Source organism: Amycolatopsis sp. WAC 01376, assembly GCF_003947415.1.
Classification (GTDB): Bacteria; Actinomycetota; Actinomycetes; order Mycobacteriales; family Pseudonocardiaceae; genus Amycolatopsis.
Map to the genome: position 1 here is coordinate 678289 of NZ_QHKL01000001.1, position 230686 is coordinate 908974.

Consider the following 230686-nt stretch of genomic DNA (forward strand, 5'->3'; position numbering starts at 1 on the left):
AGTACTCGACGACGTTGCGCCTGCTGATCTGTTCGCGGTACTTCGGGTACTCGGGATCCAGCGTCGCGGGCTTCGGATGCCACCAGCCGTTGCCCGCGTACTGGCCGAACGAGGCGGGCAGCCCCAGCGCGGCTAGGTCGGCTTGGGTGTCGTGCCGACCGTCCACAATGGTCAGGAAGATCGTGTTGAACATGTTGATCTCACGCGAATCGTCGCCCGGCCTCGCGGCGAGAGAGCCGTCGGGCAGCTTCGCCGGTTCGACGGTCTGCTGCGCGTAGGCCGTGCCTCCGGCGAGCGCGCCGATGACGAACACCACGGGAAGCCAGCGCTTCAGGCCGCGGACACCCGCCGGGCGGACGAGCAGTGCGGCGAGCGCGAGCAACGGCAGGATCATCAGCGTCTGGACCTTGGCGTTGACCGCGATCACGCCGCCGAACAGCAGCACGGCGAGGCCCGCGTAACGCCACCAGCCGGGCCTCGCGGCCACCAGCAAGCCGCCGACGGCGAGCAGAAGACCGAGGAACGCCGCACCTTCGCCGAGCACAGAGGCGAAGTAACCGAAGAACGCGGAGTCCGCGACGACCAGCAGCAGCCCCACGGCCGCGAAACCGCGGACGCGGCGCGAGTACGGCAGCCCGACGACGATCAGCGCGACCGCCGCGGCGGCGAGGACGCTGGTGAGCACGCCGAGAACGACCAGGCTCAGCGTCGATTCGAGGCCGAGCACGCCGCCGATCGACCGCGCGATTCGCGCGAACCAGCTCTGGGTCAGGAGATAGGTGGCGTCACATTCGCCGGCCGGGACCGTGTAGGCGAGGTGGACGAACCCCTCCGGCTTGCCCTTCCACGGGATGCCCGCGCCGCACAGCACGCGGAAGCCGTCGCCGTTGTCGGCCATCCCGACCGGCCGCGGCACGAGGAAACGAACCAGCAGCACGGTGAGCGCGGCGGCGAACACGAAGAGGCCGAACAGACGCGACGATGCTTCGAGCGCTGCTGGTCGGCTAGGGGAAACGCGTTCGTCGACACTCACGAAGGGCACGGTACGTGGCGGAAATCGGGTGACCGGTCGAGGGCCGATCTGACCGACCGCTCGACGTCGGCCCGCAGGAACACGGTCAGCCACGACGAGGTTCCTTCACGCGCGAAGGTCGCGACGCGGTACCTCGCCGCGTACGCCGGGTCGATCACGCACGACTGCTTCGCCGAGTAGCCGCTGTCGGTGATGACGGCGATCGTCGGATGCCGCCGCGAGACGACGGCCTCGCCAGCTTCCTCGGCTTGACCACGGACGCCGACGATCTGCAGTTGCGTCCCGGCGTGGTACGACAGGACACCGGGCGCGGACGTGCTCACCACCGAACCGGGCGGCAGATAGCCGTCGAGCCAGCGGCCGATCTCCTCCATCTGCGCGCCGTGGTCGTGCCAGGCACGCACGCGGGCGAGCATTTCCGGGCTGAACACCGAGACCAGCACCGCGAGCCCGGACAACGCCACCGCGGCGGCGGGCATCAGCCGCTGGACCGGCAGCCGCGGGCGGGGTGTCGGTTTCGCGGCCGCGGTGAGCACGCCGTAGACCGACACCGCCGCCACCGACAGCAGCGGCGGGATCGGCGCCAGCAGCCGCCAGGCCGGCGCGGCGTCGCCGCCGAAGAACACCACGAAAGCGGTGAGCGCGACGGCTGTGACGAGCATGAGCCAGGCCAGCGACCTGGCCTCGGCCTCGTGTGGCGTCTTCCCGGTGCGGCGCAGGAGCAGTGCCACCGCCGCGATCAGGCCGAGCAGCAGGAACCCCTGGTGGGCCACCGAGAAGCCCGACAGGTACTGCCAGCCGTAGTCGATTCGGCCGCCGACATCGATGTCGAAGGGGATGAGGACCGAGGTCGGCAGGACGTGGTCGTAGTAGGTGACCCGCCACGCCGTCCACGGCACGACGAAGACCAGCCCGCCGAGCAGCCAGCCCGCCGGCGACCACCAGGTGTAGCGGCCGCGGAAAGCGGCGATGACCAGCCAGATCCCGACCACGACCGCGAGCAGGAGCCCGGCCGGGCGCGTCATCATCGCGAACGCGACGAGCACCCCCGCGACCACCGGACGCCGGGCCGCGAGCGAGGCGAAAACGCCGAACACGAGCAGTACGAACAACGGCGTCTCGGTGCCGGATCCGCCGTACGCGGCAAGGCCTCCCGCGCCCGCGACGAGCACGGCGGCGGCCACTCCATAGGCGGGCCGCGGCTCGCCGACGGCCCTCGCGACCACCCGGTTCACCGTCACGTACGCGAGCAGGACGGCGCCGAGGGCGGAGAGGCTGCTGAGCACTCTCGCGGAGGTCTCGATATCGGCCCCGAAAGCCGCCTTCGGCAACGCGATGAGGATCATCCAGAGGAAATTCGCGTAACCCTCGATCCGCTCGCCGGTGTTGAACACCGGGCCATTGCCGTCGGCGATGTGCTCGGCGTACCGGAAGGTGATGTAGGCGTCTTCCGCGATGGTCGAGAACACCAGCTGATGCAGCAGCGAGAAAACGAGGGTGAGCGTCAGCGCGGCGGCACGCCAGCCGCGGTCGATGCCGATCTTGGGCCAAGCCACCATGACGACGAGCGCGACCACGAACCAGGCGACGACGAGCGCGATCACCACCTGATCCCCACCCTCCCGGGCCGAGCCACTCCCCTGACAAAAGACTACGGTCAAGTATCGATCACCGCGCCCCTGTGTTTCTTTCGGCGCAGTCAATTGACACGAACGGTCCAGCAAGTGTGCACAAAGTAGGCAACGTTCCGCCGTTTTCCCCGTCGGGATGTGACTCCTTCGGGTAACGGCCCTCGGTCGTTAATCTGACTTCCCATTCCGTTCCGCACCCCGGGGGTTCTGTGCGGATTCCCCACCCCCGAGGAAGCCCGTGCCCACCCACACCGCCCTGTCGGCCGACGTCCTCACAGTGATCGTCGCGCTGCTCGTCATCGGCCTCCCCGGCCTGCTCACCGGCCTCGCCGCCGGCCTGCGCGGCTGGGTGCTCGCGGGAATGACGCCGTTGCTGAGCTACGCGATCGGTGGTCTCGCCGGACCGTGGGCGGCCGCGCTGGGACTCCCGTTCACCCCGGTGACGTACGCGGTGGCGACGGCCTTGTTCGCCGGAGTCGCGTACGGCCTGCGACGACTCACCCTGCGCAAATGGCCGCCCGCGCCGGAGGAACCGCTGTGGGGACGGGCAGGGCACTTCGCCGTCGCGGCGTGCGTGCTGCTCGCGGCCGCCGTCGGGATGTACGCGGTGGTGCGCGGGATGGGCAGACTGGACGCCATCCCGCAGGGGTTCGACGCCGTGTACCACGCGAACGGCGTCCGGCAGATCGCCGAGACCGGGGACGGGAGCCTGTTCGGCACCGGCGAGGTCAACTGGTACGGCGACGCGGCGCCGGTGTTCTACCCCAACGCGTACCACCTGCTCGCGTCCGTCGTGTACCTGCTCAGCCCGGCGACCATCCCGCTGACCCTCGACGCGAACACCGCGCTGCTGCCGGCGTTGCTGGCGTTGTCGCTGGTCACGATGGTGCGCGTGTTCCGGGGGCGCGCGGTGTTCGCGGGCGCCGTCGCCCTCGTCTCCATCGCGCCGGTGATGGGCCTGTACGAATCGATGAGCAGGGGACCTTTGCTCCCGTTCCTGCTCGGCCTCGCGTTGACCCCGCTGGCCGCCGTCGCGGTGAAGCGGTATCTCGACCGGCCTGCACCCGACACCGGCTTCGTGCTGCTGGTGAGCGCCGTCGGACTGCTGTGCGTGCACTCGTCCGCGTTGTTCGGCGCGATCCTGTTCGCCGGTCCGCTGCTGCTGCAACGCTGGCTCGCGCCCGGTGAACGGTGGCGGCGGATCGGCCGGGACCTGCGCGCGCTGGCGATCGTCGGTGCCGTCGCGGTCGTCGTGGCGTGGCTGCAACTGTTCGGCGCGATCGGGCTCGCGAGCGGCGACGTGCCCTACCGCAGCTGGCCGGTCGAATGGCGGGCGACGACGGCGCTCGGCGCTCTGCTGGGGTTCCAGCACTACGAACCCCACCCGCAGATCTGGCTTTCGGTCGCGTTGTTCCTGGGCTTCATCTTCTTCTCGCGCGCGGGCGCGCTGCGCTGGATCGGCGTGACGGCGTTGCTCACCGGGCTCGCCTACATCGCGGTGACGTCTTCGGAACACCCTCTCGTGCTGGCACTGTCGCGGCCGTGGTGGAACGACCCGTACCGGTTCATGTCGATGGCGGCGATCCCGCTGTCGATCATCGCGGCGCACGGCCTCGCCGAGTCGCAGGCATGGCTGCGGGACAACGTGGCACACCGGAAGGTGCCCGCGTTCGTCGTCGCGGTGGTGGTCTTCGGCGGATTCGCCTTCCTGAGCAACGGTTTCTACGCGCCGTCCAACGCGGAAAAGGTCGCGCCCGGCTACGCGAACACGCCCGGAGTCGACCCGCACAAACTGCCGGTGAGCCCGGACGAGGTCGTCGCGATGGAGAAGCTCGCCGAGTTCGCGAAACCCGGCGAGCGCGCGGTGAACGACCGGCTGGACGGGACGGTGTGGACCTACGCGCTCTCCGGCGTCCGCACGACTTCCGGGCATTTCGACGAGACGCTGGCACCGTCGGACGCGCGGCTGCTGGAATGGCACTTCCGCGAGTACCCGTCGAACGCCCAGGTGCGGGCGGCGGTGGCGCGGCTGAACGTGCGCTGGGTGATCCTCGGGCAGTACGGCTACCCGACCGGCGCCCCGCGTCAGGCCGGGCTACGCGATCTGGACGGGCTGAACTTCCTGACCGAGGTGTACCGCAACTCCGACGCCGTCGTCTACCGGCTGAACCCCCGCAAGTAGGTGACTAATCGCGGAGGTCTTGGCGTCTCAGTGCATGCTGTGTCCGTGACGCAGTGGATCCGCTATTTCTGGGCCGACGACGACACTGTGACCTTCCTGGAGATCGACGAAGACGGCTGGGCTCGACGGCAGGTGATCCTTCAAGGCGAGCTTCGCCTCCCGGTGTCGGCCGCGACTCTTGATGAGGTCATGCACCTCCGTGACCACGGCACGCTCGCGGACATGACCGCCTACGAAAATCGCTACGGCGTACTGGCCGAGGGCGACGTCCGAGACTGGGAGGACACCGACCAGGTCGTCGAGATCACGCGAGCGGAATTCGACCGGGCTTGGGTACCGGCGCGGGAAACCCTCGCGCGTTTCGTCCTCTGAATGCGCAGCCCCGCAATCAGTCGACTAATTGCGGGGGGTTACGAGGCGGGCGGAGAGGGCGGCGGCGCCGGCGGTGATCAGGTCGGCGACGGTGAACATGACCCGCGAAGCGATGGCGAAAGCCGTCGCCTGGACGACGGTGAGACCCGACGCGGTGAGCACGGCGACCTGCGCGACCTCGCGGACGCCGACCCCGCTGGGCAGGATGAACGCGAACGTCCCGACGGTCATCGCGACGGCCATCGCGCCGACGCACAGCACGAAACCGCTGAAGCCGGGTGTGCCGACGGAGTTCGCCAGCAGCCACAGGTGCACGCCCTGGAGCGCCCACGCCGCCGTCGACGAGCCGAAGACCTTCCCGACGACCGACCAGCTCAGCCGGTGGTCCAGCGGCGGACGGCGCAGGATCCGCAGCACCAGCGACGTGCCCCAGGTCAACACGCGAGGATGCAGCATCGCCAGGCCGACCGGGATCAGCACGAACAGCCACAGCGCCCGCGGGCTGTTGCTGAACACCGCGGGGGCCGCGAGCAGCGAGACGACCAGCGCCGACACCACGCCGACGCCGAGCTGGATCAGCGAGCCGGTGAAGATCCGCGCCCTGGCGAGCCCGGCCTTGCGGCCCAGTTCCATCTGCAGCAGGTACGCCCACACCGAACCAGGCACGTATTTGCCGAGCGAGCCGACGAGGCAGATCTGCGCGCCGCGGGCGTAGCCGATCGGCTTGCCGAGATCGTCGACCATGACCTGCCAGCCGTAGGTCGACACCATGATCGCGGCGATGAGCGCGAGCAGGCTCAACGTGGAGGATTCCCAGGCGACCTCGGACAGCGTGCGCCAGAATTCACCCCAATTGGTGACCAGGGTCTTCGCCGCGAATCCGACGACCAGCAGGATCGCGACCCAGCGGACGACGTCGAGGATCTTCGCCTTGGTGGATTTCGGCTGCTTTACCGCAACCGAAGACTCCTCTTCGGGCGTTTCGACTGTCGTCACTGAACCTCCTCTGCTGAAACCTCTGTCGCCGCAGGTCAGGCCTGTACGGTCACCAGGCGGCTGAACTCGGTCAGCAGATCGTAGCCGTCCCAAATCGCGGAGAACGTCAGGGCCGATCCGAAAGGAACGACACGGTCGACGCCGCGACCCGCCAATTCCGTCACGAATTCCGTCAATTCTTCTTTGGTGAAGCCGAATTGACCGACGGTTTGATCTTTGCGGAGCACGATCGGGACGAGGTCGGAAAGCGTGTCGACCCGCGCGTTGGCGAAAGTTCCCGCGCCGAGCCATTCGCGCGGGAGGATCGCGGGGTCGGTCAGTTCGAGCGTCGCAAGGCCGTTGCCCTGGAACTCGATGCCGTTGACGAGCCCGTCGACCGCCGCGCCATACGCGGAAACCCGCTTCTGTACGGCCATCGCGGGCTCGGTGACGTGCTGTTTCGTCGCCAGCACCTCGGCGAGCAGCTTCCGGAATTCCTGTCCGGCTTCGCGGGCGCCCGCTTCGTCGCCGACCCAGAACACCGCGCGCGGCGACGAACAGGCGGCCTGGTCGAACCAGTACGAGTCGTTGTAGAAGCCCTCGGCCGCGCCGCGGCGCTCGGCTTCGGAGGCGTTCTGCCAGCCGCGCACCGACGCGACCGCGAACGAAGACCGGTCCGGGAAGGTCAGGTCGCGCGCGTGCGGCGCCAGCGGGTACTTGCGCAGGGCCGCGACCGAGGCGTCGCCTCCCCAGATGACCCGCAGATCCGCGGCGACCGACAGGGCGCCGCTGATCGCGTCACTGCGGTCGTAGGTGACCATCCGCTGCGTCGCGGTGATCGCGGCGGCGGTGTCGGCGTCCACTTCGGACAGTGCGGCGTTCAGCGCTTCCAGCACCGTTTCGGCGGCGCCGGCCGAACGCGACGACACGCGGACGACGTTGTGGTTACCCGCCAGCGCGGAAAGCGCCCACGAGTACACGAAGATCGTGTCGACGTTGGCGGGCGGCACGTGGAAGACGAGCCCGCGCGGGAAGCGCAGCGCGTCACCAGAAGTCTCCAAAGTGGACAGAGCCTTGGCGATCTCTCCCTTGCGCAGGAAGAAACCGAGCGACGCCAGTTCCGGGAACCGGCGCGCGGTCGCGGGCGCGAGCAGCTTGCGCGCGAACTTCGTCAGGAACTCGACGACGCGCGGGTCACCGACGCGAAGCCGCCCGCCGACGGGTTCGGCACGCAGCTCTTCGACCAGCGAGGAGACCTCGATCGGGTCCGAGAGCGGGAAACGCTGATTGAGAGTCATGCCGCCGCTCCCTGGAAGGTGTCCGAGCAGCCGCGGGCCTCGGCCTTGGGCAGCCTGCCCATGACCGAGAAGTGCTTGCCAGGCCAGTCGCCGTCGTCGATTCCGTTGTAGACACCGAGGTCTTCGGTGAGCAGGACGTGGCCAGGGTACGAGTGCGGCAGCGTGCTGACGACCTCGATCACGCCGGGCTCGCCGACCGGCTGCTCTTCCCAGGTCTCCGGGTTCCGGATCACGACGTCCGCGAAATCGGGGCAGTACAACGAGTTCCCGGACGGTCCTTCGAGGAACACGGTGCCGATCTGCTCGATCATCCCGTAGTAGTTGTGGATCCGGGTGAGCCCGGTGTCCTCTTTGAACCGACGGCGGAACTCGGTGTTGTCGACCGCGCGGTCGATCAGCTTCTTCCAGCCGCCGGAGTGGATCAGGATCCCGTTGGACAGATCCAGCTTGTGCTCGCGCGCGACCTCGTACAGGTACTGCCACACCATGAAGGTGAAGCCGAAGATGAGGAACGGCTTGTCGCCGTAGGTCGCGAGGAAGGTCTTGACCGCCTCGACGTCCGGCTGGTCGTTCTCGTCGAGCACGTAGGTGTGCTTGCGGCCGAAGTTGGCCATGCCCAGCACGCCCGCGCCGCGCGCGGAGAACGAGCGGCGGTTCTTGATGATGCCGATGGTGTCGACCATCAGCATCGGCAGCCGCTCGCCACCGAGGACCTCCTGCAGGGTGGCGCCGAGCTGCTTGGTCTGCGCGCCGGCCGCAGCCTTGTCCAGGTAGATCCGGGACGCGCCCGCGCCGGTGGTGCCCGAAGACGTCAGCGTCTTGAAGATCTCGGACTCGGGGATGCTGCGCAGGTCGTGCGTCTTGAACATCCGCACCGGCAGCCACGGCAGGTCCGCGATGGAGGCGAACTCCGCGTCCCGCGCGATGCCGAGTGACGAGAGGATGCGTTCGTACCCTTCGGAGTTCTCGCGGTGGTGCGCGGTCAGCTCGGCGAGCTGCGGAAGCAGATGCTTCTCACGCTCGGCCTGAGACAACGTAAAGACGCTCATACCTGGGCCTCCAGCGACCGGTAGTCGATCTTGCCGCTGGCCAGCAGCGGCACGGTGTCGATGGGGCGGACGTCGAACCCGCTGGTGTGCAGGTGCAGCCGCTCGGACAACGCCTTCGACGCGTCCTTGCAGATGTCCTTGTCGGCGCCCTCGGCGAACAGGACGACCTTGTCCCCGGCCGGGACGGCGGCCACGACGTCGATCCCCACCGAAGCGGAACGCACGGCGTGCTCGAGATCATCCAGGCTGACCCGGTTGCCGAAGACCTTGCCGATCCGCTTGAGGCGTCCGGTGATGTAGAGGAACCCGTCCTCGTCGAGGTAGCCGAGGTCGCCAGTGGCCAGCACTCCGCCGTACTCGTCGCCCGCGGCCAGCCCGGCCTCGTCCTCGGCGTAGCCCATCATCACGTTGGGCCCGCGGTAGACGACCTCGCCGACGATCTTCGGATGCGTGGTCTCGGAACCGTCCTCGCGCCGGATCGCGAACTCACCGCCGGGCAGCGCGGGCCCGGCCGAGCCGAGCTTCTCCGCGAGCCGTTCCGCCGGGACGGTGGTCATCCGCGGCGCGGCCTCGGTCTGCCCGTACATCACGAACATCCGCCCGCCGACCTCGCGGATCTTGTCGTTGAACTGGGCGACGAGCTCGTCGCGGAGCTTGCCGCCCGCCTGGGTCAGGGTGCGCAGCGTCGGGTACTTCGCCGGGTCGAATTTGAGGCGCCGCAACATCTCGTAGTGGTACGGGACCCCGGCGAGCGAGGTGACCTTGTGCTCGTTGACCGCGTCCCAGAACCCGCGTCCGAGCACGCCCGAGGGCTCGATGACCACGGTCGCGCCGCGGACGAGATGCGAGTTCAGCACGGACAGGCCGTAGCTGTAGTGCAGGGGGAGACTGGTCGGCGCGACCTCGTCGCGGTCGATGCCGAGCACCTCGGCGATCGCGTCGGCGTTCGCGAGCATCGCGCCGCGAGAAAGCCGGACCAGCTTCGGGTTGCCGGTGGAACCGCTGGTCGGGAGCAGAACCGCCAAGTGGGGATGCGGCTCGACGCCCTCGGTGGACTTCCGGACCCAGTGCCCGTCGGAAACGTCGTAACCCTCGGGTGCGGGCGCGTCCGGCGCGGACAGCACGGCGGCCGGACGGAACCGCTCGATGAGCTCCGCCAGCACGTCGGCGTCCAGCGCCGGGTCGATCAGCGCGATCGCGCGGCCGGCCTCGAACGCGCCAAGGTAGTTCAGCACGCTTTCGAGGTCCACCGACATCCGCGCGAACAGCGCGCCCGGCGGCAGCTCCGACAACGCGGCCCCCACGCGGGTGACCTCGGCGTCGAGTTCCTCGCCCGCGAGCGTCTTGCCGCTCGTGACGTCGATCAGTCGTGCGCCCACACCCAAAAGGGTCACAGTTCATTCCTCCGACCGATTTCCGACCGCGATCGGTCCGGCAGGGCGGTCACGCGTTCACCCGCCGGATCAACCGACCGGCTGCCCTGCCACCCCGATAGCGGGGCCTTCGGCCAGCCGCAGGCAGCCGCACGTCGCGCCCTCATTACAGAACTAATCCTCCATCGATACCCAGCACCTGCCCGGTGATGAACGAGGCGTCATCACTGACGAGGAACCGGATCGCGTTCGCCACGTCTTCGGGCGTGCCGAGCCGCCCGAGCGGGGTCTTGCCGATGTTCTCGGCCTTGGCGTCTTCGGTGAGACCCGAGGTCAGGTCGGTGTCGATGACGCCGGGCGCCACCGCGTTGACCCGGATCCCGGACCTGCCGAGCTCCTTCGCGGCCGAACGCGCGATGTTCGCCACCGCCGCCTTCGAGGCCGCGTACACCGTCTGACCGGCGCTTCCGTGCTCGCCGACGATCGAAGCCAGCACCACGATCGAGCCGGTCTTCTTGCGCATCATCGCCCTGGCCGCGGCCTGGACGGTGTGCAGCGTGCCGGCGACGTTCGTGCTCAGCGTGGTGTCGACCAGTTCCTCGCGGATCATGCCGAGGAGCGCGTCCTCCATGATCCCGGCGTTGGCGACCACGATGTCGAGCTTGCCGTGCTCCTTGGCCACGCCGCGGACCAGCGTCGACACGGCCTTGGCGTCGGTGACGTCCAGGGCGAGCCCGCTCGCGGCCCCCGCCGCGGCCGCCGCTTCCTTGGCCTTCGACTCGTCGCGGCCGGTCAGGACGACGGTGGCGCCCGCCTCGGCGAGCGCCCGCGCGGTGTGCAGCCCGATGCCCCGGGTTCCGCCGGTGACCAGGGCGACCTTTCCGTCCAGCATCACTTGGACTCTTTTCGAGGTACTTCTTCCCGGCGAGGAATCATTTGCTCAGCTCGGTCACCATGTCCAAGGCGACCTTGAAGCTGGACATGTCGATCACCTGGTCGGTGTCGAACTCCACATCGAACTCGTCCTCGATGGCCGCGACGAGCGCCATGTGACCGACCGAGTCCCAGGCCTCGATGTCGCGGTACTTCAGGTTTTCGACGTCGACGTCGCCATCGAGGTCCAGCGCCTCGACGAAGACCTCACGCAGCTTGCCGGCGGCTTCCGCCATCTTCAGACTCCTAGTGTCACTCGCGCGGACGGGCGTCCCACGCCTTCACCAAGGTAGAGAGGTCGCCGGGCAGCCGGTCGGCCAGCCCGTCCTCAGGGAGACCGGCCTTACCCTTCAGCCACGGTCCCAGCGCCTCGATGGCCGCCTCGTCCAGGCCTCGGCGAGACAGGCCCACGGTGTTGACGCCGGTCACCCGAGCGGGGTTGCCCACGGCGATGGTGAACGCGCCCACCTCCTTGCGGACCGCGGAGCTCATCCCGACCATCGCGCCGGGGCCGACGACGACCCGCTGGTGCAGGATCGCGCCCATGCCCAGGTTCGCCCCGGACCAGATGTGGCAGTGGCCGCCGGTGATGACGTTCGAAGCGACCGTGACGGCGTCTTCGACGATGCAGTCGTGGGCGATGTGGGAGCCGCGGAGGAAGTAGCCGCCGTCGCCGATGGTGGTGGTGCGCCAGGTGCCCTGGTGGACGCTCACGTATTCGCGGATCCGGTTGCGGCTGCCGATGACGACGCCGTGACCGTCGTGATCGGGATCACCGTTCGGCGCGGATTCCCAGGCGGCGGGGTGCTCGCGGCCGCGATCCTCGCCAGGGGTCCCGATGGTCACGTGCGGGCCGATCCAGTTGCCGTCCCCGATGCGTGTGGGGCCCACGATGACCGTGAACGGTCCGATGACGTTGTCTTCACCGAGCTCGACACCCTCGCCGATGACTGCTGTCGGGTGGATGCGGTTCACCACGTGAGTTCCGTTCGTTGTGGCTGGAGGCAGCCTGGGGTATTGGGCGCTTCGGCGGTCCCGGTAACGTGTGGCCCGCGCCAGAGAGGGCGGCCGGGCGCAGAACCGGCGGCTCACTGTACCGGACGCACCAGAACGCCCAGTCGAGAGAGACTTGCAGATGATCCCCATTACCGTGGTCGACGTCCGTGACGCGGAGGACCTCGTCGTCGAGGTGCTGCGATCCGGCGCCATCGCACAGGGACCGATGGTCAAGCGCTTCGAGGACGCGTTCGCGAGCGTTTCCGGCACGAAGCACGCGATCGCCGTCAACAACGGCACCACCGCGCTGGTCGCCGCCATCCAGGCGCTCGACCTTCAGCCGGGCGACGAGGTCGTCACCTCGCCGTTCACCTTCGTGGCGACGCTGAACGCGATCCTGGAAGCCGGCGCGACCGTCCGCTTCGCCGACATCCGGCGCGACGACTTCGCGATCGACCCGGACGCCGTCGCCGCCGCGATCACCGACCGCACCAAGGTCCTGATGCCCGTGCACCTCTACGGGCAGACCGCGGACATGGGCAAGCTCGCGCCGCTGGCCGCCGAGCACGGTCTCAAGGTCATCGAGGACTCCGCGCAGGCCGTCGGCGCGTCGTTCCAGGGCAAGCCGTCCGGCTCCTTCGGGATCGGCTGCTTCTCCTTGTACGCCACCAAGAACGTCACCACCGCCGAGGGCGGCGTGATCACCACGGACGACGACAAGCTGGCCGACGCGTTGCGTGTGCTGCGCAACCAGGGCATGCGCGCCCGCTACCAGTACGAGGTCGCCGGGCACAACTACCGGATGACCGATCTGCACGCCGCCGTCGGCATCCCGCAGCTGGAGAAGCTCGACCAGCTCACCGCCGCGCGCCAGGCCAACGCGAAGCGCCTCACCGACGGCCTCGCCGGCACCCCGGGCCTCGACCTCCCGCAGGTCCTGCCGGGCCGCGAGCACGTGTGGCACCAGTACACCGTGCTGGTCGGCCCGCACGCCTTCCTCTCGCGTGACGAACTCGCCGCCGCCCTCACCGAGCGCGGTATCGGCAACGGGATCTACTACCCGAAGATCGTCTTCGACTACGACTGCTACCGGGGCAACCCGCTGATCCCCGACGCGAAGGTCGAGGACTTCCCGGTGGCCGCTTCCGTCGCCGCGCAGGCGCTTTCCCTGCCGGTGCACCCGCACCTTTCCGAGTCCGACCTGGACACCATCATCGAAACGGTTCGCGAGGTACTCGGCGCATGACCACGCACAAGATCGCCCTCATCGGCACCGGGAACATGGGTTCGCTGCACGCCCGTGTCCTCGCCGCGAACGAGCGCGTGGACCTCGTCCGCGTGATCGACCCGCGCGAAGAGGCGGGCCGCAAGGTCGCCGAACGCTACGAAACCCAGTGGACGCCCGAAATCGGCTCTCTGTCCGATGTGGACGCCGTCGTGCTCGCTTCGGCGACCGAGGCGCATTACGAGCTGGCGCAGGAGATCCTGGGCCAGGGCAAGCCGATGCTGGTCGAGAAGCCGGTGTGCAACAGCTTCGAGTTCTCCCAGGAGATCGTCGGGCTTTCGGCGAAGAAGGACGTCCCGCTGATGTGCGGGCTCCTGGAGCGCTACAACCCGGCCGTGATGACCGCGCGGGCGCTGGTCAACGAGCCGATCCACCTGATGGCCCGCCGCCACGGCCCGTACGCGCCGCGTATCAAGACCGGTGTCGCGTGGGACCTGCTGGTGCACGACGTCGACCTGGCGATCCAATTCTTCGGCGGCGCGACCCCGCAGCGGGTCGCCTCCGGTGCCGGCTACTTCCACCCGAACTCGGTCGAAGGCGCCGAAGACACCATCGAGACGGTGCTGTCGTTCGAGTCCGGGCTCGCCACGGTCTCCGCGTCGCGCCTCGGCCAGCGCAAGGTCCGCTCGCTTTGGGTGTCCGAACTGGACCGCATGATCGAGATCGATCTGCTCCGCCGCGACGTCACCATCTACCGGCACGTCTCGCACGACTCGGTCACCGAGGACGGCCTCGGTTACCGGCAGCAGACGGTCATCGAGATCCCGGAACTGGTCACCGCGCGCGAGCCCCTCGCGACCCAGCTGGACCGGTTCGTCGACCTGCTCGAAGGCAAGATCGACGCCGACACCGAGCGGGACCTGATCCTGCCTTCGCACGCCGTCGTCGACCAGGTGCTGACGCAGGCCGCGGCCTGACCTCTCGCATTTAGTCCTCTGGATGCGGTAGTTGCCCACGCAACGACCGCATCCAGAGGACTAAATGCGTTATTTGGTGAGGCGCTGGCCCTTCGCGTCGTAGGCGACGAGGGGGGTCAGCACTCCCGCCGACTCCACCTGGGCGCCGTCGAACCAGAAGAGGACGATCGACGGGTCCTCGCTCCAGGGGATCGCCTTGGCCTCGACCGGTTTCCCTCGGACGGTGCTGGTGATCCGCGCCGCCGGACCGGCGAAGTAGCCGAACACGGGCACGAACGTCCCCTGGATCACGTCGCCGCCGTCCACCGCGTGGAAGCCGAACGAGCGATCGGATCCCTTGAACTCGTTGCTGGCCAGGAGCGCGTCGTACTCGCCCGTCTGGTTCCGGTACGCGACCTGGAGGCCGAACGCGACGTCCGGCATCTGCGGCTCGTCGATTGCGAAGGCGTAGAGCACCAGCTCACGGCCGCCTTCTCCCTTGACCCCGAGCGGGACTGCCTCGCCGAAAGGCTGAGCCGACGGGGCCTCGGTGATCGTCGGGGCGGGTACCGATGCCGACGGCGACGGCGCGGGCGCGCTCGCAGCGGGCGGAAGCGGCTGCTGGTCGGACGAGGAGCCCTTGAGCGCGACCGCGCCGACGATGACCAGCACCGTCACCAGCGTGGCGGCGACCCCGCCCGCGCCGGTCGCGAGACGGCGGCGACGGCGGATCCGCCTGCCCTTGGTCATGATCGCGCCGAGGTCGGGTTCGGCGAACTCCTCGGCGGGCGGTTCCCGCAGAGCCGAGCGCAGCGTCTCGAGGTCGGTCATCGTCCCAGCCCCCCGATCAGTTCCGTTCCGTCCTCCGCGGTGATCCGCAGCTTGGTCAGGGCGCGGGAATTGGTGCTCTTCACGGTGCCGATCGAGACACCCAGTTCGCCGGCCACATCGGATTCCTTCAAGTCGAAGAAGTGCCTGAGCACCACGACGGCTCTCTCCCGGTCTGTGAGCGTACGCAACGCGTCAAGCAGCCATTTCCGCTGGACAACGGCGCCGGCGACGTCCAGGCCGCTCGGCTGCTCGGGGATGTCCTCCGTGGCGTTCTCGCGGATCGGGCGCCGCCAGCCGTCGATGATGTGATTGACGAGGACCTGCCGCGCGTAGGCGTACGCGTCTTTGCGGCGTACCCGCGACCAGGCGGCGTACGTCTTCGCGAGCGCCGTCTGGGCGGCGTCCTCGGCCTGATGGCGGTCGCTGGTGAGCAGAAAGGCCGCATGCTGAAGACGGGTCGCCGAGTTCCGCACGAACTCGACGAACTCGTCATCGCCGCGAGCCACCCTGGTCCTCATCTCCGTTCGACGGTTGACCACTCGAAAGGTTGCCTCGACCGCTCCCGTTCCGTGAAGGCTCAGTCCTTCCGACGAGTGAACCGGAGCGCCACGACGAGACCGGCGAGCACCACGGCGACCGCGAGGACGATCCACACCCAGGTCGGCACCAGGCCTTCCGGAGTGGTCTCGTCGGCCTGCGGCGCGGGAGTGGCACTGCTCGCGGGGGCTTGGGCTTGGCTGCTCGACGGGGCCTGGCTGCTGCTCGGGGCGGCGGCCGGGGCGCTGAGGTTGAACTTCACCGAGCCGCTCGCGGCGTGCGAGTCGTCGAAGGTCACCTTGTAGCGGAGGGTGTACTCACCCGCGGGCCCGACGGCCTGGACCGGCGCGGTGACGACGGTGTCCGCGACCTCCGCCCGGCCGACCGTCCAGGACGCGTTCTCCGGTCCGGTGATCTGGATCGGGTTGTCGGCGAGGGTGACCGGACCCGAGAAGGTCAGCTTGACCTGCGTCGGCGGCGTCGCCAGCGAAGCGCCCCTCGCCGGATCACTGCTCTTCAGCTCCGAATGGGCCATCGCCGGGGCCGCGGCGCCCAGCAGGGCCAACCCGGTGACCAGCAACGACGCGCCGAACCGCTTGAACCTCATCTGACACCCTTCTCACCGGGGGAACTCCCCGTCGAGCCTAGTAGTCGGACTCGAGGATGCGGTGGTTCCCGTCTCGTGAGTGGGTACCACCGGAACGGTGATGAAGGCGAGAGGGGAGGGTTTGGGACGTTCAACGTCCCAAATCCTCCCCTCTTACCGGCCTGAGCTTGATCAACGGAAGATCGGGGACGTTGACGTTGATCGAGGCCGGAACCGGAGCAGCTTGGCGACGATGTAGGAATTAGGACACTGAACGCCCCAATTCCTACATCGTCAGGCTCCAGACTGGTCCGACGTAGGTTGGCAAATGCCAGCGACGCTGACCGTCCTTACCACTCACGAGGGCGGTCAGGGGCGCTGCGCGTGGCGGGTGGTCAGTGCGTCGAGGTCGAGGGTGAGCGGGGTGCCGTCGAAGTCGAGGCTCACCTTGCCGGTGTGCTCGCCGAAGTTCTCGTACTCGCCGTCGATCAGGCGGTAGGTGGTCATGCTCGCCGGGTCTTCGAGGTCGACGATCCAGTAGTGCTCGATGCCCACTTCGGCGTATTCGGAGAACTTGGTGACCCGGTCGGTGCGGACGGTGCCCTCGGACAGCACCTCGATGACGAGCCGCACATCCGACGGCGAGACCCTGCGGACATTCAGCTGGGTCGAACTGGAGACGAGAACGTCGGGAACACGGATGGTCAACGGTTCCTCGGCGAGCAACAATTCGACCGCGGGAACAGCGGTCAACCCAGTGAGTCGCTCGTCCAGCCAGTACGCGAGCCGCGTGACCGCCAGTTGGTGCCGGGTGTCCAGGAACGGCGCAGCGACCAGGACACCACCGGCCACTTCGGCCCGGTTCAGGGGCATGGCGGCCCAGTCGTCGAGTGTCACCTGAGTCATCGGCACCGAACGTACTGCGGACCGAGCTGGAATTCATCACTCGTCACAGTGGTGGAGGATCGTGTTCTTGCGGATTCGCAGGCGAACGTGACCTACTCCGTGAAGTCGCCTGCCGGGGCGCCCCAGGACCCCGTCGCGTCGCCGCGTTCCTCGGCCAGCGCGCGCCGCCGCGCGTTCTCGCCGCGCACACGCTCCACTTCGGACTGGATGTACTCGTCGTCGTACTTCTGGAACACCCGCGCCGGGTTTCCGGCGACCAGGGTGCGCGGCGGGACGTCCTTGGCGACCACGGAATTCGGCTGCACGGTGGCGAAATCGCCGATCGTGACACCTGCCATGATCACCACGAGGCCACCGATGAAGCAGCCTTTGCCGATCTTCACCGGTTTGCGTTCGATGAGGTCGCTGCCGGAGTGGTTCTGCAGCGTCATGTTCGCGAGCCAGCTGGAATGCGTGAAGATCAGCGTGTTCAGGCCGATGCTGGTGTGTTCGCCGATCTCCAGCCCGCCGCTCGCGTCGAGAGCGGCGCCTTCGCCGATCCAGCAGTGTTCGCCGATCTTCAGGTTCTCCGGGCTGATGATCTTGACGCGTTCGCGGACCCGCGTCGACTCCGGCAGACCGTAGAACCGAGCGCGCTCGGCGTCGTTCATGTACTGCGAGACGAGTTCGGTCAGGATCTGCGGGCGCAGCCGGTTGCTGCGCTCGTCATCGAAGAACATCGGCCTCGGTCACCAGTTTCTCGAAGGTACGCAGGTGTTCTTCGGCGACGACGTCGAGGCCGAAGTTGGCCCGCACCATCGCGCTTTCCCGCTGTGCCACCAAAGCCCGCTTCTCCGGGTCGTCGAGCAGTTCGATGACGGTTTCCGCCACCGCCTCGCTGTCGTCCGGCCGCACCAGCAGGATGTTCTCGCCGTTGCGCAGTTCGATGCCGGGGTAGTTGTCCTCGGTGACCGACGCGATGGTCGCGGTGCCCGAGAGCATCGCCTCCAGCGACGCGGTGCCGCAGCCGCCGTTGAGGTCGTGCGTGACGATGTCGGCGGCGGCGAAGTACGCGGGGACGTCGGCCTTCGGCACGGCGCCGGTGACGATGATGGCGTCCGCGACGCCGAGTTCTTCCGCCCGCTTCAGGAAAACGTCGTGATAGACGCGCCCGACGACGACCACCTTCACGCCGGGGTGCTTGTCCAAAATGGACGGAAGCGCCTCGACGAGCGGGAGCCGGTTGCGCAGCGGGATCACGTGCCCGAGCGAGACGATCAGCGGGCCGTCGCCCAAGTCGTGCTCGGCGCGCACGTCCTTCGTCAAGGGCTTCTCGAAGTTCCCGGTGTCGACGGCGATCGGGAAGTAGTCCGAGTTCGCGTCGCTGGTGCCGTAGCGCTCGACGCAGTAGTCGACCCCGAGCTTGTCGAGGATGACGTAGCGCGGCTTGAGGTAGCGCAGGATCGGGTTCACCAGCACGGTGTCCAGGAACCGGAACACGCCGCCGTACAGCTTGTTGTCGCTGATCAGCAGGGTGTGGATGGTCAGCAGCATCGGCAGCTTGTGCCGCCGCGCGTACCGGCCTGCCAGCCACGACAGGTCGAAGAACTGCCCGTGCAGGTGGATCGCGTCCGGTTCGAACTCGTCCAGAAGCTTCCGCAGCCGCCGCCAGTTCCCCGGCCGCAGCGAGGCGAAGCTCATGTCGAAGTCGATCGACAGGCCCAGCTGCGGCATCTTCACCGCGGGCAGGCGGACGACGCGGTAGCCGTCCTTCGTCTCGTCGGCCGGGGCGTCGGCGTAGGCCGCGGTGATCGCGAGCACCTCGTGCCCGCGCGCCGCGTACTGCTCGGCCAGGGACGCCGCCATGTGCGCGCTTCCGCCCACCCTCGGCGGGAAGAAGTTGTTCACCACTGCGATACGCATGGGGCGGCTTTCCCCTGGCCCGGCACTCACTCCGAAGCCTTCACCAGTTCGTACATGCCCTCTTCCACAGAGATCTTCGGCTCCCAGCCGAGTACCTCGCGGGCACGCGTGATGTCGGCGGCACGCCGCGAAACCAGCACGTCGCGCTCGTTGAACAGCGGCTCGACGTTGACGCCGACGGCGTCGATGAGGATCTTCGCCAGTGTCGCGATGGAGGTGTCGATGCCGGTGCCGATGTTGATCGGCACGTTCGCCTGCTCCGACTCGAGCGCCGCGACGACGGCGCGGGCCAGGTCGGTGACGTGCACGAAGTCCATCGACTGGTCGCCGCGGCCGTCGATGATCGGCGGCTGGCCGGCGCGCAGGCGCTGGATGAAGTGGTTGATCACCGACGTGTAGTAGGCCTCGATCTTCTGGCCCGGGCCGTACACGTTGAAGAACCGCAGCGCGTTCCAGGACAGACCCTTGGTGCGCTCGTAGAAGCCGAGCATGTCCTCGCCCGCGCGCTTCGAGATGCAGTACGGCGTGAGCGGCTTGAGCTCGTCGTCCTCGTGCATCGGCAGCCGCTTCGGGTCGCCGTAGACGGACGCGGTCGAGGCGAACACGACCCGCTCGACACCCTCGTCCGCCGCGGCGGCGAAGACGTTGTGGTTGCCGACCATGTTGATGTCGATGGACTCGTGCGGGTCCGCGACCGACTTGTTGATCGACACGGTGGCGAAGTGGATCACGTGCGTGCAACCGCGCATGGCCTCGCGCACGGCGCCGCCGTAGCGCACGTCCTTCTCGACCAGCTCGACCTTGCCGGTGGCGACGAACTCGTTGATCCGGGCGCGGTCGCCGCGGGTCATGTTGTCGAAGACGCGGACGGTGTAGCCGCCGTCGATCAGCATCGGGATGACGTGTGCGGCGATGAAACCGCCGCCCCCGGTGAAGAGGACCTTCTTGTCGGGCATTTCTCTCCTAGCTCGGCAGTGCGGCGCTGACGGTCCCGATGACCCGGTCGACCTGGGCATCGGTGAGGTTGGCGTGCATCGGGATGGCGAGATGACGGCCGAAGAGGTCCGCCGATACCGGCAAGGTCTGCTGCTTGCCGTAGATGGGCTGGAGGTGCGAGGCGTAGGTGCCGAAGTTGCACTGCACGCCCTGCTCGCGGATCCGGAGCGCTAGCGCGTCGCGGTCGATCTCCGGGGCCACGGTGAGGATGTAGGCCTGCCACGGGTGCTCGCGGTCCGGGAGTTCCACCGGGACGTCGAGACCGGGCAGGTTCTCGAACGCCTCGTGGTAGCGCTTGGCCACCGAACGGCGGGCCGAGAGCAGGTCCGGGAGGCGGTCCAGCTGGACGTTCATGATCGCGGCCTGCACGTCCGAGAGCCGGAAGTTGTAGCCAAGCTCGTGGAACTCCGGGATCGGCAAGGCGCCGGAACCCTCGCGGGTGATGGCGGGCTCGATGCCGTAGGTGTGCAGCTTGCGCGCGTGTGCGATGAGGTCTTCGCGGTCCGAGACCAGCGCGCCGCCCTCGCCGGCGGTGATGCCCTTGCGGCCGTGGAAGGAGAACGCGGCCAGATCGGCGAGGCTGCCCGCCGGACGGGTCTTGTAGGTCGCGCCCGCGGCGCAGGCGGCGTCCTCGAAGAGCCACAGGCCGTGCTTGTCGGCGATCGCGCGGTATTCGTCGAAGTCACCGGGCTGACCGGCGACGTCGACGGCGAGGATGCCGACCGTGCGCGGCGTGATCAGCGCTTCGATCGACGCCGGGTCGGCGCTCCACACGTCGGGGCGGATGTCGGCGAACACCGGAGTCGCGCCCGCCTGGAGCACGGCGTGGCCGGTGGCGGGGAAGGTGTAGTCGCCGACGATGACCTCGTCGCCCGGCTTCACGCCGAGCACACGCAGCCCGAGGAAAAGTGCCGAGCCACAGTTGCTGGTGGTCAGGGCGTGCGCGGTGCCGACGGTCTTCGCGAAGCGTTCTTCGAAGCGGCGGCAAGCGGGGCCGGCACCGGCCAGCCAGCCGGACCGGAAGACCTCCGCCACGGCGGCGAGTTCTTCGTCGCCGACGGTCGGCTGACCGAGGACCACGGGTTCGTGCTCAGACATACCTCTCCCATTGCGTGGGGACCCGGCGAAGTGTATAGACGCCGATCGGCGTAGTTCGGGCGGGCTGGATCCGCCCAGGTCAACGACGCCCTAGTCTTTAGCCCATGCGATTCCGCGTTCTGGGGGCGACGGAGGTGCGCCGCGAGGACGGCACCGCCGTACCGGTCGGCGGGCCCAGGGTCCGGACGTTGTTCGCGTTGCTCGCGCTGGAGGCGGGCCGGGTGGTCCCGGCGGAGCGGCTCATCGACGGTCTGTACGGCGAGAAGCCACCCGAAGGCGTGGCGAACGCGCTGCAATCGCAGGTCTCGCGGCTACGCGGCGCGCTGAAGGAGCTCGCGCCCGTCGAGTTCAGTCCGGCGGGTTACCGGCTGGCCGTGGACCCCGACGACGTCGACGTGCATCGGTTCGAGCGGCTCGCCGCCGAGGGGCGACGCTCTCTCGCGGCTGGAGACGCCACGAAGGCGGCCGAACTGCTTCACGAGGCTCTCCGTCTCTGGCGCGGCCCGGCGTTCGCGGACATCACCGACGCGCCGTTCCGCGATCCGCAGGTCACCAGGCTGAACGAGCTGAAGACGTCGGCGATCGAGGACCGCGTCGAAGCCGAGCTCAAGCTGGGAAGGCACGAAGACGTCCTCGCCGATCTTCGCGAAGTCATCGACGCTCAACCGCTGCGGGAACGGCCACGCGCGCTGCTGATCCGCGCGCTGCACGCCGCGGGACGGCAGGCCGACGCGCTCACCGCGTTCGAGGACGCCCGCCGTGTCCTCGCCGACGAACTCGGCGCCGACCCCGGGCCGGATCTCGCCGCCGCGCATCTGGCCGTGCTGCGCGGGGAGACGCCGCCCGTCAAGACAGCGCCCATCGAGTCCACACCCCTCCCCGCCCAGCTGACCAGCTTCATCGGCCGCGAAGGCGACCTCCGGCACGTGCTCGGCCAGCTGGACCGCTCGCGGCTGGTGACGCTGACCGGTCCCGGCGGGGCGGGCAAGACCCGGCTGGCCATCGAGACCGCGGCCGCGATGGACCTCCCGGCGGTCTTCGTCGAACTCGCGCCGTACACCGAAGACGCCGACGTCGCGCACGCCGTGCTGACCGCGCTCGGCTTGCGAACGGTCCCGCTCGGGACGGTCACCGCCCCGGTGGAGCACGCGCCGCTGGAGCGGCTGATCGACGCGCTGACCGACCGGGCGGTCCTGCTGGTGCTCGACAACTGCGAGCATCTGATCGAGGCCGCCGCGAAACTGGCCGCCCGGCTGCTCGGCGCGGCCCCCGCGCTGCGGGTGCTCGCCACCAGCCGCGAACCGCTGGGCATCACCGGCGAGGTCGTCTCCCCCGTGCCGCGGCTCGCCGTGCCGCCGCCGGGCACTCCTCCCGGCCGGTCGCTGGAGTTCGCCGCCGTCCGGCTGTTCGCCGACCGCGCGCAGGCGGGCGATCCGGGCTTCGCCGTCGACGACGCCACCGCGGGCGACGTCCAGCGGGTCTGCGCCGCGCTCGACGGGCTGCCGCTGGCCATCGAACTCGCCGCCGCGCGCGTGCGGACCCTGACCGTCGGCGAGATCGCCTCCCGGCTGGACGACCGGTTCGGGTTGCTCTCGCGCGGCAGCCGGGTCGCCGAGAGCCGTCATCGCACCCTGCGCGCCGTCGTCGAATGGAGCTGGGATCTCCTGGAAGAGGACGAACGGCTGCTGGGCAGGCGGCTGACCGTCTTCGCGGGCGGCACGACCCTCGCCGACGCCGAAGCGGTCTGTGCCGTGCCGGACATCGCGGAGCTGCTTCCGTCCCTTGTGGACAGATCGCTGGTGGAGCGCACCGGGGACCGGTATCGGATGCTCGAAACGATCCGGGCCTTCTTCGCCGGGAAACTCGCCGAAGCGGGCGAAACCGAGCAGCTGCGGCGCGCGCACGCCGAGTATTTCCTCGCCCTCGCGGAGAAGGCGGATCCGCTCGTGCGCACCGGCGACCAGCTGGTCTGGCTGGATCGGCTCGACGCCGCCTACGAGGATCTCCTCGCCGCGTTGCGCTGGGCCGTCGAGTCCGACTTGAAGATCGCGCTCCGGCTCTCGGCTTCGCTGGTGATGTACTGGTGGATGCGCGGCCGCCGGTTCGAAGGCTCGACGCTGAGTTTGGAAGTGGTCAAACGGCTCGGACAGCGGGTGCCGGACGGTCTCGAAGAGGAGTACCAGCTCTGCGTGCTCACCGCCGCCGCGGGACTGCGGGGCCACGAGGCGCTCGACCGGCACCTGCCGTTGGTGGACGACCTCATGCTGTCCCTCGCCAAGGCTCCCCGGAACCCGGCGCTGCTGCTGTTGCTCGGCGTCGTGACCGGCCCGCCCGGTGATGACGACGCGCTGATCAAACGCAGCCGGATGCTGCTGGCGAACAGCGATGCGTGGAGTCTCGCCCTCGCGCCGACCGGTTACGGCCTCCGCGCGCTGATGCAGGGCGAACTCGAGACGGCGGAAGAATTCCTGCGCCAGGGGGCGCAGGCGTTCCGCTCGATCGGGGAACGCTGGGGCCTCTCGATGGCCCTCGACCATCTGTCACAGATCCTGATCTGGACGAACCGGCAGGCCGAAGCCCTCGAAACGATGAACGAGGCCCTGCGGCTGATGCGCGAACTCGGCGCGTCCGACGACAACGCGGACCTGCTGTGCCGTCGCGGCGGCAGCAAGCTGCTCCACGGCGACGCGGCGGGCGCGCGGGCGGATTTCGAACTCGCCATCGAGATCGCGCGCCGCGCCGGGATGCCCGAAAGCCGGGCGTCCGGGTACATCGGGCTGGCGTTCCTCGCTCGGCACGAGGGCGATCTGGCAGCGGCCCGGGCGCTGACCGAACGCGCGCTCGCGGAGTGTTCCGGTGGCGCGTTCGCCGCCGAAGGGGTCCGTGCCGGCGCGAGGATCTCGCTCGGCTGGGTCCTGGCCGCGGAGGGCGACGCCGACGGGGCCGAGGAACTGCACCGGCTGGCCCTCGTGTCGGCGGACGGCTGGCACGACAGCACCACGGTCGCCCTCGCCGTCGAAGGCCTCGCCGGGGTCGCGCTGCTGCGGGGCGACGCCGAGCGGGCGGCGGTCCTGATCGGCGCCGCGGTGACCATCCGGGGCACCCCGTTCGCGGTCGATCTGGACGCCGCCCTGCTCCGGACGACGGTGCGGGAGCGGCTCGGCGACGACTTCGACGGGGCCTACCGCCGAGGGCTGGGTCTGCGCGGCGCCGCTCAATTGACCGGGAAGCTCTAAGCACGGGTCAGCTGGGTGCCCTGCGGTGCGAAGCGGCCGACGCCTTCGGCGAGGAGACGCTGGTCGAGTTCGGTGTCCTGGACGGCGACGTACAGCGGCGCCGCGTTGACCGGGACCGCGCCGAGCCGGGTCATCCCGGGGCCGACCGGGTCGATGGTGAGCCGGGTGACGTCACGCCATGGCACGACGGTCCGCTCGATCCGGACACCGACCGCGTCCAGTTCGAAGAGCACCCACTGCTGGTCGTGCAGCGACTTCACGTAGCCGATGGCCGCGCAACCGGCGGCGATCGCGATGATCCGCAGCACGCCGGGCCCGTCCAGCGAGCCGACCAGTGCGACGAACCCGAGGACGGCCACGACCATTCCGGACAGCTTCGCGGCGCCGACCAGCCCCGCGTTCGGCTTGTGCACGCGGAACCGCACGGCGCGCATCAGGTGTTTGGTGAGCATCCCGCCACCGATCGCGGCGGCGAGCCCGAACATCGTCACCACCAGTGAAACCGGGGAGAAGTCCACGAGGACGTTGTAACCGGCGACCAGCGCGACGAAGGCGCCCACGACGGTCAGCATCAGCGCCAGTTTGCCCTTGCGCACGTCACGTTCACGGCGTTCGAGCGAGGCCTGGTCGGGCGCGGCGAGGAAGCCGCCGTCGATGTTCCTCATCGGGCATCACGCTGCGCTTCGGCGGCCACGCGGCGCTCACGCTGACGGCGGTCGAGGACGTACAGCAGCGTGCCGGCGCCGGCGCTCACCGCGGCGTAGAGGAGGTCCTGCAGGCCGTCGTCCGGGTAACCGGTGGAGAACTCGACCATCGCGAGCGCGACGAACAGGACGCTGATGACGCCCCCGGCGATGATGTACACCTTGTTGCTGAGCATGGCTTCCCTCGCTTGTCGTTGCCTGGTGAGACCACTTTCGCTCGGGGCACATGACATTCCGATGACAAGCGGTCAGCGCGTGGTGCGCGGACGGTCAGCGGTCGCGGAGACCCTCCGTCCATGACTTACTCAGCGGGATCTCCCGAAGACTTCCTCGCCGTGCGGCATCTGACGTTGCGCGGCACCCAGGCCGAGATCGGCCAGGCGCTCGGCGCCGAAGCGAAGGCGCGCTCGGACTGGTCGCCACCGTCGATCGATCCGATCGTGGCCAGGGCGCGGCGCACCTGGTTCGCGCGGAACTGGCCGCAGTACGCCGAACGGACGGCCGGGTTCGCCGAGGCCTACGGGCTCCCGGCCGACGCGGCGGTCTCCTTCGACAACGCGAGCGCCCTGCCCGCCGGGTCGGGCTGTTCGGCGCTGTGGACGGGGAGCACGCTCGGCCGGAACTACGACTTCTTCACCATGAGCTGGACCCAGCTGGGCGCGGTGATGGCGGGTGAGGAACCCGTCGACGACGGGACGGTGCCGATGGCGTCACGGCCCTACGTGCTGACGACGATCCCCGACGACGGCATCGCGTCGACGGCCCTTTCGATGTCCACAATGGACGGCGCGACGGAAGGGGTCAACGAGGCGGGGCTGGTCGTCGCGCTGCTGATGGCCGAAGTCGAAACGGCCGCGCCGCTGGTGGACGATCCCGGCCCACAGGCCGGCCTGTCGGTCCTGCAGGTGTGCCGGTATCTGCTGGACACCTGCGAAACCGTCGACGAGGCCAAGGAAGCGCTGATGCTCGCCAAGCAGTACACGCACGGCGCGCCCTGCCATTACATCGTCGCCGACGCTTCCGGCCGCGGCTTCGTCCACGAGCGCGGGCAGCACGACATCGAGTACTTCGTCGAGGTCGCCGACGGACCGCTGTGCGTCACGAACCACCTGCTGCACCGTCATCCGGACCTCGACGCGCTGCCCGAGGACACACCGGACACCATGCGCACCTACGAGCGGCTTCGCACCATCACCAAGGAAGCGGACGCCGGGCCGCGCGACGCGCTCGACGCGGTGTCGTTCGCGATCGAGCCCGGCGCGCCGTGGCGGACGTTGTGGCGCAGCGTCCTCGACCCGGCGGCCCGCACCCTGAGCACCCGGTTCTATCTCGGTGACGGCGACAACGGCACCGCGCGGCACTCGCCGGAACTCACCTTCGGCGTGTCGAGGTGAACGACGCGGCGACAATCGGGAAGGGCCGCAAGATCGGCACCGTCGTGGTCTGCGTGCTGGCGCAGCTGCTGATCGCGATCGACCTGACCGTGCTGCACCTGGTGCTGCCGTCGCTTTCGGCGCAGATGCACCCGTCGACCACGGAACTGCTGTGGATCGCGGACGCGTACGGTTTCGCGCTCGCCGGGCTGCTGATCACGATGGGGAACATCGGCGACCGCGTCGGCCGGAAGAAGCTGCTGCTCATCGGGGCGTCGCTGTTCGGTGTCGCTTCGGTGGTCACGGCGTACGCGCCGACGACGGAACTGCTGATCGCCGCCCGCGCGCTGCTCGGGATCGCCGCCGCGACACTGATGCCGTCGACGCTGTCGATCGTGCGGAACGTGTTCACCGGCAAGGAACGCGCGGCCGTGATCGGCATTTCGAGCGGGCTGACGATCCTCGGTTTCGGCATGGGACCGCTCGTCGGCGGGGTGCTGCTCGAACACTTCTGGTGGGGTTCCGTGTTCCTGGTCAACGTGCCGGTGGTGGTGGTCATGGTGATCGCCGGCGCGCTGATCCTGCCCGAATCGAAGAATCCGGTGTCCCATCGGATCGACGTGCCCAGCGTGCTGCTCTCCCTCGTCGGCATGGTCGGGATCGTCTACACGATCAAGGAAGTCGCGTACAAGGGCTGGGGACACTGGGACGTCGCGGTCGCCGCCGTGCTCGGCCTCGGCTGTCTGCTGGCGTTCGTCCTGCGGCAGCCGCGGCTGGCCGAACCGCTGATGGACCTGCGGCTGTTCGCGCAGCGGGCGTTCTCGGCGACCGTCGGCACCACGATCCTGGCGATGTTCGCGCAGCTCGCGGTCTCGCTGATGTTCGCGCAGTACCTGCAGCTGGTGGCGGGCTGGTCACCGCTGCGGGCCGGGCTCGCCGGGTTGCCGGGGATGGGCGGCGCGATCGTCGGCGGGGTGCTCGCGCCACTGGCGATCAAGGCCTTCGGCCGCGCCGCCACGATCGCGGGCGGCTGTGCCCTGTCCGCGGTCGGCTTCGCGTTGTACTCGGGTATCGGCGTGACGATCGTCTACACGGATCTGCTCGCCGCGATGATCGTCTTCGGCGTGGGGCTGGCGCTGATCCTCACCGTCGCGACGGACACGGTGCTCGGCGTCGTGCCGAAGGCCAGGGCGGGCGCGGCGTCGGCGATTTCCGAGACGTCGACCGAACTCGGCGGCGCGCTGGGGATCGCCGTCCTCGGCAGTGTGCTCGGCGCGCTGTACCGGAGCGAACTCGTCGTCCCGGCGGGCGTGCCACCGGAGGCTTCGGCGGCGATCTCGGACACCCTCGGCGGTGCCGTCCAGGTCGCGGCGCAACTGCCGCCCGAGCAGGGAGCCTTGGTCCTGACCACCGCCAAACTGGCGTTCGTCGACGGGTTGCAGGTGACGATGCTGTGCTCGGCGGGGCTGATGGCGTTGCTGGCGGTGAGCGCGTTGTTCAGCCTGCGCGGGGTGCCGAAGATCCTCGAAGACCCAGAAGAGGCTTCGGCTGCTACGCCGGTTCCGGTGGGCTGAAATGTCATGAACGACCCTTTCCTGACGTTTTTCGTCAGGAAAGGGTCGTTCATGACATTCGTCAGCGAGGTCCGGCCAGCGGGACCGCCCGCTTGTCGCCGGACCGCACCATGGCCAGCAAGGGTTTCGCGGCCACCGCCAGTAGCCGGGCCGCGAAGGTGCGGCCGTTGCGGCGCGCGATGTCCGGGCCGAAGGCGTCCATCAGCGCGACGAGCCCGGGCAGCGGCCGCACGAACAGTGTCACTTCGGCGATGAGCCCGTCTTCGCCGAGTTTCAGGACCGCCGCCTCTTCGACGTCCTCGCCGCCGATGCTCGCGGTGTAGACGACGACCCGCGTCTTGCCGTCGCCGGTGTCGGTGTGGAACCGGACGTCACGCAGATGCGAGTAGGCGACTTCGAGCAGCGGCCTGAGTTCCGCGTGCCCGGTGAACCGGACCCGGTCGGTCAGCGGCGAACGCACCACGGCGTCCGGCGCGAAGGCGCTCAGCCCGAGTTCGACGTCCCGGGTCTCGAGTGCCCGGCGGTACCGCTCGGTGGTTTCGGTGCTCATATGTCCTCCTGGATCAGGTTCCCCAGTCCGCGCCACAACAGATCCGTCGTGAGCGCGACGACTTGCTCCCGCGGGATGTCACGGTTGCTCCACCACCAGGTGGCGATGGCGTTCAGCGCGCTTTTCGCCGCTTCGGCGAGCGCTTCGTTCGCGCGGTCGCGCGGCAGGTCCGCGGTCAGCGCCAGGCCGGGCACGCGAGCGAACACCTCGGTCAGCCGCCCGGTGGCTCTGGCCTGCCCGCGCCGGTGCACCTCGGCGACGCCCTCGTCGGACGGCGTCTCGGCGAAGATCATCCGCCAGCCGCGTTCGTTGGTCTCCATCCAGGCGAAGATCGCCGCCACCCGGCCGCGCAGCAGCTCCTCGGCGGTGGCCGCGGGCGGCAACTCCGCCCAGCCCGCCAGCAGACTGTCCACTTCGGACTCCAGGAGTCCGGCGTACAGCGCCGCCTTGGACGGGAAATGGTCGTAGAGCACGGGCGTGCTGATCCCGGCGGCCGTCGCGACCTCGCGCATCCCGGCCAGGTCGTACCCGGACGCGGCGAACACCCGCGCCGCCGCGGCCAGGATGCGTTCCCGGCGTTCGTCCCTGCTCAACCGCTTACCTGACATTGGTCAGGTACGCTACCAGGTAACCTAACGGTTGTCAGGTAGCGGCCCGGGTAACCTGGTCGATCGTGCGTACTGTCGTGGTAATCGGGGGCGGGATCGTCGGGCTCGCCACCGCCTGGGAGCTGACCAAACGCGGTCTGGACGTCACGGTTCTCGAAAAGGAGGACCACTGGGCGGCCCACCAGACCGGGCACAACTCGAACGTCGTGCACGCGGGGCTCTACTACAAGCCGGGTTCCTTCAAGGCCAGGATGTCCACCGCGGGCAACCGGTCCATTGTGGACTTCGCGCGGCAGTACGGGGTGCCGGTCGAGGTGTGCGGCAAACTCGTCGTCGCCACCTCCGAAGCGGAACTTCCGGCGCTGAAGGTGCTCGCCGAACGGGCCGAGGCCAACGGTGTCCCGGCCAAGCTGATCACGCCGAGCGAGGTCCGCGAGTACGAACCTGAGGTCTCCTGCGTCGCCGCGCTGCGCGTCGAATCCACCGGCATCATCGACTTCCCCGCCGTCTGCACGGCACTCGTGCGGCTGCTCGACGAATCCGACGCCGACCTGCGTCTCGGCACCCCCGCGCTGGGAATCCGCCCTGGCCGCACCGGCGGCGTCGAGGTGGCGACCGGCGACGACGTGATCCACGCCGACGGCCTCGTCAACTGCGCGGGCCTGCACGCGGACCGCGTCGCGCGGCTCGCCGGCCTCACCCCGAGCGCGCGGATCGTGCCGTTCCGCGGCGAGTACTACGAACTGAAACCCGAACGCCGCCACCTGGTGCGCGGCCTGATCTACCCGGTCCCGGACGCGTCGCTGCCGTTCCTCGGCGTGCATCTGACCCGCATGCTCGACGGCAGTGTGCACGCCGGCCCCAACGCCGTGCTCGCGCTGCGCCGCGAGGGCTACACCTGGCGCGACTTCTCCGCGAAGGACCTCGCCGAAGTCGCCCGCTTCCCCGGCGTCTGGCGGCTCGCGCGCAAGTACGCGTACCCGACCGGGCTCGACGAGGTCCGCCGCTCGTTCTCCCGCCGCCGCTTCGCCGAAAGCCTCGCGCGGCTCGTGCCCGCCGTCACCGAGGACGACATCGTGCGGCACGGCTCCGGTGTCCGCGCGCAGGCGCTGCGCCCGGACGGCGCGCTCGTCGACGACTTCCTGATCGAGACCGCGCGGAACCAGGTGCACGTCCTCAACGCGCCCTCACCGGCGGCGACCAGCGCGCTGGAGATCGCGAAGCACATCGCCGACGAGGTGACCGACTAGCTTTCGCGTGAGCGGAACCGGGGGTCGTGAGTGGCGAGGATGAGCGGGCGGCTGCTTCAGTGCTTCCGATGGGGCCGCCGTCGAGCTCTTATGTCGTGAAGGGCCCCTTGGTGGACCTGTATTTGCCTGCCCACTGGATGCTGATGCGGGTGAGCGGGGAAGATTCCGGACGTTCAACGTCCGGAATCTTCCCCGCTCGGCGAACTCCCTTCGACGATGTAGGAATTGGGACACTCAACGTCCCGATTCCTGCATCGTCAACACCCGGCACACGCTCAGCCGCCACCCTCGCACAGGCCAGGTGGTCGTGTGATCCGAGCGTGGAGGATTCAGGACGTCCAACGTCCCGAATCCTCCACACCCGAAACGCGCCGCCGCTGACGCTTCACCTTCGCCCTGGTCAAGTGTGGGCAAGCAAATACCAGTCCGCGTTCGAGACCTTCACCGTCTCAAAGGGGCCCTTCACGACATTCCCACGACCGCGACCACTCACGTGAGCGCCTGACTGGAGGCCTTCAGGTACTCGGGGAGGGCCTTCACGCGCAACTGTTGGCCGGTCACCGAGTCTGTGAAGGCCTCCTTGAGGGACTCTGGGTCCCTCAAGGAGGCCTTCACGGACAGGGCTGGGGGTTCAACCGCAGCCGGAAGCCACGTAGATACCTAAGACACCCTTGGCTCTAACCCGAATCGCCACTCACGACCCCCTCGCGCTAGGACGAGGGCGGCAGGTTCGCGTTCAGCATCGGAACGGCGGCCTTGATTACGTCGCACGCCTTCGCGGGATCGTCGAGGTTGCCCGCGATGATCGCCACCGTCGACGTCGGGGTGATCGCGAGACCCGCCGCGCACAGCTTGCTGCCCGACTCGGTGTAGAGCTTCCACTTGCGGTCGCCCGAGTCGAAGTCCTGCGGTTCACCCTGCGTGATCAGCGTCGGAGTCTCATCCATCGCCTTCGTCGTGTAGAACCACAGGTCGAACGCCTTCTCGCCCTTTTCGCCGTCCGTGTCGGCCCACTCGCAGCCGAACTGGTTCGGGTCGGCGCTGGACTTCATCGGCTCACCCGTGGGTCCGAGCCGCAGCTGGGCGGTCTGTTCGGGTTTGAGCATGGCGCACGGGTCGGTGGTCAGGAGCGGTCCGCCCGGCTCGGCGGGCTTCTGCCCCGGCGGGGCGGTGATCTGCGGGTCCTGCTGCCCGCCCGGCAGCTTCGACGCCACGGCCGGGGCCGCCGCCTTGGCGAGGTCGCAGGAGTTGCCCTCGGTGTGGTCGGGGCTCTCGCTGGCGATCTCCACGAAGGAGTCCGGGGTGATTTCCGTGCTCAACGAGCAGTACTTCGGGCCGAGGATGGTGGCGTACCGCGTCCAGGTGAAACCGCCGATCCCGAACTTCTCCCCGGCCTGCGCGCCGCTCATGTAGTCGTTCAAGGACAGGTCCTTGCTCAACGACACCTCGAGGTTCGACGCCTTGCGCACGTCCTCCAGTTTCCGGAACCGGCACACCGCGGGCATCTTCTGCTCGGGCTTCGCGGCGCGTTCCTCACCGGGGTACCTGACACCCAGCGCGTTCGCGTGCTCCTCCGTCAGCAGCTCGCACGGCTCGGCCTTCGTGTTCACCGGTCCCTGTCCGGGCACCGGCGAGGCCGTACCGCCGATCGTCGACGTGCAGCCGCCGACCGCCAGCACCGCCAGCCCGATCGCGAGCGAATTCCGAAACCGCATGCGTCCCCTCCTCATCGGCTCGCACACTACTTGTGCGCGGCCGCCGTTCACGAACCGGCGGGCAGCGCCGCGATCACCGTCGGCAGCGCGGCCCGCAGCAGGTCACAGGCTTTCGTCTCGTCGTCCCAGTGGCCACTGGAGACCTTCACGGTGGACGTCCCGCTGGTCGGCAGCGCGGCCGTGCAGTACCTCGCGGTGGCTTCGAACCGGACCGTCCACTTGCGACCGCCGAGGTCGATCTCCTCGGGGGTGCCTTCGAGACCGGCGACGTCGGCGACGGCCGTCGCGAGGAAGAGCGTCACGGTGAGCGGACGCTGCCCCTTGTCGCCGTCGGAGTCCTTCCACGAACAGCCTTTGTCCTCGGGATTCGCGAGCTCGGCCGGGGCGATGGGGGTTCCCGGGGCGATGGCCAGCTTCGCGGCCTCGTCGGGTTTCAGCAGCGCACACGGATCGACCTGCAGCAACGGCCCGGAAGGTTCGGGCTTCTTCTGTCCGGGCGGCGCGACGATCTTCGGATCCGGCTCGCCACCGGGCAGCCTCGACGCGATCGCGGGGGCCGCGGCGAGCGCGAGATCGCAGGCCGTCGCTTCGGGCGCGCCCGTCTGGGTCTCGCTGCCGAGCTCGACGAACGACGACGGCCCGAGTTCGGTGCTGAGGGAGCACGCGGTCGGGCCGAGCGGGGACGCGTAGCGCGTCCAGGTGAAACCGCCGATGCCGAACTTCTCCCCCGGCCGGGCGCCGGCGTAGAAGTCGTTCAGCGGGATGTCGACGCTGTGTGTGATCGACAGGGACACCCCGCGCGGCGAATCGTCGCGTTCGGACAGCAGACACATCGGCGGGACCAGCTGGGCCTTGTTGCCCTTGGTCTCGACGCCGGGCAGCTTGAGGGCCAGCGCGTCGGCGTGTTCCGTGCTGAGCAACGAGCACGGCGCCGCCTTGGCGGGCACCGGCCGGTGGCCGGGCACCGGCGACGCCGTACCCGAGATCGTCTCGGCACATCCACCGAGCAGGAGGACCGCCGCGAAGAGCGCGGTGAGCGGCTTGCTGCGGCGGCGGTTCATGCCTACTTCGATGCCGGCGTGAGCACCTCGGTTCCGCCGAGGAAGGGACGAAGCGCTTCCGGCACCCGGACCGAGCCGTCTTCGAGCTGGTGGTTCTCCAGGATCGCGACGATCCACCTGGTGGTGGCGAGCGTCCCGTTCAGCGTGGCGACGGTCTGCGGGCGGCCGTCGGCGTCGCGGTAGCGGATGCCGAGACGGCGGGCCTGGAACGTCGTGCAGTTCGACGTCGAGGTCAGCTCGCGGTAGGTCTCCTGCGAAGGCACCCACGCCTCGCAGTCGAACTTCCGGTACGCGGACGTGCCGAGGTCGCCGGTGGCGGTGTCGATCACCCGGTACGGGACCTCGATCTTGGCGAGCATCTGCTCTTCCCAGTCCAGCAGGCGCGCGTGCTCGGCTTCGGCGTCCTCGGGACGCGTGTAGACGAACATCTCGACCTTGTCGAACTGGTGGACGCGGATGATGCCGCGGGTGTCCTTGCCGTACGAGCCTGCCTCGCGGCGGTAGCAGGACGACCAGCCCGCGTAGCGCTTCGGCCCCTTCGCCAGGTCGAGGATCTCGTCGGCGTGGTAGCCGGCGAGCGGGACCTCGGAGGTGCCGACGAGGTACAGGTCGTCGTCGCGCAGCCGGTAGACCTCCGACGAGTGCGCGCCGAGGAAACCGGTGCCCGCCATGATCTCCGGCCGCACCAGGGTCGGCGTGATCATCGGGGTGAAACCGTTCGCGGTCGCCTGCGCGATCGCCATGTTCAGCAGGCCGAGCTGGAGCTGGGCGCCGATGCCGGTGAGGAAGTAGAACCGCGAACCCGAGACCTTCGCGCCGCGCTCCATGTCGAGCGCGCCGAGGCCCTCGCAGAGTTCGAGATGGTCCTTCGGCTTGAAGTCGAACTTCTTCGGCTCGCCGACGTGCTTGAGCACGACGTAGTCGTCCTCGCCGCCTTCGGGCGCGTCGGGGTGGACCAGGTTCGGCACCAGCCGGTGCAGCTGCTCGAACTCCTCCGAAGCCTCGGTCTGCTCGACCTCGGCCGTCTTGACCTGGGCGGCGAGGTCCTTCGCCTTGGCGAGCAGCTCGGCCCGTTCGTCGCCCTGTGCCTTGGGGATGAGCTTGCCCAGCGACTTCTGCTCGGCGCGCAGCTTGTCGGCGGCGGCGATGGACGAGCGGCGGCGGGAGTCGAGGGAGAGCAGCTTGTCGACCACTCCTTCGTCCTCGCCACGGGCGCGCTGCGAAGCGCGCACGACGTCCGGGTCATCGCGCAGAGTCCTGGGGTCAATCACGAGTGCTGAGAGTAGTCCGTGCGAGCCGCACAAAATGTGCGGGTCCGCGCGGATAACCCGACAGTCTGATCGTTGCCGCCCGTTTCGGCCCGTCCCCATACTGAGATCTCCCTGCTGCGGACGGAGAAACCCGATGACCGATGCGGACCTGCTGGCGCGGCACAAGGCGGTACTGCCGTCCTGGCTGGCGCTCTACTACGACGAGCCGATCGAGATCGTGCACGCGCAGGACCGCCGGGTCATCGACTCGTCCGGGCGCACCTACCTCGACTTCTTCGCGGGCATCCTGACGAACTCGATGGGCTACGACGTCTCGGCGATCAGCGACGCCGTGCGCAAGCAACTCGACACCGGCATCCTGCACACGTCGACGCTGTACCTGATCCGCTCGCAGGTCGAGCTGGCCGAACGCATCGCGAAGCTCTCCGGCATCCCCGACGCGAAGGTGTTCTTCACCAACTCCGGGACCGAAGCCAACGACACCGCGCTGATGCTCGCCACCCAGTACCGGCGCAGCAACCAGGTGCTGGCGATGCGGAACTCGTACCACGGCCGGTCGTTCGCGACGGTCGGCATCACCGGCAACCGCGGCTGGTCGGCGTCGTCGCTCAGCCCGGTGAAGGTGAGCTACGTGCACGGCGGCTACCAGTACCGCAGCCCGTTCCGGGCGCTGTCGGACACGGAGTACATCGACGCGTGCGTCGCGGACCTGGTCGACGTCCTGGAGACGGGCACTTCGGGCGACGTCGCCTGCATGATCGCCGAGCCGATCCAGGGCGTCGGCGGATTCAGCTCGCCGCCGGACGGCCTGTTCAAGGCGATGAAGGAGGTCCTCGACCAGTACGGGATCCTGTTCATCTCCGACGAGGTCCAGACCGGCTGGGGACGGACCGGGGAACACTACTGGGGGATCCAGGCGCACGACGTCGTCCCCGACGCGATGACCTTCGCCAAAGGCCTCGGCAACGGGCTCGCGATCGGCGGTCTCGTGGCACGCGGCGACCTCGTCGACTGCCTCACCGCGAACTCGATCTCGACCTTCGGCGGCAACCCGGTCGCGATGGCCGGCGCGGCGGCGGTCCTCGACCACATCGCCGACCACGACCTCCAGGCCAACGCGCTCGCCCGCGGCAACGAACTGCTCGGCGGCCTGCGCGCGGCGGGGAACCCGCTGATCGGGGACGTGCGCGGCAAGGGGCTGATGATCGGCGTCGAACTGGTCGAGCCGGGCGGCATGAAGCCGAACCCGGGGGCCGCGGCGCGGATGATGGAGGAGACCAAGGCGCGCGGACTGCTGATCGGCAAGGGCGGGCTACACGGCAACGTGCTGCGGATCGCGCCGCCGATGACGCTCACGGCGGAAGAGGCGGCGGAGGGCCTCGGGATCATCACCGACGCGTTGGCCGCCATCTCCTGACCGGCGTCAACGGTCAAGTGTCATGAACGACCCTTTCCTGACGTTTTTCGTCAGGAAAGGGTCGTTCATGACATCCGCCCGATGCTAGGAAAGGACCGTTCCTTGCGAAATTTGCAAGGAACGGTCCTTTCCTAGCGTTCGTCAGGAGTTCACGAAGCGGGCGATGACCTCGCCCAGCCGCCCGCCGGCGTCTTCCTGGAGGAAGTGACCGGCGCCGGTGATCGTCGGATGCTCGAGCTCCCGGGCGCCGCGCATCGAGCCCCGCAGTTCGAGGCCCCACGGCGCGGTGATCGGGTCGCCGTCGGAGAACGACACCAGGAACGGCTTGTTCAGTTCGCAGAGCACCTTCGTCGCGGCGCGGTTGGCCGCCGAGGCCGGGTCGTCCGGGGCGATCGGCACCAGCGACGGCATCGCCCGCGGCGCGGCCTTGTACATCTCGTTCGGGAAGGGCGCGTCGTAGGCGGCACGGACGTCGTCCGGGAGCTTGGTCTGGCAACCCGACTGGACGAACCGCCCGACGTCGAGGACTTGGGCGTTCTCGACGGTGTCGCGGAACCTGTGCCAGAGCTCCGGCATGTCCGTGTCGCCGGTGGGGAGGCCGGTGTTGGCCGCGACGACCCTGGCGAACCGGTCGGGGTTCTCGGCGACAAGGCGCAGGCCGATCAGGCCGCCCCAGTCCTGGCCGACCAGGGTGACGTCGGTCAGGTCGAGTACGTCGAAGGCGAACGCGCGCATCCATTCGACGTGCCGCTGGTAGGTGTGGTCGACCATGTCGCCGGGTTTGTCGGAGCGGCCGAAGCCGACCAGGTCGGGCGCGATGGCGCGCAGCCCGGCGTCGGCGAGCACCGGGATGACCTTGCGGTACAGATAGGACCAGGTCGGCTCGCCGTGCAGCAGGAGGACGGGGGGCCCGTCCTCGGGTCCGGCCTCCACGTAACCCACTCTGATCACGCCGCCGTGAAGGTCGACGAGTTCCGCGTAGCGCGGCTCGAAGTCGAAATCGGGCAGGTCCGAGAACCGGTCGTCCGGTGTCCTTAAAAGGCGCACGACTCCCACGTTAGTGGGAATCGTGCGCCGATGCCGTTTTCAGGTGGTCAAAAAGTCACGAAATGCCGACGGCCACGACGAGGCCGAGGGCCAGGTGCGCGGCCGCGACCACGACGCTGACCGGGGCGAACTTGTCGCTCTCGATGGTCGAGCGGACGTCGATGCGGGTCGCCCACTCCAGCAGCCGGACGGCCAGCACCTGCACCACGATGCCGAGCAGGCCGTAGACCAGCGAGGTGATGAGGCCCTCGGTCAGGTCGCTGGCGGAGTTCGCGATCGCCACGACGACGATGAACGCCATCGACAGCAGGCCCGACGCGGTGACGATGACCGCGTTCGGCAGGCCGCGGCTGACCAGCTGGGCCAGCTTGCCGGGCGTGGTCCAGTCGATCGCCCAGAACCCGGCGAACATCAGCAGCAGGCCGACGACGCCGTACAGCAGGATCGCGCCGATCCCTCGCACGAGGTCGGAGCCGAACGTGTCGGACAGCGCAAGGGTGGTGGTCACAGGGGTTCTCCAGAAGTCAGGAATGTCAGGTTTGTGCGGTTGCTTCTATCACGACTCGACGATGCGATGCGGGACGAACGCCGCACCATCGTCTGTGACGAGTCCTGCCGTCTCACGGATGCCGAGGCCGGCGGCCTGGTCCCCGACGATCCACGCACCGAGCGCGGGCCGGTAACCCTGGAACTCCGGGAGCGGGTCGAACGCCTGGTAGACGAACCCTTCCGCCCCGTAGACGCCGTCGGTCTGCGTCTCGTACCCGGTGGCGACGATCTGCACGTTCGCGCCCTCGCGGCCGAGTTTCGGCTTGCGGACGTACTCGGTCAGCAGACCGGGGTCGTCGGCGAAGGCGGGCAGCAGGTTCGGGTGCCCCGGGTAGTTCTCCCACAGGAGCGCGAGCAGCGTCTTGTTGGAGAGGATCATCTTCCACAGCGGCTCGACCCACAGCGTGCGCGGCATGGTCTCGACGGCGAAGCGGCCGAACTCCTCGTCGACCACCCATTCCCACGGGTAGAGCTTCACCACGGTCGCCATCTGCGCTTCTTCGAGGTCGACGAACCGCTTGAGCACCGGGTCCCAGCCGATCTCCTCGATCGACAGGCCGACGGTGTCGAGCCCGGCTTCGGCCGCGGTCTCCTGCAGGTACGCCGTCGTCACGTGGTCCTCACCGGACGGATCGGCGGACGACCAGGTGAAGTGCAGTTCGTTCGAGGGCAGCTTGTCGGCGAGTTCGGCCCAGCGCTCGACCAGCTTTTCGTGGATCGAGTTCCACTGGTCGTCCTCGGGGAAGACCGAGGTCTTCCAGTGCCACTGCAGCACCGCGGCCTCGAGCAGCGAGGTCGGGGTGTCGGCGTTGTACTCGAGCAGCTTCGCCGGGCTCTTGCCGTCGTAGCGCAGGTCGAAGCGGCCGTAGACGTGCGGATCCTGCCGCTTCCACGACTCCGCGATATGCGGCCAGACCCACTCGGGGATGCCGAAGCGGTGGTACTGCTCGGTGGTCACCACGTTGTCGACGGCTTCGAGGCACATCGAGTGCAGCAGCTCCACGTCCGCCTCGACGGACAGGATCTCGTCCATGTCGAAGACGTAGTGGACCGACTCGTCCCAGTACGGCCGGGACTTGCCGGCGCCGTCGCGGGCGGGAGTGCCGAAGACCAGGCCCTGTTCCTCGACGATGTTCTGCCAGTCCCGCCGGGGCGGCTTGGAATCCCGGTACACCTACGAGCCCCCGCTCTTGCCGCTGCTGCCGCTCTTGCCGCTGATGCCGAATCCGCCGCGCTGGACGGACTTGCCCGATTTGGTGCTGACGTTGGCCCCCGGCGGCGCGGTGTACGAACCGCCGGACACCCGCTGCCCGATCTGGCCGGAGCCGCCGTAGTTGTAGCGGTAGCTCTGCATCGGGCCACCGAAACCGCCGATGGGGAGGAAGAAGAACCCACCGCTGACGTAACCGCCCTGCGACCGGACGTAGTTCTCGTCGCAATTCCGGTCGTCCTGGACGATCTCCGTGTCCTTGGCGGCACAGACCGCCGTGACCTCGTCCGGCTTCGCGACCGTGTAGAACGTCGCGACCAGACCCACCAGACCGACCGTCACACCGGTGCCGATCAGGATCTTCTTCTTGGTCGAAGACTTCTTCTCGGCGGCGCGAGCGGCTTCGGCTGCAAGCACCTCTTGGCGTTCCTGCTCCGCCAGCGCCTGCTGCCGTGCCCGCTGCTCGGCCAGCGAAGGCTGGCGCGCCTGCGTGCTGTCGTCCTGGAAGCGCATCGAGCCGCGCCTCGGCGGCTCCTGGGGCGGCTGTGCCCCCTGGTTGTCATCCTGCGTCATCGAAGCTCCGTAAATCGCCCTCGCCACGAACCCGTGTCCAACACTAACCACCCGGTACGCGCACCTTACGTGCGGCGCGGGCATCATGGAGTGGATGTCTCAACAGGCCGAGCGGTTCCGTGACCCGCGAAACGCGCTGAGCACCCTGCGCACCCGGCTCGTCATGGCCGGTGTGTTCGCGGGCGCGATCATCGCGCTTTCGCTGAGTGTGGCGTTCTCGTGGAATGTAGGCCCGGAGGGCGGTGCGGGCGGCGGGCCCCCCAAACTGTCCCCCGCCGCGGTCGAAGCGTTCCAATCTCCCCCGGGCACCTGCCTGACCTGGAACAACCCGGACGCCACCGACGCGCGGCGCGTGCCGTGCGGGGAGGCGCACCTGTTCGAGGTCACCAGCATCGTCGACATCGGCACGCAGTACCCGCCGGGGGTACCGAGCCCGAATCTGGAGCAGTGGCAGGAGATCTCCCGCTCCCGTTGCACCATCGACGTCAAGCCGTATCTCGGCCGCAACCTGGATCCGTACGGCAAGCTGACCATGAACCTGCTCCGGCCGACGCCCGCGCAGTGGGCGGACGGTGACCGGCAGTTGCGCTGCGGTCTGCAATGGGCGGGTCAGGGCGGCAAGCTCCAGCCGACCAAGGGACCGGCGAAGGAGCAGAACCAGTCGGCGGTGTGGGAGCCGGGCACGTGCCTCGCGCTGCTCAACAACAGCTTCGGCGACCCCGTCGACTGCGCCCAGCCGCATTCGTACGAGATGATCGCGACGATCGACCTCAAGACGAAGTTCAAGGACGGCTACCCGTCGCAGGAGCAGCAGAACACCTGGCTGGACACCGAATGCTCGACGGCCGCGCAGGACTACACCGGCAACGCGGATCTGGCGGCGAAGAAGCTCATCCTCAGCTGGGACGTCCGCGAGCAGGAGAGCTGGGACGCCGGGTCGACGCTGGTGAACTGCAAGGTCGCGGCGGTCCTGCCGGACGACAAGGGGCTCGCACCCGTCACCGGGAGCGTGAAGGTCGGCAAGGGCGACGCCCCGCCGTCGGAGAGCGGTCAGACGAGCCCGCCGGCGTCCTCTTCGGCCCCGAAGACCGGAGGGTGAGCCCGTGCCCGTCGAGATGACCCAGCAACGCTTCGAAGAGCTGGTTTCGGAGGCACTGGACGAGCTCCCGCCCGAATTCGCGGACGCCATGGACAACGTCGTGGTACTCGTGGAGGAGTTCAACGAGGAGTCGCCCACGATCCTCGGGCTCTACCACGGCGTCGCCCTGACGGAGCGGACCCACGAATACGGCGGGGTGCTGCCGGACCGGATCTCGATCTACCGGCGCCCGCTGCTGCAGATGTGCGACACCGAGGAGGACGTCGTCGAGGAGGTGCTGATCACGGTGGTCCACGAGGTCGGCCACCATTTCGGCATCGACGATGCGCGGCTGCACGAACTCGGCTGGGGCTGAGCCGGTGGACGGGCGATAGCAAAGGTCCCTTGCTCCCCCGCGGCGGATTCCGCGCCGAAGGTGGCATGGTCGGTGATTTTTGTGCGTCGGGCACCAAAGGTTCTTCGGATTCTTAACTCGGTGTAACAACGCCGCCACTTTGGGCGACAGCCCCGCTAAACTTTTCGACACGTTGTCGTCGGCCGGCGCCGGCGAATGCCTGGGGAGGCGGTGCATGGCCGAGTCGACGGTGCGCAGGAGGGGTGACCGTCGGTTGCGCTGGCTGCTCGCCTCCAGTGCGGCGTCGAACCTCGGCGACGGGATCGGCAAGGTCGCGTTCCCGCTGCTCGCGGTCACCCTGACCCGTGATCCGCTGCTCATCGCCGGTCTCTCGGCGACCCAATTCCTGCCGTGGCTGCTGTTCGCGCTCCCGGCGGGCGCGCTCCTCGACCGGATCGACCGGCGGCGCGCGATGATCCTCGCGAACAGTGCCCGCGCGGTGGTCGTCGGCGGGATGGCCGTCCTGGTCGCGATGGGCGGGGTGACGATCTGGGCGGTCTATGCCGCCGCCCTGCTCATCGGCGTCGCGGAAGTGGTCGCCGACAGCGCCGCGAACGTGCTCATCCCGGCGGTCGTCGGCAAGGAATCCCTCGACAGCGCGAACAGCAAGCTCCAGGCCTGCGAGATCGTCGGCCAGACCTTCCTCGGCGGGCCGGTCGGCAGCGCCACCTTCGCGCTCTTCGCGACCTTCCCGTTCTTGCTCAACTCGGTGGGTTTCGCGATCGCGGCGGCCGTGCTGATCGGCCTCGCCGGAAGCTACCGCCCGAAGGCCGCGGAAGACCGCGCCACCGACCTCCGCACCGAACTGGCGGAAGGTTTCCGCTGGCTGAAGGGCAACCGGCTGGTCCTGCGCCTGGTCGTCATCGCAGGGCTGATCAGCCTGGTCAGCGAACTCGCGCAGGCACAGCTGGTGCTGTACGCGATCGAGTACCTGCGCCTCAGCGAAGCGGCCTTCGGGCTCTTCGCGTTCGGCGGCGGCATCGGCGGTCTGCTCGGCGCGGCCGTCGCCCCGCGGCTGGTGAAGGCGACCGGTCGCCGCACGGTGCTCCTCGGGGGCACGGCCTGCTGCGGCGCGGCGTTCACCGGCATGGGCCTGACGACCTCGCCGGTGGCGGGCGCGGCGCTGTTCGGCCTGTTCGCGGCGGCCGTCGTCGCGGTGAACATCGTGCTCGGGACGGCGCGGCACACGCTCGTCCCCGGCGAACTGCTCGGCCGGGTCCTCGGCGTGTGGCGCACCGTCGTCTGGGGTGCGATCCCGATCGGCGGCCAGCTCGGCGGCGTCCTCACGCACGCCCTCGGTTCCCCTGCCCGGACCTTCCTCACGTCCGGGCTTCTGCTGTTCGGTGTAGCCGGTTTCGCAGTCGTCTCGTTACGCCGAGGAGCCTTCGATGACGAATCGGCCACGGAGGTGCGGGTTCTCCACCAAGACCGGTGAAAACAAAGGACTTTGGTGCTGAAATAGCCCATCACCGCCACTGGTGACGGGAGGTCCGCGATGCAGCAGACACTGGTGCCGGAGGCCGGCGTGGGGACGACAGAACCTTCCAGACGCCCGCAAGTGCTCACCGCGGTCGCCGGTTTCGTGATCGGTGGCGGCGTGATCGGCATGCTGTGGGCGCTCTCGGGCGTCAACGCGGGAGCCCTCGAAGACGCGCAGGACGCGTGCCGGGCACTGGCCAGGGTCGGCACGATCCCGGACACCACCGACTCCGCGCCCGGCGAACGGACCGTCGCCGTACTGGCCCCCGAAGTCCTGCACCGGATGACGGCCGCCCGCGAACTCTCCGCCGCGGCGGCCGCCGCACACGACACCTACCGGCCGCTGGCCGACCACATCGACGGCGTCAGCCGGATGGTGTTCAGCCTGCACTTCAACCAGATCGCCGGTCATCGGCATCTGGCGCAGGCCGAGCAGCTCTGCACGCAGCTCTAGCCCTTGTGGACGGTCCTGACGGTCAGCTGGTTGCCGGGGATCTTCCCCGCGCAGCCGAGGCCCTGCACCGGCACGAAGTTCGACGCCGTCTCCTGCGGCAGGTACACCCGCAGCCCTCGGGTCTCGGTGGGCTTGCAGACCGCCTCGTCGTAGTTGCGGACGTTCACGAAGCCGACGTCCGCGACCGCGCTCTCGCCGTTGCCGAGCTGGACCGGCGCGCCCTTCTCGCCGTCGCGGAACGCGGCCTCACCGACCTGGTGGCCGTCCGCGCCGGTGACGTACGAGACGCCGGGGAAGCCCTGGATGGTGCACGCGTGCCCACTCGCGTTGGTGATGACGAGCTTCCGGTACACCGTGCCCGCGGCGGCGTCACTGTCCTTGACGGACAGTTTGACGTCGCCCGCCTTGCAGAGCCCGTCGTTCTTCGGTGCCTGCGCGGGCGGCTGGACCGGTTGCGGGGACGGCGCCGGGCTCGAAGAATTCGCGCTGGGCGCGGCCGAGGTGTCCGGTGCCGAAGTGGACGGTGACGCGGACGTGTTCTGCGCGACGGGCGCGCTCTCCGAGCCGCAGGCGCTGAACAGCAGGAGTCCAGCGGTACCCGCGACGAGACCGCCGATGGAGATCATCTTCGAACGAACCATGGTCATTCGCCTCCCTGTCGTCGAACACTGCCGGACGCTGCCGAACGTTGCCGGGTGACCCACGTTCAGTAGACGTGTTGTCCGCCGTGCGGGTTGCGCCGCTCCGGTTAATTCCCCACAAGGTGTTAATCGATCTTGTGGGGTGTATTCCCCGGCGGGAGTGGAGGCAAACGTTCCTGGTCAGGCCTCGACGGGGACGTCCGCCCAGGTGAGGCAGGTCCAGCCGGTGGGGGTCGCGACGAGTTCGACGACACCGGTGTTCGGGATGAGGCCCTGGTTGGCGATCTCGGCGGTCACGTTCCCGGCGAGCCATTCGCCGCCGTGCCGGATCGCGCCACCGTGGCTCACCAGCACCACCGTGCCGTCGGGGTCGGCCTGCTCGTGTTTGGCGCGCAACCGGGCGACCGCGTCGAGCATCCGGGCGCGGACCTGCGCGCCGGTCTCGCCGCCGGGGATCGGCGGGTCGAGTTCGCCGAGGGTCCAGCGGCGCACGACGCTCATGTACGTCGTGACCGAGTCCTTGTCCGTCTTGCCTTCGAGGTCACCCGCGGCGACCTCGTGCACCCCGTCGAGCACCTGGACCTCGAAGCCGAGTTCCGCGGCCAGCGGCGCGGCGGTCTGCTGGGCGCGGACCGCCTGCGAGGCGTACACCGCGACGATCGGCTCGCCGTCCAGTCGCGTCACGAGGTCCCGGGCCTGCTCGCGGCCCAGCTCGGTGAGCGGCGGACCGGGCAACGCGGTGTCGAGCGCTCCTCGCACGTTGCCCTCGGTCTGGCCGTGGCGGACAAGGAGAAGTTTCACGCCTGCACTCCCTTCCGTACCGACTCGACCCAGTCGATCGCGCCGGTGAAATCGTCGTTGGCGGCACCCTGCTCGATCTCGGTCGTGCCGTTGTCCGCGCGCGGGTGGGAGCCGAGGAAGCGCACGTTGCTGCACCGGCGGCGCAACGCGGCCAGCGCGTCGCCGATCCGTGGCTCGGCCACATGCCCCTCGAAGTCGATGAAGAAGCGGTACTCGCCGAAGTTGTGCCTGGTCGGGCGGGCGTCCAGCTTGGTCAGGTTGATGCCGCGGACCGCCAGTTCGGTGAGCAGTTCCGCCAGCGCGCCCGTCCGGTTCGTCGCGGCGGCGACGATGGACGTGCGGTCGGCCCCGGTCGGCTCCGGCAGCACGCCGGGCGCGCGGACCAGCAGGAACCGCGTCTTGGCGTCGCGGACGTCGGCGACCTCCGTGGCCAGCACCTCCAGCGGATAGTGCTCGACGGCGACCGGCGCGGTGACGGCGGCGTCGAACTCGCCGGCGTCGACCGCGACCGCGGCCGCGGCGGTGGACGACGTCGCGACCGGATGCGCGCCGGGGAAGTTCGCTTCGACCCAGTGCCGGACCTGCGCGAGCGCGTGCGGATGGCTCGCCACGGTGCGGATCTCGGTCGTCCCCGGCCGGGTCAGCACGCTGAAGTGGACCGGCAACAGCACCTCCGCCACCGCGACGAGCGGCTCGGCCTCGCTCAGGCTGTCGAGGGTGGCCGTGACCACGCCCTCCACGGAGTTCTCGATCGGGACGCAGGCCGCGTCGGCCGCACCCGAGCGCACCGCGGCCAGTGCCGCCGGGATGGTCTCCGCGGGGATCAACTCCTCGCCGGGGGCGAGCCGGCGCGCGGCCTGTTCGGTGAAGGTTCCCTGGGGGCCGAAGTACGCGATCCGTGACACCCCGCCAGATTACGCACGACACGAGTGGCGACTTTCACTCGGACAGCCGGTACGCGCACCGGTTACGCCGGGTGCCTTTTTTTGCCATGCTTAGGGCGTGACCGCCGAACCGGGCACCCACACCGGCCACGACGACGTCGGCTCTTCGTTTTCTCCCCTGCCCGACCGTCCCACTCCGGAACTGGTGCTGTGCGCCGTCGATGACCTGCTCGCGCAAGCCTGGACCACCGTCGCCGACACCGTCGACGGCCGGGTCTTCGTACACCGCGGGTCGGTGCTCGACGTCGTCGCGCAGGCCGTCGTCAGCCCCGCGAACTCCTACGGCTGGATGCGGGGCGGCATCGACGCGGTTTACGCCCGCGCCTATCCCGAGGTCGAGCAGAACGTGCGCAGCGCCGTCCTCGCCTACCACGGCGGCGAGCTCCCGATCGGCCAAGCGGTGATCGTGCCCACCGGCGAGGCGGAGCCCGCCTGGCTGATCAGCGCGCCGACGATGCGGGAACCCGGCGAACGCCTCCCCCGCGACACCGTGCACCCGTACCTCGCCGCCAGGGCGGTGTTCCAGCAGTGGCGCGACGGCAGGCTCGACCAGGGCCGGGTCCGTGATCTCGTGCACACGATCGCGATGCCGGGACTCGGCACCGGCGTCGGCGGGGTCGCGCCCGCCTCCTGCGCCCGGCAGGTCGCCGCGGCCTGGGACGAGGTCTTCGCCCCCGGCCGTCCTCGTCACGGACGGTAACGCCCCGACGCGGGCTACATCACATCGCAGCGCGTTCACGAGCCGTAAGCCCTACCGTTAAAGCGGCTTCATCCGGTTCGAGGCACGTTCACCCGCCGAGAACTCGTCAACACGGTTTTGTACGGCGCCAGCGCTGGCGACGGGCGAGGAGTGTGCGATGCCGCGGGTCCGTGAGCTCAGTCCCTACGTCGAGCTGCACCGTGAGCAGTGGCGCGAGTTGCGCAGGTCGACTCCCCTGCCGCTGACCGCCGCGGAACTGCTGCGGCTGCGCGGTCTCGGCGAACAGGTCGACCTCGCCGAGGTCGCCGAGGTCTACCTGCCGCTCTCCCGGCTGATCAATCTCCAGGTCGCCGCCCGGCAACGGCTGTACGAAGCCACCACCACCTTTCTCGGCGAAGACAGCCGGGGCACCAAGGTGCCGTACGTCATCGGCATCGCCGGCAGCGTCGCCGTCGGCAAATCGACCACCGCGCGCATCCTGCGCACCCTCCTCGCCCGCTGGCCGGATCACCCCAGGGTCGACCTGGTCACCACCGACGGATTCCTCCACCCGCGTGCGGAACTGGTGCGGCGCGGGATCATGCACCGCAAGGGTTTCCCGGAGAGCTACGACCGGCGGGCGCTGCTGCGGTTCGTCACCGACGTGAAGTCCGGCGCGGAACGGGTCAGCGCGCCGGTGTACTCGCACCTCGCCTACGACATCCTTCCCGACGAGGAGCAGGTCGTTCAGCGACCGGACATCCTGATCCTCGAAGGACTGAACGTCCTCCAGCCCGGCCCCCGGCTCACCGTCTCCGATCTGTTCGACTTCTCGATCTACGTGGACGCGCCGACGACCGACATCGAACGCTGGTACATCGAACGCTTCCTCAAGCTGCGGCACACCGCCTTCGCGGACCCGGCGTCACACTTCCACCACTTCGCCGGCCTCCCGGACGACGAGGCCCGTGCCGAGGCACGCCACCTGTGGCGCACGATCAACGAGCCCAACCTGATGGAGAACATCAAGCCGACACGGCCAAGGGCGACCCTCGTCCTCCGCAAGGACGCCGACCACGCGATCAACCGGGTCCGCCTGCGCAAGCTCTGACGGGTCACGGCGGTTCGTGGTGGCGTCCAGGTCATCGTGGGCGGGGTCGGCGGCGGGGTGAAGGCCCCCTTCCTCGCGCCTAGGTCAGGGTCCCGGCAAAGTCGCATAACTGCTGGTCGGCTCCGCCGCTAGAGCGGGACCCGACAGGAGCGGGCTCCCGCAAGGAGCCTCATCCGGCCTCTTGACTGTCCACAAGGGACCCTTACGAGACAAAGGTGCCCGATTTGGGTGACTTGCACGGTTTCGCGATGGGGTCGTGAGTGATTTTTGTTGTTCTAACCCTCATTGCCACTCACGACCCTCCGCAGAACCGCACATAGCGGCATCAATCGGACACGCAATCGCCCGGCGGTGTCCCTTGTGGACACTGAAGCCCCGCCGGCGCCCAGAATCCGGCCTGCCGACAGTGCAGGAAGGGGTCCTTCATGTACTGCTGCGCGAGCAAAGGACGCGGGCCTCGATGGTCGTGATTGTTCTGGGTCGTTAGAGCTCAGGTGCCGGTTTCGCGTGTCTGGATGGACGGCACACGTGTTTCGGCGGACGGCACACGTGTTTGGACGGACGACTCGCGGCGGGACGCGACCGTTCGTGTGTCGTCCATCCAGTCACGCGTGCCGTCCGCCGGATCACGCGTGCCGTCCCCTCAGTCACGCGGGAACAGTCACGACCCTGCGTGACCGGGCACCCTCGGATTCTCTACTCACGGCAAGCGTTCACGACGGCTTCCAAGATCACGTAGCGAGAATCCGATCACCCGGGCGAATTCCGGCTGTTCCCTCACAAGGACCAGCCTTCGCACCACCGGCGAGCCGGTCGCACGCGCCGGTCGCGCACCGCCACCGGGGAGCGGCGTTCCTCGGCCGATCGGCCGATCCACGCTCCGTACGTGTAACCGGTTGGCCGATACCGGCTACAGCCCCCCGAGGCGACCCTTGTGTCAGGGGTTCACGAGGTCTCGAAAAGGACCTTGAGCAGGGAGGAGGGTCACGATGTTCTCGATCATCCTGACCTGGATCGGCTCGATTCTCGGCCTCGCGCTCTTGGTGGCCATGGCCATCGGCGCCTTCTTCGTCGACTTCGACGACGCCCGCGGGGACCGCCGCTGGAAGAAGCCCGAAGTCACGGAGAGCAAGGGCACTTCGGCCGCACCTCTGGGCTGAACACGGGCCGAAGACGGCTCAGTCGAACGGATTGTGCACCTGCGCACCGAGCCCGGCCATGTCGGCGACGTTGCGGGTGACCAAGGTCAGCTCGTGGACCCGGGCGGTCGCGGCGATCAGCCCGTCGATGGACGGCACTTTCCGCGGCGCGTACTGCCTGCCCCATTCGGCCGCGATTTCGGCGGTCACCGGAAGGATCCGTTCCGAGAACTGCGTGGTGAGCCCGGCCAGCCAGTCGGCCAGCGCGTCCGCCCGTTCCCTGTCCTGATCCCCTCGATGCCTGAGTTTGCTGATTCCCCTCTCGATCTCCCCCACCGTCAAAACGCTCAAATAGAGCCTGCTCGACGAAACCCCGCCCCACCACCGGGCGAAACCGGGGTTCTGGCTGCGGCGCCGAGCTTCGGACACGATGTTCGTGTCCAGCAGAAAACTCACCCGCTGACCTCCACGACATCTCTCGGCAGGTCCTCGGCGCGTTCGGCGCCGATCTCCTCCAGCACGTCGGCCAGCGCCTCCCCGTACTCGGGATGGTGCTGCTCACCGGAGAGCACGAGCTTGAAATCGACGGCTTCACCGCCTCCGGCCAGCCTGCGGTAATCCATGATGTCCAGCACCACGGCCACCTCTTCCCCATGTTTGGTGACGAACTGCGGCCCCTCCGCCGCGGCCCGGCGCAGCAGCTCACTCAGCCGCTGCTTGGCGTCCTGCACTTGCCAGGTTGCTGCTTCCATCTAGACAGACTAGACGGAACCGGGAGGGTTGGCAAGGACGTGGCCGGGGAAACGGCTGGTCAGGCGAGTTCGCCGAGCGCCTTCCGGTAGTCGTCGACGTCGTAGTCCATCTCGTGCTCGCCGGCTTCGGTCAGCTGGGCGGACAGCGCGTCGATGAGGCGGTCGAAGATCTCGTCGCGTTCCTGCCCGGTCTCGCTCAGCCGCCGCACGGCCTGCCAGACCTCGGCGGGCTCGTCGGCCCAGAGCTGGTCGACGATCGTGGTCTTCAGCGCCAGCCGCATCCTCGGCTCGCCGTCGAAGGTCTCCTCGGCCAGCGCCTCGTGGTACTCGGGGTGTTCGCCGATCACCAGCAGGCGGCGCTGTTCGGGATCGGCGGGCTCGAGTTCCAGTTCCTCGTCGCCGATCTCCGTGTAGACGGTCGGGACGGCGAACATCCGGCGGGCGAGGGCTTCCGCGAGGTCGGCCGGGTCCTCGATGCCCTCGGAGCCGTCGAAGTAGACGTCGAGCGTGGAGTCCTCGTCCTGCGCGAACTCCTCCAGGAACTCGGTCGCGCCCTCGAGCAGCGCCACGCGTGCGGCCTCGGGGAGGCCCGCGCGGTCGGCGGCCCAGGTGACCCACCCGAGCACGGCGGGCTCCAACGCGTCTTCGTACGCCTCGTCGATCTCCACCTCGCCGTCCAGCAGCGACTCGAGGAACCGGGCGAGCTTCTCGGGCCCGACGCGCAGCGGGCTGCCCGGCTCGGTCGCGCAGCCGTAATCGACGAGCAGGCGCGCGTAGAACCGCGTCGCTTCGGTGTCGTCCACGAGCCCGGATCCGATGAAGTCGGCGACGACCTCTTCGCGGACCTGCTCGGGCCATTCGGTGACCTCGGGCGACGGTTCGGGAGCGGGAAGCGCCCGGATCCAGGCCAGCGCGAGCGCGTGGAACCGCGCGTAGTCCTCGCTGACGTCGGGCTCTTCGACGACATCCGTCGCGGCCAGCCCGTCCGCGAGCAGCTGGTGGGCGCGCTCGGGCAGCACCCGCTCCAACGTGACCAGCTCCGGGTCGTCGGCGGCCTGCTGCCGCATCTCGGCCAGCACCTCCTGCGGCTTGTCGACCACGACGACGTCGCGGATCCGGCCGCTCTCGGTGAAGTCGACCAGCGCGAGCAACCCGTGCTCGACACCGCCGCGGGAGAAAACGCAGAGAAGGGAGGACTCGTCACCGAAGACGTCACCGGTCCGCCAGCAGTCCCCGACGGTCACCGCGGCCAGGTCGCCCGCCCATTCCGGCTCCGGGATCCCGCGCGCCAGCACCGTGTTCAGCGCCGCGCCTGCCGCCTCACGTTCCTCTTCGGTCTCGGCGAAGACCCGCAGCCCGGCCAGCAACGCGGCCGCGGCGGGCGTGATCTTCCGCTCGGCGAACGCGATGAGCTCCATGCCGAGCGGCTGTTCGCCCTCCTCGACCTCGATCTCCCACCACTGGCCGAGCACCTCGGAGGTCAGCAGTTCGACGTCGAGCACCTCGGGTTCGGCACCCAGGGTCGAGAAATCGCGGAGGACGTCCTTGAAAAGGCCCGTCACACTCGGGGTGGAGGGCTGGGCTGCCTTCTTGCGGGCACGGCTGACCGGACTCATGGCGACATGTTTTCACGCGGGTCCGGCCGGGCTCGTCGCGGTGGTCCTGGGCGCGAAACACGGTGTCCCGGACGCGGGCGGACATCGGTTCCGGACCACCGCGACGACAACGGCCCGCCAGAGTGGCTCGACCTGCTTCGCCGGGTTTCCTCGGTTCACTTCGAATAACGAAGGGCGGCGGGCGCGGTTACGCCTTGACCGGTTTCGGAATCGCGATCCTCGCCGCCTTGACCTCGGCGATCAGCCTCGTCTTGCGTTTGTGTATTTCCACCAATGTGCTCAGGTAGGAGCCGAATTCTTCAGCCGTACCCGCCTTTTTGTGCGCCGTGCGCAGTTTGCGCAGTTGCCGGGCCGCCTCACGGTAGGAGTTCGGATCTTTCCTCGTGATCAATTCTTCGACATGGTCCCGATACACGGGAATGGTTTCGGCGGGATGGGCGACGGAACGCGAATCCGCGAGTTCGACGCGCACCGGCAATGAGGCCTCGAAACGCACCGCCGCCCGCCATGCCTCGTCGGCGCGATCCTCGCCGACAAGCGCGCGGACGAGTTCGTCGGCGGCCTCCGTGTTTTCGGCGGCGAGCTCGCGCAACCGGGCCAGCGCGGTCTTCCGTTGCGCGACCCAGCGCCCCGTTTCCAGCGACTCCTCGCGCAGGGCGAGATAGGTCGTAGCCACGGGATTCTCGTCGAATTCCTTGCGCGACAAGGGAACCGGCTCCTCTTCGAGCGGCGGAGCCTCCTCCTTCTTGTCGTGCGTGAGCGCCCGCGCCGCGTGCGCGATGGCCTCGCTGTGCCGCCCCGCCGCACGCAGCACGCGCACGATCTTGAGGCTGACGTCGACCCGCGGCGGCTTGGCGGCGAGGATCGCGACGAGCGCGTCGACGTCGCCGGACACCTCCGCCAGCTCCTCGCGCAACCGTTCGGCCGTCTCGCGTTTCGCACCGGACGGCTGCTCGGCCAGCACACTGTCCACAGTGGACCGGATTCGCGCGAGCCCCTTGTCTCCCAAGGCGGACGCGAAGTCGGCCAGCTCGATGGCAGGCCAGCCCGGACCGTCGAACTCGACTTCGAGGATCCAGGCGGCCAGGCCCTCCGGATCCGGCGGGCGCGCGACGCAGGCCCGCGCGTACAGCTCGACGGCCCTGTCCAGCCTGTCCGCGACCTCGCCTGAAGTGTCGTCGATCTGCTCCAGCATCTCGCTGATGTCGTCCACGGTCCGGCGGGCGAGCGGGGCGAGATCGGCACGGCTGCCGGCGTCGAGAAGTCGCTGCAACGTGTCGAGGACGGAGCCGACCTTCGCGGCGTACTCGACGTTGCCCGCCATCACCGCGGTGTCGAGGAGACGGTGCGCCTCGGCGAGATCACTCCCCTGGGTGGCGAAGCGGTTCTCCAGGGCCTGTCGTAACACAGGGTCACGCTCAGCATGGGCGTGAAGGAGCTCCGCCAGCGTTTCCGCGTCCAAAGTACGCAGGTAGGGGCGCAGATCCGTCGGGGAACTCACCCGGACAAGTCTGCCCGACCGGTTCGCCGACTCGTGTGGGCCAACAGCGTGCTCTTTTCGGCGTAATCGCTCACCAGGTGTGACCAGGCCGGCGGCGTCGCTTCGAGCCGCGAAGGGCAGCGGATGATCGGGACCGGGAGCCGGCAGGCGAGCTGCATGGCGATCGCCATCACCACCCCCGCGAGCAGCGAAATCGCCGAGGCGGCGGCGAGGGCGCCACCCAGCACGCGGCGTCCGCCGTCGATCGCGAGCTGCGCCGAATGCTCGATCTGCCGCGCGGTGAGGTCGCCGAGGGTCCGGCCGACGACGTCGGCGGAGGCACGCCAGGCTTCCTGGCCGACGGGCGGCGGTGTGGCCGCGCTCAACGCGGTTTCGACCGCGCCGAACCGGCCCCAGTCCTCGCTCGCGACGAGATCGCGGTAAGTCCGGCGGCTACTTTCCGTCAGCTTTCCGGCGATCGCGTCGAGCCTGGACCGGTAGGCACCGACGGCCGCGGCGTAGTCGCGCCTCCCCTCGTCGTCGATCCCGGCGACCGCGAGGGAATCGCTGCGGTCCAGTCCTTCGACTGCGGTGAGCAATTCGACGGCGATCGTCTGCTGATAGCCGACCTCGGCGTCGGGGGCGGCCCGCACGATCTCGCGCAGGGAGGAAAGCGAGGTGTCGATGCGATCGGCGTACGCGGTGTAGGTGGCGGAACGGGTGCCCGGCGCCTGCAACGCGACCGCCCGCTCCCGCTGCAGCGAGGCGATCCCCCGGCTCGCCTCGGCCATGATGACCGCTCCGCTTTCGGCGTTGTCGCGGTCCTGAATGGCCTGCTGGACAAGGAATCCGCCGATGAACAACGCGACGAGCACCAAGGCGGCGCTCGGCACGAAGGCGATGGAGAGCATGCGAGACCGAAGGCTTCGCTGATACGTCAAGACTTTCCTTCCGGATCGGTCTCCCGACGCCGAGCGACGTTATGCAAGTTGCACTTTGCACGTCAACGCTCGTCCGCCATACGGCCGTTAGCGCACCGTGACGATCTGGTAGGCACGGCACGTGACTCTCGACGACCTCCACCAGCGCCTCCGCGACTTCGCCGCGGCACGAGCCTGGGAACCTTTCCACACGCCGAAGAACCTGGTCATGGCCCTGTCCGGCGAAGTCGGCGAGCTGACGTCGCTGTTCCAGTGGCTCACCCCGGAGGAATCCGCGGAGTGGCGCGCCGACCCTGAACTGGCACACAACGTCGTCGACGAGATCGCCGACGTCACGCTGTATCTCCTCCAGCTGGCGAACAGCCTCGGGGTGGACCTGATCGAGGCGGCCAACGCCAAGATCGACCGGAACGAAATCCGCTTCCCGGCGCCCGATTAGACGCCTTTCGGAGCTTGTGGGGCGTTCGATCCACGGAAAGACTGGGCCGACGTCCCTGGAGGTGGCCCTTGTCGCGTTCGGCTCGCACCGTGGTCCTTGCCCTGATGCTGTCCCTGAGCGCGGTCGCCGCGCCGTCCTACGCGGCGCCGCCGCCGACGTCGCCGCACCGGGATCCCGGCAACGGGCCGGAACGCAACGACGTCGCGGCGACCGACCCGCCGATGAGTGCCGCGCGGGCCGCGGCGGGCGAGAACGTCGCGGGCGACCGTTCCGGTTATCCGCGCAAGACCAAGCTGCGCGTGTTCCCGGAGAACACGGCCGACAAGTCGATCAAGCTCGGGCTCGCGCCGTATCACGCGATCGCGCCGAAGCTGAACGCGTTGCAGGCGCGCAGCGATCGCATCTCGGTCGAGATCGCCGGGCAGTCCGGCCTCGGCCGCGACCTCTACCTGGTGACGCTCACCGCGCCGGAGCGTCCGGGCGAGACGCGGCGGCAGGACGCGTGGCGCTCGCTGATCGAGAACGCCCCGGCCCGCGCCGCGCGCGACCCGTTCCTGCGCCACGGTTACAAGGCGCCGGTGTGGATCAACAACAACATCCACGGCAACGAATGGGAAGGCACCGACGGCGCGCTCCGCGTCATCGAGAAGCTGGCGACGTCGAACGATCCCAAGACCGTCGAACTGCTGAAGCGGAACCGCTTCTACTTCAACGTCACGGCCAATCCGGACGGCCGTGTCGCCGGCACGCGGCAGACGTCGCAGGGCTTCGACCCCAACCGCGACTTCGTCACCGCGTCGCAGCCCGAGGTGCGGGCCATGCGCGGGATCGCCATCGGCAAGCAGCCGCTGATGATGCTGGACGAACACGGCTACGTCGAGAACACGCTCATCGAGCCGACCACCCCGCCGCACGGCCAGAACTACGACTTCGACCTCTACATCAAGCACGGCTACGCCAACGGCCTCGGTATGGAGAAGGCGGTCAAGGCACTCGGACGGCCGGAGACGGCGAAGCCCGAGATCCCGTTCCGCGACTACGAACCCGGCAGCTGGGACGGCTGGGCACCGATCTACACCGCCCAGTACGCGATGTACCACGGCGCGGTGTCCTTCACGATCGAGGTCCCGATGCGGGTCAACAACGCGGACTACGAGGCGCAGCCGGTGCCGGAACTCCAGCGGCGCGCGGTGATCAACACCGAGGTCGTCGAGGCCACGATCGGCAGCACACTGGACTACGTCGACCGCAATCGCGGTGAGCTGATCGCGAACCAGATCGAGATGTTCCGCCGCGGCGAGGCCGGCGAAGCGCAGCGCGAGATCCCCGACGGGTTCGTGCCCGGTTTCGGGCAGGAAGACCGCTACCGCACGGAGTTCCCGCGCGCGTACGTCATCCCCAACGGTGCGGACCAGCGGTCGGGCGTCGCCGCTTCCCGTCTCGTCGACCACCTGGTGGCCAACGACATCCGCGTGCGGCAGGCGGCTCGCCCGTTCTCGCTGGCCGGACGCCGGTATCCGGCCGGTTCGTACCTGGTCGACATGCACCAGCCGAAACGCGGCCTGGCGAACGTGATGCTGGAGCAGGGCAGCGACATCTCGGCGAAGGTGCCGGTCATGTACGACATCTCCGGCTGGAGCCATCGCCTGCTGTGGGGCGCGTCGGTCGACATCGTGAAGCAGGGCAGGCTCGACGTCCGGGCGCACGACGTCGTCGCGGCGTCGCCGACCGGCGGCATCGACGCCGCGCCCGGCCGTGACCTCTCGCTGAAGCTCGTCGACGGCAAGGACGTCAGCGCCGTCAACGACCTGCTGAACCGGGGCCTCGCCCTCGGCCGCGCCGACGACGGCACGATCGTCGTCCCCGCGTCGGCGCGCCCGGCGGCGGCCGAGGTGGCGGACCGCTACGGCGTCCGGTTCACCGAGGCACGCGGGACGGCGACGCCGTTGACCCGCAAGACGATCGCGGCCGCCGTCGGAGCGGACGAGCTGAAAGCACTGCGCGACATGGGCTTCGACGTGCGGCCGGTGTCGGCGTCGGTGCTCAACACCGGCTTCGATTGGTCCAAGGTGGACCTCCTGTTCGTCTCTTCGGGACTGCGGTACACCGACCTCGACCCGGCCGCGAAGGATGCCTTACGCGCCTTCCTCTCCCGCGGCGGCGTGGTCACCCGCGGCGCGACGGGCGCCCGGTTCAACACCGACGTGGGACTTCTCGAAGCGCGTCCGGTGGCGGGCTGGGAAGACGGGAACGGCGTCGTCTCGGTCGTCAACGGGACCGGCCCGGTCGGCGGCGGCGCACTGCCGGACTCGTTCGTCTACGGGCCGTTCTGGTTCACCGACCTCGGCTCCTCGGTCAGTGTCGAGCAGCGCTACGCGAGCGGGAATCCGCTGGTCGCGGGGCATTGGCGGACCAAGGACGACGGGACGGGCGGGCCGCTGCAGGCGGCGGGACAGGCCGCGGTCGTGTCCGGGACCTCGGGACTCGGCGGGCGCGCGGTGCTGTTCGGCACCGAGCCGCTGTTCCGCGATCACCCGAAGGGCTTGTACTCGCAGGTGGCGCGAGCGATCTACTGGGCGGCCCCGCAGTAACGTGCGGGTATGCCCGTATCCCGTGGCCGGAAGCCGAAGAAGAACAAGACGACCAAGAGGACGGAGAAGCCGCAGGTCGTGGAGCCGGCGGCGCTGCCGGATTGGATGGAGGGGTCGATCGAGAACGTCCTCCATGAGGCGAGCGTTCTCATGAAGGCGCAAAACCCACGCGAACTCGAGGAGGCGACGGCCTCGCTGCTCGGCGCCGAGCTGCACCGGGTGCTCCAGGGCGACAACGTCGGCCTGGACTTCGATCTGTTCTTCGAAGCCGTCGTGCTCGCGGCGGTGAACGCGGAACCGCGCCAGGAGCTTTGGCTGCTGCTGCAGGGGATGTGTGCGATCGCCCCGCCGGGATTCGAGTCGTTCGTGCGCGCGAGCGTGAGCAGGCTGCGGAAGGCGTTGCGGTCGGAAGTCCTGCCCGAATGGCCTCGGCTGGCCGCGAAGATCAAGGCGACCGGCGACGTCTGGGAACTCCAAGATGTCTACGGGACGCGCCTCGGCGTGTTCGCGAGCTTCTCCTACCCGGGTGACGCGGCCACCACGGTCTACGTGTTCGAAATCGACACGTCGTGGATCCCCCGCCTTGTCGGTGGCGGCGTCTGCGACTCTCTCGACCAGGCGGCCGAAGCATGGCGGAACCGTTTCGGCGGAACGGCGGCGCCCGAGCCGATCACGGATCCGAGCCGTCTGGAAGGTCTCGTCAACCGCTCGCTGGACATAATCGGCGACGAATCGCGCGCCATCCTCGACAATTGGTACCGCGCCGAGCGGCGATACCTGGCCCTCGAGACCGCGTTGAAGAACCGCGGCCTGCGGTTGCCGCCGAGCAGCTCCTACGACGCCGGCATCGACCCGACGGTGATGGCCGTCCCCTTCAATGCCTGGCACCTCGAGACCTTCGGCAACGAGCCCGACGATCTGGTGGTCGAAGAGCTGGCCGCCGAATGGATGGAGGGGGTCGTCCCCGCCACCTGGTTCGCCGTGTCGCCGGACCGGCTCGGCCATATCCGCGCCCTGATCGGTGACTGGGCGGACGACCCCGTCCGCCGCGCCGCGCAAGCGTTGCTGCCGACGTGGGCGCGCTGGCTGGGCGAGCGGGCCGGTCTGCCGTCCACGCTGGTGGAAGCGATGGTCGCCGACGCGACGAAGTAACGTGGGGGTATGCCGATCCAGGTGCTGCTCATCGACGACCACGAGGTGGTGAGGCGCGGTCTGCGTGACCTCCTCACCGACGAGCCCGACATCGAGGTCGTCGCCGAAGCGAGCGGCGTCGACGAGGCCCTCGCCGTGGCGATGCACGTCGAACCGGACGTCGCGGTGGTCGACGTGCGGCTCGGCGACGGTGACGGCATCGCGCTCTGCCGTGAGCTGCGCTCGAAGCCGAATCCGCCGCAGTGCCTGATGCTGACCGCGTTCGACGACGACGAGGCCATGGTCGGCGCGATCATGGCGGGCGCAGCCGGGTACCTGCTGAAACAAGTCCGCGGTCAGGACGTCGTCAACGCGGTCCGCGAGGTCGCGGCGGGCCGGTCGCTGCTCGACCCGCTGTCGACGGCGCGGGTGCTCGACAAGCTGCGTCATCCGCCCGAGGACGAACTCGGTTCCCTCACCGAACGCGAGCGCGAGGTGCTGGACCTGATCGGGCAGGGCATGTCGAACCGCGAGATCGCGGAACGCCTGTTCCTCGCCGAGAAGACGGTGAAGAACTACGTGACGTCGGTGCTCGCGAAGCTGGGCATGCAGCGCCGCACGCAAGCCGCGGCGTGGATCGCGCGCCGGGACAGGTAGTGCGCGAAAAAGGTACCCCCCCCCCGTCGTTTTGGGCGAAGGTCCCGGTCGACCCCGAGTTCCGCTCCTGGTTGACCACCACGCCGGAACGACAGCTTCTCGTGGTCGTCCGGACGTTGACGACGCTGAACCGGCTCCAGGACATCTTGACGCTGACGCGTCCCGACCTCCGTATCCAGACGACCTTCACCTTCGACGAGGCCCGGCCGGCGATCCTCTCGGCAGGCGTGGGCGACGCGCTGCGTGATCTGCGTGTCGCCGTCATCCCCTGGGAACAGGCCGCGAAGAACACCTTCGACCTCATCCTCGCGGCGAGCGAGAACGACGCCCTGCACGAATTGAACGGGCCTGTTCTGCTGGTACCACACGGCATCGGCTACCAGAAGTACTACCCGGGAGGACGGGTCACGTCGGGGATGGACCCGAGCAGGCTCGTGATCCACGACCGGGTGGTTCCGGCGGCGATCGCGCTCTCGCACTCGGTGCAACGGGAGCAACTGAGGTCGGCTTGCCCCGAGGCGGTGGACAGGGCGGTCGTCGTCGGCGACCCCTGTCACGACCGGATGATGGCGAGCAGGCACCGGGTGGCCGCCTACCGCGCCGCGCTCGGCACCGGGGACCGGAAGCTCGTCGCGATCGCGTCGACCTGGGGCACGAATTCGCTGTACGCGCGGCATCCGCGGCTACTTCGCGAACTGCTCAACGAGTTGCCGCTGGACGACTACCAGATCGTCCTCACCCTGCATCCCGGCGTGTGGGCGGCGCACAGTCCTTGGCAGCTGGAGTCCTGGCTGCACCCCGAACTCAGCGGCGGGGTCACGCTCATTCCCCCGGATCACGGCTGGCAGGCGGCCCTGCTGGCCGCGGACTGCGTGCTCTCCGACCAGGGTTCCGCCGCGCTGTACGCCGCCGCGGCCGACAAACCGGTGCTGCTCACCTCGTCCGGCGCCACCACCACGGTGGACGACTCACCACTGGCCGTCCTGACCCGGACCGTGGCCGAACTGGCGGACAGCGGACTACGCGGCCAGATCGACGCGGCCATCGAGGGCCACTTGCCAGGCCGCTACCAGTCGATCATCGACCAGGCCGTCGAGGACACCGCGAGCGGTCCGCGGCTGGGCGACGTGCTCTACGACCTCTTGGACCTGAAGCGGCCCGAGCCTCCTCCCGACTTCCCGCCGGTGCCGGATCCGTCTCCGGTGAGCCATCCCGTGGCCGCGCTCGCCGCCGGAATCGACGAAACCGGGAAACTCGTCCGCTTCCCCGCGTCGACACGACCGGAAGGCCTGAGCCACCGGCATGTTCTCGCGCACGCGGATCAAGCGACCCTTCGCGAACTGGACGGCGCGGACATCGTGTTCGCGGAGCATCCGGCCCGCTTCGACGAGCTTCTCGCACACTGGCCGCTCGCTCGCCTTGTCGCCGCTCCCGCGCCCGGCGGCTGTCTCGCCCGCGTCCGGGGTGACGGGGATTTCCTGCTGTCCGCGGAAATCGACCCGACACTGCTGGCGAGCCATCTCTACACGAAACTCGCCGTGCTCACGGATCGCGCGGGGACTCACGAAATCAACGGGCAGCCGGTCACCGTCACCCGGCGTTAGCCAGCACCGCGCGGAACTCCGCCTCCCGTGGGTGTCCGGCGTCGAAGTACGTCTGCCAGGCGCGCTGGAAATGCGTATGCGCCCGGGCGTGGTCACCGCGGGCCGCGCAGAGCCTGCCGAACTCCTCCTCGAACTCGGCCGTGTACTGCGTCGCACCGGACACCAACCGCCACGCCTCGAGCAATTCGCGTTCGGCGTCGTCGTGACGGCCGACCGTCCGGAGGTACTTGGCGCGCACCATGGACACCCGGCCGAGGTTCCGCGAATCCGTGCGGGGGAAGGCTTGCGCGGATTCGGCGAGCAACGCCCAGACCTGGTCGTACGCACCGGCTTTCAGCAGTACGTTCGCCAGCATGCGGCTGTGGATACCGAGCGACCGGCGTCCCGCGTCGGCCATCGCCCGGTCCAGCGTCACGGCTCGCCAGAGGAAATCCGCGGCGGCCGGGAGAAGCCCTTTCTCCTCGTGGAACCGGCCGCAGAACTCCTGCACGGACGATTCCAGTGCCGGGTTGTCCAGCGTCCGCACCGTTTCGAGAGCTTCTTCCAGCAGTGGCTGGGCGCGGTCGAATTCGTGCAGCAGGAAGAAAGTCCGGCCTTGCTGACTGAGGATTCTCGTGGTGAGGGCCGGATCGCCGAGCCGTTTCGCCGCGAGCAGGCCCCAGTGGTTGATGTGGGCGAAGAGCCGATGGTGCCCGCGATTGAGCATGAGCACTTCGAGCGCGCCGCAGATCTGCCCGAGTTCGACATCTCGTTTCCGTTCGAACGCCTGCTGCGCCAGCGCACCGTAGGTCTCCCGGGCGTCGTCGACCCAGTCGAGCGGATGCTTGCCTTCGAAATCCGGGGCAGGCACGGAAATCGGTGCGTAGCAGCGCAAACGGTCCGGACTGGTGCGGTGATCGGCGGCGACGGCCTGGTCCCGGTAGAACTCCAGAGCCCTGATGACCGCGACGTCCTTGGTGCCGCGGCGTAGCGCCCCTTCGCGGATCAGGTTGAACAGTTGCTGCCGGGGTGTCCCCGTGGGAGCGAGGAATCCCGCGTCCGCGAGTTCGTCCAGCGCGTCGCCCGCCGGTTTCCCGAAAACGGCCGTCGCCGAAGCCGTCGTGAAGTCAGGGCCGGGATGGGACGCCAGCAGCCTGCAGAGTTCGGCCGCGTCGGGCGACAGTTCGGCGAACGACTGCTCGAACGCCATCGCGATGACGTCGATCCCGCCCAATGCCCCGGTTTCCCGGAAACCGGCCAGCACCGACGCGACCGCGCCCGGCCCGCGCCGCAACCGCTTGCCGACGCGGATTCCCGCCAGCACCAGGGCGAACGGCATGTGATCGCACAGCCCCGCCAGTTCGACGGCGGCGACACGTTCGGCTTCGATCGCGGCCGGATCGGAGAACCTGCCGAGAAGTTCCAGGGAGAAGTCGCGTTCGAGGCCGCCGATCTCGATCGGCGGGGCCGGATACTCGGCCAGCAGATCGTCGCCAGGGCGGATCGCCGTCACCAGCACCAGGCTCGACGGCGAAGGGGGCACCAGGTCACGGAGGTCCGCGGCCACCTCGGCGTTGTCGAGTGCCAAGAGAAACCGCCGCCTCGCGGTCACCGAGCGATACTGCGCCCACAGGTCGGCCGTGCCGGTGGACACCAGATTCGCCTCGACCCCGAGCCCGCGCAGGACCCGGGCCGCGACATCGGACCGGCGTACCACGGCGCCGTCACGGTAATCCCCCAGATCGACATACAGCTGACCGTCCGGATAGCGGTCACGGAGATCGTCCGCGAGTTTGCAGACCAGCGCGCTTTTCCCCGCTCCCCGCGGCCCGGTGATCAGTCGGACGCCCGACGCCGCGGCGCTCCGCCGTTCGACGTCCCTGTCGACGAAATGCGCCGGTGCCCCTGGCACGTCACGCTCGCCGGCCGCGCCTTGGGCGAGAATCTCCTGAAGCCGCTCCGCGAAGGCGGGGTCGGATTCGAGCAGTTCCCGGACCGCGATCTCCGCGCGGTCGGTATCCGCGAGCAGCGACTCGACGTCATGGGCCGCACGGCGCCGGGCGAGCCGCTTCGTGACCAGATCCTTCAGGCCCCCGGCCGCGCCGGCCGCCAAGGTCTTCGCCACCTCACCCGCAATGACTTCCCACACGACGTGTTCCCCTCGTCACGGCTGGTGCCGAGGCTACCAACCGGAGGGCAGGTCCGTCCCGGCGAGCGTCACGACCTGCCGGTTGTGGAAGTAGTCGTCCTCACGCAGCACCGTGACGCTGCCGGGTGAACCGCGGAAGTCGACGTACCCGGCCGATTCGAGCGGCATCCGGATCCAAGCGGCGATCACGAAGGTGAGCGCGCCGCCGTGGGTGACGACGATCTGGTGCTCGCAGTGGCTCTCGAGGATCGACTCCATGGCCGCGTACACCCTCGCGGCCATCGCGCCTTTCGTTTCGGCGCCGGGGATTCCTTCGTCGTGTCCGAGCCGGTCGCCGACGGCGGGAGGCGGGACGAACCGGCTGTCCAGCCACTCCTGCGGACGGCCACCGGCTTCTCCGTACGACTTCTCGCGCAGCCGCCGATCCAGGATCGGTGTCACGCCGAGCCGTTCCCCGATCATTTCCGCCGTCCGGGCGGTGCGGCGCAGGTCCGAGGAGTAGAGCTCCACCTCGTCCGGCACCCTCGCGCGCAGCGACTCGGCGACCGCGGCGGCCGCACGTTCACCCGCGGGAGTGAGTTCGGAGTCGAACCATCCGCCTACGAGGCGATCGACGTGATGGGTGGCCTCCGGATGCGTGACGACGTAGACGGTGCGCATGCCTCGAATCTAAGCGCGGGTGAGTTTCGCGTAGGCGATGACGTTGTCGAGGTAGTTGCCGGTCGAGGAGTCGAAATCGCCGCCGCAGGTGATCAGGCGCAGTTCGGGCCCGGTCGTGTCGCCGTAGACCTTCTCCGTGGGGAAGGACGCCTTCGAGTGCCGTTCGACCGCGTACACGGTGAACACCGCGGTGCTCCCGTCCACGCGGTGGACGAGGGCCTCGTCGCCAGTCTTCAGTTCCTTGAGCCGGACGAAGACACCGGGGACCTTCTTGTAGTCGACGTGTCCGGCGAGGATGGCGGGCCCGGTCTCGCCGGGTGCCGGGCCGCCGGTGAACCAGCCGGTGGTGATCGCGTCCTGCGGCACCTGCAGGGTGCCGTTACCGGCCAGGCCGAGGTCGACGATCTCGCCGGTGCGGACCCCGATCGCCGGGATCTCGAGCCTCGCCGGTTTCGCGGGCGCGAGCGGCGGCACTTCCGCGACCGAAGACACCGAAGACACCGTCGAGGGCGACGCCGGCGACGCGACCTTGCCCGGCGGCGGGACGGCGCACGCGGTCAGCGCTGCCGCGAGCACCACCCCGAGGAGCATGCCGATGACCAGCGGAAACGGCCAACGGCGCCAGGAAGCCAGTGTCATCGTTCGGCACGCCGCCTGAGCACCAGGGACGCGCCCGCGGCCGTCGCGGTCAACAGCGCCGCGCCTGCCAGTGCGACCACGCCGATCTCCAGGGGACCACCGTTGCCTTCTCCGCCGCCGGTCGCGACCCCGCCGACGGGTTTGACCTTCACCTGGCCGGATTTCGCGGGCTCGCCGAACCGGGATTCGCAGGCGTACCCGTCGCGGTCACCGTCGAGCTTGTGCGGGTCTCGCGGGTTCTTCTTGAGCTCGGCCTGCGCGGCGGCCTGCGAGGGGAAATCGGCGCAATCCTTGTCGGCGGATTGCGCCGGTTTGGTTTCCGTGACGATCGGCGGAACGGTGGGAGTGATCGTTTTGGTCGGCGCCGTTCCGCGTTTGGGCAGCGATTCGCAAGCGATTCCGTCGTTGTCTTCGTCCAGACGGTGCGGATCTGACCGATCTTTTTCGAGTTCGGCCTGTGCCTCTTCCTGGTACCGGAAGTCACCACAGTCGAGATCGGCGATCACGGGCGCTTCCACCAGCGCGAACGCGACGGAAGCGGGGCCGAACAAGGAGAATCCGGCAAGGATGGCGGCCGTGCCGATGGCGCGACGAACCGAGGACATGGGGAGTCCTTTCGCTGGGAATCCGCGCTGCGAGCGCGTTCGATGCACTTAGAATCGCGCACTGGGCCCAGCCGTTACGGATTAATCCGAAAACGCTGACAGTCACTCTAACGAGCGACAAAGGCCGTTAATTTCACACGGTTTGGTCGAGCGGAACGTCGAAAGCGACCAAAGTCCCCAGACTCGGCGACGAATTGATCGAAAAGCGCCCGCCGGATGTCGTCGCGCGTTCGGCGAGATGACGGAGACCGCGTTTGGCGACCCCCTGCGGGACACCGGATCCGTTGTCCCGCACGCGAAGTTTGACGCCTTCCGCGTCGCGGCTCAGTGTCACGCGGGTTTCGCTCGCCCCGGAGTGTCTGACCACATTGGACAGTGCTTCGCGCAGGGCGGCGCGGATGTGGTCCGCCTGTTCGGCCGGGATGTCGGCGAGTTCTCCCGAAAGTTCGAGGGTCGGCGGGTAGCCGAGCAGCTCGCCCGCGATGCGCACCTCGCCCCGCGCGGATTCGGCGAGGTCGGTGGCGATGACCGTCTCGTTCGCGGGTTCCGGGCTGCGCAGGGCACGCACGGTGCCGCGGATCTCTTCGATGGTCTGGTCGAGCTGGTCGATCGCCTCGGACAGCCGCGCGCCGTCGGCCTGCGCGAACCGCTTCCGCATGTTCTTGCGGACGCGGTCGAGCTGCATCCCGGCGCCGTACAGGCGCTGCACGATGACGTCGTGCAGCTCGCGCGCGATACGTTCGCGCTCTTGGTACAGGGTCACGCGGTGCCGCGCGTTGGCGCCTTCGGCCAGCGCGAGCACCACGCCCGCCTGCGCCGCGAAGGCCGTCAGGACCTCGACCGTGCTGGCGGAGAACGGCTCCCCGCCGTGGCGGCGGTACACGGTGAGCGCGCCGAGGACGCGCCCGCCCGCGCCGAACGCCGACGCCGCGAAAGGCCCGAAGCCCTGGAGCTCCGGCGGCACGAACGGCGCCGTGCGGGGATCGACGGTGAAGTCCTCGCTGACCACCGGCTTCCCGCCCCTGGCCACCTGGCCCGCGGCGGAATCGGCGGAAAAGGCCAGCCCCCGAAGGCCTTGGGTGGTGTCCCCGTGCGCGGCCTCGGCGACCACCTGGCCGTCGTCCGCGCGCACCATGACGAGACCGAGGTCGGCCTCGGCCAGTTCGACGGCGCGGGCGACCACGGTCTCCAGGACGTCGCCCGGGTCTTCGCCGGACAGGGCGCTGCCGGTGATCTCGGTGGCGGCGGACAGTGCGCGCGCGGCAAGCGTGGGATCCATGAGCGCTATCGACATTAGACCGCTCCGGCCCTTGTTCGCGCTGTGACCCGGCCCTCCCGCACCTCCAGGATCACGTCCGCGTCGCCGGCTTCGGCGGCGTTGTGCGTGACGTGGACGACGGTCTTCCCGGCGAGCGCCTCGCCGAGCCGTTCGCGGACGGTGCGCGCGGTCGGCTCGTCGAGATGGGCGGTGGGCTCGTCGAGCAGGACGAGATCGGCCCGCGCGGCACCGAGGACGGCACGCGCCAGCGCGACCCGCTGCGCCTGCCCGCCCGACAGTCCGGCGCCCGCGCTGTCGAGCATCGTGGTGAGCTCGACGTCCTCGAGAACGGCCTGGTACAAGGCTTTCCGCAGGTCGGCTTCGGACGCCGCCGGTTTGGCGAGCCGCAGGTTCTCGGCGACCGTGGTCGAGACGAGCATCGGTTCCTGCGGCGCCCAGGCGACGTTCTCGGGCGTGGACACCTCGCCCTTGCTCGGCTTGAGGAAACCGAGCAGGGCCGCGACGAGCGTCGACTTCCCGGCGCCGCTCGGGCCGATGACGGCGACGTGCGTCCCGGGCGCGATGTCGAGGTCGACTCCGGTGAGGACCGGACGTTCGGTGCCGGGCCAGCCGAGGTCGGCGTTCCGGATCCGCACCCCGCCGGTGCTAGGAACGGTCCGTTCCTTGCGAATTTTGCTAGGAACGGTCCGTTCATTGCACGCGGCGAGGCGCAGACGGGCCTGGCGAAGGGTGTCCCAGTGCTGCGCGGCGGGCGGAAGAAGGGAGAGGACCTCCGCCAGCGCGAGCGGCACCAGGGCGACCACGGGCGCGAGAACCGGGTTCAACGCGCCGGCGGCGACGGCGCTCACGGCGAATCCGGTGCTCACGACGGTGGCGGCCCCCGTCGCCAGGATGATCAGGGCGTCGGCCGCGCCGGCACCGAAAGCCTGTCGCCGCGCTTCGGCGGTCAGTTCCGCGTCGGTGGTGGCGATTCGGCGACGTCGCTCTTTGTCGGCCCCGTACGCGATCAGCTCGGCGGCGGCTTCGAACAGGCTCAGCACCTGCGCCGACACCGAACGCCGTCCGGCGGCCAGCGCACTGGTCGCGCGGCGTTCCGCCCAAAGCGCGAGCAGCGGCGCGAGCGCGCTGACCAGCACGGCCGCGGCCAGCGCGAGTCCGGCTTCGGGGAGCACGGCGACCTGGACCGCGACGGCGCCCACAGCCACCAGCGCGACCACGACCAGCGGCGTGATCACGCGCGGGAGCAGGTCGCGCACGGTGTCGGTGTCGCCGACCAGCCGCCGCTGTTCTTCACCGGCCCGAAGCGCGCGTGCCGGCCCGAGCCGCACCAGCGACTCCCACAGCCGGACGCGAAGGCTGCCGGCGATCCGGAACGCGGCGTCGTGCGTGACCAGCCGTTCGAGATAGCGCAGCCCCGCGCGGCCGAGGCCGAACGTGCGCACGCCGACGATCATCACCGTCAGGGTCAGGATCGGCGGCTGCTGCGACGCCTTGGCGATCAGCCAGCCCGAAAGCGCGGTCAGCGCGACCCCGGCGAGCAAGGCGGCGGCGCCGAGCAGCGCCCCGCCGAAGAACCTGGGGTGCAGCAGGTCGCGCCAGGGCAGCGGCTTGGTCGCCCGCGCCTCTTCCACGACTCCGGCTTCCGCCCGCACGTCGGTCGACATGTCGACACCGGACGGGCGTTCGTGTGCGGCGATGATCGCGGCGGCACCGTCGTCGACGGCTTCGCGGACCGCGGTCATGACCAGCCCGGCGTTGACCTCGTCGAGGTGGGCGGTGGGTTCGTCGAGCAGGAGCAGCCACGCGCCCGACCGGATCCGCACCAAGGCCCGCGCCACCGCGACGCGCTGCCGTTGTCCCTGCGACAGCTTCGAAACCGGTCTTCCGGCCAGTCCGGCCAGTCCGAGTTCGCCGAGGATGTCGTCGGCGCCGACCTCCTCGCGAACCGTGCCCCCGCCGAACACCGGCGACTGAGGCACCCAGGCGACGTTCTCGCGCCACTTCTCCAGATCTGCGTCAGCGAGGTCGGTACCGCCGACGGTGATCGTCCCGTCGTGGGCCTGCACGAAGCCGAGCAGCGTGGCGAGCGTCGTCGATTTGCCACCGCCGCTCGGCGCGCGCAGCCAGGTGATCTCACCGGGCCGGACGCTGAACGTTTCGCCGTCGGGCGCGAATCCGCCGCGCCTCGCGACGCGTAGCCCGCCGACATGGACCTCGCCCTTCGTCGGTGTCGCGGAACCGTTGGGCGGCAAGGGCTCCGCGAGCACGTCCGCGACCCGGCGCACGGCCTCGACGCCGTCTTCGCTGGCGTGGAACGCGGCACCGACCGCGCGCAGCGGCTGGTAGCACTCCGGCACGAGGATCAGCACGCCGAGCCCGACGGCCAGCGGCAGTTCGCCGGAGACCAGCCGGACGCCGATGACGACCGCGACCAGCGCGACCGAAAGCGTCGCGATCAGTTCCAGCGCGAACGCCGACGCGAACGCGACCTTCAACGTTTTGAGCGTCGTGCGGCGATGCCGTTCGGAGATCTTCCGCACCGTCTCGGCCTGCGCTTCGGCGCGGCGGAACGCGCTGAGGATCGGCAGCGCGCGGACGAGTTCCAGCAGATGTCCTGACAGCCGTTGTTCGGCGTCCGCGGCTTCGGCGACCCGCTCGGCGGTGTGCTTGCCGATGAGGATCGCGAACAGCGGAACCAGTGGCACGGTGATCACGACGAGCAAGGCCGACGGCCAGTCGGCGAACAGGATCGCGGCGCCGGCGGCGAGCGGCACGATCGCGGCGGTGACCAGCGCCGGGAGATACTGGGTGAAGTAGGCGTCGAGCGCGTCGAGTCCCTTGGTGGTCAACGACGTCAGCTCGCCGTGACCGCGGCGCGCGATCCACTCCGGGCCGAGTTTCAAGGCGTGGTCGAGGGCCTTCGCGCGCAATTCCTCCTTCGCGCGGGCGGCCGCGCGAACGGAAACGATCCGCACCGCCCAGCCGGTCAACGCGCGCCCGGCGACGAGCGCGAGCAGCGCGGCCAGCTGGGCGGTGCGGTCCCCCGGTGTTCCGCGGACGACCGCGGAGAGGACGTCGGCCAGCAGGAACGCCTGCCCCACCAGCAAGATCGCGTTGACGAAGGAGAGAATCCCACTGAGGATCAACGCCCGGCGCGCCGCACTCGAAAGTGGAGCCAGCGCGCCGAGCGGACCCTTCCCCGGTCGCGCTGGGTCCATTGTGGACTCCGTGGCGGAAAGGGTGTCGCGGCCGGGAAGTTCGGTCATGGTGCGTGCACCGGTGGGATGTGCCGGGTGCCGATGCGCTTGCGGAACACCCAGTACGTCCAGCTCTGATAGATCAGGACGGCGGGCGCGCCGAACAGCGCGACCCAGGTCATCACGGTCAACGTGTACGGGCTCGACGCCTCTCCCGCGATCGTCAACGTGTTCGCCGGGTCCACAGTGGACGGAAGGACGTTCGGGTACAGCGCCACGAAGATCGCGACGGCGGAAGCCGCGATGACCCCGCCGAGCGCGGCGAACGCCTGCCCTTCGCGGCCCGCGCGGACCCGGAACCACGCGACGACGGCCGCGAGGACGGCGACGCCGACGAGGAGCAGCGTCCACAGGTCGCCCGAGCGCAGTTGCACGAGGACGAGGAACGCGAGCAACGGCAGCAACGCGACCGGGAGGAGGCGGGTGGCCAGGTTCCGCGCCCTGTGACGGAGGTCGCCTTCGGTCTTGAGCGCGAGGAACGCGGCGCCGTGGACCAGCGAGAACCCGACGACCGCGAGCGCGCCGAGCAGGGTATCGAGGCGGACGGCGGCGAACGCGCCGCCGACCCGATCGCCGTCGGCGTCGAGCGGGAGGCCGAGGACGGTGGTCGCGAGGAGCAGGCCGACGCCGAACGGCGGGATCCACGAGCCGATCCCGATGACGCGGTCCCAGTTGCGGCGCCAGCGATCCGAGTCGACCTTGCCGCGGTATTCGAACGCGACGCCGCGGCCGATGAGGGCGAGCAGGACCACCAGAAGCGGGAGATACGCGGCCGAGAACAGCGACGCGTACCAGCCGGGGAACGCGGCGAACATCGCGCCGCCGGCGACGATCAGCCAGACCTCGTTGCCGTCCCAGACCGGGCCGATCGTGTTCACCATGACGCGGCGCTCGGTGTTGTCCTTCGCGAGGACCGGCATGAGCATGCCGACGCCGAAGTCGAAGCCTTCGAGGAAGAGGTAGCCGAGCCAGAACAGGGCGATGACGCAGAACCAGATCGTTTCGAGGGTCATCGGGTGCTCCCTGCTGCTGGGGGTTGAAGGACGCTTTCGCCGCGTGCGACGCGGCGAAGGTGGCCTTCGGTGCGTGCGACGCGGCGAAGGGCCCCTTCGGCCCGCTGCCCGGCCGCGTGTCCCGCCGGCGGCGTGCAGCGCGTCGCGAAAGCCACTTTCGGGACGCTCAGCGTCGCGAACGTGGCTTTCGCGACCCTCCCCGTTCCGCGCGAGACCCCCCACGCACCCCGGTCGCCCTGAGTTATCCACAACCGGTCGAGTTGTCCACAGATCGGCTGTGGGTAACCCACCCGAGCGATACCCCCGATACGCTGGGTGCGGGGCCGTCCCCCGGGAAGGGCGGGGGGCTGGGTAGGTGAGCTCAAGAGGAGATCAGTAGGCGAAGGCCAGCGCGTCGTCATCGCTGTCACCGCCTTCGGGGTCGCCGTTCTTGCTGGTCGAGGCCGGTTTCTCGGGTGGCATGACGGCGTCGACGCCGCCGCGGACGTACTTGCGCATCAGGAACACTTCGACGACGCCGAGCACCGCGTAGACGGTCGTCAGAGCGATCAGCGACGTCCACACCTCGCCTGTGGACAACTTCGAGACCGCTTGCGCGGTGAACATCCACACGCCGTCGACACCGGTCGGATTCGGCACCACCACGAACGGCTGACGGCCCATCTCGGTGAAGATCCAGCCGGCGCTGTTGCCGATGAACGGGGTCGCGATGCCGCCGAGCACGAGCCACGGGAACCACCGCTGCCCGGGGATCCGCCCGCGCCGGGTCAGCCACAGCGCGAGCAGGCCGATCCCGGCCGACATCGCGCCGAAGCCGATCATCGCGCGGAAGCCCCAGTAGGTCACCGGCAGGTTGGGCACGTAGTCGATCGGCTTGCCCGCGAGCGAACCGAGCTGCGGGTCGTCCGGATAGTTCGTGCCGTACTTCGCCTGGTATTCGGTGATCAGGTTCTCCACGCCCTTGACCTCGGTCGAGAAGTCGTTGTGCGCCAAGAACGAGAGCAGGGCGGGCACGTTGAACGTCTTGACGTCCTCGCAGTTCGCGTTCCGGACGTCCCCGATCGCGATGATCGAGAAGCTCGCCGGTTTCTCCGTGTGGCACAACGCTTCCGCCGAAGCCATCTTCATCGGCTGCTGCTCGAACATCAGCTTGCCCTGCATGTCACCGGTGATCGCGAGTACCGCGAACGCCACCACGCCGGTCCAGCCGCCGAGACGCAACGACGAACGCCACACCGAGCGGTGCTCGTCGTCCTCCGAACGCTTGCGCCACAGCTGCCAGCCCGCCACGCCGACCAGGAACGCCGCCGCCACCGAGAAGGCGCCCGCCAGCGTGTGCGGGATCGCGGCCAGCGCGGTGTTGTTCGTCAGCACCGCCCAGATCGAGTTCATCGTCGGCTTCCCGTCGACGAACTCGACCCCGACCGGATGCTGCATCCACGAGTTCGCCGCGAGGATGAAGTACGCGGAAGCCACGGTCGCCAGCGAGTACGCCCACGCGCACGCCAGGTGGACCTTCTTCGGCAGCTTGTCCCAGCCGAAGATCCACAGCCCCAGGAAGGTCGACTCGACGAAGAACGCGACGAGCCCTTCCATCGCCAGCGGCGCACCGAACACGTCACCGACGAACCGCGAGTACGCGCTCCAGTTCATCCCGAACTGGAACTCCTGCACGATGCCGGTGACCACGCCCATCGCGAAGTTGACCAGCAGGAGTTTCCCCCAGAACTTGGTCATCTTCAGGTAGCGCCGATCACCTGTCCGTACCCAGGCCGTCTGCATCCCGGCGACCAGGACGGAAAGCCCGATGGTCAGCGGGACCATCAGGAAGTGATAGACGGTGGTTATGCCGAACTGCCACCTAGCGAGATCGAGAACCTCCACGCCTCAAGCCTGCTCACCCGGGGGTGCGCCCGCCAGTTCAAGTGGTCCCGTTCTCGCCGGGACGTAGGTCCCGCGCCCTGGTCAGCCGAGTCCGGCGAGTGTGAGTCGTGCCTCGTCGGCGATCTGCCGCCGCACGCCCGAATCCCCCAGTGCCAGCACGTGGGCCAGCGCCAACGCGTACGCGGTGTCGAAAGCGGCCTCGACGCCGACGGCGATGTCGGGCCGGACGCCGACGCCTTCCCAGTTGGTTCCCGTGACCGGGTTCACGGCCCGTCCACCCGGGACGGTGACATCCAGATGGGTGTCCACTTTGTACTGTCGCCGCGGGTTCGCCCCGCCACCGGTGACCGCGCCGACCGTTTTCGCGCGCCCCAGTTGCTGCAACGAGTAGCTCAGATCCTCTGCACCGGAGAACGTGGTCGGCCCGGTCAGCACCCACACCGGCTTGTCCGCGCCGAACTTGCGGCCCGGTACGTACGGCAGCGTCCAGAACTGGTTGGTCACGTCACCGTCGCGCAAATAGATACTGTTGAAATGCGTCGGCTCGTCGACCAGGTAGCTGATCAGCAGCGCGACCGCCATCGGATCCCCGCCCCGGTTCTCCCGGACGTCGAGGATCAGCGCGTCGGTGGTCGCGAGCAGCGTCATCGCGGCGGCCAGCGCCTCACCGGCGATGTCCGGCCCGTAGAACAGCTTGGTCTCCAGGTAGCCGACGTTCCCGGCCAGCCGTCGCGCCGACGCGATGCCGTGGCCGTTCAGTTCCGCCTCGCGCCGGAACTGCTCCGGATCGAACGACTCCCCGTCAATCTCGGGCAGCGGGTCGACGTGATGCCGTAGCCGCAGGTGTTTGTCCCCGTTGACCGATTGCAGGTCCTGGGTGACCGCGACGGCGAACGCCTGATCGTCGAGCCCCGCGTACGCGCCGTCACCCAGCCTCGCCCGCAGGAGCACCGTCAGCTTTTCGGCGACGTCGGGGAACACGTAGTGGTCCTTCAGCCGCTTGCACACGTCTTCGATCCGCGCTCTTCCGTCCATGCTCCCGGACGCTACCAGCGAAGCCTGAAAAAAGAATTCGGTTCACCGAAAACTCAATTCCGCCCCGCCATGAAAAACAATTCGCCCGCACATGCCGTCCGATTCGGAAAAGCCATCAGCTTGCCTTTCTCTGAATCGCCCCTTTATCGTTGCAGTGAAAGGGGTGAAGAACCATCATGTCTAGCTCGATGCTGGCGCTGATCAGCGCGTTCGGCCTGGTACTCGCGGTGGAACTGCCGGACAAGACCCTCGTCGCCACCCTGGTTCTCACCACCCGTTTCCGCGCGTGGCCGGTATTCGCCGGGGTCACCGCCGCATTCGCCGTGCAATGCGCGATCGCCGCCACCTTCGGCAGTGTGCTCACTTTGCTGCCGGAGACGCTGGTGGCCGTGATCGTCGCCGCGATGTTCGGTATCGGCGCTTTCATGCTCCTTCGTGAAGGGTTCAAGCCAGGCAAGGACGGCGGCGAGGACGCGTCGCGTTCCGGGCCGAGCCCCGCGACCTTCTTCCGCTCCGCGCTGACGTCGTTCGGCGTGCTGTTCGCCGCCGAGTGGGGCGACGCTTCCCAGCTCGCGACGGCCAGCCTGACCGCCCGCTTCGGCAACCCGTTCGCGGTCGCGCTCGGCTCCTTCGTCGCGTTGGTCGCCGTCGCCGGGCTCGCCGTCTTCATCGGCGCGAAGGTGCGGAGCCGCATCCGCCCGAAGCTCATCCAGCGCGTCGCGGGCTTCGTCTTCGCCGGGTTCTCCCTGTTCGCGCTGGCCCAGCTCGCGTTCTGAGGCGCACGGGGTTTTCACAGGTTCGCCGGGTAACCTTTCGGAAACGAAAAGGTGAACACCCGCCCCGACGTGCCTGGAGAAACCGGTCGTGACCTCCCCGAAGATCCTCGCGGCCCGTGCCGTCTCCCCCGTGCACGGCAGGCTCGCGATCTTCGGCATGGCCGTCGCCGTCGCCATCTCGATCGACCTGCATCTGCGGCTGTCCGGCCAGGTCAGCCCGATCTGGCAGACGCTGTCCGAGTACGTCTACGGCTATCTCTCGCCCGGTTCGACGGCGGCGCCGCTGTTCGGCGCGATGTGCCTGGCGCTGGGGTTCGGGTCGCTCGCGCTGCTCGGCGGCATCGCGAAGGCGCATCGCAGCGGCTACGCGTCCGTTCTCGTCCTGCTCGGCGTGTGGTGTGCCGGGCTGTTCGTCCTCGCGCTCGTGCCCGTCGACCCCGAGGGACAGGCCCGTTCGCTGGCCGGGCAGATCCACAACTACGCCGCGCTGGCGGCCTTCCTCGCGCTTCCCGCCGCCGCCTGGCTGCTGACCCGTCCCGGCCGGGCGCGCTGCCCCTGGGAGCCGCGCCGCACGACGATCCGGCGGCTTTCGGTGGCCAGCTTCGCCGCGGTGATGATCGTGCTCGGCGGCTTCGTCTGGACGATGCTCACCGGGCCGTCACAGCAGGAGGTGACGCTCGGCCTGTTCGAGCGGCTGCTGTTCGCGGTGGACCTCGCCCTGCTGGCGACCATGGTGCGCCCGCTGCTCAGCCACCGCTGACGCGCTACTCGGGCTGCTTCAGCACCTCGGCCAGCCGGACGGCGGCCGCGACGACCGCCGGGCCCACGACGGAGGCGTCGAGCGGCTCCAGCGACACGACGCCGAGGCTGGCCTTCAAGCCCGGCACCCCGCGCACGGGCGCGGCGACCCCGGACGCGCCGGCCTCCAGTTCACCGGACGAGGTGACCCAGCCTTCGCCGCCGGGGCGCAGGGTGATCGCCTTGCCCGCGGCACCGGCGGACAGTGGATGGCGGGTGCCGACGCGGTAGGCCACGTGGAAGCTCGTCCACGACGGCTCGACGACCGCGACGGCCTGCGCCTGGTCCCCCTGCGCGACCGACAGATGCGCGGTCGCGCCGACCTTCTCCGCCAGTTCGCGCAGGACCGGCCTTGCCGCCTCGCGCAGCTGCGGGAGGACCTGTCCGGCGAGCCGGAGCAGGCCGACACCCAGCCGCACCTTGTTGCCGTCGCGCCACACCAGACCCCGCTCGGACAGCGGGACGAGCAGCCGGTAGACGGCGGCCCGGCTCGCGCCGATGGCGACGGCGAGTTCGGAGATCGTCGCCGCCTCGCCACCCGCGTCCGCCACCGCCTGCAGCAACGCGAGCCCTCTGTCCAGGGTCAGCGACCCCTCCCGAGTCACAGCCGACTCGCCCCAACCCCACGCGCCCCAGCCTCACGCAACCGAGGCTCACGCGACCAAAGGTCCCTTGATCCCTTGAAGTCGCGCCTTTTGGCCGAAGGCCCCGCTATCGCGATGACAGGGCGCCCTCCAAGCACAGGCGACCTTCTACGGCCACCAGCGCCCTGGCAGCGCGAGAGCGGCAGCGCGATAGACAACACCGCGATATTCACAAGAGTCCGAGTTCTCCGAGGTCGGCGACGGGCTCGTCGAACGACGCTGCCGCGTACGAAGCGAAGAGCCCGCGAACGGCCTTCGCGGCAGGCTCCGACATGCCCTTGGCCTCGGCGGCCAGTGCGGCGCCGTCGGTCGATTCGAGCGCGGCACGCACGTCACCGCCCGAGAGGCACCGCGCGGACGCGACGATCAGGTTCAGGAACCCGTGGTGGGTGAAGCCGCTCTTCTCCTCGGTGTGCCGGACGGCGCGATGGAGGCTGTTCGTCGCCTTGAACGACGCCCCGGTCGCGCCGCTGACCACCGCGAGGAAGTCGGCGACCTCGTCGACGCTGGGGAAGTTCTCGCCCGCCTTGCCGCCGCAGCGGATCTTCGGCCAGCTGCCGTGCTCGATCACCTTCCGCACGCCGTCCAGCCAGCCGACGCCGCGGCGCGGCTCGACCACGCGGATGACGTCCTCGGGCACGAATTCGGAGACGCGCTCCAGCCAGACCTCGTCGACGTCCGACGGCGCCGGCATCTCCACCATCCGCAGCGCGAGGATCTCGCTGCGCGATTCGACGATGGAGATCGCCTTCGGGACCCCGCCGAGGCCGGTGTCGATGATCAGCGACAGCGGCAGCGGTTCCTTGGGTTTGATCTTGATGAGTTCGGTGATGAGCTCGGGCAGCCTCGACGCCTGGCACAGGAACACACCGAGGATGCCGGAGTGTTCACCGGCCCTCGACGCGAAGTACGCACGCAGCGCTTCGGGCATGGACGCCTCGCCGGGCGGGAACAACGCCGAGTCGTCGACGAGCCGCGCGAACAGGGGAGGGATTCCTCGGGGGCCGGGTGGCGTGAGTTCCACAGCGCTTGACACGACTGACACGCTAGTAGCGTACGACATCAGGACAAAATCGTTCGCACAACGGACACGTTCCGGGGAGATTCCGATGCCTTACTACCGGCAGGTAGGCGAGATCCCGCACAAGCGCCACACCGCGTTCCGCAAGCCCGACGGGGGCCTGTACGCCGAGGAGCTGATGGGTGTCGAGGGTTTCTCGGCGGACTCGGCGCTGCTCTATCACCGCGGCCTGCCCACCGCGATCGTCGACGCCGTCGCGATCGAGGACGAACGCGGCCCGATCGCCCCGAACCACCCGCTCAAGCCCCGCGCCTTCAAGACCCACGACCTCAAGTTCGGCGACGCGGACGCGGTCACCGACCGGCGGCGGCTGTTCGGCAACGCCGACGTCACCATCGGCTTCGTGCACGCGACGCGCCCTTCGCCGCTGTACCGCAACGCGGCAGGCGACGAACTCTTCTACGTCCAGGGCGGCAGCGCGACCGTCGAGACGATCTACGGCTCGCTGGAGGTCGGTGACGGCGACTACCTCGTCATCCCGACGTCGTGCACCTATCGCGTGCTTCCGCACGAAGAGGTCAAGCTGCTGACCATCGAGGCGCGCGGCCACATCGGCCCGCCGAAGCGGTACCTGTCGGCGAAGGGCCAGTTCCTGGAGCACTCGCCGTACTGCGAACGCGACATCCGCGGCCCGTCCGAGCCGCTGGTCGTCGACGGCACCGACGTCGAGGTCCTCGTGCGGCACCGCGCGGGGCTGACCCGCTACACCTACGCGACCCACCCGTTCGACGTCGTCGGCTGGGACGGCTGCCTGTACCCGTGGGTGTTCAACATCGACGACTTCGAGCCGATCACCGGCCGCGTGCACCAGCCGCCGCCCGTGCACCAGACGTTCGAGGGGCCGAACTTCGTGGTCTGCTCGTTCTGCCCGCGCAAGGTCGACTACCACCCCGAGTCGATCCCGGTGCCGTACAACCACGCGAACGTCGACTCCGACGAGCTGATGTTCTACGTCCGCGGGAACTACGAGGCGCGCAAGGGCTCCGGGATCGAGGTCGGCTCGCTTTCGCTGCACCCGTCGGGTTTCACGCACGGGCCGCAGCCCGGCGCGGCGGAGGCGTCGATCGGCGCCCAGTTCTTCGACGAGACCGCGGTCATGGTGGACACCTTCGCGCCGCTGGAACTCGGCGAAGCGGCCGACGCGTCGGAGGACCCGGGCTACGCGTGGACCTGGTCCGGACGCGGCCCCGGGGCTTAGTAACACCGCATTTAGTCCTCTGAATGCGGTATTCGAAGACAGGCGCGAGCTGGTGCCCACGCATTTAGAGGACTAAATGCGGCAGGTTGGCGGGATAAGTACCGCCACGGCCGCAACGGTTCGGCAACGCGACCCCAGGCGGGGTGAAACCTCCGGATAATCGGTGTCCCCACCGCTGGAGGTCTTCATGGTCGTGAAACCCGGGCAATCCCGAGGCGGCCGGAAGGTCCTGGCGTTCGTGGCCGCGGCGGTGGTCGCCATCGGCCTGATCATCGGCTTGCGCGCGCTCACGAGCGATTCCGGCGAGGAGGCCGCGGAAGCGAAGTGCACGACGGGTGACGCGGTCAAGCTGCAGGTGTCGTCGTCGCCGGAGAAGGCAGGCGTCGTCACCGAGATCGCCAAGGGCTACAGCGGCCGCACGGTGGCCGGACGCTGCGTCGACGTGCTCGTGCAGTCGAAGTCGTCCGGAACCGCGATGCAGGCGCTGTCCCGCGGCTGGAACGAAGCGGTGGACGGCCCGCGGCCGGACGTCTGGACGCCCGCGGCGTCCGGCTGGGTGAACCTGCTTCGCCAGAACCTCACCGGCACCGATCACCCCGCTTTGGTGCCCGAGGGCGATCCGGAATCGGTCGCGAACGCGCCGCTGGTCGTCGCCATGCCGAAACCGATGGCCGAAGCGCTCGGCTGGCCAGGCAAGGGCATCGGCTGGAAGGATCTCGCCGCGCTCGCCACGGATCCGCAGGGCTGGGCGAAGTACGGCCACCCGGAATGGGGGAAGTTCCGGCTGGGGAAGACGAATCCGAACATCTCGACCTCCGGCCTCAACGCCACCATCGGCGCCTACTACGCGGCGACGGGCACGTCTTCGGACCTCACCGCGAACGCGCTCGCGAAGCCGGAGGCGCGGACGTTCGTGCAGAACGTCGAGCAGGCCATCGTCCACTACGGCGACAACACGCTGACGTTCCTGACGAACCTGCAGAAGGCCGACGACCGCGGCGCCGCGATGTCGTACATCTCGGCGGTGACGGTCGAGGAGAACTCGCTCGTCGGCTACAACCAGGGCAATCCCACCAACGACCCGGGGAAACGCGGGCAGCACGCGCCGCCGAAGGTGCCCCTCGTCGGCATCTACCCGAGCGACGGCACGCTCAACTCCGATCACCCGTTCACCGTGCTGAACTGGGCCGACGATCTCCACAAGCAGGTCGCGGCGGACTTCCTCGCACATCTGCGCGGCGCCGAGGCGCAGCAGAAGTTCAGCGACATCGGCTTCCGCACGTTCGACGGGAAGCCCGGCTCGCAGACCACCACGGAGAACGGCGCCCAGCCGGACACGAAGCTCAACCTGATCCGCCCGCCGAGCCCGCCGGTGCTGACCGAGGTGCTGAAATCGTGGAAGGACCTGCGGAAGAAGGCGAACGTACTGCTGGTCGTCGACGTCTCCGGCTCGATGGGCGACAGCGTCGGCGGCACGGGGAAGAACAAGATGGATCTCGCGAAACAGGCGGCCGTGGCGTCGTTGCCGCAGTTCAGCGACGCGGACAAGGTCGGGCTGTGGATGTTCTCGACGAAACTGAGCGGCGACAAGGACTACGTCGAACTCCGGCCGGTGTCGCCGATCGGCGGTGAACCGGGCAGGCGGGAGCTCGCGTCGCGGCTGAACGGGCTGACCCCGCAGAACGGGACCGGGCTCTACGACTCGTCGCTCGCGGCCTACGAATTCATGAAGCAGCGGCTGGATCCGAACGCGATCAACGCCGTCGTCGTGCTCACCGACGGCCGGAACGAGGATCCAGGCGGCATCGATCTGCCGAACCTCGTCGGGCAGCTGCGGGCCGAGGGTGGTGGCGAAGCGGTGCGGATGTTCACCATCGCCTACGGCGCCGACGCCGACTTGGACGTGCTCAAGGAGATCGCCGAGACCACCCAGGGCGTCGGGTACGACTCGTCCAAACCGGACTCGATCGACCAGGTCTTCACCGCCGTCATCTCGAATTTCTGAGATCCTCGGATATGCGCTTCGTCCGTGAGTTGGGTGAGCCGTGGGGACTGCTCCTCGCGGCGACGTCGGCCGGTGCGGCCTGGGCGGTGCAGCTGCCGGTGCTCGCCGCGCTCGGCGTCGGCGTGACCGTGCTCGCCGCCCGCGCCGGGGTCGCCGCCGTCACGCGGCCGAAACCGGAGCCCGAACCCGAAGAGCGGGCTCTGCCCGACGTCGAGCCGGGCTCACCGGAGGCGGGCTGGTTGCGGCGCGCGGAAGCCGCGGCCGAAGGATTCCGGTCGATCTCCGGCTCGCTCGACACCGGCCCGCTCGCCGACCGGGTGGCCGACATGGAACCGGTGGTGCGGGAAACCGTCGACACCCTTCGACGGCTGGCCGGCCGCACGTCCGCCACCGGGAAAGCGTTGGCACGCGTGGATCTCGGTGCGGTGTCGGCCGAGAAAGCCCGGCTGCGCAAGGAATTGAAGACCGCAGACGACGACATCCGCGGCGACCTGACCCAGTCGCTCGAGGCCGTGCAGGCACAGGAAGACGTGCACGCGCGGCTTTCGAGCGCGCAGCGGAAACTGCTGGCACAACTGCGATCAGGTGCGCTCGGACTCGACGGCCTGGTCGCCAGGGCGGCCGAACTTTCGGCCGCCACCGGCGATTCGCTGCTCGACACCACCACCATCGGCGAGTTGAGCGAGCAGCTGGAAGGGATCCGGCGGGGTGTCGTGGAGACCGAAGAGGCGACGCGACGCTCGCTCAGTTGAGACGTCCTGTCAGGTGGTCGGTCCGTGAGGGCCTCCTTCACTACCTTCAGGGTAGGCAAGGAGGCCCTCACGGACCGGTTAGCGTTTCTTCGTCCGACACGACAACTTTTCGTTACACCTCAACGAGAACCCGAAACGCCACTCACGACCCGAACTTGACCTGACCGAAAACCGCGTGACCGGGCACTCCGGCCTTCGCCATCTTCCCGGCCACCGGCACGCCGAGCACCCACAGCCGTCCGGTCGCGGCGATGTTCGCGGCCAGGGACGGATCGGACCCGGCGGCCTGGACGGTGACCTCGCGACCGCCGGGCAGGACCGTCCGGCCCTTCAGCGTCACCATGCCGAAGAGGTTGACCGACGCCGGTCCGGAAATGACGGCGAGTTCGGTCCACCGCGGTTCGGGTGACGGCCTGGCGACCACGAGTGCCGTGATGCCGAGCCCGATCGTCGCGAGACCACAGAGGACGGCGAGAACCCGCGTGTTCGGCACGATGAGGCTGTCACGGTCCGGGAAGTCGAACGAGACCCAGAGCGCGAAAGCACCCGCCACCACCGTGATCCCGGCGCCGAGCAGGTAGTACGAAGCCAGCAGCCGTCGTTGCAGGGTGAGCATCCGTCCCGGCGTGACCGGCTCGGCCACCAGCGGCGCCGAACCCTTCACCGGGGCGTCCCGGAACACGCCGCGCCGGGGGCCGATGACACCCGGCAGCAGGACGAACGGGCCGAGCACCCACAGCCGCCGCTGCGCCGCGAGTTGCGCGCGGAGCGGGGCGGGCAGCCGGACGGCCAGCCACCGGCCGTCGAGCGGGACGCTCACGCGAGAACCGGCGACGACGGCGCCGTCCAGCCCGCTCACCAGGCGGAACGGCTTGGCGCTGAGCTTCCGCATCGGCGAGGATCCGGCGAAGACGTGGTAGCCGAAGTAGAGCGAAACCGGTGTCATGAAGCAGAGCAGGAAGGTGGGCGCGGCGATTCCGTACCGTCCCGACACCGCCATGAGGACGCCCAGCACCACGAGCACCCCGGCCGCGACCGACGTCGTGCCGAGGGTCGTGGTGAGGCGGTCGAGAAGGGGTCGCAGGACCGGCATGTTCGACGCCGGAATCCCTTCGGGTGGTTCGAGCACCCGGATTCTGTGGTCTTCCACCTGGTCAACGTATACGGATGCGGTGAGACGTGATCCAGACTACTTCCACTCCGCCGCCAGATCAGGTTAGGCTCACCTAACTAGGAGGTGAGCCGTGACCACACCGACGTCCATTCGCCGCCCGCCGGCGCCGAACCCCGCGGAACGCGCGAAGACGATCGCCACCCGCAACGGCCCGGCGACATTGATGCCGACCGCCGAACAGCGTGACCGGCCAGGACCGTACGGCCGCGTGATCCCCGAGCTGCATCACGTGCACACGAGCGGCAGCGTCAGCATCCTGCTGCCGGACGAGCATCCCCTGGTCAAACGCGCGCACGAGGCCCAGCGCGGCGAGCTCGCGGTGATGGTCGAACTGACCGATCAGGCACCGGTCGACCTGCGCGAACCCATCCGCGGGCTGTTGTGGATCACGGGCTGGCTCCGCCCGCTCTCCGAGGTCTCGGCCCGCGCCCGCGCCGTCTCCATCGCGGAAACCCGGCCGGATGAGCGGCTGCTCGACGTCGGACACGGTCTGACGCTGCTGCGCCTGACCCCGGCGTCGCTGGTGCTCGCCGACGCCGAGGGCACGCATTCGCTCCGGCCGCATATGTTCAGCGCCGCGCCGCCGGACCCGTTCCACGACTACGAGGCCGCGTGGCTGCGGCATCTCGAGACCGACCACGCCGACGTCGTCCAGCAGCTCGCCAAGCACGTGCCCGCCGAACTGCGCGGCGGCTGGATCCGGCCGCTCGGGCTGGACCGCCACGGGCTGCGGCTGCGTGTCGAGGCCGACTCCGGCGACCACGACGTCCGGCTCGCGTTCTCGCGGCCGGTCGAAGGACCGCAGCAGTTGAGCGGCGAGATCCGCCGTCTCGTCGGCTGCCCGTTCTTTCCGGAAGGCTAGGCCAGTTCCGGCGGGAAACCGCCCTTGGCGATCGGACCCCACGATTCGATGGTGACGCGGATGATGCTCTTGCCCTGCTTCACCATCGCTTCGCGGTATTCGTCCCAGTCCGGGTGTTCGCCGGAGATCGCGCGGAAGTAGTCGACCAGCGGCTCGACCGAGTCGGGGAGGTCGAGCACCTCGGCGGTGCCGTTCAGCTGGACCCACTGGTCGTTCCACTCGTCGGAAAGGACGCAGGCGGACACCTTCGGCTCGCGTCGCACGTTCACGACTTTCGCGCGCTTCGGGTACGTGGAGATGACCAGACGGCCTTCGGCGTCGACACCGCAGGTCACCGGGGAAAGCTGGGGGCCGCCGTCGGCCTTCGTGGTCATCAGGATGGCGCGGTGGCGGGTGGACAGGAAGTCGACGAGCGCGGCGCGGTCGACGGTTTCGTTGGTCGCGATGCTCCTTGGCATGACCCGACGGTAGCTCGCGGACGTGTCTCCGACAGCGCGGCAGCGCGCGGCGATCAACACGGTAACGTGCGGTCGATGAGCTGGCTGCGTCCCGAACGCCCGGCGCTGCCGGAATTCGTGGAAGATCCGGCGCGCCGCCGCGCGATCGTCATCGAACTGGCCGTCGTCTTCGGCATCACCCTCGGCCTGTCCGGGCTGCGCAGCCTGCTGTCCCTTGTGGACTCGCTGCTGCAGCCGGTGCCGCTGGCACAGCAGCAGGCCCAGCTGAACGTCCCCCAGGCGACACTGAGCCTGGTCGACCTGCTCAAGCAGCTCCTGAGCGCCGGTCAGCTGGTCGGCTGGGGTGCGCTCGGGCTGTACCTGCTGTGGCGTGGCGGGATGAAGCTCGCGGAGATCGGACTCGACAGAAAACGTCCCGGGCGCGACATCGTGCACGGGCTGCTGCTCGCCGCGGTGATCGGGATTCCGGGACTGGGGCTGTACTTCCTCTCCTACGGCCTCGGGTTCAGCCTGTCGGTGCAACCGTCCACTTTGGGCGAAACGTGGTGGCGTCCGATCACGCTCACGTTGTCGGCCTTCGGCAACGCGTTCGCCGAAGAGGTGCTCGTCGTCGCCTACTTGCTGACCAGGCTGCGCCAGCTCGGATGGCGTGAGAACACCTCGCTGGTCGCGTCTTCGGTGCTTCGCGGGTCGTATCACCTGTATCAGGGTTTCGGCGGTTTCGTCGGCAACGTCGTGATGGGCCTGGTGTTCGGCAGGCTGTGGCAGAAGACGAACCGGCTGTGGCCGCTGATCGCCGCGCACACCGCGCTGGATTTCGTTTCCTTCGTCGGATACGCGCTGCTCAAAGGGCGAGTTTCCTGGCTTCCCTAGTTAGGGTGAACCAGTGATTGACGAGACGACTCCACCCCGAGTTGACAGCGAAGTCGGCCCCCTGCGTGCGGTGCTCCTGCACAGGCCCGGCAACGAGCTCAAAAGGCTCACGCCTCGCAACAACGACCAGCTCCTGTTCGATTCCATCCCCTGGGTGGACCGCGCGCAGGAGGAGCACGACGCGTTCGCCGAGGTGCTGCGCGGCCGCGGTGTCGAGGTGCTGCTGCTGGCCGACGCGCTGCGCACGGCGCTGGCCGACACCCGCGCCCACGCGGCCGGGGTGCACGCGGCGGTCGACGAGCGGCGGCTCGGGCCCGATCTGGCCGATTCGCTCCGTTCCCATCTGTCGAGCGTCTCGCCGGCGGTGCTGGCCGAGGCCCTGATGGCGGGGATGACCTTCGAGGAACTGCCCGCCGCCGAGGGCGCCTCACTGGTCCGGCTGATGAACCATCCGAACGACTTCGCCGTCGATCCGCTGCCGAACCTGCTGTTCACCCGTGACTCGTCGGCGTGGATCGGCGACCGGGTCGCGGTCTCCTCGCTCACCATGCCCGCCCGTGTCCGCGAGACCGCGGTGCTGGACCTGATCTACGCCTACCACCCGTGGTTCCGTCACGCGTCCCGTGCGTACGGCGCGCATTCGGCGCCGATCGAAGGCGGCGACGTCATGCTGCTCTCGCCCGGTGTCCTGGCCATCGGCGTCGGTGAGCGGACGACGGCCGCGGGCGCGGAGTCGCTGGCGCGGTCGGTGTTCGCCGACGGGATCGCGCACACTGTGCTCGCCGTCCCGATCCAGCAGACCCGCGCGACGATGCATCTGGACACCGTCTGCACGATGGTCGCGGCCGACGCCGTGGTCATGTATCCGCTTTCCCGTGATTCGCTGACCGCGTTCACCATGCGGCCGACCGACGACGGTTCCGTGAAGGTCGAAGGACCTGCCCCATTCCTCACGGCGGCCGCCGAAGCAATGGAAATCGAACGGCTTCGCGTCATCGACACCGGGCTCGATCCGGTCACCGCGGAACGCGAGCAATGGGACGACGGGAACAACACCCTCGCCCTCGCACCCGGTGTCGTCGTCGGGTACGAACGTAATGTGGAAACCAACGCACGCCTGGAGGAAGCCGGGATCGAGGTACTCGCGATCACCGGCTCCGAGCTGGGCTCCGGCCGCGGCGGGCCACGCTGCATGTCGTGCCCGATCCGGCGCGAAAGCATCTGAAACAGAAATAAAGTAAGCCTTCCCTAATTGATTTCGATTAATTAGGGAAGGCTTACTTAATTGAGGTGAACCTAGTGTCGGTAATGGTAACCTAATAGGGGGTACATCACCAGGCATAAGTGGAAATCGAATAGGCGATGACGTATCTTTGTACGCATGGCCCTCATCAAGAAGCAACCGCGCTCGAAGTTCTATGAACTGCTGCAGGCGCAGATCCACAACGAGTTCAACGCCTCCCAGCAGTACATCGCGCTGGCGGTCTGGTTCGACGCCGAGGACCTGCCGCAGCTCGCGAAGCACTTCTACAAGCAGTCCGTCGAGGAGCGGAACCACGCGATGGCGCTGATCCAGTACATGCTGGACACCGACCACCACGTGGAGATCCCCGGCACCGGCGACGTGCGCAACACCTTCTCCGACGTCACCGAGCTCATCGAGCTCGCGCTGCAGCAGGAGAAGGACGTCGCGACCGACATCCAGCAGCTGGCCAAGGCCGCCCGCGCCGAAGAGGACTACATCGGCGAGCAGTTCACGCAGTGGTTCCTCAAGGAGCAGGTCGAAGAGATCTCCCAGATGTCCACGCTGCTCAACATCGTCAAACGCGCGAACGGCAACCTGTTCGAGGTGGAGAACCACCTGCACCGCGAATCCATCGGAGACGGCGGCGCCGACTCGGGGATGCCCCCGGTCGCCGGCGGCGCGCTCTGACGCACTGACGCTCTCCCACCACAAGGAAAACCCGGGCTCTCCCCCTTGGAGCAGCCCGGGTTTTCCCGTTTCGCGGATGCCTCAGCTGAACTGGCACTCCTGGTTGATGCTGGTCAGCAGGATACTGACGGCCGCCCCGTCGTTGGACACGAAGATCCGGTACGCGCTGACCGCGCTGGCCGGGGCCACGTAGGCGCTGCCGTCCTTGGTGGTGCCGGGATACGCGGCGAGGATGTCCGCCTCGGTCGAACCGACGCCGATCCCCTCCGGGGTGTGCACCGTGCCCGCCGGGTTGATGACGGTGATCCCGTCGCCCTCGGTCAGCGACACCGACGTCGGCCCCGGAACGGCCGCTCCCTCCGCGTAGCCGTAGGTGCAGGCGCCCCGGACTTCCCTCGCCCGCAGCGGACCGGCGGTGGCCTCCGCCTCGGACTCGCTCATCCCGAGCCGGAGCTTGCCGAAGCCGACAGCGGTCAGGAGCGCGCCGGAAGTCACCTTGCCCTGCGTCGGCGGCTTCGTGGCGGCAGTGCTCTTCGGCGGCTTGACAGGCCCGTCGGAGGCCGTCGACGTCACAGGCGCGGACGCCTGGCTCGTCGGTGCCGCCGGCGAGGACACCGGCGGCTGTGGACTCGCCGGTCCGGGCTGCGCCGAACTCGACGAGGCCGCCGCCCCCATGGTGAGCTGGTCACCGCCGGGGAAGGCCGCGCCGTTGTCCTTGTCGTGGATCGTGAAGATCGCGAGCCCGCCGCCCAGCATGACCACCGCGGCGGCCATCCCGCTCGTCGTCTGCATCAACTGGCGGCGGCGACGGCGACGACGGGCGCCCGCGACGATCGTCTCGGGATTCAGCGTGGAGCCCACGCCCAACCGGTCATCCGAGAACAGGTCACGCAGCTTCTGCTGCACGTCCTCTTCGGACATGTTCATCCCGCTTCCCTCCCTTCGTCCTTGGGCTCGAACAAGGCGAGCTTCGTACGCAACGAAGCGATCGCCTTGCTCGCCTGGCTTTTGACGGTGCCCTGGCTGACCCCGAGCGAATCCGCGATCTCCGCTTCGGACAGCCCCTCGTAGTAACGCAGGACCATCACCGCGCGTTGCCTCGGCGGCAGCGCCCGTAACGCCTGCCACAGCGGCTCGTGTTCGAACGGGTCGGCCGGGCTGTACGGCTGGGTCTCCGGCAGGTCGGCGACCAGGCTCTCGCGTTTGGTCCGGCGCCAGCGGCTGATGTGCGCGTTGGCCATCGAACGGCGGATGTAGGCCATCGGGTCGCCGGTCTTGTGCTGGACGTACGACCAGCGGGAGCCGATCTTCTCCAGCACCGTCTGGACGAGGTCGGCGGCGTCGTGCGGATTCCCGGTGAGGGCGTGCCCGTACCTCAGCAGACCCGGCAGGCCGGCCCGCACGAAGTCGCCGAAGTCGGTGAGCTCACCCGGCACAGCACTCTCCCGGCTCTCGCCGGTCCACTGGACGTCCGTCTCCGGCATGACCGTCGCGGCTACGGTCACCGTATCGCCTCCTCCCGGGGTCACCTGGCCAGATTCGCCTGGCCCACCTCTCCCGAAACGCATGACCGCCCCCACAGGTTGTCTTCCGCCGCGAACCACTTCGAGAGACGCCCGCTCTCCTGAGGAGTTGCCTGCTTCAACGTCTCGACAGGGACTCGGGAATTCTGAACGAACCATCCTTCTGAACAGGGAATTCGTGTACGGCCACCACAGCGTTACGCGGTATCGGGCCGTAGACGTGCGGAAAGTGGATTCCGGCCGGATGCGGCGGGTCGCCGTCCTCCCAGACGACGGGCGCGCCGACGAGCGCCGGGTCGATCTCCAGCAGCACCAGGTCGGTGCGGCCGGGGAACACGGCGTTGGCCGGGATATGCGCCGTTCCGGGGTCCGAGCAGTGGATGAAGCCGTCGGAATCGAGCGACGCGGCGGTGTAGACGCCGCCCTCGGGCACCGCCGCCCACTCGGCTCGTCCGCAAATATGGAGGATCACGCGCCCATCCTCGCGCATTTCGTCCTCTGGATGCGGTCGTTCGCATCCAGAGGACGAAACGCGGAGAGGGTCAGCGGATGGTGAGCTGGCGGCCGATCAGGCCGTCGCGCGAGCGGCGCTCGGCGGCGTTGAGCGGCTCGGTGTCGAGGGACTTCAGCGCGGCCTCGAGCCGGACGCCGAGCTGGTCCTTCGCGTCGGCCCACTCGCGGGCGTGTGCCTCGGTGTCGAGATCCCACACCGGGACGAGCAGGCCGTGCGCCCGGAAGGAACCGGCGTAACGCGAGCCCTCGCCGAGGCCCACCGCTCCGGCCGCGGACAGCCGCGCAAGCGCTTGCAGCAGCAGGTTCTCCGGTTCGGGGCGGACCCAGCGCAGGTGCGCCCTCTCGCCGGCGAGCACCCAGTACGCACCCGCGCCGAGACGTTCGGTCGGCATGATCGCCGCGTTCGCGCGCTCGAGCGACAACGCGACGTCACCGCTCGCGTCGGCGTCCTCGGGGAGCCACCAGGCGAAGTCGTTGTAGAGCGTGACGTCGAGTTCGGCGTTCACGTCGAGCAGATCCTGGAGCCGGGCCTTCTCGTCGGCGGTGGGCGGCGTCGTGGTGTCCGGCACGGACAGCACGTCACCCTCCTTGGCCTCCAGCACCCACCGCAGCGCGCGGCCGAGGTCGCGGCTGATGTCCGAGGACCGGGTCTGCACCTGCATGCCGATGTAGCGCTCGCCGTCGGACCGGACGAACGCGGCCGCCGCCATCGGCAGCACAGTGCCGAGGGTGACCTTCTCGCCGGAACCCGCCAGCGTGAGCGTCGCCGTCGCCGACGGGACGAACTCGCGCAGCGCGATCAGCTCGGTTTCCGCCGCGAGCCCCTCGAAGGGCTGGCCGACGAAGACGTCGCGCACCTTCGGCTTGCGATCCGAGGTCGTCTTGGGACCCTTCTTGCGCGAACCCTTGCCCACGTCAGCCTCCTCAAAGCTCGGTTCGGAACGCTATCGCGGGAAGGCACCCGCCCGGTAAGGCCCCCGGCGTTGGTGACCAAGACGGCGCGGACGACACCCGGCAGCCCGCCGGATCGACCGGATCGGCTGGCTTCAGCGGCCGTTCGGGTATCACGCAGACGTGACTGAAAACGATTGTCATCATTCGGACGATCTAACCGCGGGTGATCAGCCTGCCGTTTTCCCCTCACCGCAACGAATACTCGATCACGGCGCCATCTCGGCGCCGTAGTGCGGAGAAGGGATCACAGATGAGCACCTCGAAGCGCCGGGCCGCCTTGGCCGCGTTGCCCGTGGCACTCGGGCTGATGCTGGCCGGGCCCGCGGTGGGCACGGCTTCGGCCGCGCCGCAGCCGGACAGAGCCGACCACGCCCGCCATTGCCTGCTGCTGTGCGTGGGCCACCACCACCACGGTCATCACCACCACGGCCTGCACCTGCACCTGGGGCTTTGGCTGCATCTGTAGCTCCCGGCCGCGCCGGGGCGGACTCCCCGGCGCGGCGCCGGCCCGGGTTACAGTCGGCGGGTGTTCGACGTCGCCGACCCGGCCTTCCTCGGGAATCCGTACCCGTATTTCGCCGATCTCCGCGAGCACGGCGAAGTCCACCGGCACCACGGTCTCGGCATCGCCGTGGCGGTGTCGCACGCGGCGTCGGCCGCCGTCCTGCGGCATCGGGCGCTCGGCCGGATCTGGCAGGACGCGCTGCCGGTGGAGCGGTTCGCGTCGTTCAACCTGCTGCACCGCAACTCGCTGCTGGAGAACGAGCCACCCGCCCACACGCGGCTGCGCCGGGTGATCGCGGGCGCGTTCGGACGCGGGCACGTCCAGCGCCTGCGGCCGATGGTCACCGAACTCGCCGACGGCATGGTCGACGGGCTCGCCGCCGAAATCGCCGAGACCGGTTCCGCCGACCTGCTGGCGCATCTCGCGCAGCCGCTGCCGGTCGCGGTCATCGCGGAACTCCTGGGCGTCCCGGTCGAGGACGGGCCGCGCATGGTCACCTGGTCGAACCACATCGTGAAGATGTACGAGTACGGCCTCGCCGAAGAGAAGCGCGACGCCGCAGAAGCCGCTGCCGCGGAGTTCGTCGACTACCTGCGTGACGTCGCGAAGCAGCGTGCGGCCTCCCCTGGCGACGACATCGTCAGCGATCTCCTGCGCGGCGAACTCACCGAGGACGAACTGGTCGCGACCGCGGTCCTGCTGCTGATGGCCGGGCACGAGGCGACCGTGAACGTCATCGGGAACGGCGTCAACGCGCTGCTGACCCACCGCGACCAGTGGGAGCGGCTGGTGGCCTCGCCGGATCTGCTGGACCCGTGCGTCGAGGAGCTGATCCGCTTCGACGCGCCGCTCCAGCTCTTCGAGCGCACGGCGACCGCCGACGTCGAGATCGCCGGCTTCCGGGTTGCCGAGGGCGAGAAGATCGGCGCGCTCCTCGGCGCCGCCGCACGCGACCCGAAGGTGTTCGACCGGCCCGACACCCTCGACATCGGCCGCACCCCGAACGCGCACCTCGGCTTCGGCATGGGCATCCACTACTGCGTCGGCGCCCCGCTCGCGCGAGTGGAGATCGCGGCCGCGCTGTCCGCCCTCGCCTCGAAACTGCCGGGCTTGAAACTCGCCGAGACCCCGGAACGGCGGCCCGAGTTCGTGATCCGGGGGTTGCGCTCGCTGCCGGTCACCACGGGCTAGGGGTACTCGACGACCACCTCGTAGAGCGCGGCGTTGGGGGTCGCGACCTCCGCGGCGCGTTCGGTCGACGCCTTGAACACCTGATTCTTGCCTGCCGCTTCCCAGGCTTCCTTGCTGTCGTAGTGCGTGACGTTGACGAGCTGGAAACGCGAATCCGGCAGCAGCGCCCGGTGGAGCTTGGCGTCACGGAAGCCGGGCGCGTCCCGCATCAGCTTCGCGCGCTCTCGCCACGTTTCGACGAACTCGTCCACCTGGTCGGCGGGGATCTCGAAGACATTGATGAAGGTGACGCCGTCGTCGGTCATGATCGACAGTGTGGAACCTCCAGCGAACTGGAGGTCAACAGTGACCTGGCTCACCTCGCGACGTGTCCGTGAGGATCGTGAGTGGCAATGAGGGTTGGGGCCAAGGGCGGCTTAGATACCTACGTGGTTCCGGCTGCGGTTGGTACCGGCCCGAGTCCGTGAAGGCCTCCTTGAGGGACCCAGAGTCCCTCAAGGAGGCCTTCACGGACTCGGCATCGCACGTTGGCCCCACGTGCACCAGCGGTCACAGCGGCTGCGCGTGAAGGCCCCCTTCCCTCGGCTCAGCCGAGGAAACTCGACCTTCACACCTTGCCCAGTACATGAAGGACCCCTTCACTGCGCCTAGCGCAAGGAAGGAGGCCTTCACGGACACGGGCGGGCAAAAGAACACTGGTACTGAGCTGAGGTTGCGTCAGCGCAGTGAAGAGGCCGGGCGTTCGCGCCGGTCCGGGTCCGGAGCCCCGTCCACCTTCAGCACGCGAAGCAGCCGAAGCCGCTTCTCCGCCACAGGCGCGAGCAGGCCGGACATGCGCTTCACGAGCAGCGCCGTCACCAGCCCCAGCCCGGCGGCGGCCAGATCGGTCAGCGCGACCAGCACGACGCCGTCGGCCAGCGCCTGGACGCCGTCACGGAACCGCCAGACGATGACGAGCCCGAGCAGCAGCCAGTTGAGCATCCAGACGCCCCACCAGATCAGCACGAGCCGCGACGGCTTCGGCCGCGTTTCCCGGGTCCGGCGCAGGACGGCGTGTTCGAGTTCGGCGACGATCGGCAGCACCATGATCAGGTTCACCACCGGCACCAGCGTGAACACCAGCACCTGCCACTGCCGCCTCGGCGGCACCTCGCCGGAGGCGTCCGCGGCGGCGCGCCTCGCCACGAGCAGCCACCACACGGTGAGCCCCGAAGGCAGCAGCGAAAGGATCGTCGTGAGCAGGCCGGTGGTGATCACGAAGCTGTCGGAGACCGAGACGACGGACGTCGACAACGCGGAGTCGCGGCTCTGCACGAGCAGGACGTAGCGCCAGATCTCCGACGCCGAGGCGGCGACGGCGAGGGCGGCGAAGGTCCACAGCACCGGCAGGAGGCTGCGCGTGATCACCCGCAGCCGCTCCCCCGCGGTGACCTCGCCGGACGCCGTCCCGGGGACGGCGGTCGGGCGGCGCCAGACCAGGTTCGGGAAGCCCCACCTCGGCGGGACCGGGTACGACGGCGGGCCGGAGTAGCGCTCGGCCACGGGTTTGCGCCGCTGCGGCCAGGCACCGTGGGGCGGCGAAGCGACCCAGCGGACGCGATGGTGCGCCGGCTGCCGCATCGGCGCCGGGCGAACCGGCGGCACCGGGGTTCTCGGCGGGTAGTGGCCTGGCTGCACGGTTACAGCACTTCGGGTTCGACGCCGGGATGCTCGCCGACCATCGGGCGCCCCTCCTGCCTCCAGGAGCCCATCCCGCCGGCGACGTTCACCGCGTCCCAGCCGCTCGCGTTGAGCCACGCGGCGGCGCGAGCGGACCGGCCGCCGCTGCGGCAGATCACGTAGACCGGCTGGTCGTCGGGCAGCTCGTCGAGTTCGCCGACGCGCGCGGGCAGTTCACCCATCGGGATGTGCTTGGCTCCCGGCGCGTGTCCGGCGGCCCACTCGTCGTCCTCGCGGACGTCGAGCAGCGCGACGCCGTCCTTCGGCAGGTCACGGACGGCGACGGTCGGGATGTCAGCAGGGCTCACCACGCTGCCATCCTCGCATCCCGTCCCGTTGCGCGCGCGTGAAGAGGCACTCAGTGCCGCACGGCCTTTTCGGCGCCGACGCCGGTGAGCGAGCGGACCTCCATCTCGGCGTACTTCTTCTGGTTGTGCTCCTTGGACAGCACGGTGCCGAGCCAGCCGAGGAAGAACGCGACCGGAATGGACACGATGCCGGGGTTGTCGAGCGGGAACCAGTGGAAGTCGACGCCCTGGATCATCGAGGCGCTCTTCCCGGTTTTCGCGTCGACGGGTTTACCCGAGACCGCGGGTGAGAAGACGATCAGGATGACGCACACGCTCAGCCCGCCGTAGATGCTCCACAGCGCGCCCTGGGTGTTGAACCGCTTCCAGAACAGCGAGTACAGGATCGTCGGCAGATTCGCCGACGCCGCCACCGCGAACGCGAGCGCCACCAGGAACGCCACGTTCTGGTTCTTCGCGAGGATCCCGCCGACGATCGCGACCGCCCCGATCACCAGCGCGGTGATGCGCGCGACGCGGACTTCGCTGTCCGGGGCGGTCTTGCCCTTCTTGATCACGTTGGCGTAGACGTCGTGCGCGAACGACGCCGACGCCGTGATCGTCAGGCCCGCGACCACCGCCAGGATCGTCGCGAACGCCACCGCGGCGATGAACCCGAGCAGCACCGGGCCGCCCAGTTCGAGTGCCAGCAGCGGGGCCGCCGAGTTGGTCGTGCCCGGCGCCTTCGCGATCACGTCCGGGCCGACGAGCGCGCCCGCGCCGTAGCCGAGCACCAGTGTGAACAGGTAGAAGATGCCGATCAGCGCGATCGCCCAGACCACCGAACGGCGCGCGTCCTTCGCCGTCGGCACCGTGTAGAAGCGCATGAGCACGTGCGGCAGGCCCGCGGTGCCGAGGACGAGCGCGATGCCCAGCGACAGGAAGTCGAGCTTCGTCGTGCCGGTCTTCCCGTACTGCTTGCCCGGCCCGAGCAGCGCCTCACCGGTCTGGCCACCCTTGTCGACGGCGGCCTGGAACAGGCTGGAGAGGTTGAAGCCGTACTTTCCGAGCACCCACAACGTCATCGCGAACGTGCCCGCGATGAGCAGGACGGCCTTGATGATCTGGACCCAGGTGGTGCCCTTCATCCCGCCGATCAGCACGTACAGGATCATGATCACGCCGACGACGGCGATCACCAGGTCCTGGCCGAGGTTCCCCTCGATGCCGAGCAGCAGGTTCACCAGGCCGCCCGCCCCCGCCATCTGCGCGAGCAGGTAGAAGAACGAGACGGCGAGCGTGGAGATCGCGGCCGCGGCGCGGACCGGGCGCTGTTTCATCCGGAACGCCAGCACGTCGCCCATGGTGAACTTGCCGGTGTTGCGCAGCAGTTCCGCGACCAGCAGCAACGCCACCAGCCAGGCGACGAGGAAACCGATCGAGTAGAGGAATCCGTCGTAGCCGTTGATCGCGATCGCACCGGCGATACCCAGGAACGACGCCGCGGAAAGATAGTCGCCCGAGATCGCGATCCCGTTCTGCGGTCCGGTGAACGCGCGCCCCGCGGCGTAGTAGTCGGAGGCGGTCTTCGTATTCCGGCTCGCCCGGAAAACGATCACGAGTGTGATCGCGACGAAGATCGCGAAAATGGTGATGTTGAGCGCCGGATTGCTCCCCTGTACGCCCGCTGCCAGCGTATTCACCGTTCGGCCCCTTCGACCTCATGCCGGATCTTGTCGGCGAGCGGATCGAGTTTGCGGTTCGCGTAGCGGACGTACAACCCGGTGATCACGAAGGTGGACACGAACTGCAACAGGCCGAAGACCAGGCCGACGTTGATGTTGCCGAAGAGCTTGGTGCTCATGAACCCGGTCGCGTAGTCGGCGAGGAGCACGTAGAGCAGATACCAGAGAAGGAACAGGGCCGAGACCGGGAAAACGAATACCCGGAGCCGTCGTCGCAGCTCGGTGAATTCCGGGCTCGCCTGCACCTTTTCCCAGTCGGAATCCGGATCGGACCCGAAGTCTTGATCGGTATCGCTCACGTCGGACCTCCCACCTGCCGCAACCATTCGGTGATTTCGTTGTCACGAAAGATCATGCCCCTCATGGGGCCCGAGAGGGGCAATCCATTTGAGTGAACGGTACGACTCTGTGTAGAGGTTCGCGACTCGAAAGAGTGACGCTACTTCCGGTGGCGGCCTTTACCGGTCTTCTGTGTCTTCGCTGTGTCCTCCCCGGCCTGGCCGAACCGGGCGACCGCGCGATCGCGCATGAAGCCGAGCGGATCGGGCGCGTGCAGCCGCAGCATCACGCCGTGGACGTCGTCCGGCCGCCCGTATCCGGTCGCGCGGCTCACCACATAGGTCGTCAGGAACGCCGCGGGCACGGTGATCAGCGCGGGCTGGTTCGAGAACCACGGCGCCCAGCCGCCGGTGTACTTGCTGACGATGTTGACCACCAGCGCGGTCAGCACCAGCCCGCCGCCGACGAGCATCCCGGCCAGCGCGCCGGGCCAGCTGAGCTTCCGCCACCAGACCCCGAGCAGCAGCAACGGACTGAACGTCGACGCGGCCAGCGCGAACGACATCCCGACCGAAAGCGACAGGTCCTCCGAGGGCAGCAGCACCGCCAGCGCGAACGGGATCAGCGCCACGATCGCCGTCGCCACCCGGAAATCGCGGACGCGGCCGGGCAGGACGTCGGTGGACACGACCCCCGCCACGCTCACCAGCAGCCCGGACGAACTCGACAGGAACGCCGCGAACGCGCCGGCCGCGGTCACCGCGCCCAGGATCTGTCCCCAGAGTCCGGGTAGGACGGCGGACGGCAGCAGCAGGACGGCGGCGTCGGTCTTCCCGGTCACCAGCAGTTCCGGGACGTACATCCGGGACAGCGCGCCCAGCAGCGTCGGGAACAGGTAGAACAGCCCGAGCAGCAGCAGAACGTGCACCGTCGTGCGGCGCGCGGCCTTCCCGTCGGGGTTGGTGTAGAAGCGGACCAGGACGTGCGGCAGGCCCATGGTGCCGAGGAAGGTCGCGAGGATCAGCGAATAGACCTGCAGCAGATCGGTGAGACTGCCCGAACCCGGCCGCAGCCAGTCGCCGTTCGACGCGGGCGCGTCGCTGACCACCGGGACCGGCGTGCCCGCGGTGAACTTCAGCGTCGTGCCCTTGGCGACCTTGTGTCCGGCCTCCGGCGTCCACACCGCGAAACCGTTGGCACGCGCGCCTTCCACCTCCCCGTACGCCTCGAGCACGGTCACCGAGGTGACCTTCAGCGTGACGTCGGCCTGCACCGAGACCGTGGTGTTCTCGAGGAACGTCGGCGGGGCGGGCTGTCCGAGCGGACGCGCGCTGCCCGGCGCGCCGGCGCCGAGGAACACGATGCACAGGATGAACGTCGGCACCGCGATGGCGAACAGTTTCAGCCAGTACTGGAAGGCCTGGACGACGGTGATGGCGCGCATCCCGCCCGCGATCACATTGAAGCCGACCACGAAGGTGACCAGGAGCGCTCCGGCCCACACCGGCACCGGCAGGATGGTCGTCAACGTCAGCCCGGCGCCCTGCAGCTGCGGGACCATGTAAAGGATCCCGATGAACACCACGAACGCCGTCGAGACCCGGCGCAGCATCGTCGAACCCAGCCGCATCTCGACGAAGTCCGGCAGCGTGTAGGCGCCGGACCGCCGCAGCGGCGCGGCGACGAACAGCATCAGCGCGAGATAGCCCGCGGTGAACCCGATCGGGAACCACAGCGCGTCGGCGCCGTCCTTGAGCACGATGCCGGCGACACCCATGAACGACGCGGCGGACAGGTACTCGCCGGAGATCGCGGCGGCGTTGCGCCGGGACCGCACGGTGCGCCGCGCGACGAGGAAGTCGTGCGTGCTGACGGCCGACCTCGAGGAGCGATGCCCCAGGTAGAAGGTCAGGACCGCGACCAGCACGATGCCGGCCATGGCCCACGGATTCAGCTGCACGGTGTGGATCCTCGCATGTGCAGCTCCGCGGTCAGTTCTCGATCATGTCGACGAAGTCGCGTTCGTGTCGTTCGGCGAGCCGGTTGTACCAGAGGCCGATGCCGAACAGGAACGGGAACGGCGCCACCCCGAGGATCAGCCAGGGCAACGGAATGCCCACGACGACCACTCGCCCGAAGGACGGGATCAGATAGAACAGCACCGGAAGTGAACACAGCGTGACCATCACCAGCAGCGCCAGCAGGGAGGCCGTCCGCAGCTGGATCTTCACCAGATCCTTGATCAGGAGCTTGCCCCAGCTGGTCTGCTCTTCGAGTTCGACCCTGGCCCGCAGGGTGCTGGTGGCCTGTCGCGGATCGGCGAGGATCACCCGCTGCCGCTTGGGTTTCGCGTGATGTTCGGGTTTGGCCTGCTCGTGCTTCGGGCCGGAGGGCGCACCCGGCACGGGCTCGACGGCGGCGCCCTCGGGCGCCACCGGTTTCCTGCTCTTCCCCAGCGTCGGGTCCGGCTCGCGGACGCCGTTGACGCGGCGGTAGAAGTCGTCGGTCACGTCGACCGGTTGGCGCCGACCAGCCTGTCCTTGAGCGCGCGCGTGTGACGGCGGCTCACCGGCAGCACCTTCTCCTCGTTACCGATCACGACCTGGTAGCCGCCCTGGCCCATGCGCAGTTCGGTGATCAGCGGCAGCGAGACCAGGAACGACCGGTGGATCCGGACGAAACCCGCCTTCTCCCAGCGTTCCTCGAGCTGCGCGAGCGGGATGCGGACCAGGTGGCTGCCGTCGTTGGTGAACAATCGGGCGTAGTCACCCTGCGCCTCGACCCAGCGGACCGAAGACCGCGGGATCAGCTTCGTGGTGCCCGCGAGCTCGACGGGGATGACCTCGTCGTCGTTCTTGACCTGCCCCGGCCCGCCTTCGGCGCCGAACTTCGGCGCGGCGTTGGCGGCGAGTTTGTCGATCACGCGGGTGATCGCGCGGTCGAGACGATCCTGCTGGTACGGCTTGAGCACGTAGTCGAGCGCGCCGAGATCGAAGGCGTTGACCGCCTCTTCGGCATGCCCTGTCACGAACACCAGCGCGGGCGACGGGCGCAGCGCGGCGAACACGCGGGACATCTCCATCCCGGACAAGCCGGGCATGTCGATGTCGGCGAACACCGCGTCCACGATCGGCAGGCCCCGCGACTTGCGGTCGGCCAGCCTCGGATCGTCCGCGGACAACAGGCGCAGCGCCTCCGAAGCGTCGATCGCCGGATAGACCAGGGCGACGTGCGGGCTGTTCCGGAGACAGTGGACGAGTTCGTCTAGCCCTTTGGGCTCATCGTCCACCGCCAGGACAATGAGCTTCCGGGTGTCATCGTGAGCACTCACAGTGAGACGCATCCTGCCCATTGCCGCGTTCCTTGTCCAGCCCGCCGGCCGAAAGTCGAACGAAAAGGACGGCACCGGCACCCCCGCGCCCGGGGTGGCCGGTGCCGTCATCTTCTCCGGTGACACGAACCGCCTCGCCGTGCCACACCTATCCCTTCACGGGGTGAAGGTGAACCAGTTGACGCTCACGAAATCGGCTGGCTGGCCGCTGGTGAAGGTCAAATAGACGTCGTGCTTCCCGGTGATGCCGCTGATGTTCGCGGGAACGGTCCGCCAGCTCTGCCAGCCGCCGGTGTTCGCGACGGCGAAGCTCCCGACAGGCGGGTTGGACCTGCTGTCGAGCCGGACTTCGACGAGGCCGCTCACGCCGCCCGCCGCACCGGACGCGACGCGCGCCTGGAACTGCCTGCCGGTCTGCGTCCCGAAGTCGATGCCCGGGTACAGCGCCCAGTCCCCGTTGCCCGCGGGGCCGATGTTCTGGCCACCGCCGGGATCGGACGTGGCCTGTTTGGCGATCCCGGCCGCCTGGCTGTAGGACTCCGCCTGGATCTGGCTGTACGCGCTGCCGCCGCCGGGACTTCCCGTGGTCGTCGTCGGCGTGGTGGTCGTGGGCGTCGTGCCGCCGCCGCGGGTCAGGACGGTGACGTAGTCGACGAGCATCGGATGCCCCGGCACGATCCCCGGCCCCGGCGTGGTGGTGCCGGAGTTGTTGTTCGGGAACGCGCCGCCGATGGCGACGTTCAGCAGCACGAAGTAGCCCGCGTGGTTCGTCATGTTGGCCCACGTCGTGGCGTCGACCTGGTTCTGGCTGACGGAGTGGAACTGCTGGCCGTCCACCAGCCACCGGAACACGTTGGGGCTGACGCTGGTGTCCCATTCGAAGGTGTAGGTGTGGAACGCGCTCTGGCAGCTCGCGCCGGGGCAAGTGCGGCTGCCGACGAGGCCGGTCGTCTCGTTGCACGGGCCACCGGGGTTGACGCCGCAGTGCAGCACGCCCCAGACGGTGTTGATGCCGTTGACGTTCTCCATGATGTCGAACTCGCCGACGGCGGGCCAGTTCCAGTAGTTGCCGCGATACGGCGAACCCAGCGCCCAGAACGCGGGCCAGTAACCGAGCGCGGCGGCGCCGGTGACGTTCGGCATCTGGATACGGCCTTCGATCCGCAGCGCGCCGCCCGCGGGCGGTTTGAAGTTCGTGCGCTGCGTTTCGATCCGCGCCGAGGTCCAGTTGCCCGCGCCGTCACGCTGCGGCGTGATCCGCAGGTTCCCGGAGCCGTCCTGGGCGAGGTTCGCGGGGTTCGCGGTGTAGTTCTGGATCTCGCCGGTGCCCCAGTTGCCGGGGCCACCGGGGTAGCCGTGGCCGGTGTCGATGAGCCAGTTCGCGCTCGACGGGAGCGAACCCGCGGCGCCGGTGAAGTCGTCGGTGAACACCGTGGTCCAGCCGGACGGCGGGGGCGGGACGGCGGCGGAAGCGGGCAGGGTCAGGGGGACCGTGATCAAAGCCGCGCCGGCGGTCGCGGCGAGCGCGATCTTCCAGCGGCTCGTTTGGGGAGAAGTAACGGACATCGGACCTCCTCGTCAACGCTGTCGAGGTTTGTTGCCGTTCACAACAAAGCGGTATGTCCGATATGAGACCTGGTCTGAACCACTTACGCCTACCACCGTTCGGGTGAATCGCTCCCTACCGCAAACGCAATGAAGGGGCCTTTCATTGCAAAATTTGCGATGAAAGGCCCCTTCATTGCACGTGGTCAGAGGCCGAAGCGGCTCCAGGCGGCCTTGGACTGCACTGCGTCCAGCAGCGCGCTCGCCGCGGCGGGAGCGCCGATGCCGAGCCGCGCCAACAGTGGCTTCTTCGGTTCGGCGATCGCGATCTCGGCGTCCGGGTACCGCTCGGTGATCACCTGGCGAAGGCTGCCGACGCCGTCGATCAGACCGAGTTCGACCGCGCGGGCGCCCAGCCAGACGTCACCGGTGAACAGGTCCTCGGAGCCGGACAGCCGGTCGCCACGGCGTTCGGTGACCCAATCGACGAACAGTTCGTGGAGCTGTCCGTGCATCTTCTTCAGCCACTCGACGTCTTCCGGCTTCTCGGGGCTGAACGGGTCGAGCCGGGACTTGTTCGCGCCCGCGGTGTGCAGCCGCCGCTCGATGCCGAACCGTTCCAGCAGGCCGGTGAACCCGAACCCACCGCTGATCACGCCGATGGAGCCCACCATCGACGTCCGGTGCGCGTAGATCTCGTCGGCCGCGCAGGCCAGCCAGTACCCACCCGACGCGGCGACGTCCTCGGCGAAGGCCAGCACCGGCACGTTCTTCTCGTCGGCGAGCTGACGGATCCGCTCGGCGACCAGGCCGGACTGCGTTGGCGCGCCACCCGGCGAGTTGATCTGCAGCGCGACGGCCTTCAACCGCTCGTGCCCGAACGCGCGCGTCAGCGCCGATTCGATGGCGGCGAGGTTGATCGCGCCCCTGGCCAGCGGCGACGGGGTCGGCGTGATCACCCCGTGCAGCTTCACCACGGCGACGATGTCCTTGCGTTCACCCCGATCGCCGATCATGGGGAGACGGGAGGTCAGCTTGTCCGCAACGCTCATACGGCCAGGTTACCGACGTTCACGACGGCAGCACGCCGCTGCGCGAACCGCTCACCCCGCTGGACTCGTTCGGGCCGCCCTGGGGCGGAACGGTGGCGCTGTCGGCGGAGAAGTCCGGCAGATTCGGCCGCACACCGGGCATGAACTTCGGCACCCGCAGGGTCACCTTCATGCCGGCGCCGGGCGCCGTCTCGACCATGAGCGCGTAGTCGCGGCCGAACACCTGCTGCATCCGCTGGTTGATGTTGCCGAGGCCGACGTGCGCGCCCGTGCGGTGCTGGCTGCGGAGATCCGCGAGCTTCGCGGGCTCCATGCCGATGCCGTCGTCCTCGACACTGATCAGTGCCTCGGCGCCGTAGTCTTCGGCGATCACCGTGACGCAGCCGCCGGACGGCTTCGACGCGAGACCGTGTTTGACGGCGTTCTCCACCAGCGGCTGGATGATCAGGAACGGGACGACCACCGAAAGCACCTCGGGCGCGATCTTCATCCGCACTTCGAGCCGTCCGCCGAAACGGGCGTTCTCGATGGTCAGGTACCGGTCGATGTTCCGCAGTTCCTCGGCGAGCGAGGTGAACATGCCCGACGTCCGGAACGAGTAGCGCGTGAAGTCCGCGAAGTCCTGAAGCAGCTCTCGCGCTTCCTCCGGGTCCGTCCGGATCAGCGACGAGATGGTGTTGAGCGCGTTGTAGACGAAGTGCGGCGAGATCTGCGCGCGCAGCGCCTTGATCTCCGCCTGCTGGAGCTGGTTCTTCGATTCGTCGAGGCGGGCCAGCTCGAACTGGGTGCAGACGAACTGCGCGACCGCGTCGGCCATCTGCACCAGCCGCCCGCGGGTGCGCCCGACGACCAGCAACGCGGCCTCGGTCTCGCCCTCGACGATCAGCGGCACGATCACCGCGGTCCGCATCCGGCAGGTGCCGCGGTGGTTGCACGGCATCTTGTCGTGCGCGACGACCTCGCGGCGGTGCTTGCGGATGGCGTTGCCGATGGCGTCGACGAGGTCGACGTAGTGGTCGTTGGCCTCGCCGTCCCAGGACAGCAGCGTGCCTTCGCTGTCGGTGATGCCGACGGCGACGCAGTCGAGCATCTCCAGCAGCTGGCTGGTGATCTTGTCGGCGACCTGCTCGTCGAGCCCCTCGCGGAGGTCCGGTGTCGCCTTCGACATCCGGTGGACGGCCTGCAGGACGGCGTTCTCCACGATGCTCGCGGGACGCCGCAGCTTGATCAACAGGACGACGACGAGGATCCCGAGCAGCAGTGCCACCCCCCAGGGGATGATCTGCGCGATTTCGAGCCCGGACACGGCGTCCATGCTCTGCGCTCGACCAACCGGGTGCAAGGCCTGCTCCCCACTTTCCGTTGAGTTGTGACAACCGAGGGTGGGGCCGACCCTACCCAAGACCCGGGCGCGGTCCCCATGGTCACTCCCCGTCGCGCGGGAAAGACTGTCCGCAGGCAATCGCTTCCGGGGGAGGAACACAATGCGCGGATCGGGGAAGGTCGCGGCGGGGGTGCTGGCGGGGGTCCTGCTGGCGAGCGGGACGGCGACCGCGCCGGGGGATCCGGTGCGCGCGGCCGTCGGCGATCTGGTCGGCGAAGGGGGTTTCCCGGGCGCGATCGTCCAGGTCCGGAACGGTGAGGCGGTCTCGCGCTTCGGCGCCGGGTACGCGAACCCGGCCACGCGCGAAGCCGCGGGGCCGCACCACCGGTTCCGGATCGCCAGCAACACCAAGTCCTTCGTCGCCGCGGTGGTGCTGCGGCTGGCGGGTGAAGGCGCGCTTTCGCTCGACGATCCGGTGGAGCGACGACTGCCCGGTGTCGTACGCGGGCCGGGCTACGAGCCCGAAAAGATCACGCTGCGCATGCTGCTGAACCACACGAGCGGCGTGCACGATCCGCTCGACCCGCACTTCTTCGACCCGTACCTCGTCCAGGGGAACCGGGCCCACATCATCACGCCGTCGGAGGTCATCCGGCGCTCGCTCGCCGACCGGCCCTCGTTCGCGCCGGGCACGGACGTGAAGTACTCGAACACCGGATATCTGTTGCTGGGCAAGGTGATCGAGAAGGTCACCCGCAACGACGTCCGCGAGGAGATCCAGCGGCGGATCCTCGATCCGCTCGGCCTCGGCCACACGTACTTCCCGCTGTGGTCGCCGTTCCTGCGCGGTCCGCATCTGCACGGGTACGACATGAGCGGTGAGGACATGACCGTGTTCAGCCCTTCGTACGACTGGACCGCGGGCGCGATGGTCTCGACCGTCGACGACCTCGCGACGTTCCACCGCGCATTGCTGGCAGGACGGCTTTTGGAACCCGCGCAACAGGCCGAACTCAAGCGGCTCGTGCCGAACGACGAAGGCGGCGCGTACGGCGCGGGCGTCGAGACACTCGACGTAAAATGTCCCGACGGCGAGAAGAAGACGTTCTGGGGGAACACCGGCGCCGGGCCGGGGTTCTTCAGCGTCTCGATGAGCAACGCCGACGGCTCGAAACAGCTCGTGCTCGCGTTGAACGTGTACGACCTCGCCGCCGAACTGAACGGCGGGCAGCGGGTGCCGAAGCCCCCGGCGGACGCGGTCAAGGCCGCCCTCTGCTGAGGTGCAGTACGGGCGATGTCACGTGACTGCACGGACGACACGCGTGACGGTCAGTCACGCGTGTCGTCCGTTCAATCACGCGAAACCGCCGCCCGCGCACCGGCAGTACGTACCTGAGCAACCCTTCGGCCCTAACCGTCCTCACCACTCAAGAGTCACTTGAGCAGGCGCGACATCCGCCGGTCCGCGAGGGGCTTCCCGCCGGTCTGGCAGGTGGGGCAGTACTGGAACGACTTGTCCGCGAACGAGATCTCGCGGATCGTGTCGCCGCAGACCGGACACGGCAACCCGGTCCGCGCGTGCACCCGCAGCCCGGACCGCTTCTCTCCCTTGAGCCGGGCCGCGGACTGGCCGACCGAACGCGTCACCGCGCTGGTCAGCACTTCGCGGATCGCTTCCGAAAGCCCGTCGAGCGCTCCTTCGGACAGCTTTCCGGTTGTCGCGTAAGGCGAAAGCTTCGCCATGTGCATGATCTCGTCGGAGTAGGCGTTGCCGATCCCGGCGATCAGCGACTGATCGGTCAGCGCCGTCTTCAGCCGTTCGGTGCGCCCGGCGAACAACTTCTCCAGTCCCGTGCGGTCCAGTGAAAGCGCGTCCGGCCCGAGCCGCGCGATGCTGGCGACCTCTTTCTCCGGGTCGCGCACGATCCAGACCGCCAATCCCTTCTTCGTCCCGGCCTCGGTGAGGTCGAACCCAGGCCCGGCGGCCGCGTCGAGGTGGACGCGCAGCGAGATCGGCCCCTTGCCGGGTTTGAGCGGCGTCGGCGACAACGCGTCGGACCAGCGCAGCCAGCCCGCCCTCGCCAGATGGACGACCAGATGGAGATCCCCGGCGACGAGATCCAGATGCTTGCCGAAGCGGCCGGCCCCGGTGACCTCCCGGCCGTGCAGCTCCGTCCACGGCGGTGTCGCCGTCTTCAGCACACTGAGGGACGACACGTCGACGCGGAAGACCGTCTTGCCCACCGCGTGTTCACGCAGGTGGTGAGCGAGCGCTTCGACCTCGGGTAACTCGGGCATGGCCCCAGTCTCGCGCGTTCAGGCCGCCGCGACTACTCCACCGGGTGCAGCGGGCCGTCGAAATCCGGCAGCGAATGCTTCTGGATCGTCTTGCTGATCTTCGAAACCTCGCCGCGCACGGTGAACATGCCGCGGATGGTGCCCACCCAGCGCTCGGACGGCCTGTCGCCCGCGAGATCACCCTCGGTCTCGGCGACCACGGTCCACGGGCGGCGCAGGATCCACCGCAACGGGAAGAACAACGCGACCAGCAGGAGCGCCAGCGGAACCCAGGACGGGATTCTCACGTCGGCGGGTGTCCACATGATGAGCACGATCGCGAGCAGCGCCGTCACGACGACCATCGCGATACCCGGGCCGTAGCTGCCGGCCACATCGTGCTCGAAGTCGTCCGCTGTCGCGGGAGCACGCCATTCCATCTGGGCTCGGACCACCCAGTCACGGCCGTCCTCGCCGTGCACCAGCCGGTTCATTCAGTCGCCTCCCGCGCGGCCGCTCGCTCGTCGTGAGCGAGCTCCACCGTACCGTGACGGCGGCCGGATTCGCGAGAGTTCGAAGGCGATATCCCCGCTCGGGCGTTATGGGCAGGTCGGGTAGTCGACGCCCGGTTCCGGATAGTGGGAAGTGGGTTTCACCGGGCTCTGCTCGTCTTCCGAGGGCGTCTCGGTCGTGCTCTCGGGGGTGCCGGTCGTCGGCGAAGAGGACCCTTCCGGGTCGGTCGTCGACTCCGGCGTGTTCGACTCCGAAGGCTGTGAGGGCTCGGTCGTCGAGTCCCGCGACGTCGTCGTGGTCGGGCTCAGCGACTCCTCGGTCGGATTCGATTCACCCGGCGGGATGTCGTCCCGCTTCGAAGTGGTCTGGTTCGAGCCGGTTCCCGGGCCCTCGTTCAGCGGCGTGGTCTCCTCCTGCGACGGAGTCTGCCCGGCCGGAGGCCGTACGACGTCACCGCCGCCGAGTTCCTTCCGCGACGTGCCCACGCCGGGCAGGCTCGGCATGTCGGCCACGCCGAGTTCGGCGTTCCGGTCGTTCGGGCCCAACCCGGTCTTGACCGGCTGGGCGCCCTTGCCGTGCATCTGGTCCTGGGCGACCCGCTGCGGCGGGAGCTCCACCGGTTGACCCTGCGCGGGCGGCGCGATCTGTGCCGGCAGCAGCGCCAGCTCGGGCAAGCCGCCTCCGGACAGGCCGACGGTGTGCGTCACGTCCGTGCCGAACACGGCCGGACCTGCGACGATCCCGACCGCGCCCGCGGCGGCCGTCGACGCCACCGCCAGGCCGACCTTCACCTTCGACCCGAGCAGAAGCCCCTTGATCGACGCGGCGAGCCCGGACAACGCCCCGCTCGCGTGGGCTCCCGCGGCCGCCGGCACCAGCAGGGCCACCACACCGGCGTGCGCCCGCAGCGACGAACAGACGTCACGCAGCTCGTCGTGTGTCGCCCGGCAGGACTGGCACCCGATCAGGTGGGTCTTGATCCGGCGGGCCTCGGCCCCGGTGACGCTGCCCGCGGTGAACCCGCCCAGCTTCTCCACCACCGACCGGCACGAATCCGGCCCGCGGCTCACCGACAGATGCGCCTGCAGGTACGCGGCCCGCAACCCCTGCCGCGCCCGCCTGGCCAACGCCGCCGTCGCGTTCGCGCTCAAGCCGAAATGCGGCGCGACCATGGCAGGCTGCTCACCCTCGACCTCGGTCTGCCACAGCACCGAACGCCACCGCTCGGGCAAACTCGTGAAAGCCGTCGTGATCAGCGAATGCTCGGCCGTACGGGCGTTCGTGTCCGCCCCCGCCCCGGCCCGGAAACTCAGCTCGTCGTCGCTCACCGGCACGTCACGACGCGCGCCATGCCATTCCCACGACACCCGGCGAGCCACCGTCAGCAGATAGGCCCGCACGTAATCCCGCGGCCCGGCACCCCGGCGCAACGCCTGAAGCACCCGGAAGAAGGTCTCGGCCGTGATGTCCTCCGCCTCCGACCGATCGGAGGCAAGACTGCGCGCCAGCCGCCGCACCGCGGCGGCATGACGTTCGAAAAGCTCCCCGAAGGCGGCGTCCTCCCCATCACGGAGACGCTGGAGCAATGCCTGCTCGTCGGATTCCGAGGCCGCCTGAAGCGGCACCGTGCCCTGCTCGGTCATCCGGCCAGGCACCTCCTCCCCGAAGGACTCACCATTCGGTCGAATGGGGACACCATACGGAGGTATGCAGCCGTCGTCACCCCTTGTACGCCAGGTGTGACACCGAAGCACCTCCAGGGGTGGGTCGAAACGGCTACTGACGGTCGGTGTATGGTGTGTCCACACTGCTTCAAACGAGTGTTGAAGCGATGCAGTGACATGCGGATGTAGCGCAGCTGGTAGCGCATCACCTTGCCAAGGTGAGGGTCGCGGGTTCGAATCCCGTCATCCGCTCGCACGCGGGCACCGCGTGCGCAGGGAAAACCTGCGCCGCAGCGTACTCGCCACCATTCCCGGGGCTGAAGCCCCCGGAACCCCATGGTTCGTCCACCTCGCCTTTTCGGGTGAGTATGGGGGTACGTCGATACTTTCTTTAGCCCTTGTCGGGCGATCTTGACGGTTACTAAATGCTACAGGTCCGGTGAGCAGAGTCACACGACCGTAGTAATTCGGATTTGCGCATATACGGGCGAGGGCGCACCGGTGAAAACCGGTGCGCCCTCGTGCTCAGGAGGGCGCGCAGGCCGGCTGCGGCCGATGCCAAAGGGTCACCAGCCGACCGTTCGGCAAGGCGTGCGTCGCGACCGGGCTGAACCCCGTGGCGGCGGCAGCGGCCGCCATCGCGGGTGGATCCACCTTCGGCAGGAACTCGTTGTTCAAGCCGGTCGCGGTGAACAGCAAGCAGGCGGTGCTCGCGTCGCCGGAAATACTGTCTTGATACCTGGTCAGCCAGCGCTCGTAATCCGGCTGCGTGTTCCCCGCCTCGACCGGCCTGATCTGCGGCACGGCCACGCCGTAACCGAGCTTCCGGAGCACGGCCAGCTGAACCGTGTTGGTGTTGAAGATCAGGTCACGGAACCCGAAGGCCGTCACGCCGCGGATCGCGTTCCGGTCGACGATCTGCTGCGCCGCCCAGTCCGCGGCGACGATCCACTGCTTCGCGTCCTCCGCACTCACCGGCTCCGGAACATCGGTCTCGAGCCCGACCCCCGCGAACTTCTGCGAGGCACCTCGGCCGTCGGTGACGATCACCCGCCCGAACAACGGCAGCTCGGCCTCCCACAGCCGCGCGGTCGGCGCTCGCAGATCCAGCTGCGGGACCAGCGCCACCACGCTGATCACCGCGACCACGACCGGCAGCACCTTACGAAGCCGGTCATGCACGCGATAGAGCCCCCACAGCGCGACCAGCGTCATCGACGGGACCAGCGGGAGCGTGAACCCGTTGCCGGTGGTCTTGGACGTCACGAAGGCCATCGCACCCTCCGCCACGAGCACCGCGGGCGGGAACAGTGGCGACGCGACCATCGCTTTGATGGTCTCTTTCGCCTGCCCACCCTTCAGCTTGCGGATCGCGACGAAGATCGCCACGACGAGCCCGGCGCAGATGAAGAGGACGTGCGGCAAATACTGCTCAAGGGTCAGGAGCCGCAGCCGGTATGCCCAGGCCGCCGGGTTGAAGATCCCCGCCTCGGTCCCGTACTCGGCGGACTGCGGCCCATAGCCGAAGCCGGTCAGATAGCGGTAGACCTGCGCACCGTTGGGGATCAGCCAGATCGCGGCGACCGCGGCGGCGACAACCGCGGCGATTCCGAAACGCGTCAGGCTCTTCTTACGATCCGGTCCGAACACGGCCTGGAGGAAGGCAGCGAGTACGAGAGCGGGCACGAAGGCGATGATCATCGTCCTCGTCAGCGGCATCAGCCCGACGAAGGCACCGAAGGCGATCGTCGACTTAGTCTTCGTCAGCCCCTCGGACCTGATGAGGAAGTAAACGGCCGCCAGCGTCACCGCGGCCGCCGGCGCGCCGAAGTGGTACGCCCTCGCGTCGACGATCACGCCGGGCAGCGTGGCGACCAGCGCGGTGGCGAGCCACGCGAACGGCCGGCCCGCCACCCGGTTCGCCACCGCGTGCGTCAGCAAGACGATCGCCAGACCCGCCAGCATCGGCACGATGAAGGCGGCCACCACACTCGTCCCCGTCACGAAGAACTGCAACGACGTCAGCGCGGGAGTGACCGGAGCCTGGATTCCAGGTGCCTCGACGGCCTGGATCCAACCGAGGACTCCGTCGCGTACGGCCGCGTAGTGATCGTTGAGGGCCATGCCGATGTAGCCGGCCTCGTCGATTTCGAGGATCTGCCCCCGGCGATAGACGACGATCCACCGCAAGTTGACGGCGACCCACACGATCGCCACGCCGAGCAGTACCCATGTGTTCACCTGAACGCGGCGAATCCCCCTGGTCAAGACCATGCCCGAGAATCTAGTCGCGCCTCTGGGCAGGCTAGAGCGCGGGCGTTTTGAAGGGGTCGTGCTCGGCGAGGAGTTTGTCGACGCGGGCCTGGTCGACTCTGCTGACGACGGTGTTCTCGTCCTGCCGGTCACGGATGCACTTGGCGAGAGTGAACGCCGAAGTGGTCAGGAAGAGCATGCCGAGGGCGAGGAAGCCGCGGACCCAGCCGTCGACCGGCAGGTACCAGATGCCGATGACGACCGCGAGCAGCGCCAGGCCGAACGAGAGGGCGGCCTGGACGAAGAACGCGACGGTGGTGGGCGGCGCTGCGGAGGGTTTCGTCATGCGTACCACGGTCGCGCCGACGGCCCTCGGTGTCTTGAGTACGGCTACTCAAGAAGTATTGCGATTCAGTAAAACAGCCACCTCTTGTCGATCGGAAAATTCCGCCACACAGTTAGAGATTCTATTTTACGAACGACGCAATGTCGTCAAAAGCATCTTCAACTTGCCCGCCGAGCACGGGATCCTTCAACAGTTCACGCAATTTCGAAACTAGTTCATTCGACACTTCTCCGTGCAGGCGTGCAACATGCCCGACACAGGTGACCGCGAGTGCACGTATCTGAATATCCTTGCTCGAATTCAGGCATTCCAAAAGGAAGGCCTGTAGCCAGACCACGTCCGACTCGTTGAGAGTCAGTTCAAGCAAGGCTCTCGCACTTTCCAAGCCCCTTCCTGCGCGGACATCGGCAACTTTCAATTCCCGCCACTGCGACAAATCAGACCACCAATCACCTACGGGGGTCGATCAAGCCTCGCTTGACCGCCTTACCCAAAGCCACAGCCGCTTTCGCCATCGCCGGAGCTCTGCCGACATCCGTGCGAACGTGACCATGGAAGTACTCATTCGTCCCTCCACCACCACAGTCGCACGGAACTTGACTGCCGTGCCTGTCGAGAATAACGGTCTGCCCGTCGCTCATACCAATACGCCGCGGGGAAGTCCCCTTGATCTGAACTGAATTATCGAGCGCCGCCTGGCCGTTTGACGGCTCAGTACTGACCACACCTTTTGAGCTTCCCCTGGAGGTCGAACCGTGCTTCGGGTTCTGCTCGTAGATACGGAGACCGCAGTTGTGAACCAGCAGCGAAGTGCCGCTACCGCCGACGTAGAAGGCGTGGATACCGTCGATCGTGAGGTCGTGGACGGGAGACACCTGCGTGAACTGCCGAACCGCGGTGACGACCGATGACCGACCATCCGGCGAGTGTAGGTGCTGACCAGGGACAAGGTCACCGATCGCTACCCAGTCATCGGCTTCCTCCACCCAGAAGAGATGCCAGTCCGTCGCCACGATGGTGTCCGAAACACCACCGGACTCGACGGTGATCTCGGTCCGTTCGTCCTCGTCGTCGTGCACGATGGTGCCGACGACGCGGCGCCGTTCCAGGCCGCCGGTCTCCGGGTCTGTCGTCTGTACTTCATCGCCGATCCGCACCTCCTCGATCGGCTTCGTCGTCCCGTCCGCCATCAAAACCTGCGTACCGGGGACAAAGCTGTTGCAGCCCGAATCACTGGCCGCGGCGGCACCACCCATGGCCGCGGCCGCGGCACCGACGACGCCATCACCTTCGCTGACGGCGACCACAACTTGGACCGCGTTCGCCGCCATCGCGGCGTCGGAGAGGATGCGCTCGGTATCGGCGATGACCTTCTGAGCCTTCTCGACCTCACGCCCGAAAGTCGCTAGGGCACGCGCGCCCTTCCAGAAGCTCGCGACGATCTCGCCGACCTTCAGGATCTTGCCCCAGGGGATGAAGTTGAGAAGGGTGCTGATGCACGAGCCGACCGAGCCCTCGATACAGCCCATGATGTCGTCCCAGCCGATGAGACTTTTGATCAACTCACCGGCCGCGTCTATGAAGACGTCCCATTTGGACTTCTTCACGACGGCTTGCGCCTCTTTGTAGGACTTCTCGTTGTAGCCCCGTTTGGCCTTCTCCCGCTGCTCGGCCGCGTACTTCTTGCCCTGCGGTGACGACGGGGAGCTCGCCATGACCGTGCAACTCTTGCTGCTCTTGGCATTGCAGTAGTCGGCTTGTTCGGTGCCTTCGCGGCAGAACAGGCCGTCCTCACCCATGTGGAAGCAGGCCGACATGCCCGACGGATCCGTCATGGTCACCGGCGAGTTGTTCGCGTAGGCGTAGGGGTTCCACAGCTGCGGAACCGCCGGATCCAGGACCGGGTCGGTCTTGGTGAACCGGCCGAGCGCCGGGTCGTACTCGCGTGCGCCCAGGTGGGTCAGGCCGGTCGCGTCCTGGTAGCCGCCGACGAAACCGTGCTTGTCCGGCCAAGTGGACGGCGCCGGACCGCGTGGGTTGCCGAACGGGTCCATGTAGCGCTGAGTGGGTGTGAGCGTCCCCGCGGTGATGGCCAGGCCGTTCGTTCCGTGGAGATCACCGAGCATCCATTTGAGGGCGGAGCCACCGACTCGCACCGCGACCTGGACCCCGCCGTGCTGGTAGAACCGGGTCGCCGAAACACCGGTCGTGCCGGTGGTGACGACCAGCTCGAGATCGCCGATCGACAACGTGGTGCCGGTCGGAGCGCGGGTGACGAGCCGGTTGCCGTCGGCGTCGTAGAGGTACTTGCTCTCCCCTGTCGGCGCCGTGACACCGGCGGTTCTTCCCTCGTGGTCGTAGCTGAACGTCTGGGTGTCGCCGCCGACGTTCCGCGTCAGCATCGAGCCGGCTTCGTCGTAGGTGTAGCCGCTCGTCGACGTGCCGTTCGGACCGCTCGTGTCCACTTTCTGCAGGGCATGTGGCTTGACGGCGGTCGGCCCTGCCGCCGGATAGGTGGAAGTACTCGTGACGTCGCCGGTCGGCTTGTGGTCGACCTCCTTCGTCCGGTTGCCGGTCTTGTCGAAGGAGTACGACTTCCAGTACGGGGCGGCGCCACCGAGCGCCGACGCCGACTTGGCCGTCGCGCAGTCAGCCGAGGCCGGAGTCCATGCCTCGGTCAACCGCCGCTGATAGTCGTATTCGAAACACTGGGTGTCGGCCGGCGCCCCTGACGGGGTGTCCGAAATCTTCGTGACGTTGCCCGCCGGGTCGTAACCGTAGGTCCGGTTGGTCAGCTGCGATCCGACCTGCGTCGCCCGGTTGACGGTGGTCGTCTGCGGGCGCCGGGTGACCTCGTCGTAGGTCTGGGTCACGCCGACGTTCGCGGTGGATTTCTCCCCGTCGAACTGCATACGCGACATCTCGTTGAAAGAGGTGTAATCGGTCTTCGACACCAGGTTCGTGGTCGTGCCCGAAGAGTCGATCGCATACGTCGTCGACGGCAGCCCGAGCTCGTTGTACGTGTGCCGTACGTGTTCGAGCGGCAGGTTGCCCGCCTTCGGACTCACCGTGGACGCGACAGCGCCCGTCGCCGTGTAGGCGGTGCTGAACTCATATGTCCCGGCCAAACCCTTTTCGACGGCTGGGACGTCGACGGCCTTCTTGGTCGGCCTGCCGTACTTGTCATAGGCCGCGACGCGAGTGACATACGCGTCCGCGCCCACCCACCGGGTCGACGAGACGGGCAGGCCGATCCCGTTGGGGACCGTGTCGTAGCTCCAGCTCGCCAGTTTGGTGCCGGTGGGCGAATCCGCGGTGGTCTGGGTCTTCCGTCCCAGCTTGTCATAGCTGTAGAAAGTGGCCTTGCCGCGCGAATCGGTGGTCGACGTCAGCTGTCCGCCGTCGTCGTAGGTGTAGGTCGATCTCCCCGCGTCCGGATCGGACTGCCAGACCTTGCGGCCGCGCAAGTCGTAGCCGGTCGACCAGACGTTGCCCGCCGCGTCGGCCATCGACGTCATGGCACCCGCGGCGTTGTACGTGTAGTTCGTGACGTCGGCCGGATTGGCCGCTCCCGGCGTGTACCCGTCGGTGTAGAGGAGCCGCTGGACGGTCTGCCCGTGCACGTCGGTCACCACGGTCTGCGGCGACGCGCCCCGCGGCGGAATGGTCGTGACCCGGTCGCCGCCATAGATGGTCGACGTCTGCCACTGCTTGACGCCCTTGGACATCAGGATCGACGCCGTCGCACGGGCCCGGCTGTCGTACTCCGTCACGGTCTGGTTCAGCACCGTGTTGTCCGCGACGGTCACCAGGTTCGCGACGGGCCCGGAAGCGTTGTTGAAGTACCCGTTGTTCGACTTGAACGGGAGTCCGCGCGAGTCGTAGACGGTGTCGCTGATGATCCGCCCGCCGCCGGACGCCGCGGACTGCGCCTGCCGCGTCCGCCCGAGACCGTCGTAGATCGCGTACGACGTCGTGTACTCGCCGTTGTCCTGCAAGGCTTTCGTCGCCACCGTGGTGGGGACGGCGGTCGGTGACGTCGCCGCGTCGGTGTAGGCGAAGGTCGCCGTCGCCTTGTCGCCATCGAGCTTGCTGCGCCCTGGATTCCAGACCGCGGTCTTGCGCCCCAGAGCGTCGTAGGTGATGTCCGTGCGGACCTTGTTCACGTCGACCGAGAACACCGGGTTCCCCCGCGCCGGTTCCTTGGTGGTCGTCGAGACCCAGCCGAGGGGGTTCGTCACGGCGATTTCGGTGACCTGTCCTCCGGCGCTGTGCGTGTACGCGGTCTTCGTCACCGCGCCTGACACGTCGGTCGACAACGTCTCACGGCCATAGGCGTCGTACTCGTTCGTCGCGGTCGTCACGAACTTCTTTCCCGCGGCGTCCCAAGCGCTCAGCGTGTCCGTGCGCGTGATGTCGCCCGCCGTCGGCGCGACGCCGGAGGCCTGCTTGTCATAAGAGACCTTGACGTTGGTGATGACCGTGGACGCCGTAGCCGTACCCGAACAAACCCCGGCGAACATCACGACTTCACTCGACTTGTCGAACATCCCCGTAGCGGCGTTCGGGACATAGGTCGTCTTGGTGCACGTGTCGTCCGTGGCGACGCCGGTGTCGCCGAGGTCCTCCTGCTCGATGACGAGACCGTTGTCGTTGAACTTCTTGTTCACCTGGTTGCGGCGATAGGTCTTGCCGTCGGACAGCAGGGTGCGTCCTCGCACGGTCGCGGTGTCCACCGAATGCGCCTTGAGCAGGCCGTCCGCGCTCGTCGCCGTCGGACCACGTACCCAGGGGTCGTTGATGGCGGAGTTGTCCACCGTCGTCGTGCCGGGAAGGTAGGTCCTGGACTCCCGGAGGAACCCTTGCAAGGGATCCTGATCGACGATCGTTCCCTTTTCGGAGTCCTCGACGGAGACCGTGCGTTTGCCGCCGTTCGGCAGGTGGTCGCCGTCCATCCCGCGCAGGTACAACGACTCCGTCACCGTCTGGGTGGCGGACGGCTGGCCGATGGACGTCCGCACCACGCCGTAGCCACGCCATTGGCTCCAGGTCTTCCGCTCCTTTGGCGTGAACTGACCTTCGTCGTAGTGCCAGGCGGCGTCGCCGAGGTAGTCGTAATGCGTTTTGACCGCGACGCCACCGGCCGTCAGGTCTTCTTCGGAAATGTCCGTGACGACGTACTTGTGGAACCAGTCGAGGACCGGGTCCTTCGCCGCCGGCGGACTCCAGAACGACGCGTAGCACCGCATCGTGTCGGTCTCGGGTGACGCGGGCATGCGTGTCCCCGCGACGCAATCAGGGCCGGAGTAGGCGACACCGATCCGCCCGCCGGTCTCGGTCCTGATCTCGTTGACCCGGTAGCGGGTGATCGGGGAGTACTTGTCGGCGACCGTGTCGACCCGGTTCGCGAACATGAATCCGCCGAACGTCGTGGCGGGGCGGGTGATGCTTCCGACGCCGCCCTTCCCGGTGTGGGTGACCGAGGAGAGCCACAGCGCGGACGGCGAGGCGTCTCCGGTGCCGGGGAACGTGTGTGCCAGGTTCCAGACGTCGACATCGGTCTGCGTGCCCGCGTTGTTGTACTGGGTCCGGACCGTGGTCAGCCGTTTGCGGGTGAAGAACGCCGGTGACCCGTAGTCGCAGGGTTTGTCCTTCGCGCAGATCTGTTCGAACGGGACGTCCGGCCAAGAGGCGGCGGTCGTCGCATTCAGCTGCTCGGGAGCACAGGTGACCGCTCCCGACGGGAGGCAGCGCTCCGCGGTTTCGAAGACGACCTGGTTCGTGGGCGCGGAACCGTAGACACTGCCGTCCTTCAGGCGCAGGCCGTACTCGATCCGCAGGGGGTATCCGCCCGCGGTGTACTCGGTTCCGTTCGTCGTGACGTTCTGGTTGAGCCCGTAGTAGTTCGTCTCCGGCTGGTAGTAGTACGTGCTGGCGTTCCCGTGCGGATCCACCACGTAGTCCAGGTTCCAGCGCCAGGGCTGCCGGCAGGACGAGCCTGCGAAGTTGTTCGGCTTGTAGCAGGCTTCGCCGTCGTTGTTGCCGAACACCGGGACCGTCCAGGTGGACTGGGTCTCGGGTTTGCCGGAAGACCAGCCCGGTGGGCGGTTGAGCCCCAGGAAGTACTGGGTTCCGTCGCCGGTGGTGACCTTCCAGTGCTGGCCGTCCTGGGCGTTGTTGGCGGCACCGCCGAGCAGTTCGATCTTGGAACCGTCGTCGTTCTTCGGCCGCCACTGATTCGTCCCGGCGAGTTTGATCAGGTCCGTCGACTTGCCGCCGAGGACGAGGGTCGCGTTGTCGATCCCCCAGCACTGGTCACCGGTCTTGGTCTGCCCGTTGTTGCCGCCGAGGTCCTCGCTGCACGGCAGGTAGTTACGGACCACGTAACCGCCCGGCGTGAAGTCCCATCCGTCGCCGACCCAGGACGCCTGGTTGTTGGTCGCGGAAGTCAGGCCGTCGACACCGCTGGACGAGTACGAAAGCGCGAGGCTCGGCACCGCGCCACTCGGAGCGGACGGGGCCGGGAACGGATAGTTGTAGGAGAAGCTCCCGGAAGACCCGCCGCTGGACCAGGACCCGGCCGCGGACAACGGCTGGGCGGACACGTTCCCGGCGGAGCCGCTCGCGGCCGCCGTCACCGCGAAGACCCGGGGCGCGGCACCGGCGAGAGCGACATCGGCCGAGACTTGCCGCGTCTTGCCGTTGTTCACCGTCCCGGCAACCGGGGTCTTCGTCCGGCACTCGGCCTTCGCCGGTGTCACCAGCGCGCATCCCGGCAGCTCCACCAGTTGCAACCGATCGGCCCAGCCACCGCCATAGGCGCTCCCGAACGCCCGGTAGTCCACCGCGACGTTCACCGGCTCGGCGCCAACGCCCGTGTCGGTCACGGAGAGCACCACACCGTGGAGTCCGAGTGCCTCACTGGCCTTCTGGTCCGCGACACGAACGCGGACCTTCGGCGCCTTTTTGGCGGCGGCGGTGTCCTTCGCCCGCGCCCAGCCGACCTTCACCGGAGTGCCGTTCGCGGCGTTCTGGGCGCCGAGCCCCTGCGGCTGACGGCCGGCGAGCACTTCGACCTCGGATTCCGCCGCTCCCGGCCAGACCGGCGGAGTCACCTTCGCGTCGGCCAACACCGGCGGCGGCGACGGCGGGGCGACAAGCGGTGTCACCGGGACGCTCTGGTCCTTCTGGCCCGGACCGAGCGACCAGCCCGGCGCGTTCGCCTTGTTTTCGAGTGCGATCGCCGCGCCACCGGACGCGAGCATGATCGCGGTCACGGCCAACGCGGTGACGCGGGAAAACCGGCCGATGCGGGTCCAGCGGGTGTCTCTACGCATGACGAAGCCTGCCCAGGGTTCAGATGGAGCGTCTGCCTAGCCGGAGAATCAGGGGTGGTCGAGGATCATGTCCGCGGCGATCCGCTGCGCGTCCAGCACACCGGTGTAGACGCGAACTCCGCGGACATCGCCGTACCAGAAGTCGGATTTGAGGCCAGTCCACACACCCCGGCCGATGAACAAGCTCGCGATATCACTGTTGCCGCTCCAGCCGACGACACCGGTCTGGCACACGGGCTGGAACTGCCTCTCGTCGGTCTCCGCGTAGAGGCACGCGACATCGGAAACCGCATCGTAGGTTCCGGTCAAGTGCGTCCAAGTGTTCTCGTCGATGCTTTCCGACGTGACATCGACCGCCGGAGTCGGCTGCCCGGCGACGGCCGACGGTGAAGTCGTCAACCAACTCCACTTGCCGTGCCAATTGCCGGAGGCGTCTTTGGACGGCCTGTAACCCAAAAGGAAAGGCGAGAACTTCGGGTCGTTCAAGGCAACGGCGGCTCGAGTGGCGTCGTCTCCACCCACGCCGTTCGAAGGACTGCGTAGCTTGGCGTCTTGGACATCCTCCGGAGTCCACTTGTGCCTCACCCAAGCTTCCACCGTGAAACTCCGGTCGGCGCGAAGTGCGGGCGGACGCGGACTCTCGATCTCCCCACTCCAGGACTTGTCGAACTTCGCGACGTTGACGCCGTTGTCGTTGACCATGGCCGCGCCACCCGAGACGACACCGGCCGCGCCGGTGACTCCATCAGTGGTGCCGCCGTCGAGCTGGTAGTTCGCCCGGAGCACAGCGGTGTTGGCGAGACCGGCGGTTTCGGCGGCGGGCAGCGCCCGATCCCAGACCTGGACCTGGTCGATGCTGCCCTTGAAGTAGGGCGACGGCTGGCCTTGCCACCGCACCTGCCCGACGGAGAAGCCATTAGTCGCGGTCCAAGTGGTCCCTGCGGGAATGGCCGTCTGCCCTTCGAGAACACCGTTCACATAGATCAGCACTTTGGCCGTGGAAGAGTCATAGACGCCGGTCAAATGTGTCCAGACACCCACCTGCGGGATGCTGGTGGAGGACGCCCACCGATACCTGTCCCCATCGTCGTCGGCGGCCGAAAGCCCCATGATCCACCGGTTCACGTCCGGGGAGTAGCGCAACTGGAAAGCGCTGGAGCGGATGCCATCTTGTCCGGCCACGACGTAGTAACCGTTGGCATCGGCCAGCTTCACCCACGCCGAAACGGTGAAGTTCTGCGCGGTGTCGATCACCGGTGTTTTCGTCTGCCCGTATCCGGGTCCGTCGCTGACGAAAGCCTGTCCGGACGACTGTCCGACCTTGCTCTCCGTGGCGGATTGCCCGGCGGAGTCGCTGTAGCCGGTCGCGAACCCCGAGCCGGGAGCGAAGGTGAGCGCACCGTCGTTTCCGGTCACGTCCACCGTGCTGCTCTCGAACGCGTACTCACGGATAGCCGACAGACCCGTCGGGACGCCGTTGTTCCCGTGCAACGAAGCGACTTCCGCTGTGGTCAGCGCCCGGTCGAGGATCGCGACCTCGTCGAGCTTCCCGGAATACAGGTAGGTCCGTACGCCCCCGGACTTCCCGCCCCCCACGACCAGCGGTCCCGCTCCACCGGCGCCGGTGGCACCGACAGTGGCCTGTGGTTGTCCATTGACGTAGAGCGTCGCCGTTTTCGCCGTAGCGTCGTAGACGCCCGTCAGGTGTGTCCACACCCCTTCCACCGAAGGGGCCGCGGAAAAGGCGGAACTCTGCGCCGAGTCGGCGATACTGAACGCCCATTTCCCGGATTCGTGATACTGCAAGGCGAAACCGCTGCCTTGCGCGCCGTCCTGCGACAGCACGACCCGCCTGCTGTTCAGCCCGGCCGGGTTTACCCAAGCGGAAACCGAGAAAGACTTCGTCGTGTCCACCACTCGCGCACCGGTCGCGAAGTAGTCGCCCGCCTGGCCCGACAGAACCGCGCCCTCCGCGATCTTCCCCTCGGCGAACGTTCCCTTGCCTTCACCGACATACCGCAGACCGGTCGCTTGAGAAGCGCCGTTTCCTTCGAACTGCCATGAGGCGAGAGGAGCTGTCACGTCCCGGACGCTGAAGTTGTAGTCGACCCTGGTCGACGGTGTCTTCGCCCGGTTGCACGACCAGACACTCAGGACGTGCGTCCCCTTCGTCTGCGGGGCGATCGCGACGGTCGCGGGCCCGCTGTACGCGGCGGGTTTCACGGTTCCGGGCTCGGTCCCGTTGCAGGTGGGCGGCGCGGTGTTGTCCAGCTTCCACACGTAGCTTCCGACCGAGGTCGGAGTGTTGGCCACCGCGAAGGTGAAGTCACCTGCCCGGCCGGGGCCACCTCCGAAGGTGCCACTCGGATACGTCTGGGACGACACCGATGGCGCGGCGGGAGCGGACAACTGCACCTCGACCTCACACTGGGCCGCCCAACTGGTTTCGCGGCCATCGGTGACATGAGCGTCGAAGGAGTAGAGCCCGTCCGCGTTCATCGATGCGGTGGACAGAGTGGCCTGAGCATTGCGATTGGCGACGTTCGAGTCGCTCAAGACATTGTCGACACCTGCCTCACGGCCGTCCCACGCGTAGTTCCCGGTGCTGACCCAGCCCTTGTAGACACGGAACCCGGTGTAAAGCATGCCGCCGTCCGGGTCCTGGACGTTCGCCTTGACCACGTAGCCCGTGCTGGTGCGACCGAGCACCGGACGAGTCCATGGCTTGCCCGGCGCGGGCGGGCCACACGGAAACGTCGAAGTCCCGTTGACGATGGCGAGGTTGGCCGGCGCGTTCGGACGCGAGTTGTAGGTGACCGAGAACCCGACCTGGGTGGAGTACCTCTTCCAGGTTTTCTGGTCGTTCTCGTTGGGCGAGACGATGCCGAAGGTGAAGGTCGGCCCGCCGACGTCCACCAGGCTCCGGATGGTCGGGAGGATGTCGAACCCGACGTTGGTCGGGCAGCCCCTCACCTCTCCGAGCCAGTTGCCCAGTGCCGGGCCGCTCCCGAACTTCAACCCTGGAACAATCGGATTGGTCAGCACCACGTTGTTGGAGGCGCTGCAGTCATTCGGGTTGGTCACCGCCAGGTTGAGTTGCGCGCTGTAGATCAGCTTCCCGGCCAGGCCACCGAGGTTCATTTCCACGAAGGAGCGCGCGGTGACGAGGTTTCCCGCGCAGCTCGAGTTGGAGTCGTAGACGTACCCGGCCTTGAGCTGGTCGCCCGAGTCCCATGCCGCCTCGCCCGGCGTCTTCGAAGCACCGCAGGCGTGCTGGACCAGGTAGTGGTTGCGACCGCAGTTGGCGCAGTAGTTCGTCTGCCAGGTGGGGTCGACGTAAACCGGGTACGCGGCGTTCGCCAGCAGGTCGGCGTCGGGGGTGAGGAGCAGCGCCTTACCCGAGATCTCGGTCGCGACCTTGGCCTGGCGCCCGCCCGCCGCGGGACCGCGGACGAAATCCACCGAGCCGGGTTCGACGCCCGACGAATCCCACATCAAGGGCGCCTTGGCCAGGAAGACGTCGGCCCCCTTGGTGTCCTTGACCCGCAGAGCGCCGTCGGCGTCCTTCGTGACCTGGCCGTTCTTCACCGGGAGGCCGAGCTTGATCTTCGCGATGGCCGGGTTCTTCGCCGCCTCCGGCGTCTTGATCACGACGACCTCGTGGACCTTGTCCACGTCCACCTCGACCTTGAGGTCGATCCCGGGAAGGACCTCGGGGTAGGTGGCCGTGGCACCCGAAACCACCGGTCGAGGAAGCGCGCCCGGCCAATCGAGACCCACCGAAGTGCCGTTGGCGCTCAACTGCACCAGAGGCGAGCCCCCCGCGGTCTGGACATCGCCTCGCCGTCCGGCGGACAGCGAGATGTCGGCCATCGCGGCCTTCGGCGACAGTGCCCCGTTCGGGTCGGGGCTCAGCGTCGAGTCCGCGGGCACCCAGTCACCGTCACGAGGGACCCGGACCGGACGGGTGTTCTGCGTCCGCGTCAGGGAGCCGTCCGGGTTGGCGACGGTCTCCGACCGCTCGGAGGTCAGGTCGTCGATCCGGACCTTCTTCCGGCCCTCCTTGGCGAACTTCGTCGCGGACGCGGTGTCGGGAGCGGAATTCGGTACCGCCGACGGCGCTGGGGAAGCGGCTTCCACCGGAAATGCGAAAGCCGTGGCCGGGAGCACCCCGAAAGCCACGGCCAACACGACGACGACGACACCGAGACGCGATCTCAGGCACGACGATCTCACGGCTGTTCCCCCTCGTTCCGCGGGGATGTGCCGCCCGCGCCCTGATGAACTCTGTCCTATTCGGACGGGCGGGAAAAGCAGCCGAACAGCCTAATTCGATCATCAACGAAAAGCGCAGGCAGACGGCTCAGATCTCGTAGCCGTCCAGCACGGTCGGCGCGACCGGGGACAGGTGCTCGTCGCCGCGTTCGGTGACCAGGCCCCGGGCCATCCGGTACACCTTGAATTCGTTGTCATTCTCGGGATCTTGGTCGTCCCAGACGTGCAGGAGGCCGTAGGAGCCGGGGGCGAGGTCGCCGACGCGGGTGAACAGGTCCACCAGCTCGGGCGCGATCGCCGTGCCGTGCTTGTCCATCCCGCCCAGGTGCAGCACCGGCACCCCGGCGGCCCAGCGCAGGTCGAGCAGATCGGCGTCGCCGAAGTCGCGGACGGCGCGGTGCACCCGCTCGACGATCCGCTCGAGCAGCGCCGCGTCGTCGTCACCGGAAGGGCTCGCTTGGATGGTCACCCACCCGTGGTATTCGAACACCCGCCTGAGTTTAGGCAGGTCCGCCCGCCGGACGGTGGTCAGCCCGCCATCGCGGCCGGTGTCCCGTTGCGCCGGAGCTCGTTCTTGAAGACGCGTTCGCCGTGCTTCTCGAAGGCGGGCACCAGCTTCTCGCCGTAGACGCACAAGGTCCGTTCCCACGGATGCCCGAGCGTGCCGAAGCGGAAGTCGTTCGCCAGGAAGAGGTGGTAGTCGGTGCGCGGGAACACCGGGACCGGCCACGGGTCGAGCGCGGCGTGCCGATGCGGGTAGAAGCGGTACGACTGGTGCTGCCAGTGCAGCACCCATACCCACTCGTCCTCGGCGACGCAGTCCTTCAGCGCCGAGAGGGCGACACGGGCGACGTCGTTCTGCTCGACGGCGTACGGGCCCAGCCGGAATTCGGCCGACGAGCGGTCGAGTCCCCCTGGCGCGAGATCCCACGCGACGGAGGGAGCGGGTTCACGGAAACCGGGCCAGGCGTGCGCGTAGGTGCTCGGCCAGAACGCGAGCTTGTCGTAGACCCAGTACCAGGCGGGCTCATCTGCGACCCTGGAGATGGCTTCCCAAGCGTTGTTCACGAGCGACCCTCGGTGGTTCGGCCGATTAAGACTGGGAAAGCTTCGTGTTCAGGGCCCAAGTTGTCCAGCTCGTGGGCATACTCCGCGAAATTGTCACCTGATCAGGTGTCTTGCGCCGTCGCCGGAACCGTGAGAATGACGGTGCGTGAACGGCGGACCCGCGGAAGGCGGGCCCGCCGTCGTTCGCTCACGCGGCCGCCTCCCAAAGGCTCATGAAGGCCGAGGCCTCACTCCGTACCCACGGCCGCACCTTGTCGCGATCGCGCGGCGACAGCGCGAACTCCTTCGAACGCCGGACGTCGACCACGAGCGGCCGTCCGCCAGGCCGCAGGTCGTCCATGGTCTGTTCGAGCAGCCACAGCACCATCTGCGCGGCATCCCGGCTCAACGGCTCCTCCTTGAAGTAGAGCCAGGTGACGTAGACGGGGCCGTCGCCTTTGCGCAGGCCGAGATGCGGGTTGATGCCCACCTCGAGTGACCCGAGCCGCCATCGTGACCGGCCGACCTCGGCCAGCCGCAGGTCACGCCGCCCGACGTAACGCAGCCAGCCGTTGGCGATGTCGGTGTAGTGCGGCCGCGTGCGCTCGTCCGCGTTCTCGACCAGCGCCCGCAGTACCTCGCGATCCCGCCCGGAGATCCGTCCGGCACGGATCGCGTTCGCGGCGCGGAGGTAGAAGTTGAACCCGCCCCTGGCCGGGTCCTCGTACTGACGGCGCCAGCGCCGGACGAACGAGGAACGCGAAGGACCCGAGCTCGTGCTGTACCCCACGAACGTGGGCAGGGTAATGTAGGCCATCCGTGTCTGCCTTTCGCCGCTGTTCCTGCTGTACAACACCCATTTTAGAACACATGTACGACAGAAAACGGCGCCTTACGGGTGACTTCCGGGGAAGTCGCCCGTAAGGCGCCGATCACAGCTCGCCGCCCCGGCTCCGACTACGCAGGCCGGAGGCGCTACAGCCCCTAGCCGTCTTCAAGCGCCGCGTCGCCGCCGCGCTCGTACTTCACGACCCACTTGCGGACTTCCGACGCAGGGACGCCGACCTCGCGCGCCACCTGCTCCTCGGTCGCCTCCTTGGCGAGCAGCCGTTTAACCTCACGCGACTTGCGCCACCTGGGAATTCCCATATTTGCGATCCGCCCCTTACCTTTTCGTCAACACTTATTCGCATTGAATTTGACGATATAAATTGAAAGGGCGAACAGGTTCAGGTAGACTCCTTTTTGGAGAGTCGTGTGGAACTGCGTTTATGAACCTGCTCGTCCTCCACTGCGCCGGGCGAGGACTGGTACTCCTCGCCCGGCGTCCAGCTTATCCAGAAGCAGGCTTGGGCAGCATCTCACCCTTCCGAAACGCAAGAACTTGTCGCGCCTCTCCGCGCAGCCAGCCGTTATAAGCCTTCAAGTAAATTCCGATCTGCTCCCTGGCATCCATCCGCCTCCGGCCGCCTTGAGCGCGCACATTCATGAAGAAGTTTCGGAAACGAAGCCGCTGGTCAGTCTCGTCCAGGTTTGCGCCCTTGATAATGCCACTGAACCATTCACTCTGGTCCAATTCCGGCGCAGCCCTGCGCGTCACATATATAGCCGTTGCACAGGCCGACGTGATGATCCCGACCGACGCGGATACGGGCCGTGCGCGCCGAATGCACTCAAGCATGGCCGGATGCCGTTGATACAGCTCCATAACTTGATCATTGGTAATCCTGGACCGAGGCCCGCTCCAACCCGCTCCACCAGGAAGAGTGTCGTACAGATGCAGACAACGAAGGGCGGCGGCGAGATTCAGCACGTCGGGTGCGCCGATCGTCCTCAACGTGTCGGCAGCACTGCGACGCTTCCCCGTGTCTACAACGCTGAAGGTGGATCGGTCGACACCCCGCACCACCAGCATCAACACCGACACGCCCGACCTCACGACGGCCGCCAGACGGTGTTGCCCGTCAAGCAGTACACCGTCGATGTCGATCGCGATGCCCTGGTGACTTAGCTGCCACTCCCCTCGTTTCATCGCCTGCGCATACAGCTCCACCGTGTCGCGATCGAGTTTTCTGTTTCCTTCGTTCCAGCGGAGGATCTCGGTCGCGATCTTTGGGTCGATGAGCTGGACCTGGGGAACTACCCCGCTCGAGCTCCGATCCTCTGACAACAGCTCGACCATGTCTCTGACATCAGTCACGTCATTCACACCTCTTGCACTTCTGACAACCACCCTGCGAGCACAAGGCAGCGAAACAGTACAAGAACCGAAATAAGCCCTGGCCGGGAGCAAGCTCAAGGCCATCTCTCAATCACTCCATTGGGTTAAATATCTCTGGCGTGCGGGCCTACTAATGAAATCGGCCTACACGAATAACCTTTACCCGATAAGGCCAGGTCACGAGCCTGAAATAGAGGGATTCGCGAGTGAAATTTCGAGGACCTTGAGGTCCCTACACGACATACCCGGACAGGTGACAAAGACTGGGCATGCCTTCACGTCAGAGGAGTGCCATCACGACGGAGGCCAAGGACCTTCGAGCAGCTCGGCCGATTCCTCGAGGATCGGCACCTCGCAGACGTCCCTCGGGGTGAGGTCGGTCGGGATCCAGTTCTCGAGCATCGCCGACCAGCGCGTGATGCCCCGCAGGGACGGCGGGGAGCCGAGCAGCGCGCCGACCTCGCTGATCAGCGCGCCACCGGCCGCGGGCGAGAGGCGCCCGTCGACCATCGCGGTGAGCCAGCCGTGGATCAGCGCCCAGCGGGCGGCCGTCGGATCGGCGGGCAGTTCGAGGCCCAGTTCGTCGACGACCTGGCCGAACGCCTTGTCGACGGCGGCCTCGGCGTAGGACTCCATCCCGGCGAGCAGGGCGAGGGACGGGGTGTCGAGTCCGGCGACGATCGCGTCCAGACCGGCCTCGACCAGGTGGGAAGTGCGGACGTCACGGCCGGCGAGCCTGCCGATGGCCAGCTCGCGCAGCGCGCCGCGACACTCGTCGATTTCCGTCATCCGGCACTTCCCACATCAGCCACCGTACCGGCGGGACCGGCCATCCGCGCCTGACCAGCCGAAAGAGGGACGAAGGGGCCTTTCCCCTCATCTCTCGCGGCGAAGGGCGCTTTCACCTCGTGCCATACGGGGAAAGGCCCCTTCACGGCGCGCAAGATCAGTGCTGGACCAGGCGGTAAGTGGACGCAAGAATGGGGAAAGACCACATCAACCACCCATAAGGGTGCATGCAACACTGGCTGCCCACACCCGGCGGCAGGGGGCTAAATGAGCTGGCAAGACGAGCTTCGACAGCTGGACGTCGAGCTGGCCGCGGGTCGCGTCGGGCACGCCGAACACCGCCGTAAGCGTGACGAGCTCCTGGCAGAGGCCTCCGGCGGGACGATGCCGTCCCCGGTCCCCTCGCCACTACGACGTCCGGGCGGGGCGTGGCACAGCACCAATCCCGCCGCACGGCCGGTCGAGCCGCCCGCCACCGTCCAGCAGCAGCAGCCGTTCCAACAGCAGCAGCCGTTCCAACAGACCCAGCCGGTGTACACGCCCGTCGAGCAGCCGGAGAAGAAGGCGGGCATCCCGCGGATCGCGGACCACAAGACCACCGCGCCCTCGCCCGCCGACATCAATCCGACGGTCTACCTGCGTGCCACCCCGCCGCCCGCCAGGAACCAGCCGTCGACTCGCGAGCTGAACCGGCCGCTTCCGCCGCTGGCGCCCGAGCCCGGCCCACGCCATCAGGCGCCGGCCGAGGATTACGCGGTGGTCGGCAAACGCAAGCCGACGTGGCTGTTCATCGGCGCCGGGGTGCTGGTGGTGCTGGCGTTGATCATCGGCGGAACGCTGTGGCTGGGCTCGTCCCAGCCCTCGAACGTCGCCGAGCAGCCGCCGGCGCAGAGCGTGGCCCAGCCGCCGAACGGTCTCGCGCCGTCGGGTCAGCCCGACAGTGCCCAGACGCCGTTGGAGGATCGGCTCCCCGCGCTGCCGGGGACACCGTCGAAGGACAACTCGACGATGTCGGTCGCGAAGGGTGTCGAGCTCAGCCTCTATTCGAAGGCCGCGGGCGACTACCTCGCTTCGAAGAACGTCGCTTCCGTCACCTACAAGGGTTCGAACGAGGGCACGAACAGTTACCTCGTCCTGGTGATCCCGGCGAACGACGCGAAGGACGCGGCTTCGATCGTGAAGTACTTCCGGGAGAACTCGATCGACGCGGGACTGCGCGAGCAGCGCGTCGGCGATCGGCTCGCCCTCGTCGGCGCGAACCAGAACGGTCAGCTCAGCGGCATCGGTTACGTCTCCGGGACGATGGCCGTCACGACGTGGGTCTCGCAGCCGCTCGGCGGCGACCCGCAGGCGCTCGACACCCGTCTGGAGCAGACGCTGACCTCGTTGGACACCGTTCTCCCGGCGGGCTGAGAAACGCAGGTCGCGGGGAGATCACGATTCGACCCGCGGGGGCGCGGCCAGTCCGGGCAGTGCAGAATGTGCGAGGTCACCGCAGTGGTGGTATCGCGACGGCCGGGAGCGTTCCTCCCGGCGGGAATCGGATAAGGGGGCCGGTGGTGTCCTGGCAGGAAGAGCTGCGCAATCTGGACGAAGAGCTCGCATCTGGACGGCTCTCCGCCGATGATTACCGGCTCCGCCGTGACCAGGTGCTGTCCTCGGCGGTCGCGTACGGCGACCCCGCGCAGCAGCAGGTCCAGCAGCCCGGCCAACAGCCGCAGCAGCCGTTCCAGCAGCCGCCCGCGCCGCCTCAGCAGCAGGCGCCGCAGCAGACCGGTCAGCCCAGCGCCGACTCGACGCAGATCATCGCGCCGGTGAACCAGCCGCAGCAGAACGGCGGCGAAGGCGAGCGCACCCAGGTCGTCCCGAACTGGCAGCAACAGCAGTCCGATCCGAACCGCACCCAGGTCGTGCCGCCGGTGGCGTCACCGCCGGGCGGTTTCCCCCAGCAGGGCCAGCAGGCGTCCCCGGCCGGTGGCTTCCCGCAGCAGGGTCATGCCTCGCCCGCGGGCGGTTTCCCGCAGCAGCAACAACAGCCGCAGCACGGTTACCAGCAGCCGCAGCAGCAGGGCTGGACCGACAACGACGCCAGCCCGCCGTGGGGTGGTTCGGACTTCCCGCCGATCTCGCCGGTCGGCAGCACGGAGTGGGTCAAGCAGGGCCCGGAGCTGTTCGAAGACAAGCCCAAGGGCAAGGGCGGCAAGATCGCGATCATCGCGATCGTCGCCGTCCTGGTTCTCGCCGGTCTGGGTGTCGGCGGTTACTTCGCCTTCTCCGGTGGCGGTGACACCCCGCCGGATCCGACGGCCGCGCCGCAGTCGTCCCAGCCGCAGCCCGCCCCGCCGTCGTCGACCAAGCCGAAGACGCCCGAAGAGCTGCTGTTCGAGAAGATCCCGGAGCAGTCCGGTGAAGAGGACCCGAAGAGCGGCGCGATCCCCGTTGCCCAGCTCGCCGAGCTCGCCGGCTTGGAGAAGGCCGAGGCGGATCTGGTGATCGCCGCCGGGGTCAAGCAGGTCGCGTACCGGGGCTCGCAGAAGCAGCCGGACGAGACCGGGCCGCAGCCGGCGAAGATCTCGGTCACGGTCATCCCGCTGACCAGCCCCGGTGCCGCCGGTGACCTGGTCAAGCAGCTGCGCCAGTACCAGACGACCAACGGATTCGTGCAGATCACCGAGCCGCTGCCGGGGATGCCGCCGAAGCTGAACTTCCAGAAGAAGATCGACGGCGACAAGGGTTCCTACCGCGGCACCTGGATCAGCGGCAACAACATCGTCCGCGTCGACATCCTGCAGAACCCGCTCGGCGGGGAAGAGGGCGAGAAGGCGTTGAGCGGCACGTACCAGCGTGCGGTGAAGAAGACGCTGGAAAACTACGCCGTCACCAGCTGAGAAATGACCGCCGAGACGGCACGGCTGCTCACCACCCTGCTTTCCCTGGCCGAGGACACCGGTTCGTTGTCCGACGAGCTGCACTTCGCCGGCCGGGACGCCGCCGAGCGTGCTCCGCTCGACCACGGTGCCGCGAACGTCCTCCGGGCGCTCGTGGTGCCGAAGGCGGCGAGGGTGCTGGAGGTCGGTGCCGGTTTCGGTGGTCTGACGCGGTATTTGGGTGAGGTCTCGGAGACGGTGCACGCCGTCGAGGCCGACCCGGTCCGCGCGGCCGCGGTGCGGTTCCGCACCCGTGACCTCACCACCGTGACGGTGCACGATCGGCCGCCCGCCGACGGCTACGACCTCGTCGTCGTCCAGCAGCCGTACGCGACGCGAAGCCTGCTGGACTCGGTTCGCGAACGGCTGTCGCCGCTGGGCGCCGTCGTGGTGCTGACGGCTTCGCGCGGTGTCGCCAAGACGCTGGCGGCGGCAGGCCTCGAAGTCCAGCGTGAGCTGCTCTGTTCCCCCGGTCACGAGGTCGCCCGCGCCGTGCGCGGCACGCAGATCGACACCGAACTACCCCGGCTGTCCGCGGCGATCGCCGGTGGTCCCGCCAACGGACTCGCCCTGCTCTGCGGTCCCGGCGCCGCCGCGCTCTGGCCCCCGTACCGGCTCGCGACCTACTTCAACACCTCCGAACGCGCCGCGTTCGCCTGCACGCGCGCCGACGTCGTGCGCACCGGGGACGGTGCCGAGGTCCGCCGCACGCCGCTGGTCCCGTCGCCGCCGGTGGCCGGGATCTCGGTCGGACCGTGCGCGGACAACGTGTACGACGCCCCGACGATGGTCGAAGTCCTGTTCGACGAGCCGGAACGGGTCGCGGAGCTGCTCACCGGCTGGCGGGATCTCGTCCGCGCGGAGGCCTCGCGCGGGGTCGAGGCGTTGTGGGATCTGGTGCCGCACAACGTCCTTGTCGACGGCGAGACGCTGCGCCCGATCGACCTCGAGTGGCGGAACGAAGGCGCCGGCGTGCCCGAGGTGATCGAACGCGGAGTGCTCGTGCTGGCCGACAAACTCGCCGACGCGGGCTGGCCCGGGGCGGCGGAGGGCGGGTCGATGCGCGACCTGGCGGGCTGGCTCGGTGTGCTGATCGGGCTCCATCCCTCCTTTGTGGACAGTGCGGTGGCGCGTGAGGTCGCCTTCTCGACGATCGCCTCGTGCGGCACCGCGCACGGCACGGACGAGGTGCGGGTGGCGATCGACGGGATTTGGCGAACGCGCCTGGCGAGAACCGTCCACGAGTACCGTTCACCCAAGGTCGGCGCCGGTGTGGCGGCGAACGAAGACGAGGTAGCGAAGCGATGACGAGCCTGCATACCGCCGGCATCCTGACCCCGGCCCTGCCGGTCGGGCACATGTTCGAGCTCCGGGGCTGGACGACCGGCATCAGCCGGATCGGTGAGATGTCCGTGACCATCGCGGACGTCGAGGCGAACCTGTTCCCCGAGCCGTGCCCGGGCGCGCCCGAAGGCACCTTCGGCTGGCGCGCGGTCCCGGGTTCCTGGGTTCCGGCGGGCACGCAGGACATCGTCGTCACCGGTCCGGACGAGCGTGTGCTGAACCAGGCGACCGTCCACGTCGGAACGTTGCCGGGCGAAGAACCGCTGTGGCTGGGCGAACTCGAAGCGCCGAAGCAGGGCAAGGTCAGCGAAGGACACGTCGTCTACGTGACGGGGTGGGCGTTGCTACAGGGCCGCGCGCCGAGCCTGATCGAGGTCATGGTCGAGGGCGGCGGCACGGTCAGCGCGCGCACCCGCCTGCCGCGCAAGGACGTCCCCAAGGAATTCCCCGGATTCGACGACGCCGCGGTGAGCGGCTTCGAGGCCTGGGTGCCTGTCGATCTCCCGTACGGCGAAGAGCGGACGCTGTCGCTTCGCGTCCGGTACCGCACCGAAGGCGTCGGCGAGGTCGTGTCGGCGAAGCGCACTTTCACGCTTCGCAACCCCGTCGCGGACTTGGACGACGCCGAACTCGCCGACGAGCTGGCCGGGGATACCGCCCGCGCGATGGCGCGCGTGAATATCCCGACCGACCCGAAGCATGTGCTGGTGTTCACGCACAGCCTCGGCGTCGGCGGCGGGCAGCTGTGGCTGCAGGAACTGCTGAGCCGGATAGTGACCGATCACGGCTGGCAGGTCAGCCTGGTGAGTGAAACCGACGGCCCGCTGCGCGCGGACTGCCACGAACTCGGCATCCCCGTGCACGTCACGACGCACTACCGGAACCAGACGGTGCCCGCCTACGAAGGCCACGTCGCCGAGCTGGCGCGCTTCGCGAAGTGCTCTGGAGCGGGCGTCGCGCTCGTCAACACTCTCGGCGGCTTCGTCGGTGCGGACGCGGCGAAGCGCGCCGGGATGCCGACAGCGTGGGTCATCCACGAAAGCTTCTCGCTGCCCGCGTTCGCCTACCAGAACTGGGGCCCGGTGAAACCGCCCGCCGCGGTGTGGCGACGCTGGGAAAGCACCCTCGCCGAGGTCGACAGGCTGCTGTTCGTCGCGGACGCGACGCGCGAGATGTTCCTCCCGTACAGCAAGCCGGAGCGGTGCCGGACGGTCCGCTACGGCACGCCGATGCACAAGTTCGGCGGCCGGACACGGTCGGAGACGCGGCGGCAGGCGCGCAACATGCTCGGCTACTCGCCCGACGACATCGTGCTGGTCAACATCGGCATCGCGGAAGCCCGCAAGGGGCAGGCGCCGCTGATCTCGGCGATGGAGCGGATCCACAAGGTCCACCCCGAGGCGAAGCTGTCGATCGTCGGCCTCCACCCCTCGCCGTACGGGCTGGCGATGGAGGAGTCCGTCGAGCGCGCCGGGCTGGAGGAATCGGTCAGCCTCGTGCCGATCCAGCCGGATCCGCTGCGCTGGCTCCAGGCCGCGGACATCTTCGTGAACAGCTCCGACATCGAGTCACTGCCGCGGTCGATCCTCGAAGCCGTCTGCTGTGGCGTCCCCGTCGCGGCGACCGACGTGTTCGGCGCGCGGGAGATGATCGTCGACGGCGAGACCGGCTGGCTGTTCGAGACCAACGACGTCGACGCGCTGACGGCGGCGCTGCTGCGCGCGCTCGGCACGTCGGCCACGCGCCGCCGTGAGATGGCGAAGGCCGCGCACGAGAAACTGCTGCCGTGGCTCGACCCGGCGGGCTACGCGCGCGAGTACTCCGAAATCCTGACCGAACTGAGTGGGGGCGTTCATGTCTGACACCGACATTCCCGGCCGTGTCCAGGCCGAGCTGACCCGGCTCCGTGCCGAGCGGCAGGTCTTCACCGCCGAGCAGGACCGGCTGAAGGCGAAGCTGGCCGACACCGAACACGAGTTGCGTGAGGCCATCGCCGCCTCGCCGGACGAAGGCGAGTCCGCCGAGGTGCACCAGAGGCTGGCCACACAGCAGGAAGAACTCGATGTCGCGAAGGCGCGTTCGCAGGCGCTGGAGGCCGAGGTCCTGCTCGCCCACCAGCAGCGTGACTCGCTGCGCGCGGAGCTGAAGACCTGCCGCGAGGAGCGGGACAAGCTGCGGCTCGCGCTGCTCGACGCCGAACTCGTGGTGTCGGCGGGCGTCGTCGACGCGGACGTCCTGCCCGGTGGCGAGCCGTCGGCCGACCGGCAGCGGCTGCTCAACGCCGAACGTCTCGCCGCCGAGATGGCCAGGGAACTCGACGCCACGCGCCGCACCGTCAGCTGGCGGGTCACCGCGCCGCTGCGGGTCGTGCGGAAGAAGATGGACCGGTCGTGACCGAACTCTGCTTCGTCTCCGCCGAGGGCGGTTCCGCCTTCATGGAGGAACTGCTGGAGGTGGTCGCCGACGCCGTGCGCACCGCGGGCGGCAAGGCCAGCACCGCGATCGGCAAGTTCCCCGACGCCGGGAACGACACGGTGTACGTCGTCGTCCCCCACGAGTATTTCGTGACCGTCCCGGACGCCGAATTCCCGACCGCCGCGCAATGCCGCCGCACCATCGGATTCTGCGTGGAGCACCCAGGCACGGCAACCTTCGAACGCAACGCCGAACTGCTGTCGATCCTGGGCGGCGCCGTCGACATCAACACCGATTCGACCGCCGAACTGCGGCGGCGCGGGATCGCCGTCGAGCATTTCCAGCTCGGCTACAGCCCGCTGTGGGATCTGTGGGGCGGAGACCTCGACAGCCCGCGCGACCTCGACGTCACCTACCTCGGCACGGCCGAGCGGCGGCGTTCGGTGCTGCTCGGCTCATACGCGCGGGACCTCGCCGGGCTGCGGACGCGGCTGCTGACCCCGCCGCACGAGCCGATGACCGCCGCCCGCGTCGACTTCCTGCCGGGCAAGGCGAAGTTCGAGCACCTCGCGCGGTCGCGGTTCCTGCTGAACCTGCACCGCGAGCAGAAGCAGACCCTGGAATGGGTGCGCACGCTCGAAGCCATGACCAACGGCTGCGTGGTGGTCAGCGAGACCTCGGCCGACGTCGAACCGCTGGTCCCCGGCGAGCATCTGGTCCTCGCGCGGCCGGAGGCGCTGGGCTCGGTCGCCGCCGCGCTCGCCGACGAGCCCGAACGGGAACGGCACCTGCGTTCGGCCGCCTACGGTTTCGTGAAGTCGCTGGACATGACGTCGTCCGCGCGGCGCCTGATCGACCTGGCCGCTTCGCTGGGTTCGGCGCCTGCCGCGGACATCGCGCCTGCGCGTGCGCTGGCGACGAGCCTGCGGAATCCGGAGGACGCCCTGGCCGTCGACACCCCGTCTTTCGACGCGCGGTTCGCGGGCGACCGGTCCGCCGCCGGCCCCGCTTCGGCACGCGGGACGGCGTTGTCGGCGCGGATCGCGCAGCGCGCGGCAGGTGCGCGGCGGGTCGCCACGCGACGCTGGGAGCCCGCGGCGGCTTCGATGGCGGGCACCGCCGACGGCGACGTGCTGATCGTGCGCCGCACCGGTGAAGTCGATCCGGACGAACTCGCGAACGACCTGCTCACCGGCAGTGTGGTGCCGCGGAAGGTGCTCGTCGGCGAGGACGGCGTGCACCCGTGGCCACGTCCGCGCCCGTACGACGTCCTGCTGCACGACACCCCGCTCGGCCGCGGACTCACGCGGAACTCGCTGCTGGAGCGTTCGACGGCGTCGCGGCTGCTGGTGCTCGACGGCGGGATGCGTGCTTCGGAGTTCCTGCTGGAGCGCCTGCTGGCCGCTTCGGAAGGGGCGGACGTCGTGCACTGCCCGGTCGCGGACCCGGTCGACGGTCTGGTCGGCGCGCTGCCGCCGGAGGAACGGCGCCTGCGGACGCTGCCGTATCTGGGCAGCGGCTACCTGGTGCGGCGTGCGCTGATCGACGACTTCGGCGGGTGGAACACCGAGGTGCTGTTCGAGGGCCTGGAGGATCACCTGTTCTGGCGGCGGGTGGCCGCGGCGGCCCGGCCGACGACGCTGGTGCAGCAGGTGCTGCTGCGGCGGCTGCGGCCGGATCCGGACTCGCGGCCGATGGACCTCGACCCGCATCGGGTGTGGGCCGCGGTCGGCAGCGCTCTGTAGCTCCCTCAAACGCTAGGAACGGTCCGTTCATTGCAGATTTTGCAATGAACGGACCGTTCCTAGCACTTGCGGTGGGCGTGGCGTTAGTCCGAAAGTGTGAGTCAGGCCGTGTCGGTGAACGTCCTCCCCCGGTGATGCGCCTTATGGGCAGAGCATCGGAGCGTTCGGATGCCGGACGAGGAGGAGCCGCCATGGCCTGGGAAATCGCCCTGGTCGCCGCGCTGGCCGTCGTATTCGTCATACGGCTCGCGCTTCAGCTGAAACGCGGCTGACCTCGTCCAGTCACCCCATCGCCACCCGTCTGCCCAGCCGCATCTGCGGAATCCGCCGCGGCCTGGCAGGAAGCGGGAAAAGCGGCGGGCCGTCCTCTCGCAGGCGCTTTTTCACGTGGATCGTCTTGTATCCCGTGGTCAGATAGCCCTCTTTCTTCAGTTTCGTTATTTCGGCGTTCACCGACGCGGGGGAAGCGCCGATCGCGGACGCGATGTCGGCGTGATTCAGTCCCACATCGATGACGATCCCCTCCGCGTGCGGAATTCCGTAAAGCGCCTGCAACCGGGCCAGGAACGCGGTCAGCCTGCTCCGCACCTTGGCCGTCGCGAAACCCAGCGCGGTGTCCCGCCGCCGCAGCCGGCGGGCCGCATCGGCGGCGATCCACGCCATCGCCTGCTTGTCTTCGCCGAGAAAGCCGTGGAAGGCGTCCTGTGGGATCTCCAGCACGCGAACCGGCTTCGTGGCCACGAACGAAAGGTGACTCGGGCGGCAGGCCAGACAGGCTTCGACGCCGAGAACCTCACCCGCGCCGAGCAGGTCCACGATCATCGGCACCGTGTCGCCCTGCGCCGTCCGCAGCGCTTTCACGAAACCGGAGCGCAGGATCAGCACCGGTGGCGATGGCTCCCCCTGGTTGATCAGGGTGGCGCCCGCCGGGTGATCGACGTGTCTGCCGAGTTCGAGCAGCCGCTGTCGTTGGCGTTCGGTGGCCGCCGCCAGGAAGTCCGCGCCCATCAGCCGATCACCGCCGCGAACGCGTAGAGGATCGCCGGAAGCCCGGCCACGAGAGCCGCGACCGACCCGATGACCTTCGCCGGCTGAGCGACCTTTCCGGCGAGCAAGAGCCGGGTGAGGATCGCGGCGAAAACGATGTAGGCGAGAACGACGACGCCCGCGGTGATCACCAGAAGGGGATCAGGAGTATTTGCCGTCAATGGTGACTCCCAGTGAGAAGTGAAAGCGATCAAGCCCCTGCCCGGCCGGGTGAGAATCACGTCCTGTAGGTGACGTGCCCTGCGGCCGTTCTTCCGAAGAGTACTGCTCAGCGGCATTGCGAGGAAGCAACCCGATGCTCACGGCACTCGTACAGGGTGCCCCTATTCGGCCATTTCACGACGGAAAGTGACAATTGCTTCGACGCTCACCGAAGAAGAAAGTCACGGAACGTGTCCGAAAAGGCCGCCAGTTTTCGCGGATCACCGGTGAAAACACCGGGAAATCCGGATTGGCCGTACGGGCATATCGGTTGGACGCCTCGACCGGATATCGCCCGCCACTTCGCCGAACCCGACATTTCCCCTGGTCGAAGCGAAGGTCTAGCGACCGTGACGATGCACGTGCAGATGCACGACCCCGCCAGGGCTGCCCGCAGCGGGATCGGATCGAGAGCGATTTAACGGAGGGTCAGCAATCCAGCGCGCTCGATCACGACCCGTGATCTGCGACGAACTTCGGCAATCTCAGCTTTTTGGGGGAATCTCACTCACCCCCGGCGAGGGCTGACCAGACCGGATTCGTAGGCGAGCACCACCAGCTGCGCTCGGTCGCGGGCGCCGATCTTGGTCATGATGCGGCTGACGTGCGTCCGCGCGGTGGCCGTCGAAATCACCAGATGCGCGGCGATCTCGTCGTTCGACATGCCACCGGCGACCAGGCCGAGCACCTCGCGTTCGCGGTCGGTGACCTCGGTGACGGCGCTCACGTCGATGCGGCGGTTCTCCGGCCGGTCGACGAACTCCGCGATCAGCCGCCGGGTCACGGTCGGCGCGAGCAGCGCCTCGCCCGCGGCGACCACTTTCAGCGCCCGCAGCAGCTCCACCGGATCGGTGTCCTTCAGCAGGAACCCGCTCGCGCCGGCACGCAACGCCTCGTAGACGTACTCGTCGACGTCGAAAGTGGTGAGGACCAGGACCTTCACCCCGGCCAGCTCCGGATGCGCGGTGATCCGCCGCGTCGCTTCGAGCCCGTCGACGCCGGGCATCCGGACGTCCATCACGACGATGTCCGGCCGGTGTTCGACGGCGGCCGCGACGGCCTGCTCACCGTCGCCCGCCTCGGCACAGACCTCGAACCCGTCTTCGGTCTCCAGCAACACCCGGAAACCGGCGCGCACCAGCACCTGATCGTCGGCGAGGACCACCCGGATCGTCATCGTTCCCCCACTGTTCTCATCAGCCCTTCTGGATGCCGCGATTCTCTCCTGGTATCGGTAAGTCCACGCGAACCTGAAACCCGCCGTCCACCACGGAAGTCGTGAGCGCGCCGCCCAGCGCGGCCGCCCGTTCGGACATCCCGCGCAGCCCGTGGCCGGGCGCGGGTTCGACGGCGTCACGGCCATCGTCGCGGACGAGCAACGTCAGCGCACCGGTTTTCCGCTCGAACCTGACGTCGACCCCGCTCGCCTGGTTCGCGTGGCGGACCACGTTGGTCAGCGATTCCTGGAGGATCCGATACGCGGCGCCGTCGACGGGCGCGGGCAGCTCACCCGGCTCGCCGTCGACGCGGACCTCCAGCCCGGCGGCCCGCGCGTGCTCGAAAAGCTCTTCGGCCTGGGTAAGGCTCGGCGCGGGCGCCTTGTCTTCACCCGAACGCAGCACGGCCAGCGTCGCGCGGAGGTCCTTCAGCGCCGAAGCGCTCGCCTCCTTGATGTTCAGCAGCGCCTCTTTCGCCTGCTCAGGACGCCTGTCGGCGACGTGCGCGGCGACCCCGGCCTGGACGTTGATCATCGCGAGGCTGTGCGCGACGACGTCGTGCACCTCGCGGGCGATGGTGAGCCGCTCCTGCTCGGCCATCCGGTGCCGGTGCTCGTCGGCCTGCTCGCGGCGGGCCCGCGCGGCGGCCATCCCGTTGCGCACCGCCGTCCCGACCCCGACGACCGCGACCACCCAGACCAGGCCCAGCCCGGCTCGCAGATCGAAGCCGTCGAACCCGTGCCGGACGAACAACGCCACCCCGGCGGCCAGGAGCAGCGACCCGCCGGTGATCCCGGCGACGATCGGCCCGCGGATCTTCGTGAGCACGAACAACGCGATCGTCGGCAGCACGATCACCGGCCCGCCGGGGTTGTCCGACGCGTAGTAGCCGAGCGTCAGCGCGGAGGTGAGCAGGAAGACCGTCATCGGGAAGCGGTGCACGATCAGCAGCGGCACCGCGGTGGCGACCAGCCACAACACCCCGGACGTGGTCAGCGGCGGCGCGTCCGGCTGCCAGCGGGAAGCGCTGCTCGTGGCACCGAGGACGAACCCCAGCGGCAGCACCACGCGCAGCACGCGGCCCACCCAAGGGCTCCACGGAAACCGTTCTTTCAGCAGCACAGGACGAAAGCTACCCGTGGTGGGGGTGAGCCGCGTCCGTTGAAAAGCGGCTTCTCGGCTACGCCGCGTGCGGTAGCCGCCGCAGGACCGACATCATCAGCAGCACCCCGCCGATCACCTGAACGGCCAGCACCGGCACCTGACCGCCGGATCCCATGGTGAACGCGCCGAACAGCCCCCACGCTCCCGAGCCGGCCATCGCCCCGGCGCCGGTCCACACCAGCACCAGCCGCGGCCAGAACCGTCCTCGTGCCACGGTCGCCAGCGCGACCGCGGCGAGGACGCTGAGCACCGCGATCACCACGTCCTGGCCACGAGCCGACATGCCGCCGGAGCCGAATGCCCAGATCGAGTGGCCGATCGCGGAAACGAGTGCGGCGGTGATGCCGAGCCTGCCCGCCACGCCGATCGTCCCCGGCCGCACGGTGCCGGTGACGACGAACCACCAGCGGTCGCGGGCGTAGAGCACGAACGCGGTCAGCAGCAGGATGCCCTGCCAGGCGAATCCGCCGTAGACGACGGCCCAGACCCAGTTCTCCAGTGGCAGTTCGGCCAGTTGCGGCTTCATCAGGTCGGCGACGATCACCGGGAGGTTCAGCACGATCGGGGCGAGCAGCCCGGTGCCGATCCAGATCGGGAAGAGCACGAGCGGCGCGGGGATCCGGCGGCCCCAGGAGTAGGTGAACGCCAGCGCGAGGAGCACCGCGACGACGTCCATCCCGCCGGTGAGCAGATTCGCGAAGAGCATCAGCTGGGAGTCCACAAAGGACGGATCGCGGAGGCCGAGGCTGCCGCCGGTGACCCAGGAGGCCTTGAGGGTCAGGTACGGCAGGGTGCCCAGGATCGCGGCGTAGCAGACGATCAAGCGGGAGCTGGAGATCTTGGGGGCGGAGACTGCTGCGGTCATGCTCTCAGCGTCGGCGTTCCCGCCGCGGAAAGACTCCCTCGCGAGCCTGGTCCGCCTCCCCCTTCAGAAGGAGCTGGGCAGTTTCGCCGCCGTTTCCTCGTCGGCCGGGGTGAGCGTCGCCAGCGAGATCTCGGAACGCCGCCCGAGGTAGAGGTACGAGAACTCGAACCGCAGCAGGCCGACGTCCGGGTGCAGGTACCGCTTGAGGACGATCCGCTCGCTGGAGACGTCGTGTTCCTTCCACATCCGCTCGAAGAGCTCCGACTCCTGCCGCAGCCGCTTGACCAGGTTCTTCCACGCCGGTTCGGCGAGGTGCCCGGCCATCGCCGCGCGGAAACCGGCGATCACGCGGGGCAGGTTGAGCTCCCAGTCCGGGAGCCTGCGGCGCCACTCGGGGTTGGTCAGGCATTGGATCAGGGTGTTGCGCTCCTCGAACGGGATCGCGTCGATGCCGCCCATCAGCCAGTCGTAGGCCCGGTTGTAGGCGAGGATGTCGCACCGCGCGTTGCGCACGCAGACCGGGAACGGCTCCAGTTTGTCCATCATCCGGTGGATGTTCTGGCTGAGGAGCTTGCAGTCCTTCTCCAGCGGCGGTTCCGGCGCGCCGGCGAGGGTGAACAGGTGTTTGTGCTCGTGCGGGTCGAGCCGCAGCGTGCGGGAGATCGCGTCCAGCACCTGGTCGGACGCGTTGATGTCGCGTCCTTGTTCGAGCCACGTGTACCAGGTGACCCCGACGCCGGCCAGCTGCGCGACCTCTTCGCGGCGCAGCCCCGGTGTGCGGCGTCTGCCGCTGATCGGCAGGCCGACCTGGTCCGGGGTGATGCGCTCGCGGCGGCTGCGCAGGAACGCGGCCAGTTCGTGCCGCCGCACCTCGGCCACTCGCGAATCGACGGTCATGGTCACCTCATCAGGTTCGCAAAGCTCGAAGCCGGTTACCAGGTAGTGGTGGTACCAGGATAAACACACTCCTGGTACCAGGTTCGCGATCGGCTGATCGTGGTACTCATGACTTCGACGCAAGTTCCGGCGACGCCTGCCCGCGTCGCCGCCGGACCGGCCCTGACTTCGGCGGGCCTGGTCACCGTGCTGCTGGGGGCGGCACTTCCCCTCATCGACTTCTTCATCGTCAACATCGCCCTGCCCGCCATCGGGTCGGATCTCCGCACCTCGTCGGCCACCTTGGAACTGGTGGTCGCGGCCTACGGGATCGCCTACGCCGTCCTGCTCGTCGTCGGCGGCAGGCTCGGCGACGCCTTCGGCCGCCGCAAGCTGTTCCTGATCGGGCTGGCCGCGTTCACCGTCACTTCCCTGCTCTGCGGGATCGCGCCGACGGCGTTGACGCTGGTGCTGGCGCGGGCCGCGCAGGGGGCGGCGGCCGCGCTGATGCTGCCGCAGGTGCTGTCGATCATCCAGGCGACGACGACCGGCGAGCGCCGGTCCAAGGCGCTCGGTCTCTACGGCGCGACAGCGGGACTTTCGATGGTGCTCGGCCAATTCCTCGGCGGGGCGCTGGTGGCCGCCGATCTGTGGGGCACGGGCTGGCGGCCGATCTTCCTGGTCAACGTGCCCGTCGGGATCGTCGGCCTGGTGATCGCGCGGCGGCTGATCCCGGAGAGCCGCTCGCGGAATCCGCTCGGCATCGACCGTCCCGGCACGGTCTTCCTGGCGATCGCCCTGGTGTCCTTGCTGCTGCCGCTGGCGGAAGGGCCCGTGCTGGGCTGGCCACTGTGGACGGTCGCGCTGCTCGTGGTGTTCCCGTTCGCCGCGGCCGCGTTCGTCCACGTCGAACGGCGGATGGAACGCCAGGGCGGTGTGCCGTTGCTGCCGCCGTCGGTGATGCGGATGCCGAGTGTGCGGCAAGGGTTGCTGGTCGGGGTGCCGTTCTTCATCGGGTTCAGCGCGTTCATGTTCGTGTTCGCGGTGACGCTGCAGGACGGTCTGCACCTCGGCCCGCTGGGGGCCGGCCTGGTGACGGCGCCGCTTTCGCTCGCGTTCTTCGCGATGTGCCTGGTCAGCAGTCGCCTGGTGACGCGGTTCGGGCAGCGGGTGGTGACCGTCGGGCTTTCGGTGCAGTTGCTCGGGCTGCTGATACTGATCGGCACCGTGCTGCTGGGATGGCCGGAGCTGGCGGTGCTCGATTTCGTGCCGGGGATGCTGCTGTGCGGTCTCGGTCAGGGGCTCGCGATGACGACGGTGTTCCGGATCGTGTTGTCGAAGGTGCCGCCGGAGATCGCCGGGGTCGGCAGCGGGATGCTGACGACATCGCAGCAGGCCGCGATGGCGCTGGGGGTGGCGACGCTGGGGACTTTGTTCGCTTCCGCCGGCGCGGGCCCGCTCGGTATGAAGGGCGCGTTCGTGCTGGTCATCGGGATTCAGGCGGTGCTGACGGTCGGCGTGATCGCGGTGGCGCGGCGGCTGCCGGATCCGCGGAACTGAGAAAGTTCGATTTCACCCGTCGGAGTTCGAGCTCCCCGAGCGACGATGGAGATGTGACGGAACCACGGGTGCATCGGGACCCGGCCTTCGCGCTGCTGTCGTTGTACGAGACGGCGTTGCCGGAGGTCTACGGGTACCTGCTGTCCCGGTGCGGTGATCGCACCCTCGCCGAGGAGCTGACGTCCGAGACGTTCCTCGGCGCGGTGAGGTCCTGTCGCAAGGAATACGCGCCTGCAGTGAGCACCGGGTGGCTGATCGGCGTCGCCCGGCACAAGCTCGCCGATCACTGGCGGCGCAAGGAACGCGAGGAACGCGGGCTGCGACTCGTCCACGAGGAGGAGTACACCGACCCGTGGGACGAGCGGCTGGACGCGCTCCTGGCGCGCGATGTGCTCGCGTCGCTCGGGGCACATCACCAAGCCGCGTTGACGCTTCGCTACGTCGACGGCCTCCCGGTACCGGAGGTCGCCGGCCATCTGGAGCGCACGGTGCACGCCACGGAGGCGTTGCTCGTGCGGGCCCGTGCCGCGTTCCGGCGTGCTTATCAGGAGAAGGAGGGTCGCGATGACTGATCCGTTCGACGCGCTTCGCACACCTTCGCGTCCTCTCGATCCTGACCCGCTCTTCGCCGCCGAATTGCGCGACAACCTGCGTCGCGCCGTCCTGAACGGAGCCGATATGACTCAGACATTCACCGATACCGCCGAAGTACGTTCGCTGACGCCCTATCTCGTGGTCACCGACGCGCGTGCCGCGCTCGACTTCTATGTCGAGGTGTTCGGGGCGCGGCGGCGGTCCGATCCGATCGTGATGGAGGACGGCCGGGTCGGGCACGCGGAACTGGCCATCGGGAACAGCGTGCTGATGTTCGCGGACGAATTCCCCGAACTGGGCAATGTGGTGGCGCCCGAGGGCGGCACGTTGATCCGGATCGAAGTCCCGGATGCCCACGCGTCCGCGCGGCGGGCCGCGGAACTGGGCGGCGTGCTGGAGCGGCCGGTCGCTGACGAAGGCCATGGGCTGAGCGGGACGCTCAAGGACCCGTACGGCCAGCGGTGGCTGGTGTCGCAAGCCGCTCCGCGTCCCTCGTCCGGCGCGAAGCCGATCCGGCACGGCGAAGCCGGCTACTTCACCTTCCAGGTCCCGGACGACGAACGCGCGAAGGCGTTCTACGGCGCCGTTCTCGGCTGGCAGTTCTCGCCCGGACGCGTCGAAGGCGGTTGGGGCGTCGAAGGTTCCGGCCTGCAAGGCGGCCTCTGGGGCGGCCCGGGGCGCCAAGTGGGCTGGAAGGTCATGTACGCCGTCGACGACCTCGCCGCCGCGCTCGACCGTGTCCGAGCCCAGGGCGGCCAGGTCGGCGAAACCGAACAGCAGCCCTACGGCCTGAGCGCCGACTGCGTGGACGACCAGGGCATCGAATTCTGGCTCTGGGAACAGCCGCGCTCTTGAGTCACTACCCCACCCCCCGCCCGTCCCAGGGGGGGCGACCCCGAAGCCAGTCTATCGCCGATGGGGGCGGGGAAACGGACGTGAGCCGAGTTGTCCACAGCTGGGAGGCATTGTGGACAACCTAGGGCCTGGGTCCACGTAGTGAGGGCCTCCTTCCCTACTTTGAGGGTAGGGAAGGAGGCCTTCACGGCATGGGGAGCGTCAGCGGCCGGCGGCGTAGCCCTGCATTCCGCGCGCGTTCGCGGCGGCACGCAAGAGTCCGCCGGAACGCGAAACGGCCGAAAGCCGTCCGAGCGCCCAAGGTCCGGCATCGACGACGGCGTGTCCACGCGCGGCCAGCGCGTCCATTGTGGACTGACCGAGCCGTGATTCGACCACGAGTTCCCGCGGCGTCCACGAGCGCGGGTAGAACGAACTCGGGAACGCGGTCGTATGCCACGCGGGCGAGTCGATCGACTCCTGCAGGTTCAGCCCGCCGAGCGTGTGCGCCAGCCAGAAACACAGCTGCCATTGGTCTTGCTGGTCGCCACCGGGAGTCCCGAACGCCAGCACCGGCTCGCCGTCACGCAGGCCCATCGACGGCGAAAGCGTGATCCGCGGCCGCTTCCGCGGCGCCAACGAGTTCGGCAGGCCCTGTTCCAGCCAGAACATCTGCCCGCGAGAGTCGAGGCAGAAACCGAGTTCCGGGATCGTCGGGCTCGATTGCAGCCAGCCACCCGACGGCGTCACCGAGATCATGTTCCCGGCCGCGTCGACGACGTCGATGTGCACGGTGTCGCCCCGGGTCTCACCCAGCGGCCCGACCGTCGGCTCCCCCGTCGCGCCGGAGCCGGATTCCAGTCCGCGCAGCTTCTCGAGAATCGCGGGCAGCCTCGGCGAGGGACCACCGGGCCGGAGTTCGGCGGACGCTTCTTCGGTGATCAAGGCCCGGCGGGTTTCCGCGTATTCACGGGAGATCAGCAACTCGATCGGCACGTCGGGGGAATCCCCGTACCAAGCCTCGCGGTCGGCGAACGCCAGCTTCGTCGCCTCGACGGCCAAGTGCACGGTGCGTTCCGTCGGAATTCCGTCCACATAGGACAGTTCGTCACGCAGGCCGTCCAGCAGCCGCGCCTGCTGCAGCAAGGCCGGACCTTGCGTCCAGGCGCCCATCTTCACCAGGCCCCAGTCGCCGAAGTCGACCTGCAACGCGTCCTCGTACGTCGCTTCCCAGCCCGCGATGTCCTCACCGGTGAGCAGACCGGCGTGATCGCGACCGGAGTCGTCGCGGAACGCCTTGCGGCTGAACGAATCGATGGCCTCGGCGACGAAGCCCTGCGACCAGGCACGGCGTCCGGCGTCGATCTGCGCCTCGCGTCCGCTGACCGACTCGGCCTCGGCGACCAGCCGCTCCCACGTGTCCGCGAGCGCCGGATTGCGATGCAGCCCCTCCGCGGGTTTGCCGTCCGGCAGCCAGAGCGCCGCCGACGTCGGCCAATGCTCGGTGAAGAGGTCCTGCACCGCGCGGATCGTGTCACCGACTCGGCTGACCAGCGGAATCCCGTTGCGTGCGTAGGAAATCGCGTAACCGAGGACCTCGCGCAACGACTTCGTGCCGTGATCCCGCAGGAGCAGGAGCCAGCCGTCCCACGCCCCCGGCACGGTCGCGGGGAGCAGACCGCTGCCGGGGATCAGGTCCAGTCCGAGATCCGCGAAGTACTCGGGCGTCGCTGCCGCGGGCGACACGCCCTGACCTGCGAGGACACGCGGCGTTCGATCGGCGGCGGTGACGAAGATGCCGGGGACCTGCCCCGCCGGGCCGCACAGATGCGGCTCGGCGACCTGCAGGACGAACCCGGCCGCTACCGCCGCGTCGAAGGCGTTGCCGCCGTTTTCGAGCACCGCCATGCCGGTGGCCGAAGCCAGCCAGTGCGTCGATGCCACCATGCCGTGGGTGCCGGCCAGTTCCGGCCTGGTCGTGAACACGTGGCTGATACTACGCTTTGCTAACTACTTTTTCAGTCCCAGCAGTTGAAGAGGATCTTGCCAAGACTGTCGGGCCGCCAGTGCTCGGCGACATAGTGGCGCTTCCAGCGCGGTGCCGTGAGGTCGATCGGCGCTTCGAGTTCGGCCCGAGAGTACAACCGGCGCCCAGGAAGAAGCTCTCCCAAAACAGCCAGCAATCCCGGCTCGTCGACGAAGGTGATCGTTCCGAAGGTGATGAACGCGTCGGCGATGCCGAGGATTTCGCGCCTTCCGTCCTCGTCCCAATCCTGCGTCCACACCACCGCGGCGGTTCGATGATCATAAGTGATCTCGCCGGTTTCGAAGTTCCGTCCCACGTCGGACGGTACGAACCGGACGACCTGGCCGCGTGTTCGCCGAGCCGCCTCGTAGCAGGCCCGGCGAAACTCCTTCAGTTCCATCACCCACCGAAGCTATCCCCGTGCGGCGACCGGAGCGTCATAGTTTTCCAGCGTCGCCGCGTTGGCCGCGCGCGAAGTCAGCCACGTGAACACCCCCGTCATCGGCTTCGACCCCAGCACCCGGTACAGGAAGTTCCGGTAGCCGACCATGAACCGGGTCTTCGGCGCGAGGAACGTGCCGATCCCGGCCGCCTGCTTCTGCGAAACCTTGATGGGACCACGCATTTTCTCTTCGTAGCGCGAGAAAGCGGCTTCGTGGTCACCGTGAGCGACGGCGAGTTCGCCCGCCAGGACGTACGCGCCCATCATCGCGAGTCCGGTGCCCGAACCGCCCGGACCCGCGCACCAGGCGGCGTCGCCGAGCAGCACGACCCGGCCCCGCGACCACTTGTCGAGGTGGATCTGGCTGAGCGAATCGAAGTACAGCGCGTCGGCGTCGCCGAGGCTTTTCAGCAGTGCCGGGACTTCCCAGCCGAAGTCGGCGTAGCGCTCGGCGAGGGCCTTCTTCTGCGCTTCGACATCGCGGCGGTCGACCTCCAGCGGCCCGGACGCGAAAACAAAACTGACGTTGAGCGCCGAGCGGTCGCGGCCGCTGGCGACCATCACCGTCCGGCCGGGGACGCTGCAGATCTGGCCGAGGTGGTCGAGGTCGAGGTGGTTGGGCGCGGTGAAGCCCGCGGTGTGGAAGCCGAGGTCAGTGCGGAACCGCTCCTCATCGCCGAAGGCCAGCCGCCGCACTCCGGAGTGCAGGCCGTCCGCGCCGACGACCAGGTCGAATCTGCGCGTTTCACCGTGAGCGAAGGTCACGCTGACACCGTCCGAAAGTTCGTCCAGGCCGGTGATCCAGTCGCCGAAGACGTACTCGACGTCGTCTTTCGTGTGGTCGTAGAGGATGCGCGTCAGGTCTCCGCGCTCGATCTCGACTTCGCCGCTGAAGAACACCGACGGCATCTGCGCGACCTTCTTGCCTCGCGTGTCGACGATGACCTGCGCGCCCATCGCGGTCTCCTTCGCACGGATGTCCTCGAGGATTCCCATGCGCTTGAGCAAGGTCATCTGCTCGCCGCGGAAATCGACCGCACTACCGCCTTCGCGCAGGGCCGGGGCGCGCTCGACGACGGTCGGCGCGAAACCGCGCTTGCGGAGCCAGAAGGCGAGAGCCGGGCCCGCGATGCCGGCGCCGGAGATCAGAACGGTGGTCGTCATGGCTGCTCCCTGGGGTTCGTGGTGATGGGACCGACCGTACGGCAGATTTGCACGATTGGTCAAGCCGCTTGGTTAAACCAGATGGATAAACCGCGTGGTCTAGGATCTCCGGCATGGGTAATCGCGAGGACCTGATGGCGGGCGCCATCCAGTGTTTGAAGGAAAAAGGCTGGTCACGCACGACGGTGCGGGATATCGCGACGGCCGCCGGGGTCAGCCACGCGGCGATCGGCTACCACTTCGGATCGCGCGAAGCCCTGCTGCTGACGGCGTTCTCCCAGGCGATGGACGACTGGGGCAAAGAGATCCAGGTCGAGATGCGGGGCGCCGTCGACCCCGATGCGTCAGCGTCCGAGCAATACGCGGCGTCCTGGCGCGCGATGATCGACTCCTACGGGCGCAACCGGCAGCTGTGGATCGCCTCGATCGAGGCGTTCGTGCAGTCCGAGCATCACCCTGAGCTGCGAAAACAGCTCGCCGCCGCGCAGCGCGAGGGCCGCCGGGGAATGGCGGCGGGCATCCTCGGGATCGACGAGGACACCCTCACCGAGGCGGACGAGCGGCGGATCGGCGCGGTGGCCACGGCCCTGAACTCGGGTGTGATGCTGCAGCACATGCTCGATCCGGAGAACGGCCCGACGGCCGAGGAGGTCGTGGACGGGTTGATGAAGCTCGTCTCCCTGGTGCAATGAAAGGTCCTTTCCTTGCAAATTTCGCAAGGAAAGGACCTTTCATTGCGCCCCGCGGGAGGCAGGTGGGTCAGGAGACGGCGACCTTCCGCCGCAGCGCCGCCCGCGGCCGCCCGACGCCCTGCCACGACAGCCCGGCGTCCAGGATCCGTTGCGGGTCCAGGAGATTGCGCGTGTCGACGACCGCGTCGCCGTCCATCTGCTCGGCCATGTACGTCCAGTCGAGCCGCTTGAACTCGTCCCATTCCGTCAGCACGACGACGGCGGCGGCCGCCTTCGCGACCTGGTACGGGTCGTCGACCACGGTCATGCCGTCGATGTGGCCGCCGACGGCGGGGTCGTAGGCGGTCAGTTCCGCGCCGAGCGCGCCCAGCACGGAAGCGACCGCGAGGGCGGGCGAGTCGCGCAGGTCGTTCGTCCCTGCCTTGAACGCCAGCCCGAGGATTCCGATCCGCGAACCGGCCAGCGTGCCGCCGACGGCGCCGGCGATCTTCGCGACGATCCGGTCCCGCTGCGCGATGTTCTCCTCGATCGCCGAGGTGAGCAGGGTGAAGTCGTACTGCACCGACTCGGCGACCCGGACCAGCGCGCTGGTGTCCTTCGGCAGGCACGAGCCGCCCCAGCCGGGGCCGGGTTTGAGGAACGAGCGGCCGATGCGCCGGTCGTAGCCCATGCCTTCGGTGACCAGGTCGATGTCCGCGCCGAGGCGTTCGCACAGTTCGGCGATCGAGTTCACATAGGACAGTTTCATCGCGAGGAAGCAGTTCGCCGCGTACTTCACCAGTTCCGCGCTGGCCGCGTCCGCCACGACGACCGGGGCGGCGAGGTCGGCGTAGAGATCGCCGACCCAACGGGCGGCCGCGATGTCGTCCGAGCCGACGACGATCCGGTCGGGGCCCAGGAAGTCCTCCACCGCGGTGCCCTCGCGCAGGAATTCCGGATTCGACACGACCGGCACGTCCGTGCGGCCGAGCATCGCCTGGATGCGCTTCGACGTTCCCACCGGGACGGTCGATTTGGTGATCAGCGCACAACCCGAAGGGATGACGTCGCCGATCTCGGTGGTCACGGCCTCGACAGCCCGCAGGTCCGCCGAGCCACCCGCGCCCATCGGCGTCGGTACACAGAGGAAAACGGCCTCCGCGTCGCGAACGGCGTCGCGCGCGCCGACCACGAACTCGAGTCTTCCGCTCGTCAGCCCCCTCGACACCAGCTCGGACAATCCCGGCTCCAGGATGTCCACCCGTCCGGCGGAGAGCCTTGCGACCTTGGCCCGGTCGACATCGACGCAAGTGACTCGATGTCCCAGGCCTGCCAGGCAGGCTCCCGTGGTCAATCCGACGTAACCGGTCCCCACCACCACGATCCGAGCAGTGCTCATGCTGCTGAAGGTGACAGCCGGAGTTGACCTGTAAGCGAACGGAACGCTTCAGGCCCGAATACTCCTCACGACATGCTTCGCCTCGACGTGAGCCAACACACGCGCCCCCGATATGCGAACGAGCGTTAACCTGGACCCGGTTGTCGACGAAAGGGAGAACATGCAGATCACCGATACCGCGGCGCTGGTCACGGGTGGCGCGTCCGGGCTCGGCGGCGCGACCGCGAAGGCGCTCGCCGCGAAGGGCGCGCGGGTCTTCGCGCTGGACCTCGCCGGTGCCATCGCGAACGCCGAGCAGGTCGAGAACATCACCTACGTCGAGGCCGATGTCACCGACCCGGAGCAGGTGCGGACGGCCGTCGCGACCGCCGCCGAGTCGGGGGTGCCGCTGCGGACCGTGGTGAACTGCGCCGGGATCGGGCCGTCCGCGCGGATCCTTTCGAAGAAGGGCCCGCACGACCTCGCCCTGTACGCGAAGGTCGTCCAGATCAACCTGATCGGCTCCTTCAACGTGCTGACGCTGGCCGCCGAGGCCATCGCCAAGACCGAGCCGCTGGCCGACAACGCGCGCGGCGTCATCATCAACACCGCGTCGGTCGCCGCCTTCGACGGCCAGATCGGGCAGGTCGCGTACTCGTCGTCCAAGGGCGGCATCGTCGGGATGACCCTGCCCGCCGCGCGCGACCTCGCGTCGCACGGGATCCGGGTGCTGACCATCGCGCCGGGCATCGTCGACACCCCGATGCTGGCGACGGTGAGCGAGGAGTTCCGCGCTTCGCTGGCCGAAGGCGTCCCGTTCCCGAAGCGGCTCGCGCGGCCGGACGAGTACGCGCAGCTCGCGCTGTCGCTGATCGACCACGACTACCTGAACGGCGAAGTCATCCGGATGGACGGCTCGCTGCGCATGGCCCCTCGCTGAGCCTCCCCCGCGTGCGAGGAACGGTCCGTTCCTTGCGAATTTTGCAAGGAACGGACCGTTCATAGCATTTCAGGGGCGGGTGAGACGGACGTCCAGGCCGATCCCGGCGGTGGTGACCGCACACGTCCGGAACGCGGTTTCCGCGACCAGCCCACTGAAGTCGACAGGCGTGTACGCGCGCCGACGCAGTTGGCCGAGCGTCTGCCGGGTCGTCAGAGCGGCCAGTTTGCCGAGCTTCATGCTCGCGACCTCACGCATGATGTCGCCGTCGGTCGCGTCCCGGTTCATGTCCTGCACCACGGCCGTGCCACCCGGACGCAGCACGCGATACATCTCGTCGAGCGACTTCACCGGCCACACGAAGTTCTTGAACGCGGCCTGGCAGACGACGAAGTCGAACGACTCGTCGTCGAACGGCATCGCCGCGACGTCGCCCTCGCGGAACGAAACCTCGACGCCTTCGGTCCGTGCGTATTCGCTCGCGATCTCGACGAAGGTCGGCGCGACGTCCAGTCCGGTGACGGAGAACCCGAGCCGCGCCAGTTCGACGGCGAAGTAGCCGGGGCCGAAGGCGACCTCGAGGATCTTCGCGCCTTCCGCCAGGCCGGCGGTGAGTTCGCGGGCCTGCTTCCGCCAGAGTTCGATCTGCGGTTCGGTGCCGCGCTGCCGGGCGTAGTTCCGCGCCAGCGCGCCGCCCATCTCCGGGATGAGCTTGAACCGCTTCCTGTCCTTGATGTTCGTCATGGTCACTCCAGGTTGGTTTCCCGGAGCCCGGCTATTCTCGAAGTGCCGTCTCGTGGCCGGGTTCCGGTTGCGGGATCGTCACCCCGGCGGGGTGCTGCAACACCTCGCCGGGGTTCTTTCAACGGCCGGTGCTCCCCCTTTCGGCCAACAGGGCCCGCCATTCGGCGAGACCGGGCATGGAGCCGGAAGTCAGTTCCCCGAGGATCGAGCGGACCCACTCGGCTTCCGCCACTCGGATCGCCAGGTGGTACTCGAGCTCGAGCAGCACCAGCCTCGGGATCTCCTCGATGAGCCGCGCCAGTTCGGCGCGGGTCGAGGCGATGTCTTCGTCCAGCGCCGCCAGCCGGGTACGGAAGAGCGCGATGACCTCGTCCGGCCCGAGCCACCCCAGCACCGACAGCCCGGCGACGAACTTCGGCTCCTCCGGCGCGAGTTCGCCGAGCAGTTCACGCAGCCAGTCGAGCATTTCGTCACGGCCGGCGTCGGTGATCCGGTACACCGTGCGTTCGGGGCGAGCGCCCTCGCGGCCGCTCTCGACGGCCTCGATGAAGCCGTGTTTCCGCAGGTTGCCGACGACCGTGTAGAACGAGCCCCATTTGATCCCCATATCGCGGTCCTTGCCGCGACTCTTCAGGATCGAAGCCATTTCGTACGGATGCATCGGGCGCTCGTTCAGCGTCGACAGGATCGCCAACGCCAGCAAATTCCCGACCTTCCGCCGCTTCACGACGCCTCCTCGTTTACGAGTACTCGTCTACGAGTATCCGCAGAAGCGCACTTGATCGCAAGTCGCATGGCGACCGGGAGATCAGAGGTCGTTCATGTACGGCACCGACGTCTGCGCGTGGTCGGTCATCCAGTTCCGCAGCGCGTGCGTCGCCAGGACGTCGTCCTCGTTGTAGCGCAGCAGACGCTCCCGCTGGACGGCGTCCGGGATTCCGCCGTCCATGCCGACTGCGTCGCGGTACCACCTCATCGACGCCTCGCCGCCCGCTTCCGGATCGCGCCACGCGAATCCGGCGACCGGCGCGATCACCTTGAGCCCCTTGCCCTGCGAGCACAGGAACTGGTCGGTGACGCTGCGGAAGAGGTCGATCCACTCCCCGGAGTCCACAAAGGACGCTATCTCGGCCTTCTTGGGCACGCCGGGGTATTCGCCGAACCGGTCGGCGGAACCGAAGAGCCAGCGGTTCTCGGCGAGCGCGTTGTAGCAGTAGGCGCGGAACGTCAGCCCCGCGGCGAGCGTGCGCTCGCGGACTTCGGTGAACCAGGCCCAGAACTCCGCGAACGAGCGAGCCTCGTCCGCGGTCGGCAGCGGCTCCCACGTCGCGAACGCCCGGTAGCCCTGCTCCATCCCGATGTCGGCGCCGGTCAGCAGCGAACCCCACAGGTACGCGCCGGAATCGCCGAAGCTCTCCATGTCGACGTCGACCTCGACGTCACCGCGCGAGACCTCGACGCGGTCGACCTTGCGCACCATCGTGAGGTCGGCGAGCCAGGCGCGCGCGAGGATGATCGCGTCGGCGAAGGTGCCGCCGGTCCAGTTCATCGGCGGGGGTTCGTCGGCCGGATCGAGCGCGGCCAGTTTGTCCACTGTGGACACGCCGGCGCGGCGGAGTTCCATCGCGTCCTCGCCGCGGACGACGAGGCTGACGTCGCGGGTTTCGGTGAGCACGACCTCACAGGTCGGCCACCAGGGGCAGCGCCGGCATTCGAGGACGCGGGACGGTTCGGCGAGCGGTTCTTCGCCTTCGGCGGCCGCGCTCGCGATGGCGAGCCTGTCGGCGAAGCGGCTCTGATACTCCGTCAGCGCGCTCCGGCCGCCCGGCCAGGTGCCCGCGGCCAGGTCGTGCCAGACGACGACGTCCGCGTCGAGTCCGATGACGCCGCCGATGGCACGGTGTCCTTCGTGCTTCCCGAGCGCTTCGAGCATCCGATAGAGGTGCGCGAGCCGCATCTGGTCCCGCGGCTGCGAGCGGACCTTTCGCGCCGGGTCCGGCAACCGGTTCGCCGGGTCGAGGTCGGTCATCACCGTGGTCGGCGCGCCCGAGCCGCGATCGGTGATGCGGTGGCGCACGACCAGCACCGGCACGTAGCCGGCGCCGGTGTGTACGAGGAGCTCGGAACCGCCACGCCGGTGACCGGCGCGATCCACCGGGAGCAGCGCGCCCCAGATGTAGTGCGCTTCGGCGGCGAAGGCCTCTTCGGTGAGCTGCACGCGCTCGGCGGCCGGGAGGTCGCGAGGGATCTTCACCCAGGTCGCGCCGGGTCCCGTCGCGTCCATGAGCTGCCGCACGATCGCGTCGCGATGCGCCGACGCGTCGGCGATCCGCTGCTGCGCGGCCGGGTCGGGCGGGGCGAGCGGGACCTCGCGCATCGCCGGATCGTGTTCGAGGTGCACGCGACGCCGGCAGCGGCTCACCGCTCCCGCGTCCAGTAGCACCTCGTTACTCACGGACAACACTCTAGAAGGCGACCGGCAAGCCGACATGCCCGCCACTTCGGGGACCAGTAAGTTCGTCAGTGACACAGCGTGGGAGGTGCCATGGCGCGCAAGGCCAAAGCCATCGAGGGCGAAGGCAGGTTCACCCCGAAGAAGGCGAAAAACGCCGTCGCGGTGGCCAAAGTGCTCGGTCCGGCCGTACTGCCGGTGATCGCGCCGTACGCCGTTCGAGCGGCGGGTGCCGCACGGGAGCTGTACGACCGTTATCAAGCGAAGAAGCTCGGCGTCGCCATCGACCAGCTCGGCGAGTACAGCGGACGCGGTGCCGCGCTGCACGCGCGGATCGCGGGGCTGACGCAGGGGCTCGCGGAGCTGAAGAGGTCCGCGAAGGCGACAGACGCCGACGCGGCCTTCGCGAAGGACACTCAGGGGACGCTGGAGCAGCTCTCGGCGACCGTTCGCGCTTCGGAGCGGATGCCCGCCGCACGGCGGAAGGCGGCGCACCGGGCCGTCGCCGGGGAGCTGGACCAGCTGGAGGGAAAGCTGCTGCACCGGCTGGGCATCTGACCGCCCTTCGCAGCTCTCGAACGCTAGGAAAGGTCCTTTCCTCGCAAATTTTGCAAGGAAAGGACCTTTCATGGCACGCGGCGAGGGCCCGAAGCGGGCAGTGACGGCGGGCAAACTCAGCCCAGAGGTCTCCCCAAGGGCGCCCCGCGCCCGACGGAGACTTCACCGTCGAGCGCCCTCTTTCGGGCCGAAGGCCCACGGAAACGTGATGAAGGGGCGCCCTCCGCTCCCACCGTGAGGTGGACACGGCACGGGCGCCCCTTCGGCACGTTTGCGTCAGCGCTCGACAGATTTAGCTGATAAACCCTTTCTTCTTCATCCATTCGTAGGCGACTTCGCCCTGGTCACGGCCGTCGACGTCGACCTGTTTGCACAGTTCGATCATCTGCTCGTTGTCGATGGCCGCGCTGACGGCTTCCAGCGGTCCGCGGATTTCCGGGTGCTTGTCGAGGAACTCGGTCCTCAGCGTCGCCACGGCGTTGTACTGCGGGAACGCCTTCTTGTCGTCTTCGAGGACGCGCAGGTTGAGTCCGGCGATCCGGCCGTCGGTGGTGAAGATCTCGCCGATGGGGCAGGTGCCGCTCGCGACGGCCGAGTAGATCGTGCCGATGCCGAAGTTCTTGATCACCGGGTTCTGGAAGCCGTACGCGCGCACGGCGGCGGGGAAACCGTCCTGGCGGCTGGTGAATTCGGTCTCCAGGCAGAAGACGTTCTGGTCGGGCTTCTGTTTGAGGAACGCCGCCAGGTCCGACGTCGTCTTCAGGTTGTTCGCCGCCCCGTAGGCCTCGGTGACCGCGAAGCCGTACTGGTCGTTCAGCGGCGAATAGTTCAGCCAGGAGATGCCGAACTTCGCTTCGTCGGCCGCCTTCGTGGCTTCGTACTGGGCCTGTTCCCCGCCGGGGACGGGGAGTTCGTTGCCCTGGTAGTTGATCCAGCCGGTGCCGGTGTACTCCCACGCGACGTCGGTCTGGCCGGTGAGCAACGCCTGCCGCGACGAGTTCGAGCCCTTGATGTCGGTCAGGTCGATGACGTCCGCGCCCGCCGCGGAAAGCGCCATCTCGGCCATGTAGCCCAGGATGATGTTCTCGGTGAAGTCCTTGGACCCCACCGTCACCTCGACACCCTTGAGCGACTCGATGGGTTTGATCGAACCGGGTTCGATCTTGTACGGCAGCGCGGTGTTGACCTCGAGTCCGCACGCGGAAAGCGTGCCGCACAACAGGACCGCGCCGAGGATCGCCTTGAGCCGCATGTCAGCGCAGTCCCTTCGGTCCGAGGAGTTGTTCCGCCACCGCGCCGAGCCAGTCGACCAGCAGCGCCAGCGCGACGGCGAGCACCGAGCCGGTGATCAGCACCTTCGTCAGGTTGAGCTTGTAGCCGGTGTCGATGAGCAGGCCGAAACCGCCGGCGTTCACGAACATGCCGAAGGTCGCCGTGCCGACGGCCAGCACCAGCGAGGTCCGCAGACCGGCCAGTACCAGCGGGACGGCCAGCGGGAACTCGACCCGCCACAGCACGCCGGTGGCCGACATGCCGATGCCGCGGCCCGCGTCGATCAGGGCGGGGTCGATCTGTTGCAGGCCGACCATCGTGTTCCGCAGCACCGGAAGCAGCGAGTAGAACGCCAGCGGCAGCGCCGCGACCCACAGCCCGCCGGTCGCGCCGGTGACGATGAACCACAGCACCAGCACGCCGAGCGCGGGAGCGGCCTGGCCGATGTTCGCGACGGCCAGGAAGATCGGCGCCGCCCATTTCGCCCATGGCCGCGTCACGAGCACGCCGAGCGGTACCGCCACGGCGACCACGATCGCGGTGACCACGATGGTCATCGCCAGGTGGTCGCGCAGCGCGGTCAGCAGTCCGGCGGCGTTGAGGGTCGCCTTCTCGGTCGCGGTGAGGTCGCTGGTGAACACCCAGATCAGCACGCCGGCGACGATCAGCAGCACCACGGCCGGCTGGGCGAAGAGCCGGACCCGTTCGGCGCTTCTCGACGAGGACTCGGTGGAGAATCCGGTATCGACGGCCGTCATGCGGTCACACCTTCCGCCGGGCTGTCGTCGGAGTGCTCCTCGCGCAACTGCTGGATCGTCGAGATGACGGTGTCGAGCTCGATCGTCCCGGCGTACTCGCCGCGGGCGCCGGTCACCGGGACGCTGCCGCCCTCGGCGAGCATGGCTTCGAGCGCGTCCTGCAGTGTCGACTGGAGGCTGACGTAGTCGCGCAGCGGTTTGCCCGCGGTGGCCAGCGACGTCGCCGCGGTCAGCTCGCGGACGTGCACCCACCGCATCGGACGGCGGCGCTGGTCGAGCACCAGCACGAAATGCTTGCGCTGCTTGGTCAGCTTCTCGCGGACGTCCGACGGCGATTCGCTCACCGTCGCCGTCAGCGCGTCCTGCTTCAGCTCGACGTCGCGGACCCGCAGCAGCGTCAGCTGCTTCAGCGAGGCACCGGCGCCGACGAAACCGGCGACCGTGTCGTCGGCCGGGTTCGCGAGGATCGCGTCCGGGGTGTCGTACTGGAGGATCTTCGACTGGTCGCCGAGCACCGCGATCTTGTCGCCGAGCTTCACGGCCTCGTCGAAGTCGTGGGTGACGAAGACGATCGTCTTCTTCAGTTCGGTCTGGAGCCGCAGCAGTTCGTCCTGCAGGTTGCCGCGGGTGATCGGGTCGACCGCGCCGAACGGTTCGTCCATCAGCAGCACCGGCGGGTCGGCCGCGAGCGCCCGCGCGACACCGACGCGCTGCTGCTGCCCACCGGACAGCTGACGCGGGAACCGGTCGCGGAAATCGGCCGGATCCAGCCCGACCAGGTCCATCATCTCCTCGACCCGGTCGTTGACCTTCTTCTTGTCCCAGCCGAGCAGCCCCGGCACCACCGCGATGTTCTGCGCGACGGTGAAGTGCGGGAAGAGCCCGGCCTGCTGGATCGCGTAGCCGATACGACGGCGCAGGGTGTCGACGTCGAGCTTCAGCGCGTCGTCGCCGCCGATGGTGATGCGGCCCGACGTCGGCTCGATCAGCCGGTTGATCATCCGCATGGTCGTGGTCTTGCCGCAGCCGGACGGGCCGACGAAGACCACGATCTTGCCGGCGGGCACCACCATCGAGAAGTCGTCGACCGCGGGCTCACGGGTGCCGGGGTAGCGCTTCGACACGTTCTCCAGCTGGATTTCGACGCCGGATACGGTTTCAGGAGACTCAGCCACGGACACCCCTAGAGACGGTCAAACGGTTGATCAGGACGTAAACGGCGTCGAGGACCAGTGCGAGGACGACCACACCGAGCGTCCCGGTCAGTGCCTGGTTGAGGGAGTTCGTGCTCCCCGCGTTGGTGAGGCCGGAGAAGACCTCCGAGCCGAGGCCCGGGCCCTTCGCGTAGGCCGCGATGACCGCGATACCCATGAGCATCTGCGTCGCGACCCGCATCCCGGTGAGGATGGCGGGCCAGGCGAGCCGCAGTTCCACCCTGGTCAGCACGCCGAACCGGCTCATGCCGATACCGCGCGCCGCGTCGCTGACCGCTGGATCGACGCCGCCGAGACCGACGATCGTGTTCCGCACGATCGGCAGCAGCGCGTAGAGCACGAGCGCGATGACGGTGGTGTTCACACCGAGGCCGAACACGGGGATGAGCAGCCCCAGTAGTGCGAACGAGGGGACGGTGAGGATCGTGCTCGCCAGCGCCGTGGCCACGGCCGACCCGATCGGGCTGCGGTAGACGGCGACGCCGATCACCACGCCGAGCACGGCGGCGATGATCGTGCACTGCACGACCGCGCTGACATGGAGGAGCCCTTGGAGGGCGAGTCTGTCCCACCGATCCGAGATGTACTCGAAGAGATTCATCGCGTGCTGGTTCTCCCGCCGCCTCTGGGTGAGACTCCTCACCCATTCGGAGTAGCTGTATCGGGAGCCTGACTACCCAAAACCCGCGCGGTCAAACCCCTGTTTACCGCCATTTATCCCGTAAACCTTCCCCATTCGGCCTAAATGGGCAAACGCACGCGCCGTCCCGGCGGTGTCTTTCCCACTGCTCAACAGCCGGGAGGAGATCGACCACGCGGCAGTACGTCGAATACTCTTCACCCGTGAGTAAGGGCAGCCATCACCGAAGCGCGTTACGCGCCGTGCGTGGTGGTTTGCTCGGTGTGAGCTCCGCGGCGCTGGCCGTGACCGCTCACATGATCGGGGACGGCGATCTACCCGATACGGCGATGACGTTGTTGCTCACCGTGCTGATCGGCTGGAACGCCGCCGCGCTCGCCGCGAAGGCGCGCGGGCCGCTGGCCACCATCGTCGATCTCGGCGCCGGTCAGGTCGTGATGCACCTCGTGCTCAGCTCGCTGAGCACCCACGAACCGCACGGCGAACCCGCACCCGTTTCGGGCGGGCTCGCGATGACCGTCGCGCACGTCGTCGCCACGCTGGTCACCGCGGTGCTGCTGGCCAAGGCCGACGGACTGCTGCTCGGCGTCCTCGCCTGCCTGCGCGCGCTGGTGCCGTTCATCCTCAACGCGCTCCCGGTGCCCGCCGCGGTGGCGTCGCCGGTGCTTGGCCGTCCGGCGGGTCCCGGTCATCTCGTCGGCGTGGACCTCCGCCGGGTCCACGGCAGGCGCGGCCCGCCGCTGTTCTCCTGAACCCAGCTCATCCCCCCGTAATCGGCGAGGCCCCCGAGCCCGCCGTCTCGAACCACGTTCAGGAGTACTTCGTGTCCAAGCACGTCTTCAAGCGAGCCGGTTTCCTGGCCGCCGCCATCGGTGCCGCCGGGCTGCTCTCGGCCGGGGTCGCCTCGGCCCACGTCACCGCCAACGTCTACGGCCCCGAGCCGTCGAAGGGCGGCTTCACGTCGATCTTCTTCCGCGTCCCCAACGAGGAGAAGGACGCCGGCACGGTCAAGGTCGAGATCACCCTCAAGCCCGAGTACGCGCTCAGCTCCGTGCGCACCAAGCCGATCCCCGGCTGGAAGGCCGAGGTCGTCAAGTCCAAACTGCCCGCGCCGGTGACCACCGACTCCGGTACGCAGATCACCGAAGCCGTCACCAAGGTCTCCTGGACCGCGGAGCCCGGCACCAAGATCGCCGCCGGTTCGACGGAGTTCCAGGAGTTCCAGATCAGCGCCGGCCAGCTCCCCTCCAACGTCGACACGGTGGAGTTCCCCGCCACCCAGACGTACGAGAACGGCAAGGTCGTCGAGTGGAACCAGCCGACCCCGGCCTCGGGTGAGGAGCCGGAGCACCCCGCCCCGGCGTTGAAGCTCGCCGAGAAGAAGAAGGACGGGCACGGCGGCGCCCACGGCTCCGACGCGAAGGCCTCCGAGGAATCCCACGCCGCGTCCTCGTCTTCCGACAACACCGCCCGCTGGCTCGGCGGCGCCGGCCTGGTCGTCGGCGCGCTCGGCCTCGGCGTCGGCGCCGGTGCCACCCTGCGCGCCCGCCGCGCCACCGCCGTTTCGAGCAAGAGCAACACCGAGGGAACCGAGTAAATGCGTAAAGCGATCGTCGCGCTGGCGATCACCGGGGTGGCGTGGCTCGCCACCGCCACCCCGGCGCTGGCGCACAACGTCCTGATCTCCTCGGACCCGGCGAAGGGCGCTTCGCTCGCCGCCGGGCCCGCGAAGGTCACGCTCACGTTCGATCAGTACGTCCAGAACGCGAACGTCAACCAGATCGCGGTCATCGGACCGGGCGGCGGCCAGTGGGCCGAAGGCCAGGTCGAGGTCCGCGACAGCGTCGTGACCGTGCCGCTGCGGCCGCTCGGCCCGGCGGGCGAGTACAAGATCGGCTACCGGATCCTGTCCGCGGACGGGCACGCCGTGACCGGTGAGGTGCCGTTCACCCTCACCGCCGCGGGCACCGGGACCCCGGCGAGCGCCGACGCCGCGCGCAGCAACGCCGGCCAAGCCGAGACGACCCCCGCGACGGGTGGCGAAAACTCGTCTGGGGTGCCGATCTGGGTGTGGATCGCGGGTGCCGTCGTGCTGCTCGCCGTCGGACTGACCGTCGCACTGCGCACCGGCGCGGGTGACAAGGAGAAGAGCGGCTCATGACACAGGCCGAGACCACCTCGCGTACTCGCGTCGCCGTCCTGTTCTGCCTGGTGGCGGCGGGCATCGTCGGCGCCCTGATCGGCGTCGCGCTGACGGCCACGGCCCCGGTGCCCGGGGTCGCGCAGGTCAGCGAGGTGGTCTCGGTCTCCATCCCGATCGTGCGGGTGCTGCTGGACATCTCGGCCGTCGCCACGATCGGGCTGGCGCTGCTTTCGGTACTGGTCGGCTACGACCGGCCGAAGCTCTCCGAGCCGATCATGCGGATCGCGCGGCCCGCGAGCGTCGCGGCCGCGCTGGTCTGGGCGACCACCGCGCTCGTCGCGCTGATCCTGCAGACCGCCGAATACCGGCCGGGTTCCAGCACGCTGTCGATGTCGGATGTCGGGAGCTACATCGCCGACGTCGGCGCCGGGAAGGCGCTGCTGATCGTCGCGGTGCTGGCCCTGCTGCACGCGGGGCTCGGCGTCCTCGCGCTGAAACACGGCGAGAAGGTGCCCGCGGAGGTCCGCGTCGGGCTTGGCCTGTTCGCGCTGCTGCCGCTGCCGGTCACCGGGCACGCGTCGAACTGGAACTACCACGACTACACGATGATCTCGATGGAACTGCACGTGATGAGCGCCGTCGCCTGGACCGGCGGGCTCGGCGCGATGACGGTGCTGCTCATCGGGAACCGGACGCTGCTGGCGCACGCGCTGCCGCGGTTCTCCAAACTCGCGACCCTGTGCCTGATCCTCGGCGCGGCGACCGGGCTGTTCAACGGGCTGATCGAGATCTCGCTCAACCCGTCGCTCGGCTTCTGGGAAGGCGTCTTCACCACGCCGTACGGGCAACTGGTGCTGCTGAAACTGTTGTGCACCGGTGTGATCGCGGGCCTCGGCGCCTACACACGCTGGAAGCTGATGCCGCAGATCGTGCGGCACAACCGCACGGCGCTGGCCGCGTGGGCGACGCTGGAACTGACGGTGATGGGGCTCGCGTTCGGCTTCGCCGTCGTCCTCACGCGAGCCCCGGTCGTCCCGACGACATAGCTGTTACGCGCTTTGCTCCATCCGGCCGCATTTGACCGGTTTCCCTGTCCTCTCCGGACCTTCACCGGGATGCTCTACGCGATCGCTGGGATCGACCCGAAGAGGGGAAGTAGATGGGCGGCCCGTTGCCGGGTGAAAGTGAAGTCAGCACGCCACAGGTACCGCGCCAGCGATCGGCGGTCCGGCTCACCAGACAGGTGAGTTCGGGGCCACGGCAGCTTCCGCCCGTACCCGCCCATTTCACCAACCGCACGGCCGAGCTCGCGCTGCTCGAACGACTGCTGACCGAGAACGACACCGCCGGACCGGCGGTGCACCTGATCAGCGGTCAGGGCGGGATCGGGAAGACGGCGCTGGCCACCGCGTGGGGCCGTCACCTCGGTGACCGGTTCCCGGACGGGCACCTGTGGGCGGATCTCGGCGGGTTCAGTACCAACGGCCCGCTCTCCGCGAGCGAAGCACTCGGCCGGTTCCTCCGTGCCTTGGGTGTCCCGCCGGAAGGGCTGCCAGGAGACGTCGAGGAACTCACCGCCCTCTATCGCACGACGACCGCCGAGCGGCCGCTGCTCGTGCTGCTCGACAACGCGGCGTCGACCGAGCAGGTACTGCCCCTGCTGCCCACCGGTGGGGAAAGCCTCGTGATCGTGACCTCCAGACGCCGCTTGGGCAGGCTCCAGGCCGAACATCGCGCGAAGCTGGTCGAGCTGGCGCCCTTCGGTTCCGCGCACAGCGCCGAACTGCTGGGCCGCGCGGTCGGCGCGGAGCGGGTCGGCGCCGAAGCCGCACAGGCCCGGACCATCGCCGAGCTGTGCGGCGGCCTGCCGATCGCGCTCACCACGGTCAGCGCCAAGCTCGCCGGACGACCGAAAATGTCGCTGGAGAAGATCGCCTCCGAACTGGGGAAGGAATATCGTCGACTGGCCACGCTCTCGACGAAAGAGGCGCAATCGGTGGAAGCCAGCTTCAACCTCTCCTATGACGAACTCCCCTCCGACGCGGCCGCGCTGTACGCGGCGCTCGGGCTGCATCCCGGCCCCGACTTCGGCGTCGGCGTGGCGGCCGCGTCGATCGCCGTGCGCGAGGAGGTGGCCGACGACCTGCTGGACCAGCTCGTCGACGTCGGGCTGCTGATCGACCGCGGCGACGACCGGTACACCTTCCACGATCTCGCGCGGTTGCACGCCAAGGAGAAGACGGCGGGCAACGAGTACGACCGCGACATCGCCGTTCGCCGCATGCTGGAGTGGTACCTCTTCACCGCCTCCGCGACGGCGGGCCTGACCACGCCCGATCAGGAGCCGATCCCGTACCGGTACGAGTACCGGCCGTCGGCGCGGGCGTCGTTCGACAGTGACCAAGAGGCACTCGACTGGCTGGAGCTGGAGCGCGAGAACCTCATCGCCGCGGTCGAGACGGCGCATGACTGGGAGCTGCCGGAACTCGGCTGGCAGCTGGCCGCCGCGATGTGGCCGCTGTTCCTGTTCCGCAAGCACTATCCGGACTACCTGCGGGTGAGCGAGATCGGCGCCCGGTGCGCGAAGGCGTGGGGCAACGCCTCCGCGGAGGCGTTGATGCGGAACCGCGCCGGCGCCGCGTGCCGTGCCACCGGACGCTACGACGAAGCCGTCCGGAACTATCTGGCCGGCCGCGAAGCCGCCCGGAACGCGGACGACAGCGTCGTCGAGATCCGTTCGGTGGAAGGGCTCGGCCTGGTCGCGTTGCAGCAGGGCAGGCTCGACGACGCGATCGAGTGGTTCACCGAGGACCTCCTGCTCGGTGAACGGCAGGAACGTCCGCACGACATCGGGCTGGCGCTGATCAACCTCGGCGCGACCCGCGTCCGCGCCGGACGGCCCGAAGCCGCGATCGCCGACCTCACCCGCGCTCGCGACATCCTCGACGGCGACGACTACAACGTGGCCCGCGCCCGGATCGAACTCGCCCGCGCCCTCACGGTCACCGGGGATCTCGCGGCCGCACGGGCCGAACTCGAACCCGCCCGCGCCACCATGGAGGCGCGGGGATCGAGGTTCGAGGTGGCCAGGACGCTGGCCGCGTTCGGCGAGATCGCCGAGGCGGACGGCGATCGGGACCGAGCCAGGGGCCTCTACGACCAGGCGTTGCCGATTTTCGTCGGCCTCGGCCGTCCGGAGGCGGACGCTCTGCGTACGCGTTTGGAACAACTGTGACCCCGAAGGCCCCGATCGGTGCCCAGCAAGCAGGTGAACGCTCCGCGCCGAATAACACAGCGTAGCTGCAAGTTGCACATTTGGGGGAGCATTGGGCCGGGAGAAGTGATTAGCCCGGGCGAATTCGTCACCGATTGATCGGCGAATTCGGGCAAGCGGCGAACGGTCATTCGCCGTCGGCGAATGCACGTGCAGATCCCTTTCCCGGGTGAGTCACCGATAGCGGTTCCAGCGTGCGCCGGTACGCCCGTTCCGGAGATCGTCCAACCGTTTCCGCAGCTCATCCCGTACGCCGGGATGACTGCGGAGAATCGGGAGCACACTCGTGGTGAGCTTGAGCTCACGGATAGCGCGCAGTACCGAGAACCCGGACCACGTGGTCACGTCGAATCCGTACCGCTGCGCGAACACGCGATAGCGGGCCGGTGGATCACCGAACCGTTCACGGCCGACGGCGAGCGGCGTCAGATCCCATTCCGGCGGCCCGACACAGGACGAATCGAAATCGCACAGCACCGGCCCATCGGGCCCGTGGATCACATTCCCGGTGTGCGCGTCCCCGTGGACGAGGCCACGGGGCAGGGGGAAGTCGAGCGTCGCGAGGGCGCCTTCGACCTCGGCGCAGCGTTCCAGCAGGAACCGCCGGTCGCCCTCGTTCAGCTCCTCGGCGTCCGAGACCCTGGCGCGGACCGCGGCGAACGGCGCCCATTCGGCGAGACCCTCGGGTGGTTCGAGATCGTGGACGCGGCGCAGCAGCGCGGCGAGGTCGGCCGACTTCGCCTTCCGGCCGCTCGCCGTCACCTTCCACCACACCGTCACGAGCTGCTCGCCGACCGGCAACGGCTGGTCGAGGCCGGAAACCAGGCGGATGGCGGGCACGTCGTGCCGTTCGAAGTGCCGGGCGACCCGCACGACCGTCCCGACGCGGTGCCGCAGCCGGGTGGAGCCGACGATCCGGACGACGAACGGCGCGCTCGCCAGCTCGTAGACGGCGTTGTTGGTGAACCTCAGCAGCCGGGCGCCTTCGGGGTCCACGCCCAGCAGATCGCACGTCCGCCCGAGGGCGTCGCGCAGGATTTCGGGCGTGAACCGGCCGCCCGGGCCGGTCGGCTCAGGCGGCGTAGAACGAGTTGAGGCGGTCGGCGAGGTCACGGGCGTCGGCGTTGTTCCGGCGGCGTTCCGCCTCGACCTGCAGGGGCCGCATCCGGTCCTTCACCCGCTCCGACTTGATGCCCTCGGCGCAGTCGATGGCCTTCGAACCCACCTTCGAACCGTGGTCGAGATCGCCTTCGAGCAGGTGGTTCGTGGCCAAGGCGCTGAGCATGAACGTCTTGCTGCGGGCCATGTCGTCGGTGTAGGACTCGACGGCCTTCGTCAGGGCCGGGATCGCGTACTTGGTGTGCTCGGCGTTCTTCTCGGCGAGCACTGTGTGCACGGTGCCGATCATCGCGTAGACGTCGGTCTCGGTGAAGAACTTGACCCAGGACTCGGCCTCGGCCAGATCGGCGCGGGCGAACTCGTCCTTGCTCCGGCCGAGCAGCTTCGTGGCCTGCTCCTCGTTGCCCATCATCGCGTAGGCCCACGCCTCGTTGGCGCAGAGCACGGCGACCGCCAGTTCGGAGCCCGATTCCTGGGCGGCGATCTGGCCGAGCTGGAACAGTTTCAACGCGTCGTTGGGGGCGTCGTTGTGCAGGTAGACCCGGCCCATCCGGTACAGCACGTTGGCCACCAGCGGATGACTGTCGCCCTGTTTGGCCAGGTCCAGCGCGTTCGCGAAATGCCCGCGCGCGGAATCCATGAGGCCGGTGTCGAAGGAGGTCCAACCGGCCAGGCTGTGCAGGTCGGCGAGCGCGACGTACAGCCGGTTCTTGACCGGCTCGGTGCCGGTGGATTCGAGCATCTGCTGTCCCCAGGACAGCTGGGCGACCACGGCGTCGCGGCAGAAACCGCCGCCGTACTGGTAATCGAGGGAACGGAGGGCTCTGGTCGCGGCTTCCACCTGGCGGACGTCGGTCATGCCGATCCGCCCGGGGGCGGGCGTCTTCGCCGGTCCGGCCGACCACGTGCCCGATTCGGGACCGAACACCGCCGCACCCATCGTGACCTGGGCGGCGTGCGCGAGGAACCTCCGTCGCTTCACGGACTCGTCCTCCTCCGCCTGCTGGCCGTCGGCAGCACCGACGACCTTTATCGCTGTCGCCTCGTCATAGGCGAGACCCATGTATCCCCTGGGGACACCAAGGCCGTCAGCGATGCGGGTGAGCACGTCGTACGCCATCACCTGGCGACCCTTGAGGATCTCGGACACCTCGGACTGCGACTGGCCGGTCATCGCGGCGATCTGACGCTGCGAAACACCGTGCTTGCGCAACAGCCGGTACACGGAGGAGATCTCCCGTGTGGCCAGTGCGGCTCGCATCTCCGGCTGCTCCCAGGCATCCGGCGGCACGGGGTGGCTCTGCCTGCCCGAAGCACCTGAAGCGCCTACTGCGTCCGAGCCGGCGACAGCGCCGCCACCGATACTGGCGTCCATTGCGCCCCCTCACAGTTCCGTTGGGGTCGAGAAACAGCGTAAGCACACCTATTCAACCGTGTGAAACACCGGATTGCCCGTCGTGATCGGCCCGGCAGAAGTCGTTTGACCGCTTACCGTGAAACCTCGTCCGGTCACCGCTATGACGGCGGTTCGACCTTCTATCGCACTCGGTTTCACATCACTGTAGTTGTCAGATCTCCGTGACCGACTCGCCACCGGCAGCGATCACAGAGAGCTACCAAGTCTCCGAACCCCCGCAGGGTGCGGACACGCGGAACGAAGACGACGTGGAACGAGAGAGCGGAGAAGAGCCAGTGGAGTTCGTGGACTCGATCGCAACAGGCTCCATCACCGCGGGACGGCCCGGTATGGCCACGCGCCACCTGCGTGCGGCCGGCCCCGCCGGTCAGCAGCCGGTCGCGGTCGCCCCCGGCGTCAACCGGCCGGTCTCCCCTTCCGCCCCGGTCGACCCCCGTACCGCGAGTGTGCGCCGTTACGAAGGCGGACAGCTGGTCTGGCGGGTGCAGTGCGGCGATCTCATCAGCCGCGAACGCGCCGTCACCGTGTTCGTCGAAGACAACCAGGTGGTTCTCGTCTCGCCGCCGGGAGAGACCGCGCGCATGACGTCCGGCCAGCTCGGCCAGCTCAGGGCAGCGCTCAACGAAGCCGCCAAAATGGCGGAAAGGTAACGGTGAGTTCTCCGTGGATCAGGTCCTAGGGCAAGTCCTCCGCAACGCGGTTTGGGAACGCCTCGACATGCTCTCCGATCTCGCGAACCGGGCCGACGCACAGTCGCTCGTCTCGGTCGCCCGCTCGGAGCTCCCCCGCCTGACCGAAGGCTGGCGCGCGATGCTTCAGGCGCACGAGCCCGACGAGCGGGGCGACTGCCCCACCTGCTCGACCCGCTGGCACCGGTGCAAGGCCCCCTGCTCGGTATGGCAGGTCGCGCACGAACACCTGGTCGCCGGCGGCCTCGCCCCCCAGCACACCGCGGCCTCCCAGGACCACCGGCGCGAAGCCCGCCGCCGTGTTCCCGGGCAGACCAGGGTGAGCGCCGCCGAAACCACCGGCAGGCACGCGCTGGTCAACCCGCGCCGTCCGGCCATCGGCGGCGTGCACATCTAGAAGGCCGGCGAGTGAACGGCGGTCCGAGCGCCCCCTCGGCAACCACGCCACGATCTCGCCTTCGCCGGCGGCGGTTCGCGCGTACCCCCGAACGCGACGAGCCGCTCTCGGTAATCACTCCGGTCCCCACCGCGATTAATCGAAAAATCTCGGCAGAACACCTAGCGAAGGCAGTAATCGGTCGCTAGGTTGATGATCACAAACGCAGCGCGATACCTGCCCCGGAGCGCGCTGCCATCCCCCGAACCCCGCGGGCCGGTGCCGTTGCACTCCCCTCCCCCGACCGGCACCGGTCCGCGGTCTCCAACGTTCTAGCTGACGCCCTTCACCCGCGTGACCAGCACCGCGGCGAGGACGGTGGACAGCGCCGAAGCCGCGAAGAGGCTCGGATATCCGCCCAGGTAAGCCAAAATCGGCGCGGTCAGCATCGGCGCCACCACCTGCGGCAGCGAGTTCGCGATGTTGATGACGCCGAGATCCTTCGCCCGGTCCTGTGCGGCGGGCAGCACCTGCGTGAGCATCGCGAGCGCGACGGCCATGTACGCGCCGAAACCGACGCCCAGCAACGGTGACGCCGCGAGTGCGGCCGTCCAGTTCTGCCACACGACCAGCAGCAGCGCGGCGGCGGCCATCACCGCGGACGCGGCGAAGACGTAAGGCTTGCGCCGTCCCGACTTGTCGGAGAAGTGCCCGGCGATGAGCGCGCCGACGATGAGGGCGGCACCGTAGAGCCCCATCATGATCAGCAGCCCGGTGTCCGGATCTTCGTAGCGCACCGCGTCTTTCAAGAAGAACAACAGGTACAGCGTCCCGAAGGCGTTGCCGAGGTTGATCATGAAGTGGCAGGCCCACGCCCAGGCGAAGTCGGGATGCTTGCGGGGCGAGATCCACAAGTTCGCCAGTACGTCCTTGGCCCTGGCCGACGGCCGGTACGCGACCGGCAGCCGCGCGTCCGGCGTGCGCAGGACGAAGGCCGCCGCGCCGGCCAGCACGATGGCCGCGCACACCGCGTAACCCAGCGGGAGACCGGCGAGGTCGAGCATCACCACGACCACCACGGCGCCGAGCACGGTCCCGAGCATCTGGGCGATGCCGACCAGCCCGCCGACCTGCGCGCGCTGCGGCACGGGCACCCGGTCCGCGATGGCCGAGACCAGCATCGCGAGCATTCCGTTCAGTCCCGCCTGGACCAGGCACCAGCCGAACACCATGACCGCGACGTTCGGCGCGAACGCGAGGACGAGCAGCCCGATCGCGGCGACCGCCGCCCCGGCCGCCGTCCACGGATGACGGCGGCCGCGGGCGGAACAGGTGCGGTCCGACAGGAGGCCGACGGCCGGGTTGGCGATCAGCGCGACGACGACGCCGATGCCGGTGACCAGGCTGAACACCGCTTCCTTGTTGGCCGCGTCCAGCAGTTCGGCCTGTTTCGGCAGGAGAACTTGGATGGGCGCGTAGACGCCGAGCCAGAGCGCGATGTTCGCGAAGAACAGCAGGCTCATCCAGCCGGCGCGGACCCTGGTGACCGGTTCCGCGAGCGCCTCGGGCAGTTCCCTGACCTCACTCATGGCGGATCAGTTTTCGGTACCAGCCGAAGGAATCCTTCGGTGTCCGCTTCAGCGTCTCGTAGTCGATGTGCACCAGGCCGAACCGCGGCTGGTAGCCCTTCGACCATTCGAAGTTGTCCATCAGCGACCAGACGAAGTACCCGCGGATGTCGACTCCTGCGTCCATCGCTTCGCGCACCGCGACCAGGTGGCTGTCGAGGAAGTCGATGCGCTCCTGATCGTGGACCTGCCCGTCCTCGGCGACGAGGTCGTCGAAACTGCACCCGTTCTCGGTGATGTAAACGGGCGGGAGGTGCTCGCGGTAGCGCTCGTGGAAGCCGATGAGCAGTTCGCGCAGACCGTGCGGGACGATCGGGGAATCGTTGGTGGTCATGGGATAGCCCTCGATCGCGCGAAGCTCGAAGGGCAGCGGATTGCCCTCGCCCGGCGCCGCGACACCCTGCGGCTCGTAGTAGTTCACGCCGTAGAAGTCGAGCGGCTGCGCGATCGTGGGCAGATCGTCGGCGAAGCCCGCCGGGAGATGTTCGACGACTTGTTCGGGATAACGGCCCAGCAGCACCGGATCCGCGTAAGTGCGATTGATGAGAGCGTCGATCCATTCGCCCGCGGCCTTGTCCTCCGTCGAATCGGAGGCTGGCCAGATCGGCGAATGATTGTTGGCCGTGCCGACACTGCGGGCGCCTGCCGCGCGGAGGGCCTGGACGGCGAGACCGTGCGCGAGATTCTGGTAGTGCGCGGTGGGCAAGGCGTCGAGCAGGAGTGTCTTGCCCGGCGCGTATTCGCCGATCGCGTAGCCGAAGATCGACATGACCATCGGCTCGTTGAGCGGGATCCACATTTTCACCCGATCGGAGAACCGCTCGCCCAGGATGGCGGCGTACTCCGCGAAGCGTTCGGCGGTATCACGGGAGAGCCAGCCACCCTTGTCCTCGAGCGCCTGCGGGAGGTCCCAATGGAACAGCGTCCCCGTCGGCGCGATACCGGCGGCACAGACCTCGTCGATGAGTTCGTCATAGAAGGCAAGGCCTTCGGCGTTGGGCTTGCCTTCACCGTCGGGCTGGATCCTGGGCCAGGCGAAGGACATGCGGTAGGCGCCGACGCCGAGTTCGGCCATCAGCGCGATGTCCTCGGAGTAGCGGTGGAAGTGATCGGCCGCTACCTTGGCGTGCTCAGCCCGCGCGATCTTTCCCGCTGTTTCGGTGAAAGTGTCCCAAATGGACTGTCCTCGGCCGCCTTCCCCGGTCGCCCCCTCGATCTGGAAGGCGGAGGTCGAAACACCCCACAGGAATTCGGACGGGAAGGTCGGATTCTCCACCGGCGGCACACCTTTCCTCTTCAGACTCGGCCGAACATGAAAAGTTCTCAGATACTATGCCTTCACTCGACCGGGGGGAACCCTGTCGGCACGATAAAGTCGCAGATCAGCGAAGGAGGAGCCCGAGTGTCCGACATCCAGGCCGCGAAATCACCAGCGGAGACCACTCCGCTCCGGCGGCAGCCCGTCCAGCAGCGCAGCGCCAAGCGGGTGGAGCAGATGCTCGACGCCAGCGCCCAGCTGATCGACGAACTCGGTTACGACGCACTGACGACCACGCTGATCGCGAAGCGCGCCGGGGTGGCCGTCGGTTCGCTGTACCAGTTCTTCCCCGACAAGCGGGCCGTGGTGCAGGCGCTGACGCAACGGAACCTCGAACGCTTCGTCGCCTCGGTGTCGGAAACACTGAACGAGCTCGCGCCCGAACACTGGTGGGACGTCGTGGACTCGATCCTCGACATCTACCTCGCCATGCACCGCGAGGTCCCCGGCTTCTCGAAGGTCCACTTCGGTGACGTCGTCGACCGGCAGCTCTTGGACGAGACCCGCGACAACAACGCCGTCATCGTCGACGCGCTCACCGACGTGCTCTCCGCGCGGATCCAGTCGCCGCCGGACGACATCCGGTTCGCTTTGACGATCGCAAACGAGACGGCCGACGCGTTGCTGAAGCTGGCGTTCCGCCGCGACCCGCGGGGGGACGAGCGGATCGTGGCGGAGGCGAAGTCGGTGGTGAAGGGGTATCTGGCGAGCAAGTTCGGGGAAGCCTGAGGGTTTCTCCGGCTGCGTTCGGCCCCGCTCGCTCGGTAAGTACATGAAGGCCCCCTTCCTTGCGCCTAGGTACAGGAAGGGGGCCTTCATGTACTTGCGATGGTGTGAAGGTCGAGTTCCCTCGGCTGAGCCGAGGGAAGGGGTCCTTCACGCGCCATCGCGATCCGAAACCTCTCGGTTCCGTCACCTGGCGCTGAAGGACGCTTTCCCCGCGTCCTATGCGACGAAAGCGTCCTTCACCCCACGTCCGTCCACTATGGACTCGCGGCCCCACTGCCCGGACGTCACGAAGGTGCCCTTTGAGACGCTCAACGTCCCAAAGGGCACCTTCGCGTCACCGGCGGATCCCCCTTGCTCCATTCGTGTCCACCGACGCCCGGATCCCATGCCCCACTAGTCACACGACCCCCAACAACCACGTCGCCACCCATGCTGACCTGGCCTTACCGACTTGTCCACATAAGTTGTCCACACCCACCCACAGTTGTGGACAACCTCGCCCCTCACCCCGCGGAACCGCCCTCCCCGACACCCCCTCCCGATACGCTGGTGCGGGGCGCGCCCCCCAGGGATGGGTGGGGGGTGGGGTCGCGCGGATCAGCCGAAGTTTTGGGATTCGCCTCGGTAGGTGGGGACGGTTCGGTCGACGCGGTCGCCGACGACGACGTGGTAGTGCGTGAAGCGTTCGGCGAGTTCGCCTGCTTTCGCGTGGCGCAGCCAGACGCGGTCGCCGAGCCGCAGGTGCCGGGCGGCTTCGCCGGAGACGGGGGTTTGGACTTCGCCGGCGCCTTCGAATCCGAGCAGCGAGAGTCCTTCAGGCAGGTAAGGCGTCGGGAGTCGCGAAGACTCCGCAGGGCCTGAAGCGATGTAGCCGCCGGAGAAGAGCGTCGCGACCTTGGGTGCCGGGCGGCGGACGACGGGGAGTGCGAACATCGCGGCCGGGCGCGGCGAGAAGTGCGCGTAGCCGTCGAAGAGCGTCGGCCCGATCAGCCCAGAGCCCGCCGCGATTTCGGTGACGGCCGCCTCGGCACCGGTCGATTCCACGCTGCCGCTGCCGCCGCCGTTGACGAACTCCAGATCCGCCAAGGCACGGACAGCTCGGACCGCGGCCGCGCGGCGTTTCGCGATTTCCACAATGGACTTCCGCTGCATCCAGCCGATGAGCGAGTTCTTGACACCGCTGCCCGCCGCGTCGCCGAGCCCGGCGATCTGGCCTTCGTACGCCATCATCCCGACGAGCCGGAAACCCTTGCGGGACAAGATGGTCCGCGCCAGATCCGCGGCCTGCCGCGGACTGAACACCGGCGAGCGCCGGGTGCCGACGTGCACTCCTGGCAGCGGCCGCCACGAAGCGTCGAGCTCCAGGCAGACGCGGATTTCGGGATGCCTCTGCCCCAGCGCGGCATCGACCAGATCCAGATGCTCCGGCGAATCGACCATGATCGAAATCGCCGCCCGCGCCCGGTCGTTCGCCGCCAGCCGCCGCAGCGCGCCGTGATCGGCGGTCGGGTACGCGACGACGATGTCGTCGGACGTCCCCTGCTCGACATGCCAGACGGCTTCGGCGAGCGAGTAGCACATGAGGCCCTCGAACCCGGGCCGCGCGAGGACCCGTTCGAGCAGATAGCGGCAGCGCACGGACTTGCTGACCACGCGGATCGGTTTGCCGTTCGCCCGCCGCAGCAGGTCGGCTCCGTTCGCGTCGAACGCATCCAAGTCGACAACCGCGAACGGAGGATCCAGGTCCTTCGTCGCCAAGTCGTACACCGTCGCACTGGTCACCCGAACTAAGGTACGACAGAAGGGCTTGAAACGCGAATACTATTCACTTACTGTTTCGGCACTCACAGACGAGAGTTAGGTGGGCGCATGACACGGTGGAGCAACTGGGCCGGCACCGCGACGGCGTCGCCGCTGCGCGTGCACCGGCCGCGCGACACGGCCGCGATCGCCGAGGCGATCGGCCGGTCCGCCGCGGACGGACGGCGCCTGCGCCCGCTGGGCAGCGGTCACTCCTTCACGGCGATCGCCGCGGCGGATTCGGACGCGATGGACCTGACCGGCTGGACCGGCGTCGCGTCGGTGGACGTCGCGAAAGGCCTGGTCACGGTCCGTTCGGGCACCACGCTCAAGCAGCTCAACGCCGAACTCGACGCCCTGGGCCTGGCGATGACCAACCTCGGCGACATCGACGCGCAGACCGTCGCGGGCGCGATCTCCACCGGCACCCACGCCGCCGCGGCCCGGCTCGGCGGCATCGCCACCCAGATCGCCGCGCTCGAACTCGTGCTCGCCGACGGCACCGTGGTCACCTGTTCGGCGGACGAGCGCCCCGATCTCTTCGCCGCCGCGAGGGTCGGCCTCGGCGCGCTCGGCGTCATCAGCACGGTCACGCTGCAGTGTGAACCGTCCTTCCTGCTCTCCGCCCAGGAGCGGCCGGAACCACTCGAACAGGTCCTCGAAGGCTTCGACCAGTTCGCCGACGAGAACGACCATTTCGAGTTCTACTGGTTCCCGTACGGCAAGAACGCCCTGGTCAAGCGCAACAACCGGCTTCCGGCGGGCAGCGAACGCCGTCCATTGACCAAGGTGAAGGAGTTCATCGACTACGAGGTGACGGAGAACGTGGCGTTCGGCGGGCTGTGCCGACTCGGCCGCGCGGTGCCGAAACTCGTCCAGCCGTTGGGCCGGTTCGCCTCGAACATCCTCTCCGCCCGCGAGTACAGCGACACATCGCATCGCGTCTTCGTGACCCATCGCGGTGTGCGGTTCGTCGAGTCGGAGTTCGCGATCCCCCGCGAAGCACTGCACGACGTCTTCGCCGAGCTTCGTGCTTTCGTCCCGAAGCTGGAGAATCCGGTCGCGTTCCCGGTCGAGGTGCGCGTCGCCGCCGCGGACGACATCTGGCTTTCGACGGCGAACGGCCGCGACTCCGCCTACATCGCGATCCACCAGTTCGTCGGCATGCCCTACCGCGAGTACTTCGCCGGATTCGCGTCGATCGCCGGCGAGGTCGGCGGCCGCCCGCACTGGGGCAAGATGCACGACCTCGACGCCGCGACGCTGCGCTCGCGGTACCCGCGGTTCGACGACTTCCTGCGGATCCGCAAGGAGGTGGACCCGGCCGGGGTCTTCACGAACACCTACCTCGACCGGGTCCTCGGCACCGCTTAGGCGGTTTCGAACAACGCGCTGACCGACTCGCCGTTGTGGATCCTCCGCATCGCCTCCGCCAGCGCGGGCGCGATCGAAAGGACCTGCAGCTTCGGGCTCTGCTCCTCCGGCGGGATCGGCACCGTGTTCGTGCAGACGACCTCCAGCACGTCGGGCTGGCTGCCGATCCGTTCGAGCGCGCCGCTGGAGAAGAGGCCGTGCGTGCAGGCGACGCGGATCGAGCGCGGCTTCAGTTCCCGGAGCTTGCCGAGCAGCTCGATCACCGTGCTGCCCTTGGCGATCTCGTCGTCGAGGACGATCACGTCGCGGCCGGTGACCTCGCCGATCACCGAGCTGATCTCGACCCTGTCGTCGGCGAAGCGCTGCTTCGCGCCAGCGGCGACCTGAGCACCGAGCAGCCGGGCGAAATGCGCGGCCTCCTTGGCGTTGCCGAGATCCGGCGAGACCACGGTGGTCGCGGAGAGGTCGTACTGGCGGAAGTGCTTGGCCAGCTCCTGCAACGCGTGCAGGTGATCGACCGGGACGCTGAAGAAGCCGTGCACCTGCGGCGAATGCAGGGTCATCGCGAGGACGCGATCGGCGCCGGCGGTCGCCATCAGGTCGGCGACGAGACGGCCGCCGATCGAGATCCGCGGCGCGTCCTTCTTGTCCGATCGGGCGTACGAATAGTGCGGCATGACGACGGTGATCCGTTTCGCCGACGCGCCCCGCGCGGCGTCCAGCATCAGCAGCAGTTCGACGAGGTGTTCCTGCACCGGCCGCACCAGCGGCTGGATCAGGAAGACGTCGCGCTCACGGCAGTTCGCTTCGAGCTGCACTTCGAGGCAGTCGTTGGCGAACCGCTGCACCTTCACCGGATGCAGCGGGATACCGAGATGAGCGCAGATCTCTTCGGCGAGCTCGGGATGTGCGCTGCCACTGAAGACCGCGATGTCCTCGCGCAAGGACTTACTCCGTTCAGTCAAAAGACGGATTACGTCCACACACTATGGTTTCACAAAGCGGAAAAGGCCTGAGAGATAGCAGTATCACCCGAGATCGCCTCGAGGACGCGTCCTGCCGTCGCCGGATTGTCGAGCAGCGCGACGAGGATCGCGGCGACGTCCTGCCGGGGAATGGGTCCGCGTCCGGTGGATTCGGCGATCAGGACCTTGCCGGTTCCCTCGTCGTTGGTGAGCTGCCCCGGTCGAAGGATCGTCCAGTCGAGATCTCGGGCGCGCAGATCGTCTTCGGCCGCTTTCTTGGCCTTGAGATAGATCCGGAAATCGTCCGGTACGTCCGCGGTCTCCCATTTGTCGGCGCCCATGGAGCCGACCTGGATGTGCCGCCGCACGCCCGCGCGCTCGGAGGACGTCGCGAAGAGTTCCGCGGCGGCTCTGTCCACAGTGTCCTTGCGAGCGGTGCCGCTGCCGGGGCCCGCCCCGGCGGAGAAGATGGCGGCGTCGGCGCCGTCGAGCGCCTTGGCGACGGCGTCCACATCGGACTTTTCCAGGTCGAGGACGACGGCTTCGGCGCCGACCGCTTCCAGGTCGGCGACGTGGCCGGGATTGCGTACGATCCCCACCGCTTGATCACCGCGCTCGGCCAGGAGTTTCTCCAGCTTCAGCGCGATCTGTCCGTGTCCACCCGCAATGACGACTCGCATACGCCCGACGGTAGCGCGTTCAGTCCACTTCGGCAGGGAGCTCGGTGCCGCGCAGCAGCTGGTCGTAGACGATCTCGTTGACCAGGCGTGAGACCGGGTCCTCGTCCAGGATCATGCGCTCGTTGTGCCCCTCGAGGTCGAGGTCGGTCACCGCGTTGGGGTCGGCGGAGACGATGCCGAGCCCGTAGGCGCGGGCACGCGGCAGGCAGTTGCCGACGTAGTCTTCCGTCAGTACGGCTGGCGATGGGAGAACCATCGCGGCCTCGCCGTACCGTGCGAACGGGACCGCGGAGGCCATCGCGGTGCGCCAGTGCCGGGCGACCGCGAGGACGCCGATGATCTCGGCGGCCGGCGCGGGTGCGGTCGCGGCCAGCTCTGGCCAAGTCCAGGTGTCGACGGTGGCGCGATCGACGACGGGACCCATGCCCATCGCGATGCGCTCCGCGTGCACGTCGGTGCGGAGCCGGGCGACCACGCAGATCTTGCGGCCGAGCACGGTGGTCTCCGGCAAGACGATGCCGTTCCAGCCGAGCAGGGCCGCCGCCTTGCGTGAAAGCTCCTCGACGCTCGCGGGCAGTTCGATCGGCGGCACCACCCGGCTCGGCAGTGACCGGCTGCGCTTCGCGCCACCGGCGACCGTCGAGCTCTCCATGTTCGGTGTAGCCGCCACGTTCCGCCTCCTTCGAACCTGGTTTCCCAAGGGCTCTTCATCCCGTGCCACCTCGGTGGAAGCGGCACATGAACTGTCTAACAGGGCAGGAAGGCGGCGGCGCCGGACAACGGGAGTGGCTGCGATCGGCGGCGCCTTGTCATCGGTGACCGGTCGGTAGGCGGTCATCGGACTTCAGTCCGACCGTGCCGCCAACCGAGTGAGGGCGAGGTAAGTGGTGTTACCCGGCGTCTCCGAACGGTCACCGGTATGCGATGACCGCTACCGAACACCGGCGCGGCAAGCGAAGCAGTCGGTTAGGCCATTCAGCCCAATGAATACTCATTCCACTGTGGACTTCGCAGGTCGATCAGGAGATCGTCGCGGTACGGAGGAGTTCTTCGAGGCCCGGCGTCCGCCACTCGTCCATCACCACGATTTGCCTGTCCGCAAGGAACCAGATCCGCTGGGTCACTTGCGCCTCGCCGCTTCCACCGGTCTGTCCACGAGGAACACACTGGATCGTCCACTCCTCGTGGGTGGCCGTCGCCCCGCCCACCGGTGCGGTGGTGGAAACCGTCCGCACGGCGTCACCCTCTTGGCGGAGGTCCTTGCGCCCGGCGGCGTTGCAGGCCCGGCCGCCCGCGCTGCGCCGGTAGAAACCGCCCGGCCGGTACGGCGGCTGTTCGGCGGACTCCTGGGTGTTGTCCGTGAAGAGGACGTATTGGCAGTTGAAGTACTTCTTGGGATCCGGGCAGCCCGGGGCGACGATCACCTTCTCCAGTCCCTGCGAGACGGCGGTCCAGCCGTCGGGCAGGTGCAGGGTCAGCGCGCCGACCGGGACGTCGGTGAGTCCTTGCGCGGGCGGCGCGGACGAGGTCGCCTTCAGGGGTTTTCCGCCGGTCACGCCCGCGACGAGGTCCGGGTTCAGGAGATCGGCCAGTTTGTCGTAGGGCAGCGTGTAGTCCTGGACACCGCAGGCGGTGGCGAAGCCGAGGGTGTTGAGGTCGACGGTGACCTCGACGGCCGCGGGGGTGAACGCGAGCCACACCTTCCGCTCGTCGGTGAGGTCGGTCGTCTTGAGGGGCTGGTACGGAAAGGTGCTGGTGGCCGGACCGCACTGTTCCTTGTCGGGCCAGAGCAATGCGGCGAGGGTCCGCAGTCCGTCGTCGGTGAACTTCCCGGGGGCGAACAGTTCGGCGGGAGTGAGCGCCTTGCCCTCTTTCAGGTCGATCGTCACCGCGTTCCGGCCGTTTCCCCAGGTCGAGTGCGGTTTGTTCTCCAGGTCGTGCGTGTAGCGCACCGAGAGGTACCGCTCGTTCTGCGAGCGCACCTCGGCCTTGGTGAGGAGCTTGTACGGGCCGCGTTCCGGCTCCAGCTTGGCGGCGCCCGGGCCGGTTTTGCGGTTCCACTCGTCGATCGGCGCGGTCAGTGCGTCGTTGACGCGCTTCAGCCAGGCTTGATCGGGCGACCCGGTCACCTCGGGGTGGTCCCCGCTGTACGGGAGATTCGTGCCGGGCACGGTTCCGCTTCGGGTCTTCATGGCGACCTTGAGCGCGACGGCCGGTTGAGTGGTCGGCGACGGGGGCGGGGTGCTCGGGTCGGCGAAGACGACCACCGAGCCGACCACGGCGGCCGCCGCCGCGGCGACCCCGACGGCGATCTTCAGTCCGGCCGCGATCCCGCCGGTCGACGCGGCGACCGCGCCCGTTCCGGCTGCGGCGACCCCGGGCGCGGCCGCGGTGCCGGCGCCGAGCAGGACCAACGGCGTCGCCGCGGCGAGCACGCCTGTCGCCTTCGCCAGCCGTGACCAGCCTTTGCGTTCCCATTCGTCGCCGTAGCCGGCACGGGCGACGCGTTCCAGTTCGCTGACGAACATGAGCGCGTCGACCGGCCGTTTCGTCGGGTCCTTCGCCATCCCCAGCGCGACGAGCTCGTGCACCGGCTCGGGAGCTTCACCGAACGGGATGGGCGCGTGTTCGTGCAGCGTGCGGAGTACTTCGGTCTGTTCGGCCTCATACGGCCGGTGCCCGGCGACGCACTGGAAGAACACGCAGGTCGCGGCGTAGACGTCGGTCGCGGGCGTGGCCTGGCCGCCTGCCCACTGCTCGGGCGCCATGTACGCGGGTGTGCCGACGGACGGACCGCGTTCACCCGCCAGGACGGCGGTGCCGAAGTCGACCAGCTTGCTCTCGCCGGTGTCGGCGACGAGGACGTTGGCCGGTTTGTAGTCCCGGTGGACGACGTTCGCGGAGTGCGCAGCGGCCAGCCCGAGCAGCGAGCCTTTCAGTACCGCGAGGGCTGCTTCGGGTTCGAGAGCGCCTTCGGCCTGGAGCACCGCGCGCAGCGAGACCCCGTTGATCGCCTCCATCACGATCGCCGCGCCCTGCGGCGTCTCGAAGAATTCGTGGAGACGGACGACGTGCGGGCTCGACACCCGGTGCAGCGCCAGCGCTTCCTGCCGGAACGCGGCCAGATGCGCCGGGTCCGCGGCGAAGCGGGAGAAGAGGTACTTGATCGCGACGACGTGGCCGGTGTTGTCCTGGCGCGCGAGCACCACGCGGCCGAAGGTGCCCGTGCCCAGCTGTTCCAGCTCGGTGAAGCCGGGCAGTCTCCACGCGTCGGTCAGTTCCATCGGGCCTCTTCCAGAATCTTGTCGAGACCTGGAGTGTTCCACTCGTCGACGATCACGAGCTGCGTTTTCGGCAGGAACCAGACCCGCTGGGTGACGGTGCCGCCGCCGGTGCACGTGAGCAGCCACTCCTCGTACGCGGCCTTCTTCGTCCCGACCGGGCGAAGCTCCTTCTTCTGCAGGACGGGCGAGCCCTGCGTCTCGCTGGGTGCCCCGAGGGAATGACACGGCCGCGGGCCATAGGACCGGTTGTACGGCTTGCCCGGTTCATACGCCGGAACGGCCGCCTCGACCCGCGAGTTGTCGCTGAACAGGACGCCCGCGCAGTGGAACGGCTGCATGCCGCTGTTCGAGCACTGGTCGGCGGTCACCAGGTAGCGCTCGATGGGAGCGCTGGAGAGCAGCCACCATTTCTCCGGCGTGGTGATGGTGAAGGCGCCGACGTTGTCCTCTTTGGTCCGCTTGCCCTGCGTGCCGCCGCCGGTGAGGCCGAGCAGGTCCAGCACCGCGGGGCTCACGAGGTCGAGCAGGCGGGGGTAGCCGACGGTGACCTCGGTCGGATCGCAGACGCGCGGGTAGCCGAGCGCGGTGCCGTAGACGTAGAAGCGCATGCCGTCGGCGGTCGGCGCCGCCTGCACGATGGAGTCGTAGTCGAAGGTGTAGCGCTCCGACATCGACGTCGCCGGGAGGTGCTCGGTCGAGTTCCGCGTGCCGGTGAGGCAGTCGCCCGGCTTCGCGGACTCGAGGAGCCGGTCTTCGAGCATCCGCATCCGCGCGGCGGTGCCGTCGACGTTGTCGAAGAGATGCGCGGTGGAGATCTGCTCGCCCTTCGTCAGGTCGATGACGATCGGGCGGACGCTGAACCCGCCGTGGTTGCCGAACTGGACGGAGTCGATCGAGCGTTTGTAGACGACCGAGAGCAGCTTGTCGTCCTGGCGCAGCACTTCGGCTTCGGTCTTCATATGCGGGATGTCGCCGTCGGGCTCCAGTTGCGCCTGGTAGCTGTCGGGCCAGAAGTTCTCTAGCCAGCCGTCGATCGGCGCCATCAGCGCCTTGTTGACCCGCTCCTCGGCGGCCTTGTCCTTCAACCCGCTGATCCGGACGTACTTGCCGTTGTAGTCGAAGCCGTCGAACTTCTCGGTGCGGGTGAGGAGGTCGACCTGCATCGCGGCGACGGTGGTCGTCTGGCGAGGCGCATCGTCACTGTTGGCGTTGACCACCACGACCGTGCCGACGGCGGCCGCCGCGGCGACGGCGACCGCGGCGGTCACCTTGAGCCCGAGCGCGATCCCGCCGCCGGTGGTCGCCGCGACCCCGCCCGCCGCGCCGCCCGCGATGACCGGCGCGGCGGCGGTCCCGGCGCCGAGCAGGGCCAGCGGCGACAGGGCGACCAGGACACCGGCGCCCTTGGCGAGCCAGTGCCAGCCGTTGCGCTCCCAGTCTTCGCCGTACGCCTTCCTGGCGGACGACTCCAGTTCGGTGACGAACTCGGCCGCGCCGGACGGCCGCTGGGCGACGTCCTTCGCCATGCCGCGCGCGATGAGGTCGCGAACCGGTTCGGGCACCTCACCGAACGGGATCGGGGCGTACTCGTGCAGCGTGCGCAGCACTTCGGTCTGTTCGGCCTGATAGGGCCGGTGCCCGGCGACGCACTGGAAGAACACGCAGGTCGCGGCGTAGACGTCGGTCGCGGGGGTGGCGATGCCGCCGGACCACTGCTCGGGCGCCATGTACGCGGGCGTGCCCGCGGCGACACCGGTCTGCCCGGCGAGCACGGCGATGCCGAAGTCGACGAGTTTGCTCTGCCCATCTGGGGTGACCAGGACATTCGCCGGTTTGTAGTCGCGGTGAACGGTGCCGGCGGCGTGCGCGCCGGCGAGGCCGAGCAGCGAACCCTTGAGGATGGCCAGCGCGGCTTCGGGTTCGAGCTTCTCCTGGCGGCCGAGGATCTCTTTCAGGGAGATTCCGTGAACGGCTTCCATGATGATGGCGGCCCCTTGCGGGGTCTCCACGAACTGGTGCAGACGGGCGATGTGGGGCCCCGAAACACGGCTCAGGATCTGTGCCTCATGGCGGAACTCGGCCAGCCGCTGAGGGTCGGCCGCGAACCGCGCGTACAGGTATTTGATGGCCACGACCTGGGCGGATTCATCATGACGGGCCAGCACGACCCGGCCGAATCCGCCTTCGCCCAGCGACCCCAGCTCGGTGAAACCCGGCAAGGCCCAGTCGTCCACAGATTCCTCCGCGATTCCCGATCGTGTTCCCTTGGAGGTGAGCTGCGCCGCAGCGGTTCCCTGCCTTCCGGGTTTAGGGTTACCCGTCGGTCACTTAGCCCGTTGCGATGGAGGAACGATGCGTTCGCCGAAGGATTTCTTCGCCCCGCTCGCCGTGGGGGCGCCGGAACCGCTCCGCCAGATCCCCGTGCCTCCTTCGCGGATGATCCACTTCTTCGACCCCAGCAACGAGAAGATGGCCGCCAAGGTCCCGGATCTTGCCAAGAAGGTCGACGTCCTGCTCGGCAACCTCGAGGACGCCGTACGCGCCGACCGCAAGGAGGCCGCGCGGAACGGGCTCGTCTCCATCGCGAAGTCGACCGACTTCGGCAAGACGCAGCTGTGGACCCGCGTCAACAGCCTCGACTCGCCGTGGGTGCTCGACGACCTGATCACGCTGGTCACCGAGATCGGCGACAAACTCGACGTGATCATGGTGCCGAAGGTCGAAGGCGCGCAGGACATCCACTACGTCGACCGGCTGCTCGCGCAGCTCGAAGCGCGGGCCGGGCTCACGAAACCGCTGCTGGTGCACGCGATCCTGGAGACCGCCAGCGGCGTCGCGAACGTCGAAGAGATCGCCGGCGCGAGCCCCCGGATGCAGGGCATCTCACTCGGCCCGGCCGACCTCGCCGCGAGCCGCCGGATGAAGACCACCCGGGTGGGTGGTGGACACCCCGGTTACCTGGTGCGAACGGACCCGACCGGCGAAGACCTGAACGAGGGACGCACGACGTACCAGCAGGATCTTTGGCACTACACCGTCGCGCGGATGGTCGACGCCTGCGCGGCGAACGGGATCCTGCCGTACTACGGGCCGTTCGGCGACATCCGCGACGTCGTGGCCTGTGAAGACCAGTTCCGCAACGCGTTCCTGCTCGGCTGCGTGGGCGCCTGGAGCCTGCACCCGGTGCAGATCGACATAGCGAAGAAGGTGTTCTCACCCTCGCCCGAGGACGTCGCCTGGGCACGGCGCGTGATCGCCGCGATGGGTGACGGCACCGGTGCGGTGATGATCGACGGGAAGATGCAGGACGACGCCTCGGTGAAGCAGTGCCGGGTGGTCGCCGAACTCGCGGACGCCCTCGCCGCCGACGATCCTGAACTCGCCGCCGCCTACGACGCGGCCACCAAGGAGGCTTCCGAATGAATCCCCGGCGTTCCGTCCTCTACATGCCCGGCGCGAACGAAAGAGCGCTCGAGAAGGCCAAGACGCTGGACGCGGACGGGCTCATCCTCGACCTCGAAGACGCCGTCGCACCCGACGCGAAAGAAGCCGCACGTGAACGCGTTTGCGCCGCCGCTTCGTCGAAGGAGTACGGCACGCGCGAGGTGACCATCCGCGTCAACGGCCTCGACACCGAATGGCACGACGCCGACCTCCGCGCCGCCGCGCAGGCGGGCCCGGACGCGATCGTGGTGCCGAAGGTGAACTCCGCCGCCGAAGTGCACAACATCGAGCGCGCGCTGGAACTCGGCGGCGCACCCGACCACACGAAGATCTGGGCGATGGTCGAAACCCCGGTCGCGATGCTGCACGCCGAGGAGATCGCCGCGGCGTCCGACCGGCTGACCGTGCTGGTCATGGGCACGAACGACCTGGCGAAGGAACTGCACGCCGAGTTCGTCCCCGGCCGCGCGCCGCTGCTCGGCGGGCTTTCGCTCGCGCTGCTGGCCGCGCGGGCGACCGGCAAGGCGATCCTCGACGGCGTCTACAACGACGTGAAGGACCTCGAAGGCTTCGAGGCGGAATGCCTGCAAGGGCGGCAGTTCGGCTTCGACGGCAAGACGCTGATCCACCCGGCGCAACTGGAGCCGTGCAACCGGATCTTCGCGCCGTCCGAAGAGGAGATCACGCGGTCACGCAAGATCATCGCGGCGTTCGAGGAGGCCAAGGCGGCCGGTCAGGGCGTCGTGACCGTGGACGGGCGGATGATCGAGAACCTGCACGTGGACAACGCGCGGCGGATCCTGGCGCTGGCCGAGGCGATCAGCAAGTGACGCAATTAGTCCTCTAGTTGCGGTGCTTGCGCGTGCAACTACCGCAACTAGAGGACGAATTGCGGGACGAGGGGTCAGGGCCAGGGGCGCGGAGTGGGGCGAAGGGTTTCGTAGGCGGCAGCGGCGCGGAGGACGTCGAGGTCGGCGAAGCGGCGGCCGCTGATCTGGAGGCCGATGGGCTGGTCGTCGCTGGTGTAGCCGCAGTTGATCGAGACCGCGGGCTGGCCGGACATGTTGTACGGCACGGTGAACGCGATGTGCTCGAACGGGCGGCGCGGGTCGTTGGTCGGCGAGGGCCAGTCGGCGGGTGGGGCCGAGACCGGGCAGGTCGGGGACAGGACGACGTCGAAGCGTTCGGTCGCGCGCAGGGTCGCGACGGCGATGGCGTCGATCTGCGCGAAGCCGCGGTAGGCGTCGACGCCGCTGACGTCGGCGCCGCCGGCGGCCCAGTCGGCGATGTACGGCAGGACCTTCGCGCGGCGGTCTTCGGGCAGGGCCGACATGTCCGACCAGGCTCGGACGCGCCAGAAGGTGTCGAGTCCGTCGAGCATTTCGCGGCGCAGGAACGGCGAAACCGGCTCGACGACGGCGCCCGCGGCCTCGAAGACACGTGCGGCTTCGGTGACGGCGGCGATCGTCTCCGGCAGCACCGGGAGCCCGACACCAGGATCGAGATGCAGCCCGACCCGCAAACCCTTGACCTCGCAAGACAGCGACGCCCAGTCCACAGAGGACGCAGGCAGCGAGAGGTGATCTCGACCGTCCACACCGGACAGAACGCTCATCAGCAACGCGGTGTCGGCCACGGTCCGGGTCATCGGTCCGGCGACGCGGCCGAGGAACGGCGGATCCACCGGCACCCGGCCGAAGCTCGGCTTCAGCCCGACCAGGCCGCACCAGCCGGCGGGCAGCCGGATCGAGCCGCCGATGTCGGTGCCGACGTGCAGCGGGCCGTAGCCCGCGGCGGCCGCCGAACCGGCACCGGCGCTGGAGCCGCCGGGCGTGCGCGTGGTGTCCCACGGATTCCGCGACGCGGTGTGGAAACTCGACAGCCCGGACGTCAGCATCCCGTAGTCCGGCATGGTCGTCTTGCCCAGCAGGACGCCGCCGGACTCGCGCACACGAGCGCCCGCCGGGGCGTCTTCGGGCGCGGGTGCCAGCGCCGTGGCGGCCGTGCCGAGCGGGACCGGTGTGCCGCGGGTCGCGATGTTCTCCTTGAGCGTCAAGGGAACGCCGTCGATCGGGCCGAGCGGTTCCCCGGAGTGCCAGCGGCTTTCGGACGCTTTCGCGTCTTCACGCGCGCCGCTCGGGTCGTACGCGTAGAGCGCGTGCAGCTCGGGTTCGCGCGCCTCGACGCGGCCGAGGACCGCTTCGGTGACTTCGACCGGCGACAACGTCCCGGCACGGTACTGCGCGACCAGTTCGACGGCGGTCAGATCAGGCAACTCCGGCACGGACAGGCTCCTCTACGTCGCGGGCGGTTCGAAGCGACCGTCGACCGCGGTCCAGCCGCCGTCCACCGCCAGCACGGAGCCGGTCACGAACGACGACGCCTCCGAGGCCAGGTAGACGACGGCGCCAGCGAGTTCGCCGGGGCGCGCCCAACGACCGAGCGCGCCTTTGGTCGCGTACGCGTCGTACCAGGCCGGATTCGCTTTGATCTGGGCTGTCAGCGGAGTCTCGACGACGCCGGGCGCGATCGCGTTGACCCGCACCCCGGCCGGGCCGAACTCCGCCGCGGCCGTGCGGAACAGCTGCACCAGCCCGGCTTTCGTCGCCGCGTACGGCCCTTGCCCCGGCTCGACGGTGGTACCGCGGATCGACGAGAACCCGATGATGCTCCCCCGCCCGCGTTCGACCATCCCGGCGCCGAACGCGCGGACGACCTCGAAGGTCGCACCGAGGTTCAGCGCGATCACCCGGTCGAACTCCTCGCGCGAATACTCCAGCAGCCGTTTGCGCACGTTGGTCGCGGCGGTCAGCACGACGACGTCGATCTCGCCGAGTTCCGCCGCCGCCCGCGCGGCGGCACCGTCGGAGAGCAGGTCGATCTCGTACGCCTCGCCAACGCCGGTTTCCTTGGCGGCGGCGACATCGCGGTCGGCGACGATCACCTCGGCACCGTGCGCGGCCAGCGCCTTCGCGGATTCGCGGCCGATGCCGCTGCCGCCACCGAGGACGACGGCTCGCTTTCCGTCGAGCCGGAACAGGTTCTCGTAGCTCACGGGCGCAGCACCGCCATCCTCGTCACGGTCAGTTCTTCGACCGCGAACCGCGGCCCTTCCCGCCCGATGCCGGAGTCCTTCACACCGCCGTACGGCATGGTGTCGGACCGGAAACCGGGCACCTCGTTGACCACCACGCCGCCGACTTCGAGCTCGTCGAGCGCGCGGAACGCCGTCTTCAAGGACGTGCTGAACACCGAGGCGTGCAGGCCGTACCGGGACGCGTTGACCGCGTCGAACGCGTCGTCCACAGAGGACACGGTGCGGACGCAGACCACCGGGCCGAAGATCTCCTCGTCCCAGCATTCGAGGCCGTCGGGCACGTCGAGCAGCACGGCCGGACGCAGCACCGTGCCGTCCACACCGCCCCCGACCAGCCGCGCACCGGCAGAAGTCGCTTTGTCGACCCATTCTTGAACGCGCCTGGTCGACCCCGGGTCGATCAGCGCCGAGACCCGCGTCTTCTCGTCTCGGGGGTCACCGATGACGACCTCGCCGAGCCGCGCGAGCACCCGTTCGGTGAACTCCTGGGCGACGGCTTCGACGACCAGGACGCGTTGCACCGAAATGCACGCCTGCCCCGACGCGTAGAACCCGCCGCGCAGCACGGCGTCCACGGCCGCGTCGAGATCGGCGTCCTCGGCGACCACCAGAGCGGCGTTGGACCCCAGCTCCAGCAACGTCTTCGTGGGTGCGGCGTCACGGGCGATCCGGTGCCCGACCAGCGCGGATCCGGTGAACGACACGGCGCCGATCCGCCGGTCGGCGACCAGCGCCGAGCCGACGGCCGCGTCCCCGGTGACCAGCTGGACCATGGCGGGCAGCTCGGTCAGCGAGCGCACCAGATGCACGAGCCACAACGTCGCCAGCGGGGTCTGCGGCGCGGGTTTCACCACCACCGGGCAGCCCGCGGCGATGGCGGGCGCGATCTTGTGCGACGCCAGGAGCAGCGGATAGTTGAATCCGGCGATGCCGACCACGACACCGATCGGCTTGCGTTTCCAGAACCCGACCAGCCCGTCGCCGGACGGCAGCAGGTCGAGCGGCACGGTCTCGCCGTGCAGCCGCGAGACCTCCTCGGCGGCGGCCTGCCAGGTGACGATCGTGCGCGCGACCTCGACCCGGCAGTCGACCAGCGGCTTGCCGGTCTCCAGCACCAAAAGCTGTTCGAATTCGGAACGCCGGGCTTCCAGGGCGGCGGCGACGTCGTTCAGGAGAGAACGCCGGGTGCGCGACGGCAGGGCCGCGACCTGCTTGAACACCGCGACAGCCTCGTCGATCGCGCGCGTGGCCAGCTCCGGTGTCCCGACCGGCGCCCGGCCGATCTCGCTCCCGTCGTACGGGAACAAGACCGGCTCAGTGTCCACAGTGGACACCCAGCCGCCACCGATCGGCAGTCCCTCGGGATATTCAGCCATCGTCCCCTCCCCTCAACCGCGCCAGTTCGGCCCGCAGATTCGGCGCGGCCGCCAGCAGTTCCCTGGTGTACTCGTGTTCCGGCGCGTCGTAGACCTGGTCGACGTCGCCGATCTCGACGATCTCGCCGCGCCGCATCACCGCGACCCGTTCGCAGACGTGCCGCACCACGCCGAGGTCGTGCGAGACGAAGATCAGCGTCAGCGAGTACAGCTCGACCAGCGACGCGAGCAGGTCGAGGACCTGCTTCCGCACGGAGACGTCGAGCGCGCTCACCGGTTCGTCCGCGATGAGGACGCTCGGGTTCGGCGCGAGTGCCCGCGCGATCGAGATGCGTTGCCGTTGCCCGCCGGAGAACTGGTGCGGATAGCGGCCGGCGGCGTCTTCGGGCAGGCCGACCGCCTTGAGCAGCTCCGACACCCGCGCGGGGTCCCGGCGGCCCAACGGCTCGGAGATGATGTCGCGCACCCGCATCCGCGGATCGAGCGAACCCATCGGATCCTGGAAGACGATCTGCAGTTCCGACCGCAGGAAGCCGAGTTTGCGTTCGGGCAGGGTGTCGATTCGCTTCCCTTGGAACGAGACGCTGCCCGCCGTCGGCTTGTCGAGCGCGGCCAGCAATCTGACCAAAGTGGACTTTCCCGAACCCGACTCGCCGACGATGCCGAAGCGCTGACCAGCTTCGACGTCGAACGAGACGCCGCGCAGGGCATGCACATCGCGCCGTGTGTAGCGGCGTTCCAGATCTCTGACCGAAATCATCATCGGCTCGCCTCCAGGTCCGAAGCGGCCAGAAGTTTCTTCGTGTAGTCGTGCTGGGGCGCGGTCAGCACGTCGCGGGTGGTGCCGGCTTCGACGATCTCGCCGTCCAGCATCACGAGCACCCGCTCGCAGACCGACGCCACGACGGCGAGGTCGTGCGTGATGAACAGCAGCGCGCTCTCCCGCTCCCGGACGCCGTCGAGGATCAGTTCCAGGATCTGCGCCTGCACGGTGACGTCGAGCGCCGTCGTCGGCTCGTCGCAGATCAGCAGCTTCGGATCGTTGGCCAGCGCGATCGCGAGGACGACGCGTTGCCGCTGCCCGCCGGACAGTTGATGCGGATACGCGCGAGCGACACCGGGCAATCCCACGGAATCCAGCAAAGCCTCGGCCGCCGCCCGATGGTTCCCGCGGTCGCGGTGGATCCGCATCGGTTCGGCCACCTGCGTGCCGACCCGCATGGCCGGGTTCAGCGCGGTCATCGGTTCCTGGAACACCATCGACATCTCGTTGCCGCGCAGCCGCGACAGATCCTTCTCCGGCGCGCCCAGCAGTTCGCGGCCGTCGAGCTTCACCGATCCGGACGCGGCGAGCTCTTCGGGCAGTAGCCCCATGATCGACAGCGCTGTCAACGACTTCCCGGAACCCGACTCGCCGATCAGCCCGACCCGCTCACCGCGCGCGATGCCGAATGAGACACCGCGGACCAGGCCGCCGATGCCGAGGCCGTGGACTTCGAGCGTCATAGCCGCGCCGCCAATCGGGGGTCGAGACGATCGCGGAGGCCGTCACCGAGCAGGTTGAAGCCGAGGACGGCGATGGCGATCGCGACGCCGGGCACGAGCGCGAGCCGCGGGTGCAGGGTCAGGAACATCTGCGATTCCTGCAGCATCCGGCCCCACGACGGCGTCGGCGGCCGGGTGCCGAACCCGAGGAACGACAGCGCCGCTTCCGCGAGCACGGCGATCGCGAACGACACCGACGCCTGCACGATCAGCAGCCCGGAGATGTTCGGCAGCACGTGCCGCGCCGCGATGTTCAGCCGAGAACGCCCGGCCGACCGCGCGGCCAGCACGAACTCGCTGCTCATCACCTGCAGCGTCCCCGACCGCGCGATCCGCGCGAACGACGGGATGGTCGCGATGCCGATCGCCACCATCGCGGTCAGCGTGTTCGCCCCGAACACCGCGCCGAACATGATCGCCAGCAGCAGCGCGGGGAACGCGAGCACGAGATCGTTGACCCGCATGACGAACTCGCCGAGCCAGCGCGACGACATCCCGGCGAGGATGCCCAGCGGCGTCCCGATCAGCGCGGCGATCCCGACCGCGACCACGCCGACGTAGAGCGTCGTCCGCGCGCCGACCATGAGCTGGCTGAGCACGTCGCGGCCGAAGCTGTCCGTGCCCAGCGGATTCGAGCCGCTGAAGTCGTGCAGCCGGTTGGCCGCGTCGACCTTCACCGGGTCGAACGGCGTCCACACGAACGAAAGCAGTGCGGCGAGCACGATCAGCGCGACGAGCACGCCGCCGATCACGAGAGTGCGGTTACGCATCAGGAACCCCGCAATCTCGGGTCGAGCACCGTGTAGAGGACGTCGACCACGAAGTTCACCAGCAGCACACCCACCACCAGGACCAGCACGATCCCCTGCACGGACAGCAGATCCCGCGACGCCACCGAGTCGAGCAGCATGCTGCCGAGACCGGGCAGGACGAAGACGCGCTCGACGACGACGGCGCCGATCAGCAGGGTCGCCAGTTGCAGGCCGAGCACCGTCACCACCGGCACGGCCGCGTTGCGCAGACCGTGCCGGAACAGCGCCGGGAACGGCCGGAGTCCCTTGGACCTCGCCGTGCGCAGGTAGTCCTGCCCGAGCGTGTCGAGTACGGCGGATCGGACATATCGCGTGAGCACGGCGCCCTGAACGAGTCCCAGCGACAGGGCGGGAAGGACGAGACCGCGGAGGAATTCGCCGGGATCCTGCGCCGGCGGCGTCCACCCGCCGGACGGCAGCCAGCGCAACTGCACCGCGAAGATCTGCACCAGGATGATGCCGGCGAGGAACGCGGGGATCGCGACGCCGAGCTGCGAGAGGCCGGAAACCGCGGTGCCGTCGGCCTTCCGATGCCGCACCGCGGCGAAGGTCCCGGCTGGGACGGCGATCAGCAGCGCCACCAGCATCCCGGCCCCGACCAGCCACAACGTCACGCCGAGCCGGTCGGCCAGCGCGGGCCCGATCTCCTCGCGCGTGACGTACGAGCGGCCGAAGTCGCCTTGCAGGACACCGCCGATCCAGTCGAAGTACTGCGTCACCAACGGCCGGTCGATACCGAATTCGGCGCGGGTCTTCGCGACCAGTTCGGGCGTCGCGTTGACGCCGAGCGCGACCTGCGCCGGATCACCCGGCAGCACGGCCATGAACAGGAACACCACGATGGACGCGACCAGCACGCTGGCCACCAGGATCCCCAGGCGGCGGAGCACCTTGACCGTCATCGCGGCGCCAATCCCGTGAGATCGAAGGACTCGCTGACCTGGTTGCGGACGAACCCGGTCACCTTGTTCTTCGCCACGATCACGTTGGGGAACAGGAAGAGCCAGTCCGCGGCGGCGTCTTCGGACAGCCGCCGCGCGACCTGCCGCATCGCGTCGGCCTGCTCCTGGGGCGTTCCGGCATCGGCCTTCGCCAGGTTCTGCTGGACAGGCTTGCTGTCGTAACCCCAGTAGTACTTCGGCCTGCCGAAGGTGACGATGTCGCGTGCCTCGACGTGCTGGATGATCGACAGGTCGTAGTCGCGGTCGGTGAACACCTGCTTGAGCCACACCGCCGGGAAGTCCAGCGGCTCGATCGTCACCGTGACCCCGACGTCCGCCAGCTGCGACGCCACCACCTGCGCGGACGAGACGGCGTACGGCAGGTTGGGAATCCTCAACCTCAGTGCCGGATTCGGCTGCCCTGCTTCCGCGAGCAGAGCTTTCGCCTTCGCGGGATCGAACGGGTACACCCTCGACAGGTCCTCGTACCAGGGATCCGTCGGCGGGACCATGCTGCCGATGAGCGTGCCGCGGCCGCCCCAAGCCGTGTCCAGCAAGGCCTTCCGGTCGATCGCGTACGACAGGGCCCGTCGGACCCGGACGTCGTTCAATGGCGGGCGCGAGTTGTTGAACGCGAGCGTGACCTCGCTGTTCGTCGTGCCTTCGACGACGGTGAACCGGTCGTCGCTCTGGAACTGCGGGATCGAATCCGGCACGGTGATCGCGGAGATGACGTCGATCCCGTTGCTGAGCAAGGCGTTGTTGAGCGCCGTCGGATCCTTGATGTACTTGAGGACCACCGTGGAGTACGCCGGTTTCCTGCCCCAGTACGCGGGATTCTCCTTGAGCACGATGGAATCGCCGCGCCGGCGCGAGGACACCGTGTACGGCCCGGTGCCGACCGGTTTGTTCGCCAGATCCGCGACGCCGGTGGGACTGAACATCGCGCCGAGCCTGCTGGTGAGGCTGAACAGCCAGCCGTTGCTGGGTTTCGTGAGCACGACCCGCGCGTGGTCCGGCGCGACGACGTCGACCCGATCGACGACGTCCATTGTGGACTTGATCGACACGGTCCAGTCGGTCTTCACGCGCATCAGCGAGAACTTGACGTCCTCGGCGGTGAACGGGGCACCGTTGCTGAACTTCGCGTTCTTCCGGAGCTTGAAGTCGTAGGTCTTGCGGTCTTCCGAGACCGTCCACGATTCGGCCAGCAGCGGCACGATCTTCGCGTCCGCGTCGAGTTTCACCAGGCCCTCGTAGACGTTGTAGAGCAAGGCCTGCGGGATGGCGGCGCCGTCGGTGCGGGTGAAGTCGAAGTTCGCGGGTTCGGCGGTGTACCCGACGGCGAGCGTCCCGGGATCCTTGGCGACCGTGGCACTCGAACCGGCCGAGCAGCCGGACGCCACCAGCAGCAACGCTGCCACTGCCGCGTGAATCCGGGCTTTCATCCTGCCCCCTAGCCGGTAGACTGGTCTGACCAGTAAACCAGACGAGACGGCAGGGTCAAGATGGAATTCGAGCCGGTCGCCCCTGTCCGCGCGTATCAGCGTGTCGTCGAACAGATCGAGGAAGCCGTGTTCAGCGGCCGGATCAAACCCGGCGACCGGCTGCCGAGCGAACGCGAACTGATGGTGCAGTTCGACGTCGGCCGCTCGACCGTACGGGAAGCGCTGCGTGTGCTGCAGGCGGCGGAAATGATCCGATCGAGGCCCGGCGATCCGCGCGGCCCCGAAGTACTGGCCGCCTCGCCCGCCGCGTTGCACCGGTCGATGCACCGGCTCGCGCGCGCCGACCACATCGGCCTGTCCGAGCTGTTGCAGTTCCGCATGGTCCTCGACGGTTCCGCACATCTGCTCGCCGCGCAGCTCAGGACCGAAGACCATCTCGCCGAACTCGACACGGCGCTCGAGGCGATGCGCGCCGGCATCACGGAGGGTTTCGCCGAGTTCTCCCACGCGGACGTCGCGTTCCACGAGGCCATCGCCCGCGCGACGGGGAATCCGCTGCTGGTGATCAGTGGCGAAGTCGTCCGCGGCGTCGTGCTGGAGCTCATCGAAGACAAGCTGGAGCACGCCGACGACCGGACGGCGTTGATGCGCAACTGGCTGGCGCATCACGAAGAAGTACTGGGAGCGATCAGGGATTCCGACGGCGAGCGCGCGTCAAGGCTGGCGAAGCAGGCGCTGTACGACAACTACGCCGAGTACGTCCCCGAAGAGCAACGTCGCCTCTTGCGGCCGCTGCTCGCTTGACCGCCTCTACACTCGCTCAGGTGGGGGATGTCAAAGAGCCTTCAACAGCCCGCCAGGGTGTCGGTCTCGCGCTGTCCGGCGGCGGCTATCGCGCGATGTTGTTCCACACCGGCGCCCTGTGGCGGCTCAACGAACTCGGCTGGCTGTCGAAGATCTCGACGTTCTCGAGCGTCTCGGGCGGCTCGATCGCCGCGGGCGTGCTCGCGTACGCGTGGTCGGACCTGAAGTTCGAGAACGGTGCCGCGAACAACTTCTACGACGAGGTCGTCGCGCCGGTCCGAAACCTCGCGCGCACCCGGCTCGACATCCCGGTCACCTTGCTGGCCATGGCGATTCCCTGGCGGAGCGCCGGTGAGGAACTCGCGCGGGTGTACGCGAAACACCTGTTCGGCGACTGCTGTCTCAAGGACATCGACCCCGACGGTCCGCAGTTCGTCTTCACCGCGACGAACCTCCAGGACGGCGCGCAGTGGTGGTTCTTCCGGCAGGACGGGCCGCACGGGAACATCCCGCTCGCGACCGCGGTGGCCGCTTCTTCGGCGTTCCCGCCGATGCTTTCGCCCGTCGTGATCCAAGACCCGCATTCGGACGACCGGAAACGCAAGATCGTGCTGAGCGACGCCGGCGTCTACGACAACCTCGGCCTGGACCCGGTCGAAGGGCACGCGACGGTGCTGGTCAGCGACGCGGGCAAGCGGATGAAGGTCAGGCGGAAGGTCCCCCGCGACTGGGGACGGCAACTGCTGCGCGTCCTCGACGTGATCGACAACCAGGTGCGCGAACTGCGACGCGGCGCGCTGCTCAAGTCCTATGTGGAGAAGGATTTCGACGGCGCCTACTGGGGGTCCTACGTCGACCTCGAGAACTTCGAGCTCAAGGATTCGTTGAGGGCGCCTGTGGATCTCACGCACGAGCTGGCGGAGACGCCGACGCGCCTTACGAAACTGCCGGAAGTGCTGCAGGAGCGGTTGATCAACTGGGGTTATGCGGCCTGTGACGCGGGGATGCGGAAGTGGGTCGACACCGAAGCGGCCGCTCCGGCCGGGTTCCCGTTCCCGTCCGCCGGGGTGGGGTGAGCACGTCCTTCCGATGCAATGAAAGGCCCCTTCATTGCAAAATTTGCGATGAAGGGGCCTTTCATTGCAGTCGTCAGGCGACGAGATTCGCGTAGACGATCACGTTGTCCTTGTAGCTGTGCTCTTCCTGGTCGAAGACACCGCCACAGGTGATCAGCCGCAGCTGCGGCTTGTCCGTGTTGCCGTAGACCGCTTCCTCGGGGAACTGGTCCTTGGGGACCTGGTCCTTCTTCTCGACCACGAACTTCAGGCTCTTGCCGTCGCTGCGGTCGACGAGGATCTCGTCACCCGGGTTGACGTCCTTGAGCTTGTAGAAGATGCCCGGCTGCTTGTTGCCGTCGACGTGGCCGAGCAGGATCGCCGGGCCGACGTCACCGGGCACCGGCGAAAGCTGGTACCAGGCAGCCTGCATCGGCTTCTTCGCCGAAGGGACGGCCATCTTGCCGTCCTTGTTGACCGCGACGGCGATCAGGTTCGACTCCGCGCCGATCTTGGGGATCTTCACGTTCGTCGGCCTGGTGCCGCTGAACGGCTTCGTGACCGGGACGGTCGATTCCGCCGGGGCCTGCTGTGCCGCGGGCGCCGGGTCGTCGGAACCGCAACCGGTCAGTGCGAGGGAAAGGATCAGGGTGGCCGCGACCGCGCGGCCACCCTGCCTGAGGAACTTCGTCGACATCGATCAGGCCGCGGTGGCGCCGAAACCGGTCTCGATGCCGCCCTTGGGGGCGTACTTGACCTGCTTCTCCGGCTTGCCCGGAGTGGCCGCGCCGCCGCCGATGGGCGCCTCGAACTCGATGTCGCCCTTGCCCGGCTTGCCGTCACAGGTCCAGGTGAAGGTGCTGGAGTTGCCCTTGAAGGACTTCTTGACCTTCACGATGTAGACCCAGTAGCGGCCGTCGTCCTCGGCCTGGTTGCTGTACAGCGTGTCGAAGTCCGGCGCCGAAACGTTCGACGGCTCGCCCGACTCGCAGGCGATGACCAGCGCGCCGACACCGTTGTCGCCGATGTAGCCCGCGCCGACGTTGTCGACGTAAGGCTCCTCCGGCGGCGTGGTCGGCGTCTCGGAGGTGGAAGTCGGCGACGGCTTGCCGGAAGTCGGCTTGCCACTGCTGGTCGAGGTCGGCGCCTGCGAGGACGACGAGGCCGGGGCGCTCGAGTCCGGCGGGGCCGTCGTCACCTTGCCGCCCGAGTAGGACGGCGCGGCCGGAGTCGAGGACGGAGCCTCGCTCGTCGGCGCGGGAGGCGTGGTCGTCGTTTCGGTCTGCGCCAGCGCGACCGGCGTCACGGCCAGCGAGATGACGGCGCCGGCCAGCACCGCGCCCGCGAGGCGGCCCAACGTCTTCTTCAAAGTGATCTCCCAGTGGAAAACATCGCAACGCACGGTGACCCCCACCCTGCGACCACCCGAGAGGAATCCCACGATCGGGTGACAGCGTGATACTGCCGGAAAAGTGCAGGTGAGCCGTAGCGGACAGGCGGTGACAAGAGCCACTGGGAAAACCGGTAACGCGGGAATGACCCTGCTCGATACAAGGGCCCGAAAGCCGATCGGCAAAGGGAAACCTCGCCGCGACGAAGGAATGTTAACACCCGTAGGGCCGGATCGGTTGCCTTGCGGAAGTATTTTTTCGCCGTCCGCCCCACGGCGCGAAAATGCCGGTTCTTCTGGGAAAACCCACCTCGTACAGTGACCTTGCCACCGACGTGTTCACGCGTTCGGGGTATCCGCCCGTGAATAACTGTCCACTCTGGAATGAATGCCGGTGCCCGGCAACCCGAAGGTCACGATCAGAACACCAGGAACAAGGCCACGGCTAGAGAGACCGCGCCGAGGAGGCCCGCGAAGAACAGCCAGAGCTTCGGCGACGTCCGGTTCCGCACCGCCCGGCCGCCGCCCACCACCGCGATCAGGAGCCCGAGACCGAACCCGATCGCGGGCAGGAAGGTGGCGAAGGTCCGGTTTTCCGCGTCACACGCCCAGATTCCGTCGTTCGGGCAGGGCGAAGCCGCGAATTCGGCCAGCAACCCCGCCGCGACGATCGCGAGGAAGCCGAGCACCAGGAGCCAGAACAGGCCCCACAGCAATTGACCGAGCCGCCTTGGCGGTTTCGTCTCCTCCACGCGCTTCAGGTTAAGGCGCTAACCCAGTGCCGAGGCCAGATCCCTCCAGAGATCTTCCGGATCTTCGAGCCCGACGCTGAACCGGACGAGCCCGGCGGGCACGTGGGCGTCGCCAGCCAGCCAAGCCCGGCGCTCGACCAGGCTCTCCACCCCGCCGAGGCTGGTGGCCGCGCGGATCAGCCGCAGCGACCCGATGACCTTGTCCGCGGTCTCCGCGTCGGGGAGTTCGAACGCGATCATCGTGCCGGTGCCGGGATAACGCACCCGGGTGATCGCGGGGTGGTCGACCAGCCGCGCCGCGAGGAGCGCGGCCGTGCGGGTCTGCTCCGCCAGGCGGACCGGCAGGGTCCGCAGCCCGCGCAGGGCCAGCCACGCTTCGAGCGCGCCCGGCGTCGCGCCCAACCTGGTGCGCGCGTCGCGCAAGTCCTTCGCGACGCCTTCGTCGGCCGCGACGGTCAGGCCGAGCAGCAGGTCGCTGTGGCCGCCGATGAGTTTCGTCGCGCTGTGCACGACGATGTCGGCGCCGAGGTCCAGCGGCCGCTGCCCGAGCGGCGTGGCGAACGTGTTGTCCACGGCGACCAGGCCGTTCGCGGCGGCGGCGATCGTCTCGATGTCGATGACGTCGAGCGTCGGGTTGGTCGGCGATTCGAGCCAGAGCAGGTCGGCGTCCGCGGCCGCGACCCAGGCGGCCGTGTCGTCCGGCGCGATCTCGGTCACCACCAGGCGGCCGGTCCGCTGCGCGTGGGCGAGCAGGCCACGCGATCCCGCGTAGGAGAACGTCGGGACGCAGACCTTCGCGCCGACCGGCAGGGTGTCGACGACGGCGCTGAGCGTCGCGATCCCCGAGGCGAACGCGGTGGCGTGCCCGCCTTCGAGCGCGCCGATCGCGGCTTCGAGGGCTTCCCAGGTCGGGGTGCCGTCCTCCCGCGAATACGCGCGGTCGGCGCCGGCGTCGAAGGTGCTCGCCGCGACGATCGGCACGTTCAGCGGTTCGCCGGGACCCTCCGGTCGTCCGGCGGCGACGGCGAGGGTGCGGGGTGACCAGTCGTTCGTGTCCACCCCGCCACCGTAAACCGTCCGGCGAGCGGGTCGTGAGTGGCGATTCGTGTTCTTGAGGGGTAAGGCAAAACGTGTCGTGTCTCGGGCGAGACGGCAGGCTGGGTGACGCGACACCGCACTCGCGTGCGCAGACCCGGATCTCGCGTGTTTACAGGCGTAACTCGCGTGTTCAGAGACGGAACTCGCGAGTGCGGCATCCAGACACGCGAGTCACGTCCCCAAGCACGCGAGTCACGCCTTGCCGAAGTACATGAAGGCCCCCTTCCTTGCGCTAGGCGCAAGGAAGGGGCCCTTCATGTACTTCCCGACCAGCCGCCGACGTCACAACCGTCCCACTATCACCAGGGACCACATCCGAAAGTAGCGAAAGCCTCCTTCACTACCGTCAGGGTAGGCAAAGAGGCCCTCACTACCAGGAGAACGCCTACGCAGCAGCGACACCGGCCCCACGCCACGACACGTTTGACCTTCTTCTCAATAACCCGAATCGCCACTCACGACCAGCTGGACCGACGATCTAGTGGGCGTACACCTCGAACTCGTACAGGGAGTAGCCGTACTTCGTGCCGCGCTGGACACCGGCCATCCGGACATGCCGGGCGTCCACGGCTTCGAAGGCGACGTTGTCCTGCCCGCCGTTTCCGTCCACTGTGGAAGCCACGTCGCGCCAGTTCGTCCCGTCGGCCGAGACCTGCACCTTGTACGCCTTGCCGTACGCGGATTCCCAGTGCAGAACGACCCGGGAGACGCGCTGCACCGAACCGAGGTCGACGGTGATCGACTGGTTGTCGCTCCAGTCGCTCGCCCAGCGCGTCGAGGGGTTGACGTCGATGGCGTTGGACGGCGGCGAGTTGTACCAGCCCGTTTCGTGGCTGGTCGCGCTCACCGAGCGGCCGGTGGCGAGGTTGGCGATGTTGTCGCCGCGTTTCGCCGGGAACTCCACGACCTGCTGGAACGTCGGCCGGTTCTGGGTGCTCATCTTGTCCTGCGTGATGCCGCCGAGCGCGCGGTGGATGATCGTGTCGGCGCACCACTGGTCGCCCGCGGCGCAGTCGCCGTCGCCGGGATAGACGGTGTTGGCGGGCTGCGCGGCCGCCTGCGTCAGCGAGTCGAGCAGCACCTGACGGCAGGTGTTGACGTCGCCGCCACCGCAGTACTTGACGGCGAGCGGACCGGCCACGTTCTGCCCGAGGACCGAACGGATGTCCTTGTGCACATAGCCCCACCAGCCCGCCTGGTACGACGAACCCGCGTGTCCCTGGCCGACGTGCTTGCCGGGGACCTCGTTCTGCCAACCGGAAGGCGACTCGTTGATCTTCAGCACACCGACCATCGCGGCGTAGGCGGCGTCACCCATCCCGGGTTTGAACTGGGCGTTGACCAGCAGCGGCCACCAGGCGTCCATGATGCGGATCGCGTCGGCGTTCGCGTACGCCTTGCTGCCGGGCGCGGTCTCCGAACGCAGGCCGCCCGCCGCGAGCCAGGTCTTCAGCTTCGCCACCGCGTCCGCGGCCGGACCGGTCACCGGCGCCTTGTCGATCACCTTGAACAGTTCCGGCAGCACCTTCTCCGCGCGGAGGTCGGCCAGCGCCGCCTCCTCCATGGCCTGCGTGAGGTTCACGCGCGTCACCCTGGTGCCGTTGGAGATCATCTTCTTGACGCGCGCGTCGATCAGGTCGCCGCGGTGCACGGAACTCTTGTCCGCGCCGCTGGCCGCGTAACCGTTGGTCTGCGCGTTGTTCCAGCTGATGTAGTAGTCCTGGTTGATCGACTGCGGATGCTGCGACGACGGCGTGTAGTTCGCGAGGTTTCCGTCGGGATTCCAGCCCTGCCAGTCGAATCCGGCGTCGCCCTGCACCGGCATCGCCGGGTCGACGTTCGGATTGCGGACCGGGTTCGAGCCGGAGTTGAAGTACGCGACGTCGCGTGAGTCGGCGTAGAACCAGTTGTAGGTCTGGTTGACGTCGGCCGCCGCGGCCTGGAAGTCCTGCGCGGACTTGATCGCGTCCGGGTCGTTGAACTTCTGGAAGCCGATGATCGTGTCGATCTCGTGCTGGAAGGTCGACCGCAGGGACGCGTACGCGACCGGTTTGCCGCCGACCAGCGCCCGGCTCGTCACCGGCCCGTACTTGGTGCGGAAGCTGCGCAGCGTGTACGAACCTGCCGCCGTCCCGTCGGCGACGGTGGGTTTCCAGGCGTTCTTGCGTTCGACGATCTCGAACGGCAGGCACTGGCCGCGGAACCGGTAGAAGTTGGAGTTCTTCGTCGGCGCGGAACCGTTCTGCTCGCACAGTTCGACGGCGTAGGTGTCGGTGATGTCCTGCGACGCCGAGGTCGCGCTCCACGAGTAGTCCTTGCCGCGGCCGAGCAGCACGTACATGCTGATGCCCGCGAACGAGGCACCGCGGGCGCTGATGCCAGGGCCCTGGAGTTCTTGCAGCATCAGCAATTGCGGCGCGAAGTAGCCGGCCTGCGGGCCGAAGACCGCGACCGGGTGACCGCTCGCGGTCTTGGCACCGGAGACGACCAGCGCGTTGGACATGCCGTGCTTCTCCGACAGCAGGTTGCCGGGCAGGACGCCGTCGTCGAAGATGCCGCGGACGGCCTTCTGGTCCTCGGGCGCGGGAACGTCCACCTTGGCGGGCGTCGCCGTCCCTGCGGACCCGGTCGGGTCGAAGACCAGCTGCTGCCCGGTGACCGAACCCTTGTCCGGCATCGCGGCGCCCTGCGGGTTCGACGGCGCCTTGCCGTAGTCGAAAGTCTGTCCATTGTGGAGGGTCTTCACGGTCTCGGGGTCGTCCTCGGACCGGAGGCTCTTCCAGACCTTGTCACCCTGCTCGAGACCGTACTTCTCCTGCATCGCCATCTTCGCGATGGCGTTCTGCACCTCGCCGCCACCGCCCGCGCCGAACTGCGCCCCGACGACGGCGGCCAGGACGACGAGGTCGGTCAGCTTGAACGGCTCGATGGTCCCGGCGTTCGTGATCGCGTCGACGTGCCCGGTGAGCACGTACTCGCCGGGGAAGTAGCGGCCGCCGTGCGCGTCGGCGATGTACTTGTTGACGCCCTGGACGTAGGCCTCGGCGTCGGCCTTGCCCTGCGCGCCACGCGGGCCACTGGCCGCGGCGTTGTCGATCTGCTTCTGCAGTTCCTGTTCGGTGTACGGCGCCGACGAGAAGAAGCTCTGCTCGAGTTCGCGGTTGCCCTGGGCGCCACCGGCGAACGAGGTCAGCTGGCCGCGGCCGACGCGGCGCATGATGTCCATCAGCCACAGCCGGTCCTGCGCGGCGGCGTACCCGGCGCCGTACATCGTGCCCGGCCGCGTGGTGCCGACGACGCGCGGAACGCCGGTCGCCTTGTCGCGGGTGATCGTCACGTCCGAACGCGGTTTGATCGTGCTCTCGACCTGACCGGACTGGACGCCGAAGGAGGCGTCGTTGAAGAACTGGTTGATCTTGTCCGTGGTCAGCGTCTTGTAGCCGTCGGCGAGCGAGGCGTATTTGCCGAGCTGATCGGCCGAATGCGCGGGGCGGGTGCCGAGCGCCTTGTGCGCCAGGATCTCCGCGAGCGTCGCGTTCCCCTTGGTGCCGGGCGGCAGGATGTCGGCACACTGGCCGCCGCAATAGTCGTCGAGCGCCGCCGCGACCACGGAGTTCTGTGGTGCCTCCGCCGCGCTCGCCTGCAGTGCCGGAACGGTGCCCGCCACCAGCGTCAGCCCCGCCAGCGTCGTCAAGACCCGTATGCCTCGTCGCATGAAAGACCTCCGTCGTCGGAGAGTGACGAGGCGCACACTACCCACGGGTATCCGAATTTGTGAAGAGTTTTCGCGTTCTTGCCACCGTTCGGCGGAACACTCGACCTGCGGACCCCGGACCAGCGGATGTAGCTTGTGGGCATGCCTTTGGAGAAGCCCCAGATCGACCGCCCGGAGGGCCCCGCGCCGTCCGACCTGGAGAAGTCCGACATCACCGTCGGCGAGGGCCAGGAGGCGAAGGCCGGCGACACCGTTTCGGTGCACTACGTCGGTGTCTCGCACTCGACCGGCGACCAGTTCGACGCCTCGTGGGATCGCGGCGAGCCGCTCCGTTTCGGCCTCGGCGCCGGTCAGGTCATCCCCGGCTGGGACCAGGGTGTCGCCGGCATGAAGGTGGGCGGCCGTCGCAAGCTGACCATCCCGCCGCACCTCGCCTACGGTGAACGCGGCGCCGGCGGCGTCATCAAGCCGAACGAGACCCTGATCTTCGTCGTCGACCTAATCGGCGTGAACTGACCCACACCCCCGCCCCACCAAGACCCGGCCCCGCCGGGTCTTTTTCTTTCTTCTTTATCTTCTTCTCCTGAAGAAGCGAAGACCGACCGCACGTCACGCACCGTGGGGGGTCCGGGGGGCTCGGCCCCCCGGGAGCTGACGAGCGACGACCGCACGAAAGAGGCCCCCGTCGCGGAGCAAAGGGGGCCTCGAACAAGAGTGGGCGAGGAGGGAGTTGAACCCTCACGTCCTTTCGGACACACGGACCTGAACCGTGCGCGTCTGCCATTCCGCCACTCGCCCGAGTGCTTCGTTCTCTGACAGCTCGCAAAGCGTAGCAGGCTGATTTCACGGGTTTCACCGGGGGCCGTGTCCGACTGGCCGTACCCGGATAGGATCGACGGGGAAGCACACGTGTGAGGAGGTTGCCCGGTGGGCCGCGTTGAGCGCTTTGATAGGCGGCTCGAGAACCTCGTGGGCAATACCTTCGCGCGCATGTTCGGTGGCAATGTCGTCACGCAGGAAGTGGCGGTGGCGCTTGAGCGCGAGAGCGAGGAGAACGTTCGTGAGCTGGCCGGTGGTCGACAGCTCGCCCCCAATCACTACATCGTGTCGTTGGGGCAGGCTGATCACGAGCGTATGGCCGGAGACGAGCGTCGGGTCACTTCGGTGTTGGCGGAGGCGGTCAAGGAACACCTCGCCGAGCACGGTTGGGACACCTATGGTGACGTCGTAGTTTCGCTCGAGCGCAACGAGGCGCTGCATACTGGACAGTTCAAGACCCGTTCGTCCGTCGATCCCGACGTCAGGCCCCACGGCGCCGAAGGTTCGTCACGGTCGGCACGACCCAGCAACGCAGGAGACCCAGCAATGAGCCAGCCCCCCGGCTACGGCCAATACGACCAGGGTGACCCGTACGGCCAGCAGGGCCAGTACGGCTACGGACAGCAGGCTGGCCAGCAGCAGCCCGGGTACGACCAGGGTTATGGCGGCCAACAGCAGGGCGGCTACGACCAGGGCTACGGCGGTGGTGCCGCGCAGCAGCCGGGTTACGACCAATACGCCGGCCAGCAGCAGCCCGGCTACGACCAGGGCTATGGCGGCGCTCAGCAGCCTGGCTACGACCAGTACGGCGGCCAGCAGCAGCCGGGTTACGACCAGGGCTATGGCGGCGGTGCCGCGCAGCAGCCGGGTTACGACCAGTACGGCGGCCAGCCGCAGCAGCCCGGTTACGACCAGGGCGGCTACGGCGGCGGTGCCGCGCAGCCCGGGTACGACCAGTACGGCGGCCAGCAGCAGCCCGGCTACGACCAGTACGGCGGTGCCCAGCAGCAGTACGGCCAGCCCGCGGCGGATCCGTACGCGCAGGGTGGCGGCTACGGTGGCCAGCCCGCGGCGGGCCGTCAGCTCGCGGCGAGCCTCCAGCTGGACGACGGATCGAACCGCTCGTACTCGCTGAAGCAGGGCGGGAACGTCGTGGGCCGTGGACAGGACGCCGACTTCCGGCTCCCGGACACCGGTGTCTCGCGTCGTCATCTGGAGATCACCTGGGACGGCCAGAGCGCGACGCTCGCGGACATCGGTTCGACCAACGGCACGACCGTCAACGGCACCCCGGTGCAGACCTGGCAGCTGGCCGACGGCGACGTGATCCGCGTGGGCCACTCGTCTCTCGTGTTCCGTACGCAGGGCTGACCGGCGGCGTCCGGAGGGGGTATCGCAGAATTGCGGCGGGCGGACCTGTGGTGGATCGGCACCTCGGGTCGTACGCGGAGAGCAGCGCTGTCCGGAGCCGACCATCCCGGACGGCACGGGCTCTCCGCGGCGTACAGGAGAAACGGGAGCGGACACAACAAGTGCCAGAGCTGGTCGTTCAACTCACCAGGGTGGGCTTTCTCGTGCTGCTCTGGCTCTTCGTGTTCGCCGCGTTGCGTGTCGTCCGTTCGGATCTGTACGCGGCATCGGGGCTGCGAGTCGCCGTCCCGACGTTCGGTCGCAAGAAGAAGGAAAACAAGAAGCCGCGCGGCGGGAAGTCGCCGCAGCAGCTGCTCGTGACCCATGGTGCGCTGGCAGGTACCAGGATCGCCTTGGACGGCAGGCCGATCCTGATCGGCCGTGCCGACGACTCGACCCTGGTGCTGGACGACGACTACGCGTCGACCCGGCACGCCCGGATCGCACTGCGCGGGGAGGATTGGTACGTGGAAGATCTGGGCTCGACGAACGGGACGTACCTCGACCGGGCTAAGGTCACGGCACCCCTCCGGGTCCCGCTCGGAGTCCCCATCCGGATCGGCAAAACGGTGATCGAGCTTCGCCCATGACTCTCGTCCTCCGCTACGCGGCTCGCAGCGACCGGGGCCTGGTGCGTTCCAGCAACCAGGACTCCGTGTACGCCGGTCCCCGCCTGCTCGCCCTCGCCGACGGCATGGGCGGTCACGCCGCGGGTGAGGTGGCCAGCAAGGTCGTCATCGCCTCCCTCGCCCCCCTCGACGACGACGACCCCAGCGACGACCTTCTCGCTCAGCTGCGTGAGGCCGTCCAGAACGGCAACGCCGCCATCGCCGAACTCGTCCAGCAGGACCCGGACCTCGACGGGATGGGCACCACCCTGACCGCCGTGCTGTTCGCCGGTTCGCGGATGGGTGTCGTGCATGTCGGCGACTCGCGGGCGTATCTGATGCGCGGCGGGCAGTTCTCGCAGATCACGCGGGACGACAGCTTCGTCAACGAACTTCTCGAACAGGGCCGGATCACGCCGGAAGAGGCTGCGGTGCACCCGCAGCGGTCGCTGCTGCTGAAGGCGCTCACCGGCCATGAGGTCGAGCCGAGCCTGACCGTGCGCGAAGCCCGCGCCGGTGACCGTTACCTGATCTGTTCGGACGGTCTGTCCGGCATGGTCAGCGACGAGACGCTGTCCGAGGCGATCCAGATCCCGGATCCGCAGGCCTGCGCGGACCGGATGATCGAGCTGGCGCTCAAGGGCGGCGGCACGGACAACGTCACGGTGATCATCGCCGACGTCGTCGACGTCGACTTCGGTGAGGACGCGCCCATCGTGGGCGGCGCCGCCGGTGACGGCAGTGACGAATTCCATCAGGGCGACTCCCCCGCCGCCCGTGCCCGCGCGCTGACCCAGCCCGCGCCGCAGCCGCGGCCGGAGGTCCAGCCCCAGCAGGAGGACCCGAAGGTCAAGCGCCGGAGGCGATTTCGCTGGCTGGCGGGAGCAGTGGTCGTCCTGATCGTGCTGGCCGCGGCGGCGATCGCCACGCGGTACTTCGTGCTGAGCCAGTACTACGTCGGCGAGGGTGCGGGCGAGGAGGTCGTGATCTACCGCGGCGTCCCCGGCAGCATCCTGGGCATCGACCTGCACGCCTACGAGCAGGGTTCGTGCCCGCCGGGCGGGCTGTGCACCGACAAGCTGCTGGTGCCAGCACTGCAGGAGGACGCGCGGATCGCGGTGAAGAACGGCGTCAAGAAGGACAATCTCGACGACGCCCGCAAGTACATCGACGATTTCCTGCGTCCGCACAAGCAGCTGGCCGACTGCAAGCAGGCCACCAGCTCGACTTCCACGCCGCCCACCGCGTCGTCGCCTCCGGTGTCGTCGTCGGCGGCAGCCCCTTCTACCCCCGCCTCGCCGAGTTCGGCGAACCAGCCAGCGGGGAGGGACTGCTCGACGCCGACCACGGCAGCACCAGGGGGCGGTAACTGATGAGCACGCCGCTCGCCGATCCGGCTTCGGCCCAGTTCGCCACGAACCCTCCGCGCGAGCTGCCCAAGCGGCGCGGGACCGAACTCGTCCTCCTGGCGTTCGCGACGTTCATCGTCACCGTCGCGCTCGTGCTGGTGGAGGCGAACCAGGAGCAGGAGCTCACCAGCTCGATCATCTGGCTGGGCCTGTCGTACCTCGGAGTGCTGACGGCGGCGCACTTGGCGGTCCGCCGCTGGGCGCCGTACGCGGATCCGGTGATCCTGCCGTGTGTCGCGCTGCTGAACGGGCTCGGCCTGGTGATGATCCACCGGATCGACCTGGCGCTCGCGGAACGCGCGATCCAGCAGGGCAAGGAGTACACGCCGGACGTCACCAAGCAGGTGCTGTTCACGGCGATCTCGCTGGTGCTGTTCGTGGTGGTGCTGGTCGTGATCAGCGATCACCGCACGCTGACCCGCTACGGCTACACCTGCGGCCTGGTCGGCATCGTGGCGCCCGTGCTGCCCGCGGTGCTGCCGTCGAGCCTGTCCGAGGTCAACGGCGCGAAGGTCTGGATCAAGCTGCCGTTCTTCTCGATCCAGCCCGGCGAGTTCGCGAAGATCCTGCTGATGATCTTCTTCGCCTCGTTCCTGGTGACGAAACGCGACCTGTTCATGGTCGCGGGCAAGCGGATCGTCGGTGTCGAGCTGCCGCGTGCCCGTGACCTCGGCCCGATCCTCATCGCGGCCGCCGCCTGCCTCGGCGTGCTGGTGTTCGAGAAGGACCTCGGCACGTCGCTGCTGTTCTTCGGCGTCACGCTGGTGATGCTGTACGTCGCCACCGAACGGGTCATCTGGGTCGTGCTGGGGGTCGGTTTCTTCGCCGCCGGCGCGATCATCGCCTACAACCTGTTCACGCACGTCCAGCAGCGCGTCCGGAACTGGATCGACCCGCTGGCCACCTACGACGACCCCGGCGGCGGCTACCAGGTCGCGCAGGGGCTGTTCGGGCTCGGCACCGGCGGCGTCGGCGGAACCGGCCTCGGCGCCGGACGGCCGGACATGGTCCCCGAGGCCAAGACGGACTTCATCACCACCGCGATCGGCGAGGAACTCGGCCTGATCGGGCTCACGGCGATGCTGATGCTGTACCTGATCCTGGCGATGCGCGGGATGCGCAGCGCACTCGCCGTGCGCGACACCTTCGGCAAACTCCTCGGCGGCGGTCTGTCGTTCGCACTGGTCATGCAGATCTTCGTCGTCGTCGGCGGCGTCACGAACCTGATCCCGAACACCGGCATCACCGCCCCGTTCCTCTCCCGCGGTGGTTCTTCACTGCTCGCGAACTACATCCTGGTGGCCCTCCTGCTCCGAATCTCCGACGCCGCCCGCAAACCCGCCGTGCGGCCGAAGCCGCAGCAGCCGCAAGCGCCGCTCGCCGAAGCGCACACGGTGATGGTCCAGCGGCCGCCCGCGACCGGTGAGGGGAGCCCCGCGTGAACACCCCGCTCCGCAAGGTGGGTGTCGCCATGCTCGTCATGGTGGTGCTCCTGATGGCCAACGCCACCTACATCCAGGTGGTCAAGGCCGACGACTACCGCACCGACTCGCGCAACGTGCGTGTGCTCTACGACGAGTACTCCCGCCAGCGAGGGCTGATCGTGACGCCCGACGGCGCCGCGCTCGCGAAGGTCGACCCGTCGAACGACAAGTACAAGTTCATCCGGACCTACGCCGACGGTCCGATGTACGCGCCGGTCACCGGCTACTACTCGATCAACTACGGCGCCGGTGGCCTGGAGCGGTCCGAGGACGACGTCCTCAACGGTTCCGACCCGCGGCTGTTCGTGCGGCGCCTTTCGGACATGGTCACCGGCCGCGACCCGCGCGGCGGGAACGTGCGGCTGACGATCAACCCGGCCGTGCAGAAGGCCGCGTACGACCTGATGACGCAGAAGGGCTACACCGGCGCGGTGGTCGCGTTGGAGCCCAAGACCGGGCGCATCCTCGCCATGGTGTCGACGCCGTCGTTCGACCCGAACAAACTGGCCTCGCACACCACCAAGGAACAGGTCGCGGCCTGGTCGCAGTGGCGCGACGACCCGAAGAAGCCGATGCTGAACCGCGCGATCTCGGAGACGTACCCGCCGGGTTCGACGGCCAAGCTGCTGGTGACCGCGGCCGCGCTCGAAGACGGCAAGACCGCGGACATGCCGGTCAGCACCGCGCCCAACGTGAAGCTCCCCGGCACGCAGACCACGCTGGAGAACTACGGCGGCGCGGCCTGCAAGGGCAGCACGCTGAAGGAAGCGCTGCGGTACTCCTGCAACGTTCCCTTCGCCGAAATCGCGGGCGAACTCGGCAAGGACAAGCTGAACGCGATGGCGAAGAACTTCGGTGTCGGCGAGGACCTGGCCGTGCCGATGCGGGTCGCCGGCTCGTCCCTCGGCCCGCTCGAATCGAAGGCGGCCCTGTTCCAGAGCGCCATCGGCCAGCGCGACGTGCGGCTGACGCCCCTGCAGGACGCCCTGCTCTCGGCGACCATCGCGAACAACGGGATGGCGATGAAGCCGCAGCTGGTGCAGTCGCTGCTGGCGCCGAACCTGTCGACCATCGAGGACTACACCCCGGCCGAACTGACCGGTGACGCCGCGATGTCCAGCGCGAACGCCGCGATCCTGCGCGACATGATGCTGGCGTCGGAAGAGAACACGAAGGGCGCCGGCAAACGCGGCGACATCCAGATCGCCTCCAAGACCGGCACCGCCGAGCACGGCAACGACCCGAAGGCCACCCCGCCGCACGCCTGGTACACCGGGTTCGCGCCGGCGATGGACCCGAAGATCGCCGTTTCGGTGATCGTCGAGTCCGGGGGTAACCGAGGGCTCGAAGCGACCGGTGGCACCGTGGCCGCGGAGATCGGCCGCGCCGCCGTCAACGCCATGCTCGGGGGTGGATAGCGGATGCTGTCCTCGGGTCAGCTGCTGGCCGACCGGTACAAGCTGACGAACCGGATCGCCGTCGGCGGGATGGGCGAGGTCTGGCAGGCCAGTGACACGCGGCTGGACCGGACGGTCGCGGTCAAGATCCTCAAGGCGGAGCTGTCCGGCGACGCGGAGTTCCTGCACCGGTTCCGGACCGAGGCGCGGATGACGGCGTCGCTGAACCACCCCGGCATCGCCGCCGTGCACGACTACGGCGAGACCGTCGCGGACGAGCTGTCGATCGCGTATCTGGTGATGGAGCTGGTCGAAGGCGATCCGCTGGCCGCGATCATCACCCGCGAAGGACGGCTGAACGCCGAGCGGACTTTGGACATCCTCGAGCAGGCCGGTAACGCGCTGCAGGCCGCGCACGAAACGGGTCTTGTGCACCGCGACGTCAAACCGGGCAACATCATGGTCACCCCGGCCGGCCAGGTGAAGATCACCGACTTCGGGGTCGCCAAGGCCGCCGACGCCGCGCCGGTGACCAGATCCGGCATGGTGATGGGCACCGCGCACTACATCGCCCCCGAACAGGCGCTCGGGCACAACGCCGAACCGGCGAGCGACGTCTACTCGCTCGCCGTCTGCGGCTACGAATGCCTCACCGGGCACCGGCCGTTCCTTTCGGAGAACGCGGTGACCGTCGCGATGATGCATATCCGCGACCTCCCGCCGCCGCTGCCGCCGGACGTGCCCCCCGGCACCCGCGCGGTCATCGAGGCGACCCTGATCAAGGATCCGAGACAGCGGTACAACAGCGGCGGTGAGTTCGCGGCCGCGGTGGCCGCCGTCCGCGCCGGGCTTCCGCTGCCGACGCCGTCTGGGCTGGTCAACGTGGCCTACTCGGCGGGCCAGCCGGTGCTGCCGCAGCAGGTCCCGCCCGGCCCGCATTCGCCGCCGAACCCGATGGCGGCGGTCGGACCGGCGTCGCATCCCGCGATGCACCCGGTCACCGGCCCGCCGCCGATGGCGGTCCGCCGCCTGCCAGGCAGACGGACGCAGTGGGGTTGGTGGGTGCTGCTCGCGGTGATCCTGATCGCAGTACTGGTGGCAGGAGCCTTCCTCATCGTGAGACTGGTCGGTTCGGGCAACGGACCGCAGTCGGGCGGCGTGGAAACGAGTGAACAAGCACCGGCTCCGGGTAAGGAGTCTGAAGGTCCTTCGCCGACATCCGCGTACCCCGCGGTGCCGACGGAGGGCGGCACCGAGGAGCCGGCCGGACAGGCGAATCCAGGAATGATGAGCAGCAAACCTTGGACGGAATGGAACGGCACGCAGAGATGAGCACACCAAGACTGCTCAGCAACCGCTACGAGCTGGGCGAGACACTCGGCTACGGAGGCATGTCCGAGGTCCACCACGGCCACGACGTGCGCCTGGGCCGGGAGGTGGCGATCAAGATCCTGCGTGCCGACCTGGCGCGGGATCCCCAGTTCCAAGAACGTTTCCGTCGCGAGGCACAGAACGCGGCGGCACTGAACCACCCGGCGATCGTCGCCGTCTACGACACCGGCGAGACGAACACCGAGTTCGGCCCGCTGCCCTACATCGTCATGGAGTTCGTCGAAGGACGGACCCTGCGGGACATCGTGAAGACCGAAGGCCCGATGTCGCAGAAGCGGGCGATGGAGGTCATGGCCGACGTCTGCGCGGCGCTGGACTTCTCGCACCGGCACGGCATCGTGCACCGCGACGTCAAACCGGCGAACGTGATGATCACGAAGAACGGCGCCGTCAAGGTGATGGACTTCGGCATCGCGCGCGCCATGCACGACGGGCAGTCCGCGATGACGCAGACCGCCGCGGTGATCGGCACGGCGCAGTACCTCTCGCCGGAGCAGGCGCGCGGTGAGTCCGTCGACGCGCGTTCCGACGTCTACGCCGCAGGCTGTGTGCTGTACGAACTCATCACCGGCGAGCCGCCCTTCACCGGCGACTCCCCCGTGGCGGTCGCGTACCAGCACGTCCGGGAAGACCCGAACCCGCCGTCGTCGGTGAACCCGGCCGTGGCGCCCGAGCTCGACGCCGTCGTGCTCAAGGCCCTCGCGAAGGGCCCGGCGAACCGCTACCAGTCGTCGGCGGAGATGCGTTCGGACCTGGTCCGCACGCTGTCCGGCCAGCGGCCGTCCGCGCCGATGGTGATGTCGGAGGACGAGCGCACCCAGGTCATGGACTCCGACCGCCGGGTGCCGCAGCGCTACGACCAGTACGAGGACGAAGACGAAGACCCGGCCGCGAAGAAGAAGCGCCGTGCCTGGCTCATCGCCGGTCTGGTGGTCTCGCTGGCGGCGGTGGTGCTGCTGATCATGTGGCTGTCCAACGCGTTCAGCGGATCCGGCGCGGAGAGCAAGGCGATCCCGAAGGTGATCGGCCAGTCCGAGGCTTCGGCGAAGGACACGCTCCGCGGCGTCGGGTTCAACTCGTTCGAGCAGACCAAGAAGATCACGTGCACCGGCGAGTCCGTGAACGGCCAGCCCGCCTGCGACGAGAACCAGATCGACAAGGTCATCGCGATCAGCCCGGCCGAAGGCCAGGTGACGCCCACCTTGGACAAGATCACGCTGACCGTCGGCGCGAAGCCGGGCAAGGTCAAGACGCCGGACCTCAAGGGCAAGAGCGTGGCCGAGGCCACGGCGGCGCTGACCGCGGCCGGTCTGAAGCTCGGTGCGACCAGCGAGGAAGAGACCGAAGACACCAACGAGGCCGGCAAGGTCATCTCGCAGAACCCGGCTTCGCAGGCCGAGGTCGACCAGGGCTCGAAGGTCGACATCACGGTCGGCAAGTCCAAGGAACTGAAGACGGTCCAGAACTACAAGGGCAAGACGCAGGCCGAGGCCGAAGCCGGTTTGAAGGCGGCAGGGTTCACCCCGCAGGTCACCAACGTGAGCTCCGAACAGCCCAAGGGCACGGTCATCGACCAGACCCCGAACGGCGGCAAGCTGGCCGTCGGCAGTGTGGTCAAGCTGTCCGTGTCGGACGGCAGCCAGGAGACCTTCGAGATGCCGATCCTGCAGGGCATGACAGACGACCAGGCAATCCGGCAGTTGCAACAGCTAGGCTGGTCAGGTCAACTGGACACTCAGGCCGACAAGAACGGTGACCGTGACCTGGCGGGCAAAGTCAGCAAGACCAACCCGCAGGCCGGTGCGAAGATCGCCAAGAACGCGCCGATCACGCTGTTTATCGTCGAAGGCGATGAGACACCGACGACGAGTTCCCGGACGGGCATCCCCGGTCTACCGGGTAACGGATAGGCAGAGCTGAAAAGGGCCCCGCACGGTTTCGTGCGGGGCCTTTTCAGCTCAGGGGCTTCTTTTCGAGTGGCGGGGTCTCGTTCGATGCCCCCGATGTGGCATTGGGGACGCTCAGCGTCCCCAATGCCACATTGGGGGCATGGCCAGCTCATGGTGAGGTCGCGGGCGGGCCGTTCAGTGCGATGAGACGCGGCATCAGGCGTTGCGGCGGAGCAGGTATCCGACGGCCGTCGCGCTCAGCAGCAGGGCGGCGACCGCCGCCACCACGGCCACCGTGAACGGAGCGGCCAGTGGTAGTTGCGAGGTCAGGGCACGCAGCAGCGGGTTGGCCAGCGGCAGCCATTTCACCAGGAGCGCGGCCGCGAGCGCGAAGACCGCCGCCAGGACGGACCAGCCGACGCGCGGCACCAGCAGCCGCGAACAGGGCAGGCCGATCGCGATCCCGAACAGCGCGCACAACGCGTGCGCCGCGCCGCCGAGGGCGAGGGTGCCGATCGGGAAGCCGCCGGATCGGAGGCCCGACCACGCCAGCGTCACGACGATCAGCACGGTGGCGCAGCCGAAGACGGCCAGCGTGGCGCCGGCGAGGACCGATCGCCAGCGTCGTGCGTGGCTGAAGGTGACGAGCCGCTGGACCGGGTCTTCGACGTCGAGCATCGCGATGGTCAGCCAGCACGAGACCACCAGGAGCGAACCCGCGCTGATCCCGTACTGCGGCAGCAGCGGCGACTTCGGATCCGTGTAGAGCACGGTGTTGACCGCGAGATAGGCGAGGATCGCGGGGAGATAGCGCTGGGAATGGCCGAGCACCGCGAGGTAGTAGCGGGTCATCGCGAGCACGGCGCCACCTCCCGGACCGAGAAGCCGCGGTTGAGCGCGCGCAGCAGGACGGCGTCCGTGTGCCCCGCTTCGACCGTCAAGACGACCTTCTCGCCCTCGGTCTCGGCCTGGCTGACGCCGGGTTCCGAAGACCAGTCGCCACCGGATCCGTGAAGGACGATCCTTGTCGCGTTTTCGGCTCTCGTTTCGACGCGGGTCAGCAGGCCCGCGTCCATCCGATAGACGTCGTCGGCGTGGGCGTGCACGACGGCCGCGCGGTGGTCGGTGAAGACCACGCTCGCGCCCCGCTCCTTGGTCTCGGCGACGATTTCGCCGAGCACCGCGTGTGCTTCGACGTCGAGGCCGGACCAGGGCTCGTCGAGGATCAGCAGTTCCGGCTCGGACAGGACGGCCTGGGCGAGGCCGACCTTCTGGGCGTTGCCCTTCGACAGGGTCCGCAACGGCGCGTCCGGCCCGCCGACCAGCGCCAGCCTGTCCAGCAAGGGATCGATTGCCGACAAGTCGACAAGACCGTCGATGCGGGCCATATGCCGCAGGTACGCCCTGGCGCTCATCCGCTGTCCCGCCGGGAAACGGTCGGGCAGGTAGCCGACGCGCGGGCCGCCCACGACGGCTCCCGAGGTCTGACGGGAAAGGGCCGCGAGGATCCTGAGCAGCGTCGACTTCCCCGAGCCGTTCGAGCCGAGGACGCCGACGACGTGGCCCGCCGGGACGTCGAGGTCGACGTCGACGAGCACGGGTTCACCGCGACCGTAGCGCTTCCCGACTCGTTCGAGCCGGATCAGCGAGGTCACGCAGCAGCGGCCTTCTGCAGCGCGCGGGTCTCCTGTTCGAGTTCGTCGACCTTGGCTTCGGGCACCGGGTGCCCGGCGGAAGCCATCCAGTTCGCCAGCATCCGGTGCCCGCCCTGGGTGAGCACGGACTCGGGGTGGAACTGGACGCCTTCGAGCGGCAGTTCGCGATGCCGCATGCCCATCACGACCCCGGACTCGGTGCGGCCTGTGATCTCGAACACGGCGTCGTCGATGGTTTCGGGCAAAACGGTCAGCGAGTGGTACCGCGTTGCGGTGAATTCCGCGGGGAGCCCGGCGAGGATCCCTTCGTCCGAATGGTGGACTTGACTGGTCTTGCCGTGCAGCAGTTCCGGGGCGCGGTCGACGGTGGCGCCGAAGACGACACCCAGCGCCTGATGGCCGAGGCAGACACCCAGCATCGGGATCCGTTTTTCGGCGCATTCGCGGACGACGTCCATGCTCTGACCAGCACGTTCCGGGGTTCCGGGGCCGGGAGAGACGAGCACCGCGTCGAACTGGGCGAGCTTGTCGATCTCCACCACGTCGTTACGCCAGACGGTGCAGTCGGCGCCGAGCTGGGCCAGATACTGGACCAGGTTGTAGACAAAACTGTCGTAGTTGTCGACGACGAGCACGCGCATGAAGCCAGCTTAGCGGCTCCCACCAGGTGGACCGTACGCCAGATCACAATGATTGTTAGGGCTGCCTAACTTACCGTGGTAGGAGTGAGCCGTTCTCTTCGTGTAGCCATCGTGGGTGCCGGTCCGGCCGGTATCTACGCAGCCGACCTGCTCGACAAGTCCTCCGACAGTGCTGGATCTGTAACGATCGACCTGTTCGAGCGCATGCCGGCGCCGTTCGGGCTGATCCGGTACGGCGTCGCGCCCGACCATCCCCGGATCAAGGGCATCGTCACCGCCCTGCACAAGGTCCTCGACAAGCCGAACATCCGGCTGCTGGGCAACGTCGACTACGGGACCGACCTCAAACTCGACGACCTGCGCCAGTTCTACGACGCGGTGATCTTCTCGACCGGCGCCATGGCCGACCGCGCGCTGGACATCCCCGGGATCGACCTCGACGGCAGCTACGGCGCCGCGGACTTCGTATCCTGGTACGACGGGCACCCGGACGTGCCGCGCACCTGGCCGCTGAACGCGACATCGGTCGCCGTCCTCGGCGTCGGGAACGTGGCGCTCGACGTGGCGCGGATCCTCGCGAAGACCGCGGACGAGCTGCTCAGCACCGACATCCCGGACAACGTCTACCAGGGCCTGAAGGCCAGCCCGGTCACCGACGTGCACGTGTTCGGCCGCCGTGGCCCGGCACAGGCGAAGTTCACGCCGCTGGAGCTGCGCGAACTGGACCACTCGCCGAACGTCGAGGTCATCGTCTACCCCGAGGACATCGAGTTCGACGAGGGCAGCATCGCCGCGCTGCGGGCGTCGAAGCAGATCGACATGGTCGTGAAGACGCTGCAGGAGTGGGCGATCCGCGACCAGGGTGACCGGCCGAAGCGGCTGCACCTGCACTTCCTGCACTCGCCCTGCGAGATCGTCGGCGAGGACGGCAAGGTCACCGGCCTCCGTACCGAGCGCACCGAACTGACCGGTGACGGCAACGTTCGCGGCACCGGCGAGTTCCACGACTGGGACGTCCAGGCCGTCTACCGCGCGGTGGGTTACCTGTCGTCGCATCTGCCGGAGATCCCGTTCGACCACACCACCGGGACCGTGCCGAACCAGGCGGGCCGGGTGCTGGACATCGATGAGGACCAGGTGCCGGGCGTCTACGTGACCGGCTGGATCAAACGCGGCCCGGTCGGCCTCATCGGTCACACCAAGGGCGACGCGGCCGAAACGATCGCGAGCCTGCTGGCCGATGCCGACGCGCTGGCGGCTCCGGCCATCGAAGACCCCGACGCGATCCTCGGTTTCCTGACCGAACGCGGCGTTCCCTTCACCACCTGGGAAGGCTGGGGCAAGCTCGACGCCCACGAGAAGGCCCTCGGCGTCCCGCATGGCCGGGAACGCGTGAAGGTCGTGGAGCGCGACGAGATGACTCGGATCTCCAGGGACTGAACCGTTCAGCTGTCTGGCATGTCAGGAAAGGGTCGTTCAGGACGAAAACTGTCCTGAACGACCCTTTCCTGACATCCGGCGGAGTTCAGGAGCCCAGGTAGGCCAGGACCGCGAGCACGCGGCGGTTCGTGTCGTCCGAAGCGACGATGCCGAGTTTCGCGAAGATGTTCGCGGTGTGCTTCCCCACCGCCCCTTCGCTGAAGTGCAGCCGTCCGGCGATGGCGGCGTTGGAACAGCCTTCGGCCATCAGGCCGAGCACCTCGCGTTCGCGTGGGGTCAGCGCCGCGAGGGGGTCGGATGCGTTGCCGGCCACCAGTTTCGCGATCACTTCGGGGTCCATCGCGGTCCCGCCGCCCGCCACGCGCCGCACCGCGTCGATGAACTGGTCCGCGTTGAAGACCCGGTCCTTCAACAGGTAGCCGATCGCGCCGGCGCCGTCGGCCAGCAGTTCCCTGGCGTAGAGCTGCTCGACGTGTTGTGACAGCACGAGAATCGGCAGTCCGGGGATGTCGCGCCGCACCGCCAGCGAAACCTGGAGGCCCTCGTCGGTGAGCGTCGGCGGCATCCGGACGTCGACGACGGAAACGTCCGGCCGGTGCGTGCGCAGCGCGTGCTCCAGTTCCGGCCCGGTCCCGACCGCCTCGACGACGTCGAAACCGTGCGCGGTCAGCAAATGCGTCAGGCCGTCTCGGAGGAGGTACTGGTCCTCGGCGACGACGCATCGGGGTCGAGCTGGCACGGGATCTCCATGGTCGCCTTCGTCGGCCCGCCGGGCGGGCTGGTCAGAGCAAAAGTACCGTCGAACGGGCCCAGCCTGCGTTCGATCCCGCGGATCCCGCTTCCCCGGGCCGCGTTCGCGCCGCCCTTGCCGTCGTCGGTCACCTCGATCCGCAGCAGACCGTCTTCGTAGCCCAGTTCGATCGACACTCGCCGCGCCTCGCCGTGTTTCGCGGCGTTGCCCAGCAACTCGCTGACCGCGAAGTACGCGCACGCCTCGGCGGGCTGCTCCAGCCGGGGCAGGACGCCGTTCACCGAAGCCCGCATCGGACTGTCCAGCGCCATTGCCCGCACCGCGTCACCGAGACCCCGCTCGGACAACACCGGCGGGTGAATCCCGCGCACCAGCAGCCGCAACTCGGTCAGCGTCTCGGACGACGTCTGCCGGAGCTCGGCGGCCAGCCGTTTCGCCGCGGCCGGATCGCTGTCGATCAGCGCTTCGACCGCTCCCAGCTTCATCCCCAGCGCGACCAGCCGCGACTGGACCCCGTCGTGCAGGTCCCGCTCGATGCGCCGGAGCTCGGCGGCCTGCGCGACCGACGCGTCGGTCCGCGTCTGCTTCAGCCGTTCGACGCGCTGCGCCAGCCGCGAAGCCTCTGTCGGCCCCAGCAGCAGCTTCGCGAAGCGCGCTCCTTGACGGGCGAGCCACGGCGTCGCGATCAGCCCGGCGACGAAGGCCGCCACCGCGACGGGAGTCAGGGCGAGCGCTTGCCCGTGCGTGGTCGCCTCGGGCAAGCCGACCATCGAAAACCAGTTCGTGGTCGACCACGAGATGCCCGTCCACTGGCCGATCGGCCGCCAGACCCACAGTGCCAGCACGCCCCAGAAGCCGAAGAACACCAGTGCCGCCGTCGGCACCACCATCAGCAGCAGCACCACGGAGTTGGCCACCGCGGCCGCCAGGTCGCGCCAGGTCGCGCGGTCGGAGATCGCCCAGCGGAAGCGCGCCAGCCGCGCCGGCCACCACGGCGTGTCGTACAGCTGCCGTCCGTGCTGGTACATCCCGTCCGCACGGGGGACGGGGAACGGCGGCTCCGGCAGGTATGGGCGGTCGATCCGCACGCCGGTCCAGTTCTTGGCCTCGCGGCGCAGGGTGTCGGTCACCGTACGACCGGCGACGACCATCGTCGGGAACAGCGGCGACGGCCAGACCAGGGCGAACAGCGTCGGGAACACCATCCCGAGTTGTGCGGCCGAAAGCGCGAACAGGCCCAGCTGGAACCCCAGCGCCTTCAACCTGCCCTTGACCCAGCCGTCACGGTCGCGGGCCGGGCGGGGTCCGAGCCACCAGCGCGTCCACTTCCCGTACAGCCGGAGCGCGCGCGGCCCGGCCACCAGGACCGCGGGCACGAGCAGCAAGCCCGCGAGCGGATTCCACAGCTGCCAGCCGAGATCGCGGCCGGTCGCCGGATCGTCGGAAATCCACTCGAACCGTTTGGTCCACCGGATGAACCAGGACCGCTTGAACAGGCTGTTCCCTTCGCGGTACCAGCCGTCGCGCTCGCGTTCCGGCTCCGGCGGCGCCGGCCGATAGGGCGGCTCGACCTCGATCCCGCACCAGCGCCCGGACAGTCGCCGGGTGAGCGCGGCGCGCGGACGCGTCCCTTCGAGCGCCAGCGTGTAGGCGAAGACCAGGCCGACACAGAGCAGGCAGAAACCCACCAGTTCGAGCAGCAGGTCCAGCCAGCTCACCAGCGCCAAGGCCGCGAGCACGAAGCCCCGGCGCACTGAGGTGAGGTGGGTGCGGATCATGCGACGAAGTCTTCCCCACCATCCCGGCAGGCACAGTGACCGCAGGCCCCCGATCAGGGTGGGCCCAGCCCCACCCCAGGTGTGGGTTCAGCGCCATTCTGGCCAAGTCCCTTGCGCCATAACGTTTTTCGCATGCCACTCATCGAAGTCACCAACCTCCGCAAGACGTACGGGGGGCGCGTCGCGGTCGACGACGTTTCGTTCCACGTGGAACAGGGCGAGATCTTCGGGATCCTCGGGACCAACGGCGCGGGCAAGACCACCACCGTCGAATGCCTCCAGGGACTGCGCTCGCCGGACTCCGGCACCATGTCGGTCCTCGGCCTCGACCCAGGCAAGGACCACGGCGCCCTCCGGCAGCGCCTCGGCTCGCAGCTCCAGGAAAGCAGCCTTCCGGACAAGATCAAGGTCCATGAGGCGCTCGACCTCTACGCGTCCTTCTACGCGAACCCCGCCGACACCGGCGACCTGCTCGCGAAACTCGGTCTCACCGAGCAGCGGAACCAGTACTTCGGCAAGCTTTCCGGCGGCCAGAAGCAGCGCGTTTCGATCGCGCTCGCGCTGGTCGGCCGCCCCGAGGTCGCCGTCCTCGACGAGCTGACCACCGGTCTGGATCCGCATGCCCGCCGCGACACCTGGAAGCTCGTCGAGACCGTACGCGACACCGGCGTCACCGTCCTTCTCGTCACGCACTTCATGGACGAGGCCGAGCGCCTTTGCGACCGCCTCGCGATCTTCGACGCCGGGCGCGTGGTCGCCACCGGCACCCCCGGCGAACTCCGTGACCGCGCCGGTAAATCCACTTTGGACGAAGCCTTCGTGTCCCTGACCGGCCGCGACTGATCGAGGAGACGAAAAATGAACACCCTCGCCAAGATCACTCTCACCGAAACGAAACTCGCCCTCCGCACGCCGGGCTTCGTCATCGGCGGCCTCGTGCTGCCGACGGCCATCACGGCCGTGCTCGGGGTGATCCCCGGCATTCGCGCGGAAAGCGGAACAGCGACGGGCATGCGCTTCCTCGACGCCTGGGTCCCGTCGATGATCGTGCTCACCATGGCCATGATGGGCCTGCAATCGATCCCCGGGATCATCGCGTCGTACCGCGAGCAGGGCATCCTCCGCCGCTACGCCACCACGCCGGTGCATCCGGTCCAGCTGCTGGTGGCACAGCTGATCATCAACGTCACCGTGACGATCGGCGGTGTCGGCATCCTCCTGGTGACGGCCGGCGTCGTCTTCGACGTCCCCAGCCCGCGGCACCCGCTCGGCTTCCTGCTGACGTTCGTCCTCGGCACGATCGCGATCTTCGGTCTCGGCCTGATCGCCGCGGCGGTCGCCAAGACCAGCCGGGCGGCGGGAGGGATCGCGATGATCGCCTACATCCCGGTCATGTTCCTCGGCGGCGTCTGGCTGCCGCGTCCGTTGCTTCCGGAGGCCATCCGGGACATCGGCGCGTACATCCCGCCGGGCGTCAAAGCCCTCGAAGACGCCTGGACCGGCGCGGGCGCCCAGCCGCTGCAACTCGCCGTTCTGGCGGCTTTCGCGGTGGGCAGTTGTGTCGTGGCGGCGAAGCTCTTTCGCTGGGAGTGACGACGGCTTCCGCCAAAGTGGTGATGATGATCGTTTTCTCTTGTGGCTTGGCCCGCGGGTGAGTAGTCAGGAAGGAGGCCCACGTTCACTGTGTCTCCCTCGGAGGTTCGATGTCTCTGGATGTATCGCCCGCGCTGCTGGAGAAGGCCGAGCGCGGGGAGGTCTCCGACGCCGAATTCGTCACCTGTGTCCGGGAATCCCTGCCGTACGCCTGGACCGTGATCACCGGTGTCATCGCGGAGGCCGATGGCGCGGCCGACGGGTTCGCCGACAACGAGACGCCGCCGCCGAGCGAGGCCGAACGCGGGCAGCTGCTGCGGGCGCTGGCCTCGGACTCCATCCGCGGCGGGCTGGAACGGCACTTCGGTGTCAAGCTGGCGTTCCAGAACTGCCACCGGGTCGCCGCGTTCAAACCGTCCCAAGTGGACAGTGACCGCTACCGCGCGTTCGTCTCGGTGCGCGGGCAACTGCTGAACCAGAGCCCGGAACTGCGTGACTGCTGACGCTTAACGCAGCGCGGGCAGCACTTCGGCGCCGATCCGCGCGATGTTCTCGAGCGTTCCCTCCGGCGTACCGGACGCTTCCACCATCATGATCACGTGGGAGACCCCGGTACGCCGGATGCTCGTTCCCAGCCGGTCGACGCAGTACTCCACGCCGCCGATCGGGTGCATCTCGCACAGTTTGTCGGTGTAGGACACCGGATCCTTGTCCAGGCCGCGTTTGCCGTCGAGGTACACGTGCCCGGCGAAGCCCTCCTTCAGGGACCCCGGCAACGCGGACCGCACGACGTCCAGCGCGTCGTCCCCGACCTGGCACATCACCGTCGAGACGTGCTCGGCGGCCGAATCCCCGTACGCGGCAAGGGTTTCGATCTTGACGTCGTCGGCGGCGTGCAGGCCGAGCAACATCGGCAGCCCGCGATCGGCGGCGAGCCGGACGGCACGCGATCCGGCGTCCCCGCAGGCCACCACCATGCGCGGCGCCCGCTCGGGCCGCGGCACCATCGGCACCTCACGGAACCTGAAGTGGTCGCCGCCGGCCGCGACGGTCTCCGACGTCATCGCCGCGAGCAACAGGTCGAGGCTCTCTTCGAAGCCCGTTTCGTAGCGGGACGCGCCGGTGCCGAAGACCTCGAGGTCCTGCCACGGCCCGCCCCTGCCGACGCCGATCCGCAGCCGTCCGCCGGAAACCGCGTCGAGCAGCGACCACTGTTCGGCGAGCGCCACCGGATGCGCGATCGACAGCACGCTCACCGCGGTGCCGACCGCGATCCGCTCGGTGCGGCCGAGGACGTGCGCGGCGAGGGTGATCGCGGACGGGCAGACGCCGTACGGCATGAAGTGGTGCTCGGCGAACCACACGTCGTCGAATCCGGCCCGCTCGGCGGCGATGGCGGCGTCGACCGACCGGCGCAGGACATCGGCGTCCTCCTGCCCGGGAAACCGCCCGGAGACAAGAAAAACCCCAAACCGCACTGCCGCCCCCTACCTGAACGCAACTCGAACTCAGCCCAACGGTCTCCCAAAGGGCGCTCTGCGCCCGACGGAGACTTCACCGTCGAGCGCCCTCTCTTGGGCCGAAGGCCCACGGAAATCTTTTGCAGGGCGCCTACACGCCTCCGCGAGTCACCTACGGTCGAGCGCCCTGCGAAATATTTCCGTCAGCGCTCGACAGATATCACTGGACGCTCACTTCGTTGAACCACAGGCGGGGCTCCAGCCAGGGGAAGACGACGAACATCAGCAGCGCCACGACCCCGAGAGCCAGTACGACCGCCGTCGCGAGCTTCACCGCGAAGGGGCCCGGCAGTTTGCGCCAGATCCAGCCGTACATCAGCGCGCCTCCGAGATCTTGGGCAGGAGTTCGGCGTAGGAGCCGACCTGGTTCTTCGGCACCTGCTGGGCCAGCACCGCGTGGATGATGAGCCGTTCCTTCGCCGAGAACTTCGGGTGACAGGTCGTCAGCGTGAGCAGCGAGACCTGCTCGGCCTTCGGCAGGATCTCCGGGGCCTTGTACGGCACCGGGTTCACCGTTTCGCCCTTGCTCGGGAACACGATGCGGCGGCCGTTGGTCTCGCCGTAGGCGCCGCCGTCCGGGGCGTTCGGGTCACGCAGTGTCCCGACGTTCTTGCACTTCGGGTCGGCGCCCTTGCCCGCGGCCCAGCCCTCGACCTCGTCCTTGTAGGGCAGCACCTTGTAGATGTAGAAGTCTGTCTGCGTCTCGATGATGATCTGCTCGCACGAGCTGAGGTTGTCCAGGTCGTTGAACGGCGCGCCCTTGCCGACCCGGTGGCCGGCGATGGCGAAGTTGCCCGGCTCGCCCGGCAGCGCCGTGCCCTTGTAGTGGCCGGGGCCGACTTCGAGCGCGGCCTCGGTGGTGCCTTCCTGGATGGTGAAGTTGAAGTCGGCGCCGAACACCGGGATGTGGATCCTGGCGAACGCCTTCCCGTCGACGAGGTCGGGGTGCAGCTGCCGGTCCTTCGACCAGTCGCCGTCCAGCTCCGAACTCGCCTCGGACTGCTTGCCCGCGGAGAACAGGTCGGTCACGTAGACCTCGTAGACCATGAACAGCAGCACCACGAGACCGGCGGTGATGAGCAGTTCGCCCACGGACCGGATGGCGACGCCGCCCTTGCCCAGCTCACGCGGCGGCGGGCGTTCCTCGGTCGCGGTGCCGCCGCCGACCGGTTCGAACATGACGGTCTCTTCGGTCGATCCCGGCGGCGGCGCGGGACGACGGCGCGGTGGCGGCCCGTCCATCCGGCGGCGCGGCGGCGGACCTTCCGGCGGCCTCCGGCGCGGCGTGGGCGCCTCTCCAGGGGCGCGACCCTCGTCCGGCCTACGCCGGGGGGCCTGGCCGCCTCCGCCGGGGGGTCGTGGGGAGTACCGCCGTCGGTCCCCGCCCGGCTCTTCCCGCTCAGCCACGCAAGCTCCTCAGTCTCGAACCAAGCCGCAGTGTCGAACCAGCACGTGTCGAACCAGGACAGTGTCGAACCGTGTGTGACACCATTGTCACAGTGCGGGAAATCGACCGGTCCCGGACGGTGCCCAGCGGCGCTCGTTTACGTTAACGTGTGCACGTGGCGCTGGTTGCGCACCCGAAAGCGGGTCATCGCCACCAGGGAAGCCGAACAGTACGCGAGGAACACGATGCCGAAGTCCAAGGTCCGTAAGAAGACGGCGTACACCCCGCCGACCGACCGCCGCACGCCGGTGAAGGTCAAGGCCGCGGGCCCGTCGAACCTGTTCTACAAGATCGTGATGTTCGGTCTCATGCTGGTCGGCCTGATGTGGCTGGTCGTCAACTACATCGCGGGCGACAAGATCCCCTTCATGGCGGATCTGGGCAACACGAACTTCGCCATCGGCTTCGTGCTGATGATCGCCGGGCTGCTCATGACGATGCGGTGGCGGTGAGCATTACCCCGGATGGCGGCTTGACGCCGAATTACACCGGTGTGACTCATCCCCAGTGTGGATAACCCCTGTGGATAACTACCCCACCTCGTGGGCTCCACAGCGGAACGTTGTGGTAGTGGCCTGGGCGATCACCCTGTCGTTGCTGGCAGGCGCGCTGTGGCTGGCCATCGGCGGCGACGTCGGCGGCACCGTGCTGACGGGGATGGCCATGCTCTCCACGGGCGCGCTCGCACTCCACGGCACCCTGATCCGTCCCCGGCTGGCGGCCGGTCCCGGCGGAATCCTGGCCAGGACCGTCGGCGGCGCGCACCGCTACTCCTGGACCGAAGCCCGGCTCCGGCTGCGCACGACGCGACGGCTCGGCCGGGACAGCCTGACCCTCGAGGTCGAATCCGGCGAACACCTGCTGGTGTTCGGCCGGATCGACCTCGGCGAGGACCCCAGGGACGTCCTGGACGTCCTCACCGCCCTCAAGGGTCAGGCGTTGTCGTAGTAGTGGACGTCGCCGTTCGGGCCGTGTGACCAGCCCGGAACGGCCGGTCCCACCGCGGGCGGCGCGTACTCCCCGAAGATCTCGTACGGCGAGGCCGGCGAGCAGATCGGGTTGATCTTGACGACGCAAGTCCGCAGCGAACCGCTGAACTTCGCCTTGACGTGCCGCGGCCGCTGGTCTTCCACCACGGCCGGACCGGCGGTGATCTCCCAGCCGCTGGCCGCACCCGGCCCGGTGGTGCCGACGGTCTGCGTCGCCACCGCCGAAGTCACGCCGGGATCTCCGAAGCAAATTTTCAACGCCGAATCGACGTAGGCGACACGCAGCGTGATCGTGCTGCCCGAGCCGAGGAAATAGCGTTTGGTGTAGGTCTGACAGGTTTCAGCGGCCTGATCGGCCTGCGCGACCGACGGTGCGAGTGCTGAAGCCATTACGGCGACGGCGGCGAGAGCCGCGGCTTTCCAGATCTTCATCTCAACCCCCAAGTTGATGTCGATGATCAACTCGAAGGTACCCAACCTCGTTGCTTCTCCACCGGGTAATCGCATAACCCACTCGGTGGAAGCGCGCCTGCTACCGGTAGCAGAGGTACGCGGTCTGGCCCTGGAACGAGGTGAGCTGGCAGTACGCGGCGGACACCGTCTGCACGTCCTTCCAGACGATGAGCCCGGCCATCGCCACCACGACGATCGCCATACCGCCGATCTGCCAGCCGAGCCGGTTCTTTTCCGGGGCGTACAGCAGCGCGAACGTCGCCAGCAGACCGGCGGCGAAACCACCCGCGTGGGCGAGGACCGAGATCCCCGGCACCTGGAAGGTGATGAAGATGTTCAGCCCGAGGATGACCAGCAGCCAGGTCGGGTTGAGCCTGAGCTTGATGACGATGACCGTGTACGCGCCGATGAGCCCGAAGATGGCGCCGGAGGCACCGACCACCGGTACGGCGTCGAGGTCCGTGAAGACCAGGTTCGCGGCCGAACCGCCGAGCATCGACACGAAGTAAAGCGCGGTGAACGGCACACGCCCGAGCGCGGTCTCCAGCGGGCGGCCCACGAACCACAGTGAGAAGGCGTTGCTCGCGATGTGCAGCAGGCCGTACTGCAGGAAGCCCGAGGTGAAGACGCGCCACCACTCGTTGTTCGCGAGCGTCGGCGGGTTCGCCAGCTCACCGAGCTGGAAGAGCGTGGAGAAGTTGTTGTCCGAGATGCTGCCGGACTGGGCGACGGTGATGAAGAAGATGATGACGTTGAGCGCCAGGAGCACCGGCGTGACGACAGCCGTGCGGACCGGCTGGGCGCCGGCGAGGGTGGTCGCGCCGTAGCCCGCGTCGCGGTACTGCTTCTGCTGGACGCGGTCCTGCTGGCGGCCTGCCTGGATGCAGTCGGTGCAGTGGAAGCCGACGGCGGCTTCGCGCAGGCAATCCGGGCAGGCCGGACGCTCGCAGCGTGAACAGCTCAGCCCGGTCGGCCGGTTCGGATGCCACCAGCAGCCGGGCATGGCGGCCTGCTGATACTGGGGATTCGGTGGTTGGCTCACGATGCCACCAACCTACCGAAATCCCCCGTATCAGGCCGTGTGATCAGCGTTGTGTCAGCCTTCGCGGCTGATGCTGACCTTCTCGATGACGATGTCCTGCAGCGGACGGTCGGCGGGACCGGTCGCCGTGCGGCCGATCGCGTCGACGACGTCGCGGGAAGCCTGGTCCGCGACCTCGCCGAAGATGGTGTGCTTGAAGTTCAGGTGCGTCGTCGGCGAGACGGTGATGAAGAACTGCGAACCGTTGGTGCCGGGTCCGGCGTTGGCCATGGCCAGCAGGTACGGCTTGGAGAACTGGAGCTCCGGGTGGAACTCGTCGCCGAACTTGTAGCCGGGGCCGCCGCGGCCGGTGCCGGTCGGGTCGCCGCCCTGGAGCATGAAGCCGTCGATGACGCGGTGGAAGATCGACCCGTCGTAGAACGGGCCCGAGTTCGCGCCCTGCGCGTTGGGCTGGGTGTACTCCTTGCTGCCCTCGGCGAGCCCGACGAAGTTCGCGACCGTTTTCGGCGCGTGGTCGGGGAACAGGTTCAGGTGGATGTCACCCTGGTTGGTGTGCAGAGTGGCCTTCAGCGCGCCACCAATGAGGGATCCCTTGCTTTCAGTCACGAGCTTCATCGTGCCATCTGCGGCAAGATCTGGGGAAAAGGGGCACGATAGGTTACAAGCAACGAAGCAGAATCAAAACGATTGATGAGGTGAAGGCCATGACCCGGGCCGCAGATTCGGTGAGCGAGTCGGCGAAGGCCGGCGCGCTCGGCCTGCGCAAACGTGCCGTCGAGGCGGGTAAGGAAGCCACCGCCCACGCCGTAGAGGTAGCCGAGCAGAAGCTCTCCGAGAGCGCCGGTGAGATCGCTAAGACCAGCCGTCGCGCGCGCAAGAAGCTCGCGAAGAAGACGGAACTGACCCGCAAGGAGCTCAAGCGGAGCTCGAAGGCGGCTCGCAAGGAGGCGCTGGCCAGGATTTCCGAGATGCGGAAGCCGGGCCGCAAGGCACGCAAGGCCGCCATCCAGGCCGCGAAGTCCGCCGGTGAGTCCAAGCGCCGGGGGAAGAAGGACTTCAAGGCGGCGAAGAAGGACTTCAGGGCCGCGCTCGTCGAGGCGAAGTCCGCAGCCAAGGGGACGCGCAAGCGTCGCCGCTGGCCGTGGGTGATCGGTATCGCGGTCGTCGGTGCCGGTGCCGCCTACGCCCTGCGTTCCAAGCAGGAGCCGCCGGTGGCGCCCGCGCCGCCGAAGGCTCCGCCTGCTCCTCCCGCTCCGCCCGCGAAGCCGGCCGCTCCGGCCGCGGCTGCTCCGAAGCCTCCCGCCCCCGCGAAGCCTGCCGCTTCCGGTCCGGCTCCGGTGAAGCCCGCGGCTCCGAAGCCGGGCACCCCTAAGAACGGGCACCAGGCTCCGAGCACCGCCGACAAGAAGAACTGACGCCCAACACCCGTCCGTTTCTGCTTGTCACGAAGGGCCGTCCAGCGACCACCCCGGTCCCTGGACGGCCCTCTCACGTCCCAGTGCCGAAGATCAACGCGCCCAAGCCCGAAGATCAACGCGCCCAACAACAGCACCGGCGGACCTGTCTCGCCGAAAGCGCGCCAGCGCGACGGCGAGACTTCACCAGTCGCGCGCCCTCTTTCGGGCCGAAGGCCCACGTAAACGCGATGAAGGGGCGCCTCCCCGCCCACGTGAGTGAGAAGCGGGTCGACGCCCCTTCGGCGCTTTTACGTCAGCGCGCGATCAAATCGCGCTGCGCGCGATTAAACAAGCGCCGCGTGCTTGTCGATCAGCTGGCCGAGGCGGGGAAGGGCCTCCTCGACGTTCTTCTTGCCGTTCGGGCGCAGCTTGGAGTAGACCTTCTTGATGCTGTCGCGGCTGCTCTTGTCGGCGCGGGAGTCGGTGACCGACAGGAGCGCGTCGGAGGCTTCGTCGCTGCGGCCGACCAGGTAGGCGCCGAAGTCGTTGCCGCCCTTGGCCTTGTAGTCGCCGTAGAAGGGCTCGAGGGCGCCGGTGAAGTCGTCGAGCAGGGTGTCGACGGCGGCGGGGATGATGCCCGGCTTGATCTTCTTGACGGCGGCGAAGCCGGTCTTCACGACGGCACCCGAAACGCCGCCCTTGTCGGAGACCTCGGCGTCGACGAGGTTTTCGAAGTCGCTTACGACAGCCGGGCGACGGCTGGAGTCGAGCAAGATTTCCTTGAGGGTGTCAGCCACGAAACCTGTCCTTTTGTCTTATGGGGAGAAATGATCTTTTGTGCCGCCGAGCCACACCGCAAGGCGGCCTCCGCCGGATCCGGCGTTGCGCTGGTCCCGCGAACCGTCGCGCGTGCGGCACAGGGTAGTACAAGATCAACTTCACTCTGACGTGTGGATACCACTACCTAGAGCTGCAGCTCACCGATAGCCTCCTTCGCCACCGTACGTGCCTTGATGCTCTGCTTCTGGTTGGTGGTCACGACTACCGCGTTCCCGGCCTTCGAAACGGCGTAAACGGCGCCTTCTCCGGTCGGTTGGTAGCCGCCCTTCCAGCCCGCCGGTTCGTCTGCGGGGTTGGAGGTGTCGATGGGTGCCGCCTGGTCCACGAGTGCCTTGGCCACCGCGGGTTCTCCGACGTACACGCGCACCGTGAGCTGCAGTTTCCCGCTGAGCGCGTAGAAGAAACAGGTCGGATGCGGCTGATCCGCCGAGGTTTTGACCTTGGAGACCTTCTGTCCGTTGGCGTCCGAGACGAACTCGGTGCCCAGGTACGGGCAGGGGCCTTTGCCGGTGGGTTCCGGGGCGGGCGGGATGCTGGGCGCCGCGGTGGCCGACGGCGACGGCGAGCTCGCCGCGGACGGCGGCTGTTCCGTCGGCCCGCAGGCCGCCAGGAGCGGCACGGCGAGCGGCAAGATCAGAAGACGTCGCATAGTGGCGTCCAGTGAAGCAGATCGGATCGCCGCGCCGGTGCGACCATCCGCCCTGTTCGTGCGACGATGGCGCCGCGTGAGGAATCTTCGGGAGGCATCGGTGCTCACCAAGGAGCAGTACCTGGGTGCGGTGGCAGAGCGTATCCAGCGCAGCGGGGGCAGGCTGAACACCGTCCAGATCGGTCCGAGCACGGCAGTCGTCGGCCTGTTCACCGAATCCGTGATGATGTCGACGATGAACTACTGCGTGGTCGCCGCGGCGATCCCGGAGGTGACCGCGCCCGCGTTGTACGACTTCACCGGGCTGGCGACGCAGCACGCGCGCGCGAACGTGATGGGCACGGTCGGCTGGACGGCCGCTTCGGTGGTGATCGCCGGGCTGATCGGTGACCGCGTGTATCCGGACGCCGCGCAGGCCGCGTCGGCGAAGTCCGGCAACCAGTTCGGCGGCGAGACGCGCATGGTGGCGGTCGATGTTTCGGCGGCGCAGATGTACGCGTTCGTCGGCGGGAAGCTGTGGGGTGCGGCGGTCCAGGGTTCGGTGAACGCGAAGCTGACGTTCTGTTTCCCGCAGCCCGGCGAGGTCTATCAGCAGGTGCAGTGGGCGCAGTCGCAGGGCCAGCAGCCGCCGATGCCGCCGGGTCCCCCGATGCCGCCGCCCGGTCAGCAGCCGCCGCCCGGCTGGCAGCCCCAGCAGCCTCCGCCGCCGCAGTATCCGGTCGGGCCGCCGCCCGCGCAGGGTCCGCCGCCGGGGCAGCATCCGCCGCACTATCCGCCGCCCGCGCCCGGTTATCCGCCGCAGCGTCCGCCGGGGTACTGATGAATCGCACGTTGCGCGGCTGGCCGTCGTTCCCCGAAGAACTGCCGGAGTTCGACATCGAGGCCACACCGTCGACCCCGCGCGAGCTTTTCCTGGAATGGCTCGACGAAGCGGGAGAGCACGTCCTGGCGCCCCACGCCGTCACTCTGTCCACAGTGGACGACGATGGCGTGCCGGACGCGCGGGTCGTGATCCTCAAGGACGTCGACGGGGACACCTGGGCGGTCGCGACGAGTTCCGAAAGCCCGAAAGGTGTTCAGCTGGCGAAGAATCCGTTCGCCGCACTGACCTTCTTCTGGCCGGGGCGAGGCCGTCAGGTCCGCCTGCGCGGTCCGGTCTCGGTCGCCGATCCCGAGGTGTCCGCGGCCGATTTCACCGCCCGGCCGCCGGCGTCCCGGGTGGAGGCGTTCATCGGCAGGCAGTCACAGGTGCTCGAAGATCCGGCCGATCTCGACCGCGCGGCCGCGGAAGCGGAGCGGTGGGTCGAGGAGAACCCCGGCGTGGCACCGGAAACCTGGACCCGCTATCTGGTGACGCCGTCCGAAGTGGAGTTCTGGCAGGCGAGCCACGACCGGCGGCACCGGCGGCTCCGCTACCGGCGCGAGAACGGGACCTGGCACAAAGACCGCCTCTGGCCGTAAACGGTAACTGGGAACGACGATCGTCGGGTTGTCGTGGATGATTCACTTCGGCGACGGTGAACGGCACCTTGTCCCCAGATCGTTCGGAGGCGAAATGTCCACACGCCGTCGCATCGGGGGCGCCTTGGCCGCCACAGGGCTCGCCCTGCTGGCCGTCACGACGCCCGTCGCGAGCGCCCAGACCGGCGACCCGGCGAGAGGGCTGTACTCGGTGGAGGGCGCGTCCACTCCCGGCAAACGCACCGAGGTCGCCCGCACCGGTGTCGACGTCGCGGGCTCGCGCGGTGGCGCGCTGACCGTCGTCGCCACGCCCGGCCAGGCCGCGAGCCTGCGCGCGAACGGCTTCGGCCTGAAGCCGCTGGGCGACTTCGACAGCATGCTGAAACAACGGAGCGGCCGGGCCGGTACCGCGGCCGTCGCGGGCGACTTCCCGCCGGGCGACGAGGCGTACCACACCTACGCCGAAACGACCGCGGAGCTGCAGAAGGCCGCGAAGGACCACGGAGACATCGCGACGCTGTCCAGCGTCGGCAAGTCCTACGAGGGGCGCGAGCTGAACCTGCTGAAGATCAGCGACAACGCGGGCACGGACGAGAACGAGCCCGAAGTGCTGTTCACCTGCAACCAGCACGCGCGCGAACACCTCACCACCGAGATGTGCCTGCGGATCGTGCAGCGGTTCACCAGCGGCTACGCGTCCGACCCCGCCATCAAGAAGATGGTGGACGAGCACGAGATCTACGTGATCCCGAACGTCAACCCGGACGGCTCCGAATACGACATCACCGGCGGCGAGTACCAGGGCTGGCGCAAGACGCGCAAACCCGTGCCGGGCAGCAGCGCGGTCGGCACCGACCCGAACCGCAACTGGGACTACAAGTGGAACTGCTGCGGCGGGTCGAGCAACAGCCCGTCCGCCGAGGACTACCACGGTCCGTCGGCGTTCTCCGAGCCGGAGACCAAGGCCGTCGCGGAGTTCATGGACTCCCGCGTGGTCGGTGGCGCGCAGCAGATCAAGACGCACATCGACTTCCACACCTTCTCGGAACTGGTGCTCTGGCCGTACGGCTACACCAAGGCCGACACCGACACGGGCCTGACCGAGGAAGAAGCGAAGCGCTTCGCCGACGTCGGCAAGAAGATGGCCGCCACCAACGGTTACACGCCGGAGCAGTCCAGCGATCTGTACGTCACCGACGGCGACGTCAACGACTGGGCGTGGGGCAAGCACAAGATCCTCAGCTACACCTTCGAGATGTACCCGAAGGACGGCGGGATCGACGGCTTCTACCCGCCCGCTTCGGTGATCCCGGAGCAGACGGCCCGCAACGACAAGGCCGTCGACATCCTGATCGCCGAGGCGGGAGCCTGACCCCGCTCAGTTCCTGAGATCGGCCACTCGCGACGCCCGGCTCTTCGGCGAATCCAAGCTGAAGCTCCGGGCGTCGCCCAGTCGGTCGCGGACGAACTCTTCGGTCTCCGCGATCGTCTGCCGCAGCGCGGCGTCCTCGTCGCCGAAGAACCGGTGGACGATCTTGTTCGTCTCGGTGTCGAACTCCCACAAACCGGCGATACGACCCCGGTCGACGATGACGTGACTGGGTGGATCAGCCTGTCCGCCCAGCGTCTCCCCCGCGCGGCCACCGGGCACCGGCCGTCCGGCGTCGGCGTCGTCGAGCAGCCGCGACATCTCACGGTGCAGCAGATGGATGCCGTCGATGCCGGCGAGCAGCGCGTACGACGGCTCGGACGGCACGGTGAACGCGGCGAACTCGTCGGCGATCTCTTTGGGCATCAAGAGATCGGTGCCGTCGAGCGACACGAGTTCCAGCTGTTCCGCGATCTTCTTCGCACTGGCCGCGGTGAAACCGGAGAACCAGCGGAAATGCTTGAGTGACGCCGGAGCCGCCCACGAGAAGTACCGCCTGGCCAGTTCGGTCCGCGCGGTGTCCATATCGGACAGTCCGCCGCGCGGGGACGGCGTCCAGCGGACGTAGCCGTAGCGTTGCTGGTCCAGCCGCCCGTTGACGGGCACCCGTCGGATGTCGCCGCGGGCCTGGAGCAGGCCGAGCGCGAGTGGCAAGGTCGTGGTGGTGCCGCGTTTGCGGCCGGCTTCCCCGAGGTTGCGCACCGCCGATCCGGCGGCTTCCTTGATCGCGGCCGGGTCGAGCGGTTCGGTGGACGCGTCGAGCAGGTCGGCGACGGTGACGCACAACTGCTCGATCTCGGCCTGAGTGACGCCGAGGTACTTCTCCGCGGCCGCGAGCTCACCGGCGGGCGCCCCGGCGCCGACGGTCAGCCCGAGTTCGAAATCCGCCGACGGCAGGACGTAGGCGCAGCCCCGCGCCGACGGCAGTTCGTGGATGGCGAGCCGCGCGACGTCCGCGTCGACCGTCTCGCGATCGAGTCGGGCCCTGGCGAACAGCCCGAGATAGGGCGCCGAACCGCCGACCGAGCGCATCCAGCCGGTCCGCTCCAGCACCTCGGCCGACGACGCCCCGCGCAGCGAGCCGTCGAGACCTTGCCGATGTGCCCACCACGCGCGCAGCTTGTCGGTCGCCATGACTCCACGGTATGGGTATCAGGCCGCAGCCCGCAGCCTGGCACGATTACCGGATGCTGGTCGAACTGGCCATCGGCGACGCGTACGGAGGCTCCTTCGAGCACGCGTACCCGAGCTTCGTCGCCGAACACAACACGCTGGCCGGTTACGTGCCCCATCCCGGCCAACTCGGGGTCCCCGCGGGCCGCTACACCGACGACACGCAGATGACGATCGCGATCGCGGAACTGCTCGTTTCGGGGCGGCGATGGACGCCGCTGCTGCTCGCCGAGCAGTTCGTGCGGGCGTATCACCGCGATCCGCACGACGGCTACGCGCCGCGTTTCCATCAGCTGCTCAGCGAGGTCCGGGACGGCGAAGAGCTACTGCGACGGCTCCGGCCGCAAAGCGACAAGAGCGGGGCGGCCATGCGCGCCGGGCCGATCGGACTCCTGCCGACCGTCGACGACGTCCTCTACCACGCGAAACTGCAGGCCAGGATCACCCACGACACCCCTGCCGGGATCGCCGCGGCGCAGGCCGCCGCACTGGCGGTGCACTACTGCCACCATCGGGTGGGTCCGCTTTCCGAGGTCGCGAGGTGGATCGACGGAATCCTTCCGGAAGACGTCGGGCACGGCGGCTGGGCGCGACCGTGGTCGGGCAAGGTCGGGCCGCAGGGCTGGATGAGCGTCCGTGCCGCGCTGACCGTGCTCGCGACAGACCGGGGCCTGAGCGAAATGCTCCACCGTTCGGTCGCGTTCACCGGCGACGTCGACACCGTCGCGACGATCGCGCTGGCCGCCGCGTCGCGTTCGCCCGAGGTGGCGCGGGATCTGCCGCCGGTGCTGTGGCGCGATCTAGAGAACGGCGAGTACGGCCGCGACTATCTGGCGAGGCTCGACGAACGATTGCTGCACATCTGACGTAGGCGGGATCCACGGAACGCGGACGTGCCTCTGGCCCGATTTCGGCAGACTGGGCCGGTGAAGTGGCTGTTCAGAAGCGGAATCGTCGTCGCTTGGCTCGCGGTGAGCGCGTTGCTCGTCGTCGGCACCGCGAACCTCGAGCCGGATCACGGAGAACGTCCGGTCGACGCGTTCGGGTTCGCCGTCGTCGCGCTCGCTTGTCTCGCACTCGTCGTCGCCTGGCGGCTGCCGGTGGCCGCGGCGGGCACGGAAGCGTTTGCGCTCCTGCTCTACCTGGGGTTCGGCTATCCCGACGGTCCGGTGTTGTTCGCGGGTCTCGTGCCATTGTTCGCGCTCGGAACCCTTCGCTCGCGACGGCTCGCGTACGCCTTCGCGGGCGGTATGGCGGCGGTTGTCGTCGGCGCGAACGTGGCCACCGGCGGGGCGGGCGTCCTCGATCTGGTCTTCGTCGGCTGGGCAGGCGTAGCGGTCTTCGCGGCCGACGCGCTTCGAGGACGTCGTGAGCGGACTGCGGCCGCCGAGCGGGCGGAACGCGATCGCGTCCTCGGCGAGCGGCTGGACATCGCGCGGGATCTGCACGACAGCGTCGGCCACGCGATGGCGGTCATCAACGTCCAGTCGGGCATGGCCGCGCACGTGCTCGACGATCACCCGGAAGTGGCGAAGGAAGCGCTCGAAGTCGTCCGCACGGTCAGCGGCACGATCCTGGACGAACTGAACGCGATGGTGCGGCTGCTGCGTGACGACTCCACCCCGCTCCGGCCGGCACCGGGGGTAGCGGACATTCCCGCATTGGTCGCTTCGACGAACCAGGCGGGCCTGGCCGTCACGCTGGACCTCGACGCTCCCGGGATCGGGCAGCCGGTCGGCGGCGCGGTGTACCGGATCGTCCAGGAATCCCTCACGAACGCCGCGAAACACGGCACGTCGGCCGCCGAGGTGACGGTGCGAACCGACCGGAGCGGCCTGCGGCTCGACGTGGTCAACGACGTCCGCACGCCGGGGCCGGACGTCCACGGTGCCGGAATCAGGGGAATGGGTGAACGGGCCAGGGCGACCGGCGGCACACTGACCACGTGCCGTGAGGAAGGGAGGTTCCGGGTGAGCGCGCGATGGCCGTGATCAGGGTGGTGCTCGCCGACGACCAGCTCTTGGTGCGGTCCGGGTTCGCGGCGCTGCTCCGGGTGGAAGCCGGAATCACCGTGGTGGGTGAAGCGGACGACGGCGAGACGGCGCTGGCCGTCGTCGCGGAAACCGTGCCCGACGTGGTGCTGATGGATATCCGGATGCCGGGGATGGACGGCCTGGAGGCCACCCGCCGGATCATGGCGGACGAACGGCTTTCCGGCGTCCGTGTCCTCATGCTGACGACGTTCGACCTCGACGAATACGTCTTCGACGCGCTACGCGCCGGAGCGAGCGGTTTCCTGCTCAAACACACCAGGCCCGTCGACCTGATCCAGGCGGTCCGCGTCGTGGCGGCGGGAGACGCGCTCCTTTCCCCGAGTGTGACCAAGCGGCTGATCGCGGAATTCACCGCGCGTCCGTCGAGGCCGATGCCCCGTCTCGGCGGCTCCGCGTTCACCGAACGGGAGCACGAGGTGGTCCTTCGCGTCGCGCAAGGAATGTCGAACGACGAGATCGCCGCCGAGTTCGTCATCAGCGCGGCGACCGTGCGGACCCACGTCAGCCGGGCGATGACCAAGGTCCATGCCCGCGACCGGGCGCAGCTCGTGGTGTTCGCGTACCAGACCGGTCTCGTCCGCGCTGAACATCAGGCGTAGCCCGCGATCTCCACACTCGACGGACGACGCGACCCGGCCGCGGCTCCGACGCTGGAGCCATGACCTTCACCGCAAGAGCGGCCGTTCTCGCCGCGCTGCTCACTCTTTTCGGGACGACGACAGCGGTCGCCACCGAACGACCATCGACGGCCAGGTGCCAGGAACACCGCTTCCAAGTCCGGGTCGGCACCGAAGACCACACGATCGCGGGCGAGCTCTGCGTCCGCGGGAAACTCACCTCGCGTACTCCGGTCCAGGTCCTGCTGCACGGAGGGACCTACGACCGCTCCTACTGGGACTGGCCGTACCAGCCGCGTCGATACTCCTATGTGGACAGTGCGACGCGAGCGGGCTTCGCGACGTTCAACATCGACAGGCTCGGGTACGGCCGCAGCAGCCGCCCGAATCCGGAGACCCTCGGCTTCGCCGCCGGCGGAGAGGCCGTCCATCAGGTCGTCCAGCGGTTACGCCGGGGCGCGGCAGGACCTCGCTTCCGGACCATCGTCCTCAACGGACACTCGATGGGCGGCCTCGTCGCCGAACGGGCGGCGGCGCGGGGCGGGATCGCCGCCGTGATCGTCAGCGGGATCCCCCGCGATCGGCCCGGCGAGCGATCCGCATCCTCGGCTTCACCGTTCTACCCGGCGGAACAGGACCCGAAGTTCGCCGGAAAGCCTTGGGCGCCCGGCTACCTCACGACCCGGCCCGGCACACGCGCCGAGACCTTCCACTACGAAGGGGCCTACGACCCGGCGATCATCCCGGTGGAAGAGGCGCTGAAGGACACGCTCGCCTCCGCGGAACTCCGCGCTGTCGGCCCCGGCTCGATGCGCACCCGCTCCGCGAAGACGCCGACGGCGTACGTGCTGGGCGAGCACGACACCCTGATCTGCGGAACAACTGCCTGCACGAGCCAAGACGCCGACCACGTCGTGCGCGGCAGTGGTCATTCCCTCAACACCGGCCTGGCCGCACAGGATTTCTACCGATGGACGTTCGCCTGGCTGGCACGTCAGGGGATTCACGGCCGGTAAAGCACCGGATCACCAGGAAGGCCGGTACCGCAGGCCTTGCTCGTAGTACTGGTCCTCGGATTCCGCCGGTTCGTCCTGTGCGGGGACGGCCGGTTCTTCCGAACGGTCCTTGAGCACCACGTTTTCCGTGACCGCCGGGGGCCGGCGCGAGACCGGGGATTCCGGCGTCACGGTTTCCCCGGTCTGCTGGAACGAAGGGACGAACCCGACCCGCCAGCGGAGCCTGTCCGTGATGTATCCGGCGTTGCCGATCGGCGCCATCAGCTTCGCACTGCGCTTCGCGGATTCTTGCTGCGCTT

Annotated in this window: 214 protein-coding genes and 2 tRNA genes (2 of these 216 running past the window's edge); 82 read left to right on the plus strand and 134 right to left on the minus strand. The window is 68.5% G+C overall.

Annotated features, from left to right (window positions below; all coding sequences use genetic code 11):
- Both DMH03_RS03245 and DMH03_RS03250 read right to left on the minus strand, forming a co-directional pair.
- Positions 1-1033: the 5' portion of a hypothetical protein gene (locus DMH03_RS03245; RefSeq protein WP_125790498.1), read on the minus strand. 413 nt of this gene lie to the left of the window's left edge; the window shows 1033 of its 1446 coding nt (coding positions 1-1033); it begins with the start codon at positions 1031-1033; the stop codon falls past the left edge of the window.
- Positions 1030-2640, minus strand: coding sequence for a hypothetical protein (locus tag DMH03_RS03250; protein ID WP_125790499.1), 1611 nt, complete (start codon positions 2638-2640; stop codon positions 1030-1032). The genes DMH03_RS03245 and DMH03_RS03250 overlap by 4 nt, the downstream gene beginning before the upstream one ends.
- A gap of 262 nt (positions 2641-2902) precedes the next feature.
- On the opposite strand from DMH03_RS03250, the gene DMH03_RS03255 reads away from it, so the two are divergent.
- Together DMH03_RS03255 and DMH03_RS03260 are read left to right on the plus strand one after the other, a co-directional pair.
- Positions 2903-4846, plus strand: a complete 1944-nt coding sequence (locus DMH03_RS03255; RefSeq protein ID WP_125790500.1) for a DUF6541 family protein — start codon at positions 2903-2905, stop codon at positions 4844-4846.
- A gap of 45 nt (positions 4847-4891) precedes the next feature.
- Positions 4892-5218, plus strand: a complete 327-nt coding sequence (locus tag DMH03_RS03260; RefSeq protein WP_125790501.1) for a hypothetical protein — start codon at positions 4892-4894, stop codon at positions 5216-5218.
- Between the two features lie 24 nt (positions 5219-5242).
- Here DMH03_RS03260 and DMH03_RS03265 read toward each other — a convergent pair whose 3' ends face one another.
- The 7 genes from DMH03_RS03265 to DMH03_RS03295 all read right to left on the minus strand — a co-directional run bounded on the left by DMH03_RS03265 (position 5243) and on the right by DMH03_RS03295 (position 11824).
- A complete protein-coding gene (locus DMH03_RS03265; protein ID WP_125790502.1) occupies positions 5243-6214 on the minus strand; it encodes a lysylphosphatidylglycerol synthase transmembrane domain-containing protein in 972 nt (323 codons plus the stop codon).
- Positions 6215-6249: 35 nt separating this feature from the next.
- Complete coding sequence (locus DMH03_RS03270; protein ID WP_125790503.1) at positions 6250-7491, minus strand: acyl-CoA reductase; 1242 nt, start codon at positions 7489-7491, stop codon at positions 6250-6252.
- Positions 7488-8540, minus strand: a complete 1053-nt coding sequence (locus DMH03_RS03275; protein WP_125790504.1) for an acyl-protein synthetase — start codon at positions 8538-8540, stop codon at positions 7488-7490. The genes DMH03_RS03270 and DMH03_RS03275 overlap by 4 nt, the downstream gene beginning before the upstream one ends.
- Positions 8537-9934 (minus strand): AMP-binding protein, encoded by a 1398-nt coding sequence (locus tag DMH03_RS03280; protein ID WP_125790505.1) that lies wholly within the window; start codon positions 9932-9934, stop codon positions 8537-8539. Before DMH03_RS03280 ends, DMH03_RS03275 begins: the two co-directional genes overlap by 4 nt.
- Before the next feature lie 145 nt (positions 9935-10079).
- A complete protein-coding gene (locus DMH03_RS03285; protein WP_199748751.1) occupies positions 10080-10805 on the minus strand; it encodes an SDR family NAD(P)-dependent oxidoreductase in 726 nt (241 codons plus the stop codon).
- Between the two features lie 40 nt (positions 10806-10845).
- On the minus strand, positions 10846-11082 hold the full coding sequence (locus DMH03_RS03290; protein WP_125790507.1) for an acyl carrier protein: 237 nt from the start codon (positions 11080-11082) through the stop codon (positions 10846-10848).
- Between the two features lie 16 nt (positions 11083-11098).
- Positions 11099-11824: a UDP-N-acetylglucosamine acyltransferase gene (locus tag DMH03_RS03295; RefSeq protein ID WP_125780552.1), complete on the minus strand. Its 726-nt coding sequence runs from the start codon at positions 11822-11824 to the stop codon at positions 11099-11101.
- A 157-nt stretch (positions 11825-11981) separates the two neighbouring features.
- Here DMH03_RS03295 and DMH03_RS03300 point away from each other — a divergent pair, with 157 nt between their 5' ends.
- Together DMH03_RS03300 and DMH03_RS03305 are read left to right on the plus strand one after the other, a co-directional pair.
- Positions 11982-13088, plus strand: coding sequence for a DegT/DnrJ/EryC1/StrS aminotransferase family protein (locus tag DMH03_RS03300; protein ID WP_125790508.1), 1107 nt, complete (start codon positions 11982-11984; stop codon positions 13086-13088).
- On the plus strand, positions 13085-14044 hold the full coding sequence (locus DMH03_RS03305; protein WP_125780548.1) for a Gfo/Idh/MocA family protein: 960 nt from the start codon (positions 13085-13087) through the stop codon (positions 14042-14044). Before DMH03_RS03300 ends, DMH03_RS03305 begins: the two co-directional genes overlap by 4 nt.
- Positions 14045-14113: 69 nt before the next feature.
- Here DMH03_RS03305 and DMH03_RS03310 read toward each other — a convergent pair whose 3' ends face one another.
- From DMH03_RS03310 to DMH03_RS03345, 8 genes are all read right to left on the minus strand, one after another.
- Positions 14114-14854: a hypothetical protein gene (locus DMH03_RS03310; RefSeq protein WP_125790509.1), complete on the minus strand. Its 741-nt coding sequence runs from the start codon at positions 14852-14854 to the stop codon at positions 14114-14116.
- A complete protein-coding gene (locus tag DMH03_RS03315; RefSeq protein ID WP_125790510.1) occupies positions 14851-15360 on the minus strand; it encodes a SigE family RNA polymerase sigma factor in 510 nt (169 codons plus the stop codon). Before DMH03_RS03315 ends, DMH03_RS03310 begins: the two co-directional genes overlap by 4 nt.
- A 71-nt stretch (positions 15361-15431) precedes the next feature.
- Positions 15432-15998: a copper resistance CopC family protein gene (locus DMH03_RS03320; RefSeq protein ID WP_125790511.1), complete on the minus strand. Its 567-nt coding sequence runs from the start codon at positions 15996-15998 to the stop codon at positions 15432-15434.
- Positions 15999-16346: 348 nt separating this feature from the next.
- The gene (locus DMH03_RS03325) at positions 16347-16883 is read right to left on the minus strand and encodes a Uma2 family endonuclease (protein ID WP_125790512.1); all 537 of its coding nucleotides are present in this window, start codon (positions 16881-16883) and stop codon (positions 16347-16349) included.
- Between the two features lie 92 nt (positions 16884-16975).
- On the minus strand, positions 16976-17602 hold the full coding sequence (locus tag DMH03_RS03330) for a DapH/DapD/GlmU-related protein (RefSeq protein WP_125790513.1): 627 nt from the start codon (positions 17600-17602) through the stop codon (positions 16976-16978).
- Positions 17589-18785, minus strand: a complete 1197-nt coding sequence (locus DMH03_RS03335) for a glycosyltransferase family 4 protein (RefSeq protein WP_125790514.1) — start codon at positions 18783-18785, stop codon at positions 17589-17591. Before DMH03_RS03335 ends, DMH03_RS03330 begins: the two co-directional genes overlap by 14 nt.
- 26 nt (positions 18786-18811) lie before the next feature.
- Positions 18812-19741 carry an NAD-dependent epimerase/dehydratase family protein gene (locus DMH03_RS03340; RefSeq protein WP_125790515.1) on the minus strand — a complete coding sequence of 310 codons (930 nt, stop codon included), beginning with the start codon at positions 19739-19741 and terminating at the stop codon, positions 18812-18814.
- A gap of 7 nt (positions 19742-19748) precedes the next feature.
- Positions 19749-20879 (minus strand): DegT/DnrJ/EryC1/StrS aminotransferase family protein, encoded by a 1131-nt coding sequence (locus DMH03_RS03345; protein WP_125790516.1) that lies wholly within the window; start codon positions 20877-20879, stop codon positions 19749-19751.
- 104 nt (positions 20880-20983) lie between these two features.
- Here DMH03_RS03345 and DMH03_RS03350 point away from each other — a divergent pair, with 104 nt between their 5' ends.
- Positions 20984-24115 carry a BTAD domain-containing putative transcriptional regulator gene (locus tag DMH03_RS03350; protein WP_125790517.1) on the plus strand — a complete coding sequence of 1044 codons (3132 nt, stop codon included), beginning with the start codon at positions 20984-20986 and terminating at the stop codon, positions 24113-24115.
- On the opposite strand, the gene DMH03_RS03355 is transcribed toward DMH03_RS03350, so the two are convergent.
- Together DMH03_RS03355 and DMH03_RS03360 are read right to left on the minus strand one after the other, a co-directional pair.
- On the minus strand, positions 24112-24780 hold the full coding sequence (locus DMH03_RS03355; RefSeq protein ID WP_125790518.1) for a hypothetical protein: 669 nt from the start codon (positions 24778-24780) through the stop codon (positions 24112-24114). The genes DMH03_RS03350 and DMH03_RS03355 overlap by 4 nt on opposite strands.
- Entirely contained in the window at positions 24777-24995 is a 219-nt protein-coding gene (locus DMH03_RS03360; protein WP_125790519.1) for a hypothetical protein, read from the minus strand. Before DMH03_RS03360 ends, DMH03_RS03355 begins: the two co-directional genes overlap by 4 nt.
- 120 nt (positions 24996-25115) lie before the next feature.
- On the opposite strand from DMH03_RS03360, the gene DMH03_RS03365 reads away from it, so the two are divergent.
- Both DMH03_RS03365 and DMH03_RS03370 read left to right on the plus strand, forming a co-directional pair.
- The gene (locus DMH03_RS03365; protein ID WP_125790520.1) at positions 25116-26213 is read left to right on the plus strand and encodes a C45 family peptidase; all 1098 of its coding nucleotides are present in this window, start codon (positions 25116-25118) and stop codon (positions 26211-26213) included.
- Positions 26210-27766: an MFS transporter gene (locus tag DMH03_RS03370; RefSeq protein WP_125790521.1), complete on the plus strand. Its 1557-nt coding sequence runs from the start codon at positions 26210-26212 to the stop codon at positions 27764-27766. Before DMH03_RS03365 ends, DMH03_RS03370 begins: the two co-directional genes overlap by 4 nt.
- 61 nt (positions 27767-27827) lie before the next feature.
- Here the strand turns inward: DMH03_RS03370 and DMH03_RS03375 are convergent, their stop codons facing one another.
- Together DMH03_RS03375 and DMH03_RS03380 are read right to left on the minus strand one after the other, a co-directional pair.
- On the minus strand, positions 27828-28316 hold the full coding sequence (locus DMH03_RS03375) for a nuclear transport factor 2 family protein (protein WP_125790522.1): 489 nt from the start codon (positions 28314-28316) through the stop codon (positions 27828-27830).
- Positions 28313-28909: a TetR/AcrR family transcriptional regulator gene (locus DMH03_RS03380; protein WP_125790523.1), complete on the minus strand. Its 597-nt coding sequence runs from the start codon at positions 28907-28909 to the stop codon at positions 28313-28315. Before DMH03_RS03380 ends, DMH03_RS03375 begins: the two co-directional genes overlap by 4 nt.
- A gap of 80 nt (positions 28910-28989) precedes the next feature.
- Between DMH03_RS03380 and lhgO the strand changes: the two genes are divergently transcribed.
- Positions 28990-30174, plus strand: a complete 1185-nt coding sequence (lhgO, locus tag DMH03_RS03385; protein WP_125790524.1) for an L-2-hydroxyglutarate oxidase — start codon at positions 28990-28992, stop codon at positions 30172-30174.
- A 710-nt stretch (positions 30175-30884) separates the two neighbouring features.
- On the opposite strand, the gene DMH03_RS03390 is transcribed toward lhgO, so the two are convergent.
- From DMH03_RS03390 to serS, 3 genes are read right to left on the minus strand one after another with little or no spacing between them, the layout of a single operon-like run.
- On the minus strand, positions 30885-31889 hold the full coding sequence (locus DMH03_RS03390; RefSeq protein WP_125790525.1) for a DUF3558 family protein: 1005 nt from the start codon (positions 31887-31889) through the stop codon (positions 30885-30887).
- Between the two features lie 47 nt (positions 31890-31936).
- Complete coding sequence (locus DMH03_RS03395) at positions 31937-32950, minus strand: DUF3558 family protein (protein ID WP_125790526.1); 1014 nt, start codon at positions 32948-32950, stop codon at positions 31937-31939.
- 2 nt (positions 32951-32952) lie between these two features.
- Positions 32953-34221: a serine--tRNA ligase gene (gene serS / locus DMH03_RS03400; RefSeq protein ID WP_125790527.1), complete on the minus strand. Its 1269-nt coding sequence runs from the start codon at positions 34219-34221 to the stop codon at positions 32953-32955.
- Between the two features lie 133 nt (positions 34222-34354).
- Between serS and DMH03_RS03405 the strand changes: the two genes are divergently transcribed.
- The gene (locus tag DMH03_RS03405) at positions 34355-35638 is read left to right on the plus strand and encodes an aspartate aminotransferase family protein (protein ID WP_125790528.1); all 1284 of its coding nucleotides are present in this window, start codon (positions 34355-34357) and stop codon (positions 35636-35638) included.
- A gap of 141 nt (positions 35639-35779) precedes the next feature.
- Here DMH03_RS03405 and DMH03_RS03410 read toward each other — a convergent pair whose 3' ends face one another.
- Genes DMH03_RS03410 through DMH03_RS03425 form a run of 4 tightly spaced genes read right to left on the minus strand, consistent with a single transcriptional unit; the run spans position 35780 to position 39017 of the window.
- Complete coding sequence (locus DMH03_RS03410; RefSeq protein WP_199748665.1) at positions 35780-36685, minus strand: haloalkane dehalogenase; 906 nt, start codon at positions 36683-36685, stop codon at positions 35780-35782.
- Between the two features lie 55 nt (positions 36686-36740).
- Complete coding sequence (locus DMH03_RS03415; RefSeq protein ID WP_125790530.1) at positions 36741-37193, minus strand: DUF350 domain-containing protein; 453 nt, start codon at positions 37191-37193, stop codon at positions 36741-36743.
- 48 nt (positions 37194-37241) lie between these two features.
- Complete coding sequence (locus DMH03_RS03420; protein ID WP_125790531.1) at positions 37242-38408, minus strand: glutathionylspermidine synthase family protein; 1167 nt, start codon at positions 38406-38408, stop codon at positions 37242-37244.
- Positions 38409-39017 (minus strand): hypothetical protein, encoded by a 609-nt coding sequence (locus DMH03_RS03425; protein WP_233611259.1) that lies wholly within the window; start codon positions 39015-39017, stop codon positions 38409-38411.
- 94 nt (positions 39018-39111) lie between these two features.
- On the opposite strand from DMH03_RS03425, the gene DMH03_RS03430 reads away from it, so the two are divergent.
- From DMH03_RS03430 to DMH03_RS03445, 4 genes are all read left to right on the plus strand, one after another.
- Positions 39112-40116 (plus strand): septum formation family protein, encoded by a 1005-nt coding sequence (locus DMH03_RS03430; protein WP_125790532.1) that lies wholly within the window; start codon positions 39112-39114, stop codon positions 40114-40116.
- Positions 40117-40120: 4 nt separating this feature from the next.
- A complete protein-coding gene (locus DMH03_RS03435; protein ID WP_007030570.1) occupies positions 40121-40471 on the plus strand; it encodes a metallopeptidase family protein in 351 nt (116 codons plus the stop codon).
- 214 nt (positions 40472-40685) lie between these two features.
- Positions 40686-41945: an MFS transporter gene (locus DMH03_RS03440; RefSeq protein WP_125790533.1), complete on the plus strand. Its 1260-nt coding sequence runs from the start codon at positions 40686-40688 to the stop codon at positions 41943-41945.
- A gap of 60 nt (positions 41946-42005) precedes the next feature.
- Complete coding sequence (locus DMH03_RS03445) at positions 42006-42443, plus strand: hypothetical protein (protein ID WP_125790534.1); 438 nt, start codon at positions 42006-42008, stop codon at positions 42441-42443.
- On the opposite strand, the gene DMH03_RS03450 is transcribed toward DMH03_RS03445, so the two are convergent.
- The 3 genes from DMH03_RS03450 to pheA all read right to left on the minus strand — a co-directional run bounded on the left by DMH03_RS03450 (position 42440) and on the right by pheA (position 44790).
- Positions 42440-43090 carry a DUF4232 domain-containing protein gene (locus DMH03_RS03450; RefSeq protein ID WP_125790535.1) on the minus strand — a complete coding sequence of 217 codons (651 nt, stop codon included), beginning with the start codon at positions 43088-43090 and terminating at the stop codon, positions 42440-42442. The genes DMH03_RS03445 and DMH03_RS03450 overlap by 4 nt on opposite strands.
- 174 nt (positions 43091-43264) lie before the next feature.
- Positions 43265-43885, minus strand: a complete 621-nt coding sequence (locus tag DMH03_RS03455; protein ID WP_125790536.1) for a histidine phosphatase family protein — start codon at positions 43883-43885, stop codon at positions 43265-43267.
- On the minus strand, positions 43882-44790 hold the full coding sequence (gene pheA, locus DMH03_RS03460; RefSeq protein ID WP_125790537.1) for a prephenate dehydratase: 909 nt from the start codon (positions 44788-44790) through the stop codon (positions 43882-43884). Before pheA ends, DMH03_RS03455 begins: the two co-directional genes overlap by 4 nt.
- Before the next feature lie 97 nt (positions 44791-44887).
- Here pheA and DMH03_RS03465 point away from each other — a divergent pair, with 97 nt between their 5' ends.
- From DMH03_RS03465 to DMH03_RS42255, 3 genes are all read left to right on the plus strand, one after another.
- Entirely contained in the window at positions 44888-45529 is a 642-nt protein-coding gene (locus tag DMH03_RS03465; protein WP_125790538.1) for a macro domain-containing protein, read from the plus strand.
- Positions 45530-45686: 157 nt separating this feature from the next.
- Positions 45687-46619: a type I pantothenate kinase gene (gene coaA, locus DMH03_RS03470; RefSeq protein WP_125790539.1), complete on the plus strand. Its 933-nt coding sequence runs from the start codon at positions 45687-45689 to the stop codon at positions 46617-46619.
- Between the two features lie 989 nt (positions 46620-47608).
- Positions 47609-47779: a hypothetical protein gene (locus DMH03_RS42255; RefSeq protein WP_199748666.1), complete on the plus strand. Its 171-nt coding sequence runs from the start codon at positions 47609-47611 to the stop codon at positions 47777-47779.
- A gap of 18 nt (positions 47780-47797) precedes the next feature.
- Here the strand turns inward: DMH03_RS42255 and DMH03_RS03475 are convergent, their stop codons facing one another.
- From DMH03_RS03475 to DMH03_RS03495, 5 genes are all read right to left on the minus strand, one after another.
- A complete protein-coding gene (locus tag DMH03_RS03475) occupies positions 47798-48214 on the minus strand; it encodes a type II toxin-antitoxin system VapC family toxin (protein WP_125790540.1) in 417 nt (138 codons plus the stop codon).
- Entirely contained in the window at positions 48211-48510 is a 300-nt protein-coding gene (locus tag DMH03_RS03480; protein WP_233611261.1) for a type II toxin-antitoxin system Phd/YefM family antitoxin, read from the minus strand. Before DMH03_RS03480 ends, DMH03_RS03475 begins: the two co-directional genes overlap by 4 nt.
- 59 nt (positions 48511-48569) lie before the next feature.
- Positions 48570-50126 (minus strand): DUF1841 family protein, encoded by a 1557-nt coding sequence (locus DMH03_RS03485; protein ID WP_125790541.1) that lies wholly within the window; start codon positions 50124-50126, stop codon positions 48570-48572.
- Between the two features lie 187 nt (positions 50127-50313).
- On the minus strand, positions 50314-51627 hold the full coding sequence (locus tag DMH03_RS03490; RefSeq protein ID WP_125790542.1) for a hypothetical protein: 1314 nt from the start codon (positions 51625-51627) through the stop codon (positions 50314-50316).
- The gene (locus tag DMH03_RS03495) at positions 51624-52517 is read right to left on the minus strand and encodes a nitrate- and nitrite sensing domain-containing protein (protein ID WP_125790543.1); all 894 of its coding nucleotides are present in this window, start codon (positions 52515-52517) and stop codon (positions 51624-51626) included. The genes DMH03_RS03490 and DMH03_RS03495 overlap by 4 nt, the downstream gene beginning before the upstream one ends.
- Positions 52518-52668: 151 nt before the next feature.
- On the opposite strand from DMH03_RS03495, the gene DMH03_RS03500 reads away from it, so the two are divergent.
- From DMH03_RS03500 to DMH03_RS03520, 5 genes are all read left to right on the plus strand, one after another.
- The gene (locus tag DMH03_RS03500) at positions 52669-52986 is read left to right on the plus strand and encodes a nucleotide pyrophosphohydrolase (protein ID WP_125790544.1); all 318 of its coding nucleotides are present in this window, start codon (positions 52669-52671) and stop codon (positions 52984-52986) included.
- Between the two features lie 68 nt (positions 52987-53054).
- A complete protein-coding gene (locus DMH03_RS03505) occupies positions 53055-55577 on the plus strand; it encodes a M14 family zinc carboxypeptidase (protein ID WP_125790545.1) in 2523 nt (840 codons plus the stop codon).
- 9 nt (positions 55578-55586) lie between these two features.
- The gene (locus DMH03_RS03510) at positions 55587-56729 is read left to right on the plus strand and encodes a hypothetical protein (protein WP_125790546.1); all 1143 of its coding nucleotides are present in this window, start codon (positions 55587-55589) and stop codon (positions 56727-56729) included.
- A 9-nt stretch (positions 56730-56738) separates the two neighbouring features.
- Positions 56739-57365 (plus strand): response regulator transcription factor, encoded by a 627-nt coding sequence (locus DMH03_RS03515; RefSeq protein ID WP_125790547.1) that lies wholly within the window; start codon positions 56739-56741, stop codon positions 57363-57365.
- Between the two features lie 71 nt (positions 57366-57436).
- On the plus strand, positions 57437-58969 hold the full coding sequence (locus DMH03_RS03520) for a hypothetical protein (protein WP_125790548.1): 1533 nt from the start codon (positions 57437-57439) through the stop codon (positions 58967-58969).
- On the opposite strand, the gene DMH03_RS03525 is transcribed toward DMH03_RS03520, so the two are convergent.
- The 9 genes from DMH03_RS03525 to DMH03_RS03565 all read right to left on the minus strand — a co-directional run bounded on the left by DMH03_RS03525 (position 58956) and on the right by DMH03_RS03565 (position 71469).
- On the minus strand, positions 58956-61097 hold the full coding sequence (locus tag DMH03_RS03525) for an ATP-binding protein (RefSeq protein WP_125790549.1): 2142 nt from the start codon (positions 61095-61097) through the stop codon (positions 58956-58958). The genes DMH03_RS03520 and DMH03_RS03525 overlap by 14 nt on opposite strands.
- Positions 61098-61130: 33 nt before the next feature.
- Positions 61131-61757 (minus strand): histidine phosphatase family protein, encoded by a 627-nt coding sequence (locus tag DMH03_RS03530; protein WP_125790550.1) that lies wholly within the window; start codon positions 61755-61757, stop codon positions 61131-61133.
- A 9-nt stretch (positions 61758-61766) separates the two neighbouring features.
- Positions 61767-62396, minus strand: a complete 630-nt coding sequence (locus tag DMH03_RS03535) for a class F sortase (RefSeq protein WP_125790551.1) — start codon at positions 62394-62396, stop codon at positions 61767-61769.
- Complete coding sequence (locus tag DMH03_RS03540) at positions 62393-63001, minus strand: excalibur calcium-binding domain-containing protein (RefSeq protein ID WP_125790552.1); 609 nt, start codon at positions 62999-63001, stop codon at positions 62393-62395. Before DMH03_RS03540 ends, DMH03_RS03535 begins: the two co-directional genes overlap by 4 nt.
- Positions 63002-63134: 133 nt before the next feature.
- Positions 63135-64280, minus strand: a complete 1146-nt coding sequence (locus tag DMH03_RS03545; RefSeq protein ID WP_125790553.1) for a GAF domain-containing sensor histidine kinase — start codon at positions 64278-64280, stop codon at positions 63135-63137.
- 14 nt (positions 64281-64294) lie between these two features.
- Positions 64295-67546, minus strand: coding sequence for a thiol reductant ABC exporter subunit CydC (gene cydC / locus DMH03_RS03550; protein WP_125790554.1), 3252 nt, complete (start codon positions 67544-67546; stop codon positions 64295-64297).
- The gene (gene cydB / locus DMH03_RS03555) at positions 67543-68550 is read right to left on the minus strand and encodes a cytochrome d ubiquinol oxidase subunit II (protein ID WP_125790555.1); all 1008 of its coding nucleotides are present in this window, start codon (positions 68548-68550) and stop codon (positions 67543-67545) included. The genes cydC and cydB overlap by 4 nt, the downstream gene beginning before the upstream one ends.
- 372 nt (positions 68551-68922) lie before the next feature.
- The gene (locus DMH03_RS03560; protein ID WP_125790556.1) at positions 68923-70434 is read right to left on the minus strand and encodes a cytochrome ubiquinol oxidase subunit I; all 1512 of its coding nucleotides are present in this window, start codon (positions 70432-70434) and stop codon (positions 68923-68925) included.
- A gap of 81 nt (positions 70435-70515) precedes the next feature.
- Positions 70516-71469: a S41 family peptidase gene (locus tag DMH03_RS03565; RefSeq protein WP_125790557.1), complete on the minus strand. Its 954-nt coding sequence runs from the start codon at positions 71467-71469 to the stop codon at positions 70516-70518.
- A 188-nt stretch (positions 71470-71657) separates the two neighbouring features.
- Here DMH03_RS03565 and DMH03_RS03570 point away from each other — a divergent pair, with 188 nt between their 5' ends.
- Positions 71658-72245 (plus strand): TMEM165/GDT1 family protein, encoded by a 588-nt coding sequence (locus DMH03_RS03570; RefSeq protein ID WP_125791520.1) that lies wholly within the window; start codon positions 71658-71660, stop codon positions 72243-72245.
- 88 nt (positions 72246-72333) lie between these two features.
- Entirely contained in the window at positions 72334-73005 is a 672-nt protein-coding gene (locus tag DMH03_RS03575; protein ID WP_125790558.1) for a DUF998 domain-containing protein, read from the plus strand.
- A 4-nt stretch (positions 73006-73009) separates the two neighbouring features.
- On the opposite strand, the gene DMH03_RS03580 is transcribed toward DMH03_RS03575, so the two are convergent.
- Both DMH03_RS03580 and DMH03_RS03585 read right to left on the minus strand, forming a co-directional pair.
- On the minus strand, positions 73010-73648 hold the full coding sequence (locus tag DMH03_RS03580) for an IclR family transcriptional regulator (RefSeq protein ID WP_125780461.1): 639 nt from the start codon (positions 73646-73648) through the stop codon (positions 73010-73012).
- A gap of 208 nt (positions 73649-73856) precedes the next feature.
- Positions 73857-74711, minus strand: coding sequence for a hypothetical protein (locus DMH03_RS03585; RefSeq protein WP_305021754.1), 855 nt, complete (start codon positions 74709-74711; stop codon positions 73857-73859).
- Positions 74712-74796: 85 nt separating this feature from the next.
- Between DMH03_RS03585 and DMH03_RS03590 the strand changes: the two genes are divergently transcribed.
- From DMH03_RS03590 to DMH03_RS03600, 3 genes are all read left to right on the plus strand, one after another.
- Positions 74797-75966, plus strand: coding sequence for a homogentisate 1,2-dioxygenase (locus DMH03_RS03590; protein WP_125790559.1), 1170 nt, complete (start codon positions 74797-74799; stop codon positions 75964-75966).
- Between the two features lie 187 nt (positions 75967-76153).
- Positions 76154-77971: a substrate-binding and VWA domain-containing protein gene (locus DMH03_RS03595; RefSeq protein WP_125790560.1), complete on the plus strand. Its 1818-nt coding sequence runs from the start codon at positions 76154-76156 to the stop codon at positions 77969-77971.
- 11 nt (positions 77972-77982) lie between these two features.
- Complete coding sequence (locus DMH03_RS03600; RefSeq protein ID WP_125790561.1) at positions 77983-78723, plus strand: hypothetical protein; 741 nt, start codon at positions 77983-77985, stop codon at positions 78721-78723.
- 142 nt (positions 78724-78865) lie between these two features.
- Here the strand turns inward: DMH03_RS03600 and DMH03_RS03605 are convergent, their stop codons facing one another.
- Complete coding sequence (locus DMH03_RS03605; RefSeq protein WP_125790562.1) at positions 78866-79873, minus strand: hypothetical protein; 1008 nt, start codon at positions 79871-79873, stop codon at positions 78866-78868.
- 94 nt (positions 79874-79967) lie between these two features.
- Here DMH03_RS03605 and DMH03_RS03610 point away from each other — a divergent pair, with 94 nt between their 5' ends.
- Positions 79968-80759 (plus strand): DUF2470 domain-containing protein, encoded by a 792-nt coding sequence (locus DMH03_RS03610; RefSeq protein ID WP_125790563.1) that lies wholly within the window; start codon positions 79968-79970, stop codon positions 80757-80759.
- Here the strand turns inward: DMH03_RS03610 and DMH03_RS03615 are convergent.
- Positions 80756-81217: a PPOX class F420-dependent oxidoreductase gene (locus DMH03_RS03615; protein WP_125790564.1), complete on the minus strand. Its 462-nt coding sequence runs from the start codon at positions 81215-81217 to the stop codon at positions 80756-80758. The two genes, DMH03_RS03610 and DMH03_RS03615, sit on opposite strands and share 4 nt — an antisense overlap.
- A gap of 75 nt (positions 81218-81292) precedes the next feature.
- Here DMH03_RS03615 and DMH03_RS03620 point away from each other — a divergent pair, with 75 nt between their 5' ends.
- From DMH03_RS03620 to DMH03_RS03630, 3 genes are all read left to right on the plus strand, one after another.
- Positions 81293-82090, plus strand: a complete 798-nt coding sequence (locus DMH03_RS03620) for a CPBP family intramembrane glutamic endopeptidase (protein ID WP_125790565.1) — start codon at positions 81293-81295, stop codon at positions 82088-82090.
- A 13-nt stretch (positions 82091-82103) separates the two neighbouring features.
- Positions 82104-83315 (plus strand): arginine deiminase, encoded by a 1212-nt coding sequence (locus DMH03_RS03625; protein ID WP_125790566.1) that lies wholly within the window; start codon positions 82104-82106, stop codon positions 83313-83315.
- A gap of 156 nt (positions 83316-83471) precedes the next feature.
- On the plus strand, positions 83472-84023 hold the full coding sequence (locus tag DMH03_RS03630; protein WP_076163986.1) for a ferritin: 552 nt from the start codon (positions 83472-83474) through the stop codon (positions 84021-84023).
- 81 nt (positions 84024-84104) lie between these two features.
- Here the strand turns inward: DMH03_RS03630 and DMH03_RS03635 are convergent, their stop codons facing one another.
- The 4 genes from DMH03_RS03635 to DMH03_RS03650 all read right to left on the minus strand — a co-directional run bounded on the left by DMH03_RS03635 (position 84105) and on the right by DMH03_RS03650 (position 86973).
- Entirely contained in the window at positions 84105-84950 is an 846-nt protein-coding gene (locus DMH03_RS03635) for a hypothetical protein (RefSeq protein ID WP_125790567.1), read from the minus strand.
- A complete protein-coding gene (locus DMH03_RS03640) occupies positions 84947-85459 on the minus strand; it encodes a SigE family RNA polymerase sigma factor (RefSeq protein WP_125791522.1) in 513 nt (170 codons plus the stop codon). The genes DMH03_RS03635 and DMH03_RS03640 overlap by 4 nt, the downstream gene beginning before the upstream one ends.
- A 205-nt stretch (positions 85460-85664) precedes the next feature.
- A complete protein-coding gene (locus tag DMH03_RS03645; RefSeq protein ID WP_125790568.1) occupies positions 85665-86018 on the minus strand; it encodes a DUF952 domain-containing protein in 354 nt (117 codons plus the stop codon).
- A 70-nt stretch (positions 86019-86088) separates the two neighbouring features.
- Positions 86089-86973 carry a DUF5926 family protein gene (locus DMH03_RS03650; protein ID WP_125790569.1) on the minus strand — a complete coding sequence of 295 codons (885 nt, stop codon included), beginning with the start codon at positions 86971-86973 and terminating at the stop codon, positions 86089-86091.
- A gap of 290 nt (positions 86974-87263) precedes the next feature.
- On the opposite strand from DMH03_RS03650, the gene DMH03_RS03655 reads away from it, so the two are divergent.
- Together DMH03_RS03655 and DMH03_RS03660 are read left to right on the plus strand one after the other, a co-directional pair.
- A complete protein-coding gene (locus DMH03_RS03655) occupies positions 87264-87479 on the plus strand; it encodes a hypothetical protein (RefSeq protein WP_125790570.1) in 216 nt (71 codons plus the stop codon).
- A gap of 60 nt (positions 87480-87539) precedes the next feature.
- Positions 87540-88709 (plus strand): cytochrome P450, encoded by a 1170-nt coding sequence (locus DMH03_RS03660; RefSeq protein ID WP_125790571.1) that lies wholly within the window; start codon positions 87540-87542, stop codon positions 88707-88709.
- On the opposite strand, the gene DMH03_RS03665 is transcribed toward DMH03_RS03660, so the two are convergent.
- From DMH03_RS03665 to DMH03_RS03715, 11 genes are all read right to left on the minus strand, one after another.
- Positions 88706-89014, minus strand: a complete 309-nt coding sequence (locus tag DMH03_RS03665) for an antibiotic biosynthesis monooxygenase (protein WP_125790572.1) — start codon at positions 89012-89014, stop codon at positions 88706-88708. The two genes, DMH03_RS03660 and DMH03_RS03665, sit on opposite strands and share 4 nt — an antisense overlap.
- A gap of 412 nt (positions 89015-89426) precedes the next feature.
- Positions 89427-90353 carry a DUF4328 domain-containing protein gene (locus tag DMH03_RS03670; protein ID WP_125791523.1) on the minus strand — a complete coding sequence of 309 codons (927 nt, stop codon included), beginning with the start codon at positions 90351-90353 and terminating at the stop codon, positions 89427-89429.
- Between the two features lie 35 nt (positions 90354-90388).
- Positions 90389-90739, minus strand: a complete 351-nt coding sequence (locus tag DMH03_RS03675; protein ID WP_125790573.1) for a rhodanese-like domain-containing protein — start codon at positions 90737-90739, stop codon at positions 90389-90391.
- A gap of 47 nt (positions 90740-90786) precedes the next feature.
- Entirely contained in the window at positions 90787-92418 is a 1632-nt protein-coding gene (locus DMH03_RS03680; RefSeq protein ID WP_125790574.1) for a cation acetate symporter, read from the minus strand.
- Positions 92415-92759, minus strand: coding sequence for a DUF485 domain-containing protein (locus DMH03_RS03685; protein WP_125790575.1), 345 nt, complete (start codon positions 92757-92759; stop codon positions 92415-92417). Before DMH03_RS03685 ends, DMH03_RS03680 begins: the two co-directional genes overlap by 4 nt.
- 140 nt (positions 92760-92899) lie before the next feature.
- Positions 92900-94699, minus strand: coding sequence for a cation acetate symporter (locus DMH03_RS03690; protein WP_125790576.1), 1800 nt, complete (start codon positions 94697-94699; stop codon positions 92900-92902).
- A gap of 31 nt (positions 94700-94730) precedes the next feature.
- Positions 94731-95249: a hypothetical protein gene (locus tag DMH03_RS03695; RefSeq protein WP_125790577.1), complete on the minus strand. Its 519-nt coding sequence runs from the start codon at positions 95247-95249 to the stop codon at positions 94731-94733.
- A complete protein-coding gene (locus tag DMH03_RS03700; RefSeq protein WP_199748753.1) occupies positions 95246-96082 on the minus strand; it encodes a LytTR family DNA-binding domain-containing protein in 837 nt (278 codons plus the stop codon). Before DMH03_RS03700 ends, DMH03_RS03695 begins: the two co-directional genes overlap by 4 nt.
- Positions 96083-96226: 144 nt before the next feature.
- Positions 96227-97636: a carbohydrate-binding protein gene (locus tag DMH03_RS03705; RefSeq protein ID WP_125790578.1), complete on the minus strand. Its 1410-nt coding sequence runs from the start codon at positions 97634-97636 to the stop codon at positions 96227-96229.
- A gap of 185 nt (positions 97637-97821) precedes the next feature.
- A complete protein-coding gene (locus tag DMH03_RS03710) occupies positions 97822-98667 on the minus strand; it encodes a S49 family peptidase (protein ID WP_125781785.1) in 846 nt (281 codons plus the stop codon).
- 19 nt (positions 98668-98686) lie between these two features.
- Positions 98687-99982: a histidine kinase gene (locus tag DMH03_RS03715; protein WP_125781783.1), complete on the minus strand. Its 1296-nt coding sequence runs from the start codon at positions 99980-99982 to the stop codon at positions 98687-98689.
- 169 nt (positions 99983-100151) lie between these two features.
- Between DMH03_RS03715 and DMH03_RS03720 the strand changes: the two genes are divergently transcribed.
- The gene (locus DMH03_RS03720) at positions 100152-101270 is read left to right on the plus strand and encodes a serine hydrolase (RefSeq protein WP_125790579.1); all 1119 of its coding nucleotides are present in this window, start codon (positions 100152-100154) and stop codon (positions 101268-101270) included.
- Positions 101271-101425: 155 nt separating this feature from the next.
- On the opposite strand, the gene DMH03_RS03725 is transcribed toward DMH03_RS03720, so the two are convergent.
- The 3 genes from DMH03_RS03725 to DMH03_RS03735 form a co-directional block, all read right to left on the minus strand.
- The gene (locus tag DMH03_RS03725; RefSeq protein ID WP_125790580.1) at positions 101426-102289 is read right to left on the minus strand and encodes an Fpg/Nei family DNA glycosylase; all 864 of its coding nucleotides are present in this window, start codon (positions 102287-102289) and stop codon (positions 101426-101428) included.
- 32 nt (positions 102290-102321) lie between these two features.
- On the minus strand, positions 102322-102762 hold the full coding sequence (locus DMH03_RS03730; protein WP_125781777.1) for a DUF983 domain-containing protein: 441 nt from the start codon (positions 102760-102762) through the stop codon (positions 102322-102324).
- A gap of 105 nt (positions 102763-102867) precedes the next feature.
- Complete coding sequence (locus tag DMH03_RS03735; RefSeq protein ID WP_125790581.1) at positions 102868-104424, minus strand: sigma-70 family RNA polymerase sigma factor; 1557 nt, start codon at positions 104422-104424, stop codon at positions 102868-102870.
- Between the two features lie 200 nt (positions 104425-104624).
- Here DMH03_RS03735 and DMH03_RS03740 point away from each other — a divergent pair.
- A tRNA-Gly gene (locus tag DMH03_RS03740) sits at positions 104625-104697 on the plus strand.
- Between the two features lie 273 nt (positions 104698-104970).
- Here the strand turns inward: DMH03_RS03740 and DMH03_RS03745 are convergent.
- The 11 genes from DMH03_RS03745 to DMH03_RS03795 form a co-directional block, all read right to left on the minus strand.
- Positions 104971-106719: a glycosyltransferase family 39 protein gene (locus tag DMH03_RS03745; protein ID WP_233611263.1), complete on the minus strand. Its 1749-nt coding sequence runs from the start codon at positions 106717-106719 to the stop codon at positions 104971-104973.
- Positions 106720-106750: 31 nt separating this feature from the next.
- Entirely contained in the window at positions 106751-107044 is a 294-nt protein-coding gene (locus tag DMH03_RS03750; RefSeq protein ID WP_125790582.1) for a YiaA/YiaB family inner membrane protein, read from the minus strand.
- Positions 107045-107165: 121 nt separating this feature from the next.
- Positions 107166-107480, minus strand: coding sequence for a hypothetical protein (locus DMH03_RS03755; protein WP_125790583.1), 315 nt, complete (start codon positions 107478-107480; stop codon positions 107166-107168).
- Between the two features lie 13 nt (positions 107481-107493).
- Complete coding sequence (locus DMH03_RS03760; RefSeq protein ID WP_125790584.1) at positions 107494-114381, minus strand: RHS repeat-associated core domain-containing protein; 6888 nt, start codon at positions 114379-114381, stop codon at positions 107494-107496.
- Positions 114382-114429: 48 nt separating this feature from the next.
- The gene (locus DMH03_RS03765) at positions 114430-118617 is read right to left on the minus strand and encodes a LamG domain-containing protein (RefSeq protein WP_125790585.1); all 4188 of its coding nucleotides are present in this window, start codon (positions 118615-118617) and stop codon (positions 114430-114432) included.
- A gap of 127 nt (positions 118618-118744) precedes the next feature.
- On the minus strand, positions 118745-119146 hold the full coding sequence (locus tag DMH03_RS03770; protein WP_125790586.1) for an immunity 7 family protein: 402 nt from the start codon (positions 119144-119146) through the stop codon (positions 118745-118747).
- Positions 119147-119184: 38 nt separating this feature from the next.
- Entirely contained in the window at positions 119185-119724 is a 540-nt protein-coding gene (locus DMH03_RS03775; protein ID WP_125790587.1) for a DUF2716 domain-containing protein, read from the minus strand.
- 187 nt (positions 119725-119911) lie between these two features.
- Positions 119912-120520, minus strand: a complete 609-nt coding sequence (locus tag DMH03_RS03780) for a hypothetical protein (protein ID WP_125790588.1) — start codon at positions 120518-120520, stop codon at positions 119912-119914.
- 167 nt (positions 120521-120687) lie between these two features.
- Positions 120688-120852 (minus strand): helix-turn-helix domain-containing protein, encoded by a 165-nt coding sequence (locus DMH03_RS03785; RefSeq protein WP_125790589.1) that lies wholly within the window; start codon positions 120850-120852, stop codon positions 120688-120690.
- A gap of 184 nt (positions 120853-121036) precedes the next feature.
- Positions 121037-121903, minus strand: coding sequence for a hypothetical protein (locus tag DMH03_RS03790; RefSeq protein WP_125790590.1), 867 nt, complete (start codon positions 121901-121903; stop codon positions 121037-121039).
- Between the two features lie 315 nt (positions 121904-122218).
- Entirely contained in the window at positions 122219-122713 is a 495-nt protein-coding gene (locus DMH03_RS03795) for a hypothetical protein (RefSeq protein WP_125790591.1), read from the minus strand.
- A gap of 267 nt (positions 122714-122980) precedes the next feature.
- Between DMH03_RS03795 and DMH03_RS03800 the strand changes: the two genes are divergently transcribed.
- The 7 genes from DMH03_RS03800 (at position 122981) to DMH03_RS42845 (ending at position 131416) form a co-directional block, all read left to right on the plus strand.
- Positions 122981-124126: a hypothetical protein gene (locus tag DMH03_RS03800; RefSeq protein WP_125790592.1), complete on the plus strand. Its 1146-nt coding sequence runs from the start codon at positions 122981-122983 to the stop codon at positions 124124-124126.
- Positions 124127-124269: 143 nt separating this feature from the next.
- Positions 124270-125601: a flagellar basal body-associated protein FliL gene (gene fliL / locus DMH03_RS03805; RefSeq protein WP_125790593.1), complete on the plus strand. Its 1332-nt coding sequence runs from the start codon at positions 124270-124272 to the stop codon at positions 125599-125601.
- 3 nt (positions 125602-125604) lie between these two features.
- Positions 125605-126948 (plus strand): methyltransferase, encoded by a 1344-nt coding sequence (locus tag DMH03_RS03810; RefSeq protein WP_125790594.1) that lies wholly within the window; start codon positions 125605-125607, stop codon positions 126946-126948.
- Positions 126945-128846, plus strand: coding sequence for a glycosyltransferase family 4 protein (locus tag DMH03_RS03815; RefSeq protein ID WP_125790595.1), 1902 nt, complete (start codon positions 126945-126947; stop codon positions 128844-128846). The genes DMH03_RS03810 and DMH03_RS03815 overlap by 4 nt, the downstream gene beginning before the upstream one ends.
- The gene (locus DMH03_RS03820; RefSeq protein ID WP_233611264.1) at positions 128839-129378 is read left to right on the plus strand and encodes a hypothetical protein; all 540 of its coding nucleotides are present in this window, start codon (positions 128839-128841) and stop codon (positions 129376-129378) included. Before DMH03_RS03815 ends, DMH03_RS03820 begins: the two co-directional genes overlap by 8 nt.
- The gene (locus DMH03_RS03825; RefSeq protein ID WP_125790597.1) at positions 129375-131144 is read left to right on the plus strand and encodes a glycosyltransferase; all 1770 of its coding nucleotides are present in this window, start codon (positions 129375-129377) and stop codon (positions 131142-131144) included. Before DMH03_RS03820 ends, DMH03_RS03825 begins: the two co-directional genes overlap by 4 nt.
- Before the next feature lie 143 nt (positions 131145-131287).
- Positions 131288-131416 carry a hypothetical protein gene (locus tag DMH03_RS42845; RefSeq protein ID WP_255431227.1) on the plus strand — a complete coding sequence of 43 codons (129 nt, stop codon included), beginning with the start codon at positions 131288-131290 and terminating at the stop codon, positions 131414-131416.
- Positions 131417-131426: 10 nt separating this feature from the next.
- Here DMH03_RS42845 and DMH03_RS03830 read toward each other — a convergent pair whose 3' ends face one another.
- The 6 genes from DMH03_RS03830 to DMH03_RS03850 form a co-directional block, all read right to left on the minus strand.
- Positions 131427-132152 (minus strand): Crp/Fnr family transcriptional regulator, encoded by a 726-nt coding sequence (locus tag DMH03_RS03830; RefSeq protein ID WP_125790598.1) that lies wholly within the window; start codon positions 132150-132152, stop codon positions 131427-131429.
- Positions 132152-132322 carry a hypothetical protein gene (locus DMH03_RS42010; RefSeq protein ID WP_158632582.1) on the minus strand — a complete coding sequence of 57 codons (171 nt, stop codon included), beginning with the start codon at positions 132320-132322 and terminating at the stop codon, positions 132152-132154. The genes DMH03_RS03830 and DMH03_RS42010 overlap by 1 nt, the downstream gene beginning before the upstream one ends.
- A 578-nt stretch (positions 132323-132900) precedes the next feature.
- Complete coding sequence (locus tag DMH03_RS03835) at positions 132901-133569, minus strand: response regulator transcription factor (protein WP_125790599.1); 669 nt, start codon at positions 133567-133569, stop codon at positions 132901-132903.
- A 19-nt stretch (positions 133570-133588) separates the two neighbouring features.
- A complete protein-coding gene (locus tag DMH03_RS03840; RefSeq protein WP_125790600.1) occupies positions 133589-134731 on the minus strand; it encodes a sensor histidine kinase in 1143 nt (380 codons plus the stop codon).
- A gap of 58 nt (positions 134732-134789) precedes the next feature.
- On the minus strand, positions 134790-135638 hold the full coding sequence (locus DMH03_RS03845; protein ID WP_125790601.1) for a hypothetical protein: 849 nt from the start codon (positions 135636-135638) through the stop codon (positions 134790-134792).
- 63 nt (positions 135639-135701) lie between these two features.
- Entirely contained in the window at positions 135702-136535 is an 834-nt protein-coding gene (locus DMH03_RS03850; protein WP_125790602.1) for a helix-turn-helix transcriptional regulator, read from the minus strand.
- A 108-nt stretch (positions 136536-136643) separates the two neighbouring features.
- Between DMH03_RS03850 and DMH03_RS03855 the strand changes: the two genes are divergently transcribed.
- From DMH03_RS03855 to DMH03_RS03865, 3 genes are read left to right on the plus strand one after another with little or no spacing between them, the layout of a single operon-like run.
- Positions 136644-138074, plus strand: a complete 1431-nt coding sequence (locus DMH03_RS03855) for an MFS transporter (protein ID WP_125790603.1) — start codon at positions 136644-136646, stop codon at positions 138072-138074.
- A gap of 53 nt (positions 138075-138127) precedes the next feature.
- Complete coding sequence (locus tag DMH03_RS03860; RefSeq protein ID WP_125790604.1) at positions 138128-138646, plus strand: RNA polymerase sigma factor; 519 nt, start codon at positions 138128-138130, stop codon at positions 138644-138646.
- Entirely contained in the window at positions 138639-139523 is an 885-nt protein-coding gene (locus tag DMH03_RS03865) for a VOC family protein (RefSeq protein ID WP_125790605.1), read from the plus strand. Before DMH03_RS03860 ends, DMH03_RS03865 begins: the two co-directional genes overlap by 8 nt.
- Positions 139524-139724: 201 nt before the next feature.
- Here the strand turns inward: DMH03_RS03865 and DMH03_RS03870 are convergent, their stop codons facing one another.
- Genes DMH03_RS03870 through DMH03_RS03880 form a run of 3 tightly spaced genes read right to left on the minus strand, consistent with a single transcriptional unit; the run spans position 139725 to position 143134 of the window.
- Complete coding sequence (locus DMH03_RS03870; protein ID WP_125790606.1) at positions 139725-141488, minus strand: gamma-glutamyltransferase family protein; 1764 nt, start codon at positions 141486-141488, stop codon at positions 139725-139727.
- Between the two features lie 32 nt (positions 141489-141520).
- Positions 141521-141928, minus strand: coding sequence for a hypothetical protein (locus DMH03_RS03875; RefSeq protein WP_233611356.1), 408 nt, complete (start codon positions 141926-141928; stop codon positions 141521-141523).
- A gap of 12 nt (positions 141929-141940) precedes the next feature.
- Positions 141941-143134 carry an FAD-dependent monooxygenase gene (locus tag DMH03_RS03880; RefSeq protein ID WP_125790608.1) on the minus strand — a complete coding sequence of 398 codons (1194 nt, stop codon included), beginning with the start codon at positions 143132-143134 and terminating at the stop codon, positions 141941-141943.
- A 113-nt stretch (positions 143135-143247) separates the two neighbouring features.
- On the opposite strand from DMH03_RS03880, the gene DMH03_RS03885 reads away from it, so the two are divergent.
- A complete protein-coding gene (locus DMH03_RS03885) occupies positions 143248-143826 on the plus strand; it encodes a TetR/AcrR family transcriptional regulator (RefSeq protein ID WP_125790609.1) in 579 nt (192 codons plus the stop codon).
- A 67-nt stretch (positions 143827-143893) separates the two neighbouring features.
- Here DMH03_RS03885 and DMH03_RS03890 read toward each other — a convergent pair whose 3' ends face one another.
- Positions 143894-145204: a UDP-glucose/GDP-mannose dehydrogenase family protein gene (locus tag DMH03_RS03890; RefSeq protein ID WP_125790610.1), complete on the minus strand. Its 1311-nt coding sequence runs from the start codon at positions 145202-145204 to the stop codon at positions 143894-143896.
- A gap of 160 nt (positions 145205-145364) precedes the next feature.
- Here DMH03_RS03890 and DMH03_RS03895 point away from each other — a divergent pair, with 160 nt between their 5' ends.
- Entirely contained in the window at positions 145365-146123 is a 759-nt protein-coding gene (locus tag DMH03_RS03895) for an SDR family NAD(P)-dependent oxidoreductase (RefSeq protein ID WP_125790611.1), read from the plus strand.
- Between the two features lie 69 nt (positions 146124-146192).
- On the opposite strand, the gene DMH03_RS03900 is transcribed toward DMH03_RS03895, so the two are convergent.
- The 3 genes from DMH03_RS03900 to DMH03_RS03910 all read right to left on the minus strand — a co-directional run bounded on the left by DMH03_RS03900 (position 146193) and on the right by DMH03_RS03910 (position 149322).
- Positions 146193-146867, minus strand: a complete 675-nt coding sequence (locus tag DMH03_RS03900) for a class I SAM-dependent methyltransferase (RefSeq protein WP_125790612.1) — start codon at positions 146865-146867, stop codon at positions 146193-146195.
- A gap of 118 nt (positions 146868-146985) precedes the next feature.
- Entirely contained in the window at positions 146986-147594 is a 609-nt protein-coding gene (locus DMH03_RS03905; RefSeq protein ID WP_125790613.1) for a PadR family transcriptional regulator, read from the minus strand.
- An 81-nt stretch (positions 147595-147675) separates the two neighbouring features.
- Complete coding sequence (locus DMH03_RS03910) at positions 147676-149322, minus strand: TM0106 family RecB-like putative nuclease (RefSeq protein WP_370310632.1); 1647 nt, start codon at positions 149320-149322, stop codon at positions 147676-147678.
- Between the two features lie 90 nt (positions 149323-149412).
- Here DMH03_RS03910 and DMH03_RS03915 point away from each other — a divergent pair, with 90 nt between their 5' ends.
- Positions 149413-149877, plus strand: a complete 465-nt coding sequence (locus DMH03_RS03915) for a DUF6474 family protein (RefSeq protein ID WP_125781711.1) — start codon at positions 149413-149415, stop codon at positions 149875-149877.
- Between the two features lie 292 nt (positions 149878-150169).
- On the opposite strand, the gene DMH03_RS03920 is transcribed toward DMH03_RS03915, so the two are convergent.
- The 4 genes from DMH03_RS03920 to DMH03_RS03935 are packed head-to-tail and all read right to left on the minus strand — an operon-like array spanning position 150170 to position 153722.
- A complete protein-coding gene (locus tag DMH03_RS03920; RefSeq protein WP_125790615.1) occupies positions 150170-151129 on the minus strand; it encodes a glycine betaine ABC transporter substrate-binding protein in 960 nt (319 codons plus the stop codon).
- Between the two features lies 1 nt (position 151130).
- Entirely contained in the window at positions 151131-151907 is a 777-nt protein-coding gene (locus DMH03_RS03925) for an ABC transporter permease (protein WP_125790616.1), read from the minus strand.
- On the minus strand, positions 151904-153088 hold the full coding sequence (locus tag DMH03_RS03930; RefSeq protein ID WP_370310633.1) for an ABC transporter ATP-binding protein: 1185 nt from the start codon (positions 153086-153088) through the stop codon (positions 151904-151906). Before DMH03_RS03930 ends, DMH03_RS03925 begins: the two co-directional genes overlap by 4 nt.
- Positions 153075-153722 (minus strand): ABC transporter permease, encoded by a 648-nt coding sequence (locus DMH03_RS03935; protein ID WP_037308875.1) that lies wholly within the window; start codon positions 153720-153722, stop codon positions 153075-153077. Before DMH03_RS03935 ends, DMH03_RS03930 begins: the two co-directional genes overlap by 14 nt.
- Positions 153723-154024: 302 nt before the next feature.
- Here DMH03_RS03935 and DMH03_RS03940 point away from each other — a divergent pair, with 302 nt between their 5' ends.
- The 5 genes from DMH03_RS03940 to DMH03_RS03960 all read left to right on the plus strand — a co-directional run bounded on the left by DMH03_RS03940 (position 154025) and on the right by DMH03_RS03960 (position 159139).
- The gene (locus tag DMH03_RS03940) at positions 154025-154513 is read left to right on the plus strand and encodes a hypothetical protein (RefSeq protein WP_125791526.1); all 489 of its coding nucleotides are present in this window, start codon (positions 154025-154027) and stop codon (positions 154511-154513) included.
- 71 nt (positions 154514-154584) lie between these two features.
- The gene (locus DMH03_RS03945; protein WP_125790618.1) at positions 154585-155358 is read left to right on the plus strand and encodes a YcnI family protein; all 774 of its coding nucleotides are present in this window, start codon (positions 154585-154587) and stop codon (positions 155356-155358) included.
- Complete coding sequence (locus DMH03_RS03950) at positions 155359-155922, plus strand: copper resistance CopC family protein (RefSeq protein WP_125781702.1); 564 nt, start codon at positions 155359-155361, stop codon at positions 155920-155922.
- Positions 155919-156950 carry a copper resistance D family protein gene (locus DMH03_RS03955; protein ID WP_125790619.1) on the plus strand — a complete coding sequence of 344 codons (1032 nt, stop codon included), beginning with the start codon at positions 155919-155921 and terminating at the stop codon, positions 156948-156950. The genes DMH03_RS03950 and DMH03_RS03955 overlap by 4 nt, the downstream gene beginning before the upstream one ends.
- Before the next feature lie 197 nt (positions 156951-157147).
- Positions 157148-159139: a tetratricopeptide repeat protein gene (locus tag DMH03_RS03960; RefSeq protein ID WP_233611266.1), complete on the plus strand. Its 1992-nt coding sequence runs from the start codon at positions 157148-157150 to the stop codon at positions 159137-159139.
- 213 nt (positions 159140-159352) lie between these two features.
- Here the strand turns inward: DMH03_RS03960 and DMH03_RS03965 are convergent, their stop codons facing one another.
- Both DMH03_RS03965 and DMH03_RS03970 read right to left on the minus strand, forming a co-directional pair.
- Entirely contained in the window at positions 159353-160291 is a 939-nt protein-coding gene (locus DMH03_RS03965) for a phosphotransferase (RefSeq protein WP_370310634.1), read from the minus strand.
- Positions 160251-161558: a helix-turn-helix transcriptional regulator gene (locus tag DMH03_RS03970; protein ID WP_199748754.1), complete on the minus strand. Its 1308-nt coding sequence runs from the start codon at positions 161556-161558 to the stop codon at positions 160251-160253. Before DMH03_RS03970 ends, DMH03_RS03965 begins: the two co-directional genes overlap by 41 nt.
- Before the next feature lie 431 nt (positions 161559-161989).
- Here DMH03_RS03970 and DMH03_RS03975 point away from each other — a divergent pair, with 431 nt between their 5' ends.
- Both DMH03_RS03975 and DMH03_RS03980 read left to right on the plus strand, forming a co-directional pair.
- Complete coding sequence (locus tag DMH03_RS03975; protein WP_125781694.1) at positions 161990-162364, plus strand: hypothetical protein; 375 nt, start codon at positions 161990-161992, stop codon at positions 162362-162364.
- Between the two features lie 13 nt (positions 162365-162377).
- Entirely contained in the window at positions 162378-162800 is a 423-nt protein-coding gene (locus DMH03_RS03980) for a hypothetical protein (protein WP_125790621.1), read from the plus strand.
- A gap of 311 nt (positions 162801-163111) precedes the next feature.
- Here DMH03_RS03980 and DMH03_RS03985 read toward each other — a convergent pair whose 3' ends face one another.
- Together DMH03_RS03985 and DMH03_RS03990 are read right to left on the minus strand one after the other, a co-directional pair.
- Positions 163112-164368 (minus strand): MFS transporter, encoded by a 1257-nt coding sequence (locus DMH03_RS03985; RefSeq protein ID WP_125790622.1) that lies wholly within the window; start codon positions 164366-164368, stop codon positions 163112-163114.
- Positions 164361-165683, minus strand: a complete 1323-nt coding sequence (locus DMH03_RS03990; protein ID WP_125790623.1) for a GH1 family beta-glucosidase — start codon at positions 165681-165683, stop codon at positions 164361-164363. The genes DMH03_RS03985 and DMH03_RS03990 overlap by 8 nt, the downstream gene beginning before the upstream one ends.
- Before the next feature lie 126 nt (positions 165684-165809).
- Here DMH03_RS03990 and DMH03_RS03995 point away from each other — a divergent pair, with 126 nt between their 5' ends.
- Entirely contained in the window at positions 165810-166454 is a 645-nt protein-coding gene (locus tag DMH03_RS03995; RefSeq protein WP_125790624.1) for a TetR/AcrR family transcriptional regulator, read from the plus strand.
- Positions 166455-167051: 597 nt separating this feature from the next.
- Here the strand turns inward: DMH03_RS03995 and DMH03_RS04000 are convergent.
- The gene (locus tag DMH03_RS04000) at positions 167052-168236 is read right to left on the minus strand and encodes an amino acid deaminase/aldolase (RefSeq protein WP_125790625.1); all 1185 of its coding nucleotides are present in this window, start codon (positions 168234-168236) and stop codon (positions 167052-167054) included.
- An 87-nt stretch (positions 168237-168323) separates the two neighbouring features.
- On the opposite strand from DMH03_RS04000, the gene DMH03_RS04005 reads away from it, so the two are divergent.
- On the plus strand, positions 168324-169628 hold the full coding sequence (locus DMH03_RS04005) for a D-arabinono-1,4-lactone oxidase (RefSeq protein ID WP_125790626.1): 1305 nt from the start codon (positions 168324-168326) through the stop codon (positions 169626-169628).
- Here the strand turns inward: DMH03_RS04005 and DMH03_RS04010 are convergent.
- The 5 genes from DMH03_RS04010 to DMH03_RS04030 form a co-directional block, all read right to left on the minus strand.
- Positions 169625-170572: a ribose-phosphate pyrophosphokinase gene (locus DMH03_RS04010; protein WP_125790627.1), complete on the minus strand. Its 948-nt coding sequence runs from the start codon at positions 170570-170572 to the stop codon at positions 169625-169627. The two genes, DMH03_RS04005 and DMH03_RS04010, sit on opposite strands and share 4 nt — an antisense overlap.
- Positions 170573-170622: 50 nt before the next feature.
- Positions 170623-171273 carry an SDR family oxidoreductase gene (locus tag DMH03_RS04015; RefSeq protein ID WP_125790628.1) on the minus strand — a complete coding sequence of 217 codons (651 nt, stop codon included), beginning with the start codon at positions 171271-171273 and terminating at the stop codon, positions 170623-170625.
- 19 nt (positions 171274-171292) lie between these two features.
- Complete coding sequence (locus tag DMH03_RS04020) at positions 171293-171943, minus strand: hypothetical protein (protein ID WP_125781667.1); 651 nt, start codon at positions 171941-171943, stop codon at positions 171293-171295.
- 349 nt (positions 171944-172292) lie between these two features.
- On the minus strand, positions 172293-174557 hold the full coding sequence (locus DMH03_RS04025) for a serine/threonine-protein kinase (RefSeq protein WP_125790629.1): 2265 nt from the start codon (positions 174555-174557) through the stop codon (positions 172293-172295).
- On the minus strand, positions 174548-176791 hold the full coding sequence (locus DMH03_RS04030) for a protein kinase (protein WP_125790630.1): 2244 nt from the start codon (positions 176789-176791) through the stop codon (positions 174548-174550). Before DMH03_RS04030 ends, DMH03_RS04025 begins: the two co-directional genes overlap by 10 nt.
- Before the next feature lie 118 nt (positions 176792-176909).
- Here DMH03_RS04030 and DMH03_RS04035 point away from each other — a divergent pair, with 118 nt between their 5' ends.
- Both DMH03_RS04035 and DMH03_RS04040 read left to right on the plus strand, forming a co-directional pair.
- Positions 176910-177980, plus strand: a complete 1071-nt coding sequence (locus DMH03_RS04035) for a CoA ester lyase (protein WP_125790631.1) — start codon at positions 176910-176912, stop codon at positions 177978-177980.
- A complete protein-coding gene (locus tag DMH03_RS04040; protein ID WP_125790632.1) occupies positions 177977-178831 on the plus strand; it encodes a CoA ester lyase in 855 nt (284 codons plus the stop codon). Before DMH03_RS04035 ends, DMH03_RS04040 begins: the two co-directional genes overlap by 4 nt.
- A 74-nt stretch (positions 178832-178905) precedes the next feature.
- Here DMH03_RS04040 and DMH03_RS04045 read toward each other — a convergent pair whose 3' ends face one another.
- The 8 genes from DMH03_RS04045 to DMH03_RS04080 are packed head-to-tail and all read right to left on the minus strand — an operon-like array spanning position 178906 to position 187220.
- Entirely contained in the window at positions 178906-180285 is a 1380-nt protein-coding gene (locus tag DMH03_RS04045; RefSeq protein ID WP_125790633.1) for an amidase, read from the minus strand.
- Positions 180286-180297: 12 nt separating this feature from the next.
- A complete protein-coding gene (locus DMH03_RS04050; protein WP_125790634.1) occupies positions 180298-181056 on the minus strand; it encodes an SDR family NAD(P)-dependent oxidoreductase in 759 nt (252 codons plus the stop codon).
- A complete protein-coding gene (locus tag DMH03_RS04055; protein ID WP_125790635.1) occupies positions 181053-182474 on the minus strand; it encodes an aldehyde dehydrogenase family protein in 1422 nt (473 codons plus the stop codon). Before DMH03_RS04055 ends, DMH03_RS04050 begins: the two co-directional genes overlap by 4 nt.
- On the minus strand, positions 182467-183237 hold the full coding sequence (locus DMH03_RS04060; RefSeq protein ID WP_199748667.1) for an ABC transporter ATP-binding protein: 771 nt from the start codon (positions 183235-183237) through the stop codon (positions 182467-182469). Before DMH03_RS04060 ends, DMH03_RS04055 begins: the two co-directional genes overlap by 8 nt.
- The gene (locus DMH03_RS04065; protein WP_125790636.1) at positions 183234-183980 is read right to left on the minus strand and encodes an ABC transporter ATP-binding protein; all 747 of its coding nucleotides are present in this window, start codon (positions 183978-183980) and stop codon (positions 183234-183236) included. The genes DMH03_RS04060 and DMH03_RS04065 overlap by 4 nt, the downstream gene beginning before the upstream one ends.
- Positions 183977-184789: an ABC transporter permease gene (locus DMH03_RS04070; RefSeq protein ID WP_199748668.1), complete on the minus strand. Its 813-nt coding sequence runs from the start codon at positions 184787-184789 to the stop codon at positions 183977-183979. Before DMH03_RS04070 ends, DMH03_RS04065 begins: the two co-directional genes overlap by 4 nt.
- A complete protein-coding gene (locus DMH03_RS04075) occupies positions 184789-185733 on the minus strand; it encodes an ABC transporter permease (RefSeq protein WP_125790637.1) in 945 nt (314 codons plus the stop codon). Before DMH03_RS04075 ends, DMH03_RS04070 begins: the two co-directional genes overlap by 1 nt.
- A complete protein-coding gene (locus DMH03_RS04080; protein WP_125790638.1) occupies positions 185730-187220 on the minus strand; it encodes an ABC transporter substrate-binding protein in 1491 nt (496 codons plus the stop codon). The genes DMH03_RS04075 and DMH03_RS04080 overlap by 4 nt, the downstream gene beginning before the upstream one ends.
- A gap of 60 nt (positions 187221-187280) precedes the next feature.
- Here DMH03_RS04080 and DMH03_RS04085 point away from each other — a divergent pair, with 60 nt between their 5' ends.
- Together DMH03_RS04085 and DMH03_RS04090 are read left to right on the plus strand one after the other, a co-directional pair.
- Positions 187281-188024: a FadR/GntR family transcriptional regulator gene (locus DMH03_RS04085; RefSeq protein WP_125790639.1), complete on the plus strand. Its 744-nt coding sequence runs from the start codon at positions 187281-187283 to the stop codon at positions 188022-188024.
- A 20-nt stretch (positions 188025-188044) separates the two neighbouring features.
- Complete coding sequence (locus DMH03_RS04090; RefSeq protein WP_255431228.1) at positions 188045-189100, plus strand: patatin-like phospholipase family protein; 1056 nt, start codon at positions 188045-188047, stop codon at positions 189098-189100.
- Between the two features lie 73 nt (positions 189101-189173).
- Here the strand turns inward: DMH03_RS04090 and DMH03_RS04095 are convergent, their stop codons facing one another.
- The 5 genes from DMH03_RS04095 to DMH03_RS04115 form a co-directional block, all read right to left on the minus strand.
- Complete coding sequence (locus DMH03_RS04095; protein ID WP_125790640.1) at positions 189174-189776, minus strand: class F sortase; 603 nt, start codon at positions 189774-189776, stop codon at positions 189174-189176.
- 3 nt (positions 189777-189779) lie between these two features.
- Positions 189780-190448, minus strand: coding sequence for a hypothetical protein (locus DMH03_RS04100; RefSeq protein WP_125790641.1), 669 nt, complete (start codon positions 190446-190448; stop codon positions 189780-189782).
- Positions 190449-190888: 440 nt separating this feature from the next.
- The gene (locus DMH03_RS04105) at positions 190889-191221 is read right to left on the minus strand and encodes a hypothetical protein (protein ID WP_125790642.1); all 333 of its coding nucleotides are present in this window, start codon (positions 191219-191221) and stop codon (positions 190889-190891) included.
- Between the two features lie 18 nt (positions 191222-191239).
- Positions 191240-192280, minus strand: a complete 1041-nt coding sequence (locus tag DMH03_RS04110; protein WP_125790643.1) for a PLP-dependent aspartate aminotransferase family protein — start codon at positions 192278-192280, stop codon at positions 191240-191242.
- Between the two features lie 517 nt (positions 192281-192797).
- Positions 192798-196034 carry a penicillin acylase family protein gene (locus tag DMH03_RS04115; RefSeq protein WP_233611270.1) on the minus strand — a complete coding sequence of 1079 codons (3237 nt, stop codon included), beginning with the start codon at positions 196032-196034 and terminating at the stop codon, positions 192798-192800.
- Positions 196035-196175: 141 nt separating this feature from the next.
- Here DMH03_RS04115 and DMH03_RS04120 point away from each other — a divergent pair, with 141 nt between their 5' ends.
- Positions 196176-196550, plus strand: a complete 375-nt coding sequence (locus DMH03_RS04120; RefSeq protein WP_125790644.1) for an FKBP-type peptidyl-prolyl cis-trans isomerase — start codon at positions 196176-196178, stop codon at positions 196548-196550.
- Positions 196551-196749: 199 nt separating this feature from the next.
- Here the strand turns inward: DMH03_RS04120 and DMH03_RS04125 are convergent.
- Positions 196750-196832, minus strand: a tRNA-Leu gene (locus DMH03_RS04125).
- A gap of 129 nt (positions 196833-196961) precedes the next feature.
- Between DMH03_RS04125 and DMH03_RS04130 the strand changes: the two genes are divergently transcribed.
- The 7 genes from DMH03_RS04130 (at position 196962) to pknB (ending at position 206463) form a co-directional block, all read left to right on the plus strand.
- The gene (locus DMH03_RS04130) at positions 196962-198224 is read left to right on the plus strand and encodes a DUF3662 and FHA domain-containing protein (protein WP_125790645.1); all 1263 of its coding nucleotides are present in this window, start codon (positions 196962-196964) and stop codon (positions 198222-198224) included.
- A 161-nt stretch (positions 198225-198385) separates the two neighbouring features.
- On the plus strand, positions 198386-198853 hold the full coding sequence (locus tag DMH03_RS04135) for an FHA domain-containing protein (RefSeq protein WP_007030429.1): 468 nt from the start codon (positions 198386-198388) through the stop codon (positions 198851-198853).
- Positions 198850-200244 (plus strand): PP2C family serine/threonine-protein phosphatase, encoded by a 1395-nt coding sequence (locus tag DMH03_RS04140; protein WP_125790646.1) that lies wholly within the window; start codon positions 198850-198852, stop codon positions 200242-200244. The genes DMH03_RS04135 and DMH03_RS04140 overlap by 4 nt, the downstream gene beginning before the upstream one ends.
- Positions 200244-201722: an FtsW/RodA/SpoVE family cell cycle protein gene (locus tag DMH03_RS04145; RefSeq protein ID WP_125790647.1), complete on the plus strand. Its 1479-nt coding sequence runs from the start codon at positions 200244-200246 to the stop codon at positions 201720-201722. Before DMH03_RS04140 ends, DMH03_RS04145 begins: the two co-directional genes overlap by 1 nt.
- Positions 201719-203182, plus strand: a complete 1464-nt coding sequence (locus tag DMH03_RS04150) for a penicillin-binding protein 2 (protein WP_125790648.1) — start codon at positions 201719-201721, stop codon at positions 203180-203182. Before DMH03_RS04145 ends, DMH03_RS04150 begins: the two co-directional genes overlap by 4 nt.
- Before the next feature lie 3 nt (positions 203183-203185).
- Positions 203186-204493 carry a protein kinase gene (locus tag DMH03_RS04155; protein ID WP_125790649.1) on the plus strand — a complete coding sequence of 436 codons (1308 nt, stop codon included), beginning with the start codon at positions 203186-203188 and terminating at the stop codon, positions 204491-204493.
- Positions 204490-206463: a Stk1 family PASTA domain-containing Ser/Thr kinase gene (pknB, locus tag DMH03_RS04160; protein WP_125791533.1), complete on the plus strand. Its 1974-nt coding sequence runs from the start codon at positions 204490-204492 to the stop codon at positions 206461-206463. The genes DMH03_RS04155 and pknB overlap by 4 nt, the downstream gene beginning before the upstream one ends.
- Positions 206464-206658: 195 nt before the next feature.
- Here the strand turns inward: pknB and DMH03_RS04165 are convergent, their stop codons facing one another.
- The 3 genes from DMH03_RS04165 to DMH03_RS04175 are packed head-to-tail and all read right to left on the minus strand — an operon-like array spanning position 206659 to position 208738.
- Positions 206659-207303: a hypothetical protein gene (locus tag DMH03_RS04165; protein WP_125790650.1), complete on the minus strand. Its 645-nt coding sequence runs from the start codon at positions 207301-207303 to the stop codon at positions 206659-206661.
- Positions 207291-208097, minus strand: coding sequence for an ABC transporter ATP-binding protein (locus DMH03_RS04170; RefSeq protein WP_125790651.1), 807 nt, complete (start codon positions 208095-208097; stop codon positions 207291-207293). The genes DMH03_RS04165 and DMH03_RS04170 overlap by 13 nt, the downstream gene beginning before the upstream one ends.
- Positions 208094-208738 (minus strand): aminodeoxychorismate/anthranilate synthase component II, encoded by a 645-nt coding sequence (locus DMH03_RS04175; protein WP_125790652.1) that lies wholly within the window; start codon positions 208736-208738, stop codon positions 208094-208096. The genes DMH03_RS04170 and DMH03_RS04175 overlap by 4 nt, the downstream gene beginning before the upstream one ends.
- Positions 208739-208849: 111 nt before the next feature.
- Here DMH03_RS04175 and DMH03_RS04180 point away from each other — a divergent pair, with 111 nt between their 5' ends.
- Positions 208850-210178: a pyridine nucleotide-disulfide oxidoreductase gene (locus DMH03_RS04180; protein ID WP_125791534.1), complete on the plus strand. Its 1329-nt coding sequence runs from the start codon at positions 208850-208852 to the stop codon at positions 210176-210178.
- Positions 210179-210263: 85 nt separating this feature from the next.
- Here the strand turns inward: DMH03_RS04180 and DMH03_RS04185 are convergent, their stop codons facing one another.
- Both DMH03_RS04185 and DMH03_RS04190 read right to left on the minus strand, forming a co-directional pair.
- Positions 210264-210917, minus strand: a complete 654-nt coding sequence (locus DMH03_RS04185; RefSeq protein ID WP_125790653.1) for a response regulator transcription factor — start codon at positions 210915-210917, stop codon at positions 210264-210266.
- Positions 210857-212707, minus strand: a complete 1851-nt coding sequence (locus DMH03_RS04190; RefSeq protein WP_125790654.1) for a sensor histidine kinase — start codon at positions 212705-212707, stop codon at positions 210857-210859. The genes DMH03_RS04185 and DMH03_RS04190 overlap by 61 nt, the downstream gene beginning before the upstream one ends.
- A 132-nt stretch (positions 212708-212839) precedes the next feature.
- Between DMH03_RS04190 and DMH03_RS04195 the strand changes: the two genes are divergently transcribed.
- From DMH03_RS04195 to DMH03_RS04205, 3 genes are all read left to right on the plus strand, one after another.
- Positions 212840-213550 (plus strand): ABC transporter ATP-binding protein, encoded by a 711-nt coding sequence (locus DMH03_RS04195; RefSeq protein WP_125790655.1) that lies wholly within the window; start codon positions 212840-212842, stop codon positions 213548-213550.
- Between the two features lie 15 nt (positions 213551-213565).
- Positions 213566-214300, plus strand: coding sequence for an ABC transporter permease (locus tag DMH03_RS04200; RefSeq protein WP_125790656.1), 735 nt, complete (start codon positions 213566-213568; stop codon positions 214298-214300).
- A 110-nt stretch (positions 214301-214410) separates the two neighbouring features.
- Positions 214411-214803 carry an SCO5389 family protein gene (locus tag DMH03_RS04205; RefSeq protein ID WP_125781599.1) on the plus strand — a complete coding sequence of 131 codons (393 nt, stop codon included), beginning with the start codon at positions 214411-214413 and terminating at the stop codon, positions 214801-214803.
- A gap of 3 nt (positions 214804-214806) precedes the next feature.
- Here the strand turns inward: DMH03_RS04205 and DMH03_RS04210 are convergent, their stop codons facing one another.
- The 3 genes from DMH03_RS04210 to DMH03_RS04220 form a co-directional block, all read right to left on the minus strand.
- Positions 214807-215778, minus strand: a complete 972-nt coding sequence (locus DMH03_RS04210) for an LLM class flavin-dependent oxidoreductase (RefSeq protein WP_125790657.1) — start codon at positions 215776-215778, stop codon at positions 214807-214809.
- A 202-nt stretch (positions 215779-215980) separates the two neighbouring features.
- Positions 215981-216136, minus strand: coding sequence for a hypothetical protein (locus tag DMH03_RS04215; RefSeq protein ID WP_125781595.1), 156 nt, complete (start codon positions 216134-216136; stop codon positions 215981-215983).
- Positions 216136-217062, minus strand: coding sequence for a class E sortase (locus DMH03_RS04220; protein ID WP_125790658.1), 927 nt, complete (start codon positions 217060-217062; stop codon positions 216136-216138). The genes DMH03_RS04215 and DMH03_RS04220 overlap by 1 nt, the downstream gene beginning before the upstream one ends.
- 390 nt (positions 217063-217452) lie before the next feature.
- Here DMH03_RS04220 and crgA point away from each other — a divergent pair, with 390 nt between their 5' ends.
- Both crgA and DMH03_RS04230 read left to right on the plus strand, forming a co-directional pair.
- A complete protein-coding gene (crgA, locus tag DMH03_RS04225) occupies positions 217453-217719 on the plus strand; it encodes a cell division protein CrgA (RefSeq protein WP_101613637.1) in 267 nt (88 codons plus the stop codon).
- A 118-nt stretch (positions 217720-217837) separates the two neighbouring features.
- Complete coding sequence (locus DMH03_RS04230; protein WP_125790659.1) at positions 217838-218215, plus strand: PH domain-containing protein; 378 nt, start codon at positions 217838-217840, stop codon at positions 218213-218215.
- On the opposite strand, the gene DMH03_RS04235 is transcribed toward DMH03_RS04230, so the two are convergent.
- The 3 genes from DMH03_RS04235 to DMH03_RS04245 form a co-directional block, all read right to left on the minus strand.
- A complete protein-coding gene (locus DMH03_RS04235; protein ID WP_125790660.1) occupies positions 218200-218688 on the minus strand; it encodes a hypothetical protein in 489 nt (162 codons plus the stop codon). The two genes, DMH03_RS04230 and DMH03_RS04235, sit on opposite strands and share 16 nt — an antisense overlap.
- A 100-nt stretch (positions 218689-218788) precedes the next feature.
- Entirely contained in the window at positions 218789-219751 is a 963-nt protein-coding gene (locus DMH03_RS04240; protein ID WP_125790661.1) for a rhomboid family intramembrane serine protease, read from the minus strand.
- 54 nt (positions 219752-219805) lie between these two features.
- Positions 219806-220366 (minus strand): peptidylprolyl isomerase, encoded by a 561-nt coding sequence (locus tag DMH03_RS04245; protein WP_199748670.1) that lies wholly within the window; start codon positions 220364-220366, stop codon positions 219806-219808.
- Positions 220367-220455: 89 nt separating this feature from the next.
- Between DMH03_RS04245 and DMH03_RS04250 the strand changes: the two genes are divergently transcribed.
- A complete protein-coding gene (locus tag DMH03_RS04250) occupies positions 220456-221166 on the plus strand; it encodes a hypothetical protein (RefSeq protein WP_125790662.1) in 711 nt (236 codons plus the stop codon).
- Between the two features lie 326 nt (positions 221167-221492).
- Here the strand turns inward: DMH03_RS04250 and DMH03_RS04255 are convergent, their stop codons facing one another.
- Together DMH03_RS04255 and DMH03_RS04260 are read right to left on the minus strand one after the other, a co-directional pair.
- Complete coding sequence (locus DMH03_RS04255; RefSeq protein WP_125790663.1) at positions 221493-221945, minus strand: hypothetical protein; 453 nt, start codon at positions 221943-221945, stop codon at positions 221493-221495.
- Between the two features lie 167 nt (positions 221946-222112).
- The gene (locus tag DMH03_RS04260; protein WP_125790664.1) at positions 222113-222637 is read right to left on the minus strand and encodes a DUF2020 domain-containing protein; all 525 of its coding nucleotides are present in this window, start codon (positions 222635-222637) and stop codon (positions 222113-222115) included.
- 100 nt (positions 222638-222737) lie between these two features.
- Here DMH03_RS04260 and DMH03_RS04265 point away from each other — a divergent pair, with 100 nt between their 5' ends.
- The 3 genes from DMH03_RS04265 to DMH03_RS04275 all read left to right on the plus strand — a co-directional run bounded on the left by DMH03_RS04265 (position 222738) and on the right by DMH03_RS04275 (position 225470).
- The gene (locus DMH03_RS04265; RefSeq protein WP_125781814.1) at positions 222738-223457 is read left to right on the plus strand and encodes a hypothetical protein; all 720 of its coding nucleotides are present in this window, start codon (positions 222738-222740) and stop codon (positions 223455-223457) included.
- Complete coding sequence (locus DMH03_RS04270) at positions 223457-224098, plus strand: pyridoxal 5'-phosphate synthase (RefSeq protein WP_125790665.1); 642 nt, start codon at positions 223457-223459, stop codon at positions 224096-224098. Before DMH03_RS04265 ends, DMH03_RS04270 begins: the two co-directional genes overlap by 1 nt.
- A gap of 94 nt (positions 224099-224192) precedes the next feature.
- The gene (locus tag DMH03_RS04275) at positions 224193-225470 is read left to right on the plus strand and encodes a M14 family metallopeptidase (protein WP_125790666.1); all 1278 of its coding nucleotides are present in this window, start codon (positions 224193-224195) and stop codon (positions 225468-225470) included.
- A 6-nt stretch (positions 225471-225476) separates the two neighbouring features.
- On the opposite strand, the gene DMH03_RS04280 is transcribed toward DMH03_RS04275, so the two are convergent.
- Complete coding sequence (locus DMH03_RS04280) at positions 225477-226661, minus strand: DNA glycosylase AlkZ-like family protein (protein WP_125790667.1); 1185 nt, start codon at positions 226659-226661, stop codon at positions 225477-225479.
- A gap of 53 nt (positions 226662-226714) precedes the next feature.
- Between DMH03_RS04280 and DMH03_RS04285 the strand changes: the two genes are divergently transcribed.
- The 4 genes from DMH03_RS04285 to DMH03_RS04300 are packed head-to-tail and all read left to right on the plus strand — an operon-like array spanning position 226715 to position 230387.
- Positions 226715-227566 (plus strand): ADP-ribosylglycohydrolase family protein, encoded by an 852-nt coding sequence (locus DMH03_RS04285; protein ID WP_125791536.1) that lies wholly within the window; start codon positions 226715-226717, stop codon positions 227564-227566.
- A 60-nt stretch (positions 227567-227626) separates the two neighbouring features.
- On the plus strand, positions 227627-228691 hold the full coding sequence (locus DMH03_RS04290; RefSeq protein WP_125790668.1) for a sensor histidine kinase: 1065 nt from the start codon (positions 227627-227629) through the stop codon (positions 228689-228691).
- Positions 228682-229353, plus strand: a complete 672-nt coding sequence (locus DMH03_RS04295; protein WP_125790669.1) for a response regulator transcription factor — start codon at positions 228682-228684, stop codon at positions 229351-229353. The genes DMH03_RS04290 and DMH03_RS04295 overlap by 10 nt, the downstream gene beginning before the upstream one ends.
- A gap of 59 nt (positions 229354-229412) precedes the next feature.
- Positions 229413-230387 (plus strand): alpha/beta hydrolase, encoded by a 975-nt coding sequence (locus DMH03_RS04300; RefSeq protein WP_125790670.1) that lies wholly within the window; start codon positions 229413-229415, stop codon positions 230385-230387.
- Positions 230388-230396: 9 nt separating this feature from the next.
- Here DMH03_RS04300 and DMH03_RS04305 read toward each other — a convergent pair whose 3' ends face one another.
- A protein-coding gene (locus DMH03_RS04305; RefSeq protein ID WP_233611271.1) for a YbaB/EbfC family nucleoid-associated protein crosses the window boundary here: on the minus strand, positions 230397-230686 show its 3' portion. 214 nt of this gene lie beyond the right edge of the window; the window shows 290 of its 504 coding nt (coding positions 215-504); its start codon lies off the right edge, out of view — the gene reads right to left on this strand; it ends in the stop codon at positions 230397-230399.

Coding starts and splice junctions, on each gene's coding strand:
- DMH03_RS03340 (WP_125790515.1), bottom strand. CDS start 19,741: ATGCCCGACAAGAAGGTCCTCTTCACCGGGGGCGGCGGTTTCATCGCC.
- DMH03_RS03760 (WP_125790584.1), bottom strand. CDS start 114,381: ATGCGTAGAGACACCCGCTGGACCCGCATCGGCCGGTTTTCCCGCGTC.
- DMH03_RS04205 (WP_125781599.1), top strand. CDS start 214,411: ATGTCTCTGGATGTATCGCCCGCGCTGCTGGAGAAGGCCGAGCGCGGG.
- DMH03_RS03600 (WP_125790561.1), top strand. CDS start 77,983: ATGCGCTTCGTCCGTGAGTTGGGTGAGCCGTGGGGACTGCTCCTCGCG.
- DMH03_RS04220 (WP_125790658.1), bottom strand. CDS start 217,062: ATGGACGGGCCGCCACCGCGCCGTCGTCCCGCGCCGCCGCCGGGATCG.
- DMH03_RS03710 (WP_125781785.1), bottom strand. CDS start 98,667: ATGAGCGTTGCGGACAAGCTGACCTCCCGTCTCCCCATGATCGGCGAT.
- DMH03_RS03510 (WP_125790546.1), top strand. CDS start 55,587: ATGCCCGTATCCCGTGGCCGGAAGCCGAAGAAGAACAAGACGACCAAG.
- DMH03_RS03835 (WP_125790599.1), bottom strand. CDS start 133,569: ATGACGATCCGGGTGGTCCTCGCCGACGATCAGGTGCTGGTGCGCGCC.
- DMH03_RS03900 (WP_125790612.1), bottom strand. CDS start 146,867: ATGACGAACATCAAGGACAGGAAGCGGTTCAAGCTCATCCCGGAGATG.
- DMH03_RS04155 (WP_125790649.1), top strand. CDS start 203,186: ATGCTGTCCTCGGGTCAGCTGCTGGCCGACCGGTACAAGCTGACGAAC.
- DMH03_RS03620 (WP_125790565.1), top strand. CDS start 81,293: ATGAGCTGGCTGCGTCCCGAACGCCCGGCGCTGCCGGAATTCGTGGAA.
- DMH03_RS03715 (WP_125781783.1), bottom strand. CDS start 99,982: ATGGACGCCGTGTCCGGGCTCGAAATCGCGCAGATCATCCCCTGGGGG.
- DMH03_RS03350 (WP_125790517.1), top strand. CDS start 20,984: ATGCGATTCCGCGTTCTGGGGGCGACGGAGGTGCGCCGCGAGGACGGC.
- DMH03_RS03655 (WP_125790570.1), top strand. CDS start 87,264: ATGAGCACCTCGAAGCGCCGGGCCGCCTTGGCCGCGTTGCCCGTGGCA.
- DMH03_RS04005 (WP_125790626.1), top strand. CDS start 168,324: ATGACACGGTGGAGCAACTGGGCCGGCACCGCGACGGCGTCGCCGCTG.
- DMH03_RS03935 (WP_037308875.1), bottom strand. CDS start 153,722: ATGAATCTCTTCGAGTACATCTCGGATCGGTGGGACAGACTCGCCCTC.
- coaA (WP_125790539.1), top strand. CDS start 45,687: ATGCCGCGGGTCCGTGAGCTCAGTCCCTACGTCGAGCTGCACCGTGAG.
- DMH03_RS04235 (WP_125790660.1), bottom strand. CDS start 218,688: ATGAAGATCTGGAAAGCCGCGGCTCTCGCCGCCGTCGCCGTAATGGCT.
- DMH03_RS03875 (WP_233611356.1), bottom strand. CDS start 141,928: ATGGAACTGAAGGAGTTTCGCCGGGCCTGCTACGAGGCGGCTCGGCGA.
- DMH03_RS42845 (WP_255431227.1), top strand. CDS start 131,288: ATGGGCAGAGCATCGGAGCGTTCGGATGCCGGACGAGGAGGAGCCGCC.
- DMH03_RS03425 (WP_233611259.1), bottom strand. CDS start 39,017: ATGACGCAGGATGACAACCAGGGGGCACAGCCGCCCCAGGAGCCGCCG.
- DMH03_RS03800 (WP_125790592.1), top strand. CDS start 122,981: ATGAGCTGGCAAGACGAGCTTCGACAGCTGGACGTCGAGCTGGCCGCG.
- DMH03_RS03615 (WP_125790564.1), bottom strand. CDS start 81,217: ATGCCAAGGAGCATCGCGACCAACGAAACCGTCGACCGCGCCGCGCTC.
- DMH03_RS03700 (WP_199748753.1), bottom strand. CDS start 96,082: ATGCGTCTCACTGTGAGTGCTCACGATGACACCCGGAAGCTCATTGTC.
- DMH03_RS04065 (WP_125790636.1), bottom strand. CDS start 183,980: ATGACGCTCGAAGTCCACGGCCTCGGCATCGGCGGCCTGGTCCGCGGT.
- DMH03_RS04060 (WP_199748667.1), bottom strand. CDS start 183,237: ATGATGATTTCGGTCAGAGATCTGGAACGCCGCTACACACGGCGCGAT.
- DMH03_RS03275 (WP_125790504.1), bottom strand. CDS start 8,540: ATGAGCGTCTTTACGTTGTCTCAGGCCGAGCGTGAGAAGCATCTGCTT.
- DMH03_RS03320 (WP_125790511.1), bottom strand. CDS start 15,998: ATGAGGTTCAAGCGGTTCGGCGCGTCGTTGCTGGTCACCGGGTTGGCC.
- DMH03_RS03570 (WP_125791520.1), top strand. CDS start 71,658: ATGCTGGCGCTGATCAGCGCGTTCGGCCTGGTACTCGCGGTGGAACTG.
- DMH03_RS03950 (WP_125781702.1), top strand. CDS start 155,359: ATGCGTAAAGCGATCGTCGCGCTGGCGATCACCGGGGTGGCGTGGCTC.
- DMH03_RS03355 (WP_125790518.1), bottom strand. CDS start 24,780: ATGAGGAACATCGACGGCGGCTTCCTCGCCGCGCCCGACCAGGCCTCG.
- DMH03_RS03375 (WP_125790522.1), bottom strand. CDS start 28,316: ATGAGCACCGAAACCACCGAGCGGTACCGCCGGGCACTCGAGACCCGG.
- DMH03_RS03725 (WP_125790580.1), bottom strand. CDS start 102,289: ATGCCCGAGTTACCCGAGGTCGAAGCGCTCGCTCACCACCTGCGTGAA.
- DMH03_RS03270 (WP_125790503.1), bottom strand. CDS start 7,491: ATGACTCTCAATCAGCGTTTCCCGCTCTCGGACCCGATCGAGGTCTCC.
- DMH03_RS04070 (WP_199748668.1), bottom strand. CDS start 184,789: ATGCGTAACCGCACTCTCGTGATCGGCGGCGTGCTCGTCGCGCTGATC.
- DMH03_RS03720 (WP_125790579.1), top strand. CDS start 100,152: ATGCGCGGATCGGGGAAGGTCGCGGCGGGGGTGCTGGCGGGGGTCCTG.
- DMH03_RS04190 (WP_125790654.1), bottom strand. CDS start 212,707: ATGATCCGCACCCACCTCACCTCAGTGCGCCGGGGCTTCGTGCTCGCG.
- DMH03_RS03845 (WP_125790601.1), bottom strand. CDS start 135,638: ATGACCGCAGCAGTCTCCGCCCCCAAGATCTCCAGCTCCCGCTTGATC.
- DMH03_RS04120 (WP_125790644.1), top strand. CDS start 196,176: ATGCCTTTGGAGAAGCCCCAGATCGACCGCCCGGAGGGCCCCGCGCCG.
- DMH03_RS04295 (WP_125790669.1), top strand. CDS start 228,682: ATGGCCGTGATCAGGGTGGTGCTCGCCGACGACCAGCTCTTGGTGCGG.
- DMH03_RS04260 (WP_125790664.1), bottom strand. CDS start 222,637: ATGCGACGTCTTCTGATCTTGCCGCTCGCCGTGCCGCTCCTGGCGGCC.
- DMH03_RS03970 (WP_199748754.1), bottom strand. CDS start 161,558: ATGCGAGCCGCACTGGCCACACGGGAGATCTCCTCCGTGTACCGGCTG.
- DMH03_RS03325 (WP_125790512.1), bottom strand. CDS start 16,883: ATGACTCAGGTGACACTCGACGACTGGGCCGCCATGCCCCTGAACCGG.
- DMH03_RS03915 (WP_125781711.1), top strand. CDS start 149,413: ATGGCGCGCAAGGCCAAAGCCATCGAGGGCGAAGGCAGGTTCACCCCG.
- DMH03_RS03395 (WP_125790526.1), bottom strand. CDS start 32,950: ATGAACCGCCGCCGCAGCAAGCCGCTCACCGCGCTCTTCGCGGCGGTC.
- DMH03_RS04270 (WP_125790665.1), top strand. CDS start 223,457: ATGAATCGCACGTTGCGCGGCTGGCCGTCGTTCCCCGAAGAACTGCCG.
- DMH03_RS03365 (WP_125790520.1), top strand. CDS start 25,116: ATGACTTACTCAGCGGGATCTCCCGAAGACTTCCTCGCCGTGCGGCAT.
- DMH03_RS03330 (WP_125790513.1), bottom strand. CDS start 17,602: ATGTTCTTCGATGACGAGCGCAGCAACCGGCTGCGCCCGCAGATCCTG.
- DMH03_RS03665 (WP_125790572.1), bottom strand. CDS start 89,014: ATGACCGACGACGGCGTCACCTTCATCAATGTCTTCGAGATCCCCGCC.
- DMH03_RS03335 (WP_125790514.1), bottom strand. CDS start 18,785: ATGCGTATCGCAGTGGTGAACAACTTCTTCCCGCCGAGGGTGGGCGGA.
- DMH03_RS03780 (WP_125790588.1), bottom strand. CDS start 120,520: ATGGCCTACATTACCCTGCCCACGTTCGTGGGGTACAGCACGAGCTCG.
- DMH03_RS03430 (WP_125790532.1), top strand. CDS start 39,112: ATGTCTCAACAGGCCGAGCGGTTCCGTGACCCGCGAAACGCGCTGAGC.
- DMH03_RS04075 (WP_125790637.1), bottom strand. CDS start 185,733: ATGACGGTCAAGGTGCTCCGCCGCCTGGGGATCCTGGTGGCCAGCGTG.
- DMH03_RS03345 (WP_125790516.1), bottom strand. CDS start 20,879: ATGTCTGAGCACGAACCCGTGGTCCTCGGTCAGCCGACCGTCGGCGAC.
- DMH03_RS03750 (WP_125790582.1), bottom strand. CDS start 107,044: ATGACGAAACCCTCCGCAGCGCCGCCCACCACCGTCGCGTTCTTCGTC.
- DMH03_RS03530 (WP_125790550.1), bottom strand. CDS start 61,757: ATGCGCACCGTCTACGTCGTCACGCATCCGGAGGCCACCCATCACGTC.
- DMH03_RS03540 (WP_125790552.1), bottom strand. CDS start 63,001: ATGTCCTCGGTTCGTCGCGCCATCGGCACGGCCGCCATCCTTGCCGGA.
- DMH03_RS04280 (WP_125790667.1), bottom strand. CDS start 226,661: ATGGCGACCGACAAGCTGCGCGCGTGGTGGGCACATCGGCAAGGTCTC.
- DMH03_RS04140 (WP_125790646.1), top strand. CDS start 198,850: ATGACTCTCGTCCTCCGCTACGCGGCTCGCAGCGACCGGGGCCTGGTG.
- DMH03_RS04040 (WP_125790632.1), top strand. CDS start 177,977: ATGAATCCCCGGCGTTCCGTCCTCTACATGCCCGGCGCGAACGAAAGA.
- DMH03_RS03290 (WP_125790507.1), bottom strand. CDS start 11,082: ATGGCGGAAGCCGCCGGCAAGCTGCGTGAGGTCTTCGTCGAGGCGCTG.
- DMH03_RS03405 (WP_125790528.1), top strand. CDS start 34,355: ATGACCGATGCGGACCTGCTGGCGCGGCACAAGGCGGTACTGCCGTCC.
- DMH03_RS04115 (WP_233611270.1), bottom strand. CDS start 196,034: ATGCGACGAGGCATACGGGTCTTGACGACGCTGGCGGGGCTGACGCTG.
- DMH03_RS03635 (WP_125790567.1), bottom strand. CDS start 84,950: ATGAACATGTCCGAAGAGGACGTGCAGCAGAAGCTGCGTGACCTGTTC.
- DMH03_RS03785 (WP_125790589.1), bottom strand. CDS start 120,852: ATGGGAATTCCCAGGTGGCGCAAGTCGCGTGAGGTTAAACGGCTGCTC.
- cydB (WP_125790555.1), bottom strand. CDS start 68,550: ATGACCCTCGAAACGATCTGGTTCTGCGTCATCGCCCTGTTCTGGCTC.
- DMH03_RS03300 (WP_125790508.1), top strand. CDS start 11,982: ATGATCCCCATTACCGTGGTCGACGTCCGTGACGCGGAGGACCTCGTC.
- DMH03_RS04095 (WP_125790640.1), bottom strand. CDS start 189,776: ATGTCGACGAAGTTCCTCAGGCAGGGTGGCCGCGCGGTCGCGGCCACC.
- DMH03_RS03545 (WP_125790553.1), bottom strand. CDS start 64,280: ATGGATCCCACGCTTGCCGCGCGCGCACTGTCCGCCGCCACCGAGATC.
- DMH03_RS03880 (WP_125790608.1), bottom strand. CDS start 143,134: ATGACGACCACCGTTCTGATCTCCGGCGCCGGCATCGCGGGCCCGGCT.
- DMH03_RS04015 (WP_125790628.1), bottom strand. CDS start 171,273: ATGCGAGTCGTCATTGCGGGTGGACACGGACAGATCGCGCTGAAGCTG.
- DMH03_RS04025 (WP_125790629.1), bottom strand. CDS start 174,557: ATGGAACTGACCGACGCGTGGAGACTGCCCGGCTTCACCGAGCTGGAA.
- DMH03_RS03390 (WP_125790525.1), bottom strand. CDS start 31,889: ATGCGGTTTCGGAATTCGCTCGCGATCGGGCTGGCGGTGCTGGCGGTC.
- DMH03_RS03890 (WP_125790610.1), bottom strand. CDS start 145,204: ATGAGCACTGCTCGGATCGTGGTGGTGGGGACCGGTTACGTCGGATTG.
- DMH03_RS04195 (WP_125790655.1), top strand. CDS start 212,840: ATGCCACTCATCGAAGTCACCAACCTCCGCAAGACGTACGGGGGGCGC.
- DMH03_RS04085 (WP_125790639.1), top strand. CDS start 187,281: ATGGAATTCGAGCCGGTCGCCCCTGTCCGCGCGTATCAGCGTGTCGTC.
- DMH03_RS03630 (WP_076163986.1), top strand. CDS start 83,472: ATGGCCCTCATCAAGAAGCAACCGCGCTCGAAGTTCTATGAACTGCTG.
- DMH03_RS04035 (WP_125790631.1), top strand. CDS start 176,910: ATGCGTTCGCCGAAGGATTTCTTCGCCCCGCTCGCCGTGGGGGCGCCG.
- DMH03_RS04200 (WP_125790656.1), top strand. CDS start 213,566: ATGAACACCCTCGCCAAGATCACTCTCACCGAAACGAAACTCGCCCTC.
- DMH03_RS03285 (WP_199748751.1), bottom strand. CDS start 10,805: ATGCTGGACGGAAAGGTCGCCCTGGTCACCGGCGGAACCCGGGGCATC.
- DMH03_RS03820 (WP_233611264.1), top strand. CDS start 128,839: ATGTCTGACACCGACATTCCCGGCCGTGTCCAGGCCGAGCTGACCCGG.
- crgA (WP_101613637.1), top strand. CDS start 217,453: ATGCCGAAGTCCAAGGTCCGTAAGAAGACGGCGTACACCCCGCCGACC.
- DMH03_RS03705 (WP_125790578.1), bottom strand. CDS start 97,636: ATGTCCGTTACTTCTCCCCAAACGAGCCGCTGGAAGATCGCGCTCGCC.
- DMH03_RS03855 (WP_125790603.1), top strand. CDS start 136,644: ATGACTTCGACGCAAGTTCCGGCGACGCCTGCCCGCGTCGCCGCCGGA.
- DMH03_RS03595 (WP_125790560.1), top strand. CDS start 76,154: ATGGTCGTGAAACCCGGGCAATCCCGAGGCGGCCGGAAGGTCCTGGCG.
- DMH03_RS03495 (WP_125790543.1), bottom strand. CDS start 52,517: ATGCTCTCCATCGCCTTCGTGCCGAGCGCCGCCTTGGTGCTCGTCGCG.
- DMH03_RS03485 (WP_125790541.1), bottom strand. CDS start 50,126: ATGAGTCCGGTCAGCCGTGCCCGCAAGAAGGCAGCCCAGCCCTCCACC.
- DMH03_RS04055 (WP_125790635.1), bottom strand. CDS start 182,474: ATGGCTGAATATCCCGAGGGACTGCCGATCGGTGGCGGCTGGGTGTCC.
- DMH03_RS03795 (WP_125790591.1), bottom strand. CDS start 122,713: ATGACGGAAATCGACGAGTGTCGCGGCGCGCTGCGCGAGCTGGCCATC.
- DMH03_RS03360 (WP_125790519.1), bottom strand. CDS start 24,995: ATGCTCAGCAACAAGGTGTACATCATCGCCGGGGGCGTCATCAGCGTC.
- pknB (WP_125791533.1), top strand. CDS start 204,490: ATGAGCACACCAAGACTGCTCAGCAACCGCTACGAGCTGGGCGAGACA.
- DMH03_RS04080 (WP_125790638.1), bottom strand. CDS start 187,220: ATGAAAGCCCGGATTCACGCGGCAGTGGCAGCGTTGCTGCTGGTGGCG.
- DMH03_RS03305 (WP_125780548.1), top strand. CDS start 13,085: ATGACCACGCACAAGATCGCCCTCATCGGCACCGGGAACATGGGTTCG.
- DMH03_RS04300 (WP_125790670.1), top strand. CDS start 229,413: ATGACCTTCACCGCAAGAGCGGCCGTTCTCGCCGCGCTGCTCACTCTT.
- DMH03_RS03480 (WP_233611261.1), bottom strand. CDS start 48,510: ATGGAAGCAGCAACCTGGCAAGTGCAGGACGCCAAGCAGCGGCTGAGT.
- DMH03_RS03730 (WP_125781777.1), bottom strand. CDS start 102,762: ATGAACCGGCTGGTGCACGGCGAGGACGGCCGTGACTGGGTGGTCCGA.
- DMH03_RS04145 (WP_125790647.1), top strand. CDS start 200,244: ATGAGCACGCCGCTCGCCGATCCGGCTTCGGCCCAGTTCGCCACGAAC.
- DMH03_RS03955 (WP_125790619.1), top strand. CDS start 155,919: ATGACACAGGCCGAGACCACCTCGCGTACTCGCGTCGCCGTCCTGTTC.
- DMH03_RS03850 (WP_125790602.1), bottom strand. CDS start 136,535: ATGACCGTCGATTCGCGAGTGGCCGAGGTGCGGCGGCACGAACTGGCC.
- DMH03_RS03830 (WP_125790598.1), bottom strand. CDS start 132,152: ATGGGCGCGGACTTCCTGGCGGCGGCCACCGAACGCCAACGACAGCGG.
- DMH03_RS03450 (WP_125790535.1), bottom strand. CDS start 43,090: ATGACCATGGTTCGTTCGAAGATGATCTCCATCGGCGGTCTCGTCGCG.
- DMH03_RS04215 (WP_125781595.1), bottom strand. CDS start 216,136: ATGTACGGCTGGATCTGGCGCAAACTGCCGGGCCCCTTCGCGGTGAAG.
- DMH03_RS03590 (WP_125790559.1), top strand. CDS start 74,797: ATGCCTTACTACCGGCAGGTAGGCGAGATCCCGCACAAGCGCCACACC.
- DMH03_RS04285 (WP_125791536.1), top strand. CDS start 226,715: ATGCTGGTCGAACTGGCCATCGGCGACGCGTACGGAGGCTCCTTCGAG.
- DMH03_RS03735 (WP_125790581.1), bottom strand. CDS start 104,424: ATGACCGAGCAGGGCACGGTGCCGCTTCAGGCGGCCTCGGAATCCGAC.
- DMH03_RS03985 (WP_125790622.1), bottom strand. CDS start 164,368: ATGAGTGAGGTCAGGGAACTGCCCGAGGCGCTCGCGGAACCGGTCACC.
- DMH03_RS03895 (WP_125790611.1), top strand. CDS start 145,365: ATGCAGATCACCGATACCGCGGCGCTGGTCACGGGTGGCGCGTCCGGG.
- DMH03_RS03815 (WP_125790595.1), top strand. CDS start 126,945: ATGACGAGCCTGCATACCGCCGGCATCCTGACCCCGGCCCTGCCGGTC.
- DMH03_RS03920 (WP_125790615.1), bottom strand. CDS start 151,129: ATGCGGCTCAAGGCGATCCTCGGCGCGGTCCTGTTGTGCGGCACGCTT.
- DMH03_RS03885 (WP_125790609.1), top strand. CDS start 143,248: ATGGGTAATCGCGAGGACCTGATGGCGGGCGCCATCCAGTGTTTGAAG.
- DMH03_RS03565 (WP_125790557.1), bottom strand. CDS start 71,469: ATGGACGGAAGAGCGCGGATCGAAGACGTGTGCAAGCGGCTGAAGGAC.
- DMH03_RS04175 (WP_125790652.1), bottom strand. CDS start 208,738: ATGCGCGTGCTCGTCGTCGACAACTACGACAGTTTTGTCTACAACCTG.
- DMH03_RS04250 (WP_125790662.1), top strand. CDS start 220,456: ATGACCCGGGCCGCAGATTCGGTGAGCGAGTCGGCGAAGGCCGGCGCG.
- DMH03_RS03515 (WP_125790547.1), top strand. CDS start 56,739: ATGCCGATCCAGGTGCTGCTCATCGACGACCACGAGGTGGTGAGGCGC.
- DMH03_RS03310 (WP_125790509.1), bottom strand. CDS start 14,854: ATGACCGACCTCGAGACGCTGCGCTCGGCTCTGCGGGAACCGCCCGCC.
- DMH03_RS03810 (WP_125790594.1), top strand. CDS start 125,605: ATGACCGCCGAGACGGCACGGCTGCTCACCACCCTGCTTTCCCTGGCC.
- DMH03_RS03440 (WP_125790533.1), top strand. CDS start 40,686: ATGGCCGAGTCGACGGTGCGCAGGAGGGGTGACCGTCGGTTGCGCTGG.
- cydC (WP_125790554.1), bottom strand. CDS start 67,546: ATGACCGAACTTCCCGGCCGCGACACCCTTTCCGCCACGGAGTCCACA.
- DMH03_RS03535 (WP_125790551.1), bottom strand. CDS start 62,396: ATGACACTGGCTTCCTGGCGCCGTTGGCCGTTTCCGCTGGTCATCGGC.
- DMH03_RS42255 (WP_199748666.1), top strand. CDS start 47,609: ATGTTCTCGATCATCCTGACCTGGATCGGCTCGATTCTCGGCCTCGCG.
- DMH03_RS03925 (WP_125790616.1), bottom strand. CDS start 151,907: ATGACGGCCGTCGATACCGGATTCTCCACCGAGTCCTCGTCGAGAAGC.
- DMH03_RS03745 (WP_233611263.1), bottom strand. CDS start 106,719: ATGGTCTTGACCAGGGGGATTCGCCGCGTTCAGGTGAACACATGGGTA.
- DMH03_RS04275 (WP_125790666.1), top strand. CDS start 224,193: ATGTCCACACGCCGTCGCATCGGGGGCGCCTTGGCCGCCACAGGGCTC.
- DMH03_RS03865 (WP_125790605.1), top strand. CDS start 138,639: ATGACTGATCCGTTCGACGCGCTTCGCACACCTTCGCGTCCTCTCGAT.
- DMH03_RS04245 (WP_199748670.1), bottom strand. CDS start 220,366: ATGAAGCTCGTGACTGAAAGCAAGGGATCCCTCATTGGTGGCGCGCTG.
- DMH03_RS03445 (WP_125790534.1), top strand. CDS start 42,006: ATGCAGCAGACACTGGTGCCGGAGGCCGGCGTGGGGACGACAGAACCT.